207 protein-coding genes, 6 tRNA genes, 2 pseudogenes and 2 riboswitches (2 of these 217 cut by a window edge) are annotated in these 225,349 nt (G+C 65.7%); of the genes and pseudogenes, 145 read left to right on the top strand and 70 right to left on the bottom strand.

What is annotated here, in order from left to right:
• From JANGC3_RS0118635 to JANGC3_RS0118625, 3 genes are all read right to left on the bottom strand, one after another.
• Window positions 1-402, bottom strand: the beginning of a protein-coding gene (locus tag JANGC3_RS0118635; protein ID WP_026133167.1) for an indolepyruvate ferredoxin oxidoreductase family protein. Its footprint begins 3,198 nt before the window's first position; 402 of the gene's 3,600 nt are visible here — the first part of the coding sequence; its start codon is at window positions 400-402; the stop codon falls past the left edge of the window.
• A gap of 296 nt (window positions 403-698) precedes the next feature.
• Window positions 699-1,652 (bottom strand): LysR substrate-binding domain-containing protein, encoded by a 954-nt coding sequence (locus JANGC3_RS0118630; protein WP_017878003.1) that lies wholly within the window; start codon window positions 1,650-1,652, stop codon window positions 699-701.
• Window positions 1,653-1,780: 128 nt separating this feature from the next.
• Window positions 1,781-2,824, bottom strand: a complete 1,044-nt coding sequence (locus JANGC3_RS0118625; RefSeq protein ID WP_026133166.1) for a GGDEF domain-containing protein — start codon at window positions 2,822-2,824, stop codon at window positions 1,781-1,783.
• Window positions 2,825-3,298: 474 nt separating this feature from the next.
• Here JANGC3_RS0118625 and JANGC3_RS0118620 point away from each other — a divergent pair, with 474 nt between their 5' ends.
• From JANGC3_RS0118620 to JANGC3_RS0118550, 15 genes are all read left to right on the top strand, one after another.
• A complete protein-coding gene (locus JANGC3_RS0118620) occupies window positions 3,299-3,493 on the top strand; it encodes a Flp family type IVb pilin (protein ID WP_017878001.1) in 195 nt (64 codons plus the stop codon).
• A 57-nt stretch (window positions 3,494-3,550) separates the two neighbouring features.
• A complete protein-coding gene (locus tag JANGC3_RS0118615; RefSeq protein ID WP_232429731.1) occupies window positions 3,551-4,060 on the top strand; it encodes a prepilin peptidase in 510 nt (169 codons plus the stop codon).
• A gap of 130 nt (window positions 4,061-4,190) precedes the next feature.
• Window positions 4,191-5,606: a YifB family Mg chelatase-like AAA ATPase gene (locus JANGC3_RS0118610; RefSeq protein ID WP_017877999.1), complete on the top strand. Its 1,416-nt coding sequence runs from the start codon at window positions 4,191-4,193 to the stop codon at window positions 5,604-5,606.
• A complete protein-coding gene (cpaB, locus tag JANGC3_RS0118605; protein ID WP_017877998.1) occupies window positions 5,603-6,475 on the top strand; it encodes a Flp pilus assembly protein CpaB in 873 nt (290 codons plus the stop codon). The genes JANGC3_RS0118610 and cpaB overlap by 4 nt, the downstream gene beginning before the upstream one ends.
• Window positions 6,476-6,542: 67 nt before the next feature.
• The gene (locus JANGC3_RS0118600) at window positions 6,543-8,054 is read left to right on the top strand and encodes a type II and III secretion system protein family protein (RefSeq protein ID WP_017877997.1); all 1,512 of its coding nucleotides are present in this window, start codon (window positions 6,543-6,545) and stop codon (window positions 8,052-8,054) included.
• A gap of 17 nt (window positions 8,055-8,071) precedes the next feature.
• Complete coding sequence (locus tag JANGC3_RS0118595; RefSeq protein WP_017877996.1) at window positions 8,072-8,386, top strand: hypothetical protein; 315 nt, start codon at window positions 8,072-8,074, stop codon at window positions 8,384-8,386.
• A gap of 12 nt (window positions 8,387-8,398) precedes the next feature.
• Entirely contained in the window at window positions 8,399-9,814 is a 1,416-nt protein-coding gene (locus JANGC3_RS29600) for a pilus assembly protein TadG-related protein (RefSeq protein WP_017877995.1), read from the top strand.
• Window positions 9,811-10,290, top strand: a complete 480-nt coding sequence (locus JANGC3_RS30900; protein ID WP_017877994.1) for a TadE/TadG family type IV pilus assembly protein — start codon at window positions 9,811-9,813, stop codon at window positions 10,288-10,290. Before JANGC3_RS29600 ends, JANGC3_RS30900 begins: the two co-directional genes overlap by 4 nt.
• On the top strand, window positions 10,280-10,894 hold the full coding sequence (locus JANGC3_RS0118580) for a TadE/TadG family type IV pilus assembly protein (protein WP_017877993.1): 615 nt from the start codon (window positions 10,280-10,282) through the stop codon (window positions 10,892-10,894). Before JANGC3_RS30900 ends, JANGC3_RS0118580 begins: the two co-directional genes overlap by 11 nt.
• A gap of 33 nt (window positions 10,895-10,927) precedes the next feature.
• On the top strand, window positions 10,928-12,103 hold the full coding sequence (locus tag JANGC3_RS0118575) for an AAA family ATPase (protein ID WP_017877992.1): 1,176 nt from the start codon (window positions 10,928-10,930) through the stop codon (window positions 12,101-12,103).
• A gap of 29 nt (window positions 12,104-12,132) precedes the next feature.
• Window positions 12,133-13,479 carry a CpaF family protein gene (locus JANGC3_RS0118570; RefSeq protein WP_017877991.1) on the top strand — a complete coding sequence of 449 codons (1,347 nt, stop codon included), beginning with the start codon at window positions 12,133-12,135 and terminating at the stop codon, window positions 13,477-13,479.
• A gap of 27 nt (window positions 13,480-13,506) precedes the next feature.
• The gene (locus JANGC3_RS0118565) at window positions 13,507-14,484 is read left to right on the top strand and encodes a type II secretion system F family protein (RefSeq protein WP_017877990.1); all 978 of its coding nucleotides are present in this window, start codon (window positions 13,507-13,509) and stop codon (window positions 14,482-14,484) included.
• Window positions 14,485-14,566: 82 nt separating this feature from the next.
• The gene (locus JANGC3_RS0118560; protein ID WP_017877989.1) at window positions 14,567-15,493 is read left to right on the top strand and encodes a type II secretion system F family protein; all 927 of its coding nucleotides are present in this window, start codon (window positions 14,567-14,569) and stop codon (window positions 15,491-15,493) included.
• A 56-nt stretch (window positions 15,494-15,549) separates the two neighbouring features.
• On the top strand, window positions 15,550-16,671 hold the full coding sequence (locus JANGC3_RS0118555) for a LytR C-terminal domain-containing protein (protein WP_198292039.1): 1,122 nt from the start codon (window positions 15,550-15,552) through the stop codon (window positions 16,669-16,671).
• 160 nt (window positions 16,672-16,831) lie between these two features.
• On the top strand, window positions 16,832-17,143 hold the full coding sequence (locus JANGC3_RS0118550; RefSeq protein ID WP_026133163.1) for a BON domain-containing protein: 312 nt from the start codon (window positions 16,832-16,834) through the stop codon (window positions 17,141-17,143).
• A 56-nt stretch (window positions 17,144-17,199) separates the two neighbouring features.
• Here the strand turns inward: JANGC3_RS0118550 and JANGC3_RS0118545 are convergent, their stop codons facing one another.
• Window positions 17,200-17,775 carry a hypothetical protein gene (locus JANGC3_RS0118545; RefSeq protein WP_157406728.1) on the bottom strand — a complete coding sequence of 192 codons (576 nt, stop codon included), beginning with the start codon at window positions 17,773-17,775 and terminating at the stop codon, window positions 17,200-17,202.
• Window positions 17,776-18,006: 231 nt separating this feature from the next.
• Between JANGC3_RS0118545 and JANGC3_RS31755 the strand changes: the two are divergent.
• A pseudogene (locus JANGC3_RS31755) lies at window positions 18,007-18,980 on the top strand (DDE-type integrase/transposase/recombinase).
• A 154-nt stretch (window positions 18,981-19,134) separates the two neighbouring features.
• Here JANGC3_RS31755 and JANGC3_RS31750 read toward each other — a convergent pair.
• Complete coding sequence (locus JANGC3_RS31750; protein ID WP_442905268.1) at window positions 19,135-21,081, bottom strand: HsdM family class I SAM-dependent methyltransferase; 1,947 nt, start codon at window positions 21,079-21,081, stop codon at window positions 19,135-19,137.
• A 327-nt stretch (window positions 21,082-21,408) separates the two neighbouring features.
• Window positions 21,409-21,573, bottom strand: a pseudogene (locus tag JANGC3_RS34145) (hypothetical protein); the annotation flags it as partial.
• Between the two features lie 621 nt (window positions 21,574-22,194).
• On the opposite strand from JANGC3_RS34145, the gene JANGC3_RS0118505 reads away from it, so the two are divergent.
• The gene (locus JANGC3_RS0118505) at window positions 22,195-22,791 is read left to right on the top strand and encodes a recombinase family protein (RefSeq protein WP_017877979.1); all 597 of its coding nucleotides are present in this window, start codon (window positions 22,195-22,197) and stop codon (window positions 22,789-22,791) included.
• Between the two features lie 88 nt (window positions 22,792-22,879).
• Here the strand turns inward: JANGC3_RS0118505 and JANGC3_RS0118500 are convergent, their stop codons facing one another.
• From JANGC3_RS0118500 to petA, 7 genes are all read right to left on the bottom strand, one after another.
• On the bottom strand, window positions 22,880-23,914 hold the full coding sequence (locus JANGC3_RS0118500; protein ID WP_017877978.1) for a virulence RhuM family protein: 1,035 nt from the start codon (window positions 23,912-23,914) through the stop codon (window positions 22,880-22,882).
• A gap of 171 nt (window positions 23,915-24,085) precedes the next feature.
• A tRNA-Thr gene (locus JANGC3_RS0118495) sits at window positions 24,086-24,161 on the bottom strand.
• Between the two features lie 25 nt (window positions 24,162-24,186).
• Window positions 24,187-24,702: a ClpXP protease specificity-enhancing factor gene (locus tag JANGC3_RS0118490; protein ID WP_026133161.1), complete on the bottom strand. Its 516-nt coding sequence runs from the start codon at window positions 24,700-24,702 to the stop codon at window positions 24,187-24,189.
• Window positions 24,703-24,810: 108 nt separating this feature from the next.
• A complete protein-coding gene (locus tag JANGC3_RS0118485; RefSeq protein ID WP_017877976.1) occupies window positions 24,811-25,422 on the bottom strand; it encodes a glutathione S-transferase N-terminal domain-containing protein in 612 nt (203 codons plus the stop codon).
• Window positions 25,423-25,531: 109 nt separating this feature from the next.
• On the bottom strand, window positions 25,532-26,296 hold the full coding sequence (locus tag JANGC3_RS0118480; RefSeq protein ID WP_017877975.1) for a cytochrome c1: 765 nt from the start codon (window positions 26,294-26,296) through the stop codon (window positions 25,532-25,534).
• A 33-nt stretch (window positions 26,297-26,329) separates the two neighbouring features.
• Window positions 26,330-27,742, bottom strand: coding sequence for a cytochrome b (locus tag JANGC3_RS0118475; protein ID WP_017877974.1), 1,413 nt, complete (start codon window positions 27,740-27,742; stop codon window positions 26,330-26,332).
• 2 nt (window positions 27,743-27,744) lie between these two features.
• Window positions 27,745-28,353, bottom strand: a complete 609-nt coding sequence (petA, locus tag JANGC3_RS0118470; protein WP_026133160.1) for a ubiquinol-cytochrome c reductase iron-sulfur subunit — start codon at window positions 28,351-28,353, stop codon at window positions 27,745-27,747.
• Between the two features lie 359 nt (window positions 28,354-28,712).
• Between petA and mscL the strand changes: the two genes are divergently transcribed.
• The 4 genes from mscL to JANGC3_RS0118450 all read left to right on the top strand — a co-directional run bounded on the left by mscL (window position 28,713) and on the right by JANGC3_RS0118450 (window position 31,442).
• Window positions 28,713-29,129, top strand: coding sequence for a large conductance mechanosensitive channel protein MscL (gene mscL / locus JANGC3_RS0118465; RefSeq protein ID WP_026133159.1), 417 nt, complete (start codon window positions 28,713-28,715; stop codon window positions 29,127-29,129).
• A 66-nt stretch (window positions 29,130-29,195) separates the two neighbouring features.
• Complete coding sequence (locus tag JANGC3_RS0118460; RefSeq protein ID WP_026133158.1) at window positions 29,196-30,323, top strand: Do family serine endopeptidase; 1,128 nt, start codon at window positions 29,196-29,198, stop codon at window positions 30,321-30,323.
• A gap of 14 nt (window positions 30,324-30,337) precedes the next feature.
• Entirely contained in the window at window positions 30,338-31,030 is a 693-nt protein-coding gene (locus tag JANGC3_RS0118455) for a DUF2461 domain-containing protein (protein WP_026133157.1), read from the top strand.
• A 67-nt stretch (window positions 31,031-31,097) separates the two neighbouring features.
• Window positions 31,098-31,442, top strand: a complete 345-nt coding sequence (locus JANGC3_RS0118450) for a cupin domain-containing protein (protein ID WP_017877969.1) — start codon at window positions 31,098-31,100, stop codon at window positions 31,440-31,442.
• A gap of 84 nt (window positions 31,443-31,526) precedes the next feature.
• Here the strand turns inward: JANGC3_RS0118450 and JANGC3_RS0118445 are convergent, their stop codons facing one another.
• From JANGC3_RS0118445 to JANGC3_RS0118425, 5 genes are all read right to left on the bottom strand, one after another.
• The gene (locus tag JANGC3_RS0118445; RefSeq protein WP_017877968.1) at window positions 31,527-32,567 is read right to left on the bottom strand and encodes an NAD(P)H-dependent glycerol-3-phosphate dehydrogenase; all 1,041 of its coding nucleotides are present in this window, start codon (window positions 32,565-32,567) and stop codon (window positions 31,527-31,529) included.
• Window positions 32,568-32,689: 122 nt separating this feature from the next.
• A complete protein-coding gene (locus JANGC3_RS0118440) occupies window positions 32,690-33,133 on the bottom strand; it encodes an SH3 domain-containing protein (protein ID WP_017877967.1) in 444 nt (147 codons plus the stop codon).
• A gap of 76 nt (window positions 33,134-33,209) precedes the next feature.
• Window positions 33,210-33,686: a protein-export chaperone SecB gene (gene secB, locus JANGC3_RS0118435; protein ID WP_017877966.1), complete on the bottom strand. Its 477-nt coding sequence runs from the start codon at window positions 33,684-33,686 to the stop codon at window positions 33,210-33,212.
• 164 nt (window positions 33,687-33,850) lie between these two features.
• Entirely contained in the window at window positions 33,851-34,114 is a 264-nt protein-coding gene (gene grxC / locus JANGC3_RS0118430) for a glutaredoxin 3 (RefSeq protein ID WP_026133156.1), read from the bottom strand.
• 25 nt (window positions 34,115-34,139) lie between these two features.
• Complete coding sequence (locus JANGC3_RS0118425; protein ID WP_017877964.1) at window positions 34,140-34,541, bottom strand: rhodanese-like domain-containing protein; 402 nt, start codon at window positions 34,539-34,541, stop codon at window positions 34,140-34,142.
• A gap of 108 nt (window positions 34,542-34,649) precedes the next feature.
• On the opposite strand from JANGC3_RS0118425, the gene gpmA reads away from it, so the two are divergent.
• The 17 genes from gpmA to JANGC3_RS0118335 all read left to right on the top strand — a co-directional run bounded on the left by gpmA (window position 34,650) and on the right by JANGC3_RS0118335 (window position 52,832).
• Window positions 34,650-35,396, top strand: coding sequence for a 2,3-diphosphoglycerate-dependent phosphoglycerate mutase (gene gpmA, locus JANGC3_RS0118420; protein WP_017877963.1), 747 nt, complete (start codon window positions 34,650-34,652; stop codon window positions 35,394-35,396).
• A gap of 35 nt (window positions 35,397-35,431) precedes the next feature.
• Window positions 35,432-36,943 (top strand): murein hydrolase activator EnvC family protein, encoded by a 1,512-nt coding sequence (locus tag JANGC3_RS0118415; RefSeq protein WP_017877962.1) that lies wholly within the window; start codon window positions 35,432-35,434, stop codon window positions 36,941-36,943.
• A gap of 152 nt (window positions 36,944-37,095) precedes the next feature.
• Window positions 37,096-38,550: a S41 family peptidase gene (locus JANGC3_RS0118405; protein ID WP_017877960.1), complete on the top strand. Its 1,455-nt coding sequence runs from the start codon at window positions 37,096-37,098 to the stop codon at window positions 38,548-38,550.
• A gap of 76 nt (window positions 38,551-38,626) precedes the next feature.
• On the top strand, window positions 38,627-39,385 hold the full coding sequence (locus tag JANGC3_RS0118400) for a HesA/MoeB/ThiF family protein (protein WP_017877959.1): 759 nt from the start codon (window positions 38,627-38,629) through the stop codon (window positions 39,383-39,385).
• Window positions 39,386-39,494: 109 nt separating this feature from the next.
• Window positions 39,495-39,947, top strand: coding sequence for a type II secretion system major pseudopilin GspG (gspG, locus tag JANGC3_RS0118395; protein ID WP_017877958.1), 453 nt, complete (start codon window positions 39,495-39,497; stop codon window positions 39,945-39,947).
• A gap of 8 nt (window positions 39,948-39,955) precedes the next feature.
• Window positions 39,956-40,444 carry a type II secretion system minor pseudopilin GspH gene (gene gspH / locus JANGC3_RS0118390; RefSeq protein WP_017877957.1) on the top strand — a complete coding sequence of 163 codons (489 nt, stop codon included), beginning with the start codon at window positions 39,956-39,958 and terminating at the stop codon, window positions 40,442-40,444.
• Window positions 40,441-40,824, top strand: a complete 384-nt coding sequence (gspI, locus tag JANGC3_RS0118385; RefSeq protein ID WP_017877956.1) for a type II secretion system minor pseudopilin GspI — start codon at window positions 40,441-40,443, stop codon at window positions 40,822-40,824. The genes gspH and gspI overlap by 4 nt, the downstream gene beginning before the upstream one ends.
• Window positions 40,821-41,435, top strand: coding sequence for a PulJ/GspJ family protein (locus JANGC3_RS0118380; protein ID WP_017877955.1), 615 nt, complete (start codon window positions 40,821-40,823; stop codon window positions 41,433-41,435). The genes gspI and JANGC3_RS0118380 overlap by 4 nt, the downstream gene beginning before the upstream one ends.
• Window positions 41,432-42,388, top strand: a complete 957-nt coding sequence (gene gspK, locus JANGC3_RS0118375; protein ID WP_017877954.1) for a type II secretion system minor pseudopilin GspK — start codon at window positions 41,432-41,434, stop codon at window positions 42,386-42,388. The genes JANGC3_RS0118380 and gspK overlap by 4 nt, the downstream gene beginning before the upstream one ends.
• 19 nt (window positions 42,389-42,407) lie before the next feature.
• Window positions 42,408-43,655, top strand: coding sequence for a type II secretion system protein GspL (gspL, locus tag JANGC3_RS0118370; protein WP_017877953.1), 1,248 nt, complete (start codon window positions 42,408-42,410; stop codon window positions 43,653-43,655).
• Complete coding sequence (gene gspM / locus JANGC3_RS0118365; RefSeq protein WP_232429729.1) at window positions 43,652-44,176, top strand: type II secretion system protein GspM; 525 nt, start codon at window positions 43,652-43,654, stop codon at window positions 44,174-44,176. Before gspL ends, gspM begins: the two co-directional genes overlap by 4 nt.
• Window positions 44,177-44,207: 31 nt before the next feature.
• Window positions 44,208-44,981 carry a type II secretion system protein N gene (locus JANGC3_RS0118360; RefSeq protein WP_017877951.1) on the top strand — a complete coding sequence of 258 codons (774 nt, stop codon included), beginning with the start codon at window positions 44,208-44,210 and terminating at the stop codon, window positions 44,979-44,981.
• Window positions 44,981-47,176, top strand: coding sequence for a type II secretion system secretin GspD (gene gspD, locus JANGC3_RS0118355; protein ID WP_017877950.1), 2,196 nt, complete (start codon window positions 44,981-44,983; stop codon window positions 47,174-47,176). Before JANGC3_RS0118360 ends, gspD begins: the two co-directional genes overlap by 1 nt.
• A gap of 40 nt (window positions 47,177-47,216) precedes the next feature.
• Complete coding sequence (gene gspE, locus JANGC3_RS0118350) at window positions 47,217-48,638, top strand: type II secretion system ATPase GspE (protein ID WP_017877949.1); 1,422 nt, start codon at window positions 47,217-47,219, stop codon at window positions 48,636-48,638.
• Window positions 48,639-48,650: 12 nt separating this feature from the next.
• Window positions 48,651-49,871, top strand: coding sequence for a type II secretion system inner membrane protein GspF (gene gspF / locus JANGC3_RS0118345; protein WP_026133155.1), 1,221 nt, complete (start codon window positions 48,651-48,653; stop codon window positions 49,869-49,871).
• 20 nt (window positions 49,872-49,891) lie between these two features.
• Complete coding sequence (locus JANGC3_RS29590) at window positions 49,892-50,449, top strand: type II secretion system protein N (RefSeq protein WP_017877947.1); 558 nt, start codon at window positions 49,892-49,894, stop codon at window positions 50,447-50,449.
• A gap of 166 nt (window positions 50,450-50,615) precedes the next feature.
• A complete protein-coding gene (locus JANGC3_RS0118335) occupies window positions 50,616-52,832 on the top strand; it encodes a patatin-like phospholipase family protein (RefSeq protein WP_017877946.1) in 2,217 nt (738 codons plus the stop codon).
• On the opposite strand, the gene JANGC3_RS0118330 is transcribed toward JANGC3_RS0118335, so the two are convergent.
• On the bottom strand, window positions 52,805-53,572 hold the full coding sequence (locus JANGC3_RS0118330) for a helix-turn-helix domain-containing protein (protein ID WP_026133154.1): 768 nt from the start codon (window positions 53,570-53,572) through the stop codon (window positions 52,805-52,807). The two genes, JANGC3_RS0118335 and JANGC3_RS0118330, sit on opposite strands and share 28 nt — an antisense overlap.
• Window positions 53,573-53,790: 218 nt before the next feature.
• On the opposite strand from JANGC3_RS0118330, the gene JANGC3_RS0118325 reads away from it, so the two are divergent.
• Window positions 53,791-54,243 (top strand): hypothetical protein, encoded by a 453-nt coding sequence (locus JANGC3_RS0118325; RefSeq protein WP_017877944.1) that lies wholly within the window; start codon window positions 53,791-53,793, stop codon window positions 54,241-54,243.
• A 102-nt stretch (window positions 54,244-54,345) separates the two neighbouring features.
• Here JANGC3_RS0118325 and hslU read toward each other — a convergent pair whose 3' ends face one another.
• The 9 genes from hslU to JANGC3_RS0118275 all read right to left on the bottom strand — a co-directional run bounded on the left by hslU (window position 54,346) and on the right by JANGC3_RS0118275 (window position 64,229).
• Window positions 54,346-55,689, bottom strand: a complete 1,344-nt coding sequence (gene hslU, locus JANGC3_RS0118320; protein WP_026133153.1) for an ATP-dependent protease ATPase subunit HslU — start codon at window positions 55,687-55,689, stop codon at window positions 54,346-54,348.
• A gap of 14 nt (window positions 55,690-55,703) precedes the next feature.
• Complete coding sequence (hslV, locus tag JANGC3_RS0118315) at window positions 55,704-56,240, bottom strand: ATP-dependent protease subunit HslV (RefSeq protein WP_017877942.1); 537 nt, start codon at window positions 56,238-56,240, stop codon at window positions 55,704-55,706.
• 146 nt (window positions 56,241-56,386) lie between these two features.
• A complete protein-coding gene (locus JANGC3_RS0118310; protein ID WP_017877941.1) occupies window positions 56,387-57,664 on the bottom strand; it encodes an STAS domain-containing protein in 1,278 nt (425 codons plus the stop codon).
• A 290-nt stretch (window positions 57,665-57,954) separates the two neighbouring features.
• Window positions 57,955-58,407, bottom strand: coding sequence for an RNA polymerase-binding protein DksA (gene dksA / locus JANGC3_RS0118300; protein ID WP_017877939.1), 453 nt, complete (start codon window positions 58,405-58,407; stop codon window positions 57,955-57,957).
• A gap of 247 nt (window positions 58,408-58,654) precedes the next feature.
• Complete coding sequence (locus tag JANGC3_RS0118295) at window positions 58,655-59,737, bottom strand: CobW family GTP-binding protein (protein ID WP_017877938.1); 1,083 nt, start codon at window positions 59,735-59,737, stop codon at window positions 58,655-58,657.
• A gap of 150 nt (window positions 59,738-59,887) precedes the next feature.
• Window positions 59,888-60,835: a tyrosine recombinase XerC gene (locus JANGC3_RS0118290; protein ID WP_017877937.1), complete on the bottom strand. Its 948-nt coding sequence runs from the start codon at window positions 60,833-60,835 to the stop codon at window positions 59,888-59,890.
• A 13-nt stretch (window positions 60,836-60,848) separates the two neighbouring features.
• Window positions 60,849-61,517 carry a DUF484 family protein gene (locus tag JANGC3_RS0118285; RefSeq protein ID WP_017877936.1) on the bottom strand — a complete coding sequence of 223 codons (669 nt, stop codon included), beginning with the start codon at window positions 61,515-61,517 and terminating at the stop codon, window positions 60,849-60,851.
• A 158-nt stretch (window positions 61,518-61,675) separates the two neighbouring features.
• Complete coding sequence (locus tag JANGC3_RS0118280) at window positions 61,676-62,938, bottom strand: porin (RefSeq protein WP_026133152.1); 1,263 nt, start codon at window positions 62,936-62,938, stop codon at window positions 61,676-61,678.
• Between the two features lie 235 nt (window positions 62,939-63,173).
• A complete protein-coding gene (locus JANGC3_RS0118275) occupies window positions 63,174-64,229 on the bottom strand; it encodes a porin (protein ID WP_017877934.1) in 1,056 nt (351 codons plus the stop codon).
• Window positions 64,230-64,831: 602 nt separating this feature from the next.
• On the opposite strand from JANGC3_RS0118275, the gene JANGC3_RS0118270 reads away from it, so the two are divergent.
• A complete protein-coding gene (locus tag JANGC3_RS0118270; protein ID WP_017877933.1) occupies window positions 64,832-66,391 on the top strand; it encodes a tetratricopeptide repeat protein in 1,560 nt (519 codons plus the stop codon).
• A 66-nt stretch (window positions 66,392-66,457) separates the two neighbouring features.
• Here the strand turns inward: JANGC3_RS0118270 and dapF are convergent, their stop codons facing one another.
• Genes dapF through JANGC3_RS29585 form a run of 3 tightly spaced genes read right to left on the bottom strand, consistent with a single transcriptional unit; the run spans window position 66,458 to window position 69,095 of the window.
• Window positions 66,458-67,324, bottom strand: coding sequence for a diaminopimelate epimerase (dapF, locus tag JANGC3_RS0118265; protein WP_017877932.1), 867 nt, complete (start codon window positions 67,322-67,324; stop codon window positions 66,458-66,460).
• A 20-nt stretch (window positions 67,325-67,344) separates the two neighbouring features.
• A complete protein-coding gene (locus tag JANGC3_RS0118260) occupies window positions 67,345-68,217 on the bottom strand; it encodes an LpxL/LpxP family acyltransferase (RefSeq protein ID WP_017877931.1) in 873 nt (290 codons plus the stop codon).
• Complete coding sequence (locus JANGC3_RS29585) at window positions 68,214-69,095, bottom strand: lysophospholipid acyltransferase family protein (RefSeq protein WP_051068328.1); 882 nt, start codon at window positions 69,093-69,095, stop codon at window positions 68,214-68,216. Before JANGC3_RS29585 ends, JANGC3_RS0118260 begins: the two co-directional genes overlap by 4 nt.
• A 184-nt stretch (window positions 69,096-69,279) precedes the next feature.
• On the opposite strand from JANGC3_RS29585, the gene metK reads away from it, so the two are divergent.
• The 4 genes from metK to metF all read left to right on the top strand — a co-directional run bounded on the left by metK (window position 69,280) and on the right by metF (window position 73,389).
• Entirely contained in the window at window positions 69,280-70,446 is a 1,167-nt protein-coding gene (gene metK, locus JANGC3_RS0118250; RefSeq protein WP_017877929.1) for a methionine adenosyltransferase, read from the top strand.
• Between the two features lie 154 nt (window positions 70,447-70,600).
• Window positions 70,601-70,675: riboswitch (S-adenosyl-L-homocysteine riboswitch) on the top strand.
• A gap of 26 nt (window positions 70,676-70,701) precedes the next feature.
• Window positions 70,702-72,126 (top strand): adenosylhomocysteinase, encoded by a 1,425-nt coding sequence (ahcY, locus tag JANGC3_RS0118245; RefSeq protein ID WP_017877928.1) that lies wholly within the window; start codon window positions 70,702-70,704, stop codon window positions 72,124-72,126.
• Window positions 72,127-72,218: 92 nt separating this feature from the next.
• Window positions 72,219-72,575 (top strand): phage holin family protein, encoded by a 357-nt coding sequence (locus JANGC3_RS0118240; protein WP_017877927.1) that lies wholly within the window; start codon window positions 72,219-72,221, stop codon window positions 72,573-72,575.
• Window positions 72,562-73,389, top strand: coding sequence for a methylenetetrahydrofolate reductase [NAD(P)H] (gene metF, locus JANGC3_RS0118235; RefSeq protein WP_026133151.1), 828 nt, complete (start codon window positions 72,562-72,564; stop codon window positions 73,387-73,389). The genes JANGC3_RS0118240 and metF overlap by 14 nt, the downstream gene beginning before the upstream one ends.
• 154 nt (window positions 73,390-73,543) lie before the next feature.
• Here the strand turns inward: metF and JANGC3_RS0118230 are convergent, their stop codons facing one another.
• Window positions 73,544-74,143 (bottom strand): 5-formyltetrahydrofolate cyclo-ligase, encoded by a 600-nt coding sequence (locus tag JANGC3_RS0118230; protein ID WP_081611909.1) that lies wholly within the window; start codon window positions 74,141-74,143, stop codon window positions 73,544-73,546.
• 55 nt (window positions 74,144-74,198) lie between these two features.
• Here JANGC3_RS0118230 and JANGC3_RS0118225 point away from each other — a divergent pair, with 55 nt between their 5' ends.
• The 5 genes from JANGC3_RS0118225 to JANGC3_RS0118205 all read left to right on the top strand — a co-directional run bounded on the left by JANGC3_RS0118225 (window position 74,199) and on the right by JANGC3_RS0118205 (window position 80,152).
• Window positions 74,199-76,145: a lytic transglycosylase domain-containing protein gene (locus JANGC3_RS0118225; RefSeq protein WP_017877924.1), complete on the top strand. Its 1,947-nt coding sequence runs from the start codon at window positions 74,199-74,201 to the stop codon at window positions 76,143-76,145.
• A 40-nt stretch (window positions 76,146-76,185) separates the two neighbouring features.
• Window positions 76,186-77,181, top strand: a complete 996-nt coding sequence (locus JANGC3_RS0118220; protein ID WP_232429728.1) for a complex I NDUFA9 subunit family protein — start codon at window positions 76,186-76,188, stop codon at window positions 77,179-77,181.
• 49 nt (window positions 77,182-77,230) lie between these two features.
• A complete protein-coding gene (locus JANGC3_RS0118215) occupies window positions 77,231-77,947 on the top strand; it encodes a glutathione S-transferase family protein (RefSeq protein ID WP_017877922.1) in 717 nt (238 codons plus the stop codon).
• A 5-nt stretch (window positions 77,948-77,952) separates the two neighbouring features.
• Complete coding sequence (locus tag JANGC3_RS0118210; RefSeq protein ID WP_017877921.1) at window positions 77,953-79,200, top strand: multifunctional CCA addition/repair protein; 1,248 nt, start codon at window positions 77,953-77,955, stop codon at window positions 79,198-79,200.
• Window positions 79,201-79,492: 292 nt separating this feature from the next.
• The gene (locus JANGC3_RS0118205; RefSeq protein WP_017877920.1) at window positions 79,493-80,152 is read left to right on the top strand and encodes a GNAT family N-acetyltransferase; all 660 of its coding nucleotides are present in this window, start codon (window positions 79,493-79,495) and stop codon (window positions 80,150-80,152) included.
• Window positions 80,153-80,289: 137 nt separating this feature from the next.
• Here the strand turns inward: JANGC3_RS0118205 and JANGC3_RS0118200 are convergent, their stop codons facing one another.
• Window positions 80,290-80,808 (bottom strand): Lrp/AsnC family transcriptional regulator, encoded by a 519-nt coding sequence (locus JANGC3_RS0118200; protein WP_017877919.1) that lies wholly within the window; start codon window positions 80,806-80,808, stop codon window positions 80,290-80,292.
• A 328-nt stretch (window positions 80,809-81,136) separates the two neighbouring features.
• On the opposite strand from JANGC3_RS0118200, the gene JANGC3_RS0118195 reads away from it, so the two are divergent.
• Complete coding sequence (locus JANGC3_RS0118195; RefSeq protein ID WP_017877918.1) at window positions 81,137-84,706, top strand: indolepyruvate ferredoxin oxidoreductase family protein; 3,570 nt, start codon at window positions 81,137-81,139, stop codon at window positions 84,704-84,706.
• Between the two features lie 260 nt (window positions 84,707-84,966).
• Window positions 84,967-87,657, top strand: a complete 2,691-nt coding sequence (locus tag JANGC3_RS0118190; RefSeq protein WP_051068327.1) for a TonB-dependent receptor plug domain-containing protein — start codon at window positions 84,967-84,969, stop codon at window positions 87,655-87,657.
• A gap of 62 nt (window positions 87,658-87,719) precedes the next feature.
• On the opposite strand, the gene JANGC3_RS0118185 is transcribed toward JANGC3_RS0118190, so the two are convergent.
• Together JANGC3_RS0118185 and JANGC3_RS0118180 are read right to left on the bottom strand one after the other, a co-directional pair.
• The gene (locus JANGC3_RS0118185; protein WP_017877916.1) at window positions 87,720-88,103 is read right to left on the bottom strand and encodes a VOC family protein; all 384 of its coding nucleotides are present in this window, start codon (window positions 88,101-88,103) and stop codon (window positions 87,720-87,722) included.
• A gap of 151 nt (window positions 88,104-88,254) precedes the next feature.
• Complete coding sequence (locus JANGC3_RS0118180; protein ID WP_026133147.1) at window positions 88,255-88,944, bottom strand: helix-turn-helix transcriptional regulator; 690 nt, start codon at window positions 88,942-88,944, stop codon at window positions 88,255-88,257.
• Window positions 88,945-89,139: 195 nt separating this feature from the next.
• On the opposite strand from JANGC3_RS0118180, the gene JANGC3_RS0118175 reads away from it, so the two are divergent.
• The 3 genes from JANGC3_RS0118175 (at window position 89,140) to JANGC3_RS0118165 (ending at window position 94,898) form a co-directional block, all read left to right on the top strand.
• Window positions 89,140-91,833 carry an ATP-binding protein gene (locus JANGC3_RS0118175; protein WP_232429727.1) on the top strand — a complete coding sequence of 898 codons (2,694 nt, stop codon included), beginning with the start codon at window positions 89,140-89,142 and terminating at the stop codon, window positions 91,831-91,833.
• Window positions 91,814-92,986: a hybrid sensor histidine kinase/response regulator gene (locus JANGC3_RS29580; protein WP_035788817.1), complete on the top strand. Its 1,173-nt coding sequence runs from the start codon at window positions 91,814-91,816 to the stop codon at window positions 92,984-92,986. Before JANGC3_RS0118175 ends, JANGC3_RS29580 begins: the two co-directional genes overlap by 20 nt.
• A gap of 148 nt (window positions 92,987-93,134) precedes the next feature.
• The gene (locus tag JANGC3_RS0118165) at window positions 93,135-94,898 is read left to right on the top strand and encodes a M14 family zinc carboxypeptidase (RefSeq protein ID WP_017877912.1); all 1,764 of its coding nucleotides are present in this window, start codon (window positions 93,135-93,137) and stop codon (window positions 94,896-94,898) included.
• A gap of 130 nt (window positions 94,899-95,028) precedes the next feature.
• Here the strand turns inward: JANGC3_RS0118165 and ttcA are convergent, their stop codons facing one another.
• From ttcA to JANGC3_RS0118150, 3 genes are read right to left on the bottom strand one after another with little or no spacing between them, the layout of a single operon-like run.
• Window positions 95,029-95,967 carry a tRNA 2-thiocytidine(32) synthetase TtcA gene (gene ttcA / locus JANGC3_RS0118160; protein WP_017877911.1) on the bottom strand — a complete coding sequence of 313 codons (939 nt, stop codon included), beginning with the start codon at window positions 95,965-95,967 and terminating at the stop codon, window positions 95,029-95,031.
• Complete coding sequence (locus JANGC3_RS0118155) at window positions 95,964-96,362, bottom strand: dihydroneopterin aldolase (RefSeq protein ID WP_017877910.1); 399 nt, start codon at window positions 96,360-96,362, stop codon at window positions 95,964-95,966. Before JANGC3_RS0118155 ends, ttcA begins: the two co-directional genes overlap by 4 nt.
• 45 nt (window positions 96,363-96,407) lie before the next feature.
• Window positions 96,408-97,196: an SDR family oxidoreductase gene (locus tag JANGC3_RS0118150; RefSeq protein ID WP_017877909.1), complete on the bottom strand. Its 789-nt coding sequence runs from the start codon at window positions 97,194-97,196 to the stop codon at window positions 96,408-96,410.
• A 90-nt stretch (window positions 97,197-97,286) separates the two neighbouring features.
• On the opposite strand from JANGC3_RS0118150, the gene JANGC3_RS0118145 reads away from it, so the two are divergent.
• Complete coding sequence (locus JANGC3_RS0118145; protein ID WP_017877908.1) at window positions 97,287-98,438, top strand: class I SAM-dependent methyltransferase; 1,152 nt, start codon at window positions 97,287-97,289, stop codon at window positions 98,436-98,438.
• Window positions 98,439-98,539: 101 nt separating this feature from the next.
• Window positions 98,540-99,475, top strand: coding sequence for a J domain-containing protein (locus JANGC3_RS29575; RefSeq protein ID WP_051068326.1), 936 nt, complete (start codon window positions 98,540-98,542; stop codon window positions 99,473-99,475).
• Between the two features lie 18 nt (window positions 99,476-99,493).
• Here JANGC3_RS29575 and JANGC3_RS0118135 read toward each other — a convergent pair whose 3' ends face one another.
• The gene (locus tag JANGC3_RS0118135) at window positions 99,494-99,997 is read right to left on the bottom strand and encodes a chemotaxis protein CheW (protein WP_017877906.1); all 504 of its coding nucleotides are present in this window, start codon (window positions 99,995-99,997) and stop codon (window positions 99,494-99,496) included.
• 269 nt (window positions 99,998-100,266) lie between these two features.
• On the opposite strand from JANGC3_RS0118135, the gene JANGC3_RS0118130 reads away from it, so the two are divergent.
• From JANGC3_RS0118130 to JANGC3_RS0118045, 18 genes are all read left to right on the top strand, one after another.
• Window positions 100,267-101,853: a DUF3369 domain-containing protein gene (locus JANGC3_RS0118130; RefSeq protein WP_017877905.1), complete on the top strand. Its 1,587-nt coding sequence runs from the start codon at window positions 100,267-100,269 to the stop codon at window positions 101,851-101,853.
• Between the two features lie 111 nt (window positions 101,854-101,964).
• Window positions 101,965-103,611 (top strand): response regulator, encoded by a 1,647-nt coding sequence (locus JANGC3_RS0118125; RefSeq protein WP_017877904.1) that lies wholly within the window; start codon window positions 101,965-101,967, stop codon window positions 103,609-103,611.
• Between the two features lie 112 nt (window positions 103,612-103,723).
• Complete coding sequence (locus tag JANGC3_RS0118120; protein ID WP_051068325.1) at window positions 103,724-105,256, top strand: HDOD domain-containing protein; 1,533 nt, start codon at window positions 103,724-103,726, stop codon at window positions 105,254-105,256.
• 221 nt (window positions 105,257-105,477) lie between these two features.
• Window positions 105,478-105,562: transfer RNA gene (locus JANGC3_RS0118115), tRNA-Tyr, on the top strand.
• Window positions 105,563-105,605: 43 nt separating this feature from the next.
• A tRNA-Gly gene (locus tag JANGC3_RS0118110) sits at window positions 105,606-105,679 on the top strand.
• Between the two features lie 41 nt (window positions 105,680-105,720).
• Window positions 105,721-105,795 (top strand) — tRNA-Thr (locus tag JANGC3_RS0118105).
• A gap of 99 nt (window positions 105,796-105,894) precedes the next feature.
• Window positions 105,895-107,085, top strand: coding sequence for an elongation factor Tu (gene tuf, locus JANGC3_RS0118100; protein WP_017877864.1), 1,191 nt, complete (start codon window positions 105,895-105,897; stop codon window positions 107,083-107,085).
• A gap of 69 nt (window positions 107,086-107,154) precedes the next feature.
• Window positions 107,155-107,230: transfer RNA gene (locus JANGC3_RS0118095), tRNA-Trp, on the top strand.
• 35 nt (window positions 107,231-107,265) lie between these two features.
• On the top strand, window positions 107,266-107,649 hold the full coding sequence (gene secE, locus JANGC3_RS0118090; RefSeq protein WP_026133146.1) for a preprotein translocase subunit SecE: 384 nt from the start codon (window positions 107,266-107,268) through the stop codon (window positions 107,647-107,649).
• Window positions 107,650-108,264: a transcription termination/antitermination protein NusG gene (gene nusG / locus JANGC3_RS0118085; RefSeq protein WP_017877902.1), complete on the top strand. Its 615-nt coding sequence runs from the start codon at window positions 107,650-107,652 to the stop codon at window positions 108,262-108,264.
• Between the two features lie 118 nt (window positions 108,265-108,382).
• The gene (gene rplK / locus JANGC3_RS0118080) at window positions 108,383-108,814 is read left to right on the top strand and encodes a 50S ribosomal protein L11 (protein WP_017877901.1); all 432 of its coding nucleotides are present in this window, start codon (window positions 108,383-108,385) and stop codon (window positions 108,812-108,814) included.
• Window positions 108,814-109,509 (top strand): 50S ribosomal protein L1, encoded by a 696-nt coding sequence (gene rplA, locus JANGC3_RS0118075; protein ID WP_017877900.1) that lies wholly within the window; start codon window positions 108,814-108,816, stop codon window positions 109,507-109,509. Before rplK ends, rplA begins: the two co-directional genes overlap by 1 nt.
• A gap of 321 nt (window positions 109,510-109,830) precedes the next feature.
• On the top strand, window positions 109,831-110,376 hold the full coding sequence (rplJ, locus tag JANGC3_RS0118070; RefSeq protein ID WP_026133145.1) for a 50S ribosomal protein L10: 546 nt from the start codon (window positions 109,831-109,833) through the stop codon (window positions 110,374-110,376).
• A 69-nt stretch (window positions 110,377-110,445) separates the two neighbouring features.
• Entirely contained in the window at window positions 110,446-110,817 is a 372-nt protein-coding gene (rplL, locus tag JANGC3_RS0118065; RefSeq protein WP_017877898.1) for a 50S ribosomal protein L7/L12, read from the top strand.
• 238 nt (window positions 110,818-111,055) lie between these two features.
• The gene (gene rpoB / locus JANGC3_RS0118060; RefSeq protein ID WP_026133144.1) at window positions 111,056-115,162 is read left to right on the top strand and encodes a DNA-directed RNA polymerase subunit beta; all 4,107 of its coding nucleotides are present in this window, start codon (window positions 111,056-111,058) and stop codon (window positions 115,160-115,162) included.
• Between the two features lie 105 nt (window positions 115,163-115,267).
• On the top strand, window positions 115,268-119,506 hold the full coding sequence (rpoC, locus tag JANGC3_RS0118055) for a DNA-directed RNA polymerase subunit beta' (protein WP_017877896.1): 4,239 nt from the start codon (window positions 115,268-115,270) through the stop codon (window positions 119,504-119,506).
• A 563-nt stretch (window positions 119,507-120,069) separates the two neighbouring features.
• Window positions 120,070-120,702, top strand: a complete 633-nt coding sequence (locus tag JANGC3_RS0118050) for a hypothetical protein (RefSeq protein WP_017877895.1) — start codon at window positions 120,070-120,072, stop codon at window positions 120,700-120,702.
• Window positions 120,703-120,803: 101 nt separating this feature from the next.
• A complete protein-coding gene (locus tag JANGC3_RS0118045) occupies window positions 120,804-121,643 on the top strand; it encodes an HDOD domain-containing protein (protein ID WP_026133143.1) in 840 nt (279 codons plus the stop codon).
• 59 nt (window positions 121,644-121,702) lie between these two features.
• Here JANGC3_RS0118045 and JANGC3_RS0118040 read toward each other — a convergent pair whose 3' ends face one another.
• The 5 genes from JANGC3_RS0118040 to JANGC3_RS33880 form a co-directional block, all read right to left on the bottom strand.
• Entirely contained in the window at window positions 121,703-122,872 is a 1,170-nt protein-coding gene (locus JANGC3_RS0118040) for a zinc-dependent alcohol dehydrogenase (RefSeq protein ID WP_017877893.1), read from the bottom strand.
• A complete protein-coding gene (locus JANGC3_RS0118035) occupies window positions 122,869-123,939 on the bottom strand; it encodes an SRPBCC family protein (RefSeq protein ID WP_157406725.1) in 1,071 nt (356 codons plus the stop codon). Before JANGC3_RS0118035 ends, JANGC3_RS0118040 begins: the two co-directional genes overlap by 4 nt.
• 175 nt (window positions 123,940-124,114) lie before the next feature.
• Window positions 124,115-124,579 carry a DUF2269 family protein gene (locus JANGC3_RS0118030; protein WP_017877891.1) on the bottom strand — a complete coding sequence of 155 codons (465 nt, stop codon included), beginning with the start codon at window positions 124,577-124,579 and terminating at the stop codon, window positions 124,115-124,117.
• Window positions 124,579-125,655 carry an SDR family oxidoreductase gene (locus tag JANGC3_RS29570; RefSeq protein ID WP_017877890.1) on the bottom strand — a complete coding sequence of 359 codons (1,077 nt, stop codon included), beginning with the start codon at window positions 125,653-125,655 and terminating at the stop codon, window positions 124,579-124,581. Before JANGC3_RS29570 ends, JANGC3_RS0118030 begins: the two co-directional genes overlap by 1 nt.
• A complete protein-coding gene (locus tag JANGC3_RS33880; RefSeq protein WP_081611908.1) occupies window positions 125,652-125,858 on the bottom strand; it encodes an NAD-dependent epimerase/dehydratase family protein in 207 nt (68 codons plus the stop codon). The genes JANGC3_RS29570 and JANGC3_RS33880 overlap by 4 nt, the downstream gene beginning before the upstream one ends.
• A gap of 63 nt (window positions 125,859-125,921) precedes the next feature.
• Here JANGC3_RS33880 and JANGC3_RS29565 point away from each other — a divergent pair, with 63 nt between their 5' ends.
• On the top strand, window positions 125,922-126,212 hold the full coding sequence (locus tag JANGC3_RS29565) for a hypothetical protein (protein ID WP_157406722.1): 291 nt from the start codon (window positions 125,922-125,924) through the stop codon (window positions 126,210-126,212).
• Between the two features lie 6 nt (window positions 126,213-126,218).
• Window positions 126,219-126,611 carry a hypothetical protein gene (locus tag JANGC3_RS29560; RefSeq protein WP_157406719.1) on the top strand — a complete coding sequence of 131 codons (393 nt, stop codon included), beginning with the start codon at window positions 126,219-126,221 and terminating at the stop codon, window positions 126,609-126,611.
• A 162-nt stretch (window positions 126,612-126,773) separates the two neighbouring features.
• Here the strand turns inward: JANGC3_RS29560 and JANGC3_RS0118005 are convergent, their stop codons facing one another.
• The 4 genes from JANGC3_RS0118005 to JANGC3_RS0117990 form a co-directional block, all read right to left on the bottom strand.
• The gene (locus JANGC3_RS0118005; protein WP_017877886.1) at window positions 126,774-128,609 is read right to left on the bottom strand and encodes a DUF885 domain-containing protein; all 1,836 of its coding nucleotides are present in this window, start codon (window positions 128,607-128,609) and stop codon (window positions 126,774-126,776) included.
• A gap of 102 nt (window positions 128,610-128,711) precedes the next feature.
• Window positions 128,712-129,815 (bottom strand): M48 family metallopeptidase, encoded by a 1,104-nt coding sequence (locus JANGC3_RS30895; RefSeq protein ID WP_017877885.1) that lies wholly within the window; start codon window positions 129,813-129,815, stop codon window positions 128,712-128,714.
• Between the two features lie 94 nt (window positions 129,816-129,909).
• Window positions 129,910-131,946 carry a methyl-accepting chemotaxis protein gene (locus tag JANGC3_RS0117995; protein ID WP_017877884.1) on the bottom strand — a complete coding sequence of 679 codons (2,037 nt, stop codon included), beginning with the start codon at window positions 131,944-131,946 and terminating at the stop codon, window positions 129,910-129,912.
• 118 nt (window positions 131,947-132,064) lie between these two features.
• Window positions 132,065-132,544 (bottom strand): Lrp/AsnC family transcriptional regulator, encoded by a 480-nt coding sequence (locus JANGC3_RS0117990; RefSeq protein ID WP_017877883.1) that lies wholly within the window; start codon window positions 132,542-132,544, stop codon window positions 132,065-132,067.
• Window positions 132,545-132,668: 124 nt separating this feature from the next.
• Here JANGC3_RS0117990 and JANGC3_RS0117985 point away from each other — a divergent pair, with 124 nt between their 5' ends.
• From JANGC3_RS0117985 to JANGC3_RS0117970, 3 genes are all read left to right on the top strand, one after another.
• A complete protein-coding gene (locus JANGC3_RS0117985) occupies window positions 132,669-134,801 on the top strand; it encodes an aminotransferase class V-fold PLP-dependent enzyme (protein WP_035788808.1) in 2,133 nt (710 codons plus the stop codon).
• Between the two features lie 261 nt (window positions 134,802-135,062).
• Window positions 135,063-136,544, top strand: a complete 1,482-nt coding sequence (gene guaD / locus JANGC3_RS0117975; RefSeq protein ID WP_017877880.1) for a guanine deaminase — start codon at window positions 135,063-135,065, stop codon at window positions 136,542-136,544.
• 345 nt (window positions 136,545-136,889) lie between these two features.
• Complete coding sequence (locus JANGC3_RS0117970) at window positions 136,890-145,574, top strand: GH36-type glycosyl hydrolase domain-containing protein (RefSeq protein ID WP_081611907.1); 8,685 nt, start codon at window positions 136,890-136,892, stop codon at window positions 145,572-145,574.
• A gap of 278 nt (window positions 145,575-145,852) precedes the next feature.
• Here the strand turns inward: JANGC3_RS0117970 and JANGC3_RS0117965 are convergent, their stop codons facing one another.
• Together JANGC3_RS0117965 and JANGC3_RS0117960 are read right to left on the bottom strand one after the other, a co-directional pair.
• Window positions 145,853-146,212, bottom strand: a complete 360-nt coding sequence (locus JANGC3_RS0117965; protein WP_017877878.1) for a hypothetical protein — start codon at window positions 146,210-146,212, stop codon at window positions 145,853-145,855.
• 145 nt (window positions 146,213-146,357) lie between these two features.
• The gene (locus JANGC3_RS0117960) at window positions 146,358-146,933 is read right to left on the bottom strand and encodes a TMEM165/GDT1 family protein (RefSeq protein ID WP_017877877.1); all 576 of its coding nucleotides are present in this window, start codon (window positions 146,931-146,933) and stop codon (window positions 146,358-146,360) included.
• Window positions 146,934-146,944: 11 nt separating this feature from the next.
• A riboswitch (yybP-ykoY riboswitch) is annotated at window positions 146,945-147,124 on the bottom strand.
• A gap of 142 nt (window positions 147,125-147,266) precedes the next feature.
• On the opposite strand from JANGC3_RS0117960, the gene JANGC3_RS0117955 reads away from it, so the two are divergent.
• Window positions 147,267-148,904: a serine hydrolase gene (locus tag JANGC3_RS0117955; protein ID WP_017877876.1), complete on the top strand. Its 1,638-nt coding sequence runs from the start codon at window positions 147,267-147,269 to the stop codon at window positions 148,902-148,904.
• A 17-nt stretch (window positions 148,905-148,921) separates the two neighbouring features.
• Here the strand turns inward: JANGC3_RS0117955 and JANGC3_RS0117950 are convergent, their stop codons facing one another.
• The 4 genes from JANGC3_RS0117950 to JANGC3_RS0117935 all read right to left on the bottom strand — a co-directional run bounded on the left by JANGC3_RS0117950 (window position 148,922) and on the right by JANGC3_RS0117935 (window position 150,420).
• Window positions 148,922-149,200, bottom strand: a complete 279-nt coding sequence (locus JANGC3_RS0117950; RefSeq protein WP_198292038.1) for a hypothetical protein — start codon at window positions 149,198-149,200, stop codon at window positions 148,922-148,924.
• A gap of 2 nt (window positions 149,201-149,202) precedes the next feature.
• Window positions 149,203-149,490 carry a hypothetical protein gene (locus JANGC3_RS0117945; protein WP_157406716.1) on the bottom strand — a complete coding sequence of 96 codons (288 nt, stop codon included), beginning with the start codon at window positions 149,488-149,490 and terminating at the stop codon, window positions 149,203-149,205.
• A gap of 128 nt (window positions 149,491-149,618) precedes the next feature.
• The gene (locus JANGC3_RS0117940; RefSeq protein WP_017877874.1) at window positions 149,619-149,807 is read right to left on the bottom strand and encodes a hypothetical protein; all 189 of its coding nucleotides are present in this window, start codon (window positions 149,805-149,807) and stop codon (window positions 149,619-149,621) included.
• Complete coding sequence (locus JANGC3_RS0117935; protein WP_017877873.1) at window positions 149,770-150,420, bottom strand: pyridoxamine 5'-phosphate oxidase family protein; 651 nt, start codon at window positions 150,418-150,420, stop codon at window positions 149,770-149,772. The genes JANGC3_RS0117940 and JANGC3_RS0117935 overlap by 38 nt, the downstream gene beginning before the upstream one ends.
• A 118-nt stretch (window positions 150,421-150,538) precedes the next feature.
• On the opposite strand from JANGC3_RS0117935, the gene pdxR reads away from it, so the two are divergent.
• The gene (gene pdxR / locus JANGC3_RS0117930) at window positions 150,539-152,035 is read left to right on the top strand and encodes a MocR-like pyridoxine biosynthesis transcription factor PdxR (protein ID WP_017877872.1); all 1,497 of its coding nucleotides are present in this window, start codon (window positions 150,539-150,541) and stop codon (window positions 152,033-152,035) included.
• Here pdxR and JANGC3_RS0117925 read toward each other — a convergent pair.
• From JANGC3_RS0117925 to JANGC3_RS0117910, 4 genes are all read right to left on the bottom strand, one after another.
• Window positions 151,998-152,783, bottom strand: a complete 786-nt coding sequence (locus tag JANGC3_RS0117925) for a spermidine synthase (RefSeq protein WP_017877871.1) — start codon at window positions 152,781-152,783, stop codon at window positions 151,998-152,000. The two genes, pdxR and JANGC3_RS0117925, sit on opposite strands and share 38 nt — an antisense overlap.
• A gap of 144 nt (window positions 152,784-152,927) precedes the next feature.
• Window positions 152,928-153,440, bottom strand: coding sequence for an FxDxF family PEP-CTERM protein (locus JANGC3_RS0117920; RefSeq protein WP_026133141.1), 513 nt, complete (start codon window positions 153,438-153,440; stop codon window positions 152,928-152,930).
• Window positions 153,441-153,690: 250 nt separating this feature from the next.
• Window positions 153,691-153,888 (bottom strand): hypothetical protein, encoded by a 198-nt coding sequence (locus tag JANGC3_RS0117915; RefSeq protein ID WP_017877869.1) that lies wholly within the window; start codon window positions 153,886-153,888, stop codon window positions 153,691-153,693.
• Between the two features lie 6 nt (window positions 153,889-153,894).
• Window positions 153,895-155,832, bottom strand: a complete 1,938-nt coding sequence (locus tag JANGC3_RS0117910) for a phosphoethanolamine transferase (protein WP_232429726.1) — start codon at window positions 155,830-155,832, stop codon at window positions 153,895-153,897.
• A gap of 317 nt (window positions 155,833-156,149) precedes the next feature.
• Between JANGC3_RS0117910 and rpsL the strand changes: the two genes are divergently transcribed.
• The 36 genes from rpsL to dsbD all read left to right on the top strand — a co-directional run bounded on the left by rpsL (window position 156,150) and on the right by dsbD (window position 179,339).
• Window positions 156,150-156,533, top strand: coding sequence for a 30S ribosomal protein S12 (gene rpsL / locus JANGC3_RS0117905; RefSeq protein WP_017877867.1), 384 nt, complete (start codon window positions 156,150-156,152; stop codon window positions 156,531-156,533).
• Window positions 156,534-156,672: 139 nt separating this feature from the next.
• A complete protein-coding gene (gene rpsG / locus JANGC3_RS0117900; protein WP_017877866.1) occupies window positions 156,673-157,143 on the top strand; it encodes a 30S ribosomal protein S7 in 471 nt (156 codons plus the stop codon).
• A gap of 108 nt (window positions 157,144-157,251) precedes the next feature.
• The gene (gene fusA, locus JANGC3_RS0117895) at window positions 157,252-159,357 is read left to right on the top strand and encodes an elongation factor G (protein ID WP_017877865.1); all 2,106 of its coding nucleotides are present in this window, start codon (window positions 157,252-157,254) and stop codon (window positions 159,355-159,357) included.
• A 73-nt stretch (window positions 159,358-159,430) separates the two neighbouring features.
• Window positions 159,431-160,621, top strand: a complete 1,191-nt coding sequence (tuf, locus tag JANGC3_RS0117890; protein WP_017877864.1) for an elongation factor Tu — start codon at window positions 159,431-159,433, stop codon at window positions 160,619-160,621.
• A gap of 172 nt (window positions 160,622-160,793) precedes the next feature.
• The gene (rpsJ, locus tag JANGC3_RS0117885; protein WP_010394389.1) at window positions 160,794-161,111 is read left to right on the top strand and encodes a 30S ribosomal protein S10; all 318 of its coding nucleotides are present in this window, start codon (window positions 160,794-160,796) and stop codon (window positions 161,109-161,111) included.
• 199 nt (window positions 161,112-161,310) lie between these two features.
• Window positions 161,311-162,276: a hypothetical protein gene (locus tag JANGC3_RS0117880; protein WP_017877863.1), complete on the top strand. Its 966-nt coding sequence runs from the start codon at window positions 161,311-161,313 to the stop codon at window positions 162,274-162,276.
• Between the two features lie 402 nt (window positions 162,277-162,678).
• Window positions 162,679-162,870, top strand: coding sequence for a hypothetical protein (locus tag JANGC3_RS0117875; protein ID WP_017877862.1), 192 nt, complete (start codon window positions 162,679-162,681; stop codon window positions 162,868-162,870).
• Between the two features lie 302 nt (window positions 162,871-163,172).
• Window positions 163,173-163,829, top strand: coding sequence for a 50S ribosomal protein L3 (gene rplC / locus JANGC3_RS0117870; RefSeq protein WP_017877861.1), 657 nt, complete (start codon window positions 163,173-163,175; stop codon window positions 163,827-163,829).
• 3 nt (window positions 163,830-163,832) lie between these two features.
• Window positions 163,833-164,453 carry a 50S ribosomal protein L4 gene (rplD, locus tag JANGC3_RS0117865; RefSeq protein WP_026133140.1) on the top strand — a complete coding sequence of 207 codons (621 nt, stop codon included), beginning with the start codon at window positions 163,833-163,835 and terminating at the stop codon, window positions 164,451-164,453.
• On the top strand, window positions 164,450-164,767 hold the full coding sequence (gene rplW / locus JANGC3_RS0117860; RefSeq protein ID WP_017877859.1) for a 50S ribosomal protein L23: 318 nt from the start codon (window positions 164,450-164,452) through the stop codon (window positions 164,765-164,767). Before rplD ends, rplW begins: the two co-directional genes overlap by 4 nt.
• The gene (gene rplB / locus JANGC3_RS31740) at window positions 164,767-165,594 is read left to right on the top strand and encodes a 50S ribosomal protein L2 (protein ID WP_081611906.1); all 828 of its coding nucleotides are present in this window, start codon (window positions 164,767-164,769) and stop codon (window positions 165,592-165,594) included. The genes rplW and rplB overlap by 1 nt, the downstream gene beginning before the upstream one ends.
• A gap of 10 nt (window positions 165,595-165,604) precedes the next feature.
• Window positions 165,605-165,880: a 30S ribosomal protein S19 gene (gene rpsS / locus JANGC3_RS0117850; protein WP_026133139.1), complete on the top strand. Its 276-nt coding sequence runs from the start codon at window positions 165,605-165,607 to the stop codon at window positions 165,878-165,880.
• Entirely contained in the window at window positions 165,877-166,209 is a 333-nt protein-coding gene (gene rplV, locus JANGC3_RS0117845; protein ID WP_198292082.1) for a 50S ribosomal protein L22, read from the top strand. The genes rpsS and rplV overlap by 4 nt, the downstream gene beginning before the upstream one ends.
• A 9-nt stretch (window positions 166,210-166,218) precedes the next feature.
• The gene (gene rpsC, locus JANGC3_RS0117840; RefSeq protein ID WP_017877855.1) at window positions 166,219-167,046 is read left to right on the top strand and encodes a 30S ribosomal protein S3; all 828 of its coding nucleotides are present in this window, start codon (window positions 166,219-166,221) and stop codon (window positions 167,044-167,046) included.
• A gap of 2 nt (window positions 167,047-167,048) precedes the next feature.
• On the top strand, window positions 167,049-167,468 hold the full coding sequence (rplP, locus tag JANGC3_RS0117835) for a 50S ribosomal protein L16 (RefSeq protein ID WP_017877854.1): 420 nt from the start codon (window positions 167,049-167,051) through the stop codon (window positions 167,466-167,468).
• 13 nt (window positions 167,469-167,481) lie between these two features.
• Window positions 167,482-167,673, top strand: a complete 192-nt coding sequence (rpmC, locus tag JANGC3_RS0117830; protein ID WP_017877853.1) for a 50S ribosomal protein L29 — start codon at window positions 167,482-167,484, stop codon at window positions 167,671-167,673.
• Window positions 167,670-167,942 carry a 30S ribosomal protein S17 gene (rpsQ, locus tag JANGC3_RS0117825; protein ID WP_017877852.1) on the top strand — a complete coding sequence of 91 codons (273 nt, stop codon included), beginning with the start codon at window positions 167,670-167,672 and terminating at the stop codon, window positions 167,940-167,942. The genes rpmC and rpsQ overlap by 4 nt, the downstream gene beginning before the upstream one ends.
• 221 nt (window positions 167,943-168,163) lie before the next feature.
• Window positions 168,164-168,532: a 50S ribosomal protein L14 gene (rplN, locus tag JANGC3_RS0117820; RefSeq protein WP_008444317.1), complete on the top strand. Its 369-nt coding sequence runs from the start codon at window positions 168,164-168,166 to the stop codon at window positions 168,530-168,532.
• Between the two features lie 9 nt (window positions 168,533-168,541).
• On the top strand, window positions 168,542-168,856 hold the full coding sequence (gene rplX / locus JANGC3_RS0117815; RefSeq protein ID WP_017877851.1) for a 50S ribosomal protein L24: 315 nt from the start codon (window positions 168,542-168,544) through the stop codon (window positions 168,854-168,856).
• A 6-nt stretch (window positions 168,857-168,862) separates the two neighbouring features.
• Entirely contained in the window at window positions 168,863-169,402 is a 540-nt protein-coding gene (rplE, locus tag JANGC3_RS0117810; protein WP_017877850.1) for a 50S ribosomal protein L5, read from the top strand.
• A 4-nt stretch (window positions 169,403-169,406) separates the two neighbouring features.
• Window positions 169,407-169,712 (top strand): 30S ribosomal protein S14, encoded by a 306-nt coding sequence (gene rpsN, locus JANGC3_RS31735; RefSeq protein ID WP_081611905.1) that lies wholly within the window; start codon window positions 169,407-169,409, stop codon window positions 169,710-169,712.
• A gap of 14 nt (window positions 169,713-169,726) precedes the next feature.
• Window positions 169,727-170,122 (top strand): 30S ribosomal protein S8, encoded by a 396-nt coding sequence (gene rpsH / locus JANGC3_RS0117805; protein WP_017877849.1) that lies wholly within the window; start codon window positions 169,727-169,729, stop codon window positions 170,120-170,122.
• Window positions 170,123-170,132: 10 nt separating this feature from the next.
• Window positions 170,133-170,666, top strand: coding sequence for a 50S ribosomal protein L6 (gene rplF, locus JANGC3_RS0117800; RefSeq protein WP_017877848.1), 534 nt, complete (start codon window positions 170,133-170,135; stop codon window positions 170,664-170,666).
• A 13-nt stretch (window positions 170,667-170,679) separates the two neighbouring features.
• Window positions 170,680-171,042 (top strand): 50S ribosomal protein L18, encoded by a 363-nt coding sequence (gene rplR, locus JANGC3_RS0117795; protein ID WP_017877847.1) that lies wholly within the window; start codon window positions 170,680-170,682, stop codon window positions 171,040-171,042.
• 12 nt (window positions 171,043-171,054) lie between these two features.
• Window positions 171,055-171,573, top strand: coding sequence for a 30S ribosomal protein S5 (gene rpsE, locus JANGC3_RS0117790; protein ID WP_017877846.1), 519 nt, complete (start codon window positions 171,055-171,057; stop codon window positions 171,571-171,573).
• Window positions 171,574-171,582: 9 nt separating this feature from the next.
• On the top strand, window positions 171,583-171,762 hold the full coding sequence (rpmD, locus tag JANGC3_RS31730; protein ID WP_081611904.1) for a 50S ribosomal protein L30: 180 nt from the start codon (window positions 171,583-171,585) through the stop codon (window positions 171,760-171,762).
• Window positions 171,763-171,793: 31 nt separating this feature from the next.
• Complete coding sequence (gene rplO / locus JANGC3_RS0117785) at window positions 171,794-172,225, top strand: 50S ribosomal protein L15 (RefSeq protein WP_017877845.1); 432 nt, start codon at window positions 171,794-171,796, stop codon at window positions 172,223-172,225.
• 32 nt (window positions 172,226-172,257) lie between these two features.
• Complete coding sequence (secY, locus tag JANGC3_RS0117780; protein ID WP_026133138.1) at window positions 172,258-173,592, top strand: preprotein translocase subunit SecY; 1,335 nt, start codon at window positions 172,258-172,260, stop codon at window positions 173,590-173,592.
• An 18-nt stretch (window positions 173,593-173,610) separates the two neighbouring features.
• Window positions 173,611-173,829 (top strand): translation initiation factor IF-1, encoded by a 219-nt coding sequence (infA, locus tag JANGC3_RS0117775; protein WP_005663428.1) that lies wholly within the window; start codon window positions 173,611-173,613, stop codon window positions 173,827-173,829.
• A gap of 41 nt (window positions 173,830-173,870) precedes the next feature.
• Complete coding sequence (gene rpmJ, locus JANGC3_RS31725; protein ID WP_010394471.1) at window positions 173,871-173,984, top strand: 50S ribosomal protein L36; 114 nt, start codon at window positions 173,871-173,873, stop codon at window positions 173,982-173,984.
• Between the two features lie 14 nt (window positions 173,985-173,998).
• Window positions 173,999-174,364 carry a 30S ribosomal protein S13 gene (rpsM, locus tag JANGC3_RS0117770; RefSeq protein WP_017877843.1) on the top strand — a complete coding sequence of 122 codons (366 nt, stop codon included), beginning with the start codon at window positions 173,999-174,001 and terminating at the stop codon, window positions 174,362-174,364.
• Window positions 174,365-174,381: 17 nt separating this feature from the next.
• Window positions 174,382-174,786: a 30S ribosomal protein S11 gene (rpsK, locus tag JANGC3_RS0117765; RefSeq protein ID WP_010394475.1), complete on the top strand. Its 405-nt coding sequence runs from the start codon at window positions 174,382-174,384 to the stop codon at window positions 174,784-174,786.
• 241 nt (window positions 174,787-175,027) lie between these two features.
• Window positions 175,028-175,651 (top strand): 30S ribosomal protein S4, encoded by a 624-nt coding sequence (gene rpsD, locus JANGC3_RS0117760; RefSeq protein WP_017877842.1) that lies wholly within the window; start codon window positions 175,028-175,030, stop codon window positions 175,649-175,651.
• A gap of 102 nt (window positions 175,652-175,753) precedes the next feature.
• Complete coding sequence (locus tag JANGC3_RS0117755) at window positions 175,754-176,731, top strand: DNA-directed RNA polymerase subunit alpha (RefSeq protein ID WP_008444343.1); 978 nt, start codon at window positions 175,754-175,756, stop codon at window positions 176,729-176,731.
• Window positions 176,732-176,851: 120 nt separating this feature from the next.
• Complete coding sequence (rplQ, locus tag JANGC3_RS0117750) at window positions 176,852-177,247, top strand: 50S ribosomal protein L17 (protein WP_026133137.1); 396 nt, start codon at window positions 176,852-176,854, stop codon at window positions 177,245-177,247.
• Between the two features lie 169 nt (window positions 177,248-177,416).
• The gene (gene dsbD, locus JANGC3_RS0117745) at window positions 177,417-179,339 is read left to right on the top strand and encodes a protein-disulfide reductase DsbD (RefSeq protein WP_157406713.1); all 1,923 of its coding nucleotides are present in this window, start codon (window positions 177,417-177,419) and stop codon (window positions 179,337-179,339) included.
• Between the two features lie 85 nt (window positions 179,340-179,424).
• Here dsbD and JANGC3_RS0117740 read toward each other — a convergent pair whose 3' ends face one another.
• Entirely contained in the window at window positions 179,425-179,907 is a 483-nt protein-coding gene (locus tag JANGC3_RS0117740) for a Spy/CpxP family protein refolding chaperone (RefSeq protein ID WP_017877838.1), read from the bottom strand.
• 201 nt (window positions 179,908-180,108) lie between these two features.
• Between JANGC3_RS0117740 and JANGC3_RS0117735 the strand changes: the two genes are divergently transcribed.
• From JANGC3_RS0117735 to JANGC3_RS0117715, 5 genes are all read left to right on the top strand, one after another.
• The gene (locus tag JANGC3_RS0117735; RefSeq protein ID WP_017877837.1) at window positions 180,109-180,837 is read left to right on the top strand and encodes a response regulator; all 729 of its coding nucleotides are present in this window, start codon (window positions 180,109-180,111) and stop codon (window positions 180,835-180,837) included.
• On the top strand, window positions 180,834-182,192 hold the full coding sequence (locus JANGC3_RS0117730; RefSeq protein ID WP_157406710.1) for an ATP-binding protein: 1,359 nt from the start codon (window positions 180,834-180,836) through the stop codon (window positions 182,190-182,192). Before JANGC3_RS0117735 ends, JANGC3_RS0117730 begins: the two co-directional genes overlap by 4 nt.
• A 159-nt stretch (window positions 182,193-182,351) precedes the next feature.
• A complete protein-coding gene (locus tag JANGC3_RS0117725) occupies window positions 182,352-183,524 on the top strand; it encodes an efflux RND transporter periplasmic adaptor subunit (protein ID WP_017877835.1) in 1,173 nt (390 codons plus the stop codon).
• A complete protein-coding gene (locus JANGC3_RS0117720) occupies window positions 183,521-186,625 on the top strand; it encodes an efflux RND transporter permease subunit (protein ID WP_026133135.1) in 3,105 nt (1,034 codons plus the stop codon). The genes JANGC3_RS0117725 and JANGC3_RS0117720 overlap by 4 nt, the downstream gene beginning before the upstream one ends.
• A 167-nt stretch (window positions 186,626-186,792) precedes the next feature.
• On the top strand, window positions 186,793-187,677 hold the full coding sequence (locus tag JANGC3_RS0117715) for a hypothetical protein (protein WP_017877833.1): 885 nt from the start codon (window positions 186,793-186,795) through the stop codon (window positions 187,675-187,677).
• 86 nt (window positions 187,678-187,763) lie between these two features.
• On the opposite strand, the gene hemB is transcribed toward JANGC3_RS0117715, so the two are convergent.
• Together hemB and yihA are read right to left on the bottom strand one after the other, a co-directional pair.
• On the bottom strand, window positions 187,764-188,780 hold the full coding sequence (gene hemB, locus JANGC3_RS0117710) for a porphobilinogen synthase (RefSeq protein ID WP_026133134.1): 1,017 nt from the start codon (window positions 188,778-188,780) through the stop codon (window positions 187,764-187,766).
• Between the two features lie 121 nt (window positions 188,781-188,901).
• Window positions 188,902-189,639, bottom strand: a complete 738-nt coding sequence (yihA, locus tag JANGC3_RS0117705; RefSeq protein ID WP_017877831.1) for a ribosome biogenesis GTP-binding protein YihA/YsxC — start codon at window positions 189,637-189,639, stop codon at window positions 188,902-188,904.
• 160 nt (window positions 189,640-189,799) lie between these two features.
• Here yihA and JANGC3_RS0117700 point away from each other — a divergent pair, with 160 nt between their 5' ends.
• From JANGC3_RS0117700 to JANGC3_RS0117680, 5 genes are all read left to right on the top strand, one after another.
• Entirely contained in the window at window positions 189,800-190,480 is a 681-nt protein-coding gene (locus JANGC3_RS0117700) for a c-type cytochrome (RefSeq protein WP_026133133.1), read from the top strand.
• Window positions 190,481-190,632: 152 nt separating this feature from the next.
• Window positions 190,633-192,741 carry a cytochrome c biogenesis protein ResB gene (locus JANGC3_RS0117695; protein ID WP_026133132.1) on the top strand — a complete coding sequence of 703 codons (2,109 nt, stop codon included), beginning with the start codon at window positions 190,633-190,635 and terminating at the stop codon, window positions 192,739-192,741.
• A gap of 136 nt (window positions 192,742-192,877) precedes the next feature.
• Window positions 192,878-194,026 carry a c-type cytochrome biogenesis protein CcsB gene (gene ccsB / locus JANGC3_RS0117690; RefSeq protein ID WP_026133131.1) on the top strand — a complete coding sequence of 383 codons (1,149 nt, stop codon included), beginning with the start codon at window positions 192,878-192,880 and terminating at the stop codon, window positions 194,024-194,026.
• 100 nt (window positions 194,027-194,126) lie between these two features.
• Complete coding sequence (gene msrP / locus JANGC3_RS0117685; RefSeq protein ID WP_017877827.1) at window positions 194,127-195,107, top strand: protein-methionine-sulfoxide reductase catalytic subunit MsrP; 981 nt, start codon at window positions 194,127-194,129, stop codon at window positions 195,105-195,107.
• A 6-nt stretch (window positions 195,108-195,113) separates the two neighbouring features.
• On the top strand, window positions 195,114-195,737 hold the full coding sequence (locus JANGC3_RS0117680; RefSeq protein WP_017877826.1) for a sulfite oxidase heme-binding subunit YedZ: 624 nt from the start codon (window positions 195,114-195,116) through the stop codon (window positions 195,735-195,737).
• Window positions 195,738-195,822: 85 nt separating this feature from the next.
• Here JANGC3_RS0117680 and lptM read toward each other — a convergent pair whose 3' ends face one another.
• Window positions 195,823-196,023 (bottom strand): LPS translocon maturation chaperone LptM, encoded by a 201-nt coding sequence (gene lptM, locus JANGC3_RS0117675; RefSeq protein WP_026133130.1) that lies wholly within the window; start codon window positions 196,021-196,023, stop codon window positions 195,823-195,825.
• A 40-nt stretch (window positions 196,024-196,063) separates the two neighbouring features.
• Here lptM and cyaY point away from each other — a divergent pair, with 40 nt between their 5' ends.
• A complete protein-coding gene (gene cyaY / locus JANGC3_RS0117670) occupies window positions 196,064-196,393 on the top strand; it encodes an iron donor protein CyaY (protein WP_017877824.1) in 330 nt (109 codons plus the stop codon).
• A gap of 71 nt (window positions 196,394-196,464) precedes the next feature.
• Here the strand turns inward: cyaY and JANGC3_RS0117665 are convergent, their stop codons facing one another.
• Window positions 196,465-198,804, bottom strand: coding sequence for a penicillin-binding protein 1A (locus JANGC3_RS0117665; protein WP_017877823.1), 2,340 nt, complete (start codon window positions 198,802-198,804; stop codon window positions 196,465-196,467).
• Window positions 198,805-199,168: 364 nt separating this feature from the next.
• On the opposite strand from JANGC3_RS0117665, the gene JANGC3_RS0117660 reads away from it, so the two are divergent.
• The 8 genes from JANGC3_RS0117660 to JANGC3_RS0117625 are packed head-to-tail and all read left to right on the top strand — an operon-like array spanning window position 199,169 to window position 209,353.
• Window positions 199,169-200,245, top strand: coding sequence for a pilus assembly protein PilM (locus tag JANGC3_RS0117660; RefSeq protein ID WP_017877822.1), 1,077 nt, complete (start codon window positions 199,169-199,171; stop codon window positions 200,243-200,245).
• Window positions 200,245-200,868, top strand: coding sequence for a PilN domain-containing protein (locus JANGC3_RS0117655; RefSeq protein WP_017877821.1), 624 nt, complete (start codon window positions 200,245-200,247; stop codon window positions 200,866-200,868). The genes JANGC3_RS0117660 and JANGC3_RS0117655 overlap by 1 nt, the downstream gene beginning before the upstream one ends.
• A gap of 16 nt (window positions 200,869-200,884) precedes the next feature.
• On the top strand, window positions 200,885-201,544 hold the full coding sequence (locus JANGC3_RS0117650) for a type 4a pilus biogenesis protein PilO (RefSeq protein WP_026133129.1): 660 nt from the start codon (window positions 200,885-200,887) through the stop codon (window positions 201,542-201,544).
• Window positions 201,541-202,080 carry a pilus assembly protein PilP gene (locus JANGC3_RS0117645; protein WP_017877819.1) on the top strand — a complete coding sequence of 180 codons (540 nt, stop codon included), beginning with the start codon at window positions 201,541-201,543 and terminating at the stop codon, window positions 202,078-202,080. The genes JANGC3_RS0117650 and JANGC3_RS0117645 overlap by 4 nt, the downstream gene beginning before the upstream one ends.
• Window positions 202,080-204,254, top strand: a complete 2,175-nt coding sequence (gene pilQ, locus JANGC3_RS0117640) for a type IV pilus secretin PilQ family protein (RefSeq protein ID WP_026133128.1) — start codon at window positions 202,080-202,082, stop codon at window positions 204,252-204,254. Before JANGC3_RS0117645 ends, pilQ begins: the two co-directional genes overlap by 1 nt.
• A 50-nt stretch (window positions 204,255-204,304) precedes the next feature.
• Entirely contained in the window at window positions 204,305-206,551 is a 2,247-nt protein-coding gene (locus tag JANGC3_RS0117635; protein WP_017877817.1) for a beta strand repeat-containing protein, read from the top strand.
• Window positions 206,552-206,590: 39 nt separating this feature from the next.
• On the top strand, window positions 206,591-208,210 hold the full coding sequence (aroKB, locus tag JANGC3_RS0117630; protein ID WP_017877816.1) for a bifunctional shikimate kinase/3-dehydroquinate synthase AroKB: 1,620 nt from the start codon (window positions 206,591-206,593) through the stop codon (window positions 208,208-208,210).
• A 6-nt stretch (window positions 208,211-208,216) separates the two neighbouring features.
• Window positions 208,217-209,353 carry a deoxyguanosinetriphosphate triphosphohydrolase gene (locus tag JANGC3_RS0117625; protein WP_026133127.1) on the top strand — a complete coding sequence of 379 codons (1,137 nt, stop codon included), beginning with the start codon at window positions 208,217-208,219 and terminating at the stop codon, window positions 209,351-209,353.
• A gap of 137 nt (window positions 209,354-209,490) precedes the next feature.
• Here the strand turns inward: JANGC3_RS0117625 and mutY are convergent, their stop codons facing one another.
• The 3 genes from mutY to mutM are packed head-to-tail and all read right to left on the bottom strand — an operon-like array spanning window position 209,491 to window position 213,497.
• Complete coding sequence (mutY, locus tag JANGC3_RS0117620) at window positions 209,491-210,657, bottom strand: A/G-specific adenine glycosylase (RefSeq protein WP_051068323.1); 1,167 nt, start codon at window positions 210,655-210,657, stop codon at window positions 209,491-209,493.
• A gap of 50 nt (window positions 210,658-210,707) precedes the next feature.
• Window positions 210,708-212,636: a dynamin family protein gene (locus tag JANGC3_RS0117615; protein ID WP_026133126.1), complete on the bottom strand. Its 1,929-nt coding sequence runs from the start codon at window positions 212,634-212,636 to the stop codon at window positions 210,708-210,710.
• Window positions 212,637-212,663: 27 nt separating this feature from the next.
• Entirely contained in the window at window positions 212,664-213,497 is an 834-nt protein-coding gene (gene mutM / locus JANGC3_RS0117610; RefSeq protein ID WP_026133125.1) for a bifunctional DNA-formamidopyrimidine glycosylase/DNA-(apurinic or apyrimidinic site) lyase, read from the bottom strand.
• A 166-nt stretch (window positions 213,498-213,663) separates the two neighbouring features.
• Between mutM and JANGC3_RS0117605 the strand changes: the two genes are divergently transcribed.
• The 7 genes from JANGC3_RS0117605 to pth all read left to right on the top strand — a co-directional run bounded on the left by JANGC3_RS0117605 (window position 213,664) and on the right by pth (window position 219,763).
• Window positions 213,664-215,409, top strand: coding sequence for a tetratricopeptide repeat protein (locus tag JANGC3_RS0117605; protein ID WP_017877811.1), 1,746 nt, complete (start codon window positions 213,664-213,666; stop codon window positions 215,407-215,409).
• Between the two features lie 73 nt (window positions 215,410-215,482).
• Window positions 215,483-216,088, top strand: a complete 606-nt coding sequence (locus JANGC3_RS0117600) for an outer membrane lipoprotein LolB (protein ID WP_017877810.1) — start codon at window positions 215,483-215,485, stop codon at window positions 216,086-216,088.
• Window positions 216,085-217,002, top strand: a complete 918-nt coding sequence (gene ispE / locus JANGC3_RS0117595; RefSeq protein WP_017877809.1) for a 4-(cytidine 5'-diphospho)-2-C-methyl-D-erythritol kinase — start codon at window positions 216,085-216,087, stop codon at window positions 217,000-217,002. The genes JANGC3_RS0117600 and ispE overlap by 4 nt, the downstream gene beginning before the upstream one ends.
• 75 nt (window positions 217,003-217,077) lie before the next feature.
• A tRNA-Gln gene (locus JANGC3_RS0117590) sits at window positions 217,078-217,154 on the top strand.
• 157 nt (window positions 217,155-217,311) lie between these two features.
• The gene (locus JANGC3_RS0117585) at window positions 217,312-218,262 is read left to right on the top strand and encodes a ribose-phosphate pyrophosphokinase (RefSeq protein WP_017877808.1); all 951 of its coding nucleotides are present in this window, start codon (window positions 217,312-217,314) and stop codon (window positions 218,260-218,262) included.
• Window positions 218,263-218,435: 173 nt separating this feature from the next.
• Window positions 218,436-219,068, top strand: coding sequence for a 50S ribosomal protein L25/general stress protein Ctc (locus JANGC3_RS0117580; protein ID WP_017877807.1), 633 nt, complete (start codon window positions 218,436-218,438; stop codon window positions 219,066-219,068).
• 107 nt (window positions 219,069-219,175) lie between these two features.
• Window positions 219,176-219,763: an aminoacyl-tRNA hydrolase gene (gene pth / locus JANGC3_RS0117575; protein WP_017877806.1), complete on the top strand. Its 588-nt coding sequence runs from the start codon at window positions 219,176-219,178 to the stop codon at window positions 219,761-219,763.
• A 44-nt stretch (window positions 219,764-219,807) separates the two neighbouring features.
• Here pth and JANGC3_RS0117570 read toward each other — a convergent pair whose 3' ends face one another.
• Window positions 219,808-221,670: a DUF3857 domain-containing transglutaminase family protein gene (locus tag JANGC3_RS0117570; RefSeq protein ID WP_017877805.1), complete on the bottom strand. Its 1,863-nt coding sequence runs from the start codon at window positions 221,668-221,670 to the stop codon at window positions 219,808-219,810.
• Between the two features lie 308 nt (window positions 221,671-221,978).
• Between JANGC3_RS0117570 and ychF the strand changes: the two genes are divergently transcribed.
• Window positions 221,979-223,070 (top strand): redox-regulated ATPase YchF, encoded by a 1,092-nt coding sequence (gene ychF / locus JANGC3_RS0117565; RefSeq protein WP_017877804.1) that lies wholly within the window; start codon window positions 221,979-221,981, stop codon window positions 223,068-223,070.
• A 134-nt stretch (window positions 223,071-223,204) separates the two neighbouring features.
• Here the strand turns inward: ychF and JANGC3_RS0117560 are convergent, their stop codons facing one another.
• The 3 genes from JANGC3_RS0117560 to JANGC3_RS30885 all read right to left on the bottom strand — a co-directional run bounded on the left by JANGC3_RS0117560 (window position 223,205) and on the right by JANGC3_RS30885 (window position 224,578).
• Window positions 223,205-223,513 carry an STAS-like domain-containing protein gene (locus JANGC3_RS0117560; protein WP_017877803.1) on the bottom strand — a complete coding sequence of 103 codons (309 nt, stop codon included), beginning with the start codon at window positions 223,511-223,513 and terminating at the stop codon, window positions 223,205-223,207.
• A 29-nt stretch (window positions 223,514-223,542) separates the two neighbouring features.
• Entirely contained in the window at window positions 223,543-224,070 is a 528-nt protein-coding gene (locus JANGC3_RS32810) for a hypothetical protein (RefSeq protein WP_157406707.1), read from the bottom strand.
• Between the two features lie 163 nt (window positions 224,071-224,233).
• Complete coding sequence (locus JANGC3_RS30885) at window positions 224,234-224,578, bottom strand: DUF2917 domain-containing protein (RefSeq protein ID WP_017877801.1); 345 nt, start codon at window positions 224,576-224,578, stop codon at window positions 224,234-224,236.
• Window positions 224,579-224,919: 341 nt separating this feature from the next.
• Here JANGC3_RS30885 and JANGC3_RS0117545 point away from each other — a divergent pair, with 341 nt between their 5' ends.
• A protein-coding gene (locus tag JANGC3_RS0117545; RefSeq protein ID WP_035788797.1) for a type VI secretion system Vgr family protein crosses the window boundary here: on the top strand, window positions 224,920-225,349 show its 5' portion. It continues 2,051 nt past the right edge of the window; the window shows 430 of its 2,481 coding nt (coding positions 1-430); the start codon lies at window positions 224,920-224,922; its stop codon lies off the right edge, out of view.

The following is a 225,349-nucleotide window of genomic DNA, read 5'->3' as shown; positions in this document are numbered from 1 at the left end:
GCCGTACCACATGGCGAACACGCCGTCGTACTTGGCCGGGCCGATCAGGTCGACCTGCTGCGAGCCCCAGACGGCCGTCGCGGCCAGGTCTTCGTTGACGCCGGGGACGAACTGCACGTGGTGCGCCTCAAGGTGCTTCTTGGCCTTCCACAGCGTCTCGTCGAGGCCGCCCAGCGGCGAGCCGCGGTAGCCGGAGATGAAGCCGGCGGTGTTCAGGCCGGCGGCCTGGTCGCGCTGGCGCTGCATCATCGGCAGGCGCACCAGCGCCTGGATGCCGGACAGGAAGATGGCGCCGGAGGACGCGGTGTATTTGTCGTCGAGGCTGACGGTGGTCAGGCGCGAGGGTGTGCTGCCGGCGTGGTGGTCCAACGCTGCGGGCGGCGTCGCCGTGGTGTCTGGCATGGTGGGGCTCCAAAAGGGTCTTTCAGATCGCGCCTGGCCGGGGGCGCGCCGGGTAGGCGCTGGACGGTCAGGCGATGCGGCCGCTGGTTGGGCGGCAATACAGCTATTCTAGACTGAAAAAACGGGCTGCGGCGCGAGTGTACGGCGATCCCGGCGCGCGCGGAAATAGGGTTTGCGGATGGGGGTATAAGAAAAAGTGATGGCCTTGCGCGCGCGGCGCCCGCCGCCGCGCACTGCGTGTAACAGCGGCAAGCCGAGCAAGTTCCACGGTTGCCGGCCGCGCATCGGACCCGCGGCTACGCTTGCGGTGCCGGTCGCGGCGCCAGCAGGCGCGCGCCCAGCCAACTGCCGCTCTCGCACAGTTGCGTGCTGACCTGCTGCACCAGGCGGCTGACGGCGGCCGCCGCGTTGGTCAGCGGGATGTTTTTCGACGCGCACAGCACCACCGTGCGCGACAGCGGCGGACCGTAGATCGCGTGGGTGCGCATGGTGCCGCGCTCGACCTCGGCTTGCAAGGGCGCCACCGGCAGGATGGTCGCGCCCATGTCGGCCAGGATCGCCGACTTCAGAATGGCAATCGAATTGATTTCGATGACGCTGCCCAGCGCCAGCCCGGCCGTGCGCGCCGCGCTGTCGATGCGCGGACGCACGCCGTGCTGCTGGCCCGGCAGGATCAGCGTCGCCGCCAAGGCCTGCGCCAGCGTGATGGCGTGCTGGCCGCGCAGGTAGGGGGCGTCGGCGCGGCAAATAAAACGCATGTCTTCCTCGACCAGCGCGGTGGCGGCGAAGGGCGTCAGCTGGCCGTCGTCGAACAGCAGCGCCAGGTTGACCCGGCCCGACTTCAATTGCTCGGCCAGGTTGCCGGTCAGTTCCTCGGTCAGTTGCAGCGTGATTTCCGGGTATTGCGCGCGCGCCGCCGTCAGCAGCGGCAGCGCCAGCGCGCCGGAAATGCTGTGCGGCAGTCCCAGCGTGACGCTGCCCGACGGCCGCGTGGCCGATTGCGTGACGGCCGACTTGGCGTCGGCCACCTGCTTCAAGATGGCCTGGGCGTGTTCGTAGAACACTTTGCCGGCGTCGGTGCTAAGCACGCCCTGGGCCGAGCGGTGCAGCAGTTGCGCGCCCAGCTCCTCTTCGAGCTGGCGCAGTTGCTGGGTCAGCGCCGGCTGCGCCACGTGCAGCGCCAGCGCCGCCTTCGACAGCGAGCCGTGGTCGGCGATGGCGACAAAGTAGCGCAGTTGGCGTAATTCCATAGGGTTACTTATTGTTGCTAAAAGAATTAAACAATGCGCAGAGTTGGCGGAAAACCATCTTGAAAGGGAACGCGTTGATAGACTCGTTTTAGCCTGCCGCGCACGCGCCCGCCTCTAGGTTTGTCGCGCTAGAAGAATTCGGCGGTGTCGTTCGAGGCCACCGCGTGCAACTGGCCGGTCTCGACCAGTTCGTCGTAGTGGCAGGCCAGGTTGCGCCCGTGGCTCTTGGCGTAGTACAGCGCCTGGTCGGCCCGGCCCAGGATGATCACCGGCGCCTCGGCCGCGTTCAGGCTGACGAAGCCGACGCTGACGGTAATGCGGCCGACCTGCGGGAAGTCGTGGGTTTCGACGTTGATGCGGAAGCGGTCGATAATCTTGTGCGCGTCCGCCAGCGTGCTCGAGCGCAGCAGCACGACGAATTCCTCGCCGCCGAAACGGAAGATGCGGTCCTGGGCGCGGAACGACGATTGCATCAGGTTGGCGATCAGGATCAGCACCTCGTCGCCGTACAGGTGGCCGAACTTGTCGTTGACGAGCTTGAAATGGTCGACGTCGACCACCGCCAGCCATTGCTTCTCGGTCTGCGGCGGCTGGCGCCGCTCGCGCTCGCCCGGCGGCGTGGCCGCCTCGTAGTCGCCGCCCGATTGCAGCACCTTGGCCAGCTGGTCGTCGAAGGTCTTGCGGTTGAGCAGGCCGGTGAGGGAGTCGCGCTCGCTGTAGTCGAGCAGGTTCTGGAAGTTGCGGTAGACGCTGACGATGCCGCCGACGACCTGGATGGTGGCGCCGCTGTACGGCGTCGGGTTGGTGATTTCCAGGCAGGTGTCGGCCTTGTCGCCGATCCAGATCGGCAGCCACAGCATGTGGCGGCCGTCGTCGCAGACGGTGTCGGCGCTGGCCTGGTGGCCGGCGATGCAGGCCGCCAGCGCCGGATAGCACTCCAGCGGCTCGCCCGGGGCGGCGCTGTCGCTGTGCTCCTCCATGCGCGCCGCGCTGCCGGCGCTGATGACCGCGCGCGCGCGCACAAACACCTGGCCGCGCAGCCTCGTCAGCGCCAGCACCCGCGTTTGCGCCGCGCCCGCCAATTCCTGCACCGCCGAAATCACCGAGATGTCGAGCATCGTGTGGTCGCGGTGGCCGGTCATGTCCACCATGTGTTTGAGAAGGGAATCCATTGTCGATCTCTGGAAAATAGTCACACGAGCATTGCGGTAAGCTGAAGTATGGCTGCGCCCATTTAATTTGTCACAAATTGCGAAAGCAAGGCGCACTCTACAACCGAGCAAGATGCCTTTCCAAAGAACAGCTAAGCAGGATAATGGCTTTTTGCCTAATAGGCAATTCTCATATGAAATTTTTCACGGAAAGTGCCGCGATTGCGCTTTTGCCGCCACGACACACCGAAAAAACCACAGGCGCCGCCGTTCCGCCGCCGCGCCGCGGGGCGCCGAAGCGCGCCGCGGCGGGCTGCCGCACGGTTTCTGTAGTTGCCGCATGGAAAACTTGCGCCACGTCAATTTGGTAAATCCTGGACGTTTTATAGTGGCTTCAATGGCGCAGAAGTTGAAGTTGGAGAGCTAATTGCAGGCACGCTGCGGGGTTTTCCGGCCGATGGCGCCAGGTAGTTCAACCCACTCCAGGAGCTTACCATGAACGCATTTTTCTCCGCAGTACAACGCTTTGCCGGCGACGAAGACGGCATCACCGCCATCGAGTACGGCCTCATCGCGGCGCTGATGGCCGCAGGCATCGGCGGCTTGACGACCCTCCTGCTCGGCGCTACCGACACGGTAGGGTTGAGGGGCGCTTTTAAGCAGATCTCCGACGTGCTGAACGCCGCCTAGGACCCCTTGCCCCCGTCCGCCACGCGGCCGGGGGCATTTTTTTCGCGGAGGTTGATCGTGGCTACCCTTGTTTTGCTGGAAACGGCGCTGCTGTGCTGCGTGGCAACGGCGGCCGCCACCGATCTGGTCTGGCGCAAGATTCCCAACGCCCTGGTGCTGGCCGGCCTGGGCGCCGCGCTGCTGTTGCAGGCGGGCGCGCCGCTGGCCTGGCTGGGCGGCGCGCTGACCGGCCTGCTGCTGTTTCTGCCGCTGTATGCACTGCGCGGCATGGCCGCCGGCGACGTCAAGCTGATGGCCATGGTCGGCGCCTTCACCGGCGCCGGGCCGGCGCTGCTGGTCGGCCTGGCCACCTTGCTGATCGGCGGCGCGATGGCGCTGGCGATCGTCCTGCTGCGCCGCCGCGGCCGGGAGGCGCTGGCCAACGTGCGCGCGCTGCTGTCGCACGCCTTGTGGCGCGCCGCCGGCGTGCCGCTGGCGGCGGCGCCGCCGGCCAGCGTCGGCGGCATGCCGTACGGCGTCGCCATCGCGCTGGGCACGGCGTCGCTGGTGTGGTGGCGGCACCTGTAATGCGCTTGCAAAAATGCATTTTTTGCTTTGTATCAAGGGCCGGGCGCACGCCGCCGATAGAATCAAATCCTGACTTTGCACCTTTGCACCCGGGCTTGAAGCAGCCCGCCGAACCGGATAGGAGCAGCGCATGATCGACGTCGAACACCCGTTGGCCGCCGAGGCCGCCGCCCGCGAACGCGGCGCCGAAACGGATTTGCTGCCGCCGCAGCCGCGCAGCGTGCGGGATACCGGGCTGGAGCAGCAATTGCTGGTCGAACTGGTGGCCAAGGTCGTCTTCATCGCCGGCAAAAGCCATCTGTCGGTGCTCAGCACCAGGCTGCGCCTGTCGATCAACGTCTTGCGCGAGGTGCTCGGCTTCATGGTCGGCGAGCAGCTGGTCGAAGTGGCGTGGCGCGGCGAGTCCGACATCGACGTGCAGTACCAGTTGACCGGCCCCGGCAAGCTGCGCGCCGCCGTCTATCTGGAGCGCTCGCCCTACGTCGGGCCGGCCCCGGTGACGCTGGAGGCGTATTGCGCGGTGGTCGGGCGGCAGTCGTGGCGCCAGCCGGAGCGCGCCCGCCTGGGCGCCGCCCAGATCGGCGCCGCGTTCGGCGAGCAGCGCCTCGGCGCCGGCGTGCTCGAGATGGTCGGCGCGGCCATGTATTCGGGCCGCTCGATGCTGTTGTACGGGCCGCCGGGCGGCGGCAAGACCACGCTGGCGCGCCAGCTCGGCGGCTTGCTGCAGGGCCTGGCCGCGGTGCCCTACGCCGTCGTGGTCGGCCAGGAAATCGTCCAGATCTACGACCCCTTGCTGCATTTGGCGCCGGCGCCGCAGCACGCCGCCCACGCCCAGCAGATGGTCGAGCGGCGTAGCAGCGACATCCGCTGGGCCCTGTGCCAGCGCCCGGTCGGGCAGATTGGCGCCGAGCTCAGCGCCGACATGCTGGACTTGCGCCACGACGCCTTCGGCGGCTGCTACCAGGCGCCGCCGCACCTGAAGGCCAACAACGGCATCTTCATCGTCGACGACCTCGGCCGCCAGCGCGTCGCCGCCGCCGAGCTGCTGAACCGCTTCATGCAGCCGCTCGACCTGGGCCTGGACCAGTTGTCGCTGCGCGGCGGCCACAAGTTCACCGTGCCGTTCGACGTGGTGCTGGTGTTCGCCACCAACCTGGCGCCGCACACGCTGCTCGACGAGGCCTTCCTGCGCCGCCTCGGCTATAAAATCCACGTCGGCGCGCTGCAGCGGGCCGACTACCGCGCGTTGCTGCGCCAGCAGTGCCGCCACGCCGGCATCGCCTGCGACGAGGCGGCGCTGGCGTATCTGCTCGACGACCTGCACGGCGCCAGCGGCCGGCCGCTGCTGGCCAGTTATCCGCGCGAGCTGCTGGGGCGCATCGCCGATTTCGCCGGCTCCGCCGGGCGCGCCCCGCACCTGTCCGAGGGCGCCCTCGACCAGGCCTGGCACAGCATGTTCGCCGCCTGCGGCGAGGCCGGGCCGGGCCCGGCCGCCGGCGCCAACGCCGTCTGCGACCCGGCCAACCAGTTCGAGGCCATCGTATGAAAAACGGGCGCGCGTTTCTGATCATGGCGCTGGCCGTGCTGCTTGGCTTGGGCGCGGTGGCGCTGGCGTCGCGCTGGCTGCTGCGCCAGGGTCCCGGCAGCGCCGGCAAGGTGGTGCTGGCCGCCGCCGACGTCAACCTGGGCCAGCGCCTGACGCCGGAGATGCTCAAACTGAGCGACTGGCCCGCCGACAGCCTGCCCCAGGGCGCCTTGCAAGACCCGCTCAAGCTGTCCGGGCGGGTGCTCAAGAGCAGCGTGCTGCGCGGCGAGCCGCTGACCGAGGCCAAGCTGGCGCCGGTCGGCACCGTCGGCGGCTTGTCGGCCCTGATCACCGAGGGCAAGCGCGCCATCACGGTGCGCGTCAACGACGTCGTCGGCGTGGCCGGTTTCGCCTTGCCGGGCAATTATGTCGACGTCATCGTCTACACCCAGCGCGACCGCGGCGCCGCGGTCCAGGCGCAGGCGCAGGACCCGAGCATCTCGAAGATCGTGCTCGAGCGCATCCTGGTGCTGGCGGTGGCGCAGGAGGTCGGGCGCGACGACACCAAGCCGCGCGTGGTTAACGCCGTAACGCTGGAGGTGACGCCGGCGCAGGCCGAGAACCTCGACCTGGCGCGCAGCGTCGGCACGCTGTCGCTGGCGCTGCGCAACCAGATCGACCCGGCGCCGGGCGTCACCGGCGGCGCCACCAAGGTCACCTTGCTGGGCGAGCGGCCGGCGGCGGCGCCGCCCGCCGCGGCGGCGCCGGCCGCCGTGGCCGCCGTCGCGCCCGCCGCGGCGCCGCCGGCGGCGCCGCAGAAGGTGGCGCTGGTCCAGCGCCGTTGCAGCGCCGTCATCGACGGCCTGCGGCTGTCGCAGGAATGTTTTTAGGCATCCGAACATCTCAGCACGGCCGCACTGGCCGCCACCGCATCGCTCAAGCCGGGGATACGTCCATATGAATAGCCGCACCACGATCGTCTTCGCCCTGTCCGCGGCGCTGGCCAGCACGGCGGCGGCGGCGCCGCCGACGCCGACGCCGCCGGCCGAGCGCCAGGGCGCCCGCGCGGCGGCCGGCGAGGGCGGGCCGCGCTGCAGCGGCGAGGCGGCCAAGCCGGGCCGACTGGCGCTGCAACTGGGCAAGTCGCAACTGATGCGCCTGCCCGAGGCGGTGCTCAGCCGCAGCGTCGGCAATCCCGCCGTGGTGCAGGCGATGCTGGTGGCGCCGGACACGCTGTACCTGCTCGGGGTCGACGTCGGCAGCACGAATATGATTATCCAGGGCAAAAGCGGCGTGTGCAGCCTGGTCGAGGTGGTGGTTGGCATGGACCCCGGCGGACTGCAGGCCAGCCTGGCCGCGCTGATGCCGGACGAGAAAAACATCCGCGTCAGCGCGGCCGCCGATTCGCTGGTGCTCAGCGGCACGGTCGAGGACGCCACGGCGCTGGGGCGCGCGCTGGAACTGGCCAACGCCTATGTGCGCAAGCCGGCCCAGGCGCTGGCGGGGCTGCGCAAGGGCGAGGACGGCGCGGCCGGCGCCCCGGCTAATTCCGGCGGCGGCGGCGGCGGCGGCGGGGCGGCGGCCGGCAGCCGCATCATCAACCTGCTCAACGTCAGCGCGCCGCAGCAGGTGATGTTGGAGGTGCAGATCGCCGAGGTGTCGAAGTCGCTGCTCGACAAGCTCGAGGTCGGCGCGACGCTGCGCTACGCCGCCGGCAGCTGGGCCACCACGCTGCTGTCGAATTTCCTCACCGGCAGCACCGGCGGCCTGCTCGACGCCCGCAAGTCGAACGGCAACCAGCTGACGCTGGCGGCGCAAAAGCAGGACGGCCTGATCCGCATCCTGGCCGAGCCGACCGTGATGGCCATCAGCGGCCAGGAGGGCAGTTTCCTGGCCGGCGGCAAGATCTTCATCCCGGTGGGCCAGGACAACGGCAAGGTCACGCTGGAAGAGAAGGAGTTCGGCGTCGGCCTGCGCTTCACGCCGACGGTGCTGGCCGGCGGGCGCATCAACCTGAAGGTGGCGCCGGAGGTGTCGGAGGTGTCGCGCGAGGGCGTCGGCATCAGCGCCGCCGGCTTCACCGGCGGCGCGGTGCTGCCCTTGATCACCACGCGGCGCGCCGCCACCACGGTGCAGTTGTTCGACGGCCAGAGCTACGCCATCGGCGGCCTGATCAAGAGCAACCAGGTCAGCAACATCAAGGGCTTGCCGCTGCTGGGCGAAGTGCCGGTGCTGGGCGCGCTGTTTCGCAGCACCGACTTCCAGCACGACCGCAGCGAATTGCTATTCGTGATTACCGCGCACCTGGTCAAACCGCTGCCGCCGAACTACGCGCTGCCGACCGACCAGTTGCATGCCCCTGGCCGGGCCGAGCTGTTCCTGGGCGGGCGCATGGAGGGCGCGGCGCCGGCGCCTGCGCCGGCCGACGCGCCGCCGGCGCAGGCCGCCGCCGGCTTTGAATTGAAGTGACGCATACGGGAGCCACCATGCACACCAGCTTGCACACACCACCACAGCGCGCCGCTGCGCATCCGCGCCGGGGCCGGCCGCTGCTGGCCGCCGCGCTGGCGGCCTTGCTGGCCGGCTGCGCGCCGACCACGCCGCAGTTGGACCGGCGCGCCGGCGACGCCGTGCGCATCGCCTTCGCCCAGCAGGTGGCGCGTCCCGGCGCCGCCGCCAACCCGGACCCGGTCGCCGGCATGGACGGCAAAAGCGCGCGCGCCGTGCTGGAGCGCTACCAGAAGTCGTTCGCCGAGCCGGCGCCGCCGGCCGGCAACTTCACCATGGGGTCCGGCAAGTAGCCGGGGCGCGCCATGGCACAACCATCCATCCCGTTCTTTCGCCGCTGGCGGCGCCAGCGCGGCGTGTTCGCGGTGCTGCTGGCGCCGCTGCTGCTCGGCCTGGTCCTGTGCATGGGCGTGGTGCTCGACATCGCCCAGGTCCACCACCGCCGGACCGAACTGCAGAACGTCGCCGACGGCGCCGCGCTGGCGGCGGCCAGGCAGCTCGACGGCACCCCCGCCGGCATCGCCCTGGCGCAGGCCGAGGCCGGCCGAGTCGTCGCCGCCAACCGGGTCGGGTATGGCGGCGTCGCCATGGTGTGGGACAACGCGGCGCTCGGCTTCGCCGACGCGCCCGGCGGCGGCGCCGGCTGGGTCGACGCGGCGACGGCGAACGCGGCGCCGGCCAATTACTGGTTCGCCCGGGTCGACACCGCCGCGTTGGCCGGCGCCAACGTCGCCACGCCGTTCATGCGCAGCGTCGACAGCGCCGTCGGCGTGCGCAGCGCGGCCGCGCACGCGGTGGCGGGCCACACCTCGATCAACCTCGCGCCGCTGGCCATTTGCGTGATGAGCACGGCGCCAACTGCCGTGCGCAGCAGCGGCGGCTTGAACGAGCAGGTGGAATTCGGCTTCCGCCGCGGCGTCGGCTACAACCTGCTGGCGCTGAATCCGACCGGGCCGGCCGCGCGCAACTACGTCATCAATCCGCTGGCGACGCCGCCGGCGGCGTCGGCCCCGGCCAATTTCGGTGCGGCGGTGCTGAACCCCTTCATGTGCAGCGGCAGCGTGCCGATGGCGCGCGTGCCGGCCAGCGTGTATGTCAGCGCCATCTCGCCGGCGCAGTTCGCCTACGCCGCCCAGCTCAACTCGCGCTTCGGTCCCAGCGGCGGCTGCGAAAACTCCGTGGGCGTGGCCGACAACAATGTGAAGCCCTATCCGCCGACGCCGAGCGGGCAAACGGCGGTGGCGGCCACCACCGGCAGCGCCACCGCGCTGCGCACCAAAGCCGACCTGCCTGTGCCCTTGCCTTCGGCCGCCAGCGAAACCGTCGAGGCCAAGCACTACGGGCCGCTGTGGGGCTTTTCGCGCCCGCTCACGCCCGCCGGCGCGCCGTTCGCGTTGACCGACTGGCCGACGCTGTACCGGGTCAACAGCGGCGCCGACGTCGCCGCACCCGGCAATTATCCCGCCAGCGGCGCGCCGTATACCAGCCTGGCCATCGCCTGGTTCCTGTCTTCCAGCATCGCCAATCCCAGGCTGCCCGGGCGGCGCGTGCTCAACGTCGCGCTGCTCAATTGCACGCTGCCGACCGCCCCGACGGCGACGGTGCTGGCGGTCGGCCGTTTCTACATGACGGCGCAGGCCAGCGCCACCGCCATCAGCGGCGAATTCGCCGGCGTCGCGGCGCCGGCGGCGCTGGGCGGGCCGGTGGGGCTGTTCCGATGAGCGCGCCGCGTACCGCCGCGCGGCGCGGCCGGCAGGACGGCGTCGCCGCCGTCGAGTTCGCGTTGGTGCTGCCGATGTTGCTGTTGCTGCTGGCGGTGATGGTGCCGATCGTCCAGACTTTTTTGTATTACAACGCGATGCAGAACGCGGTGCAGAACGCGGCGCGCTTCATGGCGGCCACCTCGGCCGGCGACATGAGCCGGGGGACCAAGCGCGCGCTGGCGGTGAAAGCGGCGCGCCAGATCGTGCTGGACGCCGCCGCCGGCAACGGCCTGCGGATCGAGGTGCCCGGCGACGTCAGTGTGATGTGCAACAACGTTTCCTGCGAAGCCAACGCGCCGGCGCCCACCACGATCCGCGTCTTTGTCCTGCCCTTCGTGCTGCACGTCGGCGTGCTGCAGGGCGTGCGCGACCTTTTCCACCTCGGCAGCGATTTCACCATCGCTCTGGACGTGACGGTGCCGTATGGCGGCTGAGGCGAAAACCCGCGCGCGGCGGCGCGGCCGGGCGGCCGCGGGGCGCGGCGTCGTCGCCGTCGAGTTCGCCTTGCTGCTGGCCATGTTCCTCGGCGTCGTCTACCTGCTGGCCGAGAGCGCGCACGCGATGTTCCTGGCGGTGACGCTGCAGGACACGACGCGGCGCGCCGCGCGCGCCGCCGCCGTCGCCGATTTCAGCAACGCCCCGACCATGCAGGCGCTGCGCCGGGGCGCGCTGCTGGCCGACGCCAACGGCAAGTTGCGCCTCGGCGGCCCCATCGACGCCAGCTATCTGCGCATCGACTACCTGTCGCTCGACGGCGACGGCGTCATGCAGCCGATCGCCGCCGTCGCGCTGCCGGCCTGCCCGGCGCTGAACCGCGCCGTCTGCTTCACCAATCCGAACGGCGCCGGCTGCATCCGTTTCGTGCGCGCGCGCCTGTGCCGGCCCGGCACCGACTGCACCGCGGTGGCGTACCCGCCGCTGATACCGCTGCCGGGGGCCCTGCTGGACTACAACGCCGGGGCGCTGTCGCTGAACCAAGCCGCCACGGTGGTGCCGGCCGAGACGCTGGGCTACGACCCGGCCGGCGGCTGCCCGTAGCGCGGCATTTGATTTCCACAGAAAGGGAGTGCGATGAAAGCGTTGATGATCACCCGGGACACCCAGCTGCACGCCGAGGTCGCGGCGCAGGGCACGGCGCGCATGCCGCCGCTGCAACTGTCGGCCGGCCGCGACGGCCTGCGCGACGCCGTCGAACGCGTCGTGCCGGAGCCGCCGCAGCTGGTCATCGTCGACGCCAGCGAGGTCGCCCCGGCCGAGGCCGAGCTGCTGGAACGGCTGGCGCGCATGTACCCCGGCGCCGCCTTCATGCTGCTGACCGACGGCCACCAGCAGGAGTTGATGATACGCGCCATGCGCGCCGGCATGCGCGAGGTGCTGGCGCTGCCGCTGCAGCACAAGGCCTTCCACGAGGCGATGGACCGGATCGACGTGCAGGCCGGTGTCACCCAGCAGCGCGACGGCAAGGTGCTGGCCTTCCTGTCCTGCAAGGGCGGCAGCGGCGCCACCTTCATCTCGACCAACTTCGGCTACGCGCTGGCCACGCTGGCCGAGAAGAAGGTGCTGCTGATCGACCTGCACGGCCAGTTCGGCGACGCCGCGCTGTACGTGTCGGACCAGAAGCCGGCGATGACGCTGGCCGACGTCTGCCAGCAGATCGCCCGCGTCGACGGCGCCTTCCTGGCCTCCTGCCTGGTGCACGTCTCGCCCGGCTTCGGCGTGCTGGCGGCGGCCGACGACCCGACGCTGGCGCTGGACATGACGGCCGAGCACATGGACACCATCCTGCGGGTGGCGCGCCAGCACTACGACTACATCGTGCTCGACGTCGGCCGGCAGATCGACCCGATGTCGCTGCGCGCGCTCGACGGCGCCGACGCCATCTACCCGGTGCTGCAACTGGCGCTGCCGGACATCCGCGACGGCCGCCGCCTGCTCGACATCTTCCGCTCGCTCGGCTATCCGAACGAGCGCGTGCACCTGATCGTCAACCGCTACGAAAAGGGCGGCAAGCTGCGCCTGGCCGACCTTGAGCACGCGCTCGGCGCCGAGGTGGTGCACGCCGTGCCCAACGACTACATCTCGGCGACCGACTCGGTCAACCAGGGCGTGCCGGCGCTGCTGCTGTCGCGCACCAGCGCGGTGGCGCGCAGCATGGCCGAGCTGGTCGAGCGCGTCACCGCGCGGCGCCTGTCCGAGCACAAGGGTTTGTTCGGCCGCCTGTTCGGCCGCGGCGACGCCGAATTGTGACACCCCCCCCCAACCAACCGGAGTACACCATGAGCTTACGTGAACGCCTGGCGGTGGCCGACCAGGGCCGGCCCGCCAGCGGCAACCCCGGCGGCCTGGCCGGCCAGGCCTACCAGGAATTGAAGAAAAGCATGCACCAGGCGATCCTCGACCGCATCGACCTGGAGCGCCTGAAGCGCCTGACGGCCGAGCAGTTCAAGCACGAGCTGGCGCTGCTGGTGCAGCGCATCATCGAGGACGAGCGCATCGTCCTGAACCAGCAGGAGCGGCACAACCTGGTGCTCGACATCCAGCACGAAATGCTCGGCTTCGGCCCGCTCGAGCCGCTGCTGGCCGACCCGGGCGTGTCCGACATCCTGGTCAACACCCACAGCCGCGTCTACGTCGAGCGCGCCGGCCGCCTGGAACTGACCGACGTCACCTTCCACGACAACGCCCACCTGATGAAGATCATCGAAAAGATCGTCTCGCGGGTCGGGCGCCGGGTCGACGAGTCCAGCCCGATGGTCGACGCGCGCCTGCCGGACGGCTCGCGGGTCAACGCCATCATCCCGCCGCTGGCGGTGGACGGGCCGATCCTGTCGATCCGGCGCTTTTCGGCGAACCCGCTGACGGTCGCCAACCTGCTCGACAACAAGAGCCTGACGCCGCCGATGGTGCAGGTGCTGCAGGCGCTCGGCCACGCCAAGATCAACATCCTGATCTCCGGCGGCACCGGCAGCGGCAAGACGACGCTGCTGAACGTGCTGTCGGGTTCGATTCCGGCGAACGAGCGCATCGTCACCATCGAGGACGCCGCCGAGCTGCAGATGCGCCAGCCGCACGTGGTGCGCCTGGAAACGCGGCCGCCCAACATCGAGGGCAAGGGCGAGGTCAGCCAGCGCGCGCTGGTGCGCAACGCGCTGCGCATGCGTCCCGACCGCATCATCCTCGGCGAGGTGCGCGGCGCCGAGGCGCTCGACATGCTGCAGGCGATGAACACCGGCCACGAGGGCTCGCTGGCGACGATCCACTCGAACTCCCCGCGCGACGCCCTGGCGCGGCTGGAGAACATGGTCGGCATGGCCGGCGTCAACCTGAGCCCGCGCGCCACGCGCCAGCAGATCTGCTCGGCGGTGACGGTGGTGATGCAGGTGTCGCGGCTGACCGACGGCGCGCGCAAGCTCGTCAGCATCCAGGAGATCACCGGCATGGAGGGCGACATCATCGCCATGCACGAGATCTTCCGCTTCGAGCAGAGCGGCGTCGACAAGGATGGCCGGGTGCTCGGCCACTTCGCCGCCACCGGGGTGCGGCCGCGCTTCGCCGAGCGCCTGCGCATGTTCGGCGCGCCGGTGCCCGACAGCGCCTTCGACCCGGAGCGGGTGTATGAATAGCCGGCGCGCCGGCGCCGCGGGGGCGCCATGGACCTGAGTTTCTACGGCTTCGCGGTGCTGCTGTTCGCCGCCTGCTTCCTGCTCGTCGAGGGGATCTGGCTGTGGTGGTCCGGCAGCCGCGGCGGCAGCGCCCAGAACATCGCCCGGCGCCTGCGCCTGATGTCCGGGCGCGGCCAGGGCGGCGCCGACAAGGTGTCGATCCTCAAGCAGCGCCGCTACAGCGACTGGCCGCCGCTGGAGCGGCTGCTACGGGCGCTGCCGGGCAGCGCCGCGCTGGACGTGCTGCTGCAGCAGTCGGGCACCAAATGGTCGGTGCTGCAGGTGCTGGCCGCCAGCGTATTCGGCTTGGCCTGCGGCGCCGCGCTCTCGCTGGGCTACGGCGTGCCGGCGCTGGCCGGGTTGGGCCTGAGCGGCGTCGCGCTGGCGCTGCCATGCCTGCTGCTGCTGCGCGCCCGCGGCGCGCGCCTGCAGCGCATCGAGGCGCAGCTGCCGGAGGCGGTCGACTTCCTGGCGCGCGCGCTGCGCGCCGGCCATTCGTTTTCGAACGTGCTGCAAATGGTCGGCGACGAGCTGCCCGAGCCCATCAGCGCCGAATTCAAGTTCGCCCACGAGGAAATCAACTACGGCGTGCCGATGAACGAGGCGCTGCAAAACCTGGCCACGCGGGTGCCGCTGACGGACCTGCGCTACATGGTGATCGCGGTGCTGATCCAGCGCGAGTCGGGCGGCAACCTGGCCGAGCTGCTGGGCAGCATCGGCAGCATCATCCGCGCCCGCCTGAAGCTGCTGGGGCGGGTGCGCGTGCTGTCGGCCGAGGGCAAGCTGTCGGCCTGGGTGCTGGGCCTGATGCCGCCGGCGATGCTGCTGATCATGTCGTTCATCAACCCCAACTACGTGCGCGTGTTGTGGACCGACCCGGGCGGCGTGCGCCTGCTGTGGTACTCGGTCGGCATGGTGGCGGTGGGCGTGCTGTGGATGCGCAAGGTGATCAGGATCAGGATATGAAACCCATACAGCGGACGCCGCGGAAGCGGACCAGGCGCTGCAAGCGGATGGGCGCGGCCGCGGCCGGCCGGAAGGAGGCGTCATGAACGGGCGGCAATGGGGTTTCCTCGTCATCGTGTTCGGCGTCGTCGTCGCGCTGGTCTGGCTGGCGCTGCTGATGTTTATGCCGGTGGCGCTGCGCCGGCGCCTGTTCTCGTTCATGGCGCCGGCCGAGGCGCAGGCGGCGCCGGCCAGCGGCTGGATCGAGCGCGCCGCCAAGGTGGCGCAGCCGCTGGCGCGCCTGTCGTTGCCGGCCGACGGCTGGGAGCGTTCGCCGCTGCGCACCCGCTTCATGAACGCCGGCTGGCGCCACCCGGCCACGGCGCCGCTGTATTTCGCCGCCAAGTCGCTGCTGGCGCTGCTGCTGCCGGCGCTGGTGGCGCTGTTCGCCGCCGGCGCGCTCGGCGCCGTGCTGCACCGCAGTCTGCTGCTGCTGCTGTTCGTCTGCGCCAGCGTCGGCTACTACCTGCCCAACGCGGTGCTGGCGCGCTGCGCGGAGCGGCGCCAGCGCGAGATTTTCGAAACCTTCCCGGACGCGCTCGACCTGCTGACGGTGTGCGTCGAGGCCGGCCTGAGCCTGGAGCGCGGGTTGGCCAAGGTGGCCGCCGAAATCCACATCAAGAGCGTGGTGCTGGCGCAGGAGCTGCAACTGGTGCTGATGGAAATGCGCGCCGGCTTCAGCAAGGAAAAGGCGCTGCGCAACCTGGCCCTGCGCAGCGGCGTCGAGGACGTCGACACGCTGGTGGCGATGCTGATCCAGTCCGAGCGCTTCGGCACCAGCATGGGCGATTCGTTGCGCGTGCATTCCGACAACCTGCGGAGCAAACGCAGCCTGGTGGCCGAGGAGGCGGCCGCGAAAATCGCCTTGAAACTGCTATTTCCGCTGATTTTTTGCGTGTTTCCAACGCTGCTACTGGTGCTGGTCGGACCCGCCGGCATAGAGCTCGGCAAGACCCTGTCGATTCGCTGAACCGGCGCCCGCGCCGGCGCCACACTATGCGGCTGCCCAGCCGCGGGAGAAGCCGCATGCACACAACACCCCTTACCCGCCTTGCCGCCGCCTGCGCCACGGTTCTGTTGGCCGCCTGCGCCGGTGGCGGCCAGGCGCCGGCCGGCGCGCCGTTCGCGCCGGCGCCGGTCCAGTCGGTCCAGTCGGCCCAGTTGGCCGACGGTTACTACGCGCTGGGTCGCAAGCAACACGCGGCGCGCCGCGACGCCGACGCCGCGCGCGCCTACCAACTGGCGCTGCAGTTCGACCCCGGCCATGTCAACGCCGGCAACGCCCTGGCGGTGCTGGCGGCGGCGCAGGGCGACTACGGCCGCGCGATCGCCCTGTGGCAAGACCTGACCCGGGCCGGCGCGGCGGCGCCGCGCAGCGCCTTCCTGTTCGCTAACCTGGGCTATGCCTATTTCCTCGGCGGCGACAACGAGCGCGCGCTGGCCGCGCTGGAGCAGGCCTGCGTGCTCGACCCGTCGAACGCGCGCAGTTGGGAGCACCTCGGCGCCGTGCTGGCGAAAATCGGCCAGGCCGAGCGGGCCGCGCTGATGCTGGCCCAGGCCGCCAGCCTGCGCACCCACAAAGCCGGCGACGACTACGCGCTGCTGCGGCGCCACGGCGTGGGGGCAGCGCCCGCCGCCGCGCCGGCGCGGCAGGCCGAGCGCGCCGATGCCGGCAGCGACGCGCTGGCGCGTACCGAACTGGTGGCCAGCGGCGACGTGCTGCAACTGCGGCGCGTGGCGGCGCCGGCTGTGACTGCGGAGGCGGCGCCGGCACCGCCACCGTTGGCGCACGGCGCGCCGCGACCGGCGCCGCTGCTGCTGGAAATTCGCAACGGCAACGGCGTCACCGGCATGGCGGCGGCGCTGGGGCGCACGCTCGCCAGCGAGCAACTGCGCGTGGTCCGGCTCGGCAACGACGCCTCGTTCCGGGTCGCGCGCAGCCGCGTCGAATACCGGCCCGACATGGCGGCGCAGGCGCGCGCGCTGGCGGCCCGGCTGGGACCGCTGGTACTACTGGAGCAGGCCAGTTGCGGCGCGGCCGACCTGCGCGTGGTGCTGGGCCGCGACCTGCTCGACGCGGCGGCGCTGCAGCGCCGCTACGGCAAAGCGGCGAAGCTGGCCCGGCTGGAGCCGGGCAAACTCGGTTGAGGCGCGGCGGCGCAAAGGCTGGCCCGTTTGACGCCGCACAAACGGCGCGCCGCGCCAGCGCCGACAATAAGACAGCCGTTCGCAGTCGTCCGGCCCGCGGCGGCGGCGCCGTTCGGGCCTGACGCGCGCCGCGCACCAACCCACCCCAAGGAGCAGAGCCATGAAACGAGTGCATCCCCTTTATTCATTCCTGGTCGCATTGCTGACGCTGGCGCTGGTGGCCTGCGCGCCGACCGCCAAGCGCGAGGGCGTTGGCGAATACATCGACGACTCGCTTATCACGACCAAGGTCAAGGCGGCCCTGGTCGACGACCCCCAGCTAAAGGCGCGCGAAATCAACGTCGAAACCTTCAAAGGCACGGTGCAACTGAGCGGCTTCGTCAGTTCGCGCGAGGACATCAGCAAGGCGGTCCAGGTCGCGCGCGGCGTGAAGGGCGTCACGGCCGTCAAAAACGACATGGTCGTCAAGTAGCCGGGGCCGCTTGCGCGGCATTGCGGCGCGGGCGGGCCGATTGAACGGCAAAGCCCTTAGCGGCGCTCGCGCCGCAGCGGCAATTGGCAACCCATGCCGAACACCAGGGGCAGCAAGACGATACCGATGCCGACGGGCGACATGAACGCCAGGACGGCGTCGAACTGCTGCGTCGGTCCCCACTCGCCTGATGACCCAGCGGCGTGGCAGGCGGCGCCGACCGCGGCAATGACCAGTCCGCCTCCGACGACGGCCGGCAGGGTTGCGCGATTTTTCCCGGCAAGCCATACCGCCGCCGGCACGACCAGCGCGGCCAGCAGCGGCAGCGCCGCGGCGAGCATCAGCGCGGCTAGGTACACGAAGGAATGCGCCAGCCAACCGCCGAGCTGGTCCGGGGCGAGCTGTCCTTGCGCCACTTGGCCGCAGCCTTGAGAGACGGCCTCCATCAAGGCCAGCGCCGCGATGGCCGCAGCCACCGCCAGATAGCCGCGGACGATGCGACCCGCGCCCAGCGCCGCGAACGAGGCTGGCACCAAGCGGCGCAGCAGCAGCGTGGCGACACCGGCGAACAGCAGTAGCAAGGCAAGGCCACCGGGGCGGTTAAAGTCGAGTAAAGAGAGGTTGCTTGGCATGGCGAGTGCACCGCTGCATAGCGGCGAAGTAAGGAGGCGCGGGTGGTGCGTAAGAAAAAAGGGACACAGGCCGAAGCGGGTAACCCTCTGATTTGCTGCTGTATTCTGCTGTTGACTGCAGATTTCGAACTGGCCACCTAAGTGTTTAGATTCGTGTGATTATGCACCTTTCCGTAGCTGGCCACTCTTTAAAGCCAGGCACGTTTTGAGTACACTACTTCTTTCCAGCGAATCACGCCCTGTACCTTAAGCCAAGCCCTGCATAGCCTCGCCAGAACGACCCACTTGATCCGCAAAGAGATTCGGGAATTCACCTTGAGCCAGGCCGAACTGGCGCGCTGTTATAACGTGACCCGGCAGACCATCCGCAAGTGGCAGGAACGTGATAGCGCGGAGGACCGTTCGCATCGTCCTGATACCTTACGCACCACGCTGACGCCGGTGCAGGAGGCGATCGTCGTCGAGCTCCGCACCACGCTGTTGCTGCCCACAGACGAGCTGCTGGCCATCTCGCGCGAGTTCATCAATCCTGCTGTCTCCCATGCCGGCCTGGGGCGCCCAGCTAACCGACCTGGTGGCTCAGGAGAGCGGCGAGCCGGCCAGGAAAAAAACCTTCTAAGACTATGAACCGGGATTTATTCACATCGACATCAAGTACCTGCCGCAGATGCCGGTCGAGTCATCGCGGCGCTACCTGCGTCGCCATCGACCGGGCCACACGTTGGGTCTTCATGGAGATCTATGCCGACCAGTCCGATAGCAGCAGCGTCGACTTCCTGAGCGAGGTCAAGAGCGCCTGCCCAGTCAAGATCGTCAGGCTGTTGACCGACAACGGGAGCCAGTTCACTGACCGCTACACCAGCAGGACGAAAGACGCTGATGGCAAGCGGATACCGACTGGCAAGCATGTGTTCGATCGACTCTGCAAACAATAAGGCATTGAGCACAGACTCATCCCACCACGCCATCCGCAAACAATCGGCATGGTCGAACGCTTTAACGGGCGCATCAGCGAGATCGTCGGCCAGACGAGGTTCGCGTCTGCGGCGGAACTTGAGTCGACCCTACGCGGCTATTTGAAGATCTACAACAACAGCATTCCGCAGCGCGCATCAAACCATATGACACCGATTCAGGCTCTCAAAGACTGGCAGGCAAAGAAGCCTGAATTGTTCGTTAAGCGCGTGTACAACCAAGCGGGGTGACACGACATCTATCCTGACACAGGGGGTAGAAGACTCTCGAAACCACACAAATCATGTCTGAAACGTCCTAAACAATTGATCCAGAAAAAATGCTGACGGTCCGGTGATTCCTTAGTTTCACTGAGCTGAGGTCAAGCTGCTCGTCGTCAAGACGTCACTCTGGTGGTTTAAAAGACAACCAGCGATCTAGTGAATCGTTCCCAGCGACATCAAGTTCAGCGGATACGCGCTCAATATGAATATTTTTGCTAGTCGTGAATTTCTCATAAGCAGTCCAAAATTCTTCAATTTCTTTTGTTAGTTTTGTTATTTCGGCATTTCTTTCGTAAACAGGAACCAAGACATCTTGAATGATGTCCCATTTTATCCTTCCCCGATTCATGCCTGTTGTCGAAGAAAAAATATCACCTAAAATTTCTTTTGTTCTTAATAGATTCCAATAAAAAACTGCGCATTCCTTAGATGGCGATGTCAGTATTGTGTATTCATTTGAGACAAATTTCCCTGCATGATGCGGTGGAACAACACTAATTGCCCCGCGACCAAAACCCATATTCGATATAAGCAAATCCCACTGTTTTACTTTATAAAGTTTAGAATATGAAGAATCAGCCCCGTCCAATACCTCACCGTCATTAATTTCACCGTCGTAATTAACAATTAATAGCGGGTACTCATCTTCTTCTTCTACTTTTTCTGATCGATCTGTTGCGGGTGAAAGGATGCTGCCTAATCGATTAACTTTGTAACCACCAGCTACCCAGGTTGACGCTTTACGTCCACGGTCATTGATGCAATACTTTACATCGAGCCTATCTAGGCAATTAGAAAATTGGACGACATATTCGCCATTGACACCAGCAACGTACGCGTTGTAGTCGGCAACCATACGGTTTTGCTCTTCGATTTTGGCATTCTCAAGGTCAAGGACCTTTATGCCGATTCGTTTGGCCGTTTTCGATTCAATGCCAAGATAAATTGATGATGCCATGAAGACATCTTGTTGCGTTTCCTCTTCAATTTTCTTGCGGAGTATAATCACTGACGTTTTAACTCGGGCAGAGGCGCGGCGAAATGCATCTCCAGGTAGTGATATGATAGCGTCGATAATAAAGTTCTCGCGAATATAATCACGAACATGAACATAAGAAGATCCAGATAGGACGGAGTCATCAATTACTGCAACAATTTTTCCGTCATCCGTGACCAAATCCTTATAGCGTTCTATAAACATCACACTACTGATAAGCTTATTGACGATTTTTCCGCCTTTTCTATCGCGTGATAGAGCATATTGGTTGAGAATTCGTTCTTGATCTTTATTTTCCCTTGTGTACAGAAGAGAGAAGGGTGGATTGGAAAGAATTAAATCAAATTTTATTTTTTCTTCGGTTATCAAACGCCGTAACTCATCTAACTGTTTGTCAACTTCCAAGCTTTCGGCGCCCACCCGGCCGATTCCTTTATCCAACGAATCTGCATAATAGATATTGCTACCACCATCGCCGTGTAAATACATATTCATGCGTGCAATTTTGTACATGGCTGGATCGCTTCCAGCATCAATGCCATATACACTTTTTGTCTTTATAGTATCGTCCAGTTCTTGACGCTCTTTTGATGTCATTCCCTTTATGGAAGAAGCTTGCAGCAACATTGATGTAAGTGCCGTAATTAAAAATCCACCAGATCCACAGCAGGCATCAAGAATTTTATCGACGTGATTCTTCGACGCGATCGGGCTGCCCAATTCAACCATCAATCCGACAACATCACGCGGCGTAAAAAATTGACCAATGTCTTTTCCGCGGATTGTAGCATCCAGAAATGTCTCAAACATTCTGCCATGAACATCTTCTTCCATGCCAAATAAGTCAACATGTTCAATCTCTTTAACAACTTTTTTTAAAGTCCCAGAAGACAGATTTATTTGGTCACTGCCATCAAAAAATCTTTTTTTCTTTCCAGATAAAATGTCTTTTTCAAGCTCTAAAATCAAGGTTCGAAATAATATGTCATTTATAGGATTGGCAACTTCTGTTTGACTAACAATCCAATGTTGTGAGAAAACAACGTCTTTATATTTCGGTGATGGAGACATACCAAGCTTTGCGTGGATGTCCTTGTCTTTCCGAATTTTCACAAAAAAGATCTTTATAAGTTCCTGAAATGCAGCGCTCGGACCTTTTTTTTCAGCCTGCCATATTTCTTGATGTAGTCTTTGAAATTTAGCAGCAAGTTCTTCCAATGAAATGCACTTAAAATCGAAATTTTGCTGATCGACCTCTTCTTTCAAAGACTCCGACATCCCGCGAATCGATGTGTGGGAAATTAGCGCGATGAGTTTCGTGAGTTGGGAAGACTCAATGTTAAATTCATCAAAATCCATTTCAATTAAATTGTTTTTTTTGTCCCACTGGTAAACTGCCGTCTTTAGACCGTTAGTAAGAACAAAATATTTAACTGGATTGTAGTCAAATTCTTTGTTAATTTCCAAGCAGTAGGAAAAGCATTGATGTTCCCAGTTTTCGATATTTTCGCTTGGGGATTTTGCGTCCACAACAACTGCGGGAATGCCGCCGACTTTTAAGACATAATCCGGCCGATAAAGGGTTTTTTACTACCTTTTCCGACTGCAAATTCGGAAATGCTATCCTTCAGTGATATGTCACTGTCCGCATATCCAAGATATTTTAGCAGTCTGTCAACAAAATATGACTCAACGGTCGCTTCGTTGCTCAGGTCGCTTTTTTTGCAGAAAATATTTTTCAAGTTTTTATTCCTATTGCTAGTACGGTTCGGACTGGCGGGATGCGCTAAGATGTTCACGGATGCAAGATTGTAAAGGAACAGGCGTGGAAACCTAGGTTAAATTTTTTCTATGGTAGAGTGGAGGAGCGCTTGAAGAGGCAGACAGCATGGAGCAAGAGCGATGATCTCCAAGATCGCTCCCAGTGCGCTCACACCATGCACACGATGCTCAGTGGCGCCGAAGAAGCGCTCTCGTTGCGTCAAACGCTCTATTTTGTCGTTCGATGATCTGCCCTGCATCACATCAATACATTAACGCTGAGGTGTCCCATCCCGGCGTCGCCCACCTGCTCAGGCGAGAAGGCATACTTTCTCAACACAACGATTGCCAAACACCTTGCCCGGAGAAATGGTGTCCAGCAAGTATCAAAACGAATCAACTATACACTTTCCGAAAAGTCCTATGTACTTTCCTTACACAATCGTGAAGGGGAACAAAATGGGCGCAGGACAAACGGTAGGATATATCCGGGTTTCAAGCGTCGGCCAAAACACCGCATGCCAACTCGACGGCCTGCCCCTTGATAAAGTCTTCCAAGATAAATGCAGCGGCAGCGATACGAACCGCCCAGCGCTTCAGGCGATGCTTTCGCATGTCCGCGAAGGCGACACGGTGCTAGTCCATGAAATCAGCCGCTTGGCGCGCAATACCGCTGACCTGCTGGCGCTGGTCAAACAGTTGACGGACAAGGGTGTGAGCATCACGTTCAAAAAAGAGGGACTGACCTTCACCGCCGACAAGACCAGCGCGATGAACCAGATGTTGCTGACCATGCTCGGCGCGGTATCCTCCTTCGAGTTGGCCATGATAAATGAGCGCCGCGCCGAGGGGCAGGCCCGTGCCTGCGCCAATGGCAAGCATATGGGTCGTTCCGCTAAGCTCAGCGCCGCCCAGGTTGCATCGATTCGCCAGCGCGCCGTTACGGAGAGCAAGACCGCTCTAGCCGAGGAATACGGCGTGAGCAGGGCCACGCTGTACTCCGCCATCAAGGCCGTATAGAGAACACTGGCCACGCCGTCGGCCGCTAGACCCGCATTAAGCTGGACGCCGGATGGCGGCTTAATGTGGACGCTGCTTTTTGAGCTACCTAGTCAATCCGCGAAGGAATCTGCCCGTCAGTCTTTATTTTATCCACAACTTTATCAAAATCTGAAGTGAACTCTTTGTCCTGAATGGTACGGAATTTGGCGTACTCAACTTCAGCAAGTTTCTTCGCTGCATCTGCTGATACATGGCCAGCGCCGTCCAAAACTTCGTACTCGTTAAACTTCAAAAAGTCGTCTAGCTTTTTAGTCCACGCTTCCATCGTCATAGCTTTCTGGCGCTCTGCCATGCCTTCGGCGAAGTCGAGGTACTGTGAAACTAAGCGATTCATATTTCTTAGTTCTGGTTCACTGAGATAGTTTTTGGCAACTGCTATATCAGTTTTCAGAATTTTCCCGCCTGCCTTCTCATTTCTCCAGGCTGTAAGGCCCATGTTTGGCTTCCCAGCATCTGAGCGTAGTTTGACCAATTCGGATGCCGTGTTGCCATGGATGGCAAAATGAAACTTGTTCTGCACGGTAGCGTAAAAGACCTGCGTGATAGGCGCATTCTTGTCGTAGTCAATGCTGCACTGCGCATACAGGTCTGTTATTTTTTGATAGAAACGCCGCTCTGATGCCCGAATCTCCCGGATGCGTTCGAGCAGTTCGTCAAAATAGTCTTTGCCGAACAACTTGCTTCCTTGCTTCAACCTATCATCGTTTAGCGCAAAGCCCTTCACCAAATACTCTTTCAGCACCGAAGAGGCCCAAATCCTGAATTGTGTTGCTTGCGCGGAATTTATTCTGTAACCGACAGAAATGATAGCGTCCAGATTATAGAAATTTGTGAGGTACGCCTTCCCGTCTGCGGCAGTTATCCGGAATTTCCGGATAACTGAATCTTCAACTAACTCATTGGTTTTAAAGATGTTTTGCAGATGCTCGCTGACTGTCCTAACGTCAACTCCAAAGATTTCCCCCATCCCCTTTTGCGAAGCCCAGACGGTTTCGTCGCCGAGCACTACTTGCACCTTTACGTTTCCGTCGGGTGCGGCGTAGAACAGAAATTGGGAGGTGTTCTCGATATCGGTGTTCATGGTATCCGTTCCCCAAAGAATATGATTTAACGGGCGCATCACCCACCCTGCGTTTCGCCGGTTTTCTTCAATCCGGTTACACAGCGGTTACATGGAGCATTTGAAGGCACTTCAGAAAAAAAAAGAGTTACAGCCAGAAGCATGTAACCCTTTGATTTTCCAACTAAATTCTGGTGCCGACTGCCGGTTTCGAACTGGCCACCTGATGATTACAAATCAACTGCTCTACCAAATGAGCTAAGTCGGCCTTACTTTGCGATGCGAATTATACCCTACTTAATCCGCGTCAGGGTAGGGCGGCCGCCTTTTTTCGGCGGCTCGTCGTCGCCGGCGGGCGCCGTGCGGGCGTCTTGCTGGCTGCTGCTCGGCACCGACGACAGCATCGGCGCCGGCGCGCTGATTGGCGTGGCGGCAAGCACCGGCTCGCTGCCCGAGGCCGGGCTGTCGGTCGGGCCGGCGGACGGGTCGAAGGAGCCGAGTTGCGGCTCGAACGCCATGCCCTGGCCGTTTTCGTTGGCGTAGATCGCCATCACGTTGTCGACCGGAACGTAGATCTCGCGCGAGACGCCGCCGAAGCGGGCGTGGAAGCGGACGCAGTCGTTGTCCATCTTCAAGCCGCTGGTCGCGCCGAAGCTGATGTTGAGGACGATTTCGCCCTTTTTCACGTATTCCATCGGCACCGTGGTGCCGGCGTCGACCTTGACGGCCAGGTAGGGCGTGTAGCCGCTGTCGGTGCACCATTCGTAGATGGCGCGCAGCATATAGGGTTTGGTTGAGATTTCAGGCATGGTCTTGGCAGGCTGGGAAGCCGGCGCGCCGCCCGCCCGGCGCAGGGCGGGGCGGGCGACGCGCCGATACATCAATACATCAAGTAAACGACGGTGCGGCGGCCGGTGTTAGCGGCGCATCACCTTTTCCGACGGCGTCAGCGCTTCGATATAGGCCGGGCGCGAGAAGATGCGCTCGGCGTACTTCATCAGCGGCGCGGCGGTCTTCGACAGTTCGATGCCGTAGTGGTCCAGGCGCCACAGCAGCGGCGCGACGGCCACGTCGAGCATCGAGAATTCGTCGCCCAGCATGTACTTGTTCTTCAGGAACAGTGGCGCCAGCGTCGTCAGGCGGTCGCGGATTTCCGCGCGCGCCTTGTCGTGGCTCTTGTCGTTGCCCTTGGCGCGTTCGCTTTCAAGCACGTGCACATGGACGAACAACTCTTTTTCAAAGTTGAACAGCATCAGGCGCGCGCGCGCGCGCATCAACGGGTCGGCCGGCATCAGTTGCGGATGCGGGAAGCGCTCGTCGATGTACTCGTTGATAATGTTCGACTCGTACAGGATCAGTTCGCGCTCGACCAGGATCGGCACCTGGCCGTACGGGTTCATCGTCGAAATGTCTTCCGGCTTGTTGAACAGGTCGACGTCGCGCACTTCGAAGTCCATGCCTTTTTCAAACAGGACCAGGCGGCAGCGTTGCGAAAAGGGGCAGGTTGTGCCCGAATAGAGAACCATCATTTTATAGTTCCTTAGAAACAAAGGGGGTGAAGCCGCGAACGGATCACCCCATATCGCTTACCCGCCAGTGCGGGTAGCGCAGAACGAATGCGGTGCAATCAGCACCCTCTTATTTGACTTCTTTCCAGTACGACGCGTTCAGGCGCCACGCCAGCAGCACGAAGCAGGCCATGAACAACAGCACCCACACGCCCAGCTGTTTGCGCTTGGCGGCGGCCGGCTCGGCCATCCACTCCATGTAGGCGACCAGGTCGGCCACGGCGGTGTCGTAGTCAAGCTGGTTCAGCTTGCCCGGCGTGACTTGCTCGAAGCCGACGAACTTGTGCACCGTCTTGCCGGCGTCGTGCGGATCTTTTTCCTCGACCATTTTGACGTTGCGCGCGCCCTGCAGTTCCCACAGCGCATGCGGCATCGCCACGTTCGGCAGCACCAGGTTGTTCCAGCCCGTCGGGCGGGTGTCGTCCTTGTAGAAGGTGCGCAGGTAGGTGTACAGGTAGTCGCCGCCGGTGCCGGCCGACGAGGCCTTGGCGCGCGAGATCACCGACAGGTCGGGCGGTACGGCGCCGAACCATTCCTTGGCGTCCTTCGCCTTCATGCTGGTGGTCATCATTTCGCCGACTTTTTCGCCGGTGAACAGCAGGTTGCTCTTGATCTGGTCTTCGGTCAGGCCGAGGTCCTTCAAGCGGTTGTAGCGCATCGACGAGGCGTTGTGGCAGTTCAGGCAGTAATTGACGAACAACTTGGCGCCGTGCTGCAGGGCCGCCATGTTGGTCGAGCGGTCCGGCGCCTTGTCGAGCGGGTGGCCGCCCTCGTTGGCCATGGCCAGCGCCGGCAGCAGTGCCAGGATGGCGAGCAGTTTTTTCGGAAAATTCATGTCATGTCCTTTGATCTTGGCGTCTGTCGTCGATTAGTGCGGATGGAAGGTCACGCGCGACGGCACGGTCTTGAACCTGCCCATGGCACTCCACCACGGCATCAGCAGGAAGAAGCTAAAGTAGATCAGCGTGCACACTTGCGAGACGATGGTCTTGGTGTCGGTCGGCGCCTGGGTGCCCAGGTAGCCGAGGATCAGGAACGACAGGCCGAAGACCATGTACACGTATTTGTGCCAGTCCGGACGGTAACGGATCGACTTGACCTTCGAGTGGTCCAGCCAAGGCAGCGCCGCCAGGATCATCACCGACGAACCGAACAGCACCACGCCCCAGAACTTCGCGTCCAGCACCGACGGCAGCATGCCGACGATGGCCAGCAGCGCGACCACGGCGATAACCGCCTTGAGCGCCAGCGACAGGCGCGACTTGAGCCAGATGAACACGACGTAGGCGGCGACGGCGGCCATCAGCACGTACATGAAGTCGGCCGTGGTGGCGCGCAGCACCGAGTAGAACGGCGTGAAGTACCAGGTCGGGGCGATGTGCAGCGGGGTTTTCAGCGAATCGCCCGGCAGGAAGTTGTTGTACTCCAGGAAGTAGCCGCCCATTTCCGGCGCGAAGAACACCACGGCGCTGAAGATGGTCAGGAAGATCGACACGCCGAACAGGTCGTGCACCGTGTAGTAAGGGTGCGAAGGGATCGAATCGAGCGGGTGGCCGTCGGCGCCCAGGTTGTCTTTCACTTCGATGCCGTCCGGGTTGCTCGAACCGACTTCGTGCAGCGCGATCAAATGCGCGGCGACCAGGCCCAGCAGGACCAGCGGAATGGCGATCACGTGGAAGGCGAAAAAGCGGTTCAGGGTGGCGTCGGAGACCACGTAGTCGCCGCGGATCCACAGCGACAGGTCGGGACCGATCAGCGGAATGGCGCCGAACAGGTTGACGATCACTTGCGCGCCCCAGTACGACATCTGGCCCCAGGGCAGCAGGTAGCCGAAGAAGGCTTCCGCCATCAGGCACAGGAAGATGGCGAAGCCGAACAGCCAGATCAGTTCGCGCGGTTTGCGGTAGGAACCGTACAGCAGGCCGCGCGTCATGTGCAGGTAGACGATGATGAAGAAGGCCGAGGCGCCGGTCGAGTGCATATAGCGCACCAGCCAGCCCCACGGCACTTCGCGCATGATGTACTCGACCGAGCCGAAGGCCAGGTTGGCGTCGGGCTTGTAGTGCATCGTCAGGAAGATGCCGGTGACGATCTGCAGCACCAGCACCAGCATCGCCAGCGAGCCGAAGATATACCAGAAGTTGAAGTTCTTCGGCGCGTAGTACTTGCCCCACTGGTCGTTCCACAGCTTGGTCAGCGGGAAGCGGTCGTCGACCCAGCCCAAAGCCTTGGCGGCGGCCGGCGCGTCGGCCGGGAATGTGGTTTCTTTAAAAGCGGCCATGATTACGCCTCACCTTTCTGGTCTTTGCCGATAACCAATTTGGTATCGCTCAAATACATGTGGCGCGGCACTTGCAGATTGTCCGGCGCGGGCTTGTTCTTGAAAACCCGGCCGGCCATGTCGAAGGTCGAACCGTGGCACGGGCACAGGAAGCCGCCCTCCCAGTCGTCCGGCAGCGAAGGCTGCGGGCCGGGCGTGAATTTGGTCGACGGCGAGCAGCCCAGGTGGGTGCAGATGCCGACGGCGACGAGGATTTCCGGCTTGATCGAGCGCCATTCGTTGCGGGCGTACTCGGGCGTAAACTCTTCCGGGTTGCGCTTGGAGTCGGCGTCGGCGACCTTGCCGTCGGTTTTCTTGAGCGAGGCGACCATGTCGGGCGTGCGCTTGAGGATCCACACGGGCTTGCCGCGCCATTCGACGGTGACCATCTCGCCCTCTTTCAGGCTGCCGATGTCCACTTCCACCGGCGCGCCGGCGGCTTTCGCCCGTTCCGACGGCTGGAAAGTACTTACCAAGGCCCCTGCGGTGGCCAAACCGACCACACTACCCGCCGCGCACGTAGCGACGAGCAAGCCGCGTCGGCCGGAATCGACCTGCTTTTCGTTACTCATACAAACCCCAATCAGTCAAAATGCGAAATCTTTTTTATGAGGAGCACCCCGAAAACCAGCCCGCATCCCAACCCGGGTTCGTCTGAACCTGACCGGTGCCGAGCTTTTAAAGGTACCCTGAAGCGTCAACATGGCTTCTAGCAACCTTAAATTATAAGGGAAGCGCCGGGCGAATTAAAGCAAAAACGTTGCCCAGCCCGCAATTGGGGCGTTTTGTGGCGCGTTTCGGTCAACTTGACGGCCGAAACGGCGCCGCCGCAAACGCCGGCCGGCCGCAACGCGCCCGCCGCCCGGTTTGGCGTGCGCCCGAATCGATAGTATGATCGTGATGCCGAACGCACAATCAACGGAGAAAATACATGGCAATGATGCAGGAATTCAAGGAATTCGCGATGAAGGGCAACGTCGTCGACCTGGCGGTCGGGGTCATCATCGGCGGCGCCTTCGGCAAGATCGTCGATTCCTTGGTGCAAGACGTGATCATGCCGCCCATCAGCAAGGTCTTTGGCGGACTCGACTTTGCCAACTACTATTTGCCGCTGAACAACCAGGGCACCCAGCTCACCTTGGTCGAAGCCAAGAAGGCCGGCGCGGTTTTCGCCTACGGCAACTTTATTACGATCCTGATCAACTTCCTGATCCTCGCCTTCATCATCTTCCAGATGGTGCGGCTGGTTAACAAGGCGCGCAAGGTCGAGGCGCCGGCGCCGGCTGCCGTGGTGACGCCGGAAGACATCGTGTTGTTGCGCGAAATCCGCGACGCCCTCAAGAAATAAACCGCGGCGCCCGCGCCGCCACCCTGTTGCCGCGCCCCGAGGGCGCGCACCCCTTTCAAAGCGCATATGCGACGACTCTGGCTTTTGTTTGCGCAAACGGTGACCGTGGTTCTGGCACTGTATTTCGTCTATTCCGCGCTGCGGCCGGCGCCGCCGGCAACGGCGACCGCGGCGCCGGCCCCGGCCGCGCCGCCGCTGGCGTCCTACCGCGACGCCGCCGCGCTGGCGATGCCGGCGGTGGTCAACATCCTGACCACCCAGGCGCCCAAGCGCGCCGCCAACCCGATGTTGAAGGACCCGTTCTTCAAGAAGTTCTTCGGCGAGCGCCGCCCCGACGACGACGACGACGACGACGACGCGTCCAGCCTCGGCTCGGGCGTCATCGTCAGCGCCGACGGCTACATCCTGACCAACAACCACGTCGTCGAGGCCGCCGAGCAGATCGAGGTGGTGCTGGCGGACGGGCGCAAGGCGCCGGCCAGGGTGGTCGGCTTGGACCCGGAAACCGACCTGGCGGTGATCAAGGTCGCGCTCGACAAGCTGCCGGTGATGGTCCTCGGCCACGTCGAGCAGGCCAGGGTCGGCGACGTCGTGCTGGCCATCGGCAACCCCTTCGGCGTCGGCCAGACCGTGACGATGGGCATCATCTCTGCGCTCGGACGCAACAACCTGCACATCAACCACTTCGAAAACTTTATCCAGACGGACGCCGCGATCAACTTCGGCAATTCCGGCGGCGCGCTGATCGACGGGCGCGGCAAGCTGCTCGGCATCAACGCGGCGATCTACTCGCAAAGCGGCGGCTCGGTCGGCATCGGCTTCGCCATCCCGGTTTCGACCGTCAAGACGGTGATGGACGAGATCATCAAATCCGGCCACGTGGTGCGCGGCTGGATCGGCGTCGAATCGCAGGACATCACGCCGGAGCTGGCGCACAGCTTCGGCCTGAGCCGGCAAAGCGGCGCCATCATCGCCGGCGTCGTCAAGAACGGCCCGGCCGACCGCGCCGGCATCAAGCCGGGCGACATCCTGCTGGCGGTCGAGGGCAGGGCGGTCGGCGACACCACCGACATGCTGAACCTGATCGCCCAACTGGCCCCCGGCGGAAAAGCTAAAATGACGCTGCTGCGCAAGAGCCGCGAGGCGACCCTCGACGTCGTCGTCGGCAAGCGCCCGCCCACCAACCCGCCCTGACAGGAACGCGATTCATGCATTTGCGCGATTTGACCCAATTTTTGAACGAACTGAGCGAGAACAACAACCGGCCCTGGTTCATCATGAACAAGCCGCGCTACGACATCCTGCGCGAGGAATTCCTGGCCGTCGTCACCGGCCTGATCGCCGAGCTGGGCAAGTTCGACCCGGCGGTCAAGTTCTGCAACCCGAAAAAGGCGCTGTTCCGCATCAACCGCGACGTCCGCTTCGCCCACGACAAGCGGCCGTACAAGACGCGTTTTTCGGCCGCCATCGCGCCCAACGACATGCGCCGCCCCAGCATGGCGGCCGGACCGACCTTTTACCTGCAAATCGAGGGTAGCGGCAAGCTGCTGTTCGGCGCCGGCGAATACATGCCGCCGGCCGGGCGCCTGCGCGCCATCCGCGAGCATATGCTCAACGACGCGCCGGGTTTGGGCAAAGTACTGAAGAATAGGCGCTTGCGCCAGACCTTCGGCAGCTTCCAGGACGAGGGCAAGCTGATGCGCCCGCCGAAGGGCTTCCCGGCCGACGCCGAGCACATCGAACTGATCAAGCTGAAGAGCTTTTTCGTCTGGACCGAGGTGGCGCTGGACTTGAACGCGCCGGAGCTGCTGCTGCCGACGCTGGCCGCCGGCTTGAAGGACGCGCTGCCGCTGGTGACCTGGTTGCGCGGCGCCAAGGAACAGCAAGAGCCGGAAGAGTAGCAAAGGCGTAGCAAAGGCGTAGCAGGGGAGTAGCGGCAGGACCAACCAACTTAAAAGGAGCGACACCATGGCATTGCCACATGCGGGGTCCGGCGAACTGATCGCGGTGCAGCACGGCGACGACGACCTGTCCCAGTTTTCCGCGATCGCGCTGGCCAAAACCGCCGAGATGGAATTGATCCGCATGACCCTGCCCAAAGGCAAGGTCATGCCGGAACACCATGTGCCGGGGGAAATCAGCCTGCTGTGCCTGCGCGGCGAGGTCGCGCTGGACGCCCACGGCCGCAGCCAGGCGCTGCGCGCCGGCCAGATGGTCTACCTGAACGGCGGCCAGGCGCACGCGCTGCGCGCCGAAGCCGACAGCCTGCTGCTGCTGACCATCCTGCTGGACAAGGGCCCCGGCCACGCCTAGGTCGGCGCCGGCGCGCCGCTTGCCCGATTCACACCCAAGGCAAACAGCCGGGGTCGGACGCCCTTGGTGTTGATTGTTTCAGCCTCAAGCGGCCTCGTCGCGCGGATCGCGCGCCAGCAGGCGCTTCACCATTTCATGCGGCAAGTCGCCGTCGAACAGCACGCCGGCCACCGCGTTGGTGATCGGCATCTCCACGCCCAGGGTGCGGGCCAGTTCGCGCACCGCCCTGGCGCAGGGGACGCCCTCGGCCACGTGGCCCAGTTCGGCCACGATGGCGGCCAGCGGCTTGCCCTGCGCCAGGCCGAGCCCGACCCGGCGGTTGCGCGACAGGTCGCCGGTGCAGGTCAGGATCAAGTCGCCCATGCCGGTCAAGCCCATGAAGGTTTCGGCCTGGCCGCCCAGGGCGGCGCCGAGCCGGGTCATTTCCGCCAGGCCGCGGGTGATCAGCGCGGCGCGCGCGTTCAAGCCCAGGCCCAGGCCGTCGGCGATACCGGTGGCGATGGCCAGGATGTTCTTGACCGCGCCGCCAACCTCGACGCCCACCAGGTCGTCGCTGGCGTACACCCGGATATTGCCGCCGTGCAAAGCGGCGACGACGTCGTCGCGCAGCTGCGCCGAGTCCGAGGCGATGGTCAGCGCGCACGGCAGGCCGCGCGCCACTTCCTGCGCGAACGACGGCCCCAGCAGCGCGCCGCCGGCGACCCGATCGCCCAGCACCTGGGCGACGATCTGGTGCGGCAGCAAGCCGCTGCCGTTCTCGAAACCCTTGCACAGCCAGACCAGCTTGTGAACCGCGCGCGCGCGCAACTGTTCCAGCAGCGGCCGCAGGCCGGCCACCGGGCAGGCCGCGATCAGCAGCGCGCCGGGGCCGCTGGCGTGGGCCAGCGCTTGCTCGAAGTCGGCACCGACGCGCAGCCCGGGCGGCAGCGTGAAGCCGGGCAAATACGCGTTTTCGCGCTGCGCCGCCATCGCCTGCATGGTGGCGGCGTTGCGGCCCCACAGCAGCACGTCGTGCCGCCCGGCGCAGGCGATCGCCACGGCGGTGCCCCAGGCGCCGGCGCCCAGCACGCTGACGTTGCGCCGTTCGGGCGCGGCCGGGGAGGGGGAAATAGCGGAGTCTTGCATAGGGCCTCGGACGGTGATGGCGTTAAACGGGCGCGCCGGCAGCGCCGACAATCAACCCAAGGCAAAGAGCCGGGGTCGGACCCCAGGGTCTGAGGGTGGGACGGCGGCCTTGATTGGGCGGGCTAGATGCCCCAGACGTCGCCGCTCTTCACGTAACCGTTCAAGCCGTCCTTGTGGCGCACCTTGACCCAGCCGGAGCTGCCGGCCTCGGTCACTTCCAGCAAAACGCCCTTGTCGGCGATGAACACCGGGGCCGACGCCTCGTCGGCGGCGCTGCGCACCTTCAGCGCGGCCGTGCGCACCACCACGTTGCGGCGGCTGCTCAGCACTTTCGCTTCGGTCCAGGCCATGTCGCCGCTGACGTCGCGCACCTTGACCCATTCGCCGTAGCTGAGCACCACTTCGAGCGGCATGCCGCGCGGCGCGATAAACAATTTGCCGCTTTTGGTGGAGGGGGCGTCGTACAGGATCGCCGGGGCCGCGCCCACCGTTTTGAAATCGAACGCGTGGCCGGCGGCTGCCGCCAGCATCAGCGTCGCGCCTGCGATCCAACGGGGAATGCTCATAACCGGACTTTCAATAGCGGTGAATCTGGAAAACGCGGCGCCGGCGCCACTGCGGCGCCGGCGCGGGGCGGACGACTTAGTGGGTTGCCGCGCCGGCCGCTGGCGCGGCGGCGGCGGCGTCGGCCACCGCTTGCAGGCGCTGCTGGTAGAACACTTCGAAATTGATTTCAGCCAGGTGCACGGGCGGGAAGCCGGCGCGGGTGATGACGTCGGCGATGTTGGCGCGCAGGTAAGGGTAGATGATGTTCGGGCAGCCGATTCCCAGCAGCGGGTCGAGCTGGTCCGCGGGGATGTTGCGCGCTTCAAAGATACCGGCTTGCTTGCCTTCAACCAGGAACGCGACCTTGTCCTTGATTTTGGCGGTGACGGTGATCGTCACGGTCGATTCGAAAATGCCGTCGGCCAGCGGCTCGGCGCTGACGTCGAGCGCCACTTCGATGGCCGGCGCTTCTTGTTCCAGGAAGATCGACGGCGAGTTCGGCTGTTCCAGCGACATGTCTTTCAGGTAGACGCGTTGGATTTGGAATACGGGTTGCAGGTTTTCGTCGGACATGGAACGCTTTCGTTATAGGGGAAAAGAACGGCAGCTGCCGTTCAGATGGGTAACTGAGTCAGGCACACGATCGGCTCTAGCCCCGCGCAAAGTGGCAGCACCGCGCGGGCACAAGTCGGAAGTGAGGGCAATTGTATCAAAACCAATACCCCGCGCCGGACAATTTACGCGCCCTTGAGCAGCGCGTCGAGTCCGCCGGCCTGGTCGAGCGCGTACAAATCGTCGAAACCGCCGACGTGGGTGTCGCCGATGTAGATTTGCGGCACGGTGCGGCGGCCGGTTTTCTGCATCATCAGCGCGCGCTGCTCGGGGTCGAGGTCGACGCGGATCTTTTCAATCTCGGTCACGCCTTTGGCTTCGAGCAGGCGCTCGGCGCGCACGCAGTACGGGCACACGGCGGTGCTGTAGAGGAGGACATGGGCTGTCATGGCTGGTTTTCCTTGTGGTGTGTACTTATTTGGCGAGCGGCAAACCGGCCGCCTGCCATGCCGTGACGCCGCCGTCGAGGCTGACGACGTCCGCAAAGCCGGCCTTGGCCAGCACCTTGGCGGCCAGCGGCGAGCGCACGCCCTTCTGGCACACCAGCACGACGGTCTTGCTCTTCGACTTGTCGAGTTCGCCAACCCGGCCCACCAGCTCGGTCAGCGGAATGTTTTTGGCGTCGCGCAGGTGGCCGTTGGCGAAGGCGGCCGTGTCGCGCACGTCCAGCACCAGGCTTTTGCCGCGGTTGATCATCTGCGTCACCTCCAGCGGCGAGGCGCGCTTGCCGCGCATGCTCAGGGCCGGCCACAGCAGGGCGCCGCCGGAAATGACGACGATACCGACGAGAAAAATGTGTTCAATAATGAAATTCACGGGTGTCCAATGGTTTAAGTCAATCCGCGCATTATAAAATAGAAGCTGGAACTGTTAAGCCCTAGCTTGCTTTTTGCCTCAAACCCCATTAAAAGATTGCAGACTGACATGTATAAAATCGTTTTCATGCGTCACGGCGAGTCCACCTGGAACCTCGATAACCGCTTCACCGGCTGGACCGACGTCGATCTGACGGAAAAGGGCGTCAACGAGGCGGGCGCCGCCGGCCGTATCCTGAAGGACGCCGGCTTCACCTTCGACTTGGCCTACACCTCGGTGTTGAAGCGCGCCATCCGCACGCTGTGGCTGTCGCTGGACGCGATGGACCTGATGTGGTTGCCAATCAAGCACGACTGGCGCCTGAACGAGCGCCACTACGGCGCGCTGCAGGGCCTCGACAAGGCCGAGACCGCCGCCAAGTACGGCGACGAGCAAGTGCTGGTGTGGCGCCGCAGCTACGACACGCCGCCGCCGGCGCTGGCCGAGGACGACGAACGCGCCTGCTTCAACGACCGGCGCTACGCCGGCTTGCCGAAGTCGGCCGTTCCGCTGACCGAATGCCTGAAAGACACCGTGGCGCGCGTCATGCCGGCCTGGGACGAGGAAATCGCCCCGGCCATCCGCGCCGGCAAGCGCATCCTCATTTCGGCCCACGGCAACAGCCTGCGCGCGCTGATCAAGATGCTCGACGGCATCAGCGACGCCGACATCGTCGGCCTGAACATTCCCAACGGCCAGCCGCTGGTGTACGAGCTCGACGCCGACCTGAAACCGATCCGCAGCTACTACCTGGGCGACCAGGAGGCGATCGCCGCGGCCATGCGCGCCGTGGCGAACCAAGGGAAGGCCAAGTAACTTTGCCGTATCCGCTCCGGGTCGCACCCGTTTTCATGCCGGCCTGGCGGGCCGGGGCCGGGCTGTGCCTGGCCCTGCTGCTCGCCGGCGGCGCCGCCCACGGCGCCAAACCGACCGAACGCAGCCGCCAGAAGGCGGTCGCCGAGCAGGAGCGCGCCGGCCTGCAGCAAAAGCTGACGGCCCTCAAGCGCGACATCGGCCGCACCGAAACCGCCAAGGACGACGCCGCCGACACGCTGGCCGAGTCGGAGGGCGCCATTTCCAACGCCAACCGGGCGCTGCGCGAACTGGCCGTCGAGCAGAACCAGACCGGCGTCAAGCTGCGCCAGCTCGGCGCGGCGCGCGGGCAACTGGTGGCCACCGTCGAATTGCAAAAGAAACAGTTATCAAAATTGCTGCGCGAACAATATGTCGCGGGCAACGAGGACCGCATCAAGTTGCTGCTGTCGGGCGACAACCCGAACCGCATCAACCGCGACCTGCAAATGATGTCCTACGTGTCGCAGGCGCAGGCGCGCCTGCTGGGCGCGCTGCGCGCCAATTTGCTGGCGGTCGAGGCCAACCAGGCCGAGGCGCAGAACGCCAAGGACGAGCTGGAGGAGATCGCCCAGGAGGAGCGCGAGCAAAAAACCCTGCTGGAACAGGAGAAGGGGCGCCGCGCGGCGCTGCTGGCGAGCCTGTCGAAGCGCCTGGTCGAGCAGCGCAAGGAGGCCGGCAACGTCGAGCGCGACGAGCAGCGCATGGCCGGCCTGGTCGACAAGCTGGCGAAATTGATCAAGGAACAGGCCGAGGCCGCCGCCGCCGAGAAGCAACGCCAGCAACAACTGGCGCAGGCGCGCGCCGAGGCCAAGGCCAAGGCCGACGCCGTGGCCGCCGCCGACGCCAAGGCGCGGGCGCTGGCGGCGACCGCGGCGCGCGCCACGGCGCAAGCCCAGGCCGAACGCCTGGCGCGGGAGCAGGCCAAGGGCGGCAAGGCCAAGCCGCCGACGCCGGCCAGGCCGGAGCCGGTCGCGCCCGACGAGCCGAAGGTGGCGCAGCGCCGGCCGGAGGAAGCCAAGCCGGAGCCGACGCCGGAAGCGAAGCCGGTGGTGGCCGCGGTGGCGGCCGAGCCGGTGCCGGCGCGCGCCAGCCTGGCCGCGGCGGCGCCGGAGGGCGCCTTCGCCGGCCTGCGCGGGCAGTTGCAGGCGCCGGTGGCGGGCCGGCTGGCGGCCAAGTTCGGCAGCAAGCGCGGCGACGGCCCCAGCTGGAAGGGCGTGTTTATCCGCGCCGGCGAGGGCGCCGACATCAAGTCGGTCGCCGCCGGCCGGGTCGTGTTCGCCGAATGGCTGCGCGGCTTCGGCAACCTGATCATCGTCGACCACGGCGGCCAGTACATGAGCATCTACGGCAACAACCAGGCGCTGCTCAAACGCGCCGGCGACGCCGTCAAGGGCGGCGACGCGATTGCCAGCGCCGGAAACAGCGGCGGCAACGAGGAATCGGGTTTATACTTTGAATTGCGGCATCAAGGCCGCGCGTTCGATCCGGTCGGCTGGGTGAAGTTCTAGGCCCGCCGGCGGATCGACGGACATTCTCCGCAGGTCGGCTTCGCCGGCGCGGCGCAACCCGACCTGCCGGCTCCGCCGCGGCGCGGCGGGCCGCCGCCCGGCAAGCCGGCCTGCCGGTTTTTTTTGGCGGGATCGGTGGAGCGCGGCGACAAATGGGCATCAAAGTAAAGAGTATCGGCCTGATCGGTCTGGGCATGCTGGCCGGTATCGGCGCCTCGATGCAGTTTTCGGCGGTCGCGCAAAAGAGCACGGCGGCGCCGCTGCCGCTCGAAGAGCTGCGCCAGTTGGCCGACGTGTTCGGCCTGATCCAGTCCGACTACGTCGAGGCGGTCGAGGGCAAGAAGCTGCTGACCGAGGCCATTTCCGGCATGGTCGCCTCGCTCGACCCGCATTCGACCTACCTCGACAAGAAGGCCTTCAAGGAAATGCGCGACAGCATGCAGGGCAAGTTCGTCGGCCTGGGCATTGAAGTGAGCATGGAGGACGGCTACGTCAAGGTGGTCGCGCCGATCGAGGATTCGCCCGCCGCCAAGGCCGGCGTGCTGGCCGGCGACCTGATCACCCGCATCGACAACGCGCCGATGAAGGGCCTGTCGCTGGACGAGGCGATCAAGAAGATGCGCGGCGAGCCGCACACCAGGATCGCCCTGACGGTGTCGCGCAAGGGCGAGCTCAAGCCGCTGGCGTTCAACATCGTGCGCGAGGAAATCCGCGTGCAGAGCGTCAAGGCGAAAATGGTCGAGCCGGGCTACGCCTGGCTGCGCATCGCCCAGTTCCAGGAACCGACCGTCGACGACATGGTCAAGAAAATCCAGCTGCTGTACGCCCAGGACCCGCACCTGAAGGGCCTGGTGCTGGACCTGCGCAACGATCCGGGCGGCGTGGTGCCGGGCGCGGTCGGGGTCTCGGCCGCCTTCCTGCCGAAGGACGCGGTGATCGTCTCGACCAACGGCCAGCTGGCCGACTCGAAACAGACCTTCTACGGCCGGCGCGAGTTCTACGCCGGGCGCAGCGGCGGCGACCCGCTGGCCAAGCTGCCGGAGGCGCTGAAAAGCGTGCCGATGGTGGTGCTGGTCAACACCGGCTCGGCCTCGGCCTCGGAAATCGTCGCCGGCGCGCTGCAGGACTACAAGCGCGCCACCATCCTCGGCACCCAGACCTTCGGCAAGGGCTCGGTGCAAACGCTGCGCCAGCTCACGCCCGACACCGCCGTCAAGCTGACCACGGCGCGCTACTACACCCCGCACGGGCGCTCGATCCAGGCGCGCGGCATCGTGCCCGACCTGATGGTCGACGAAACCGCCGACGGCGACGGCTGGAACAGCCTGCGCGTGCGCGAGGCCGACCTGCAAAAGCACCTTGGCAACGACGAGGACAGGGGCGTCGCCGCGCCCGCCGCCAAGCGCGACGAGCAGGAGGAGGAGCTGCGCCTGCTGGAACTGGCGAAGAAGCGCAAGCCGCTCGAATACGGCGGCAAGGACGACTTCCAGCTGGCGCAGGCGTTGAACCACTTCAAGGGCCTGGCGGTGAAGCTGTCGAAAGTCGAGGCGACGCCGGAGCAGGGCGCCGACAAGCCGGCCGACAAAAAGGCGCCGGCCAAAAAGTAACGGGCCGGCGCGCCGCAACCGACCGCGCGCGCCGTGCCCCGGCGCCGGCCCCTCCGCGTTTTCTGGACTGCACACTATGAACGACTCACAACTGCTGCGCTACTCGCGCCATATCCTGCTCGACGAAATCGGTATCGAGGGGCAGGAAAAGCTGCTGGCCGCGCGCGCGCTGGTGATCGGCGCCGGCGGCCTCGGCTCGCCGGCGGCGATGTACCTGGCCTCGGCCGGCGTCGGCCGCCTGACCCTGGTCGACGACGACACCGTCGACCTGACCAACCTGCAGCGGCAGATCGCCCACACCACGGCGCGCGTCGGCCAGCCCAAGGCCGCCTCGGCGGCGCTGACGCTGGCCGCGATCAACCCCGACATCGAGATCGTCGCGCTGGCCGAGCGCGCCGGCGCGGCGCGCCTGCTGGCGCTGGCGGCCGACGCCGACGTGGTGCTCGACTGCAGCGACAACTTCGCCACCCGCCACGCCGTCAACCGCGCCTGCGTGGCCGCCAAGGTGGCGCTGGTGTCGGGCGCGGTGATCCGCTTCGACGGCCAGGTCAGCGTGTTCGACCCGCGCGCGCCCGCCTCGCCCTGCTATTCCTGCCTGTTTCCGCAGGACCAGCATTTCCAGGACGCGGCCTGCGCCAGCATGGGCGTGTTCGCGCCCCTGGTGGGCGTGGTCGGCGCGATGCAGGCGGCCGAGGCGCTCAAGCTGCTGATGGGCGTGGGCGGCTCGCTGGCCGGGCGCTTGTTGATGCTCGACGGCCTCAACATGGAATGGAACAGCATCGGCGTCGCCCGCAACCCCGGCTGCCCGGTCTGCGGCCCCGCCGCGGCCGCCTGAAACATGGCCCGCGGCGCCCTCGGCTATACGTTTTTGATAACCTTCTATGGTGTTGCGCCGATTCCGCCTTATACTCTGCACTCGTTCATCCTCATCCTTCTATTTTCTTATGCAAAACGTTGCAAATCGTTCGATCCGGCGCCGCCTGGCCCGCGGCTTCACGCTCATCGAGATCATGGTCGTGGTGGTGATCATGGGCATCCTGGCCGCGCTGGTGGTCCCCAAGCTGATTAGCCGCACCGGCGAGTCGCGCGTGGCCGCCGCCCGCGTCGACATCATCTCGCTGATCCAGGCGCTGAAGTTGTACAAGCTCGACAACCAGCGCTACCCGACCACCGAGCAGGGCCTGGGCGCCCTGGTCAGCAAGCCGACCAGCGGCCCGGCCGCCAACGGCTGGAAGAGCGGCGGCTACCTCGACAAGATGCCGAAGGACCCGTGGGGCAATCCCTACCAATACCTGTCGCCCGGCATCAAGGGGGAAATCGACGTGCTCTCGCTGGGCGCCGACGGCCAGCCCGGCGGCAGCGGCGACGACGCCGACATTGGTTCGTGGGACATTTAAACCCGGCCATGTTCAACCTTGACCGTGCCGGCGCGCGGGCGCGCGGCTTCACGCTGATCGAATTGCTGGTGGTGCTGGTCATCGTCGGACTGACGCTGGGCATGGTGTCGTTCAACGCCATGCCCAGCCGCCAGCAGGCGCTGCACAAGGAAGCCGAGCGTATCGCGCTGCTGCTGCAACTGGCGCGCGACGAGGCCATCGTGCGCAACCGCCAGGTGGCGTTCGAGGCCGACGCCGAGCGTTACCGCTTCCTGGTGCGCAACGAGCGGCAATGGGAACCGGTCACCCAGGACGACTTGCTGCGCGAGCGCGCCTTCCAGAACAGCCCGGTGGTGTTCAGCGTCGAGCCGGCGCTGGGCGCCGGCGGCGCCGGCGCGCCGCTGCGCATCGTCTTCGGCCGCGAGCCGGTCGACAAGCCCTTCCTGCTGACCATGGCCAGCGGCGAGGGCAGCGCCGCCATCCGCGCCGATGGCATCGGCCATTTCACCGTCGAATGAAGCAGCGGCCCGCGCCCCGTCGCCACCGCGGCTTCACCCTGCTCGAAGTGCTGGTGGCGCTGCTGATCGTGGTCACCTCGCTGGGCGCCTCGCTGCGCGCGGCCGGCAGCCTGACGCAAAACAGCAACGGCTTGCGCAGCGCCATGATGGCGACCTGGTCGGCCGAGAACCGCCTCGTCGAGTTCCGTCTCAGCAAAGCCTTCCCGCCGATCGGCAAAACCGCCAGCGCCTGCCCGCAGGGCGACTTGAACCTGATTTGCCAGGAAGAGGTCGTGGCCACGCCGAACCCGCGTTTTCGCCGCGTCGAGGTCAGCGTCTACAACGCCGAGAACCCCGAGCGGCGCATCATCAAGCTGGTGCAACTGGTGCTGAGTCCATGACGGCCCGGCGCGCGCGCCGGCGCGGCTTCACGCTGGTCGAACTGCTGGTGGCGATCGCCATCCTGGCCATCGTCGCCGTGATGGGCTGGCGCGGCCTGGACGGCATCGTCCGCGCCCGCGTCGCGCTGACCGGGCAGATGGAGCAGACCCGCGGCATGCAACTGGCGTTCGCCCAGATGCAAAGCGATTGCGAGCACCTGGCCGGCGCCGGCGCGCAGGCGAGCTTGCTGCACGGGCGCGCCAGCCTGAGCGTCGAGGGCGAGCGCCTGACGCTGGTGCGCGCGGTCTTCGGCGAAAACCAGGCGACCCAGTTGCAGGTGGTGTCCTACCGCGTGCGCGACGGCGTGCTGACGCGGCGCGAGTCGGCCGGCACGCGCAACCTGGCCCAGCTCGACGGCATGTGGCAGGCGGCGCTCGGCGACACCGACACCGGCGCCGCGGTGCAGTTGCTGGCCGGCCTGGGCGGCATGGCGCTGCGGCTGTGGGACAACAACGCCTGGAGCGCGCCGGGCGGCGCCGCCGCCGCCAGCAGCACCGGGCTGGAGGTGACGCTGCGCCAGAAGGACCAGGAAATCGGCCTGGTCAAGACTTTCCTGCTGGGGGCGGTGTGACGCGCCGGGCGCCGCCATCGGGGCGCCAGCGCGGCGTCGCCGTCATCACGGCGCTGCTGCTGACGACGCTGGCCGTGACCATCGTCGCCAGCGTGTTCTGGCAGCAGCAGGTGCAGGTGCGCTCGATGGAAAACCAGCGCCTGCACCAGCAGACCAAGTGGATCACGCTGGGCGCGGTCGACCTGGCGCGCTTCTGGCTGCGCCAGGACAATCCCAACCTGACCCGGCTCGACGGCATCTGGAGCAAACCGGTGGCCGAGACCAACCTCGACCAGTTCGTCGAGCGCGAGCGCGTCGACGGCGAGGACTACGCGGCGACGCTGTCGGGCCGCGCCAGCGACGCGCAGGGCCGCTTCAACCTGAGCAACCTGGCCAGGGGCCGCGTCGTCGACAAGGCGCAGGTGCTGGTGTTCGGCCGCCTGCTGGCCAACCAGCGGCTCGACCCCGCCCTGGCCCAGGCCGCCGCGACGGCGCTGGCGCAGACCCAAAAGGGCGGCGCGCCGGCGCTGCCCGACGAGGTGCCGGCGCAGAGCGGCAGCGAGCCGATCGACTTCGCCCAGGTCGAGGACCTGCTCAGCGTGCCCGGCGTCACGCCGCAGGCGCTCGAGCGCCTGCGCGAGTTCATCATCGTGCTGCCCAAACCGAGCCCGATCAACATCAACACCGCGGCGCCCGAGGTGCTCGCCGCGGTGGTCGATTTCTCGCTGGGCGAGGCGCGCGCGCTGGCCAGCAACCGCGAACGCAAGCCCTTCAACGGCATCGGCGATTTCACGGCACTGATACAAGGCAAGACCCTGCTGCTGCCGAACCAGGGCGGCGTCGATATTAAAAGCAGCTACTTCCTGGTCGACAGCCAGGTGCGGCTGGACCGCGCGGCGCTGGCGACGCAGGCGTTGATCGAGCGCGACGGCACCAAGCGCACTACCACCCTGGTGTGGATCCGGGAAAACTAGAACCTGAAAGCGAGACCTTTTGACTACACTGTATATCCGGCATCCGGCCAAGGCCAGCGTTGACAGCGTGGCGCAGTGCCAGTTCGCGCTGGTCGCCCCCAACGGCGACGTGCAGCGGCAGGGCGCCGGCGCCCTCGGCGGCATGGCCCCGTTGATCGCCTCGGCGCGCCGCGTGGTGCTGCTGCTGGCGGCCGCCGACGTCACCCTGCTGCGCCTGAAGGTGCCGCCGCTGTCGGCGCCGCGCCTGCGCGCGGCGCTGCCGAACCTGGTCGAGGAACACATCCTGGGCGACCCGGCCGATTGCGTGCTGGCCGCCTCGGCCGAGGGCGCCGACGGCATGCGCACGGTCGCGGTGGTGCAGCGCGCCTGGCTGGAGGTGCTGGTCAAGGCGCTGCTGGCGCAGGGCGCGCGCGCCGTCGCGGCGCTGCCGGCGCAACTGTGCCTGCCCTTGCCGCCGGGCGGCGCGGCCGCCGCGCTGCACCTGGACGCCGGCGCCGACGCCGCCGAGCTGACGCTGCGCCTGGCGCCGCACGAGGGCATGGGCTTGACCCTGCCGCCGACAGCCCCGGCGGCGCTGTTGCAGATGCTGCGCGGCTTCGCCGCCGAGGCGCCGCTGACGCTGTACGTGGCCGCCGAGCGGGCCGCCGCCTACCAAGAGGCGGCCGCCGCCATTGCCGGCGACGGCGTCGGCGTCGGCGTCGGCGTCGAGCCGGACCAGTGGTCGCACTGGATCGCCGGCGCCAGGACGGCCGGGCTGGACCTGGCGCCGGCGCTGGGCGTGGCCGGCGCCCGCGCGCGCGACTGGCAGCTGTGGCGCTGGCCGCTGCGGCTGGCCGTGCTGGTGGCGCTGGTCAACATCGTCGGCGTCAACCTCGACTGGCTGCGCCTCAAGCGCGACGCCGGCGCGCTGCGCGCCGGCATGCTGCAAACCTTCAAGGCGGCCTATCCGAACGAGGCGGCGCTGTATCCGGCCGAGCAGATGCGCCGCAACGTCGCCAACGCCAAGATGGCCGGCGGCCAGCTCGGCGCCGACGAGTTCGGCGCCCTCGGCGCCGCGCTGGGCGAGGCGCTCGGGCCGCTGGCCGGCGCCGGCGCCGTCGCCTCGCTCGACTACCGCGAGCGCACCCTGAGCGTCAAACTGAAACCCGACGTGGTGCCGGCCGGCGCGCTGGCGCAGGTCAGGGAGGCGCTCAAGAAGCGCAACCTGCAACTGTCCGAGCCGGCCCCCGGCACCTGGCAAATCCGCGTTGCCCAAGGAGCGCAATGATGAACAAGCTGAGCACGATATTCCAACGCTACCGCCAGGGCGCCGGCGCGTTTTGGCAAGAGCGCACCGAGCAGGAGCGCAAATTCCTCGCCGTCGGCGGCGCCGCCGCCGCGCTGGCGCTGGCCTACGCGCTGCTGATCGGCCCGGCCGTCGGCGGCCGCGCGCGGCTGTTGAAGGAGATGCCGCAGCTGCGCGTCGACGCCGCCGAAATCGAGGGCCTGGCGCGCCAGGCCGCCGAACTGGCGCGGCAGGCGCCGGCGCCGCCGGAGCCGATGAGCCGGGCCGCCCTGACGGCGGCGCTGGCGGCGCGCGGCCTGGTGGCGCAGTCGGTCTCGCTGACCGGCGACTACGCCAAACTGCAGTTGAACGGCGCCTCGTTCGCCGCGCTGTCCGGCTGGCTCGACGCGCTGCGCCGCGACAGCCGCGTCGCGGTGCAGGAGGCCAATGTGGTGGCGTTGCCGACGGCCGGCCTGGTCGACGCCACGCTGACCCTGCGCCAAGTCGCGGGCCCGGTCAAATGACGCCGCCGCGCGACGAAAAAAGGCCGCGCCCGTGAAGCGCGCCGTGCTATGGTTGCTGGCCGCCGCGCTCGGCGTCGGCGCCACCGTGCTGCTGTTCTTCCCGGCCGGCTGGCTGGCCGCGGCGGTCGAACGCCAGAGCGGCGGGCGTTTGACCTTGGGCGACGCCCAGGGTACGCTGTGGCGCGGTTCGGCCTTCGTCGGCGCCGCCGCCAGCCGCAGCGGCGCGGTGACGCCGCTGCTGCCGGGCCGCTTCGCGTGGCGCCTGTCGCCGCTGGCGCTGCTCGGCAAGGTCGAGTTGCAACTGGAGAACCCGGCGGCGCTGTCGCAGCCGGTCAACCTGCGCGGCTCGTGGCGCGCGTGGCAGGTCAGCCCGGCCGCGCTGCTGCTGCCGGCCGAGCGCCTGGCCGGCTTGGGCGCGCCGTTGAACACGATCGCGCCCAGCGGTACGCTGCGCCTGTCGTGGAGCACGCTGCAACTGGGCCTGGCCGGCAACGCCGTCGACGTCGACGGCCGCACCACGCTGGAGTTGACCGACATGGCCTCGGCCTTGTCGGCCGTGCGCCCGCTGGGGAGTTATGAATTGGCCTTCGACTGGCGCGGCCAGCGGGCGCAACTGGGCCTGCGCTCGCTGAAGGGGCCGCTGCTGCTGGAGGGCGGCGGCGCGCTGGTCAACGGCCGCCTGCAGTTTTCCGGGCAGGCGCAGGCAGCAACAGGATATGAAGAGACCTTGGCAAGTTTGTTGAACTTGCTGGGCCAGCGCCGTACCAACAGCGACAAAAACATCATCGCCTTAGAGTTCAGATAATGAAAAAAACCACCATGAGCAATCCATCTATTTCCGCGCTGTCGCTGCGCCGCCTGGGCGCCGGCGCGCTGTTGTGCTGCGTCGCCGCGGCCGTCCCGGCGCAGCCGGCGCGCGCCGGCGACGAGGCCGCGCTGAACTTCGTCGGCGCCGACATCGAGGCCGTCATCAAGGCGGTCGGCCACTACACCAACATCAATTTCGTCATCGACCCGCGGGTCAAGGGCAGCATTACGCTGGTGTCGGAGAAATCGATCAGCAAGGCGCAGGCGTTCGCGCTGCTGGCCTCGGCGCTGCGGCTGCAGGGCTTCGCCGTCGTCAGCGGCGACGGCTACGCCAAGGTGGTACCGGAGGCCGAGGCCAAATTGCAGTCGGTGCCGACCCAGGTCGGCAGCGGCGGCGCCAGCGTCAAGGGCGACCAGATCGCCACCCAGGTGTTTTACCTGAACTACGAATCGTCGGCCAACCTGGTGACGGTGCTGCGCCCGCTGATCTCGCCCAACAACACCATCAACGCCAACCCGGGCAACAACACGCTGGTGATCACCGACTACGCCGACAACCTCAAGCGCCTGGGCAAGATCATCGCCGCGCTCGACGCGCCGGTCGCCGCCGACATGGACGTCATCCCGGTGCGCTACGCCATCGCCTCGGACCTGGCCACGATGGTCAACAAGCTGCTCGAGCCGGGCGCCGGCGCCGGCGAATCGGGCCGCGTCTCGGTGCTGGCCGACCCGCGCACCAACGCGCTGGTGCTGCGCGCGCCGTCGCCGGCGCGCGCCAACCTGGCCAAGTCGCTGATCGCCAAGCTCGACCAGCCCACCGCGCAACTGGGCAACGTCCACGTGGTGTACCTGAAAAACGCCGACGCCACCAAGCTGGCGCTGACGCTGCGCGCGGTGATGACGTCGGGCGAGGGCGGCGGCGCGGCCCAGGCCAGCGCCGGCAACGCCACCGGCCTGGGCGCCGGCGCCGCCGGACAGGGCGGACAGGGCGGCCAGCAGGCCGGCGGCCAGCAGCCGGCCGGCGGCGGCGGCGCCTCGCTGTCGGCGGCGCCGCAGGCGCTGGCGGCCGGCGGCGCGGCCGGCTTCATCCAGGCCGACGCCTCCACCAACACCCTGATCATCACCTGCACCGAGCCGGTCTACCGCAACCTGCGCGCCGTCATCGACCAGCTCGACGTGCGCCGCGCCCAGGTCTATATTGAATCGCTGATCGTCGAGGTGACGTCGGACAAGGCCTCCGAGTTCGGCGTGCAGTGGCTCGGCCTGTCGGGCGACAAGAACAGCAACTACCGCATCGGCGGCGTGCAATCGTTCGCCAACGGCACCAGCAACAACATCGCCACGCTGGCCACCGGCGCGGCCGCCGGCGGCAGCAACATCGTCGCCCCGGGCGGCGGCCTGACCATCGGCCTGTTCAAGCAAATCAACGGCGCGCTCGGCCTGGGCGCGCTGGCGCACGCGCTCGAGTCCGACGGCAACGCCAACATCCTGTCGACGCCGAACATGATCACCCTCGACAACGAACTGGCCACCATCCAGGTCGGCCAGAACGTGCCGATCCTGACCGGCCAGACGCTGGTCGGCGGCACCGCCAACGCCAGCCCGTTCCAGACCATCGAGCGCAAGGACGTCGGCCTGACGCTGAAGGTGCGCCCGCAAATTTCCGAGGGCGGCACCATTAAGATGGGCATCTACCACGAGACCTCGACGGTCGACAAGACCAGCGCCCTGGCGGTCTCGGGCATTACGCTCAACAAGCGCGTGATCGAGAACAACGTCATCGCCGACGACGGCCAGATCATCGTGCTGGGCGGCCTGATCGAGGACACCACCAACGACGGCGCCGAAAAGGTGCGCGGCCTGGGCGATATCCCGCTGCTGGGCAACCTGTTCAGGTACCAGACGCGCCAGCGCAAGAAGACCAACCTGATGATCTTCCTGCGCCCGGTGGTGATCCGCAGCAAGGAGCAGAGCACCACCCTGACGGCCGACCGCTACGACTACATGCGCGCCGCCGAGGCGCAAGCCCAGCCGGCGTCGGGCAACCTGATGCTCAAGGACCTGGGCGTGCCGCAACTGCCACCGCTGCTGAACGGCCAGCCGGTCGGCGGCGACATGCTGCGCCCGCTGCCGCAGGCGCCGCGGCCGCTGCCGCCCGCCAACGCCCCGGCCGGCAGCGGCGCGCCGCAATGAGCGCGGCGAGCATGACCGGCCACCGGGAAGGGCCGACCAGATGAGCAACCTACTACCCTACGCGTTCGCCCGCGACTACGCGCTGCTGGCCCGCCCCAGCGAGGAGGCCGAACACACGGTCGACGTGCTGGTGGGCCCCGGCACGGCGCCGGCCGCCATCGCCGAGGTGTCGCGGCGCTTCGGCCGCATCCGCCTGTTGACCTTGGCGCGCGCCGAGCTCGACGCCGCCATCGCCGCCGCCTACGCCGGCGCCGGCGGCGACGCCTCGCAGATGGCCGACGAGTTCGACGCCGACCTCGACCTGACCAAGCTGCTGCAGGACGTGCCGGCCATCGAGGACTTGCTGGAATCGTCCGACGACGCCCCGGTGATCCGCATGATCAACGCGCTGCTGACCCAGGCGCTGCGCGAGGGCGCCTCGGACATCCACATCGAGCCCTTCGAGCTGACCTCGGTGGTGCGCTTCCGCATCGACGGCAGCCTGCGCGACGTGGTGCGGCCGCGCAAGGCGATCCACGGTTCGCTGATTTCGCGCATCAAGATCATGGCCCAGCTCGACATCGCCGAAAAGCGCCTGCCGCAGGACGGCCGCATCACGCTGCGCGTCGGCGGCAAGCCGGTCGACGTGCGCGTCTCGACGCTGCCGACCGGGCACGGCGAACGCGCCGTGCTGCGCCTGCTCGACAAGGAGGCCGGCCGGCTCGACCTGCAGCACCTGGGCATGAGCGCCAGCATGCTGCCGGAGTTCGACGGCCTGCTCAAGCAACCGCACGGCATCGTGCTGGTGACCGGGCCGACCGGCTCGGGCAAGACCACCACGCTGTACGCGGCGCTGACGCGGCTCAACGCCAGCACCACCAACATCCTGACGGTCGAGGACCCGATCGAGTACGACCTGGTCGGGGTCGGCCAGACCCAGGTCAACACGCGCATCGACATGAGCTTCGCCAAGGCGCTGCGGGCGATCCTGCGGCAAGACCCGGACGTCATCATGATCGGCGAGATCCGCGACCTGGAAACGGCGCAGATCGCGGTGCAGGCCTCGCTGACCGGCCACCTGGTGCTGGCGACGCTGCACACCAACGACGCGGCGGCGGCGGTGACGCGCCTGCTCGACATGGGTATCGAGCCGTTCCTGCTGTCGTCCTCGCTGCTGGGGGTGTTGGCGCAGCGCCTGGTGCGCAAGTTGTGCGGCGCCTGCCGCAGCTTCGACGGCCAGCACTGGCAGGCGGTCGGTTGCGAGCGCTGCGGCCACACCGGCTACCAGGGCCGGGTCGGGGTCTACGAGCTGCTGCAGACGACCGAACAGATCCGCGCGCAAATCCACAACCGCGCCTCCGAGGCCGAGGTGCGCGCCGCGGCGCAGCGCAGCGGCATGCAGACCATGCGCGAGGACGGCGAGCGTTGGCTGGCCGACGGCACCACCACGCCGGCCGAGCTGCTGCGCGTAACCAAAGACTAGGGACCAGCGCAGATGCCCGCATTTCGCTATGAAGCCGTGGACGCCGGCGGCGCCACCAAAAAAGGCGTGCTCAACTCCGACAGCGCCCGTTCCGCGCGCGCCGAGCTGCGCGCGCAGGGCCTGGTGCCGCTGGCCGTCGACGCCATCGCCGCCCAGGTCGACGCCGCCGGCGTGACCAAGAGCCGGGCCTTCGGCGAACGCCTGTCGAACGCCGAGCTGGCGCTGTTTACGCGCCAGTTGGCCAGCCTGCTGGAGGCCGGCCTGCCGCTGGAACAAGCCTTCTCGGCGCTGCTGGAACAGGCCGAGCGGCCCTACCTGCGCGACCTGATCGCCTCGATCCGTTCCGAGGTCATCGGCGGCGCCGCCTTTTCCGAGGTGCTGGCGCGCCATCCGCGCGACTTCGCCGAGATCTACCGCGCGCTGGTGGCCTCGGGCGAGCAGATCGGCCACCTGGCGCGGGTGCTGTCGCGCCTGGCCGACTACATCGAGCGGCGCAACGCGCTGGTGCAAAAGGTCAAACTGGCCTTCACCTACCCGGCCATCGTCACGGTGGTGGCGTTCGCCATCGTCATCTTCCTGCTGACCTATGTGGTGCCGCAGATCGTCTCGGTGTTCGCCAACACCAAGCAGAAGCTGCCGCTGCTGACCATCATCATGCTGGCGCTGTCCGACTTCGTGCGCCATTACGGCGTGCTGATGGGCGGCGTGCTGGCGGCGGCCTGGTTCGCCTGGCGCCGCGCGCTGCAAGAACCCGGGCTGAAACGGCGCTGGCACACCTGGCTGTTGACGGCGCCGCTGTACGGCAAGTTCGAGCGCAGCCTGAACACGGCGCGCTTCGCCAGCACGCTGGCCATCACCACCGGCTCGGGCGTGCCGATTTTGCGGGCACTGGAAACCAGCCGCGACACGCTGTCGAACGTGGCGATGCAAGAGCTGGTCGAGGAGGCCAGCAACAACGTGCGCGAGGGCGTCAGCCTGGCGCGCGCGCTGTCGGCGCAAAAGCACTTCCCGCCCATGCTGATCCATATGATACGCGCCGGCGAAATCACCGGCGAACTGCCGGCCATGCTGGAACGCGCCGCCAGCGCGCAGGAGCAGGACCTGGAGCGGCGCACCTTGACCATTGCCGGCCTGCTGGAGCCGGCCTTGATCCTGGCGATGGGCGTGGTGGTGCTGCTGATCGTGCTGGCGGTGCTGATGCCGATCATTGAAATTAACCAGCTGGTGCGGTAGAGAAGAAAAATCGAGAAAACATGATGAAGCGTTTGCCCCTGTTTGTGAGTTTTGCCGCCGTCGTGGCGTTGTCGGCGTCGCTGGCCTTCTGGTTCATGGAGCTGGTCAAGCCGCCGCAGCGCGCGCTCACCGCGCTCGTCAGCCAGGCCGCGCCCGAACCCGGCCCCGACGCCGTTGCCGGCCTGTTCGGCGGGCGCCTGCAAGTGGCCGCGCTGAGCCATTACCAGTTGAAGGGCGTGGTCGCCGCCGGCAACGGCCGCGGCAGCGTGGCGATCCTGGCCAGCGACGCCAAGCCGGCCCAGGCCTATCCGGTCGGCGCCGAGGTGGCGCCCGGCGTCACCGTCAAGGACGTGCAGCCGCTGTTCGTGCTGTTGTCCGACGGCGGCGTGCCGAAGCGGGTCGAGCTGGAGCAGGCCGTGGTCGGCGGCGGCGGCGCCGCCGCGTTGGCGCCGCCGCAGCCGTCGCAACAGCAGATGACGCCGCCGCCGCAGCAGCAAATGACGCCGCCGCCGGCCGCGCCGCCGCTGCAAATGGCGCCGCCGTCGCGCGTCGTCAGCCCGCCGGCCGGCTCGCACTGACGCGCCCGGCGCGCCGGACCCCGATGCCCTTCAGTTCGCGGGCCGGCGCGCTGAACACCCACCAAGGCGAAGTGCCGGGGCCGCACCCCGGGGGGCCGACCCCGCGGTGACATCCTCGGTTTTGCGCGTTTCAACGCCCACGCCGCCGTCCAACAGGAGTGCTTCCATGGTTTCCCTTCGCGCCCTCGCGCTGTGCTGCGCCTGCGCGCTGCAGTTGTCCCCGGCCGCCGCGCAAGGCGTGGCCGAGGCCGCGGCGGCGCGCCCGCGCGTGGCGCTGGTGCTGTCGGGCGGCGGCGCGCGCGGCCTGGCGCATATCGGCGTGCTGCGCGTGCTGCGCGACATGCGCGTGCCGGTCGACATCGTGGTCGGCACCAGCATGGGCGGCGTGGTCGGCGGCGCCTACGCCGCCGGCGCCTCGGTGGCCGACCTGGAGCAGATGGCGCGCGCCACCAACTGGGACCGGGTGGTGGCCGACCGCCCGGCGCGCCAGGACCTGGCGTTCCGGCGCCGCGAGGAAGACCAGTTGCTGCCGTCGCGCATCGAGTTCGGCCTGAGCCGCAACGGCGTCTCGCTGCCGCCGGCCGCGGCCGGCAACGCCGCGCTGGAACTGGCGCTGAACCGGCTGCTGCCGGAAGCCATGCGCGACCGCCCGGTGAACCGCCTGCCGCTGCCGTTCCGCTCGGTGGCCTCGGACCTCGTCACCGGCGAGCTGGTCGAACTCGACGACACGCCGCTCTTTCTCAGCGTGCGCGCCTCGCTGGCGGTGCCGGGCGTGTTCGCGCCGGTGCGCATCAAGCAGCGCCTGGTGGTCGACGGCGGCCTGGTGCGCAACCTGCCGGTCGACATGGCGCGCGCCATGGGCGCCGAGGTGGTTATCGCGGTCAACGTCGGCACCACGCTGGCGCCGGAAAAGGACCTCGGCAGCGCGCTCGGCGTGGCCCAGCAGATGCTGCAAATCCTCACCGAGCAGAACGTGCAGCGCTCGATCCGCGAACTGGGACCGCGGGACATCCTGATCGCGCCCGATTTGAGCGGCGTCAGCTTTCTCGACTTCAACAGCCAGGAAAAGGCCATGCACGCCGGCGCCCAGGCGGCGCGCGCGCTGGCCCTGCGGCTGGCACCGCTGGCGCTGCCGCGGCGCGAATACGCCGCGCTGGAGGCGCTGCGGCTGGCGGCGCCGGCGCTGGCCGACGTCGCGCTGCCGCTGGCGCAGCTGGAGGTGCAAAGCGGCGGCGGCATCAACGCGCGCGCGCTGGCGGCGCAGTCCGGCCTGGTCGAGGGCAGCGCCGTGACGCGCGAGCAGGTGCGCCGCGCCGGCGCCAAACTGTACGGTCGCGGCGACCTGGCCCGCGTCGAAACCGAGATCAGCGACGCCGGCGACCAGCGCAGCGTGCTGATCAAGGCCAGCGCCTCCGACTGGGCCGGCAGCCGCCTGCGGGTCGGGCTGGAGCTGGCCAGCGATTTCAACGACAACAACAATTTCGCGCTGAAGCTGATGCACGTGGCCGGCTCGCTCAACGCCTGGGGCGGCGAACTGCGCAGCATCGGCCGGATCGGCACCGAACGCTCGATCGACGTGCAATGGTGGCAGCCGCTGGGCGCCGGCTCGCCGTGGTACCTGGCGCCGGCGCTGCACTACGGCTCGGCGGTGGCCGACAGCTTCCTGGCGGGGCGGCGCGCCAGCCGCTACGCCTACGACCTGCACAGCGCCACGCTGGTGCTGGGGCGCGAACTGGGCAGCTTCGGCGACATCCGCGTCGGCGCCACGCGCAGCCGCGCCAGCGCGCGCCAAGTGATCCCCGAGCTGCCGCTGGACCAGCGGCAGTCGGCGCGGGGCACCGACCGCTTCGTCAGCTACCGGGTCGACACGCTCGATTCGCTGGCCTTCCCCAGCCGCGGCTTCCTGCTCGACGCGACCCTGGCCAGCACCAAGACCGGCGGCCACGGCGTCGCGCCGCAGGCCAGCTCGTCGGTGCTGGCGATGTCGGCCTTCCACACCGCCAACTGGGCCGGCCACCTGTACGGCGAATGGGCGCGCGCCCAGAGCGGCAGCGCGCCCTTGCAACTGGGCGGCTTCCTGCGCCTGTCGGGGGTGCCGGCCAACTCCATCGAGGGCCGCGGCGTGCTGCTCAGCCGGCTGGTGATGGCGCGCCGCATCGGCGCGCTGCCCAGCACCTTCGGCGGCGTGATCCGCGCCGGCTTCTCGCTCGAGGCCGGCGGCGCCTACAACGACGACGATCTGGCGGCCGTGCGCTACCGCTTCGTCCAGGCCGGCAGCGCCTTCCTGTCGGTCGACACCCGTTTCGGCCCGGCCTATTTCGGCGCCGGCGCCAGCCGCGGCGGCACCGGCACCGTTTACCTGTTCCTCGGCCCGATCTGGTAGGGCGGCTGCGGCCGGCGCAGCGCCGTGAAGGCGCCGAATTCCCACGAGCGAAAGCCGAGTAGCAGGGTGAAGCCGTCGCGCTCGGCGCCGGCGAGGCGGCGGTCGCCCTGGTGCAGCCGCGCCAGCTCGCCGGCCAGTTGCCGGATCTTGTGCACCATCTCGTGCGCGCTGGGCAGGCTCAGGCGCGCCGGGATGCACATCAGGGTCTCGCCGGCGCCGTCGAAATGGCCGCCGAAATAATCGGCCACCACGTGTTCGCGGAAATACTGTTGCACCGGGCCGTCGGCCAGCCAGTGGAAGGCGTTCGAGACGCGCATGCTGTAGCGGTTCAGCGGTTTCAGCTCGATCAAGCCGATCCGGTCCAGCTCGGCCAGCAGGCCGATGCACTCCGGCTGCGACAGCGCGTAGGTTTCCACCACCTGCTCGAGGCTCCAGTGGCCCAGGCAGCAGATCGCCATCAGCAGCAGCTTGGGGCGCGCCATCAGCGAGGTTTCCTGCGTCAGCGTCAAGGTGTCGGCGTGCGGCGTGACGTCGGCGGCGGCGCGCAGCACGTCCTCCAGCGCGATGCCGGCCGCCTTGCAAATCTGCGCCAGGCGCGACAGCGACATGTCGTGCTGGCCGAACATGCGCTTGACGCTCGATTCGCTCATGTCGATGCGCTCGGCCAGCAATTTATAGGTGATGCCGGCGGCGCGCAATTCCGCGCGCAGCACCTGCACGATCAATTCCGGTGAACTCATGGGCTTCCTGTCTGCACGCCGTCCCTGCCAGCGCTTTCTTTGTGGTGTTTCAAACATCTTATCGTAAGGCGTTGGGGTCCGGCCCGCGCGTGCCATAGTACCGGAATACGCCACCAAACGTGGCCCATGGCGGCACTTCGCACAAGGAGATGGCGGCGCCCGGCGAAGCTTGCGACACTGCCCCATTGGGCCCGGCCCGCCCCCACCAAAGGACGCCCATGTTCCAGCCCTACCTGTTCGCCGCCGTGGCGTTGGCCGCCTGCCTGCCGGCCCCGGCCCCTGCCGCCGCGGCGCCGCTGTACGCCGGCGCCGGCCTGGGCGCGCGCCACGACGCCCGCCTGTACCTGGGCCGGCGCTACGAGTCGTTGCAGTTTCGCGGCGGCGAGGCGGCGCTGTCGCTCGAGGCCATCGGCTACGCTGGCGACGCCGCCTGGCGCGCGCTGGGCCTGGCTTACGTGGGGGGCTATAAATTCGACGCGCTGTCGCTGCACGTACGCCTCGGCGCCGCTTATGGCGGCGCGGCGCGGCGGCGCCGGCCCGCCGCGCTGTACGGCTACGGCGGCGCCTACGCGCTCGACGCCGACTGGTCGCTGCACCTGGACTGGGACAGCGTGCCGGGCGGCGCCGAGCGCGAAGGCTTGCTCACGGCGGGCTTGTCGTACCGCTTCTGACGGCCGGCGCCGACCGGCCGGCGCGGTGCCGCGACGGCTCGACGCGGTACTGCATGCGCTGGCGCGTCGCCAAAGCCTTGTTTGCCATGCCGGCCTCCTTGCTTACAACACGTAGCGCGACAGGTCCTCGTTGACGGCCAGCGCCTCCAGGCGGGCGTTGACGTAGGCGGCGTCGACGGTGACGACGCTGCCGCCGCTCTCGCTGGCGCTGAACGAGACTTCCTCGAGCAGCTTTTCCATCACCGTGTACAGGCGCCGCGCGCCGATGTTCTCGGTGCGCTCGTTCACCGAAAAGGCGATTTCGGCCAGGCGCGTGATGCCCTCGGGCGCGAATTCCACCTTCACGTTCTCGGTCGCCAGCAGCGCCTCGTACTGCATCGTCAGGCAGGCGTCGGTGCTGGTGAGGATGCGTTCAAAGTCGGCCGTCGACAGCGACTCCAGCTCGACGCGGATGGGGAAGCGCCCCTGCAGCTCGGGGATCAGGTCGGACGGCTTGGCCAGGTGGAAGGCGCCGGAGGCGATGAACAAAATGTGGTCGGTGCGGATCATGCCGTACTTGGTGTTGACGGTGGTGCCCTCGACCAGCGGCAGCAGGTCGCGCTGCACGCCGGCGCGCGAGACGTCGGCGCCGCCGACCTCGGAGCGCGAGGCGATCTTGTCGATCTCGTCGAGGAAGACGATGCCGTTCTGCTCGACGTTCTGGATCGCCTTCTGCTTCAACTCGTCCTCGTTGAGCAGCTTGGCCGCCTCCTCCTCGACCAGCAGCTTCATCGCCTCGCGCACCTTGATCTTGCGCGCCTTCTTGCGCCCGGCGCCGACGCCCGAGAACATCGATTTGATCTGCTCGGTCATCTCCTCCATGCCGGGCGGCGCCATGATTTCCATCTGCGGGCCGGCCTCGGCCAGCTCGATCTCGATCTCCTTGTCGTCCAGCTCGCCCTGGCGCAGGCGCTTGCGGAAGGTCTGGCGGGTGGCGTCGCCGGCGGCCGGCTGCTCGCCGGCGGCGGCGGCGACGTTGAAGCCGAAGTCGCGCGCCGGCGGCACCAGGATGTCGATGATGCGGTCCTCGGCGGCGTCCTCGGCGCGCAGGCGCACCTTCTTCATCTCGCTGGAGCGGGTCTGCTTGATGCCGATGTCGATCAGGTCGCGGATGATGGTGTCGACGTCGCGCCCGACGTAGCCGACCTCGGTGAACTTGGTGGCCTCGATCTTGATGAAGGGGGCGTCGGCCAGCTTGGCCAGGCGGCGCGCGATCTCGGTCTTGCCAACCCCGGTGGGGCCGATCATCAGGATGTTCTTCGGCGTGATTTCGTGGCGCAGCGGCTCGGCCACCTGCTGGCGGCGCCAGCGGTTGCGCAGCGCGATGGCGACGGCCTTCTTGGCGCGGCCCTGGCCGACGACGTGTTTATCGAGTTCGGCGACAATTTCCAGCGGGGTCATGTTCATGGTGGCTTTCCGGCTCAGTCCAGCGTTTCTATCGTATGCGACATATTCGTGTAAATGCACAGCTCGGCGGCGATGGTCAGCGACTTCTTGACGATCTCGGCCGGCGTCAGTTCGGTGTTTTCCTGCAGCGCCTTGGCGGCCGACTGGGCGAAGGTGCCGCCCGAGCCGATGGCGCCGATGCCGTCCTCCGGTTCCAGCACGTCGCCGTTGCCGGTGATCACCAGCGTCGATTCGCCGTCGGCCACCAGCAACATCGCCTCGAGGCGGCGCAGCACGCGGTCGGTGCGCCAGTCCTTGGCCAGCTCGACCGAGGCGCGCAGCAGGTTGCCCTGGTGTTTTTCCAACTTGCCCTCGAAGCGGTCGAGCAGCGTGAAGGCGTCGGCGGTGCCGCCGGCGAAGCCGACCAGCACCTTGCCCTGGTACAGCTTGCGCACCTTGCGGGCCGTGCCCTTCATGACGATGTTGCCGAGGGTAACCTGGCCGTCGCCGCCGAGGGCGACCTGCTTGCCGCGCCGCACGCACAGGATGGTGGTGCCGTGAAATTGTTCCATGAATGACCTCAAAGATGTCGGATTGACCGCATCCGCCAGAAATGGGGATGGAACGGGCGATTGCAAGGCGGCGCAACCCCGCGGCCAACCCCGCGGCGGCGCGGCGGCCCCGTCTGACCGCGGGGGTGCGCCCCGGGTTCCAGGCCTCAATACTTGTGCGCGAAGATCCTGGCGACGTCGCCGAAGGCGAGCAGGCGCAGCAGCGCCGCCACCAGGTGGTTCAGGTCGCGGAACTCGATGGCCTTGCCGCCCTTGGCCAGGCGTTGCAGGCGCGCCAGCAACAGCCCGGCGGCGCCGAACTCGATGCGCAGCAGGCGCGAGCAGTCGAACACCAGCGCGCCGTCGCCGGCGGCGTAGGCGTCGATCGCCTCGAGCAGGGCGCCGCCGGCGTCGATCAGCGCCGGCAGCATGAAGCGCTCGCTCGCCGCCGAGGCCGACTGGCGGGCGGCGGCGGTGGCGACCCGCTCGGGCGCCACGTACGGCGGCGGCGACACCTCGAAGGTGACGCAGTAGTCCATGCTGGCTTCCTCGAACTCCTTTTCGCGCTTGAGCAGTTGCAGCAGTTCCAGCAACAGCAGCCAGCTGGCCTCGCCCTCGTCGCGCCGGCCGACCTGGACGATGGCGCGCACCCGCGCCGCCAGTTCGGCGGCGCCGACCACGATCAGTTCGCGCCGGCCGTCCTGCAATTGCCGCAGGCCGGGCAGCAGCAGCGCGCAGCCGGCCGCGTCGACCGCGTTGACCTTGCTCAAGTCCAGCCGTAGCACCGGGCCGTTGCCGGCCTGCCGCTGCATCTGTGCGACGGCCGGGCCGATGCCGCCGTCGAGGGCGCCGGCCAGGGCCAGCGTCGGCGCGGCGCCGGCGTAGGCGGGGTCGGCCGGCCGCGCCGCCGCCGCCGCGTAGGCCGGCGGCGAGGTTTCAAAGCGGCTGGCGTAGTCGATCGACAGGCTGTCGAATTGCTGCTGCTGGCCGGTGATCTGGTACAGGTCGAACAACATCCACCACAGCGTGCGGTCGGCGCCGGCGTCGGCCAGGCTGTCGACCAGCATCTGTCCGGCCAGCGCCAGTTGGCCGTTGGCGTACAACAAGGCGATTTCCTCGACGGCGGCGGCGGGACCCGGCTCGCAGCTGGGCAATTCGGTGCTGTTGGCGTCGAGCGCGGCCAGCGTGGCGGTGGCGGGCCGGCGCGGCGGGCGCGGCGGCGTGCTGCCCCAGGCCGGTTCAGGCGTGTTGAAGATGTCGAAGGTCATCGCCGCCTCGATCGCGTCGATTTTCAAGGCGGTGGCGCGGGCGATTTCGCGCTGGCGCAACTGCGCCTGGTCGCGCTGGGCCTCGCTGTTGGGCGCGGCCGGCGCGGCGCCGTCGTCGCCGCGCTGGCGCGGCTGCGGCTCGGGGCCGCTTTTTTTGAACAGTGAGAACAGTCCCACGTCTTTCCCCGTCGTTGCGCTACTGCAAGAGTGTCCTGGGTGTGAAGCTCGATGTCGTGTGTCGTCGGCCGGATGCGGGGGCCGCCGAGGCCGGCGTGATCCAAGGCCGAGCCGCCGCCGACGCCAGCCGGCTTACGCTAGTGTAGCTCATGGGCAAGCCTGCGCCCCGTTTCGTTACATTTTGATAGATTGGGCGCAAAAAAAGCACGCGCCCGAGGGTTGCGTGCTTGTTGAGGAGCGGCCGGCCGCTGGCGGCTTGAGCCGCCCGCCGCCGCACGGCCGGCACTGCCTCAGTCGCCGTACAGCTTTTGTTTCAGTTCGCGGCGCTGCTGCGCTTCCAGCGACAGCGTCGCGGTCGGCCGGGCGATCAGGCGCGGAATGCCGATCGGCTCGCCGGTTTCTTCGCACCAGCCGTAGTCGCCGCCGTCGATGCTGGCGATGGATTGCTGCACCTTCTTCAGCAGCTTGCGTTCGCGGTCGCGGGTGCGCAGTTCCAGCGCGTGCTCTTCCTCGATGGTGGCGCGGTCGGCCGGATCGGGCACCAGCACGGTTTCGCGCAAATGCTCGGTGGTCTCGCCTGCGTTTTTCAGCAAGTCTTTTTCAAGCTGTTGCAAGCGCGCCTTGAAAAATGCCAGTTGCGCCGGGTTCATGTAGTCGTTTTCGCTCATCTGACGAATTTCTTCTTCGGTGATGAGGGCGACTTCTGTGTTGGCGGCGGGGGTCGATTTATTAGTTTTGGTCATCACTTCGCTTACCTTCGATACGACAGAGTTTTCAAATTGATCAGCTGATTCGGCAATTGCACCGACAGCTGCACCGGTATCCGCTTTGGCATTTTTCAGCTTTCCGGATGTTACGTTTTGTGGAAACTAGGTTTTCGGCGCAACGTTGCTTGCCAATTTTGTCATGCTTTGCTGCATATTGCCATCCTATTTCATCGTCCCGTTCGTGCGGCAACGGCGGCGGGGCGTGCCGCAAAACCCGGCTAGTTTATACCAAACATTGTTCGAGTCCGCGAATAAAGATGTCTTTCGGTAGATTTTTACCAATAAACACCATTTTGCTGCCACGCGCCTCGGTTTCCCCCCACTTCGCGCCCAGATCGCTGCCCATGATTTGGTGCACGCCTTGGAACACCACCTTGCGTTCAGCTCCCTGCATCAACAATACGCCTTTATAGCGCAGCATGCGAGGACCGTACACTTGGACGAGGCCGTTAAGGAACTCGTCGAGCTTGGCGCTGTCGAAAGGCCGGCCGCTTTTGAACACGAAGGCGGCGATGTCGTCGCTGTGGCCGGCGTGGTGGTGGTTGTGGGCGGACGCGTCGCAGTCGGCGGCGCAGGCTTCGCTGTGCGCGTGTGCGTGCCCGTCATGGCCTTCGTGGGCGTGCTCGTGCTCGTGCACGTGGGCCGGCTCGGTGGCCAGGAAGTCCGGGTCCAGTTCCAGTTTTTCGTTGAGGTTGAAGCCGCGCAGGTCGAGCACCTCGGCCAGCGGCACGTTGCCGAAATCGGCGGCGCCGATCGGCGCGCGCGGATTGATGCGCTTCAGGCGCCGCGTCAGCAGTGCCAGGTCGGCGGCGTCGACCAGGTCGGTTTTCGACAGCAGCAGCTTGTCGGCGAAGCCGACCTGGCGCTGGGCCTCCTCGTGCTCGTCGAGCTGGGCCATGGCGTGGTGCGCGTCGACAACGGTGACGATGGCGTCGAGCATGTAGTGGCTGGCCACCTCGTCGTCGACGAAAAAGGTTTGCGCCACCGGCCCCGGGTTGGCCAGGCCGGTGGTTTCAATCACCACCCGGTCGAACTGCAGCAGGCCGGCGTCGCGCTTTTGCGCCAGCGCGCCGAGCGCCACGATCAGGTCGCCGCGCACGGTGCAGCAGATGCAGCCGTTGTTCATTTCGACGATCTGTTCCGTGCTGTCCCGCACCAGGATCTCGTTGTCGATGTTTTCCTGGCCGAATTCGTTTTCAATCACGGCGATGCGCATGCCGTGCGGTTCCCGCAGGATGCGGTTGAGCAGGGTGGTTTTGCCGGCACCGAGAAAGCCCGTCAGGATGGTGGTGGGAATGAGTGCCATGGTTGCTGTCCGCCGTTGCTGTGGAATAAAGGTCTGAATCTGCGCCGGGCCGCCATTTTTGCGCGGCAGGCCGACGATTATGCCGGATTTCCGCGCCCGCTTGCAAATTCGGCTGGCGCGCTTGATGTGGATCAGGCCGGCGGCGGCGGTTTATTTGATTTTGGCGCGCGGATGCGCCTTGTCGTAAGCCAGCGCCAGGTGCTGGAAGTCGAGCGAGGTGTAGACCTGGGTCGAGGTGATGCTGGCGTGGCCGAGCATTTCCTGCACCGCGCGCAAATCGCCCGACGATTGCAGCACGTGCGAGGCGAACGAGTGGCGCAGCACGTGCGGGTGGACGTTGACGGGAATGCCGATGGCCTGGCCGTGCGCCTTCAGGCGTAGTTGCACCAGGCGCGGCGAGATGCGGCTGCCGCGGGTGCTCAGGAACAGCGCGGCGCCGCCGTCGGCCGGCGCCGGGCGCACCGCCAGCCAGGCCGCCAGCGCCGCCAGCGCGGCCGCGCCGACCGGCACCTTGCGCATCTTGCCGCCCTTGCCGGTCACCACGACCTCGCCGGCGGCGGCGTCGATCCACCCCAGCGAGGCCGGGCCGTGCGCGCCGGCCGGGCGGTGTTGCCGGTCCAGGCCGCACAACTCGGCCACCCGCAGGCCGCTCGAATACAGCAGTTCGAACATGGCGCGGTTGCACAGCTCGGCCGGCAGCGGCGCGCCGTGCAGGCGCGACGGCGTCGCCGCCAGGCGCACCGCGTCGTCGACCGACAGCGCCTTCGGCAGGGTTTTGGCGCGCCTGGGCGCGCGCACGCCGGCGGCCGGGTTGGCCGCCAGCGCGCTCTGGCGGCCGAGCCAGTCGAAGAAGCCGCGCCAGCTCGACAGCTTGCGGGCGATCGAGCGCGGGTTCAGGCCGCCGGCGTGGAGTTTCGAGGTGTAGCGGCGGATCTCGCCGACGCCCAGCGCGTCCCAGGCCAGGCCGTCGCCGAAGCGGGCCAGTTCCAGCAGGTCGCGGCGGTAGGCGGCCACGCTGTGCGGCGACAGCTTGCGCTGGCTGCTCAGCTGGGACAGGTAGGCCGCCAGCCAGTCGGCGTTGCTGCGCGTCTCGCTCATGCCGGCCGCGGCCTCAGGCGCGCAGCGGCGCCAGCGCGGTGCTGGCGGTGGCGCCGATGTTGACCAGGAAATCGGTCGCCATGCCGGCCGTGAAGCGTTGCGCGTCGGGCGAGCCGAGGATCAGCAGGCCGAACGCGGCGCCGTTGCCGTCCGGCGCGCGCAGCGCCAGCATCGCCGTCGAGGCCACCGGCCCGGCGCCGAGCCAGCGCACCGCCTCGAAGTCGTTGTTGCTGCCGCAATACGGCGCCAGCAGGCTGTTGGCGAAAAGGCGGGCGTCGTCCGAGACGCCCTGGGCGAACCAGGCGTCGTGGTGTTCCGGCGCCAGGTCCCACAGGCGCAGCGTGGCCTGCGGCACGGCGAAATGGCCGAGCATGCCGTCGAGCACCGCGCGCGCCTGCCCGGCGCCGCCGCGGGCGCGCAGCAGGTCCTGGGTCCAGCCGTGGAACTTGGCGGCGATGCCGGCGTTTTCCTCGGCCAGGCGCGACAGGTCGGACAGGCGCAGTTCGAGCGCCTTGTACTTGTCGCGCATGACTTCCATCTGGCGCTCCTGCAACGAGACGGTGCGCCCGGTCAGCGGGCTGGCCAGTTTGACCTCGCCTAGCAGGGCGGCGTGCTCCTGGAAAAATTGCGGGTGCGCCGTCAGGTATTGGGCGACGGTGGTGGAATCCAGTGTGGCGGTCATCGGTCGTTTCGGTTGGTAAGTGGTCGGCGGCGGCGTTGCGCAGCGGGAATCCCAATTTTAACCGACAGCCCCGCGGCGCGCGCGCTTCGCCTGTGCTGCGCAGAAATAAAAACAGGCGCCCGGGGGCGCCTGTCGCGGTTGCCGTCAAGCCGGCAAGCTTAGAAGCGGTGGCGGATGCCCATCTGGATGCCGCGGCTGGCGTCGCCGGCCTTCTCGGTGAAGCCGCCCGAGGCGCTGGCCGCGCCGATCGCATATTGGCCCTGGTTGGTGTTCTTGATGTAGGCCAGCACGGTGTAGATGTCGGTGCGCTTGGACAGGTTGTGGTCGTAGCCGAGGGCGAACTGGGTGGCGTCGCTGTTGGACGCGGTCTTGTCGTCCTGGCGCACCACCGAGGCCATCACGCGGCCGGCGCCGATCTTGTAGTGGGCGCCGAGCTGGTAGCTGACCGCGTCGAGGTAGAAGTTGCGCACCAGCGCCGCGTTGACCATCCGGGCGATGCCCGGCCCGGCCGCGCCCAGCGAGGCGAAGACCGGCGCCAGTTGTTCGCCGGCGAGGCGGATGATGACCGAGTTTTCGTTCTTTTGCTTGTGGTAGCCGGCGAACAGTTTGGCGTCGCCGGTTTCATACGAGCCGCCCAGCGTGGTGGTGACCAGGCCGCGGTTGCCGACCTGGTCGGTGCCGTGGTTGTGGCCCAGGCCGACGTTCCAGCCGTTCGCCTTGTAGCGCACGTTGCCGCCCCACGAGCGCTTGTCCAAGCCGACGTAGCCGGACTTTTCGGCGCCGTACATCAGCGCCGCGCCGAAGCCGTTCGGCGTTTCGATGCGGTATTGCAGCGATTTGTCGGAGCGGATCGCCATGCCCGCCGTCAGCAGGCCGCCGGTGCCGCCGACAATGCCGCCCCAGCCGCCGCCGGTGCCGGACTCGAACACGTCGGCGTTGTTGAACACCTCGTAGCCGGGCGTGTACATGCGCCCCGCAAGGATGGCGCCGACCGGCGTGACCAGGCCGACCATCGAGGTGCGGTCGAACAGCGCGCCGCTGGTGTTGACGTTGACCGCCGGCTGCAGCGCGCCGCGTACACCGGCCAGCAAGGGCGCCGGCAGGCGTTCCAGGCCGCGCGTCAGCGCGAAGCCCTGGTTCGAACTCAGATTGCCGGTCTTGTTGTTGCCGGTGTCGATCTCCACGCGCGCTTCCAGGTTGAAGATGGCCTTGTAGCCGCCGCCCATGTCCTCGGTGCCCTTGAAACCGAGGCGCGAGCCGTCGGCGATGCCGCTGACGAGCTTGACCTTGCTATCCTTGCCGCCGTTGTCGACATACATCAGGCCGGCGTCGGCGATGCCATAGATCACTACGCTGGACTGCGCCAGTACCGGCGCTGCGAAACACGCGGCAATCACGCCAACGAGTAATTTTGTGTTCATGCTGTCTCCAAATGGTTGTATTTTTAGTTGAAACGAACGTACGTACTATTTCGTCGCAGTTCAATATGACACTCTTCTATGGGCTTGTACAGAACGCCAACGTTTAGCCCGGAACGTTGGTTGCGGAAAAGACACAGGCGCCGCGCGGACGAAAAAAAACGGCCGTGGTTGCCCACTGCCGTTTTGCGCGACGCACTGGTGCGGGCGTTCCGTAGCACGGTTCGCCCTGCGCCGATTAGAAGTTGTGGTGCACGCCGACGCCGTAGTAGTTGGTCTTGACCGCGGTCTTGGTTTGCGACGCTTCCGCGTACAGATAGGTGCGTTTGGACAGGTTGTGCTCGTAGCCGATCGAGGCGCGCTTGGTTTTGGTGGCGTTCTCCGGGGTCAGGCGGCCGTAACCGGCGCGGATCAGGCCCGAGCCGACGGTGTAGTTGGCGCCAACCACCCACGATTTGGCTTCGTCGGCGGCGGCGAACGCGGTGTGGCCGAAGTCCTGCTCCTGGTACGAGGCCATCAATTTCAGCGGGGTGATCGGGTTGAACGAGGCGGCGGCCGACCACAGTTTGGTTTGGACGGCGTTGCGCTCGTAGCCGAGCATGGCGGCGACCGGGCCGTTGGTGAAGGTGCCCGACAGCGAGTAAGGATTGGCGTCGCCTGCCGAGTTGGCGGCGTACTGGAAGCGTTGCGGATTCGCCGGGGTTGGCGTTGCAATGACCGGGTTGCGGCCGATGATCGCCGGGCCGCCGTTGGCTTCCTTGGCGCCGACGGTGGCGTTCAGCTGGAAGCCGGACATCACCGGGGTGTTATAGAACAGCGCATTCGAAAAACGGTTTTTCGAATTGCCGGTCGCGCTCAGCGGATCGCTGGTGTAGCCGGCGATGTGGATGTCCGGCTGGAAGCCGGCGCGGCTAGGCATGCCCGACCATGGTTCGAAGGCGGTGCTGGTCTCCTGGTAGGCGGTCAGGCCGCGGCCCAGGCGCACGGTACCGAAGGCGCCTTGCAGGCCGACGCGGCTCTGTCCCTGGAACAGCGGACGGGTGTTCGCTTCCAGCGTGCCGGTGTCGAGTTCGTAGCGCATTTCCAGTTGGAACAGGGCTTTCAAGCCGTTGCCCAGATCTTCGACGCCCTTGAAACCGAGTTTGTTGTTGTCGTGCTTGCTGATCGCGGCGCTGGTGCCGGTCACTTTTTGGACGTTGGCGTCGACGGTGCCGTAGATGACGACCGACGATTGTGCATGTGCAACACCGGCGAAAGCGCCGAAAAGAGACAGGACCAGGAGTGATTTTTTCATTTTTAATTCCCTATAAAGTGAACTTGTTCAAAAATCCATGAAGCAGAAAAGTGCGGTGCGATCAACACTTGGATGAGTTGAACCTTAAATGCTGGCGGCGCCAAGATCGATGGAATGGTCGATTATCGGGAGGAAGGTTGGTCGAAAGCTAAAGAAAGCCGCCAGGCTGTTGTATTTTTGTAACGCGGCGATTTGAGGCGGGCAGTAGTTTTGTGCTTATTGTTGGCGCCGAAACAGCGCCGGCGGCGCATCCAGACGGCCGCGCGCCTGCCGGCGGCGCCCGCGGCGGCGGCGCCGTCGCCGCGCCGCCCCGCATACACGCTGGCCGTGGCGGCAGGCCGGGACGGGCTTTTTTGTGTGCGTTGCAACATCGGCCGCGCCGGAGGCGGCGCGCGGCGGCTGTTGTATTTATCCCTTCCTTGAAAAGTTTGCGCCAGGTCAAATGGTTTTAACGGCTGAGGACGCTACACTGTTTAATGTAATGCGCAATCCAATAGATATTCACAATGACACAATGGATTGAAAGCGGGCCGGGTGGCCTAATCTGTTTATCGACTATCTATATATTCGAAATTGCTGGAATTAACTTTCATAGTGGACCGATGGCCAATCGCGAAGAACTAGGGATTATCAGGGGGGCGCGCACCGGCGACAGCCGTTCCCAGCTCGCCCTGGGGAAACTCTATCTGTTCGGCAGCGCCGGTTTGCCAAAAAGCATGCCGACCGCCCTGCATTGGTTGCAGCGGGCCGCGCAGCAGGATTGCGCCGAGGCCAGCCTGCTGATCGGCGCCCATGTGCCGCATGAAGTGGCGCAACAGGGCGGACCGGAGGTGTTGGCCAGTTACGAGCGCGCCTACGACGCCGGCGTGGTGCAGGCCGGGCTGGTGCTGGCGCAATTGACGCTGGCGCGCGACGACGGCGGCGGCGCCTTGCGCGCCAAGGCCTTGCAAGGCTTGGAACGGGCCGCCCAGGCCGGCCTGGCCGAGGCGCAATGGCTGCTGGCCCAGCACCGCGGCGCCGGCGACGAGCGCCGCGCCGACGCGGCGGCGCAGGGCGGCCAGGCCTGGCTGGCCCGGGCCGCCGACAGCGGCGTGAGCGCGGCCTTGTACACGGTGCTCGGCCAGGCTTGGGACGACGGCGACGGCGAGGGCTTCCTGGAGCGGGCCTTGCCGATGGCGCGGCTATTGCTGCGCGAGGCCGGCGACGGCGCCGACGGCGCCCGCCGGCCGGCCGCCGCAACGCTGGCGCCGCACGAAGTGTTGCTGCTGTCGCGCTGCGGGCAGCTGCTCGGCCGCGACGGCGACGCCAGCGGCGTCGGCCATTCCGAGCGCTCGCGTTTTTGCGAGCTGGCCGCCGAGGGCGGCGACCGCGCCGCCCAACTGGCGCTGGGCCTGTGGTGCGCGCGCATGGACGCCCGCGGCGCCCGGGTCCAGGCCGGCGCCGGCGCGGCCAATGGCGCGGTCAATTTCAAGCGCGCCATCCGCTGGCTGACACAGGCCGGGGAACAGGGCCTGGCCGAGGCCTGGTTCGCGCTCTCGCGCATCTATATCAAACCGGAGTTTTCCCAGCGCAGCGTGCGCGAGGCCAAGTCTTATCTGGAGCGCGCCGCCGACATGGGCCACGGCGCCGCGCAACTGGAATGCGGCATCCACGCCTGGCGCACCCGGCGCGACGCTGAAAACAGCGACGTGCGCGCCGCCTACTGGTTGCTGAAGGCGGCCAGCCAGGGCAGCGCCGAGGCGGAGGCGGCGCTGCGCAAGATCGCGCCCGGCGCCGAGGCGGCGCCGTGGCGGGCGGCGCTCGGCCCCTTGCAGGCGCTCGAGCTGGCCGGCTGCCAGCCCTTGCTGGCGGCGCGGCTGGAACTGGCCGGCCTGTTCGGCCTGTCGCGCCCGGAAATGTTGCTGCTGGACTTGAACAGCGCCGACCAGGGCCACTGCCTGGTGATCGACATCCGCGCCAACTACGGGCGCAGCAAGCGCCGCCTGGTGCTGGTGCGCAGCGCCCAGCAACGCCAGGCGCTCGACCGCATCGCGCGCCTGTTCGAGAAGGTCGATTGCGGCTTCGACGGTCCGGAGGGCAATTACCGCCAGCGCCTGTACCGCCTGAAAACCTACTTGCCGGGGGCGCCGGCGGAAGCGGACGGCGCGCTGCTGCCGGCCTGAGGCGCGGGCACGTGGGCGCGCCGTAAACGCAAAAAACGTGCGCGGCGCCTCGCGTGTTACGGCGCCTCAGCCGACCTCGATCTCGCCTTCGAAAACGCTGACGGCCGGCCCGGTCAGCCACACCGGCTGGCCCTCGCCGGCCCAGCTGATCGACAGTTCGCCGCCGCGCGCGCTGACCCTGACCGGCGAGTCCAGCAGGCCGCGGCGGATGCCGGCCACCACGGCGGCGCAGGAGCCGGTGCCGCAGGCCAGGGTTTCGCCGGCGCCGCGTTCGTAGACGCGCAATTTGATGTGGTGGCGCCCCAGCACCTGCATGTAGCCGGCGTTGACGCGTTTCGGAAAGCGCGCGTGGCGCTCGATCAGCGGCCCGCTTTGCTCGAGCGCGGCCAGGTCGACGTCGGCCACCAGCTGCACCGCGTGCGGGTTGCCCATCGATACCGCCGACACCAGCACCTGGCCGGCCGCGCCGGGCAAGTCCAGCGCCAAAGGCCACAGCGTGTCGCGCCCCTCGGCCTGGCCGGCCAGGCCGGCGCTGTCGAACGGCACGGCGGCCGCGTCCAGCACCGGCGCGCCCATGTCGACCGTGACGCTGCCGTCCGCCTCCAGCCGCGGCGAGATCACCCCGGCCATGGTCTCGACGCGAATGCTCGAGCGCGTCGTCAGGCCCTTTTCGACGACGAACTTGACGAAGGCGCGCGAGCCGTTGCCGCACTGCTCGACCTCGCCGCCGTCGTTGTTGTAGATGCGGTAGCGGAAGTCGCAGGCCGGGTTGGCGGAGCGCTCGACCACCAGGATCTGGTCGGCGCCGATGCCGAAACGCCGGTCCGCCAGACGCTGCCACTGCGCCGGCGTGAAATCGATCGTCTGGTTGATGGCGTCGACGACGATGAAGTCGTTGCCGGCGCCGTGCATTTTGGTGAATTTGATTTTCATGGCATCGAGTATAAGTGGTTTCAGCGGGCCTGGTACGGCGACGCCGCGCCGTCGGGACGGGTTTTGAAGCGCTTGTGGGTCCAGAAATACTCGGCCGGGTGTTCGCGCGCGCGCGCCTCGATGAACGCGTTCATGCGGGCGGTGGCGGCGGTGATGTCGGGGCCGGGATAGTCGTCCCAGGCCGGGTAGTAGCGCACGCTCCAGCCCTGGTAGCCGGGCAGGAAGGTCGAGATCACCGGGATCACCTGGGCGCCGGTGGCGGCGGCGATGCGCGCGGTGGCCGTCAGCGTGGCGGCCGGGACGCCGAAGAAGGGCACGAACTCGGCGTCCTTGGCGCCGAAATCCATGTCCGGCAGCATGAAGTACGGCAGCCCCTCGCGCAGCGCGCGCAGGATAGGCTTGATGCCGTCCTGGCGCGTGAACAGGCGCACCGGCTTGAAGCGCGAGCGGCCGCTGCGCAGCACCTGGTCGAAGGCGGCGTTTTTCTGCTGCACATACATGGACGAGGCGCTGATCTGCATCGCCGTCGCCACGCCGGCGACGTCGAGGCAGACGAAATGCGGACACAGCAGAATGGTCGGCGCGGCGCCGATCTGCGCGCCGGGGAAGCCCGGTTCGACGCGGATCAGGCGCTTCAGGCGCGCCTCGGAAGCCCACCACAGGATGCCGCGCTCCCACACGCTGCGCGAATAAGCCTGGAAATGGCGGCGCGCCAGGGCGATCCGCTCGGCCTCGGACAGTTCCGGCATGCACAGGCGCAAATTGGTCAGCGCGATCGCGCGGCGCCGCCGCAGCAGCGCGAACAGCAGGCCGCCGACGGCGTCGCCGAAACGCCCCAGCAGCGGCAGCGGCAACCAGTGCAGCAGCCACATGAAGGCGATCAGCGCCCTCATGGCCGGCCCTCCGCGGCGGCGCCGGCGAGCGGGTCGGCGCCGGGGCCGGGCGGGGTGGCGCCGCGCGGCACCTTGTAGCGGTTGTAGCTCCAGAAATACTGCGCCGGGCTGCGCGCGATCAACTGCTCCATCGCCGTGTTGATGGTCTGCGCCTGCTGCGCCGGCGTGCCCTCGAGGCTGGCCTCGAGCGCGACGAAATGCACCTTGAAGCCGCGCCCGCCGGGCAGGCGCTCGGCGTAGGTGACGATGACCTGGGCGTCGCCCATCTGCGCCAGCTTGGCCGGCAGCGTCATCGTGTAGGCGCTGCGGCCGAAGAACTCGGCCCACACGCCTTCGCCCTCCTGCGGCACCTGGTCGGGCAGCAGGCCGATCGGCTGGCCGCGCTTGAGGCACTTGGCCAGCATGCGCACGCCCGACATAGTCGCCGGCGCCAAGTGCAGGTTGTGGCGCGCGCGGGCGCCCTCGATCAGCGGCTTCAGCGCGGCCTTGCGCGGCGGCCGGTACATCACCGTCAACGGCGTGCGCAGCGCGATCTGCTGGGCGACGATTTCAAAGCAGCCCAGGTGCGGCGTCAGGAACACGATGCCGCGGCCGCTGTCGAGGGTGCGCTGGACCAGCGCCCAATTCTCTTCGCTGGCGTGGCGCGCCACGCGCTCGGGCGCGGCGCACCAGATGAAGGGCAGCTCGACGATGCTCTTGCCCGATTCGGCGACGGCGGCGCGCAGGTGGCGCGCGTAGCCGGCGCGCGCCATGTTCTCGCGCATGCGCCGGCGGTACGACGGCGAGGCCAGGTACACCAGCCAGCCGAGCCCGGCGCCGAGGGCGTGCAACACAGGCAGCGGAAACGTTGATAAAAATCGGAAGAGAGGTACAAGCATAGGTAGGTTTCAACGAAAATGGCGAAGTTGCTTGGCCAAAAAAAATTAAGAAGCGTAAAATAACACGTTAGGAACATCCGCTGAGTTAACAGACAACTTGCGAAGCGGAATATAAATATCGCTAAAGCGTCGCAGGCAGCCCTTACTGCGACAGAACATTCTCTAACAGTAACAGGAGCCTGCTATGTCAAGCGAATATCTTTTCACGTCCGAATCCGTTTCCGAAGGCCACCCGGACAAGGTCGCCGACCAAATTTCCGACGCCATCCTCGACGCCATCCTGGCGCAAGACCCGACCGCCCGCGTGGCCGCCGAAACCTTGTGCAACACCGGTCTGGTGGTGCTGGCCGGCGAGATTACCACGCACGCCAACGTCGATTATATTCAAGTGGCGCGCGAAACCATTAAACGCATCGGCTACGACAACACCGACTTCGGCATCGACTACCGCGGCTGCGCCGTGATGGTGTGCTACGACAAGCAGTCGCCCGACATCGCCCAGGGCGTTGACGAAGGCGCCGGCATCGACCTCGACCAGGGCGCCGGCGACCAGGGCCTGATGTTCGGCTACGCCTGCGACGAAACCGCCGAGCTGATGCCGGCGGCGATCCACTACGCCCACCGCCTGGTCGAGCGCCAGTCGCAGCTGCGCAAGGACGGCCGCCTGCCGTGGTTGCGCCCGGACGCCAAATCCCAGGTCACGCTGCGCTACGTCGACGGCCGCCCGGTCGGCGTCGACACCGTGGTGCTGTCGACCCAGCACTCGCCGGACATCTCGCACAAGCAGATTGAAGAGGCGGTGATCGAAGAGATCATCAAGCAGGTGCTGCCGCGCGAATGGCTGAGCAACACGCGCTACCTGGTCAACCCGACCGGCCGTTTCGTCATCGGCGGACCGCAGGGCGACTGCGGCCTGACCGGGCGTAAAATCATCGTCGACACCTACGGCGGCGCCAGCCCGCACGGCGGCGGCGCGTTCTCCGGCAAGGACCCGTCGAAAGTGGACCGCTCGGCGGCCTACGCGGCGCGCTACGTGGCGAAAAACATCGTCGCCGCCGGCCTGGCGCGGCAATGCCAGATCCAGATCAGCTACGCCATCGGCGTGGCCAAGCCGATCAACATCACGGTCTACACCGAGGGCACCGGCGTCATCCCCGACGAGCACATCGCCGCGCTGGTGCAGGAGCACTTCGACCTGCGCCCGAAAGGCATCGTGCACATGCTCGACCTGCTGCGCCCGATCTACCAAAAGAGCGCCGCCTACGGCCACTTCGGCCGCGAAGAGCCGGAATTCACGTGGGAGCGCACCGACAAGGTGGCCCTGCTGCGCGACGCCGCCGGCTTGAAATAAACGCCGGCCCCGCGCCCGCGACGATGCGCCCGGCTGCCGCCGCGGCGCATTTTTTTCGCCTCCCGCCAACGCAACCACCCCGGGGCCGGGTCCCGGCATGGCGGTTTAGTTGCAAATCGGGCTGGCGAAGCGGCAACCGCAATGCTAATATGGAAGACCCGAGGAGCGTTGCGACGAATTCATTTTCGCCAGGCTCGGGAATTTTCTCCCGCAACTGCGCTCACGTTACTTTTTTCTAACTGAAAGGAGGGCGTGATGAACGCCGTACTCAAAGACCTGCAGGACTACTTCGTTGCCGACATCAGCTTGGCGCCATGGGGTAACAAAGAAATCAAGATCGCCGAAACCGAAATGCCGGGCCTGATGGCGATCCGCGAGGAATTCGCCGCCGCCCAGCCGCTGAAGGGCGCGCGCATCACCGGTTCGATCCACATGACGATCCAGACCGCCGTGCTGATCCAGACGCTGGAAGCGCTGGGCGCCGATGTGCGTTGGGCTTCGTGCAACATCTATTCGACCCAGGACCACGCCGCCGCCGCCATCGCCGCCGCCGGCACGCCGGTGTTCGCGTTCAAGGGCGAGTCGCTCGACGACTACTGGGAATTCACCCACCGCATCTTCGAATGGCCAAGCGCCGCCGGCGCGCCGGTGTATTCGAACATGATCCTCGACGACGGCGGCGACGCCACCTTGCTGCTGCACCTGGGCGTGCGCGCCGAAACCGACCTGTCGGTGCTGGCCGCGCCCGGTTCGGAAGAGGAAATCTGCCTGTTCAACTCGATCAAGAAGCGCCTGGCGGTCGATGCGACCTGGTACTCGAAGCGCCTGCCGGAAATCCTCGGCGTCACCGAGGAAACCACCACCGGCGTGCACCGCCTGTACCAGATGCACAAGGAAGGCAAGCTGGCCTTCCCGGCGATTAACGTCAACGATTCCGTCACCAAGTCGAAGTTCGACAACCTGTACGGTTGCCGCGAGTCGCTGGTCGACGGTATCAAGCGCGCCACCGACGTGATGATCGCCGGCAAGGTCGCCGTCATCGCCGGCTACGGCGACGTCGGCAAGGGCTCGGCCCAGGCCATGCGCGCGCTGTCGGCCCAGGTCTGGGTCACCGAAGTCGACCCGATCTGCGCGCTGCAGGCGGCGATGGAAGGCTACCGCGTCGTGACGATGGACTACGCCTGCGAGCACGGCGACATTTTCGTCACCTGCACCGGCAATTACCACATCCTGACGCACGCGCACCTGACGCGCATGAAGGACCAGGCGATCGTCTGCAACATCGGCCATTTCGACAATGAAATCGACGTCGCCTCGCTCAAGCAATACGAGTGGGAAAACATCAAGCCGCAAGTCGACCACATCATCTTCCCCTCTGGCCGCCGCATCATCTTGCTGGCCGAAGGCCGCCTGGTCAACCTCGGTTGCGGCACCGGCCATCCGTCCTACGTGATGAGCTCGTCGTTCGCCAACCAGACCATCGCCCAGATCGAGCTGTTCGCCAACACCGCCAGCTACCCGGTCGGCGTGTACACCTTGCCCAAGCACCTGGACGAGAAAGTCGCGCGCCTGCAGTTGAAAAAACTCAACGCGCAACTGACCGTGCTGACCGAAGAGCAAGCCAATTACATCGGCGTGTCGCAGCAGGGTCCGTACAAACCGGAGCACTATCGTTACTAAGCATGGGCCGCGCCAGCGGAACATAGCAAGTTAGCGGCACTCCAGGGCCGGCGCATGCCGCCGGCCTTTTTTTATCTGATTGGCGATTCGACATGCGATTAATCCTGACGTGGCTTATCAACGCGGCGGCCCTGTTCGCCGTACCCTACCTGATGCATTCCGTCAGCGTCAGCAACGTCGCCGCGGCGCTGCTCGCGGCCCTGGTGCTGGGCCTGGTGAACACCCTGGTGCGCCCGCTGCTGGTACTGCTGACGCTGCCGGTGACGGTGCTGACGCTGGGCCTGTTCATCTTCGTGCTGAACGGTTTCATGTTCTGGCTGGTGGCGAAACTGGTCGACGGTTTTCATGTCGACAGCTTTTGGGCGGCGATCGGCGGCGCCTTGCTGTACAGCGTGATTTCCTGGGCCCTGTCAACCTTACTTTTGAAAAATGACAATGCAAACACCTAATTTTAGTATCGAGTTTTATCCGCCGAAGACGGTGGACGGGACCGAAAAGCTGCGCGTGGTGCGCCACAAGCTGTCCGAATTGCATCCGAAGTATTTCTCGGTCACCTTCGGCGCCGGCGGCAGCACCCAGGGCGGCACGCTGAGCACGGTGCTGGAGATCCTCGCCGCCGGCGAGGACGCCGCGCCGCACCTGTCCTGCGTCGGCGGTTCGCGCGAATCGATCCGCGCCATCCTGGCCGAGTTCAAGTCGCACGGCATCAAGCGCCTGGTGGCCCTGCGCGGCGACTTGCCGAGCGGTTACGGCGCCTCCGGCGAGTTCCGCTACGCCAGCGAGCTGGTGGAATTCATCCGCGCCGAAACCGGCGACGCCTTCCACATCGAGGTGGCGGCCTATCCCGAGGTGCACCCGCAGGCGCGCTCGCCGCAGGACGACTTGCAAAACTTCGCGCGCAAGGTGCGCGCCGGCGCCAATTCCGCCATCACCCAGTACTTCTACAACGCCGACGCCTACTTCCAGTTCCTCGACGAGACGCGCAAGATCGGCCTGGACGTGCCGGTGATACCGGGCATCATGCCGATCACCAACTGCACGCAACTGATGCGCTTTTCCGATATGTGCGGCGCGGAAATTCCACGCTGGGTGCGGCTGAAACTGGCCAGCTACGGCGACGACACCGCCTCGATCAAGGCCTTCGGCCTGGACGTGGTGACGCAGTTGTGCCAGCGCCTGCTGGCCGGCGGCGCGCCGGGGCTGCATTTCTACAGCATGAACCAGGCGCAGGCGACCACCGCGCTGTGGCAGCGCCTGGTTTAAGCGCGCCGAATAGCGTGGTCGGTTCGGCGGCGCGCGTAATCCGACAATGTTGGCCGCGGCGAAACGCGCTGCTCCAGGCCAACGTTGTCGGCTTACGCCGTTCCGGCCAACCCGACCTGCGCAAACCGCGCTCACCGAACGCCCCCCTAAAAACTCAAATCATCCCGTTCTCGGTGACAATATGGTCGAGGGCGACGTCGTGCGCGTCGCTGGCGAACTGCGCCGCCAGGCAGGAGTAGGCGACGCCGACCGCCACCGGGCGCGGCGCGCGCGCCAGCGTGCGGTCGTAATAGCCGCCGCCGTAGCCGAGCCGGAAGCGGCCGGCGTTGTAGCCCAGGCAGGGTAGCAGGATCGCCGCCGGGCAGGCGTCGATGCGCAGCGCCGCCGGCACCGCCACGCCCATGCCATCCTTCTGCATCGGCTCGCCCGGCGTCCAGGCCGAGAACGCCAGCGGCGCGGCTTTTTCCAACACCACCGGCAGGGCCAGGCGCACGCCGCGCGCCGCCAGCGCCGCGTAGGCGCGCTGCAAGTCGGGCTCGCCTTGCAGCGGCCAGTACACCGCCAGCGCCCCGACCCCGGCGGCCTCGCACCAGGCCAGCACGCGCGCGCCGATCAGTTCGTCCCAGCCGGCGCGCTGGGCGCCGCCGAGGGCGCGCCGCGCCGCCAGCAAATCGCGCCGCAGTTGCGCTTTCGGGTTTGTCGCAAGCGCTGGTGGCGCGCCCGGATCGCGTGTTATTCTAGGCTTGCTGTTCATATTTCCCGTATCCGGTCGCCCGTTTTGAATTGAGAGTCGTACATTGAGTTCCACATTGAAATGGTTTGCCCGCGCGGTCGTCGCGGCCGCCTGCGCGCTGGCGCCGGCGGTATGCGCGGCCGGCGCCGAAACGCGCGCCGACGACGACGCGTTTTTACTGTTGCGCGACGCGGTACGCCAGGACGACCCGGCCAAGGCCGATTTTTACGCCGACCGGCTCGGCGCCTACCCGATCGCCTCGTATGTCGACTATTATCGGCTCAAACCGCGCATCAAAACGCTCAGCGTCGAGCAGTTCCGCGATTTTTTGAAGCGCTACGAAGGCAGCGCCATCGCCGACCGCTTCCGCAACGACTGGTTGCTGGAACTGGGCCGCAAGCGCGACTGGCTCAACTTCGACGAGCAGTATCCGCAGTTCGTGCTCGACGACGACATCCAGCTTAAATGCTATGCGCTGACGTCGCGCGTGCTCAAGGGCCAGCGCGTGGCCGCCGAGGCGCGCGCGCTGCTGCTGGCGCCGCCCGGCTACGGCGAGGCGTGCGGCGGCCTGATCACGGCGCTGGCGCAAAGCGGCCAGTTCGACGCCAACGACTTGTGGGCGCAGTTGCGCCTGGCCGGACAGAGCAACGCCACCGGCCCGGCGCGCCGCGTGATGCTGCTGCTGGGCGGCTCCGACAGCGCCATCGCGCGCGCCATCGACACGCCGGCGCTGACGCTGGCCAAGGGCGTCGGCGCCGGCCGCGTCGAGCATGAAACCTATCTGGTGGCGCTCGGGCGCATGGCCAAGACCAGCGTCAAGCTGGCGGCGCTGGCGCTGCGCCGCGCCGAGTCGGGTCTGAGCGAGCAGGAACGCGCCATCGGCTGGGGCAACATCGCGCTGCAGGCGTCGTATGCGCTGGCGCCGGAAAGCGCCGAGTACTGGCAGGGCGCGCGCGGCGCGCCGCTGTCGCAGGAACAGATGCAGTGGCAGACCCGCATCGCCCTGCGCGACGGCAATTGGGCGCTGGTCAAGTCCAGCATCAAGGCCATGCCGCCCGAGTTGCGGCAGGACCCGGCCTGGACTTACTGGCTGGGCCGCGCCTTGCAGGCCGAGGCGCCCGGCCAGGTCAGCACCGAGGCGGCGCAGCTGTTCCGCGGCATCGCCGAGCAGGGCAATTTCTACGGTTTGCTGGCGCAGGAGGAATTGGGCCGCCACCTGGCGCTGCCGGCGCCCGGCGCCGCCATCACGGCGCCGGAAATCGCCGCCATCGCCGCCAACCCCGGCTTCCAGCGCGCGCTGAAGTTCTTCTCGCTGCGCCTGCGCTTCGAGGGCACGCGCGAATGGAACTGGGAGCTGCGCCGGATGAGCGAGCGCGAGCACCTGGCCGCGGCCGAGTTCGCGCGCCAGAACAATATCCTCGACCGCATGGTGAACACTTCGGACCGCACCCGCAGCGAGGTCGACTACACCCAGCGCTACCCGTCGCCGCACGACGACATCATGCACCCGGCGACGCAGACGCTGGGGCTCGACAAGGCCTGGGTCTACGGCTTGATCCGCCAGGAATCGCGCTTCATCATGGACGCCCAGTCGCACGTCGGCGCCGCCGGCCTGATGCAGGTGATGCCGTCGACCGGGCGCTGGGTCGCCAAGAAGATCGGCCTGACCGATTTCGCCCAGGACATGCTGAGCGACGTGCGCACCAACATCCTGCTGGGCACCAACTACATGAACATGGTGATCGGCGGCCTGGACGGCTCGCAGGTGCTGGCCTCGGCCGCCTACAACGCCGGCCCGGGCCGGCTGCGCAGCTGGCGCCGCACCATGCCGCGGGCGATGGAGGGCGCGGTGTTCGCCGAAACCATCCCCTTCACCGAGACCCGCACCTACGTCAAGAACGTCATGGCCAACGCCACCTATTACGCGGCGCTGTTCGAGAACCGGCCGCAGTCGCTGAAGGCGCGCCTGGGCAACGTCACGCCGCAGGGCGCGGTGAGCGCGGCGGCGGCCGAATTGCCATAGCGCCGGCGCGCGGCGCCGGCCCACACGAGCGAGGAAAACCATGCTGATACCCGAAATGGCATTGCGGATCCCGACGGTGCTGGTGCTGGGCGGCTCCGGCTTCATCGGCAGCCACCTGGTGGCGCGGCTGGCGGCCGCCGGCGCCCGCGTGCTGGTGCCGACGCGGCGCTTCGAGCGCGCCAAGCACCTGATTTTCCTGCCGCGCGTTGAAGTGCTCGAGGCCGACCCGCAGCAGGACGGCGCGTTGCGCCACTTGATGGCCGGCCAACAGCTCGACGCCGTCGTCAACCTGGTCGGGCGCTTGCATTCCGACGTCGGGGCGCCGTACGGGCGCGCGTTCGCCCGCGCCCACGTCGAGCTGCCGCGGCGCGTCGCCGCCGCCTGCGCCGCCCACGGCGTGCCGCGCTACCTGCACATGAGCGCGCTGGGCGCGGCGGCCGACGCGCCGTCGATGTACCTGCGCTCGAAGGCCGCCGGCGAGCTGGCCGCCGCCGCCGAGCCGGCGGTGGCCGCGACCATTTTCCGGCCCTCGGTGGTGTTCGGCCCGGAAGACCAATTCCTCAACCTGTTCGCGCGCATGCAGAAGTTCCTGCCGTGGATACCGCTGGCCGGCGCCGACGCGCGCTTCCAGCCGGTCTTCGTCGGCGACGTCGCGCAAGCCTTCGTTAGCTCGCTGGCGCTGGCGCCGGCGCCCAGCCGCGGCCAGGTCTACGAACTGGCCGGGCCGCGGGTCTACACGCTGCGCCAACTGGTCGAACTGGCCGGCGCCTACGCCGGCCACGCGCGCCCCGTGGTCGCGCTGCCGGCGACGCTGGGCCGGCTGCAGGCGCGGCTGCTGGAGTGCTTGCCCGGCGAGCCCCTGATGAGCCGCGACAACCTCGACTCGATGCGCGTCGACAACGTCATCGACCCGGCCGCGCGGGCGCTGACGCTGGCCGACCTGGGCATCCGCCCGGCCGCGCTGGAGGCCGAGGCGCGCCGCTACCTCGGCGCCCGGCCGCGCTTCGACGACTACCGCAGCCGCGCCGGCCGCTGAACGCCCGATAACCTTTCCCCCCCCCTTTCTTTCACCACGGACCTGACCCATGCAAACCACCGAACTCGATCCGACCTTGTCGCAAGCCCTGTCGGACGCCCAGCAACCCGGCCTGACCCTCATCATCGGCAACAAGAACTACTCGTCGTGGTCGATGCGGCCGTGGGTGGCGATGACCGCGTTCGGCATCCCGTTCCAGGAAGTGCGGGTGCTGCTCGACCGCGACGACACCGGCAGCAAGATCGCCGCCTACAGCGCCAGCGGGCGCGTGCCGGTGCTGCTGGCCGGCGACATGACGATCTGGGACAGCCTGGCGATCTGCGAATACCTGGCCGAGCAGTTCCCCGAGAAGCACCTGTGGCCGCGGGACGTCGCCGCGCGCGCCACCGCCCGCTCGATCTGCGCCGAAATGCACTCCGGCTTCGGCGGCCTGCGCAGCGCCATGTCGATGAACCTGCGCATGAGCTTTCCCGGCAAGGGCCGCACCACCGCCGCCCAGGCCGACATCGGCCGCATCAGCGAAATCTGGGAAGAGTGCCTGTCGCGTTTCGGACACCACCAATTCCTGTTCGGCGAATTCTCCATCGCCGACGCCTATTTCGCGCCCGTCGTGGCGCGCTTCCGCACCTACGGCGTGTCGCTGGCGCCGGCGCTGAACGCCTACTGCGAGCGGGTGCTGGCGCATCCGGCGGTGGCGCGCTGGGTCAGCGAAGGCATCGCCGAGCCGGAGCGCGCGCCCAAGCACGACGGCGAGATGCCGGTTTGAGCGCAATGCGCATCTACACCGTCGGCGGCGCCGTGCGCGACGAGTTGCTGGGGCTGCCCGTCAAGGACCGCGACTACGTGGTCGTCGGCGCCACCCCGGAGGACATGCTGCGGCGCGGCTTCCGCCCGGTCGGCAAGGACTTCCCGGTGTTCCTGCATCCGGACACGCAGGAGGAATACGCGCTGGCGCGCACCGAGCGCAAGACCGCGCCCGGCTACCGCGGCTTCGTCTTCCACACCGCGCCCGACGTCACGCTGGAGCAGGACCTGGTGCGGCGCGACCTGACCATCAACGCCATCGCCAAGGCCGAGGACGGCACCTTGTCGGACCCGTTCGGCGGCCTGGCCGACATTGAAAAGCGGGTCTTCCGCCACGTCTCCGACGCCTTCAAGGAAGACCCGGTGCGCATATTGCGGCTGGCGCGCTTCGCCGCGCGCTTCAGCGGCTTCGCGCCGGCGCCCGAGACGCTGGCGCTGATGCGCCAGATGGTGGCCGGCGGCGAGGTCGACGCGCTGGTGCCCGAGCGCGTCTGGCAGGAGCTGGCGCGCGGGCTGATGGAGGCGCGGCCGTCGCGCATGCTGGCGGTGTTGCGCGACTGCGGCGCGCTGGCGCGCGTGATGCCCGAGCTGGACGCCCTGTGGGGCGTGCCGCAACCGCCGCTGCACCACCCCGAGGTCGACACCGGCGCGCACATGATGCTGGTGCTCGACTACGCCGCCGAGCGCGGCTTCGCGCTGGCGGTGCGCTTCGCCAGCCTGATGCACGACCTCGGCAAGGGCTTGACGCCGCCCGAGCGTTGGCCCAGCCACCACGGCCACGAGGGCGCCGGCGTCAAGCTGATCGAGCAACTGTGCCAGCGCCTGAAGGTGCCCAACGACTGCCGCGACCTGGCGGTGATGACGGCGCGCGAGCACGGCAACATCGGCCGCGCGCTGAGCCTGCGCGCCAACACCATCGTCACGCTGTTCGAGCGCTGCGACGGCTTGCGCAAGCCGGTCCGCTTCGAGCAGATGCTGCTGGCCACCGAATGCGACTTCCGCGGCCGCGGCGGCGCCGCCGACGGCTTCCGCGACAAGCCGTTTCCGCAGGCGCGCTACCTGCTGGCGGCGCTGGCGGCGGCGCGCGCCGTCAACGCCGGCGAGGTGGCGCAGCGCTACGCCGCGCAACCGGCGAAGATCGCCGAGGCGGTGCACGCGGCGCGCGTGAAGGCGGTGCGCGCGCTGGTGCCCACGGCGGTCGAAGAGCAGCCTTGAGTGAGCGTGTCGTAGGTCGGACGCGGGGGTCGGGCCGCTCCAGGCCAACGTTGCCAGGTTCCGCCCCTTGGAGCCACCCGACCTACGACATGAGCGGTAACTACGCCTTTTGGCTGAACCCGACCGCGCCTACACGGTAGAGGGAAAGCTCCAAATGGCGCAAGTTGATGGTATACAATTGGTGTGATGGTGCGCTGCACAATAGGCGGACACCGCTGCTGATCAGGAGCATGGCGTGACCCTAGCTAAACCCAATCCCCCCGAGCAAGACCGGCCCACCTCCAACCCGCTGTTGCGCTGGCTGGGCGGCTGGAAGCGCCAGGGCGTGCGCCCGACCGTGCTGGTGAAAGAGCTGCACGAGCGCGACCGCCGCCGCATGCTCAAGCATTTCCTGGCGCTGGAGAAGGGCGACCGCCTGCTGCGCTTCGGCACCCAGCTGCCCGACGAACTGGTGGAAATCTACGTCAACAAAATCGACTTTTCGCGCGACGTCGTCTACGGCGTCTACAACCGCGTCTTCAAACTGGTCGCGGTCGGCCACCTGGCGTTCGCGCAGAAGGAAAAGTCGCCGGCCAAGAACCTCGTCACGAGCAAGGAGCGGGTGGCCGAATTCGGCGTCTCGGTGGCGCGCTCGATGCGCGGCATGGGCGTGGGCACGAAAATGTTCGAACGCGCCGCCATCCACTGCCGCAACAACGACGTCGACACCATGTATATGCACTGCCTGTCGTCGAACCAGACCATGATGCATATCGCCAAAAAGGCCGGCATGGCGATCCAGCGCGGCTACGGCGAGGCCGACGCCTACCTGAAGCTGCCGCCGCCGAATCCGGCCAGCGTGCTGCAAGAGGCGGTCGAGGAACAGTTCGCCACGCTCGACTACACCTTCAAGGCCAACACCCGCGCCGCCGTCAAATGGTTCGACCGCCTGCCGGGGCGCAAGCCGGACTGAGGCCGCCGCCGCCTCGATAGCGCCGCGGGTGCGTTCGACCAGCGGGCGCGCGCCGGCCAGGTCGCAGTTGACCGGCATGGCGATGATTAGCTGCTTAGCTGCTTAGCTGCTTAGCTGCTTAGCGCCGCGCTGCCCGCTCAGACCAGCGGCAGCGCCGTGGTGTCCTTGACGCGTTGCAGCGCGAAACTGGATTTGACGTCCAGCACGGCCGGGTGGCGCAGCAGCGTGGCCATCATGAAGCGCGAGAAATGCTCCATGTCCTCGACGTGCACGCGCAGCAGGTAGTCCATTTCGCCGGTCATCGCATAGCAGGCCACCACCTCCGGCCACTGCTCGACCGACACGGCGAAGTCGGCCCGCGGCGAGGTTTGCGGCGCCAGTTGCAGCGCCCGCGCGTTGCTCTGGGCGCCGGCCTCGCTGTGCTTTTCCAGGCGCACGTTGACGTAGGCCAGCAGGCCCAGGCCGAGCTTGTCGGGGTCGAGCAGGGCGACGTACTGGCGGATCACGCCGGCTTCCTCTAGCCGCTTGATGCGCCGCAGGCACGGCGACGGCGACAGGCTGACCTGCTCGGCCACGTCTTGATTCGACAGGCGGCCGTCGGCCTGCAGGATCGCCAGAATCTTGCGGTCGGTTTTGTCCAGGGTAATCTTGGTCATGAATCTCTCGATAAGGCAAAGCACACGCAATATTATTGCTCAAATGGTCAGGCGATGGGAAGTCTTTGGCATTATATGCTGGCCCTGCGGGACTATACTGGGCGCTCATTGCAGGAGGGGGTAACGCGGAGCGGGCGGACGCCGTCGGCCCCGGCAAGACCAAACACCATGCGCTTGTAGCGTCATCCAGAAAGGCGCGCAAGCTTGTGCTAACCTGTGAAAAGCAGTCATTTTTTCCGTACCGGCCAGCCCACAAGGCTATCCGGTTCGCGCGCGTACGGTCCATCCGGCTTTCGCGCAATGCATATGAGAATAATGGAGACAAGCAATGAACGCACCAAGCAAAGGCTCGCACCTGGAGCCAGGCCAACCGTCGAACGAGATTTCGCTCAACGATAAATACACGCTCGAGCGCGGCCGCGCCTTCATGACCGGCACCCAGGCGCTGATCCGCCTGCCGATGCTGCAGCGCGAGCGCGACCTGAAGGCCGGCCTGAACACGGCCGGTTACATCACCGGCTACCGCGGCTCGCCGGTGACCAGCGTCGACATGACGGCGGTGAAGGCCAAGAAATACCTCGACGAACACCACGTCAAGTTCCACCCTGGCTTGAACGAGGACCTGGCCGCCACCGCCGTCTGGGGCACCCAGCAGACCAACCTGTTCCAGGACGCCAAGTACGACGGCGTCTTCGGCATGTGGTACGGCAAGGGCCCGGGGGTCGACCGCTGCGGCGACGTCTTCAAGCACGCCAACAACGCCGGCAGCGCCAAGCACGGCGGCGTGCTGGTGCTGGCCGGCGACGACCACGCGGCGAAATCCTCGTCGACGGCGCACCAGAGCGACCATATCCTGAACGCCTGCGGCATTCCGGTGCTGTACCCGTCGTCGGTGCAGGAATACATCGACTACGGCCTGCACGCCTGGGCCATGAGCCGCTACACCGGCCTGTGGGTGTCGATGAAGTGCGTCACCGACATCATCGAGTCCGGCGCCGCCGTCGACTTCGACCCGGACCGCGTGCAAATCGTCATGCCGGACGACTTCGAGCTGCCGCCGGGCGGCCTGAACATCCGCTGGCCGGACACCGTGCTCGACATGGAAGTGCGGATGAACAGCTACAAGTGGTACGCCGCGCTGGCCTACGCGCGCGCCAACAAGCTCAATAAAATCATCTGGGACAGCCCGAAGGCGCGCATCGGCATCATCACCGCCGGCAAGAGCTACCTCGACACGCGCCAGGCGCTGGCCGACCTCGGCATCGACGAGCAGGTCGCCTCCGACATCGGCATCCGCCTGTACAAGATCGGCATGACCTGGCCGCTGGAGTCGGACGGCGTGCACAACTTCGCCAAGGGCCTCGACGAGATCCTGGTGGTCGAGGAGAAGCGCCAGATCCTCGAATACGCCTTGAAGGAGGAGTTGTACAACCTGAAGGACGGCGAACGCCCGCGCGTGGTCGGCAAGTTCGACGACACCGGCGAGTGGAGCAACGAGCACCGCAGCGGCCACGGCGACTGGCTGTTGCCGGCCACTTACGAGTTAAATCCCGCCCTGATCGCCCGCGCCATCGCCAGCCGCATCTCGCGCTACTACGCCGGCCATCCGGTCGAGCAGCGCGTCAAGGAACGCATCGCCTTCCTGGAGGCGAAGGAAAACGTCCTCAAGACCATCAGCGTCAAGCCCGATCCGAGCAAGGACCGCACGCCGTACTTCTGCTCCGGCTGCCCGCACAACAGCTCGACCAAGGTGCCGGAAGGCTCGCGCGCGCTGGCCGGCATCGGCTGCCACTACATGGTGCTGTGGATGGACCGCGAAACCTCGACCTTCACGCACATGGGCGCGGAGGGCGTGACCTGGGTCGGCCAGGCGCCGTTCACCAACGAGAAGCACGTCTTCACCAACCTGGGCGACGGCACCTATTTCCACTCCGGCATCCTGGCGATCCGCGCGGCGGTGTCGGCCAAGGTCAACATCACCTACAAGATCCTGTTCAACGACGCCGTCGCGATGACCGGCGGCCAGGAGTTCGACGGCCCGCTGTCGCCGGCCATCATCTCGCGCCAGATCGCCGCCGAGGGCGTCGGCCCGATCATCGTCGTCACCGACGAGCCGGACAAATACCCGTCCGACTACGCCTGGGCCGAGGGCGTCACCGTGCGCCACCGCTCCGAACTGGACGCCGTGCAGCGCGAACTGCGCGAGCAGCCGGGCGTGTCGGCGATGATCTACGACCAGACCTGCGCGTCCGAGAAGCGGCGCCGCCGGAAACGCAACGAGTACCCGGACCCGGCCAAGCGCGCCGTCATCAACGAGGCCGTCTGCGAAGGCTGCGGCGACTGCAGCGTGCAGTCGAACTGCCTGTCGGTCGAGCCGCTGGAGACGGAACTGGGGCGCAAGCGCCAGATCAACCAATCCTCGTGCAACAAGGACTTTTCCTGCGTCACCGGCTTCTGCCCGAGCTTCGTGACGGTCGAGGGCGGCTCCTTGAAAAAGCCGAAGAAGGCCGCGCCCGGCGATAGCGCCATGCCGGTGCTGCCGACGCCGCGGATTCCGTCGACCGCCGAGCCGTTCGGCATCCTCGTCACCGGTATCGGCGGCACCGGCGTGGTCACCGTCGGCCAGATTTTGGCGATGGCGGCGCACGTCGAGGGCAAGGGCTGTTCGGTGCTCGACATGAGCGGGCTGGCGCAAAAAGGCGGCCCGGTGATGTCGCACGTGCGCCTGGCCGACCGCCAGGAAGACATCCACTCGACCCGCGTCGGCACCGGCGCGGCCGACCTGGTGATCGGCTGCGACCTGATCGTCACGGCCAGCCGCGACGCGCTCTCGCGCATGGGCGAGGGCCGCACCCACGCGATGATCAACTCGACCGGCTCGTCGACCGCCGCCTTCGTCAAGAACCCGGACTGGCAGTTCCCGGGCGCCTCGTCGCAGCAGGAAATCCAGAAGGCCTGCGGCGCCGGCATGGTCGACTTCATCGACGCCGGCCAGATCGCCACCGCGCTGATGGGCGACTCGATCGCGACGAATATGTTCATGCTCGGCTACGCCTGGCAAAAAGGCCGCGTGCCGCTGGGCGAGGCGGCCATCATGAAGGCGATCGACTTGAACAACGTCTCGGTGGCGTTCAACAAGGCCGCCTTCAACTGGGGCCGCTCGGCCGCGCACGACCCGGCGTCGGTGGTCAAATTGACCACGCCGTCGAAAGTGATCGAGTTCAAGCGCACCCAGACCCTCGACGACATCGTCAACAAGCGCATCGACTTGCTGACCGCCTACCAGGACGCCGGCTACGCGCAGCAGTACAAGGGCTTCGTCGACCAGGTCCGCGCCGCCGAGGCGAAGCTGGGCAAGGGTACCCGCCTGGCGGAGGCGGTGGCGCGCTACTTCTACAAGCTGATGGCGTACAAGGACGAGTATGAAGTGGCGCGCCTGTACACCGACGGCGCGTTCAAGGAGAAGATCGCCGCCATGTTCGAAGGCGACGTCACCCTCAAGTTCCACCTGGCGCCGCCGCTGCTGGCCAAGACCGACTCGAAGGGCCACCTGGTCAAGCAGGAATTCGGCCCGTGGATGATGAAGGCCTTCGGCGTGCTGGCCAAGCTGAAGGGCTTGCGCGGCGGCGCGCTCGACGTGTTCGGCTACACCGCCGAACGCAAGATGGAGCGCGCGCTGATCGGCGCCTACCGCGACACCGTCGGCGCGCTGCTGCCGAAGCTGACGGCGGACAACCTGGCGCAACTGGTGGCGATCGCCAGCATCCCCGAGGACATCCGCGGCTACGGCCACGTCAAGGAGCGCCACCTGAAGGCGGCCAAAGAGAAGGAGGCGGCGCTGCTGGCCAACTTCAACTCGCCGGCCGCGCCTGGCGGCGCCGCGCACCGCGTCGCCTGACGCCGTTCAGTTAGCGCGATTTTCGTAGGTCGGGTTAGCCGGAACGGCGTAACCCGACTGGCGTCGACAGCGGCTCGGCGTCGGATCAGGCTACGCTGATCCGACCTGCGACGCTGATACCGTAGTTACATGGCGCCCCTCAAGGGCGCCATTTTTTGTTTCCAAACGTCGCTAATAGCATATGAAAAAGCACATATATTCGTTTGCGCATTATTAAATATTTGATACTGTTGTCGTTCTTTCCGATTGTGAGAACAACAATGTCCCCGACAACAGAAAAACCGCACCCCCTTACCCTCGCCGTACTCGCCGTGTTGAGCGGCGCCAGTTGGCAGGCCGCCGCGCAAACGGCCGCCCCCGCGCCACAGGCCGTCGTCGTCACCGGCTCGCGCATCGCCCGCGCCGCGCTGGAGGGGCCGTCGGCGGTCACCGTCATCACCGCCGAGGAGATCACCCGGCAAGGCTATAAGAACGTCTTCGACGCCCTCAGCAACCAGGTGCAAAACTCCGGCTTCGTCCAGGGCGAGGACTTCGGCAACACCTTCACGCCGTCGGCCAACACGGTCAGCCTGCGCGGCCTGGGGCCCAACCACACGCTGGTGCTGATCAACGGCAGGCGCATGGCCGACTTCCCAGTGGCCTACACCGGCACGGTCAACTTCACCAACCTGACCAACATCCCCGCCAGCATCGTCGAGCGGGTGGAAATCCTCAGCGGCGGCGCCTCGGCCGTGTACGGCTCGGACGCCATCGCCGGGGTCGTCAACATCATCCTGAAAAAGGAGGCGCAGGGCGTCGACGTCAACGTCAAGCTCGGCGACAGTTCGCGCGGCGGCGGCGGCAGCAAGCGCGCGCAGCTCACCGGCGGCGCCAATTACGACAAGCTGCACGGGGTGTTCAGCGTGGAGCTGAGCGAGCGCGACATGTTGTGGAGCAATCAGCGCGACTTCATGACCTACCGCACCGGCAACCCGACCAGTGTGCTCTCGCGCAAAACCGTCAAGGGCGGCCGCTTCCAGGACCTGGGCGACACCTGCGACAAGCTGGGCGATTTGTTCGACGGCAGCGTCGTCAAGTACAGCGCCAAGAAGGGCAGTTACTGCGCCAGCCAGAAGGCGGGCGCGACTTACTGGACCACGCAGGCGCAAAACAAGAGCCAGAACTTTTCCGGCAGCGTGAATTACGAGCTGGCGCCGGAAACGGCGCTGTACGGCGACGTCCTGCTGGGCAAGAACAAGACGGAAAACAGCACGCGCGGACCGTCCTGGACCTCGGCCTCGACCAACGGCAGTTATTTCCTGAACCAGAACAGCAACGCCTACGAGGCCTGGACCCGCTACATCTCGCCCGAGGAGATCGGTGGCGCCGGGCGCTACAACCGCCGCTGGGAAGACCTGGCCGCTTCGCTGTCCTTCGGCGCCAAGGGTCGCATCCCGGGCACCGGCTGGAACTACGACGCCGGCTACAGCGCCTCGCTGTATCGCAGCAAGAACCACGCGCCGCGCGCCCTGAGCAATATCGACGCCTTCTTCCTCGGTCCCAAGCTGGGCGTCGACAGCGCCGGCGTGGCGATCTACGCGCCGGACCCGGCGCGCCTGAGCCAGCGCCTGACGCCCGCCGAGTTCGACGGCATCACCGGCAACTCGGTCAGCGACGATAAATCCTGGACCCATACCTTCAGCGTGACCACCAGCGGCGACGCGTTCACGCTGCCGGCCGGCGTGGCCAAGGTGGCGACGGTGGCGGAGGCCGGGCGGCAGGGCTTTAGCAACAGCCCCGACGCGCGCATCAACGCGGGTTTTTTCAACACCAGCGCGGCGTCCGTCGTCACCGCCGGCACGCGCAAGCGCTACGCCGTCGGCGCCGAGCTGAACGTGCCGTTGCTGAAGGCGGTCACGGGCTCGCTGGCCGGCCGCTACGACCGCTATGACTTCGCCGGCCGCGGCGACAGCAAGTTCACCTACAACGGCGGGCTGGAAATCCGCCCGGTACAGCAGGTGCTGCTGCGCGGGAACTACGCGACCAGCTTCCGCGCGCCCGACATGAACTATATCTACAAGGCGCGCGGCACCGGCTATTACTCGTCGAGCACCGATTACTACCGCTGCGCGCTGGCGGGCCAAAAGGCGGACGACTGCGACTACGGCAACGTCTCGCCGGGCGCCGACTACGTGCAGTTCGGCAGCAAGGACTTGAAGTCGGAAAAGGGCAAGTCGTTTGGCCTGGGGGCCGTCTGGTCGCCCAGCGCGAACTTCGACCTGTCGGCCGACTACTGGAACATCAAGATCGACGACCTGGTCACCAACCTGAGCGGCGACAAGTTGCTGCGCGACGAGGCCAACTGCCGCCTGGGCAAGGACGACATCAACTCGCCGTCCTGCGTCGACACGCTCGACCGCGTCAAGCGCTATCCGTTGACGGCCTTGAACAAGCCGGGCGAGATCCGGGAAATCTGGGTCAATCCGATCAACGCCGCGCACAGCAGCAGCAGCGGCTTCGACCTGAGCGCGAAGCTCCAGTGGGGCACGGCCGATTACGGGCGGTTTGTGTGGAAGGGCGCCTATTCGCGCACCGTGACTCAGCGCTCGAAGCAATTCGCCGGCGACAGCGTCAGCGACGATTTGCACAGCCTGGAGGGCACGGACTGGCCGGACAAGTTGAACACCAGCCTGAACTGGAACATCGGCGACTGGTCGCACACGCTGTTCGTCACGCGCTTCGGCAAGACGCCGGACGCGCAGCAGAAGGCCTACCTGACGCCGACCTACCTCGCCAACATCAGCACGGTGTACCGGGTCGGCAAGAACGCCACGCTGTCGCTGATCGTCAACAATGTCTTCAACAAGATCAAGACCGACACGACGGACGGCTGGCCGAACTACCCGGTCGGGCGCTACAGCCCGCTCGGCCGCCTCGGCTGGGTCGAGTTCAACTACCACTTCGACAGCTGAGCCCGGAATGGATGGGATGCGGCGCCACGGCGGCGGCCGCGTCTAACTTGACGGCATGCGGCTCAGGCGCCGGCGGCGAACACCCGCAGGCGGTGGCCGTCCGGGTCTTGCGCGACGAAGGTGTAGCCAAAGTCCATGTGCAGCGGCGCCTGCAGTATCGGCACGCCTTTGCCGAGCCAGTCGGCGTGCACGGCGTCGACGGCGTCCTTGCCGCCCTGCGCGAAGGCCACTTCGGCGCCGCCGCCGCCGGCCGCCGCCGCCGGTTCGACCGTGTGCTTCGACCACAGGCCGAGCATGACGCCGGAGTCCAGCGCGAACATGGCGAAGGTGGCCGACGCTTCGACCGGGGCGCGGCCCAGCAGGGCGGCGTAGAAGTCGGCGCTGGCCAGCGGCCGGTCGACGTAGAGGATGAAGAAGTTGGGATGGCTGACGGTTGCTGGCGACATGGCGTGGCTCCAAAATGGGGGGAAGGGGGGGCGGTGGCGCCGCCGTGCTGCGGCGACGCCGAACCGTTGAAGCCATGTTAGCGGCGCGCGCTGTCAGTTTCTGTCAGTGGTGACGCGGGCGGGGGCGCGCCGGCCCGCCGGATCGGCCCGGCTATTGCTCGGCGACGCCCTCGATCCGCCGCCACTCCTTGAGCAGGGCCTGGCGCCGGCGCGGATAGCGCTGCGCCGTCGCGCTCAGGGCGACGATGCGGTCGGTGCGGAAGTGGCGGAAGCCGCCGCGCAGCTCGCACCAGGCCGCCACCACGCGGGCGCCGTCGAAGAAGCCGACGGCGAAGGGCCAGACCGTGCGGCTGGATCGGCGGTCCTGTTGGTCGCGGTAGACGATGTCGAGCTTGCGCTCGGCGCGGATGGCGGCGCGCACCTGCGCCAGTTCGCGGTCGCCGGCCGGCTCGGCCTCGGCCGTGCCAATCAGCAGCGCGGCGGCGTCGAGTTCGTGGCGCAGCTCGGCCGGCAGCACCGCCGCGACCTTCGCCAGCAGGTTGCGCGCGGCTTCGCCCAGGCGCCGGTCGGCGTGCGCGGCGACCCAGCGCGAGCCCAGCACCAGCGCCTCGATCTCCTCCTCGGAAAACATCAGCGGCGGCAGCATGAAACCGGGCCGCAGCAGATAGCCCAGGCCCGGCTCGGCGTCGATGCGCGCGCCCTGCGCCTGCAGCGAGGCGATGTCGCGGTACAGCGTGCGCAGGCTGATCTTGAGTTCGGCGGCCAGGGTCGCGCCGCTGACCGGCTGGCGCCGGCGGCGCAGCGCTTGCATCAGTTGCAATAGGCGTTCGGCACGGGACAAGGCACACTCCTTGAAAAGACGGGCAAACCCGGCGCAAGCGCCGTTGTCAGGTTCGCCCTTGCGTTAGCGCAAATTGCTCTCGCTTGCGTGGGTTTCCGCAAAAAAAGAGAATATAATCGACTTTCTTGTTAATTCCCTAATTTTCGTCACATACGGTTCCCGCCGCCACTCTGTTGTCTCGCCAAAGAGGTGGAAATGTCGCAGCGATCAGACGCAGTCAGCCCCCCGACGGCCAGCCCCGAACACAGCCTGCGCCTGAACCTGTCGCGCAGCAGCGTCGTCGTGCTGAGCAGTTTCGGCCTGATCGCCCTGCTGCTGTTTATGCTCGGCTACCGCGTCTACCCCTTCCTGCACACCATCCTCAACACCGGCGTGTTCCTGGCCGCCGGCGTGCTGGCGCTGCTGCTGTGGGACATGGGCGCCGGCGCCGGGCGGCCGCTGCTGCGCCCCATCGCCATCAGCCTGGCGGTATCGTCGCTGTTCCAATTCGTCCACGCCATCGTCGAAGTCGAATGGTTCGGCGTGCTCGAACCGATCGCCCACGCCGAGCACTGGCTGCGGCCGGCGACTTGGCCGCCGGCCGCCTACATCCTGCCGATCGGCATCCTGTGCGCGCTGTGGCTGCGCCGCGGCGTGCTGCCGCCGGCGCGCCTGGGCCTGCTGCTGCTGGTGGGCGGCGCGGCGCTGATGCCGCCGTTTTTCCTGCTGCCCAAGTACACCGAGCCGATCGGCCTGGGCGTGACCCGGCCGACCCTGCTGTTCGTGCCGCTGTTGTGGGCCGTGGTGGCCTGGGCCTGCTGGCGCCAGCGCGGCGCCGACCGCCTGCTGCCGTCGCTGGCGTTGATGGCGGCGGTGCTGGTGGGCGCGCACGCGGCGATGGTGTATTCGCGCGAGACGGCCGACACGCCGGCGATGGCGGCGCACCTGGTGATCGTGGCGGCCTACCTGACCTTGCTGTTTTCGCTGATGCGCCACGCCGCCACCGACATGCTCGAGCGCAGCCGCGCCGAGCGCGAACTGGCCCAGCTGAACCTGATCCTCGAGCAGCGCGTCTCCGAGCGCACCGCCCAGCTGGAACTGGCCAACCAGTCGCTGCAGGGCCAGATCGCGGTGCGGCTGCGGGCCGAGCGCACGCTCGAGACCCAGCTCAGCCGGCTCGACCTGCTGAACCACATTACCCGCGCCATCGGCGAGCGGCTCGACCTGAAGAGCATTTTGCAGGTGGTGGTGCGCAGCCTGGAGGACAAGCTGCAGATCGATTTTTGCTGCATCTGCCTGTACGACGGCCACGCCGAGCAGCTCACCGTCAGTTGCGTCGGCGTCCACAGCGCCGAGCTGGCGCTGGCGCTGGCGATGGGCGAGCAAGCCGTCGTCGGCGTCGACCAGAACGGCCTGGGACGCTGCGTCCACGGCGAGCTGGTGTACGAACCCGACATCGCCCTGGTGGCGTTCCCGTTCGCCCAGCGGCTGGCCGGCGGCGGCCTGCGCGCGCTGGTGGTGGCGCCGCTGCTGGTCGAGAGCACCGTCTTCGGCGTGCTGGTGACGGCGCGCCGCGCCGAGGCCAGCTTCAGCGGCGGCGACTGCGAATTCCTGCGCCAGCTCAGCGAGCACGTCGCGCTGGCGGCGCACCAGGCCCAGTTGCACTCGGCGCTGCAGCAGTCGTTCGACGAGCTGCGCCGTACCCAGCAGATCGTGCTGCAGCAGGAGCGCCTGCGCGCGCTGGGGCAGATGGCCAGCGGTATCGCCCACGACATCAACAACGCCATCTCGCCGGTGGCGCTGTACACCGAGTCGCTGCTGGAAACCGAGCCGGGGCTGAGCGCGCGCGCCCGCGCCTACCTGGAAACGATCCAGCGCGCCATCGACGACGTCGCCCAGACGGTGGCGCGGATGCGCGAGTTCTACCGCCAGCAAGAGCCGCAGATGCGCCTGGCGCCGGTGCAACTGAACCTGCTGGTGGGCCAGGTGCTGGGCCTGACGCGGGTGCGCTGGCAGGACATGCCGCAGCAAAGCGGCGTCGTTATCGAGCTGGCGACGCTGCTGGCGCCGGAGCTGCCGGCCGTGATGGGGGTCGAGAGCGAGATCCGCGAGGCGCTCATCAACCTGGTCTTCAACGCCGTCGACGCGATGCCCGAGGGCGGCGTGCTGACGCTGCGCACGCGCGTGGCGACGCTGGCCGGACCGGACGGCAAGCCGGCGCCGCGCGTCTGCGTCGAGGTGGCCGACACCGGCGTCGGCATGGACCCGGACACGCGCCGGCGCTGCCTGGAACCGTTCTTCACCACCAAGGGCGAGCGCGGCACCGGCCTGGGCCTGGCGATGGTGTACGGCGTGGCGCAGCGCCACAAAGCCGAGATTGAAATCGACAGCTGGGAGGGCGCCGGCAGCGTGCTGCGCCTGCTGTTCGCGCCGGTGCGCGTGGCCGAGGTGGCGCCGGCCGGCGCGCCGGCGGCGCTGGCGTATGCGTTGCCGCCGCGGCTGCGCCTGCTGGTGATCGACGACGACCCGGTGCTGCTCAAGTCGCTGCGCAACATCCTCGAAACCGACGGCCACGTGGTCAGCACCGCGCACGGCGGCGCCGACGGCGTGGCCGCGTTCGAGGCGGCGCAGGCCGGGCCGACGCCGTTCGCCGCCGTCGTCACCGACCTGGGCATGCCCTACGTCGACGGCCGCCAGGTGGCCGCCGCCATCAAGCGCTGCGCCCCGGACACGCCGGTGATCCTGCTGACCGGCTGGGGCGCGCAATTGATCGAGGACGGCGACATTCCGGCCCACGTCGACCACGTGCTGAGCAAGCCGCCCAAGCTGCGCGAACTGCGCGCCGCGCTGGCCGGCCACGACCCGCGCGCCGCCGTCCAGGGGGAGGACCATGACGACGCCCGCACCTGAGAGCATCCGCGTGCTGGTGGTCGACGACGAGGCCGCGCACATGCAGGCGCTGTGCGACACGCTGCGCGACTACGGCTACCAGACGCTCGGCTTCACCGCCGGCGAGCCGGCGCTGGCGGCGCTGGCCGAGGGCCGCTACCAGCTGCTGCTGGCCGACCTGATGATGCCGGGCATGGACGGCATCACGCTGCTGCAGCAGGCGCTGCTGGCCGACCCCGACCTGGCCTGCCTGATCATGACCGGCGCCGGCACCATCACCAGCGCGGTCGAGGCGATGCAACTGGGCGCGCTCGACTACATCCTGAAACCGTTCAAGCTGAGCGTGATCCTGCCGGTGCTCAAGCGCGCGCTGGCGATGCGCCAGCTGCGCGTCGACAAGGCGCGGGTCGAGCAGAGCCTGCGCGAGCGAGCGGCCGAGCTGGCCGAGGCGAACCGCGCGCTCGACCTGGCGCGGGCGCAGGCGGAGCTGGCCAGCCGCGCCAAGTCGTCCTTCATCTCCAGCATGAGCCACGAGCTGCGCACGCCGCTCAACGCGATCCTCGGCTTTTCCCACATCCTCAGCTCGGCCACGCTGCCGTCGACGCCGGCGCAAAAGCGCGAATTCGCCGCGCACATTTTGAAATCGTCGAAGCACCTGCTGGTGCTGATCAACGAAATCCTCGACCTCGCCAAAGTCGAATCGGGCACCATGGAACTGGACGTGCAGACGGTGCCGCTGCAGGAGCTGATCCGCGAATGCACGGCGCTGATCGAGCCGCTGTGCGCGGCGCGCAGCGTGCGCCTGGACGCGTTGGCGCCGACCGAGCTGGGCGTGCGCGCCGACCCGACCCGGCTCAAGCAAATTCTGCTGAACCTGCTCTCGAACGCCGCCAAATACAACCGCGAGCACGGCAGCGTGGGGCTGCAGTGCCGGCGTATCGGCGCGCGCGTGCGCATCAGCGTGCTCGACACCGGCCCCGGGTTGCGGCCGGACCAGATCGCCGGGCTGTTCCAGCCCTTCAACCGGCTCGGCCAGGAAGGCGGCAGCGAGGAGGGCACCGGCATCGGCCTGGTGGTGACGCGCCGCCTGGTCGAGTTGATGGGCGGCGCCATCGGCGCGGCCAGCGCGCCGGGCGAGGGCAGCGAATTTTGGATCGACCTGCCGGCCGCCTGAGCCGCCACAAGGCCGGGGTCGGACCTTCTCGCCGGGTTACGCCGCTGGTTTGGTGTTGCGGCGCGCCGGCAGGGCGGGCATAAGCCGTCTATAATTTCCCTTCCGCCATCCTTGCCTTTTTAACCATACTGCTTTCGGAGTCCGTCCCATGATGCGTTCTGCGTTGTTGTTTGCCCTGTTCGCCAGTCCCCTGGTATCGGCCGCCGCGCCCGATCCGCTGAGCAGCGTGTCCGAGCGCTCCGGCTTCCAGCGCACCGGCCGCTACGACGAGGTGGTGCAACTGTGCGGCGCCTTCCAGAAAGCCTATCCGAAGGCGGTGCGCTGCGTCGAGTTCGGCCGCACCCCGGAGGGCCGGCCGATGCTGGCGCTGGCGGTCTCGCGCAGCGGCGCGCTGACGCCGGCCGCGGCCCGCCGCCGCGGCCTGCCGGTGCTGCTGGTGCAGGGCGGCATCCACGCCGGCGAAATCGACGGCAAGGACGCCGGCTTCCTGGCGCTGCGCGAGGCGCTCGCGGGCCGCGCCGCGGCCGGCGCGCTGGAGCGGCAGGTGCTGCTGTTCGTACCGGTCTTTAATGTCGACGGCCACGAGCGCTTTGGCCGGTGGAACCGGCCGAACCAGCGCGGCCCGGTGGAAATGGGCTGGCGCACGACGGCGCAGAACTACAACCTGAACCGCGACTACGCCAAGGCCGACGCGCCCGAGATGCAGGCCATGCTGGCGCTGGTGAACGCCTGGGACCCGCTCGCCTACGTCGACCTGCACGTCACCGACGGCGCCAAGTTCGAGGCCGACGTCTCGATCCAGGTCGAGCCGACCCGCGCCGGCGACGCCGCGCTGCTGCCGCTCGGCGTGGCGTTGCGCGACGGCGTCATGGCCGACCTGGCCAGACAGGGTTCCGACCCGAAGCCGTTCTACATGTCCTTCGCCCGCACCGACGAGCCACAGTCGGGCTTTGTCGACGCGGTTGCCACCCCGCGCTTCTCCAGCGGCTATTTCCAGCTGCGCAACCGCTTCGCCATGCTGGTCGAGATCCATTCGTGGAAGGACTACCCGACCCGGGTACGGGTGACGCGCAACACCATCGTCTCGCTGCTGGAGCGGGTCGCCGCGCACGGCGCCGGCTGGTTGAAGGAGGCGCATGAAGCCGACGCGCGCGCCAGCGCGCTGGCCGGCGCCGCGGTGCCGCTCAGCTACAAAACCGGCGAGCAAAGCCGCATGATCGACTTCCGCGGCTACGCCTACACGCGCACGCCGTCGGAGGTGTCCGGCGCCTTGATGACGCGCTACGACGAGAGCACGCCGCAAACCTGGCGGGTGCCGCTGCGCGAGCAGATCCTGGCCGACTTGTCGGTGACGGCGCCGGCCGGCGGCTACCTGGTGCCGGCGGCGCACGCGGCGCGGGTCGGCGCCAAGCTGGGGCAGCACGGCATCGCCTTCACGACGCTGGCGGCGGCGCCCGGCAGCGTTGAGGTCGAGACCTTCCGCGCCGAGCAGGCCAAGTTCGGCGCGCAGTCGTTCGAGGGGCGCCAGACGCTCGCCGTGACGGGGGCGTGGAAGGCGCAGAGGCGCGAGGTCGGCGCCGGCGCGCTGTTCGTGCCGATCGCCCAGCCGAAGGCGCGCCTGGTGATGGCGCTGCTGGAGCCGCAGGCGCCCGATTCGATGCTGGCCTGGGGGGACTTCAACAGCGCCTTCGAGCGCAAGGAATACATGGAAGACTACGTCGCCGAGGAGGTCGCGCGCGAGCAGATGGCGGCCGACCCGGCGCTCGCCGCCGCCTTCAAGGCCAAGCTGGAGAGCGAGCCGGCGTTCGCCCAAAGCGCCGCCGACCGGCTGGAGTTTTTCGCCCGCCGGCACGCCTCGTGGGACGAGCGCTTCAAGCTGTACCCGGTGATGCGCAGCGCCAAGGTGTATTGACGCGGACGCGCCCGCGCCGGCGGCTCCGCGGTGGGCCTTTATCGCGGCGCTGGCGCGGCAAGGAAAGGGCGCCACCCCGGCGCTTCGCCTCGGGTTGGTCCCGTTAGCGTTGCCGGCTTGCGCGCATCGACTACAGCGCCTGCAGCGCGATGGTGGCGCCGAAGGTGGTCGGCGTCGAGCACGGCTCCTCGTCGAAGGCGATGTCGCCCAGCGGGCTGGCGACGCCGTCCGCCTTCAGGTCGCCGAAGGCGAACAGGTCGCGGTCGAGCAGGTGCGACGGCGCCACGTTCGACAGCGCCGAGAAGATGCTGTCGACCCGGCCCGGGTGCTTCTTGTCCCATTCGCGCATCAGGTTCTTGATCTGCTTGCGCTGCAGGTTCTCCTGCGAGCCGCACAGGTCGCAGGGGATGATCGGGAAGCCCTTGACCTCGGCGTAGCGCTCGCTGTCGGCTTCCTTCACGTAGGCCATCGGCCGGATCACGATGTGGCGGCCGTCGTCCGATTGCAGCTTGGCCGGCATGCTTTTCAGTTTGCCGCCGAAGAACATGTTGAGGAAGAAGGTTTCGAGGATGTCGTCGCGGTGGTGGCCCAGCGCGATCTTGGTCGCGCCCAGCTCGTCGGCGACGCGGTACAGGATGCCGCGGCGCAGGCGCGAGCACAGCGAGCAGGTGGTCTTGCCCTCGGGGATCAGGCGCTTGACGATGCTGTAGGTGTCCTGGTTCTCGATGTGGAAGGCGACGCCCAGCTTGGTCAGGTAGGCCGGCAGGATGTCGGCCGGGAAGTTCGGCTGCTTCTGGTCGAGGTTGACGGCGATGATCTCGAAATGGATCGGCGCCCGCTCGCGCAGCGTCATCAGGATGTCGAGCAGGGCGTAGCTGTCCTTGCCGCCGGACAGGCAGACCATCACCTTGTCGCCCTCTTCGATCATGTTGAAGTCGCCGATGGCCTGGCCGACCAGGCGGCACAGGCGCTTGTGCAGCTTGTTGTTTTCCAGCGCGGTCTTTTCGACCTGCTTGGCGCTCGGCGCGGCGGCCGCGGCCGCGTCCGTCGCCAGGGCTTCGGCGTTCATACGTTGTCCTTGATCTGGAACACTTCGACGCCGACGCCTTCGCAGTCCGGGTAGACGTCCGGCTTCATCGTCGAAACGCGCGCTGCGCGCACGCGCGGGTGCGCCAGCATGGCCGCGACGACGTCGTCGACCAGGCTTTCCTGCAGGTGCACATGGCCCTGCGCCATGCGCTTGGCGATGGTTTCGCGCATGAAGTCGTAGTCGACCACTTCGTCGAGGTGGTCGGCGTGCGGCGTCGACAGCGCCAGCGGGATGTACAGGTCGACGTTGATCAGGACGCGCTGCTCGCCCTTTTTCTCGAAGTCGTGCACGCCGATGTTGATCAGCACTTCGTAGTTGCGCAGGAACAGGCGGCGGCAGTCGGTCAGACGGGGGTGGGACAGGGCGGACAACATAGTTTTTACCTTTTATCGGAATGCGGGAATACACATGGGGTGGATCTACTGGGCGCCGAACATCACGTCGCGCGCCAGCGGCGTCAGGTGCTGGCCGCCGTCGACCAGCAGGGTGGTGCCGGTCAGCGCGCGCGCCCGCGCCACGTAGCAGACGCTGTCGGCCACGTCCTCGGGCGTGCTGGAGCGCCCCAGCGGCGTGGCCTGGTGCGCTTTTTCGAAGCCGGCGGCGGACTGCTCGCCGGACACCAGCGTGATGCCCGGGGCGATGCCGACCACCCGCACGGTCGGCGCCAGCGCCTGGGCCAGCAGCGTGGTGGCGGCGTGCAGCGCGGCCTTGGACAAGGTGTACGACAAAAAATCAGGATTCAGATTGTACAGTTTTTGGTCGAGCAGGTTGACCACCACGGCCTGGGCGCCGGCCGGCGTGGCCGCGTGCAGCGCCTGCGCCAGCAGGATGGGCGCGGCCAGGTTGGCGTGCATGTGGGCGTCCAGCCGGGCGGTGCCGAAGTCGGCGGCGCTGTCGTAGTCGAACAGCGAGGCGCTGTTGACGACGCAGCCGACCGGCCCCAGCGCGGCGGCGGCGCGCGCCAGCAACTGGCGCACCTGGTCCTGCTCGGCCAGGTCGCAGCGCAGCGCGGCGGCGCGCCGGCCCAGCGCCTCGATCTCGGCCACGGTGGCCAGCGCCTCGGCCTCGGAATGGCGGTAGTGGACGGCGACGTCCCAGCCGTCGCGCGCCAGGCCGAGCGCGATGGCGCGGCCGATGCGCCGCGCCGCGCCCGTGACGAGGGCGACCTTGGCCGGGCCGGGGTGCTGCGCTGTGGTGTGCTGCGTCATGGCGGTTCGCTTACGTAAATGATTGGACGGGTTGATGCGTATCCCGGTATAAAGTGGCGGCGCGGCGCGCCGATTCGCTACAATGCCGGAATGTCCCTTCCCGCACCCACTAGCGACGCGCTGGCCGCGTCCCACGCCCTGCAGCACCGGATCGCCGCCGAGATCGAGCGGCAATCGGGCGCCATCCCCTTCCGCCGTTTCATGGAGCTGGCGCTGTACGCGCCCGACCTCGGCTATTACAGCGGCGGCGCGGCCAAGCTCGGCAAGGATGGCGATTTTACAACGGCGCCCGAGCTGACGGCGCTGTTCGGCGCGGCGCTGGCCCAGGTCGCAGCCGCTATTATGGCGCAAAGCGCGCCGCGCATTCTCGAATTCGGCGCCGGCACCGGCAAGCTGGCGCACGACATGCTGACCGAGCTGGCGCGCGCCGGCGTGCACGTCGAGCAGTACGCCATCGTCGAACTGTCGGGCGAGCTGCGGGCGCGCCAGGAGCTGGCGCTGGCCGCCTTCCCGCAGGTGCGCTGGCTGGACAACTTCCCCGACGCCTTCAGCGGCGCGGTGTTCGGCAACGAGGTGCTCGACGCGATGCCGGTCGACCTGGTCAGCAAGACCCCGGCCGGCTGGTGCGAACTCGACGTCGGTATCGAGGACGGCCGTTTCGCCTTCGTCGAGCGGCCGGCCGGCGCCGCCGCGCTGGCGCAGATCGCCGCCCAGATACCGCAGCCGGAGGCGTTGCCGGTCGGCTACGTCAGCGAAATCCACGGCGTCGCCTGCGGCTTCATGCGCTCGCTGGCGCGGATGCTGGGGGCCGGCGCGGGCGGCGCGGCGGTGCTGCTCGACTACGGTTTCCCGGCGCACGAATACTATCTGGGCCAGCGCGCCGCCGGCACCCTGATGTGCCATTACCGCCACCACGCCCACGCCGACCCGTTTTACCTGCCGGGCCTGCAGGACATTACCGCCCACGTCGATTTCACGGCGATGGCGCTGGCGGCGCAGGACGCCGGCCTGGACGTGCTCGGGTATATGAGCCAGGCCGCCTTCCTGCTCGGCGCCGGCGTCGGCGAGCTGCTGCTGCGCACCGACCCGGCCGACGCGATGGCCTATCTGCCGCAGGCCAACGCGCTGCAAAAACTGGTCTCGCCGGCCGAGATGGGCGAGCTGTTCAAGGTGCTGGCGGTGGGCCGCGGCGTGCAACTGCCGGCGGCGCTGCTGGCGGGCGACCGCAGCCACCGGCTGTAGGACCAGCCAATGGCGCTGTTGGCTTGCCAAATCGGCTATGATGACTGACTGGGCGCGACCAGCCGTCGCGACGCGCTTGTGCTTGCTTACACATTGGAACGATGGGAAAGATACACACTCACTATGACAACCTGAAGGTGGCGCGCATGGCGCCGCAGGAAGTCATACGTGCCGCCTACAAAGCGCTCAGCCAGAAATACCATCCCGACAAGAATCCCGGCGACGAGAAGGCCGCGCGCATCATGGCCATCCTCAACAGCGCCTACGGCACGCTGGCCGATCCGCAGCGCCGCAAGGAACACGACGAGTGGATCGCCGCCGAGGAGTGGGAGATCAATTGGCTGGAAAGCACCCACCAGGACGAGCACCGCCACGACGCCGCGCCGCCCGGGGAGGCGGCGGCCGCGCCGGCGCCGCTGTGGCGCGCCTGGAGTTGGTGGCTCAGCCTGGCGTTGTGCCTGGCGCTGGGCTGGCTGGGGGCGATGCTGATGCTGCAGCGCGGCGAGGCGGCGCCGTGGGGCGCGTCCGCGCGCGGCGCCGGCGCGGCCGGGCCGACGCCCGCCGCCAAGGCCGAGCCGAAGGACGAGGCGAAGGACGCGGCGGCGGTCGACCGCTGGGCCGTCGGCAAACCCTATGCGCCCGAGCCGGCCGCGCCGCGGCCGGCCGACATCAAGATCATGGCGGTGTCGCAACTGGTGCTGCCGGCCGCCGCCAGCGCCGCGCCGGCCTGCGACGCCGACCCGCGCGCGCAGACGGCGCCGAACGGCGAGCCGTGGCCGCGCAAGTCGGGTTACCTCGACGGCTTCCCGGTCGCCAACAAGGGCGCGGAGCTGCAACTGACGCTCGACAACGGCAACAACGACGTCCCGGTGTTCATCAAATTGTACGACCTGGAGCGGCGCTCGAACGTGCGCTACCTGTTCATCCTGGCGCACGAGAAGCTCGTCGTCGACCAACTGGCCTTCGGCAAGTACGAGGTGCGCTACCAGGAAATCGCCCAGGACGGCGGCGGCTGCGACAAGGCGGCCGCGCAATAGGCCGGCCGCGGGGCCGGTCTAGGCCGCGATGGTGTCGCTCAAGCCCATCTCGTCGCTCGACATCAGCTTGTCGATGTCGATCAGGATTAGCATGCGCTCGTCGATGGTGCCCAGGCCGATCAGGAAGTCGCTGCTGAAGGCGGCGCCCATTTCCGGCGCCGCCTTGACCTGGTCCGGCGTCAGCGTGGTGACGTCGGAGACGCTGTCGACCACCATGCCGGCGATGCGCCCGCCGATGTTGAGGATGATGACGACGGTGAACTGGTCGTACACCGGCGTGCCCAGCTTGAACTTGATGCGCATGTCGACCACCGGGATGATGATGCCGCGCAGGTTGATGACGCCCTTGACGAAGTCGGGCGCGTTGGCGATGCGCGTGACCTGCTCGTAGCCGCGGATTTCCTGCACCTTCAGGATGTCGATGCCGTACTCTTCGGAGCCGAGCGTGAAGGCCAGGTATTCCTGGCCGGCGATGTCCTTGCCCGGGCGCGCCTGGGACGCGGCGGATGCGCTTTCTTGCATAGTGTGGTGTCCTTGTAAAAAACGCCGGTGGGGGCGTCGCGCCGGCGCCGCCGGCGCGGCTGGCTCATGGTTGTAAAAGGGTAGCAGAGTATCCAGCATATTACGAGGCCGGCGGCGGCGCTTTGCGAAAAAATAGGCGGCGCCGCGCCAGTTCGGCCGCGCGCGCGCCGATCCAATAGAATGGGGGTTGTAACCCTGACAAAATCTGATTATGCTGGGGTGCCAGAGCGTGCAGTCGCAGACGCCGCGTTCACCCCTAAGGAGCAGTGATGACCGACCCCAACGCCGCAGACGAGAACTGGCTGCTTGACGAGGACGACGAGCAGCAAAAGCCAGTCGGTCTGGCCGCGCCGGACCAACGCCTGTGGCGCGTCTTGATCGTCGACGACGACGTCGACGTGCACGCGGTGACCCGGCTGGCGCTGCGCAACGTCAGCTTCAAGGGCCGCGAGCTGGAGCTGTTTTCGGCCTACAGCGGCAAGGAAGCCTTCGAGATCCTGCGCGACACCGCCGACATCGCGCTGGTGCTGCTGGACGTGGTGATGGAAACCGACGACGCCGGCCTGATCCTGGCCAAGCGCATCCGCGCCGACTTGAACAACGCGATCGTCCGCGTGGTGCTGCGCACCGGCCAGCCGGGCCAGGCGCCGGAGCAGCGCGTCATCATCGAATACGACATCAACGACTACAAGGCGAAAACCGAGCTGACCACGCAGAAGCTGTTTACCACGGTGATCTCGGCGCTGCGCGCCTATGAAAGCCTGATGATGCTCGAGCGCAGCCGCATCGGCCTGGGCAAGATCCTGGCCGGCGCCACCAATCTGTACCAGATCCACTCGCTGCGCGAATTCGCCTCCGGCGTGCTGAACCAGGTCAGCGCCATCCTCGACGTCGGCGCCGACGGCGTGCTGTGCCTGATGCAGGGCGGCACCGGGGTGCCGACCGTGGTCGCCGCCACCGGCGGCTACGCCGCGCTGGCCGACGCCGAGCGCCTGCCGCCCGAGCATCCGCTGGCGCCGACCATCAACAAGGCCTTCGCCGAGAAGTGCAGCCAGTTCGAGCACCCGGCCAACGTGCTGTTCATCCACACCGAGGGCGACCGCGAGCTGGCCATCTCGGTCACGCCGCCGTGGCCGCTGGCGCAGATCCAGCGCGACCTGCTCGAAGTGTTTTGCCAGCGCATCGCCGCCGCCTTCGACAACCTGTATATGTTCGGCCAGCTGCGCAAGGCGCAGGAGGCGACCGTGGTGGCGCTGGCCGACCTGGCCGAGTTCCGCGACGGCGACACCGGCGGCCACGTGCGCCGGGTGCAGGCGCTCTCGAGCGCCATCGCCGGCGTGCTGCGCGCGCGCGCCGTCTACGAGGACGAGGTCACGCCGCAGCTGGTCGACATGATCGGCCTGGCCAGCATCCTGCACGACGTCGGCAAGGTCGCCACGCCGGACCGCATCCTGCTCAAGCCGGGCCCGCACACCGCCGAGGAGCGGGCGCAGATGCAGTTGCACGCGCGCGTGGGCCAGACCATCCTCGAGCGCGCCGCCGGCATGGTCGACGGCGTCAGCTACCTGAGCTACGGCGCGCAAATCGCCGGCAACCACCACGAACACTTCGACGGCGCCGGCTATCCGCAGGGCTTGAAGGGGCGCGCCATCCCGGTGGCCGCGCGCATCGTCGCCGTGGTCGACGTCTTCGACGCGCTGCTGCACGAACGCCCCTACAAGGAACCGTGGCCGTACCCGCAGGTGCGCAGCTATATCGAGGAGCGTTCCGGCACGCAGTTCGACCCGGAGGTGGTGGCGGCGCTGGCGCATCTGATCGACGGCGAACCGGCGCTGTGGCATCCCGAGCGCCAATAGGTCGCTACCGGTCCCGGCCATGACGGAAAATGCAGCCGGGCGCGGCGCGCTCCTATACACTGGAGGGGAGGGCGCCGGCGCGGCGCCGGCGGCTTTTTCGGAACCGATGACATGAACCAATTCAAGGGCCTGAGCGCGCTGATCGTCGAGCCGCACCCGGGCATGCGCGCCAGCCTGCACAATATGCTCAACCTGTGCGGCCTGGCGCGCATCGACGACGCCGCCAACTCCAGCCAGGCGATCCGCCAGCTCGGCGTCAAAAGCTTCGACCTGATCCTGTGCGAATACGACCTCGAGGGCGGCCAGGACGGCCAGCAATTGCTGGAGGACCTGCGCCACCACAAGCTGATCCACGCCACCACGATGTTTATCATCGTCACCGGCGAGGGCAGCTTCGACAAGGTGGTCAGCGCGGTCGAACTGGCGCCCACCGACTATATCCTGAAACCTTTCACGGCCGATAACATGCTCGAGCGCATAGGCCGCGCGCTCGACAAGCGCAACGCCTTGCTGCCGGTGTACCAGCGTATCGAGCTGGGCGACGAGCGCGGCGCCATTGCCGCCTGCGTCGGCGCCGCCGTCGCCGCGCCGCGCTACGCCACCGACTTCCTGCGCCTGCGCGCCGAGCTGCACGTGCTGCTGGGCGAGCCGGCCGAGGCCGAGCCGATTTACGCCGAGCTGTACAGCGGCAAGGCGATCGGCTGGGCGCGCCTGGGCCAGGCCCGCACGTTGTTCATGCGCGGCCAGTTCGAGCAGGCCCGCGAGATGCTCGAGTCGCTGCTGGAACACAACAAGAAATTCCTCGACGCCTACGACTGGCTGGCCCGCACCCACGAGGCGCTGGGCCAGCCGGCGCGCGCCCAGGCGGCGCTGAGCGAGGCCGTGGCCCTGTCGCCGCACGCGCTGCGGCGCTTGCGCCGGCTGGGCCAGGTGGCGCTGGAGGCGGGCGACGTCGACGCCGCCGAAAAGGCGCTGAAGCAGGTCGTCAGCAAGGCCAAGTACTCCGAATTCCGCGACCCGGAGGACCACGCGCGGCTGGTGCAGAGCCTGGTGCTGAAGGGCGACCCGGTGCAGGCGGCGGCGGTGATCCGCGACCTCGACAAGTCGATGGCGGGGCAAAAGAACAGCGGCCTGTGCAGCGCGGTCGCCTCGGCCATGCTGCACGAGTTCACCGGCAACGAGGCGCGCCTGGGCGAGTCGCTCGACGCCGCGCTGGCGGCCTGCCGCCACAGCGTGGGCGTGTCGAGCGGCCTGAAGATCGAACTGGCGCGCAACTGCCTCGACAACGGCAAGGAGGACGGCGCCGCCGACGTCATGCGCGACGTCATGCGCAACGCCGGCAGCAGCGCCGAGATGGCCCGGGCGATGGCGGTGTTCGAGAACGCCGGCCGCGCCGAGTTGGCCGTGGCGCTGGCGCACGAAAGCCGGCAGCAGGTGGCCGACATGGTCGCCGCCGGCGCCGCCAAGGCCAAGGAGGGCGACTTCCGCGCCGCCGTCGACTTGATGGTGGAAGCCGCCGTGACACTGCCCGACAACCCGCAGGTGGTATTCAACGCCGCCGTCGCGGTGCTCAAATGCTTGGAAAACACCGGCTGGGAGGAGCGCCTGGGCCAGCTGGCGCTGGACTACATCGGCGCGGTGCGGCGGCTCGACCCGCTCAACGCCAAGCTGCCGGCGCTGGCCGGGCTGCACCAGCAGATTTTGCAAAAATACAACATCCGCGCCGGCCGCTGGCGCGACGCCGGCGCCGGCGCGTAGCTCGGGTTGGCCGGAACGGCGTAACCCGGTCGGCGGCGGCGCGGCGTCGAATCGCGCGTCCGCCCCGGCGGCCCCCGCGTCCGACCTACCATATCGAACGGGAGTCACGCCTATGTTTACAGCTTCATCCAGCGGGTCCGGCGGCGCCGAGCGTCCGGTGCGCGGCCAGTTGCTGCACAAACTCTGCGGCGACGAGGGCCTGTTCGCGCTCGGCGCCTCGGTCGCGCGGGTGGTGCAACTGGCCTCGTCGGACGACGAGGGGACGCAGAGCCTGGCCTATTACGTGTTGTCGGACGTGGCGCTGACGCAAAAGATCCTGCGCCTGTCGAACACGCCGACCTACCGCACCGCCAACGGCACCGCCGTGACGACGATTTCGCGGGCGATCTCGCTGTTGGGCTTTAACAACGTCAAAACCACCGCGCTGGCGATGCTGCTGGTCGACACCCTGCTCAACAGTAAGCACGCCCACAGCGTGCGCGCCGAACTGGAGGCGGCGCTGTGCGCCAGCCTGCTGGGGCGCGAGCTGGCGCGCCTGAGCTTTTACCAGGGCGCCGAGGAAGCCTCGATCGGCGCGCTGTTCAAGAACATCGGCCCGCTGCTGATCGCCTCGCAGGAGCACGAACGCTTCCGCGAGATCTGCGCGCTGGTCGCGGCCGGCGAACACAACCAGAGCCAGGCCTCGCAGATGATATTGGGCAGCAGCTACGACGTGCTGTCGGCGGCCGTGCTGCGCGAATGGAAGATCCCCGACGTCATCGTCCGCTCGCTGAGCACGCTGCCACCGGGTCCGCAGAAGCTCGCCGTCAACCGCCAGGAGTGGATGCGCCAGGTGGCCACGTTCAGCATCGACGCCGCCAAGCTGCTGGGGCGGCCGGGCGAAGCGGCCGAGACGCCGGAGGCGCGCGCGCTGCTGGCGCGCTTCGGCGTGGCGCTGGCGGTTGACCAGGCGCTGCTGCGCAAGCTGTTCGAGACGGTGCGCGCGGAAATGGCCAGCCTGCTCGAAAGCATGAACCTGGCGCCGCAGGCGGAAGACGACGGCGAGGGCGGCCTGCCCAACGTGCTGGTGCTGGCGACGATGGACGCCGGCGACGCCGGCAAGGACGCCGCCTATCCGAGCGGCAAGCCGACCAACGCCCGCGAACTGTTGCTGGCCGGGGTGCAGGAGGTGACGCAGATGCGCGCCGGCGGCCAGTGCAAGATGAACGAGCTGATCCAGACGGTGCTGGAGACGCTGTACCGCAGCATGGGCTTCCGCTACGCCACGGTGTGCCTGAAGGACGCCAGGAGCGGCCTGTACCGCGCGCGCCTGTCGTTTGGCGAAAAGCACGCCGAGCGCCAGGCCGGCTTCCAGTTTCCGATCGCCCCGGTCAACGACCTGTTCCACCTGGCGATGGAAAACGAGGCCGACCTGATGATCGCCGACGCCGGCGCGCAAAAGATCCGCGACCTGCTGCCGCCGTGGCACCGGGCGCTGCTGCCGGACGCCCGCAGCTTCATCGTGCTGCCGCTGGTGGTGCAGTCGGTGCAACTGGGGCTGTTCTACGCCGACCGCATCCACCCGGCGCCGGAGGGCGTGCCGCCGGACGAGGCCTCGCTGATCCGCGCGCTGAAGGGGCAGGTGCTGGTGGCGCTGACGCCGTGAGCGAGGTGTCGTAGGTCGGGCCAGGCCCGATGGGCTAAGCCGGCCTGCGAAAAGCCGCGCAAAAAAGAAATAGTAATATTTTTAATCTTGCCCTTGCAGATTCGCCGAACCGAGGCTTATAATCACGCCCCGAAGCAGCCAACTTCTTCTTACTCCGCGGCAGCATCAGCGGAGTTGGTTGACAGATGTGTTTGAATGCTTCATACTCTGCGGTTCCTCGCGGAGGGGTGGCCGAGTGGTTAAAGGCGGCAGACTGTAAATCTGCTCACTATGTGTACGCTGGTTCGAATCCAGCCCCCTCCACCAAGTTTTTGCAAGGCAGACTGAGTAGTGGAAGTGAACGATACTCGCGGGTGTAGCTCAATGGTAGAGCAGAAGCCTTCCAAGCTTACGACGAGGGTTCGATTCCCTTCACCCGCTCCAGTGCCCTTCAGATGCTCGGTTTGCATCGCGCGCATGACAAAGCCCTTGTAGCTCAGTGGTAGAGCACTCCCTTGGTAAGGGAGAGGCCACGTGTTCGATCCACGTCAAGGGCACCAGAATTCGTAGTATCAGCAACAGAATAGCAACAGCAGCATATTCAACCAGACCGTCGGGCGTGTGCCTGAGCAATCTAATCAAATCATTAGGAGTTCAAAATGGCAAAAGGTAAATTCGAACGGACCAAGCCGCACGTCAACGTCGGCACCATTGGCCACGTCGACCACGGTAAAACCACCCTGACGGCTGCTATCGCAACCGTGCTGGCGAAGAAATTCGGCGGCGAAGCCAAAGCATACGACCAGATCGATGCGGCACCGGAAGAAAAAGCGCGCGGCATCACCATCAACACCGCCCACGTCGAGTACGAAACCGCAGCGCGCCACTACGCTCACGTTGACTGCCCAGGCCACGCCGATTACATCAAAAACATGATCACCGGCGCAGCGCAGATGGACGGCGCGATCCTGGTGTGCTCCGCAGCCGACGGCCCAATGCCGCAGACCCGCGAACACATCCTGCTGGCCCGCCAAGTTGGCGTTCCATACATCATCGTGTTCCTGAACAAATGCGACCTGGTCGATGACGCCGAGTTGCTGGAACTGGTAGAAATGGAAGTGCGCGAGCTGTTGTCGAAATACGACTTCCCAGGCGACGACGTGCCTATCATCAAAGGTTCGGCACGTATGGCGCTGGAAGGCGTTGAGGGCGAAATGGGCGTTGACGCGGTTATGCGTCTGGCCGATGCGCTCGATACCTACATCCCTACGCCAGAGCGCGCAGTCGATGGTGCATTCCTGATGCCAGTCGAAGACGTGTTCTCGATCTCGGGTCGCGGCACCGTTGTGACCGGTCGTATCGAGCGCGGTATCGTCAAAGTCGGCGAAGAAATCGAAATCATCGGCATCACCGACACCGTCAAAACCACTTGCACCGGCGTGGAAATGTTCCGCAAGCTGCTGGACCAGGGTATGGCCGGCGACAACGTTGGTTTGCTGTTGCGCGGTACCAAGCGCGAAGACGTGCAGCGCGGTCAAGTGTTGGCCAAGCCAGGTTCGATCAAGCCACATAACCACTTCACCGGCGAGATCTATGTCTTGTCGAAAGACGAAGGCGGCCGCCATACGCCGTTCTTCAACAACTATCGTCCTCAGTTCTACTTCCGTACAACGGACGTGACCGGTTCGATCGAGTTGCCAGCAGACAAAGAAATGGTCATGCCAGGCGATAACGTGTCGATCACCGTCAAGCTGATCAACCCGATCGCCATGGAAGAAGGTTTGCGCTTCGCTATTCGTGAAGGCGGTCGTACCGTCGGCGCCGGCGTGGTTGCAAAAATTCTCGCTTAAGAATACTCTGTCCTTCCACTCGGGGTGTCCCGGGTGGTAGAATAGCGGGATTCTTCTCAAGTTTTACGTAGGGACGTAGCTCAATTGGCAGAGCGTCGGTCTCCAAAACCGAAGGTTGGGGGTTCGATGCCCTCCGTCCCTGCCACCGTTCTGGTGCAGGGCACCGAAAGTAAAAAAAGTATGTCTAATCAATCCGTGCAAACCGTTAGCACGTCGAATGACAAGATGAAAATCGTTTTGGCAGTAGTGGCCGCGATTGCAGGAGTAGTCGGGTTTTATTACCTGAACAACCAGCCAGCTCTGGTGCGCGCAGCCGCACTCGTAGCTGGTTTGGCTATTTCTGTCGGCATCTTGTGGACTTCGACGACCGGCCGTGAATTCCTGAATTTCGCCAAAGAAGCAGTGCGCGAAACGAAAAAAGTGGTGTGGCCTACACGCAAAGAAGCGTCGCAAATTACGGCTATCGTATTTGCCTTCGTTTTGGTGATGGCAATCTTCCTCTGGGGCACGGATAAGTTGCTTGAGTTTTTGTTGTACGACTTGATTCTGGGTGTAGGTAAATAAATGAGCGAAAACGTGCAAGACGATGTGCCGGGCGATGTCCCGGCATCCGATGTTGGTGCGGCACCGCTGAGCGTGCCAGTCAGCAACAAGCGCTGGTATGTCGTGCACGCCTATTCCGGTATGGAAAAAAGTGTGATGCGCGCGTTGACCGAGCGCGTCGAGCGCGCCGGCATGCAAGACCAGTTTGGCCAGATCCTGGTGCCGATCGAGGAAGTGGTCGAAGTCAAGAACGGCGTCAAGTCGGTCACCGAGCGTCGTTTCTTCCCGGGCTACGTTCTGGTTGAAATGGAAATGACGGACGAGACCTGGCATTTGGTCAAGAACACCAGCAAGGTCACCGGCTTTATCGGTGGCAAGTCGAACAAGCCGACGCCGATTCCCGCGCGCGAAATCGACAAGATCATGCAGCAAATGCAAGAGGGCATCGAGAAGCCGCGTCCGAAGACGCTGTACGAAGTGGGCGAGCAGGTGCGTATCAAGGATGGTCCGTTCACCGACTTCAACGGCAACGTCGAAGAAGTCAACTACGAGAAATCCAAGGTGCGCGTCTCGGTCACCATTTTCGGCCGCGCCACCCCGGTAGAGCTGGAATTCGGCCAAGTCGAAAAAGTATAAGTAGTGTGCGGCAAGCGCCCATCCGGAGCGTCGCAAGGTTCCGCGAAATCCGGTCAGAGGAGCCCCGCCAGGGCAACATCGGCGGGGCGCTACTACTCAATCCAAGATAGGAGCCATCATGGCAAAGAAAATCATTGGTTTTATCAAGCTGCAAGTTCCAGCTGGTAAAGCAAACCCATCCCCACCAATCGGTCCAGCACTGGGTCAGCGCGGTCTGAACATCATGGAATTCTGCAAAGCGTTCAACGCGCAGACCCAAGGCGTTGAGCCAGGCATGCCAATCCCAGTCGTGATCACCGCGTTCGCAGACAAGTCCTTCACCTTCGTGATGAAGACGCCTCCTGCAACGTACCTGATCAAAAAAGCTGCAGCGATCACCAAAGGTTCGCCGAAGCCACATACCGACAAAGTCGGTAAGTTGACCCGCGCACAAGCTGAAGAAATCGCTAAATTGAAATCGCCGGATCTGACCGCTGCCGACATGGATGCCGCAGTGCGCACCATCGCCGGTTCCGCGCGTTCGATGGGCATCACGGTAGAGGGTGTGTAATGGCTAAGTTATCCAAACGTATCAAGGCTTTCAAAGCCAAAGTCGACCGCACCAAGGCTTACGAGTTCGACAGCGCCGTCGCTCTGATCAAAGAGTGCGCTACCGCCAAGTTCAATGAATCGATCGACGTATCGGTACAACTGGGTGTGGATCCGAAGAAATCGGACCAAGTCGTCCGCGGTTCCGTCGTGCTGCCAGCTGGCACCGGCAAATCGGTTCGCGTTGCCGTGTTCGCAACCGGCGAAAAAGCCGAGCAGGCTAAAGCCGCCGGCGCCGACATCGTTGGTATGGAAGACCTGGCCGAATCGATCAAAGCCGGTAACATGCCTTTCGATATCGTCATCGCTTCGCCAGACACCATGCGTATCGTCGGTACCCTGGGTCAGATCCTGGGCCCACGCGGCCTGATGCCTAACCCGAAGGTTGGTACTGTTACTCCTGACGTCGCTACCGCCGTGAAAAACGCGAAAGCCGGTCAAGTCCAATACCGTACCGACAAATCCGGTATCATCCACGCAACGATCGGCCGCAAGTCGTTCGCTGATGCGGACCTGAAATCGAACTTGGTCGCACTGATCGAAGCGCTGAACAAAGCCAAGCCAGCATCGAGCAAGGGTGTTTACCTGCGCAAGGTCTCGCTGTCGTCGACCATGGGCGCTGGCGTCCGTGTCGACCAGGCTAGCCTGGCTGCTTAAGTAAAAAATCAAGTCCGGCCGTATCCCTGTGATACGGCCGGCGAATCTTTGGGCTGGTATCGATATGTTTTGCATATGGGTGCCAGACAATCAAAGACCGTTGGGCCAAGTGTGACAACACGTGCATGAGGTTAATCGCCGCCGCGCAAGCGGGGGCGCCCAACGCAGATGGTGTACCCGAACAAGTTTTGTAGTCCTCATGCTGCGTGAATGTAACCGCTCAGTTTTTGAACTTCTTAACTTCGGACGCCGTGTTCGAACCGATGCGAGGCGCTCAACCACTCGGTTGTGATTGCCGAACATCATTTAAGGAGGTTGACCGTGAGTCTCAATCTGAATGACAAAAAGGCCGTAGTCGCCGAAGTTTCCGCGCAAGTAGCAGCAGCGCAAACTATCGTCGTGGCCGAATATCGTGGCATCCAGGTTGGTCACTTGACGCAACTGCGTGCTAAAGCGCGTGCCCAAGGCGTATACCTGCGTGTGTTGAAAAACACATTGGCTCGTCGCGCCGTCGAAGGCACCGCGTTCGCTAGCCTCGCCGATTCCATGACCGGTCCGTTGATCTACTCGATCTCGGAAGACGCCGTTGCAGCAGCCAAAGTCATCGCTGACTTCGCTAAAACCAACGACAAACTGGTCATCACGGCAGGTAACTTCGCCGGCAAACCGCTTGATAAAGCGGCTGTCGTAGCGTTGGCTAGCATTCCTAGCCGTGAAGTCCTCATCGCGCAGTTGTTGGGCGTTATGCTGGCTCCGGTGTCGGGCTTTGCACGTGGTCTGGCTGCCCTGGCAGCGAAAAAAGATGCTGAATCCGCCGCCCCTGCCGTTGAAGCAGCCGCAGCGGAAGAAGCGCCAGTCGAAGCTTAATTGCCTCGACGCTTTTTTCTCGCAGTACCAATCTGATGTAACTTACGTAATAAATTTAGGAGTTTCAAAATGGCAATTAGCAAAGACGATATCCTGGAAGCAGTTAGCGCCATGTCCGTAATGGACCTGAACGACCTGGTTAAAGCATTCGAAGAAAAATTCGGCGTGTCGGCAGCAGCAATGTCGTCGGGCGGCCCAGCAGCTGGCCCAGCGGCCGTTGTTGAAGAGCAGACCGAATTCAACGTCATCCTGGACAGCTTCGGCGCTAACAAAGTTGGCGTCATTAAAGCAGTTCGCGAAATCACCGGCCTGGGCTTGAAAGAAGCTAAAGACCTGGTCGATGGCGCACCAAAAACTGTGAAAGAAGCAGTGTCGAAAGCTGACGCTGAAGCAGCACAGAAGAAACTGGTAGAAGCCGGCGCAACCGCTTCGATCAAGTAATAGTATTACCGGCGGCAGTTCGCGCCCGAGTCAAAGTCTGTGGTTTTCCTGTTAAAGGGAAAAACCCGGCTTTGGCTCCTTTGTCGTCTTTGTCGTATTTGTATTCGTCATGTTGTTTCGATTCAAGCCGGAAAGTAGAGCCTTGAGGTTTCGTCTGTGTCACACGCAGCCGCGATGTTGCTTCTGAGCACTTGCAAAACCTGAATTTTCTATCCTTTCTGTCACTCACGGAGTGTCCATGCACTACTCATTTACTGAGAAGAAACGCATTCGCAAGTCATTCGCGAAGCGCGCCAACGTTCACCACGTTCCGTTCCTGCTGGCGACCCAGCTCGAGTCCTATCATAGCTTTTTGCAGGAAGACATTGCACCGTCTACCCGTAAAAACGATGGCTTGCAGTCCGCCTTCACCTCGATTTTCCCTATCGTGTCGCACAATGGTTTTGCGCGCCTCGAATTCTTGTCGTACGTCTTGGGCGACCCCGCCTTTGACGTCAAAGAATGCCAACAGCGCGGACTGACCTTCGCTTCGCCGCTGCGCGCCAAGGTGCGCCTGGTGATTCTGGACAAGGAATCGCCGACCAAGCCGGTCGTCAAGGAAATGAAAGAACAAGAAGTCTACATGGGCGAATTGCCGCTCATGACGACCACCGGTTCCTTCGTTATCAACGGCACCGAGCGCGTCATCGTGTCGCAGTTGCACCGCTCCCCGGGCGTGTTCTTCGAACACGACCGCGGCAAGACGCACTCGTCGGGCAAGCTGTTGTTCTCCGCGCGTATCATTCCTTACCGCGGTTCGTGGCTGGACTTCGAGTTCGACCCGAAAGACATCCTGTTCTTCCGCGTCGACCGCCGCCGCAAAATGCCCGTGACGATCTTGCTCAAGGCAATCGGCATGTCGCACGAGCAGATCCTGGCCAACTTCTTTGTCTTCGACAATTTCAACCTGCGCTCCGAAGGCGCGGAAATGGAATTCGTCTCCGAGCGTCTGCGCGGCGAAGTGGCGCGTTTCGACATCGTCGACAAGTCGGGCAAGACGCTGGTGCTGAAAGACAAGCGTATCAACGCCAAGCACGTGCGCGATATCGAAGCGGCTGGCATCAAGCACATCTCCGTGCCTGAAGACTACCTGCTGGGCCGCGTGCTGGCCAAGAACATCGTCGACGCCGACACCGGCGAAGTGGTCGCCTCGGCCAACGACGAGCTGACCGAAGACTTGTTGGGTCGTCTGCGCGAAGCGCACATCAGCGAAATCCAGACGCTGTACACGAACGACCTGGACCAGGGCGCCTACATTTCGCAAACCCTGCGCATCGACGACACCGCCGACCAGATGGCCGCGAAAGTGGCGATCTACCGCATGATGCGTCCAGGCGAGCCGCCGACCGAAGATTCGGTCGAGGCGCTGTTCAACGGCCTGTTCTACAACTCGGACCGCTACGACCTGTCGGCCGTGGGCCGCATGAAGTTCAACCGCCGCATTGGCCGCGATGAACTGACCGGCGCCATGACGCTGTCGAACGAAGACGTGCTGGCCGTGATCAAGATCCTGGTGGAACTGCGCAATGGCCGCGGCGAAGTCGACGATATCGATCACCTGGGTAACCGCCGCGTACGTTGCGTCGGCGAACTGGCCGAAAACCAGTTCCGCGCCGGCCTGGTGCGCGTCGAGCGCGCCGTCAAGGAACGCCTCGGCCAAGCCGAAGCCGACAACCTGATGCCGCACGACCTGATCAATTCGAAGCCGATCTCGGCCGCGATCCGCGAGTTCTTCGGTTCGTCGCAGTTGTCGCAGTTTATGGATCAGACCAATCCATTGTCGGAAATTACCCACAAGCGCCGCGTGTCGGCGCTGGGACCCGGCGGTCTGACCCGCGAACGCGCCGGCTTCGAGGTGCGCGACGTGCATCCGACCCACTACGGCCGCGTCTGCCCGATCGAGACGCCCGAGGGTCCGAACATTGGTCTGATCAACTCGCTGGCCCTGTACGCCCGCTTGAATGAATACGGCTTCCTGGAAACCCCGTACCGCAAGGTCGAAGGCTCCAAGATCACCGACCAGATCGATTACCTGTCCGCCATTGAAGAAGGCCGCTACATCATCGCCCAGGCGAACGCGACCATCGACAAGAGCGGCACCTTGTCCGATGAACTGGTTTCCGCGCGTGAAGCCGGCGAAACGATCCTGGTATCCCCAGAGCGCATCCAGTACATGGACGTTGCGCCGGGCCAGATCGTCTCCGTCGCCGCGTCGCTGATTCCGTTCCTCGAACACGATGATGCGAACCGCGCTTTGATGGGTGCCAACATGCAGCGCCAGGCCGTGCCTTGCCTGCGTCCTGAAAAGGCGCTGGTCGGTACCGGTATCGAACGCACCGTGGCGGTCGACTCGGGTACCACCGTGCAGGCCCTGCGCGGCGGTATCGTCGACTACATCGATGCGGGCCGCGTCGTCATTCGTGTCAACGATGACGAAGCGACCGCCGGCGAAGTCGGTGTGGATATCTACAACCTGATCAAGTACACCCGTTCGAACCAGAACACCAACATCAACCAACGTCCTATCGTCAAGGTTGGCGACCGCGTCTCGAAGCGCGACGTCATCGCCGACGGCGCATCGACCGACTTGGGCGAGTTGGCCCTTGGCCAGAACATGACCGTGGCGTTTATGCCATGGAATGGTCTGAACTTCGAAGATTCGATCCTGATCTCGGAAAACGTCGTCAAGGACGACCGCTACACCTCGATTCATATCGAAGAGTTGTCGGTGGTTGCGCGCGACACCAAGCTGGGCGCGGAAGAAATCACCCGCGACATCTCGAACCTGGCCGAGAACCAACTGGCCCGTCTGGATGAGTCCGGTATCGTCTACATTGGCGCGGAAGTCCAGGCTGGCGACACCCTGGTCGGCAAAGTGACGCCAAAAGGCGAAACCCAGCTGACGCCTGAAGAGAAGCTGCTGCGCGCGATTTTCGGCGAAAAAGCGTCGGACGTGAAAGACACCTCGCTGCGCGTGCCTTCCGGCATGATCGGCACCGTCATCGACGTCCAGGTGTTCACCCGCGAGGGCATCGTCCGCGACAAGCGCGCCCAGCAGATTATCGATGACGAATTGAAGCGTTTCCGCCTCGATTTGAACGACCAGATGCGTATTGTCGAGGGCGATGCCTTCCAGCGTCTGGAAAAAATGCTGATCGGCAAAGTCGTCAACGGCGGCCCTAAAAAGCTGGCCAAGGGCGCCAAGATCACCAAGGAATACCTGGCCGATCTGGACAAATACCACTGGTTCGACATCCGCCCGGCGGACGACGACGCGGCGGTAGCGCTGGAAGCGATCAAGGAATCGATCAACGAGAAGCGCCACCAGTTCGACCTGGCCTTCGAAGAGAAGCGCAAGAAGCTGACCCAGGGCGATGAACTGCAACCTGGCGTGCAGAAAATGGTCAAAGTGTATCTGGCCGTGAAACGCCGCCTGCAATCGGGCGACAAGATGGCGGGTCGCCATGGTAACAAGGGTGTGGTTTCCCGTATTGTTCCCGTGGAAGACATGCCATACATGGCCGACGGCACGCCGGCCGACGTGGTGCTGAACCCGTTGGGCGTTCCTTCGCGCATGAACGTCGGTCAGATCCTCGAGACTCACTTGGGCTGGGCAGCCAAGGGTCTGGGTATCCGTATCGGCGAAATGTTGAAGGCGCACACGCAGGCCGCGGAAATGCGCAAGTACCTGACCGTGATCTACAATGAAAACGGCCGCGCCGAAGACCTCGACGCCTTCGACGACGAAGAGATCATGAAGCTGGCGGAAAACCTGAAAAAGGGCGTGCCGTTCGCGACCCCGGTGTTTGACGGCGCCAATGAAGAGGAAATCCGCCGCATGCTGGACCTGGCGTATCCAGACGACATCGCCAAGAACTTGGGCATGACACCGTCCAAGAACCAGGTGACGATGTATGACGGCCGCACCGGCGAAGCGTTCGAGCGCAAGGTTACCGTTGGCGTGATGCACATGTTGAAACTGCATCACTTGGTTGATGACAAGATGCACGCCCGTTCGACCGGCCCTTACTCGCTGGTAACGCAGCAGCCACTGGGCGGTAAAGCCCAGTTCGGTGGCCAGCGTTTCGGTGAGATGGAAGTGTGGGCCCTGGAAGCTTACGGCGCATCGTACGTGCTGCAAGAGATGTTGACTGTCAAGTCAGATGACGTGAACGGCCGTACCAAGGTGTACGAAAACCTGGTCAAGGGCGACCATGTGATCGACGCCGGTATGCCGGAATCCTTCAACGTGTTGGTGAAGGAAATCCGTTCGCTGGGTATTGATATCGACCTCGAAAGAAACTGATAACGAGAAACCCTCGACTATTGGTTTGTGATGGAGCCGCCCGGCAGGGAAACCTCGCCGGGCAACTTCGTCTCAGAAATGAAATTTAATCACCTGGAGTGATACATGAAAGCACTGCTCGATCTATTCAAGCAAGTTCAGCAAAACGAAACGTTCGACGCGATCAAAATTGGTCTGGCGTCGCCCGAGAAAATCCGTTCGTGGTCCTACGGCGAAGTAAAAAAGCCGGAAACCATCAACTACCGCACCTTCAAGCCTGAGCGCGACGGCCTGTTCTGCGCCAAGATTTTTGGTCCTATCAAGGACTATGAGTGCCTGTGCGGCAAGTACAAGCGCCTGAAACACCGCGGCGTGATCTGCGAAAAATGCGGCGTCGAAGTGACGCTGGCGAAAGTGCGCCGCGAGCGCATGGGCCACATCGAGCTGGCCTCGCCGACCGCCCACATCTGGTTCCTGAAGTCGCTGCCGTCGCGCCTGGGTATGGTGCTGGACATGACGCTGCGGGACATCGAACGCGTGTTGTACTTTGAAGCGTACGTCGTGACCGATCCCGGCATGACCCCGCTGAAAAAATGCCAGATCATGTCGGAAGACGACTACGCCGCCAAGTACGAAGAGTACGGCGACGACTTCACCGCCTTCATGGGCGCCGAAGGTATCCGTGAACTGCTGCGCTCGATCGACATCCACCGCGATGCCGAAACCCTGCGCGTGGAACTGAAGGAATCGAAGTCCGAAGCGAAGATTAAGAAATACGCCAAGCGCCTGAAGGTCTTGGAAGCGTTCCAGCGTTCGGGCATCAAGCCGGACTGGATGATCATGGAAGTGCTGCCGGTGCTGCCGCCCGAACTGCGTCCGCTGGTACCGCTGGACGGCGGCCGCTTCGCGACCTCCGACCTGAACGACCTGTATCGCCGCGTCATCAACCGCAACAACCGCCTGAAACGCCTGATGGAGCTGCGCGCTCCAGAGATCATCACGCGCAACGAAAAGCGCATGCTGCAAGAAGCGGTCGATTCGCTGCTGGACAACGGCCGTCGCGGCAAAGCGATGACCGGCGCCAACAAGCGTCCGCTGAAATCGCTGGCTGAAATGATCAAGGGTAAGGGCGGCCGTTTCCGTCAGAACTTGTTGGGTAAACGCGTCGATTACTCGGGTCGTTCCGTCATCGTCGTGGGTCCGCAATTGAAACTGCACCAGTGCGGCTTGCCGAAACTGATGGCCTTGGAACTGTTCAAACCGTTCATTTTCAACAAGCTTGAACTGATGGGCCTGGCGACCACGATCAAGGCCGCCAAGAAGCTCGTCGAGATCCAGGAACCGGTGGTCTGGGACATCCTGGAAGACGTGATCCGCGAACATCCGATCATGTTGAACCGCGCGCCAACCTTGCATCGCCTGGGTATCCAGGCGTTCGAGCCGGTGCTGATTGAAGGCAAGGCGATCCAGTTGCATCCGCTGGTCTGCGCCGCGTTCAACGCCGACTTCGACGGCGATCAAATGGCGGTCCACGTTCCACTGTCGATCGAAGCGCAGATGGAAGCGCGTACGCTGATGCTGGCGTCGAACAACATTCTGTTCCCGTCGAACGGCGAACCGTCGATCGTGCCTTCGCAGGATATCGTGTTGGGTCTGTACTACGCGACCCGCGAAGCGATCAACGCGAAGAACGAAGGGATGATGTTCCCCGACGTGTCCGAAGTGATCCGCGCCTACGACAACAAGGAAGTCGAACTGACGACCCGCGTGACCGTGCGTATCACCGAGTACCCGAAGGACGCCGAAACGGGCGAGTTCGTGAAAACGATCACCCGCTACGAGACGACCATCGGCCGCGCCATCCTGTCGGAAATCCTGCCGAAGGGCCTGCCTTTCTCGGTGCTGAACCGCGCGCTGAAAAAGAAAGAAATTTCCAAGCTGATCAACACATCCTTCCGTAAGTGCGGTCTGCGCGCGACGGTGGTGTTTGCCGACAAACTGATGCAGTCGGGCTTCCGCCTGGCAACCCGCGCCGGTATCTCGATCTGCGTTGACGACATGCTGGTACCGCCGCAAAAAGTCACGCTGATCGCGGCCGCCGAACAAGAAGTCAAACAGATCGAACAGCAATACGCGTCCGGTCTGGTCACCGCCGGCGAGCGTTACAACAAGGTCGTCGATATCTGGGGCAAAACCTCGGACGAAGTCGGCAAGGCCATGATGGACCAGCTCAAAGTCGAAGACGTGATCCGCCGCGACGGCACCAAGTCGACGCAGGAATCGTTCAACGCCATTTACATGATGGCCGACTCCGGCGCGCGCGGTTCCGCAGCCCAGATTCGCCAGTTGGCCGGTATGCGTGGTCTGATGGCGAAACCGGATGGCTCGATTATCGAAACGCCGATTACCGCGAACTTCCGCGAAGGTCTGAACGTTTTGCAGTACTTCATTTCGACCCACGGTGCGCGTAAAGGTCTGGCCGATACCGCGCTGAAAACCGCGAACTCGGGTTACCTGACCCGTCGTCTGGTCGACGTGACGCAAGATTTGGTGGTAATCGAAGACGATTGCGGCACCATGAACGGCGCGCTGATGAAGGCGCTGGTTGAAGGTGGTGAAGTCATCGAAGCGCTGCGCGACCGTATCCTGGGCCGCGTTACCGTGCACGATGTCGTCCATCCTGAAACCCAGGAAACCCTGTACGAAGCCGGCTCGCTGCTGGACGAAGACATGGTCGAGGAAATCGAACGCCTGTCGATCGACGAAGTCAAAGTCCGCACCCCGCTCACTTGCGACACCCGCTTCGGCTTGTGCGCAATGTGCTACGGCCGCGACCTTGGCCGCGGCTCGATGGTCAACGCCGGCGAAGCCGTCGGTGTGGTGGCGGCGCAGTCGATTGGTGAGCCGGGTACCCAGCTGACCATGCGTACCTTCCACATTGGTGGTGCGGCGTCGCGTGCGGCGGTGGCATCGTCGGTGGAAGCGAAATCGAACGGTACCATCCGCTTCACGGCAACCATGCGTTACGTCACCAACGGCAAGGGCGCGCAAATCGTCATTTCCCGTTCGGGCGAAGTGCTGATTACCGACGACCACGGTCGTGAGCGCGAGCGTCATAAAGTGCCGTACGGCGCGACCCTGATCGTCAAGGACGGCATGGTCATCAAGGCCGGCACCGCCCTGGCAACATGGGATCCGCTGACCCGTCCTATCATTACCGAGTACGCCGGTCTGGTGCGCTTCGAGAATGTGGAAGAAGGCGTCACCGTGGCCCGTCAGGTCGACGAAGTCACCGGTCTGTCGACTTTGGTCGCGATCGATGCGAAACGTCGCGGTTCCCTGACCAAAACGCTGCGTCCACAGGTCAAACTGTTGAACGAAGCGGGCGAAGAAGTGAAGATCGCCGGCACCGAACACTCGGTGGCGATCGGCTTCCAAGTCGGCGCGCTGATCATGGTCAAAGACGGCCAGGCGGTGTCGGTCGGTGAAGTGCTGGCGCGTATCCCTACCGAATCGCAGAAGACGCGCGATATTACCGGGGGTCTGCCGCGGGTTGCCGAGCTGTTCGAGGCGCGTTCGCCGAAAGACGCCGGTATGCTGGCGGAAGTCACGGGTACGGTTGCGTTCGGTAAAGAAACCAAGGGTAAGCAGCGTCTGGAAATCACGGACATGGACGGCAACAAGCATGAGTTCTTGATTACCAAGGACAAACAAGTGCTGGTGCATGACGGCCAAGTCGTGAACAAGGGCGAGATGATCGTGGACGGCCCGGCCGATCCGCAAGACATCCTGCGCCTGCTGGGTATCGAAGCGTTGGCGCGTTACATCGTCGACGAAGTGCAGGACGTGTATCGTCTGCAGGGCGTGAAGATCAATGACAAGCACATCGAAGTGATCGTGCGTCAGATGCTGCGTCGCGTTCAGATCGTCAACGCCGGCGACACCAACTACATCGTTGGCGAGCAGGTTGAGCGTTCGGAACTGCTGGACGAAAACGACCGTATGAACGCCGGCAACAAGATCGCCGCAACCTACGAAAACGTACTGCTGGGTATTACCAAGGCATCGTTGTCGACCGATTCGTTCATCTCGGCCGCATCGTTCCAGGAAACCACCCGCGTGCTGACGGAAGCTGCGATCATGGGCAAGCGCGACGGTCTGCGCGGCCTGAAGGAAAACGTCATCGTCGGCCGCCTGATACCAGGCGGTACCGGTCTGGCCTTCCATCGCGCCCGCAAGGAAAAAGAAGCGTGGGAAGTCGAAGAGCGCAATGCGCTGTTGCTCGCCGAGAAGGCTGCAATGGCCGGCGAAGCGGCGGAAGCCCTGCAGGACATCGAAGAGCAACAACATGGCGGCGAAGCGTAATCCAGCTTTAATCGCATAGAAAACGGCACCAGGGAGTAATCCTTGGTGCCGTTTTTTTATGCCTGAAGATATTTTGGAATCGTGGACCTTAAATCACGCGGCTTCGGCGGCGGAATCATTAAAACCCACGGCGTAATATCGGAGGTAAAGCATAAATTCGGACCTTGGCTCTTTGCCTTGGGTTGATGTTTAAAGTCGACGGCCCGCTAATGTAAGAATATCAGAATCGAACTGCGATCCTTAAAGCCATTAGGTTCTATTCGGCAGGTAGGATAGGATTTTCGCGAATAAACAAGACTTACTAGATTATATAGCGGAAGCTTTACTTGAGTATGGTTTCCATATTTCTGCTTAACGCACGAAAATATTCGCCACATCTATATGTTGTTGCTGATCCTTCTTTAACGTTGTTGAATCAACGCCCGCCTCCTTACGGGGTTCGGCGATCTCCGGCATGGTGATGACCTACGCTGCCACGATCGGCTGGAAGGTGTGGTTTCCACGCCCTGTTGGGACGTGGCGTGTAAGTCAATATTTGGCATAACTGTGCTAAGATTTGGTTCATGATTGCCCAAGCCCTCTTCACTCCAGCACAGCAAAAACTCCTCGGGCTGCTCTTCGTGCGCGTCAACGAGGGCTTCCACTTGAACGAGATTATGCGCCTGACCGGTTTGGGCAGCGCGTCGGCCCAGCGCGAGTTGCGGCGCTTGCACGACTCCGGCTTGATCACGTCCGAGCGTATCGGCAATGTGCGGCGTTTTTGGCCGAACAAGGAAAGTTTGGTGTATCCAGAGTTAAGCGGACTGGTGCAAAAGACCTTCGGCCTGATTGGCGTGCTGCATGGAACCTTGGCACCCTTGTCGAAACAGATTCGGATCGCTTTTGTTTATGGCGCAACCGCAAAAGGGCAGGATGCGGCGGGCAGTAATATCGATTTGTTGTTGATAGGCGACGATACCAATTATGGTGATTTGCTGTCTAGCCTTGCGCCTGGGGAACGGATGTTGAGGCGGAAGATTAATCCCAATCTGTATTCGATTGCCGACTTTAAACGGCGCCTGCGCGAGGAGCAGCCGTTTTTGACGCAGGTATTGCAGCAACCTAAAATATATGTTTTGGGCGACGACATCGAATTGGGGAATATCGAGCAAAGCGGCGGGGCGTTTCAAACTGAAATCGGCAAGATGCATCTCTAATTGTCGAAAATCAAAACGCCTTCAAATAGTGTTATGGTCGCGTCAGCGCTAATGTATCCTGAGCCCATGAATCAATGCGGCGGGCCGGAGGTAATTTGAAAATGACCAGGTTAGAAGCATTTGGCATCATTGTCGCCCAGGCTACGCGCGGGGAGTTGGTATTTCCAACCAGCGTCAACGCGGCCTTGCAGTTGCAACTGGCGCTAGCCGATCCGGAATGCCATATCGATACGGCGATTAAACTGGTGTTGGCCGATCCGGCATTGGCGGCGCGCACGGTGGCGCTGGCGAATTCGGCGGTATTCAATCGCGGTGGCGGAGCCGGCTTTACCGGCGTGCGGGCGGCGGTGCTGCGGGTCGGCTACCGCAATCTGTATTCATTGGTCGCTGCCATGGTGGTGCGCCAGTTCGGCAGCAAGATCGTCGATCCCAATTTGCGCATTATGGCCCAGCAGTTGTGGGAGCATACCGCCCACGTGGCGGCGTTGGCGCATGTGATCGCGCGCCGCGTCACCTTCATCGACGCCGATACCGCTTTGTTCGCCGGCATCGTACACGAGGTCGGCGGATTTTATTTGCTGTCGCGCGCCGACGAGTTTCCCGGCCTACTACAAGGCAAGCCGGAGCGGTGGATGGAGTCGGCCGAGGAGGTTATTTCACACGAGGTCATGAAACGCTTGATGATTCCCGATGCTGTGGCCGCGGCCGTCGAGGGGGTGCGCGACGGCTTGTTGGCGATTCCGCCCGATTCCCTGCTGGACACCCTGTTGCTGGCCAAGCAGTTGGCGCCGGTCGCGTCGCCCTTGCAGGCGAGTTCGCTGGAGATGCTGACGCCGTCGGAATCGGTCATCGGTTTCATCATCGATAACGAGATGCTGAAAAGCATACTGGAGGAGTCCGACGAGGAGGTCAAGTCGATGTGCGCGGCGCTGCTGGTGTAGCTTCAAACCAAAGGCGGCGGGGGGCAGACCCCAAGGGTCCGGCCCCCCGCCGGCACGCGTTACGGGTGCATGACGACTTTGATGCATTGTTCCTGCTTGTTCATGAAGATGTCGTAGCCGTGCGGCGCGTCGTCGAGCCGCAAGTGGTGGGTGATGATGACCGACGGGTCCAGCTCGCCCTTTTGTATCCGCTCCAGCAGCGGCGCCATGTAGCGCTGCACGTGGGTCTGGCCGGTTTTGATGGTCAGCGAACGGTTCATGACGGCGCCGAAGGGGATTTTGTCGCTGAAGCCGCCGTAGGCGCCCGGCACCGAAACCACGCCGCCGTTGCGGCACGCCAGCAGCGCCTCGCGCAGCGCCGTCGGGCGGTCCGTTTCCAGCCGCACCGCTTGCTTGACCCGGTCGTAGGCGTAGGCAGCGCCGGCGCCGTGCGCCTCCATGCCGACGGCGTCGATGCAAGCGTTGGGGCCGCGTCCGCCCGTCATCTGCTTGAGCGCGTCGAGCACGTCGACCTCGTCGAAGTTGATGGTCTCGGCGCCCGACTGCTCGCGCGCCATGCGCAGCCGTTCGGGGTAGTGGTCGATGCCGATCACGCGTTCGGCGCCGAGCAGGTAGGCGCTCTGGATCGCGAACTGGCCGACCGGGCCGCAGCCCCAAACGGCGACGACGTCGCCCGGCTCGATGTCGCAGGCCTCGGCCGCCATGTAACCGGTGGGTAGAATGTCCGATAGAAACAACACCTGTTCGTCCTTCATCCCGGCCGGTATGGGTAGCGGGCCGACGTCGGCGTACGGTACCCTGACGTACTCGGCCTGGCCGCCGGCATAGCCGCCGGTCAGGTGGGAATAGCCGAAAATGCCGGCCGGCGAGTGGCCCCACAGTTTTTCCGCCATGTAGGCGTTCGGGTTGGAGTTTTCGCACACCGAGAACATTTTTTGTTCGCAAAAAAAGCAGCGGCCGCAGGCGATGGGAAAGGGCACCACCACACGCTCGCCCACGCTCAAGTTGTCGACGCCGGCGCCCAGCTCGACCACCTCGCCAATGAATTCGTGGCCGAGGATGTCGCCCTGCGCCATCGTCGGTACCACGCCGTTATACAGGTGCAAGTCCGAGCCGCAGATGGCCGTCGAGGTGACTTTGATGATCGCGTCGCGCGGGTTCAGAATGCTCGGGTCCGGCACCTGTTCGACGCGCACGTCTTGCTTGCCGTGCCAGCAGTTCGCTTTCATGGTCGCACCTCTTTGTTGAACAGGCGCGCAAGGAAGCTGCGCCGTCCACTAGGCTGGCCGTTGGTGGTGGCGATTTCCCCCGTTTCAATCAATTGCTTGAAGCGGCGCAGGTCTTCTTCGATCTGTTGCGACGGCTCTTCGCCGAACAGTTTGGCGGCGACCGCGCCCACCTTGCCGGCCGGTGGATCGTAGCGCATGCCGACCGTCAGCACGGTGCCGCGCCCGCCCGGACCCGGCAGGAATTCCACCACGCCCTCGTTGGCGACGTCGGCGCCGTCGACCGAGCGCCAGGCCAGGCGCTGGCCCGGCACGTCCTCGGTGATGTCGGCGTCCCACTCGACGCTGCTGCCGGCCGGCCCCTTGGCCTTCCAGTGCGAGCGGCGTTCGTCGATGCGCTGCACCGATTCGAGGTGCTGCATGAAGCGCGGCAGGCGCTCCAGGTCGCGCCAGAACTGGTAACACTCGTCGGGCGAGCGGTTGATGCTGACCGTCTGCGTCACCGGCATGCCGGCACCGCCGGCCAGCGCCGTGGCGCGGTACGGCTGCCGGGCGGCGCTGCGCACGCCGGCCATCACGTCCAGCGCCGCCACACCGGCCACCACCGCGGCGGTGGCGGCCAGGCGCCCGCGCGCGCTGCCCGGCGCGCGCGTGGCCACGCCCAGCATCAGCAGGTCGGCGGCGTCGCCGGCCACGCGCGACCAGCGCCATGTCGGCGAGTCCGGCTGGTTCAGCAGGCCGACGCCGCAGACCAGTTCCCGCACGCCCATGGCGCGCATCATCAGCGGCGAGGGCGGCAGGCCGGCCGCCTTGGCGACCGCGCGCGGCGCCAGCAGGTGGGCCACGCCGACGCCGATGCTCAGCCAGCCAAGCGCGGTCGCCAGCTGGTTGCCGCGTTGCCCGGCGGCGCCGCGCTGCTCGTCTGCATGGCCGGCGCCGCGCCGCGAGGGCGCCGCGTGCGCTTCGTGTTCGCTGTCGGCGTCGTCGTCCGGCATTTCGGACGAGGTGGGGAATTGCCAGGAGCCGGGCCGGCTCCGGCTTGACGGGGAATGTTCGGTGATGTTTGGCATGATGTCTCCCGGCGCACGCCGCGGTCCCGCCGCGCAAGCGCCAATCGTTGAATGGTCATATCGTTTAGGCCCGTGGTGGCCGCGACAGTTCCGTCGCCGGCATGGGAAACGTGCCGCGCCGGCCCGGTTCTGCGCTAGATCAATTGAGCGCGCATGGCGCGGGCTGGCCCCGCCTTCACGCTGGCTTGACGACCATCAAATAAAAGATGGCCAGGAAGGCCAGCAGGGCTGGAAAGCCGAGCGCCACCCAGAGCCGGAAGTAGCGCCAGTAGACGGCCGGCAGCGCGGCGCCGTCGGCGGCGGCGCGGCAGGCCAGCCGCCGCAGGCGGATTTGCAGCCACAGCACCGGCAGCCAGCAGGCCACCGCGACGCCGTACAGCAGCAGCGACCAGGCCAGCCAGCGGCTGCCCAGCGGCATGCCGGCCAGGTGCGCCAGGTACAGGCCGGTGAGCGGTTGCAGCACCATCGTGGTGGCGGTGAACAGCCAGTCGGCCAGCACCACCGCGCGCGTGACGACGGCGATGGCGCGGACGTCCCGGCTGAGGCTGGTGAACAGCAGATAGAACGCCGAGCCGACACCGGTGCCGAACAGGAAGGTGGCCGACAGGATGTGCAGCACTTTGACCAGCAGGTAGTCCATCAGTGGCTTTCGTCGAGTTCCAGCAGCAAGCAGAGCGCGGCCAGCAGCGGCAGGTTTTTCAGCAGCGGGCCGTACGGGTGCAGCCAGAATTCCGGCAGTTTCCACGCGATGATGGCGCTGTAGGCGACGATCAGGGCGATCTGCGCCTGCCACAGGCGGCGCCGGCGGCGCATCAGCAGCGTGCCCAGCCCAAGCGCCAGGTCGAGCAGGGCGGCGCCGTACAGGGCGACGCTGGCCGGCGTGCCGCTCAGGCCGGTGCGCGCCAGCAGCGCGTAACTGTCGGCCACCGGGTACAGGCCCAGCGAAACGGCGGCGGTGCCCAGCCAGAGCGCCGCCAGCGACGCGCGCAGCAGCGGCAGCAGCCAGCTCAGTTTGGCTTGCAGGCGCACGCGCGGTGCCGCCGCGGGCGCGATGAATTGCGCCGGGGGCCGGGCCGGGTAGCCCAGCAGGTGGCGCAGCGTCGCCGGGCTGCCGCTGTTGCCGCGCTCGAGCATGGCCAGCGTTTCGCCGTCGAGCAGGCTGTTCGGCAGCAGCGCGCCGAACGCGGCGCCCAGGCGCACCAGCGGGCGCGGAATCGTCAGCACGCGTCCGCGCGGCAGGCCCATGGCCGCGCGCAGGGTTTGCAGGAAGTCGGTCAGCGACAACGGCTCCGGCCCGGCCAGCTCGACGCGGCCGCTGCGTGCCGGCGGTTCGGCCAGCAGCGCCATCACCGCCGCCACCAGGTCGTCGACGTGCAGCGGCTGGATGGTGTGCTCGGCGCGGCCCAGGCGCGGCAGCAGCGGCCAGCTGGCGATGCCGGTGAAGCGGCGCGCGCTGACGCCGTCGTCGCCATACACCAGCGCCGGCTGCGCCACGACGCCGCGCAGCGGCAAGGCCAGCAGGACGTCGTCGGCGCGTTTTTTCGACAGGTGGTAGCGGCTGCGCGCCCCGGCGTCGGCGCCCAGCGCGGAAATTTGCAGTACCAGCGCCACGCCGGCCGCCTCGCACGCCTGGAACAGCGCGCACGGCGCGCGCGCGTGGATGGCGTCGAAGCGCTGGCCGCCGCGTTCGCGCAGGATGCCGACGGCGTTGATCACGGCGTCGATCCGCGCCAGGCGCGGGCGCCATACCTGCGCTCGACGTCGCGGCTGAAGTCGGCCTCGATGTAGCGCAGGCCCGGCTCGGGCGCATGGGCGGCGGCGCCGCGCGCGGTCAACACCAGCGTGTGGCCGGCCGTCAGCAGCGCCGCGCGCAGGTGGCGGCCAATAAAACCGCTGGCTCCGGTGAGCAGGATACGCATCGACAAACTCCGTTTGCTTGTTTGCCGTGGGGCCAGCGCGCGGTGCGCCAGAACCGGCCTAGCGTGCGCTACACGCTGCCCGGCTATGTGATCCACCACGCCAGCGCGGTGATGTGGGCGGTGCTGTACGAGAAATGGCTTGGCGGGCGCGCCCGCGGCGCGGTGCCGGTGCTCGGCTCGGCGGCGGCGATGTCGGCGCTGGCCTGCTTCGTCGATTACAAGCTGACGCCGCAGCGGCTGCACCCCGGCTACGAGCAGCGCCTGTCGAGCGCTTCGCTGTTGCTGGTGTACGCCGCCTTCGGCCTGGGCCTGGCGCTGCCGCGCCTGCTGCCGGGGGCGGATTGGCCGCGCTGAGCGACGATGTTGTATTTTCTAATCTTGCATGGGCTGATCGGCGCGTTCGACGTGCTCTGGAACCATGAGCTGAAGGAGCGCCTGCCGTCGCAAGCTTGGGCCGCCCGCGAGCAAGGCCTGCACTGCGCGCGCGAGTCGCTGTTCGCCGCGCTGTTCATCGGTCTGGCGTGGTGGCAGTGGCATGGCGCTCCGGTCTGGCTGGTGGCGGCGCTGGTGGCCGCCGAGTTGGGCGTGACGACGCGCGACGCCGTCGTCGAGTTGCGCACGCGGGTGTTGAGCGTCAGCGAACAGCTTAGCCATGTGTTGTTGTATATCAACCTGGGCGTGTTTTTGAGCTTGCTGGTGGGCCAGTTGCGGCGCTGGCGCGGCTTGCCCGCGGCGATTGTCGCGGTCGATTAAGGCTGGCGCAGCTGGCTGCTGACGGCGCTGGGCGTGTTCGCGCTGGCGTGGAGCGTGCGCGACGGCGTCCGCGCCGCCACGCTGCGCAGGCTGCCGGCGCGGACGCCGCCGGCGGCCTGCGCGGCCCGGCATTAAGCGGCACTCATCGGCCGTGGCGCGGCTTTATTGCTGCGCGGCGATCCAGCGGTCGACTTTGCTTTCCAACAGGCTCAGCGGCAGGGTGCCGTCGCCCAGCACCACTTCGTGGAACTTCGGCAGGCTGAACTTGTCACCCAGGGCGGCGGCCGCGTGCTGGCGCAGTTCGACGATTTTCAGCGCGCCGATCTTGTAGCCCAGCGCCTGCGCCGGCCAAGCCATGTAGCGCTCGGTCTCGCTCTTGGCGCCGGCGTCGTAGCCGAGCTTGTCGCGCATGTAGGCAATGCTTTGTTCGCGCGTCCAGCCTTTGGCGTGCAGGCCGGTGTCGACCACCAGGCGGGTGGCGCGCAGCAGCTCGTCGGTCAGGTGGCCGACGTAATCGGCCGGGTTCTCGAACAGCCCCATTTCCTTGCCCAGCGTTTCGGCGTACAGCGCCCAGCCTTCGGTGAAGGCGTTGTTGCCGCCGAATTTGCGGAAGTTCGGCAAGGGCATTTCCTGTACCAGCGCCAGGTGGAAATGGTGGCCCGGCTTGCCCTCGTGCAGGAACAGCGTGGTCATGCCGCTGTTGCCGTACTGCTTGGGATCGTTGACCACCGACCAGAACACGCCCGGGCGGCTGCCGTCCGCCGCCGGCGGCGTGTAGTGGTCGGCGGCGGTGGCGCGGCTCAGTTCCGGCTCCAGGCGCAAGTCCAGCGGCGCCTTCGGCGTCAACGTGAACAGCGCCGGCAGCTTGCTGTCGAGCAGCACGTTGAGCTTGCGGTAGACGTCCAGCACTTCCTGCTCGGTGGTGAAGGGGTGGAACTTCGGCTGCGCGGCAACCCACAGCGGCAGGCCGGCGGCCGGACCGTCGTAGCCGAGCTGCGGCCCGAGCACGCTGAACTGGGCCTGGATGCGCGCCACTTCCTTCAGGCCGATGGCGTGGATCTGCTCGGGCTGCAAGGCGGTGGTGGTTTGGCTGGCGACGCGCGCCTGATACCATTCGGCGCCGCCGGGCAGGGCGCTCCAGCCGCTGCTGTCGCGGCTGGCGGGCAGGTATTCCTGTTCGATGAAGGTGGCCAGCCGGGCCAGCGCCGGCAACACCGTGGCGCCGATGACGCTGCGGTAGGCGGCGCTCAGGCGGCGCTTGTCGGCGGCGGAAAAGCGCGCCGGCAGCTTGCCGATCGGCGTGTAGTAGACGCTCTTTTCCACCGTGTCGCTGCGTAGTTTCTGGAACTGCGGCAGGGCCGATTCGACCAGCGCCTTCGGCAGCACGATGCCGCTGCGCATGCCCTGGCGCATGTTGGCGATGGCCTGGTCTATCCACGCCGGCATCTGTCCGACGCGGCTCAGGTAGGCGTCGTATTGCTGGACGCTGTTGATCGGCTGGGCGGCGTCGCCGCCGGCGTAGTTGGCCAGCGCGACCGGCACGCTGTCCATCTGGTTCAGCGGCAGCAGGTGTTCGGGGAATTTTTCAAACGTCAGCGCGCTGGCCAGTTCAAGGCCGAGGATCTCGTGGCTGATACGCTCGCCGCCGTTGAGCTGCTCCGGCTTGATCGCGGCCAGGCGCACGGCGAAGCGGCGCAGCAACGCGAACTGCCTGGCGCGCACGGCCGGCGCGATACCCATGCCCAACTGGCTGTCGAAGCGGTTGTCGCCGTTTTCCGTGGCGCCGAGCGGGTCGAAGCGGGCCTGGGCGTCGTAGTACTCGTCGGCCAGGGTGCGCAGTTGTCGCCGCGCCTTGGCCGCGCCGTTGGCAGGCGCCTGGTCGGCGCCGGCGCTTGGCGCGGCGGCGCCGGACGGCGGGGCGGCGCCGGCGCAGGCGCAGCTAAAAAGGAGGGCGGCGGTCAGCGTGCCGATTGTGCCGGCATTGAAACGATGCGTCATAAACTGCTTCCTTCGTGGGGAGTGGTGAACGTTGGCGGCAAGGATACGCCATCGGCTGCAATTTGGACAATGTTTCGATGCCCCGCGGCACGGCCCCGCGGCCTATTTCTTGCCCGCGTCGAGGCTGGCGACGAGCGCCGCCCAGTCGCCGTCCACGCTCCGGCATGGCGGGCAGGGCTGGGCGGCGATCAGCGCGCGGATGCGGGCGCCGCGCTGGGCCGTGTCCGGGTGCGACGAGATCCACGCCGGCAGCACGGCGCCGCCGTCCTTGGCGTCCGCCTCCGCCATTTTCTGGAAGAAGCTGAGCATGCCGTCCGGTTTGATATTGGCGCGCAGCAGCGCCTGGAAACCCAGCCGGTCGGCCTCGTCCTCCATGTCGCGGCTGAAGTACAGCGCGCCGGCCTGGTGCGCCAGCGTCGCCGCCACCGCGCTGACGTCGCCCACGGTCACGCTGAGCAAGGCGCCCCAGCCGAGCGAGCCGATCATTTGCTTGAGCGAATGGCGCTGTTCGATGTGCTGCACCTCGTGGGCCAGCACGGCGGCCAGCTCGGTCGGGTTGGCCGCCAGTTGCAGCAGCCCGGAATGGACCACGACGTAGCCGCCCGGCATGGCGAAGGCGTTCACCGTCGGGTCTTGCTTGACGAACCATTGGTAGCGGTAGCGCGAGCCGCGGGTCAGCTCGGCGCCGATGCGCTGCAGCGCCTGCTGCGCCGCGCCGCTGTCGAGCAGCCGGCCTTGCGAGCGCAGCTGGGCCAGCGCGAGGCGGCCCAGTTTTTCCTCGACCGAGACCGGCACTTGCCCGGCCAGCCAGCCCGCCGCGCGCGGCGCCTGCCACCACGCCAGCGCCGCCAGCAGGACGGCGCCGCCGGCCAACGCGCCCAGCCAGCGCCACACCTGGCGGCGGTTGCCGCCGCGCTGGCGCCACAGTTGCAATGGCGGCTGCAAGGCCGGCGGGGCGTCGGCCAGCAGCGTGGCGATGTCGGCCGCGGCCAGCGGTTGCAGCGCGGCCGGGGCGCCGTTGTCGTCTAGCCAGTTGAGGAACAGTTCGGGTTGTTCGAAGCCGCCGACGCTGACGATCAGCCCGGCCGGGTCGAGCGCCAGGCCGGCGGCGTCAACCAGCAGGCGGCCGCGCTCGAAGCGGGCGCCGACGATCGAGCCGGCCGGCGGGTAAGTGGCGCCGGTCAGGCGGGCTTGGAAGGTGGGCATGGCGCTCGCTCGGGGAAAAGGGTGGGGGCATTATCCCATGCCCGCCCTGTCAACCCGGTGCGACGGTGCCCGTATGGTATTTCACCCCTGACGGTTAGAACTCTTCCCATTCGTCGGCGGTTTTGGCGCCCGACGGCGCCGGCTTGGCCTTGGCCGGCGGCTTCGGCGCCGCCAACGGCGTTTTCGCCGCCGCCGGGGCGCGTGGCGGGGCGGGCCGGCGCGGCGCCGCCGGCGCGCTTGGCGTCGACCGCGCCAGGCCCGTTTCCTCCAGCTTGAACACGCTGACCACCTGCGCCAGCTTGGCGGCCTGGTCTTGCAGCGACTGCGCGGCGGCGGCCGCCTGCTCGACCAGCGCGGCGTTTTGCTGGGTGGTGTCGTCCATCTGGATGATAGTGCTGTTGACCTGGCCGATGCCCAGGCTTTGCTCCTGGCTGGCGTGGGCGATCTCGGCCATCAGGTCGGCCACCCGCTGCACCGATTGGACGATTTCCTGCATGGTCGCGCCGGCGGTGTCGACCAACTTGCTGCCGGCGTCGACCTTGGCCACCGAGTCGACGATCAAGTCCTTGATTTCCTTGGCCGCGCCGGCGCTGCGCTGGGCCAGGTTGCGCACCTCGGAGGCGACCACGGCGAAGCCGCGGCCCTGCTCGCCGGCTCTAGCCGCCTCGACGGCGGCGTTCAGCGCCAGGATGTTCGTCTGGAAGGCGATGCCGTCGATGACGCCGATGATGTCGACGATCTTGCGCGAGCTGGCGGTGATCGAACCCATCGTCTCGACCACCTGGCCGACCACGTCGCCGCCCTTGACGGCGTAGCCGGAGGCCGACACCACCAACTGGTTGGCCTGCTTGGCGTTGTCGGCGTTCTGCTTGACGGTCGAGGTCAGCTCCTCCATCGCGGCGGCGGTCTCCTCCAGGCTGGAGGCCTGCGCCTCGGTGCGGTTCGACAGGTCCAGGTTGCCGCTGGCGATTTCGCTCGACGCCGAGGCGATCAGGCCGGTGCTCTCGCGCACCTGGCCGATGGTCACGTTGAGCGAGGAGACGAAGCGGTTGAAGGCGCCGGCCAGCGCGCCGATCTCGTCCTCCGACTCGACCGTCATGCGTCGGCTCAGGTCGCCGTTGCCGCTGGCGATCTCCTCCAGCATGTGGGCGGCGCGGCTGACCGGCGCGGCGATGGCGCGGCTGATCAGGAAGATGATGAACAGGCCGACGCCGCCGCCAACCAGGCCGGCCACCAGCGCCGAGATGGTGGCCGACCTGGTGACGTTGTCGAGCACTTCGGCCTCGGGCACCTCGGCCACCACGTACAGGTTCAGCTCCGGCACGAAGGACGAGGCGACGAATTGCTTGCCGCTGGGCGCGTTGTAGGTGGTGTGGGCGAACTTGGCGCCGTTCAGCAGGGCGGCGCTGACCTTCTCGTCGAAGCCGGGCAAGTCCTTGAGCATGTGCTTGCCGTCGGCCAGCGCGGCGTCGCGGTGGATCAGCAGGCCGCCGTTGGCGCGCACCAGGTAGACGAAGCCGGACTTGCCGATCCTGTAGGCGCGGATGGTCTCGGCCAGCGACTCGACCGACAGGCCGAGGCCGGCGACGGCTTGCTTGCCCTTGGCGGTGGCGACCCGGGTGTTAATGAACAGCATGAAGGTGTTGGCGCTGGCGTCCTTGTCGAGGTCGAGCGTGTAGGGCTTGCCGCCGGCCAGGAAGCCGTAGAACCACTGGTCGCCGGCCTTGGCCTTCTCCAGCGTGCGCACCAGGCCCGCGTCGCTCAGGTACTTGCCGCTGCTGCCGGAAATCCAGAACACGCTGGCGGCCTTGTTCTTTTCCTTGAGCGCCTTGGCGTAGGCTTGCCAGGCCGGCATGCCCTCGTCCGGCAGGTCGCCGTCTTCCCAGTCGTGCAGGAAGGTGTTGTTGGCCATCGACAGCGACACCGCCAGCGGCAGCGCGATCTGGCGCTGGATGTCGTTGCGGATCTCGCCGATCTGCGCCGGCAGCTCCAGCGTGATGACGCGCTCGCGGATGTTCTGGCCCGTCATGGCCACGCTCAGCACGGAGGAGATGGCGAGGAACAGCAACAGGCACATGCCCATGCTGAGCAGCAGTTTCTTTTGGATCGACATGCGGCGCAGGAGATTCATCGAGGGTCCTGGAAGGAAGGCGGCAAAGCGCGGGGAATCCCAGTATAGACCGATTGCGGCGAGGTTCAATCCGGCGTATCCGCTCGCGTTGCACCAGAACAACGTTCGCGCCGGCGCGTTACAAATTATGTGAAATCAATTCCAGCGGCAGCGCCGTGGTGGACTTGATCTGCTCCATCGAAAAGGCCGACGAGACGCCGCTCAACTGGGCCGATTTGATCAGCTTTTTGTAGAAGGCGTCGTAGCCGCCGATGTCGGTGGTGACCACCTTCAACAGGTAGTCGACGTCGCCGCTCATGCGGTGGAATTCCTGCACCTCGGGCAGCGCCATCACGGCGGCGGCGAAGCGGCGCAGCCATTTCTCGTCGTGCTGGCCGGTGCGCACGCTGACGAACACCGTTACCGGCAGGCCGACCTTCTGGCGGTTGACGATGGCGACGCGGCGTTCGATGTAACCGTCCTCCTCGAGCCGTTTGACGCGCTTCCAGCAAGGCGTGTTGGACAGGCCGATCTTCTCGCTCAGGCCGGCGATCGACAAGGTGCCGTCGGCCTGCAGCGCGGCGAGGATCGCGCAATCGTACTTATCGAGGGGATTCATATAGTGGCTATGCAATCGAGAGAATAAACGTTCTACAGTTTAATGGTAATGCAGGGTGAATGAGTATGTTTTCACGGCTGGCGCTGGTTAAACTGTGATGGAACTTACTTGCAAGGATAACACCATGATGACCGAAATCTACCTCGACGGAAACGCCACCAGCGCCGTGCTGCCGGCCGCGCTCGCCGCCGCCGCGCAGGCGATGGCGTTCGGCTTCGGCAACCCCAGCAGCACCCACGCCACCGGCCTGCGGGCCAAGGCCATGCTGGAGGCGGTGCGCCGGCGCGCCCGCCGCGTGGTCGGCGCCGGCGCCGGCCGCCTGATGTTCAACAGCGGCGCCACCGAGGGTATCCAGACCGCCGTGCTGTCGGCGTTGTGCGCGCTGCGCGAGCGGCGCGCCGGCGGCGCCGCCATCGGCACGCTGCTGCTGTACGGCGCCACCGAGCACAAGGCCGTGCCGGAGAGCCTGGCGCACTGGAACCGCCTGCTCGGGCTGGACCTGGAACTGCGCGCGCTGCCGGTCGACGGCGACGGCCGCCACGACCTGGCGGCGCTGCGCGCGCTGGCCGGCCAGACGGCGCTGCTGTGCACCATGGCGGCCAACAACGAGACCGGCGTGGTGTCCGACCTGGACGGCATCGCCGCCGTGCTGGCCGACAGCGCCAGCGCCGCCTACTGGCTGGTCGACTGCGTGCAGGCGCTCGGCAAGCTGGCGCTGGATCTGAGCGCGACGCGCATCGACTACGCGCCGTTCTCCGGCCACAAACTGTACGCGCCGAAGGGCGTCGGCATGTTGTACGTGCGCGCCGGCGCGCCGTTCACGCCGCTCATCGTCGGCGGCGGCCAGGAGTCGGGCCAGCGCTCCGGCACCGAAAACATGGCCGGCATCGCCGCCCTCGGCGCGGTGTTGGCGGCGCTGGAGGACGGCGCCACCTTCCGCAGCCACGCCGAACTGGCGGCGATGCGCGCGCGCCTGGTGGCCAGCCTGCGCCAGGCGCTGCCCGGCATCGTCTTCAACATGCCGCTGGAACTGTCGCTGCCGACCACGCTGAACTTTTCCGTGCCGGGCGTGGCCAGCAAGGAACTGCTGGACGTGTTCGACGCCGCCGGCGTGCGCGTCAGTTCCGGCAGCGCCTGCTCGTCGGCGCAGAGCGCGCCCAGCTACGTGCTGGAGGCGATGCGCCTGCCGCGCTGGCGCAGCGGCGCGGCGATCCGCATGTCGTTCGGCCCGCACACCGACGCGGCCACCATCGCCGCCGCCTGCCGGCGCATCGAGCGTTGCGGCGCGGCGCTGCGGGCGGCCTGCCTGATGCCGTCCGGGCCGGCGGCGCCGGCGCGCGACGGCGTTATCCAGCTCGGGGCCGACGGCGCCTGCACCTGGTTGGTGACGGACGCGGCCAGCCGCAGCTGCGTCATCATCGACCCGCTGGCGGCGCTGGCCGGGCGCTTGGTTGCGTATGTGCGCCGCCACGACTACCGCGTGGCGGCGCTGCTGCACACTAGCGCGCCGCGGGACGGCGGCGCGCTGCGCGCGGCGCTGCTGGCGGAGCTGGCCGGCCGGCTCGACCCGGCCGCCGGCGCCGGCGCCGACGCCGACGCGCTGGGCTGGCCGGCCGCCGCCGCCAGCCTTGCGCTCGGCGACGGCAGCGTCTGCGCCGCGCTGGCGCTGGGGGCGCAGGCGCTGGCGCGGGTGGCGCCGGGTCCCGGCCAGGCCTACTACCTGCTGGGTGCGGCGGCCGGCGGCGTGCTGGCGCCGCCGGCGGTGCGCTTCGCCTTCACCGGCGAGCTGGCGGCGGCCGCGCTGGACGCCGCGCCGATCGACCTCGACACCTTGCTCTGTCCGGGCCGCAACGAGCAAGGCCAAGTCTGCAGCAGCCTGCGCGCCGAGCGCGGCGCGGTCGCCGCCGTCGACGCCAGCGGCGCCCAGCTGGAGCCGGCCGCGCTGGACGCCTTCCTGCGCAGCCATCCGGACGCGCTGCTGGTGGACGTGCGCGAAAGCTACGAGCACGCGGCCGGCGCCGCCGCCACCCTGGGCGGGCGCGCCGCGCTGAGCGTACCGCTGAGCCACCTGGGCGCGCACCTGGGCGACTGGCTGCGCGGCGAGCGGGTGCCGCTGGTGTTCTTTTGCCGCAGCGGCAACCGCAGCGGCAAGGCGGTCGCCTGCCTGCACCGGCTTGGCTACCCGGCCGCCTGGCATGTCAGCGGCGGCATGGCGCTGGCCGAGGCCGCGCTGACGCCGCTGGCGCTGGCCGCCTGATCCGCCGGCGCGGCGGCGCGCGGCACTGTGGTAAAAACCCCAACAATGCCGAGTATTGTTGGGTTTTTTTTATTTCCCATCGGAAAAAATTATCTTTTTTATACGCCTGCTGCGGCGTTTATGCATATCGATCCAGGAATGGTCGGCATGCGCGAACGTGAATACCGCCCCCATGCCGCTGCCGTACATTCAGGTCCGACGAGAGCGTCTTGAGACGCCGGTTGAATTCTTCTATTCCTTTAACGAGAAAGAGAGACACCTGTGGAATGTATCAAAAAAGGCAGCAAAAAACGCTTGCCGCTGTACCTGTCGGCCATCGTTGCCGCCGCCATGGCGGGGCCGCTACCGGCCGCCGCGCAGAACCAGAGTCCGAGCCAGGAACAGCAGGGCCAGTCGCAGACCGTGGCCTACCGCGGCTCGGTGCTGCACTTCCTCGACGACCCGGCCACCAGCGCGCAGCCGTACGAGTATTTCGAGGACGGCGTGTTGCTGGTCGGCGCCGACGGCAAGGTCAAGGCGGTCGGCCCGGCCGCCAGCGTGCTGGCGGCCAACCCCTATGTCTACGTGGTCGACTACACCGGCAAGCTGATCATGCCCGGTTTCATCGACAGCCACGTCCACTACCCGCAAACCGAGATGATCGGCTCGTACGGCCAGCAACTGCTGGAGTGGCTCGAAACCTACACCTTCCCGACCGAAAAGCAGTTCGCCGACAAGGCCTACGCGCAAAAAATCGCCAAGGTGTTTTTGAACGAGCTGGCCCGCAACGGCACCACCACCGCGCTGGTGTTCGGCACCGTGCACCCGCAGTCGGTGGACGCGCTGTTCGAGGAGGCCAGCGCGCGCAATATGCGCCTGATCGGCGGCAAGGTGATGATGGACCGCAACGCGCCCGACTACCTGCTCGACACCGCGCTGACGTCCTACACCGATTCCAAGGCGCTGATCCAGCGCTGGCACAACAAGGGCCGCCTGCGTTACGCGGTGACGCCGCGCTTCGCGCCGACGTCGACGCCGGAGCAGTTGACGATGGCCGGCAAGCTGCTCAAGGAGTTCCCGGACGTCTACATGCACACCCACCTGTCCGAGAACAAGGGTGAAATCGCCTGGGTGCAGGCGCTGTTCCCGGCCTCCAGCGGCTACCTCGACGTCTACAACGGCTTCGGCCTGTCGGGCAAGCGTTCGATCTACGCCCACGGCGTGCACCTGCGCGACGACGAGTTCGCGTCGCTGGCGGCGACCGGCTCGGCGGTGGCGTTTTGCCCGACCTCCAACCTGTTCCTCGGCAGCGGCCTGTTCGACCTGCAAAAGGCCGAGCAGTACAAGGTCAAGGTCGGCCTGGGCAGCGACGTCGGCGCCGGCACCAGTTTTTCGGCGCTGCGCACCATGGGCGAGGCCTACAAGGTCAGCCAGTTGCACAAGGCCTATGTGGACAACCCGGACCAGCGCCATCCGCTGACTTCGCTGAAGGCCTTTTACCTGGCCACGCTGGGCGCCGCCAAGGCGCTCGACCTGGACGACAAGGTCGGCAGCTTCCGCGCCGGCAGGGAAGCCGACTTCATCGTCGTCAATCCGAACGCCACCGACCTGATGCGTCTGCGCATGCAGCGCGCCGCCAGCGTCGAGGACAAGTTGTTCGTGCTGCAAACCCTGGGCGACGACCGGAATGTCGAAAAAACCTATGTGATGGGTAAGCGCTGGGCCGTCAGCACGGGCGGCACGACGAACTATTCGTCGAACTGAGTGCCGTAGGTCGGATGCGCGCAAGGCGTCAGCCGACGCCGGGCCGCCGCCGACGCCGGTCGGGTTTGCCCCACGCCGTGTAACAGCGGAGGGCAAACCCGGCCTGCGAAAATCACATCGCGCCCCGCTATTTCCACTGCCCAACTATTCCGCCTTAAAACGCCTGTCGCGCCGTTTTTTATTGCCCGTGTGACTGCAATGCGCCTCTTATGTTCGTTAACGCACAGTGGCGATCGGTGCCGGCACTTAGGATGCAGAAGAGAACTCCCCTCCATAACTAACATCGCCGCACCCATGGCGCGTGCCGGCGGTGCCGCGTCCCCGTGCGCGAACCTAGCGAGGTTCATGTTGAAACAATATATCACCCGATTGGCCGATCAATTCGCCGCATGGCGCGTCGCCGCCGGCGCGGCCGCGCCGGCCGGCGGCGACGCCGACGACGCCCTGCCGCTGCGCTCCGAACTGTTCAGCGCGATGCAGATGGCGGCGCACGGCAAGACGCTGGCGGCCGGCCACCAGCTCGGCCGGCGCGGCGGCAGCGACCGCCTGCTGGCGCGGCTGGCCGCCAACGCCACCCTGATCACCGAGACCGTCAACGAGCTGACCGCCGCCGTCAAGGGCGGGCGCCAGGTGACGCCGGCGTCCGAATGGCTGCTGGATAACTTCTACCTGATCGAGGAGCAGATCCGCACCGCCAAGCGGCACCTGCCGAAGGACTACAGCAAGGAGTTGCCGCGCCTGGGCGGCGCCGACGGCTGCCCGCGGGTCTACCGGATCGCGCTGGAGATCATTTCGCACGGCGACGGCCGGGTCGACCCGGAGAGCCTGCGCCATTTCGTCGAGGCCTACCAGGACGTCGCCACGCTCAGCCTGGGCGAGTTGTGGGCGATTCCCATCATGCTGCGCCTGGCGCTGATCGAGAACCTGCGCCGGGTCGCCGCGCGGGTGGCCGACAACCGCCGCCAGCGCGACCTGGCCAACAGCTGGGCCGACCAGATGACCGAGGTCGCCGAGCGCAATCCCAGCGGCCTGATTTTGCTGGTGGCCGACATGGCGCGCTCGAACCCGCCCATCACCAGCGCCTTCGTGGCCGAGCTGGCGCGGCGCCTGCAGGGCCAGGGCCCGGCGCTGACGCTGGCGCTGTCCTGGGTCACGCACCGGCTGGCCGAGAGCGGCCAGACCATCGAGCAGCAGATCCAGAACGAGATCCAGCAGCAGGCCGGCGACCAGGTCTCGGTCGCCAACAGCATCGGCAGCCTGCGCTTCCTCGGCACCATGGACTGGCAAGAGTTCGTCGAGTCGATGAGCGTCGTCGAGCAGAGCCTGCGCTGCGACCCGGCCGGGGTCTACGCCAGCATGGACTTCGCCACCCGCGACCAGTACCGCCACGTCATCGAACGCATTGCCAAGCGCAGCCCGGCCAGCGAGGTCGAGGTCGCCGAGATGGCGCTGCAACTGGCGCGCAACCACGGCGCCGGCGCCGACCCGCGCACCGGCCACGTCGGCTTCTACCTGGTCGGCGGCGGCTTGCTGGTGCTGGAAAAACAGGCCGGCGTGCGCCTGCCGCCGCTGGAGGCGCTGCAGCGCACCGGCCGCGCCGCGCCGCTGGCGGTGTACCTGGGCAGCGTGGCGGCGCTGACCACGGTGGTCAGCGCGCTGCTGCTGGAACGCGCCGTGCGCCACGGCGTGCACGGTTGGGTGCTGGCGGCGCTGGCGCTGCTGACCGTGCTGGCCGCCAGCCAGTTCGCGCTGGCGCTGGTGAACTGGCTGGCGACGCTGTGCACCACGCCGCACCCGCTGCCGCGGATGGATTTCCGCGCCGGCATCCCGGCCGGCGCCGGCGCCGTGGTGGCGCTGCCCAGCCTGGTCTACAGCGAGGCCAACGTCGACCAGTTGTGCGAGGGCATGGAGGTGCGCTTCCTGGCCAACCGCGACCCCTTGCTGCGCTTTTGCCTGCTGACCGACCTGGCCGACGCGCCCGAGGCGGTGATGCCGGACGACGCCGCGCTGCTGCGGCGCCTGCGCGAGCGCGTCGCCGCCCTCAACGACAAGTACCGCGGCGACGGCGCCGGCGCGCCGTTCCTGCTGCTGCACCGGCCGCGCCTGTGGAATCCGCAGCAGCGCTGCTGGATGGGCCAGGAGCGCAAGCGCGGCAAACTGTCCGACCTGAACCGCTTCATGCGCGGCGGCGCGCGCGACAAGTTCGCGCTGGTCGAGGGCGACACCGAGGGCCTGGCCGAGCTGCGCTACGTGATCACGCTCGACACCGACACCCAGTTGCCGCGCGACGCCGCGCGCCTGTTCATCGCCACCATGATGCATCCGCTGAACCGGCCGGTGCTGGACCCGTCCGGGCGCCGCGTGCTGGCCGGCTACGGCATCCTGCAACCGCGCGTGGCGGTCAGCCTGCCGGGCGCCAACGCCTCGCGCTACGAGCAGTTGTGCGGCGGCGAGCCGGGCATCGACCCCTACACCCGCACCGTCTCGGACCTGTACCAGGACGTCTTCCACGAAGGCTCGTTCATCGGCAAGGGCATCTACGACGTCGACACCTGGGAGCGCGTGCTGGGCGAGCGCCTGCCCGACAACCGCATCCTCAGCCACGACCTGCTGGAGGGCTGCTACCTGCGCGCCGGCCTGCTCAGCGACGCCCAGTTGTACGAGGAATACCCGGCGCGCTATTGCGACGACGTCAGCCGGCGCCAGCGCTGGATCCGCGGCGACTGGCAGTTGTTCGGCTGGCTGCTGCCGCGGGTGCCCGGGCGCGCCGGCAAGCGCGAGCCGAACCCGCTGTCGGCGCTGTCGCGCTGGAAGCTGTTCGACAACCTGCGCCGCAGCCTGGTGGCGCCGGCGCTGACGCTGGGCCTGCTGCTGGCCTGGACCATGCTGCCCAACCCGGCCTTCTGGTGCGGCGCGCTGTTCGGCGTGATCTTCGTGCCGCCGCTGGCGGCGGCGCTGTACGACCTGGCGCGCAAGCCGCGCGACACGCTGTGGCGCCAGCACCTGGCGGGCTGGGAACGCCGCTGCGGCCTGCAGTTTTCGCACGCCATGCTGACGCTGGTGTTCCTGCCCTACGAGGCCTGGTTCAGCCTGGACGCCATCCTGCGCACGCTGTGGCGCCTGAACCTTTCGCACCAGCACCTGCTGGAGTGGCGCGCCTCGGCGCTGGCGCGCTGCGGCAGCGGCCTGGCCGGCAACTGGCGCGCGATGTGGGCTTCGCCGCTGCTGGCGCTGGCCACCGGCGCCGCGCTGCTGGCCTGGCGCCCGTCCGCCTTCCCGTTGGCCGCCGCGCTGCTGTTGCTGTGGATGCTGGCGCCGGCGATCGGCTGGTGGATCAGCCGCCCGATCGAACGCGAAGTGGCGCGCCTGAGCGCCGAACAGCACCAGTTCCTGCACACGGTGGCGCGCAAGACCTGGGCCTTTTTCGACACCTTCGTCGGCCCGCAGGGCAACTGGCTGCCGCCGGATAACATGCAGGAGCATCCGCTGGCGGTGGTTGCCTACCGCACCTCGCCGACCAACATGGGGCTGGCGCTGCTGGCCAACCTGAGCGCCTACGACTTCGGCTATATCGGCGCCGGCGAGCTGCTGCAGCGCTGCGACAACACGCTGCGCTCGATGGCCGCGCTGGAGCGCCACCAGGGCCACTTCTACAACTGGTACGACATCCAGAGCCTGCAACCGCTGCAGCCGGTGTATATTTCCACCGTCGACAGCGGCAACCTGGCCGGCCACCTGCTGACCTTGCAGCCCGGCCTGGTCGCGCTGCTCGACGCCCCCATCGTCGCGCCGCAACTGGCCGACGGCATCGCCACCACCCTGCGCGTGCTGGGCGAGCACGCCGCCGCGGCCGCCAACCCCGCGCTGCTGGCGGCGCTGGAGGCGCTGCAGCAGCACCTGGCGCCGCTGCGTCCGCTGTATCCATCCAACCTGCCCGAGTGGCACGCCTACCTGGGCCAGGCGAGCGAGGCGGCCGCGCGCTGCGTGCCGCTGGCCCAGGGCGGCGACGACCCGGCCCTGGCAATGTGGGCCGAGGCGCTGGCGCGGCAATGCCGCGTGGCGCTGGCCGAGCTGCTGGAACTGGCGCCGTGGCTGGCGCTGGCCTCGACCAATCTGTTCGACGCCAGCCTGGTGCGGGTGCCGACGCTGCGCGAACTGGCCGCCATGGCCGGCGGCGCCGGCGCCGGCGATGCGCCGCCGGACGAGCCCCAGCGCCACGGCCAACTGGCCGAACTGGTGGCGCGGGGCGCCGCCGCCGCCGCCGCGCGCATGCGCCTGGTGGCCGCGCTGGCCGGGCAGGCGCGCGACTTCGCCCAGGTCGACTACCGCTTCCTGTACAACGCCGCCACCAAGCTGCTGGCGATCGGCTACAACGTCGGCGAGCGCCGCCTCGACGCCAGCTATTACGACCTGCTGGCCTCCGAGGTGCGCCTCGCCAGTTTCGTCGCCATCGCCCAGGGCCAGCTGCCGCAGGAGCACTGGTTCGCGCTGGGCCGCCAGTTGTGCATGGTGGCCGGCCAGCCGGTGCTGCTGTCGTGGAGCGGCTCGATGTTCGAGTACCTGATGCCGCTGCTGGTGATGCCGAACTATCCGTACACCCTGCTCGACCAGACCTACCATTCGGTGATCGAGGCGCAGATCGACTACGGCCGCCAGCGCGACGTGCCGTGGGGGATTTCCGAGTCCGGCTACCACACCGTCGACGCCAACCTGAACTACCAATACCGCGCCTTCGGCGTGCCGGGCCTGGGCCTGAAGCGCGGCCTGGCCGACGACCTGGTGGTGGCGCCCTACGCCAGCATGCTGGGCCTGATGGTGCAGCCGGAGGCGGCCTGCCAGAACATGCAGCGCATGCAGGCGGCCGGCTTCATGGGCCGCTACGGCTTCTACGAGGCGGTCGACTACACGCCGGCGCGGCTGCCGCGCGGCCAGAGCTGCGCGGTGATCCGCTCGTTCATGGTGCACCACCAGGGCATGGGCCTGCTGGCCCTGAGCTACCTGCTGCACGACCGGCCGATGCAGCGCCGCTTCGAGTCCGACCCGTTGCTGCAGTCGGCGCTGCTGGTGCTGCAGGAGCGCACCCCGCAGGTCGGCGCGTTCTACTCCAACAGCGCCGAGCTGGCCGATTTGCGCGTCGGCGCCGCCGAACAGAGCGCGCCGATGCGCGCGCTGACGCTGCACAGCGGCGCCATGCCGGAGACGCAATTGCTGTCGAACGGCCGCTACCACGTGATGGTGACCAGCGCCGGCGGCGGCTACAGCCGCTGGAAGGACCTGGCCGTGACGCGCTGGCGCGAGGACGGCACGCGCGACAACTGGGGCAGCTTCTGCTACCTGCGCGACCTCGACGACGGCAGCTTCTGGTCCAACACCTACCAGCCGACGCTGGTCGAGCCGAAGAAGTACGAGGTGATCTTCTCCGAGGGCCGCGCCGAGTTCCGCCGCTCCGACAAGGGGCTCGACCTGTACACCGAAATCGTGGTCTCGCCGGAGGACGACATCGAAATGCGGCGGACCCGCATCACGAATAAATCCGAGCGGCGCCGGCGCATCGAAATCACCAGCTACAGCGAAGTGGTGATGGCGCCGCCGGCGGCCGACGCGGCCCACCCGGCGTTCAGCAAGCTGTTCGTGCAAAGCGAAATCCTGCGCGACGAGAACGCCATCCTGTGCAGCCGCCGGCCGCGCTCGAAGGACGAGCAGGCGCCGTGGTTGCTGCACCAGATGACCCTGCACGACGCGGCCGCCGACGCGGTCTCGTTCGAAACCGACCGCGCCGCCTTCATCGGCCGCGGCGGCAACGCCCAGGCGCCGTGGGCGCTGCGCGCGCCGCTGGCCGAAGCCGCGCTGGCCGGCGCCGAGGGCTCGGTGCTCGACCCGGTGCTGGCGATCCGCTACAGCATCACGCTGGAGCCGCACCAGTGCGCCACCATCGACGTCGTCACCGGCGTGTGCGACACGCGCGAGGCGGCGCTGCACCTGGTCGACAAGTACCAGGACCGCCACCTGGCCGACCGCGTCTTCGAACTGGCCTGGACCCACAGCCAGGTGGTGCTGCGCCAGCTCAACGCCAGCGAGGCCGACGCCCAGTTGTACGGCCGCCTGGCCAACAGCGTGATCTACCCGAACGCCTCGCTGCGGGCCGACGCCAGCATCCTGATCAAGAACCAGCGCGGCCAGTCCGGCCTGTGGGCCTACGCCATCTCCGGCGACCTGCCCATCGTGCTGCTGCAGATCAAGGACCCGGCCAACATCGAGTTGGCGCGCCAGCTGGTGCAGGCGCACGCCTACTGGCGCCTGAAGGGGCTGGTGGTCGACCTGGTGATCTGGTACGAGGACCAGTCCGGCTACCGGCAACTGCTGCACGAACAGATCATGGGCTTGATTTCGTCCGGCATCGACGCCCAGTCGATCGACCGGCCGGGCGGCATCTTCGTGCGCCTGGCCGACCAGATCGCCAACGAGGACCGCATCCTGCTGCAATCGGTGGCGCGGGTGGTGCTGAGCGACAGCCGCGGCACGCTGGCCGAGCAGATCAAGCGACCCGGCCCGGTTGCGCTGCGCACGCCGCCGCTGATCCCGGACGGGCGCGCCGAGGCCTACCCGGTAGCGCCGGCGGCCAAGCCGGCGCTGATCCTGGGCAACGGCCAGGGCGGCTTCACGCCCGACGGCACCGAATACGTGATCACGCTGGAGCAGGGCCAGCAGACGCCGGCGCCGTGGTCGAACGTGCTGGCCAACGCCCAGTTCGGCAGCGTCGTCTCGGAAAGCGGCCAGGCCTACACCTGGAACGAGAACGCCCATGAATTCCGCCTGACGCCGTGGCACAACGACCCGGTCTCGGACGGCAGCGGCGAGGCCTTCTACCTGCGCGACGAGCACAGCGGCCGATTCTGGTCGCCCAGCGCGCTGCCGGCGCGCGGCAGCGGCGCCTACACCACGCGGCACGGCTTCGGCTACAGCGTGTTCGAGCACAGCGAGGCCGGCCTGCACTCGCAACTGACGACCTACGTGGCGCTGGACGCCGCCGTCAAATACGCGGTGCTGAAGGTGCGCAACGACTCGGCGGCGCCGCGGCGCCTGTCGGCCACCGGCTACGTCGAATGGGTGCTGGGCGACCTGCGCGCCAAGTCGACCATGCACGTCGTCACCGAGGTCGACGCCGTCAGCGGCGCGCTGTTCGCGCGCAACGCCTACAACACCGAATTCTCGGGCCGGGTCGGCTTCTTCCACGCCGACGGCGCCGGCCGCAGCGTGACCTGCGACCGCAACGAATTCATCGGCCGCAACGGCAGCCTGGCCAACCCGGCCGCGCTGCGCCGGCTGCGCCTGTCGGGCAAGTGCGGCAGCGGGCTGGACCCGTGCGCGGCGATCCAGGTGCCGTTCGAACTGCTGCCGGGCCAGGAGCGCGAGATCGTCTTCGTGCTCGGCGTCGGCGGGCGCCGCAACGCCGACGCCAGCAGCCTGGTGGCGCGCCACCAGGGCGCCGGCAACGCCCGCGACGAACTGGCGCGGGTGCGCGCGCACTGGCAGCGCACGCTCGGCGCGGTGCAGATCGCCACGCCCGACCCGGCGCTCGACGTGCTGGCCAACGGCTGGCTGATGTACCAGACCATCGCCTGCCGCCTGTGGGCGCGCAGCGGCTACTACCAGTCCGGCGGCGCGTTCGGCTTCCGCGACCAGCTGCAAGACGCGATGGCGATGGTGCACACCGCGCCGCAACTGCTGCGCGAGCACTTGCTGCTGTGCGCGCGCCACCAGTTCGTCGAAGGCGACGTGCAGCACTGGTGGCACCCGCCGTCCGACCGCGGCGTGCGCACGCACTGCTCGGACGACTACCTGTGGCTGCCGCTGGCGGCCTGCCGCTACATCGAGGCCACCGGCGACACCGAGGTGCTGGCCGAGGTGGCGCCCTTCCTCGAAGGCCGCGCCGTCAAGCCGGACGAGGACTCCTATTACGACCTGCCGGGCCGCTCCGGCCAGAGCGCCGACCTGTACGAACATTGCGTGCGGGCGCTGCGCCACGGCTTGCGCTTCGGCGTCCACGGCTTGCCGCTGATCGGCTCGTGCGACTGGAACGACGGCATGGACAAGGTCGGCGAGCACGGCAAGGGCGAGAGCGTCTGGCTGGCCTTCTTCCTGTACCAGGTGCTGCAACGCTTCGCCGGCGTGGCCACGCGCCGCGGCGACGCCACCTTCGCCGACCTGTGCCGCGAGGAGTCGCTGAAGCTGGCCGCCAACGTCGAGCTGCACGCCTGGGACGGCGAATGGTACCGGCGCGCCTATTTCGACGACGGCACGCCGCTCGGTTCGCACCTGAACGACGAGTGCCAGATCGACTCGATCTCGCAAAGCTGGGGCGTGCTGTCGGGCGCGGCCGACCCTGCGCGGGCGCGCGGCGCGATGGCCCAGGTCGACGCCCGCCTGGTGCGGCGCGACGCCGGCCTGGTGCAATTGCTCGACCCGCCGTTTGACAAGGGCGTGATGAACCCAGGCTACATCCGCGGCTACGTGCCGGGGGTGCGCGAAAACGGCGGCCAGTACACCCACGCGGCGATCTGGACCGCGATGGCCTTCGCCAAAATGGGCGACGGCGAGCGCGCCTGGGAACTGCTGCGCATGATCAACCCGGTACGCCACGGCGGCAGCGCCGCCGGCAGCGCGCGCTACAAGGTCGAGCCCTACGTGGTGGCGGCCGACGTTTACGCGGTGGCGCCGCACGTCGGCCGCGGCGGCTGGACCTGGTACACCGGCTCGTCGGGCTGGATGTACCGGCTGGTGCTTGAATCGCTGCTGGGGGTGACGCTGGAGGCGGGCGCGCTGACGCTGGCGCCGCTGCTGCCGGCCGACTGGGACGGCTTCACGCTGCGCTACCGCCACGGCGCCAGCGTCTACGTGATCCGCGTCGAGCCGGCCGGTGGGCGCCCGCTTGGGCTGACGGTGGACGGCGCGGCGCAGCCGGACGGCAGCATCGCCTTGCTCGACGACGGGCGCGAGCACGCGGTCGAGCTGCTGCTGGCGCGCGGTTAAAGGGCCGCCCGCGGCCGTTCAGTCGGCGCGGTTGCCTTACGTCGGGTTAGCCCGCCAGGGCGTAACCCGACAGGCGCCGGCAGCGGCGCGGCGCCGGATTACGCTTGGCTAATCCGACCTACGCAAGCTCAGCTTGGCGGCCTGCGCGTCGGCCCCCGGGGCGGCGTCCTTGCTTGTATGTGCGGCGGCGGCGCCTTGACGCCAAGGCGCGGCAGGAAAAACAGGCGCAAAAAAAGCGGCATCGCGATGCCGCTTTTTTTTTCACCCAGGCCGCAACCTTACGCGACCGTCGACGGCGCCCAAGGCGCGCTTTTCTTTCCGCTGCGCCCGACCAGCATCATCAGGCCGGCGCCCAGCAACAGCATTTCGTAGGGCGACGGTTCCTCCGCCATCTCATTGGCCTGTGCCGCCGCTAGCGCGGCGGCCGGCGCCGGCTGGAACGGATCGGCCGCGACTTGCTGCGCCAGCGCCATGGCCGGCGCGGCGTCGTCGGCGCTCTGCGCGGGCACAAGCGCGCCGTCGAAGAACGCCGTCTGCGCCGAAGGTTCGCTCACAATCATCGTCACGGCGCAGGCGTTGCCGGCCGCGGCGATGGCCATCAGCGCCGCCACGAGCGCGCGTTGTGCATTCAATTGCATAGTCATCCTTATAAAGTGATCGGTGGCGCGCGCCGGTGCGGGCGATGGCCCCGAATTGCTCGATGTCGTAATTCTATTTTAAATTGACAATGTTGGTCGTTCGTTACGGCAACACCAACATTGTTGATTAATAATCAGCCTCGCGCTACAAGCCCAGCCTGGCGCCCGCGCCCAGCAGCGTGGCCAGGCCGAGCAGCGCGAACACGGCGGCGGCAATGCCATGCACCAGCCGCAGCGGCACCCGGTTGGCGATGCGCTCGCCGAGGTACACGGCCGGCACGTTGGCCAGCATCATGCCGAAGGTGGTGCCGGCGACCACCGCGACGATGCCGTCGTAGCGCGCCGCCAGCGCGACCGTGGCCACCTGCGTCTTGTCGCCCATTTCGGCGAGGAAGAAGGCGATCAGCGTGGTCAGGAACACACCGTATTTGGCCAGCTTGGCGTCGTCTTCGTCGATCTGGTCGGGCACCAGGGTCCAAGCCGCCATCGCCAGGAAGGACAGCCCCAGTACCCAGCGCAGCACGGCCGGCCCCATCAGCGACGTGACCCAGGCGCCGACGGCGGCGGCAAAGGCGTGGTTGGCGACGGTGGCGAGCAGGATGGCCAGCACGATCGGCAGCGGCTTGCGGAACTTGGCGGCGAGTAAAAAAGCGAGCAATTGGGTTTTATCGCCGATTTCAGCGAGGGCGACGATGCCGGTGGAGACGAAGAAAGCTTCCATGGAAATAAGAGAGGTACGCGGGCCGGACGATTAACCAATGATCCAAGGGCGACTCCGGCCCATGCGGCCGCCCTTTGATCAATGGTCTCGTCAAGTCTTACGACCACCTGCACCACGGCCTGCGGGCCGATTATGTTGATACAGGTTCCCGCGCCGTGGGCGAAGGACGACTACTCCCCAATGTTCAGCGCGCATGATACCAGACTCGACAACAAACCCAGCGTGTTGCGCGTCTTGGGGGCAATGTTTTATTCGGGGCAGGGAAGTGCTATTCTGCCCGACGCTTGCCTTAGTCAAGCGGCCACCGTACCGACCCTCTTGGAGACTCGCAATATGTATTCGCTGAACCGCTTTGCCGCATCCATTTTGCTGGCGTTCGCCGCCAGCCAGCCGGCGCTGGCCGGCGCCGCCGCGCAGCCAAGCGCCGCCGCCGTTGCCGCCGCCGCCGCGCCGGCGCCGGCCTTCGACCTCGACGCCGACGTCGCCAGCGTCTTGAAGGCTTTCGACGTGCCCGGTATCGCCATCGCCGTCGTCAAGGACGGCAAGGTGCTCGTCGCCAGGGGCTTCGGCGTGCGCAAGCTGGGGCAGCCGGCCGCCGTCGACGCCCAGACGCTGTTCGAGGTGGCGTCGAATTCGAAGGCGTTCACGGCCGCCGCGCTGGCGATGCTGGTCGACGAGGGCAGGCTGGCCTGGGACGATCCCGTCACCAAGCATTTGCCGGGCTTCCAGATGTACGACGCGTATGTGAGCAACGCCATCACGGTGCGCGATTTGCTGACCCACCGCAGCGGCCTGGGCTTGGGCGCCGGCGATTTGCTGTGGTGGCCGACCAGCAGTTTTTCAACCGACGAGATCATCGAGAAGCTGCGCTACATCCGCCCGGCGAGCAGTTTCCGCAACAGCTACGCCTACGACAATCTGCTCTACATCGTGGCCGGCAAGATCATCGCCGAGAAGGCCGGCAAGCCCTGGGGCGCGGCGATCCGCGAGCGCATCCTGGCGCCGCTGGGCATGCACGCCACCACCACCAGCCTGGACGACAACGCCGGCAACCCGAACCTGGCCGGCGCGCACAGCAAGATCAACGGCCGGATCGCCGCGGTGAAGTCGATGCCGGTGCCGAACGCGGTCGGCGCGGTCGGCATCAACAGCAACGCCGAGGACCTGGCGAAATGGATGGCGGCGCTGCTCGACGGCGGTCGGATCGGCGCCGGCGCCGAGCCGCGGGCGCGCCTGTTCAGCGCGGCGCAGGGCCGCGAAATGTGGACCGCGCAGACGCCGATGAAAATCGCCGAGCCGAAGCCGGGCCTGGAAGCGCTGACGCCCAATTTCAACGCCTACGGCCTGGGCTTCAACCTGCGCGATTACAAGGGCATGAAGCTGGCCCAGCACGGCGGCGCGCTGCAGGGCTTCTTCTCGCAGGTGGTGATGGTGCCGGAGGCGAAGCTGGGCGTGGCGATCTTGACCAACGCCGAGAGCGGCGCGGCGATGCGCTCGCTGCAGTGGCGCATCCTCGACCATTACCTGGGCGTGGCGCCGAGCGATTGGATCGGCCTGATCGGCGCGGCCGAGCGCGCCGGCCACGCGGAGGACGCGCACAAGCAGGGCAAGGCCGCCGCCGCGCGCGCCGCCAAGTCGCGGCCGTCGCTGCCGCCGGCCGCCTATGACGGCGAATACCAGGACGCGTGGTACGGCGCGGCGACCATCCGCCACGACGGCGGCAAGCATCTGCTGAGTTTTTCGCGCACGCCCGACCTGGTCGGCGAGCTGGAGCACTGGCAGCACGACACCTTCATCGTGCGCTGGAAGGAGCGCAACTTCAACGCCGACGCCTATGTCACGTTCGCCCTCAATCCCGACGGCAGCGTCGAGCGCATGAAAATGGCGCCGGTATCGGCGGAGACCGATTTCAGCTACGACTTCGCCGACCTGGCGTTTACGCCGGTGAAGGCGAAAAAAGCCCAGCAATAGGCGCTAGGCGGGGGGGGCTAGTCGCCGCCGTCGCCGCCGCCGCAACCGCCGCCGTCCGAGCCGCCGTCCGAGCCGGCGCCGCAGCCGTCGCTTGCGCTGTCGCCGGATGAGCTGTCGCCGCCGCTCCCGGCGACGCCGCCGTCGCCGCCGGAATCGCCCGGCGCGGCGCCCCGGCCCGGCGCCGCCAGCAGGCAGGCCATGCCAACCACCAGCAAGACCGCGCCGGCCACGAACGACGCCGACACCAAGGCGGCGACGCCGCCGGCGGCCAGCGCAAGGCCAACCAGTTTTTTCATTTTCATCGCTTGCCTTGTTGGTTAAAAACGCTTTGCCGCGCCACCGGCAGCACCAAGCACAACAGGCCGGCCAGGATGATTTTGTCGCGCACCGACTGCGCCTCGGCCAGCGCCTGCTTGGCCGGGATGGCGGTGAACGCCGCAAGGTAATGGTTGTCGTCGGTCTCGGCGTAGGTGGCGAAACCGGTGTCGGGGCCCTGGCGCCGGTCTTGCGCGATGGCCGCCGGCAGCGCCAGCGCCAACTGGGCGGGGCCGGCGCGTCGCGGTGAAGACGAATGCCGTATTGGCACGGATATTTCCCAGTGTAATATGGACGGTGCCACCAAGATTACACCAAAGCATGCCCCAGCGGCGTGCCGGCGCGCCATTTTGCCGGCCGCCAGCCACAGCCGGCGGGGCACCGGCCGCCTGTCGCGGATTACTGCGGTTTGACGAATTTCAAGGTCGTGCGGTCGCTCTCGCCGATCGCCTGGTAGCCGGCCCGGCCGGCGTCCTTGTTGGCGTAGGTCGGCGCCAGCGCCCAGACGCCGCCCTGGTGGTCGGCCTTGTCGAGCGGGTTGGCGTTGCGCTTACTCCTGGCACCAGTCGCGCACGTAGCCGGGCGCAAGCGCGCCGGCGCCGGCGTCGGCCAGCGGCGCGGTGCGGCGCTGGGCGAAGGGCAGCACGCCGGCCCAGACCGGCAGCGCCATGTCGTCGGCGTCGTCCCGCGGCGCGCCGCTGCGCACCTTCGCGGCCGCCTCGTCGAGCGCGATGCGCAGCACGCTGGTCGCGGCCATTTCCTTGGCGCTGCCGGCGCGCACTTCGGCCTGGCGGCCCGGCGCCAGCTTGTCCATCAGCGCCGCCAGCGCGGCTTGCTTGGCGGCGGCGCCGGCGACCTTTTCAAAGCGGCCGTAGATCATTGCCGAGCGGTAGTTCATCGCGTGGTTGAAGGCGGAGCGCGCCAGTACCAGGCCGTCGAGGTGGGTGATGGCGACGCAGCTGTCGGCCTCGGTTAGACGCTTCAGCAGGCGGCTGCCGTTCGAGCCGTGGATGTACAGGTGGCCGCCGTCGCGCCAGCAGGCGGTGGGGATACAGTGCGCGCCGCCGGCGTCGTGGAAGGCGATGTGGCACAGGTAGGCGGCGTCGATGATGGCGTACAGCGTGGTGGCGTCGTAGTCGGCCAGCTCGGCCATGCGGCGCACGCGCGTGCGCAGGCTCGGTGCGGCGGAGGAATCGGGCATGCGTGGCTCCGGAAAGGGAAAACCGCAATATAATCGCTTGCTGGTTCCGTCATAAGGTCCAGACATGGGGTATTTTTTAGGGCCAGGACTGGGAATAAAAAGACGAAAGGGAAGGGCCATGGAATACGCCTTGCTGATGGCGGCGTGCGAGCGGCAACACGTCGGCCGCGGCTGGTCGCGCCAGCGCCTGCTGCACGAATGCCTGCGCGCGGCGATCCGCGCCGGCCAGCTGGGGGCCGGCACGCGCCTGGTCGCCACGCGCGTGTTGGCGGCCGAGTTGGGCGTGGCGCGCAACAGCGTGCTGTACGCCTACGAGCAGTTGGCCAGCGAGGGCTACGTGGTCTGCGACCGGCGCGGCACCGTGGTCAGCACGCTGCCGGCCCAAGCGCCGCCGGCGCGGCCGCCGGACGGCGCCGCCGCGCCGCAGGCCGGCCTGGCGCGGCGCGCGCGGGCGCTGCGCCAAGTGACGCCGCAGGAAAACCTGGACTGCGCCTTCGTGCCGGGCGTGCCGGCGCTGGCGGCGTTTCCGCTGGCCTTGTGGCGGCGCATGCTGGAGCGGGCCTGGCGCGCGCTGCCGGCCGAGCGCCTCAACTACGGCGACCCGGCCGGCGAGGCGCCGCTGCGCGCGGCCATCGCCGGGCACCTGGGCGCCGCCCGCGGCGTGGTCTGCGACGCCGCCCAGGTATTCATCACCGACGGCACCCAGAGCAGTCTGGATTTGTGCGCGCGCAGCTTCGCCGACGAGGGCGAGCTGGCCTGGCTGGAAAACCCCGGCTACGGCGGCGCGCTGGCGGCCTGCCGCGGCGCCGGCCTGGCCATCGCCGGCATCGGCGTTGACGACGACGGCATCGCGCCGACGCCGCACGACTGGCGCCGCCGTCCGCCGCGGCTGATCTACACGACGCCGTCGCACCAGTATCCGACCGGCGGCGTGCTCAGCCTGGCGCGCCGGCTGGCGCTGATCGACAACGCGCGCGCGGCCGGCGCGCTGATCATCGAGGACGACTACGACAGCGAGTTCCGCCACGACGGCCCGCCGTTGCCGGCCATGCAGGGGCTGGTGGCGGACGCGCCGGTGCTGTACCTGGGCACCTTCAGCAAGACCATGTTCCCGGCGCTGCGGATCGGCTTTATCGTGGTGCCGGCGGCGCTGGCGCCGGGCTTCGCGGCGCTGCTGGCGCAGAGCGCCGCGCGCGGCCGCGTCGCCGAGCAGCTGGCGCTGGCCGAGTTCCTGCGCAGCGGCCAGTTCGCGTTGCACCTGCGGCGCATGCGCCGGCTGTATCGGCAGCGCCGCGACGCGTTGGTGGCGGCGCTGCTGCGCCACTTCGGCGCGCTGGCCACGGTGCACGGCGGCTCGGCCGGCATGCACCTGGCGCTGCGCCTGCACGGCGCGGGGCTCGACGACATCGCGCTGAGCGCGCAGGCGGCCAGTCTGGGCATCGTCGCGCCGGCGCTCGGCGCCCACGCCTGCGCCGCCGGGGCGGGCTGGAACGGTTTCATGCTCGGCTACGCGCAGGTGCCGGTCGAGCGCGTCGACGCGGCGGTGGCGGAACTGGCCGCGCTGGTGCGCGCCGCCGTCATTGCTGGTCCAGCATCCAGCCCTTCAAGCCGTTGACCCAGGACTTGGCCGGCAGGTTCAGGCGGCTCTTGATGGCGCCGGCGCGCTCGTACAGCACGCTGAAGTCGAGCGCCGGGGCGTTCTTGAAGGCCAGCACGACGATGTTCTCGTCGTTCACCTCGGGCACCCAGACCACGGCGTCGAACACCAGCCCCATCGCCTGCAGGTTTTTGTCGTAGTTGGCGACGTCGCCGAAGACGTTGGTGACCATGACGCCGTCCTCGGCCAGGCAGTCGAAGCAGCCCTGGTAGAACGCCGGCGTGTCGAGCACCGGGCCGCGCGCCTGCTCGTCGTACAGGTCCACTTGCAGCACGTCGACGCTGGCGTGGTTGGCGCCGTCGAACACGAAGTCGAGGGCGTTCATTTCGCGCACGTCGAGGCGGGCGTCGTTGTCCGGCAGGGCGAACTGGGCGGCGCAGATGGCGATCACGTTCGGGTTCAGTTCGACCGCGCTGACGCGCGCCCCGGGGAAGCGGTGGTAGCAGAACTTGGTCAGCGCGGCGCTGCCCAGGCCGAGCTGGACGATGTGGCGCGGCTGCGGCGTGAACAACGTCCACATCATCATCATCTGCACGTAGTCGAGTTCGATGGCGTCGGGTTTGGCCAGGCGCATCGCGCCCTGCACCCAGGGCGTGCCCAGGTGCAGGTAGCGCACGCCGCGCTCTTCGGTGACGGTGGCCGGCGGGTGGCCGGGATAGGCGAAGACGGTGGCGCCGTAGCGGGCGGGGGGGATGCTTGGGGTCATGGCGGTGCTCGGTGTCGGATGGCGCCAAGTGTAGCAGTTGGCGCGCGCCGGGAGCGCCCGGGCGGGCGGCGGCGGGCGGAAAAAAAGACGCCGCGGCGTCTTTTAAGTGTGCCGGGCGGGCACCCGGCACCGGGTGCGGCCCGCTCAGGCCTGTTTGCGGCGGCGCGCCATGAAGCCCACCAGCGCCAGGCCACCCAGCATCATGCCGTAGGTGGCTGGTTCCGGCACTGCCGTGACGACGTTCAGGATACCGCTGTAGCTGCCGCCGTTGGAGACGCCGCTGACGTTCATGACCAGCTGGCCGGCGACGTTCGGGATGTACACGGAGGCCTGCGTAAACGGCGGCGTGTTGAACAGCGTGAAGGGGTTGCCGTTCAGGTCCGCGCCGGTGAACATAATCAGGAAGTTGGGGTTGAATTGGCCCATGCCGTCCAGCGCGAAATTGAAGAAGTAGCTCGACGCCGTGCTGCTCGGCACCGCCGGGCTGAAGGTGAAGGTGTCGGTGAAGCCGCCGATGCCGGTGACCGGTGTGCTGGCGAAGGCGGCGGACCAGTGGTTCGTCGTGGTCTGGGTCAGATTGACCGCATAGTTTGCTGCCAGCGCGCTGCCGGTGGACACGGCGAGCATGGCGGCAAGAAGGAGGGCTTTGATTTTCATGTTGTTATCCAATTTTTCAAGTTATCAGAAAGTAACGATGAGTCTGCATGGTGAGTCCACCGCTCACTTGCTGAACGGTTTACGTACATTATCTTTATGCAACTTACTTGTCAATACGATATTTATAAATGAAATTCCGGGAACGGATAGACGGCGTCTAATATGCGGGCTGAGCCATTTGGTAAAAGTGATTATTTCTTTTTTTTGTTGTAATACCGACACAAAAAATATAATTTCGCCATGTATCGACCTACATCAATACGGGCAGTATCAGCGATACCGTGAGGCCGCCGCCGACCCGGTTTGCCAGCGCGGTGCGGGCTTCGGGGCGCGGCGCCGGCAGCTTGGCGAGGCGGGCGTAGCCGAGGATGAAGCGCTCCAGGTGGCCGCTGCGTTCGGCTTGCGCCGGTGGTTTGCTTAGTTCAACGCCGCAGCCGCTTAACTGCACGGCGGCCTATTTTTCCTGCTTCATCGGCTTGTTCTTGTCGATCACCTCGCGGCAGTCGCCCTTAATGATGGCGTTGTCGTAGTTGGTCCAGCCGTAACTGTCGACGTAGCGCTTGTGCTGCTTGAACTGCTGGTTCAGGAAACTCCATTCGAGCCGCTCGCCGGCATAGCGGATGTCGCCCATGTCGAGCAGGGTGTGGAAGACGTTTTCCGTGGCCAGGCGCGCCTTGCGGTGGCGCAGCAGCTGCGCCACCTTGTCCGGGTAGCGTTCGCGGTACGGGTCGGAGTACCAGACGAAGGCCGGCACGTGGAATTCGAACTGCGTGTTGTGGCCGTGGAAGGCCAGGTTGCAGGTGCCGTCGTACAGGGTCTGACCGTGGTCGGCGACGTACATCAGCGACGCCAGTTGGCCGCCTTGCTTGAGCGTGCCGATGACCTGGGACAGGAACCAGTCGGTATACAGGATGGAGCTGTCGTAGCTGTTGTTGAGCTGGACCTTGATCTTGGTGTCGCTGTAGACCGGCTTGTCGACGCCGAACAGCGAGGGCTGCCATTTGTCGAACTGCTTCGGGTAGCGCTGGCTGTAATTCCAGTGGCTGCCCAGCGAGTGCAGCACGATCAGCTTTTTCGGCGCCGGGTCGGCCAGCGCGTTTTTCAGCGGGTCGAACAGGATCTGGTCGAAGTTGGAGCTGTTGGTGAAGCCGCCCAGGTTGAGGAACTGGATCACGTCGGCCTCCTTGGCGAACACCGACACCGGCGTGTCGAACTGGCCGAAGGAGATTTGGTTCGACAGCCAGTAGGTTTTGAAGCCGGCTTCCTTGTACGCGGTCAGGAAGGATTTTTCCGAGAAGCCGTCCTTCAGGCTTTGCGTGGCCGGCTTGCGCGAGATGATGACCGGCACCGACAGGCGCGTCGCCGAGACCGAGGTGATGACGTCGGGCAGCGTTACCAGGTTGCCCTCCTGGCTCAGCAGCGGGTTGGTGTCGCGCTCGTAGCCGTTCAAGCTCCAGCGGTCGTAGCGCGACGATTCGCCGATGACCATGACGACCACCTCCGGCGCCAGGCCGGGCGTGGCCTGGCGCGCGCTGAAGCTGAACTTGCTGCTTTTTTCGCCCAGCCGCGACAGGTAGGCGCGCTCGTTGTAGAAGTCGAGGCCGCGCGCCACCAGGCCGAACGGCCAGGACTTGCTGAAGGCGTCGAAGTGCAGCGGCAGCTTGGCCCAGTGCGGCAGGCGCGGCCAGCGCAGCGCGGTGTGGTGGGCCGGCGCCACGCTGGCGCCGGGTGCGCTGGCGCTGGCGGCGCTGTCTTCCTCCTCCTCTTCGTCGTCGGCGGCGTCGTCGCCGAAGCCGGAGGCCGCCACGCTGGCGCCCGGTTTGGACGCCGACGCGGATGTCGCTATGGCGGTGGCGTTGGACGCGGCCGCGGCCTTGCCGCGGATGCCGAATTCATGGCCGTAGCCCCACACGCAGGCGGCCAGGGCGAACGCGCCCAGCGCCACCCAGCGCGAGCCGTCGTCCCAGTCCAGCGCGCCGGTCTGGCGCGCCGCGCGCCAGCTCAGCAACCACCAGGCGATGACGCCGACCATCACGGCCAGCATCAGCCAGGCTTTCTGGCCGAGGAACTCGAGCGACTCCTTCGGGCTGGTCTCGGCGATGATGCCGAGGTGGTGGGTGGAGATGCCCTGGCCGTAGAAGACGAACAGGTACAGCTCGGTCGGCACGGCCAGGAAGGCCGGCAGCAGCAGCCAGTGGAACCAGGCCGGGCGCTTGAACACGGCCCAGGCCGCCACCCAGGCGATCGCCTCGATACCCAGCATCTGCCAGGGCCGCTCGATGCCTTTGCCTAATAAGTAAGGCACGAACGGCACCGCCGACAGCAACAGGTAGCTCAGGAGGACGAACAGGGGGGCGGGGCGCAGCAGCGTGGGCATAGGGAGCGGAATCAAAAAATGTCCGCCATTATCCGGCCTTTTACCGGCGGGGCGGGGCGCGGCGTTGCAAAAAACGCGAAACGGCGGCGCCGGCGCGGGCGTTTCTGCTGAAAATTTATGCAGCGAAAGTGGTAAACTGGTTGACCTTGCGTAATGCGGGGTCTATACTCGCGAGTTCTCGAATTTATTCTGCACATCGTATACGCAGTCGTTGCCCCTCCTTAGCGAGTGGCTGTAGTTGCCTCCGCTGTCAGCGCAAACCGGGACTAGGTTTTAGTCCCCGGGCACTAGCCCGGGTTATCAATCGTGGTAATTTTGTTGGATTTATAACGATGCCAACCATCAATCAATTGATTCGCCAGCCGCGTGTTTCCGTACGCGTCAAGAGCAAATCGCCGGCGCTGGAAAACAGCCCGCAAAAACGTGGTGTTTGCACCCGTGTTTACACAACGACTCCAAAGAAGCCAAACTCGGCTCTGCGTAAAGTCGCCAAAGTTCGCTTGACCAACGGTTTCGAAGTCATTTCGTACATCGGCGGTGAAGGCCATAACCTGCAAGAGCATAGTGTTGTGCTGTTGCGCGGTGGCCGCGTTAAGGATTTGCCGGGTGTGCGTTACCATATGGTTCGCGGCGCCCTGGATACCCAAGGCGTGAAGGACCGTAAGCAATCGCGTTCGAAATACGGTACCAAAAAGGCTAAGGCCGGTAAGAAGTAATACCCCAAGTTTCGCTGAGTGGTAACTAGCTAAGTGAATGTAGTCGACCGCATCTGGTCGAGTAAGTGGAAGGCTATGATGGTCGTCCGCGAGTGTGCCAATACTGCGCGCGCTCAACTGAAGATTGAAAGGAATTGATATGCCACGTCGTCGTGAAGTACCCAAGCGCGAAATTTTGCCAGATCCAAAATTCGGCAACACTGATGTCGCTAAGTTCGTCAACGTTTTGATGTTGTCCGGTAAGAAATCGGTCGCAGAAAACATCATCTACGGTGCTTTCGAGCACATCAAAGCAAAATCGGGCAAGGATCCGCTCGAAGTGTTCGCTACCGCCATCAACAACGCCAAGCCCTTGGTTGAGGTGAAATCCCGTCGCGTCGGTGGTGCAAACTACCAGGTGCCGGTCGAAGTTCGCCCAGTCCGCCGCATGGCCCTGTCGATGCGTTGGTTGCGTGAAGCCGCGAACAAGCGCAGCGAAAAATCCATGCCACAACGCCTCGGCGGTGAGCTGATGGAAGCGGCTGAAAGCCGCGGCGGCGCCATGAAAAAACGCGATGAAGTCCATCGTATGGCTGAAGCGAACAAAGCGTTCTCGCATTTCCGCTTCTAATAAAAGCCAGCTCCCGTTAAGGGGGCTGTCAGGTATCTGTTGTTCGAGGCCGGGCTCATTTTTGCAAAAAAATGCAGCCCGGTTTTGTCCATTCATTTAGGATTAATTATGGCCCGCAAGACCCCCATTGAGCGCTACCGCAACATCGGTATTTCCGCTCACATCGACGCTGGTAAGACGACGACGACCGAGCGCGTATTGTTCTACACCGGCGTGAACCACAAGATTGGCGAAGTCCATGATGGCGCCGCCACCATGGACTGGATGGAGCAAGAGCAAGAGCGCGGTATCACGATCACCTCCGCCGCGACGACCTGCTTCTGGAAGGGGATGGCTAACAATTTCCCTGAGCACCACATCAACATCATCGACACCCCGGGCCACGTCGACTTCACCATTGAAGTTGAACGCTCGATGCGCGTGTTGGATGGCGCCTGCATGGTGTACTGTGCGGTCGGCGGTGTGCAGCCACAATCGGAAACGGTTTGGCGCCAAGCTAACAAGTACAAGGTGCCACGTCTGGCCTTCGTCAACAAGATGGACCGCACCGGCGCGAACTTCTTCAAAGTGTACGAGCAAATGCGCGCACGCCTGAAGGCCAACCCGATTCCCCTGCAGATTCCAATCGGCGCCGAAGAGAACTTCCTGGGCGTGGTCGATCTGGTCAAGATGAAGGCGATCTTCTGGGACGACGCGTCGCAAGGCATGAAGTTCGACTACCGCGAAATCCCTGCCGAGCTCGCTGAGCTGGCCGCCGAGTGGCGCGAGAAGATGGTCGAAGCGGCCGCCGAAGCGTCCGAAGAACTGATGAACAAGTACCTCGACGAAGGCGACCTGTCGGAAGAAGAGATCAAGGCCGCTCTGCGCGCCCGTACCCTCGCTTCGGAAATCGTCCCGATGATGTGCGGCACCGCGTTCAAAAACAAGGGCGTGCAAGCGATGTTGGACGGCGTGATTGAATACCTGCCGTCGCCGGTGGATATCAAGCCGGTGCAAGGTATGGACGAAGACGACCAGCCGACCTCGCGTAAAGCCGACGACAGCGAGAAGTTCTCGGCGCTGGCGTTCAAGATCATGACCGACCCGTTTGTCGGCCAGTTGATCTTCTTCCGCGTCTACTCGGGCTCCATCAAGTCGGGCGACACCGTCTACAATCCGATCAAGAACAAGAAAGAACGTCTTGGCCGTATTTTGCAGATGCACGCGAACCAACGTGAAGAGATCAAGGAAGTGCACGCCGGCGACATCGCCGCCGCGGTGGGTCTGAAAGACGCGACCACCGGCGAAACGCTGTGCGATCCTAGCTCCATCATCACGCTGGAAAAAATGGTCTTCCCTGAGCCGGTGATCTCGCAGGCCGTTGAGCCTAAGACCAAGGCCGACCAGGAAAAAATGGGCTTGGCGCTGAACCGCCTGGCGCAGGAAGATCCATCGTTCCGCGTGAAAACCGACGAAGAGTCGGGCCAGACCATCATCGGTGGTATGGGCGAGTTGCATCTGGAAATTATCGTCGACCGCATGAAACGTGAATTCAACGTCGAAGCGACCGTCGGTAAGCCACAAGTTGCGTACCGCGAAACGATTCGCAAAGTGTGCGAAGAGTCCGAAGGCAAGTTCGTCAAGCAATCCGGTGGTCGTGGTCAATACGGTCACGTGGTTCTGAAGATCGAGCCGCAAGAGCCGGGCAAGGGTTTTGAATTCGTTGACGCGATCAAGGGCGGTACCGTGCCACGCGAATACATCCCCGCGGTTGAAAAGGGTGTGCGCGACACGCTGACCTCGGGCGTGATGGCTGGTTACCCGGTCGTTGACGTCAAGGTCACGCTGTTCTTCGGTTCGTACCATGACGTCGACTCGAACGAAAACGCGTTCCGCATGGCCGCTTCGATGGCATTCAAAGACGGCTGCCGCAAGGCGTCGCCAGTCATTCTGGAGCCAATGATGTCGGTCGAGGTGGAAACGCCGGAAGACTACGCCGGTTCCGTGATGGGCGATCTGTCGTCGCGCCGCGGTATGGTCCAAGGTATGGATGAGATTGCTGGCGGTGGCGGCAAGATCATCAAGGCCGAAGTGCCATTGTCGGAAATGTTCGGCTATTCGACCTCGTTGCGTTCGGCAACCCAGGGTCGTGCGACCTACTCGATGGAATTCAAGCACTATTCGGAAGCGCCGAAGCATGTGACTGAAGCGATCGTCAGCTCGAAAGCGAAGTAATACGCAATTCCGGGCTGGATTTCACGAGAATTCCAGCCCGTACATATCAATCATTGTTCTAAGGAAGAATAAAATGGCAAAAGGTAAATTCGAGCGGACCAAGCCGCACGTCAACGTCGGCACCATCGGTCACGTCGACCACGGTAAAACCACCCTGACGGCTGCTATCGCAACCGTGCTGGCGAAGAAATTCGGCGGCGAAGCCAAAGCATACGACCAGATCGATGCGGCACCGGAAGAAAAAGCGCGCGGTATCACCATCAACACCGCCCACGTCGAGTACGAAACCGCAGCGCGCCACTACGCTCACGTTGACTGCCCAGGCCACGCCGATTACATCAAAAACATGATCACCGGCGCAGCGCAGATGGACGGCGCGATCCTGGTGTGCTCCGCAGCCGACGGCCCAATGCCGCAGACCCGCGAACACATCCTGCTGGCCCGCCAAGTTGGCGTTCCATACATCATCGTGTTCCTGAACAAGTGCGACCTGGTCGACGACGCCGAGTTGCTGGAACTGGTTGAAATGGAAGTGCGCGAGCTGTTGTCGAAATACGACTTCCCAGGCGACGACGTGCCTATCATCAAAGGTTCGGCACGTATGGCGCTGGAAGGCGTTGAGGGCGAAATGGGCGTTGACGCGGTCATGCGTCTGGCCGATGCGCTCGATACCTACATCCCTACGCCAGAGCGCGCAGTCGATGGCGCCTTCCTGATGCCAGTCGAAGACGTGTTCTCGATCTCGGGTCGCGGTACCGTTGTGACCGGTCGTATCGAACGCGGTATCGTCAAAGTCGGCGAAGAAATCGAAATCATCGGCATCACCGACACCGTCAAAACCACTTGCACCGGCGTGGAAATGTTCCGCAAGCTGCTGGACCAGGGTATGGCCGGCGACAACGTTGGTTTGCTGTTGCGCGGTACCAAGCGCGAAGACGTGCAGCGCGGTCAAGTGTTGGCCAAGCCAGGTTCGATCAAGCCACATAACCACTTCACCGGCGAGATCTATGTCTTGTCGAAAGACGAAGGCGGCCGCCATACGCCGTTCTTCAACAACTATCGTCCTCAGTTCTACTTCCGTACAACGGACGTGACCGGTTCGATCGAGTTGCCAGCAGACAAAGAAATGGTCATGCCAGGCGATAACGTGTCGATCACCGTCAAGTTGATCAACCCGATCGCCATGGAAGAAGGTCTGCGCTTCGCTATCCGCGAAGGCGGTCGTACCGTCGGCGCCGGCGTTGTTGCAAAAATCCTCGCCTAATTAATCGTTAAGCGTCGAGACAGGGCCGGCTCGCGCCGGCCTTGTTGTGTCAAAATTGCGGGCCGCTGTGTTTACCGCGTTGTTCAGTGGTATCATGTCGACCCCAAGCCTTAGCAGTCATTCATTGCCGCGAGTGGTTTGTTCACCCGGTTCGCTCTTTTAAGGAAATACCATGTCCGCACCAAATCAAAAAATCCGCATCCGCCTGAAAGCTTTCGATTACAAACTGATCGATCAATCGGCCCTGGAAATCGTTGAAACAGCCAAGCGCACCGGCGCCGTCGTCAAGGGTCCAGTACCTTTGCCAACCCGCATCCAGCGTTTCGACGTTCTGCGTTCGCCGCACGTCAACAAGACCTCGCGCGACCAGTTCGAAATCCGCACCCACCAGCGTCTGATGGACATCGTCGACCCAACGGACAAAACCGTTGACGCGCTGATGAAGCTGGACCTGCCAGCTGGCGTTGATGTCGAAATCAAACTGCAGTAATCGTTTCTGAGCCGGCGGGGTGTCCCGCCAGCACCTTGGGGCCGGGCGCGTTCGATTGAACGCCTCCGGCCCCAATCTCGTTTACGGGCGCGCTGTTTGCGTCCCGCGCTTGACTGCGGCGGTGGGTAAAACTAGACTGCATTTTTGGGAGGGCGTGATGGCTAAATCAACATCCAAGGCCGGTGCCACAGGCGCGGGATTGCCCAAGATTAAACGCGGGGCCGGACTGTCCGGCGCGCAAAAACAGTTCAACAAGCTGGTCCAACTAGTCGACCAGGAGCGGCGCCATCTGGTGCAGTGGCAACAGGCCATCGCCGTCTACGAACGTCGCTTTGCCGACGAGTACCAGCCGCTGCAGCGCCGCTATGACGAACTGCAGACCAAATTGGTGTTCGCGCTGGACCAGGCCCACGACGGCCGGCAGGTCGGCATGGAGGACCGGATCGGCATCGCCGACGTCATCTGCGACGTCACCGGGCAACTGTTGGCGGAGCGGGCCGACGACGCGCTCAAGCAACTCTACAAGAAATACAGCGGCGAGGACTACGACGCCGAGGCCGGCGCGCAGGAGGCCGCGCTGTCGACGACGCTGCTGGAGCAGTTTGGCGTCGACCTGGAGCGGGCCTCGCCCTTGGCGGCCGCCGCGCGGATCGCCACGAAATGGCGCCGCGACGCGCTGGGCGGGCAGCCCGGGCCGGCTGGCGAGGACGAGCAGGTGGCCGCGTCGCTGGCCGCGTATGCCGCCAGGGACGTGCCGGCGCTGCTGGCGGCGCGGCGCGAAATCGAGCACCTGGACCAAGTGACGGTCAACGCGCTACCGGACCAGCGCCTGCAACAATACAGCCAGGTGTTGTCCGAGCAGCTCGCCGAGCTGCGCGACGAAATCGAGAACGTCGAGATCATATTCAAGACGGAGTACGACATTGCGCCGTATCCCGAGCTGGCGCCGGCGCAGTTGTCGGGCGACCTGGACGACGACCTGCGGACACTGGAGGACGATCTCGAGGAGCTCGAGTACGACCTCCCAAGGTTGTCGGAACTGCGATATCTGCAAAAATGGATCGGCCAGCGGCGCGACCGGATAGCCGAGCGGGACGACGAGCTGGGGATGGCTGACGACGAGTTCCTGAGCACGATGAGCGAGATCTTCCGCCAGCGCCGCTGAGCGGCCAGGCCGCACCTGCGGCGCCCCGGCCTCACGTCTCTGGTTTTTACGGCAGGGCCGGCGCGCGAACGCAACACCCGTCCACAATTGAACGCCAGTCCACCCGCATCTCTACAACCGTCCTCATTGTCGAGCACGGACTGGCGATCGCCGGCGGCACCGCCTACGCGCTGCGCACCGACGACTTCACGCCGCGCCACGTCGCCCCCGGCGGCCGGGTTCTCACCAGGCGCGCAAAAAATAATAGAATTGTCAATAAATTGGCGTTGTTTTGGTATTGTTTACGGTACTCTATTGGCATTAGATGTATGACCGGTGTCGTACCGGGGCGGCCTGTAAAAGGTGGCGGCGCGCCCACGGAATTGCTTCCACCTTGACTTTCAAATTCTAGGAGATTGAACAATGATCAAGAAACTTGGCGCCTTCCTGTTTGCCTGCAGCCTCAGCGCATCCTATGCGGTTGCCTCCGGCGGCAATCCAGCGTGCTATTCCGAGTGCTATCAAAAATACGCCGTCTGCTCGGCGCACCTGAGTTCGCAGAGTCCGCTTTGCCTGAGCCTTCTGGACCACTGCCTGCCGGCCTGCGACCAGTAAGCCAATCCGCGGCGCGGCCGATAGCCATCGGCCGCGCCCGACCGCCAGCGCCGCGCAACGCGGCGCCAGCCGGCGCGGAAAACCCGCCCATTCCCCAGTCGATCTAGCATCGCCGGACCGCCGCCAAGCCGCGCCGGGCGCGGCTGTGCGGTTTTGCCATACCCCGTGTTAACTTGTTGCGTCAAGGGTTTTTGTGGTATATACTTGCCGGCTTCGGTATGGATTCGTTCCTTTTTTTTGAGTCCTACGTTACTTTGTAGTTAAACAAGCCCCGCCCAATCGCAGGTGGGAATGGAGAAAAAATGAGCCTAGGCCTTCTCGGTCGCAAGGTTGGTATGATGCGCATTTTCACGGACGAAGGGGATTCGATTCCCGTCACCGTGTTGGACGTATCGAACAACCGTGTTGCGCAAGTCAAAACAACTGAAACAGATGGTTACTCCGCTGTTCAGGTCGCATTCGGTCAACGTCGCGCTTCCCGCGTGAACAAAGCCGTCGCTGGTCACCACGCTAAAGCCGGTGTCGAAGCAGGTACTCTGTTGAAAGAGTTCCGCGTCGATGCAGACAAAGCTGCCGAACTGAAAGCTGGCGATGTCGTCGCCGCTTCGCTGTTCGAAGTCGGTCAAAAGATCGACGTGCAAGGTATCACCATCGGTAAGGGTTACGCCGGCGTCATCAAGCGTTACCACTTCTCGTCCGGTCGCGCTACCCACGGTAACTCGCGTTCGCACAACGTGCCAGGTTCCATCGGTATGGCGCAGGATCCAGGTCGCGTTTTCCCTGGTAAGCGCATGACCGGTCATCTGGGTGACGTTACCCGCACGATGCAAAACCTCGAAGTCGCCCGTATCGACACCGAACGCCAGCTGCTGTTGGTCAAGGGTGCGGTTCCAGGCGCGAAAAATGGCCAGGTAGTTGTCTCGCCAGCCATCAAAACCAAAGCAAAGAAGGGAGCTTAAACGATGGAACTCAAGCTTCTGAATGCGCAAGGTCAAGCCGGCTCCAACGTCGTCGCTGCTGATACTATTTTCGGCCGTGATTACAACGAAGCGCTGATCCACCAAGTCGTCATCGCCTATCAGGCGAATGCACGTAGCGGTAACCGCAAGCAAAAAGACCGTGAAGAAGTTCACCACACGACGAAAAAGCCATGGCGCCAAAAAGGTACCGGCCGCGCGCGTGCTGGTATGTCGTCGTCGCCACTGTGGCGCGGCGGCGGACGGATTTTCCCAAATTCGCCCGACGAGAACTTCACCCACAAAGTGAACAAAAAAATGTATCGCGCAGGTATCTGCTCGATTCTGTCCCAGCTGGCTCGTGAAGACCGCCTGACTGTGATCGACGATCTGACGATCGACGCGCCAAAAACCAAACTGCTGTCGCAAAAGCTGACCGGCATGGGTTTTGAATCCGTCCTGATCATCACTGACACGTTGAACGAAAACCTGGAATTGGCATCGCGCAACCTGCCACACGTGCTCGTCGTTGAGCCGCGTCACGCAGACCCGCTGTCCCTGGTGTTCTACAAGAAGATCCTGATCACCAAGCTGGCATTGGCTAAGATTGAGGAGATGTTGGCATGAGCGCGATTTTGAAACATAGCGAAGAACGCTTGATGAAGGTGCTGTTGGCGCCGGTCATTTCCGAAAAGGCCACCATGGTCGCGGAAAAGAACGAGCAAATTGTATTCCGCGTACTGCCGGATGCAACCAAGCCTGAAATCAAGGCAGCGGTCGAACTGCTGTTCAAGGTTGAAGTTCTGTCCGTGCAAACCGCGAACCGTCAAGGTAAGCAGAAGCGCACCGGCAAGTTCAACGGTCGTCGTAATCATACCAAGCGTGCTTTCGTGTGCCTGAAGCCTGGCCAGGAAATCAACTTCTCCGAGGAGGCTGCATAATGGCACTCGTTAAGATGAAACCAACCTCACCAGGCCGTCGCGGCATGGTGAAGGTTGTGAACCCTGACCTGTACAAAGGTCGTCCGTTCGCAGCCCTGGTTGAAAAGAAATCCAAGACCGCTGGTCGTAACAACAACGGTCATATCACCACCCGCCACATCGGCGGTGGTCATAAGCAACACTATCGCTTGATCGACTTCAAGCGCACCAAAGACGGCATCCCGGCGAAAGTGGAACGTATCGAATACGATCCAAACCGTACCGCGAACATCGCTTTGCTGTGCTACGCCGACGGCGAGCGCCAGTACATCATCGCCACCAAGGGCATGGCCGTTGGCGACGCGGTGATGAACGGTTCGGAAGCGCCGATCAAATCGGGTAACTGCTTGCCTATCCGTAACATCCCGGTCGGTACCGTGATGCATTGCGTCGAAATGCTGCCAGGTAAGGGTGCCCAGATGGCCCGTACCGCCGGCGCCGGCGTTGTGCTGATGGCCCGCGAAGGTGTCTACGCTCAGGTGCGTCTGCGCTCCGGCGAAGTGCGCCGCGTGCATATCGAGTGCCGTGCTACGGTTGGCGAAGTCGGCAATGCCGAACACAGCCTGCGTAAAATCGGTAAGGCCGGCGCGATGCGCTGGCGCGGTGTTCGTCCTACCGTCCGCGGTGTGGTCATGAACCCGGTCGATCACCCGCACGGTGGTGGTGAAGGTAAAACAGCAGCTGGTCGTCATCCAGTGTCGCCTTGGGGCCAACAGACGAAGGGTAAGAAGACGCGCCGTAACAAGCGTACGACTTCCATGATCGTCTCGCGCCGCGGCAAGAAATAAGGGATAGCACATGACTCGTTCATTGAAAAAAGGGCCGTTCTGTGACGCCCACCTGGTGAAAAAAGTTGAGGCTGCGCAAGCAATCAAAGACAAAAAGCCAATCAAAACCTGGTCGCGTCGTTCGACGATCATGCCTGACTTTATCGGCCTGACGATCGCGGTGCATAACGGCAAGCTGCACGTGCCGGTATATGTTTCCGAAAACATGGTTGGTCACAAGCTCGGCGAATTCGCACTGACCCGTACGTTCAAGGGCCATGCAGCTGACAAAAAGGCTAAGAAATAATGGAAACTAAAGCTATCCTCAAAGGTGTGCGCCTGTCGGACCAAAAGGGTCGTCTGGTTGCTGACCTGATCCGTGGCAAGAAAGTTGACGCAGCTCTCAACATCTTGCAATTCAGCCCGAAAAAAGGTGCTGCGATCATCAAACGTGTTCTGGAATCCGCGATCGCGAATGCCGAGCACAACGATGGCGCCGACATCGACGAGCTGAAAGTCACGACGATCTACGTCGAAAAGGGTCCAGTCCTGAAGCGCTTCACAGCACGCGCTAAGGGCCGGGGTGATCGTATCTCGAAACAATCCTGTCACATTTACGTGACTGTCGGCAACTAAGGAGTCACGATGGGACAGAAGATACATCCAACAGGCTTTCGCCTTTCGGTAACCCGTAACTGGGCATCGCGTTGGTACGCTGGCAACGGTAATTTCGCCGCCATGCTCAACGAAGATCTGAAAGCGCGCGCTTACCTGAAAAAGAAACTGAAGAACGCTTCGGTTGGCCGCATCGTCATCGAGCGTCCTGCCAAGAACGCGCGCTTCACGATCTACAGCTCGCGTCCGGGCGTGGTCATTGGTAAAAAAGGCGAGGACATCGAAGTACTGAAGTCGGCGCTGACCAAGATCATGGGCGTTCCCGTGCACGTGAACATCGAAGAAATCCGCAAGCCGGAAATCGATTCGCAGCTGATCGCCGATTCGATCGCCCAGCAGCTGGAAAAGCGCATCATGTTCCGCCGCGCGATGAAGCGCGCGATGCAAAACGCCATGCGTCTGGGTGCCTTGGGTATCAAGATCATGTCGTCCGGCCGTCTGAACGGTATCGAAATCGCCCGTAAAGAGTGGTATCGCGAAGGCCGCGTGCCTCTGCACACCCTGCGCGCCGATATCGACTACGGTACCAGCGAAGCGTCGACCACCTACGGCATCATCGGTGTCAAGGTCTGGGTATACAAGGGTGACCGCGCGCCAAACGGCGACGCACCAGTCATCGATACCCCTCCTGACGAGAAGAAGAGCCGCGGTCCACGCCGTGACGATGGCAAGCCTACCGGCCGCCCTCGCGCACCCGTTGGCGCGAAACCATCCACAGCACCAGGTGCTGCACGTGTGCGCACCGCCGCTAAACCGGCCGGCGCTGTCGCTGCACCAGCTGAGAAAGCAGGAGAATAATCATGCTGCAACCAGCACGCAGGAAGTATCGTAAAGAGCAGAAGGGCCGCAACACCGGTATTTCCCACTCGCGCGGCACCGCCGTGTCGTTTGGCGAATTCGGTTTGAAAGCGGTTGCCCGCGGCCGTATCACGGCGCGCCAGATCGAAGCGGCTCGTCGTGCGATGACCCGCCACATCAAGCGCGGTGGTCGTATTTGGATCCGCATCTTCCCGGACAAGCCAATCTCGAACAAGCCAGCCGAAGTTCGTATGGGTAACGGTAAGGGTAATCCTGAGTACTACGTCGCTGAAATTCAGCCGGGCAAAGTACTGTACGAAATGGACGGCGTTGACGAAGCGCTGGCACGGGAAGCTTTCCGTCTTGCTGCATCGAAACTGCCACTGGCCACGACGTTTGTCGTACGCCAGGTCGGCCAATAATTGGAGTTGAAATATGAAAGCAACTGAACTCCGCGGCAAAGACCAGGAAGCTCTGCAAAAAGAGCTGAATGACTTGTTGAAGGCACAGTTCGGCATGCGTATGCAAATCGCTACGCAACAGCTGGGCAACACTTCGCAACTCAAGAAGGTGCGCCGCGATATCGCGCGTGTGAAGACGGTCATGAATACGAAGGAAGCCAAATGAACGATCCAGTGAAAAAGCCGCTCAAGCGCACGCTGATCGGTAAAGTGGTTTCCGACAAGATGGACAAGACCGTCACCGTTCTGATCGAACGCCACGTCAAGCATCCGTTGTACGGCAAGATCATCATGCGTTCGAACAAGTATCACGCGCATGACGAGACCAACGAAGTCAAAGCCGGTGACACGGTCGAGATCCAGGAAGGTCGCCCGATCTCAAAAACCAAGGCGTGGACAGTTACCCGTGTTGTGCAAGCAGCACCGACTGTCTAATTAGTTCTTGCAGGCCCGCGTATTGTATGTGATACTAGCGGGCTTCGTTCATGTAACGCCGCAAAGTGTCTGGCCACAGACAGTAGGCCGCGGTCAGTAGATGTATGAAGGTCATGCACCCAAACAGTTTCGCTCTGCATGAGCGGATCTGGCGGGACCAAGACTGACCGTGGTTCTACAATTGTGTGGATTCTTCGGCTTAAGTTGGGAAAGAGAATACTATGATTCAAACTGAAAGCCGGCTCGAAGTGGCTGACAACACCGGTGCAAAAGAAGTTATGTGCATCAAGGTGTTGGGCGGTTCCAAGCGCCGTTATGCAGGCATTGGCGATGTGATCAAGGTAACCGTTAAGGTTGCTGCGCCACGTGGCCGTGTCAAAAAAGGTGAAATTTATAACGCCGTGGTAGTGCGCACCGCAAAAGGTGTTCGCCGTCAAGACGGTTCCCTGGTGAAGTTCGACGGCAACGCCGCCGTTCTGTTGAACGCCAAGCTGGAACCGATCGGTACACGCATTTTTGGACCTGTCACGCGCGAACTGCGCACTGAAAAGTTCATGAAAATCGTGTCCCTGGCACCGGAAGTCCTGTAAGGAGTCGTAATGGATAAGATTCGTAAAAACGACGAAGTCATCGTTCTGACCGGGAAAGACAAGGGCAAACGTGGTGTAGTTCAGCAGCGCATCGACGCTGAGCACATTGTGGTTGACGGTATCAATATCGCTAAAAAAGCGGTGAAACCGAACCCGATGACTGGCGTAACTGGTGGTATCGTCGACAAGACCATGCCAATTCACGTGTCCAACGTTGCATTGTTTAATGCAGCGACTGGCAAGGCAGATCGCGTGGGATTCAAAGATGTCGACGGCAAAAAAGTCCGCGTCTTCAAGTCCTCCGGCGAAGTAGTGAAGGTTTAAGAGATCATGGCCCGTCTCCAAGAATTCTATAAAGAAAAGGTCGTTGCTGATCTGGTCGCCAAATTTGGCTACAAATCGGCAATGGAAGTTCCGCGTCTGACCAAGATCACCCTGAACATGGGTCTGTCCGAAGCAGTCGCAGATAAAAAGATCATTGAACACGCAGTTGGCGATCTGACCAAGATTGCTGGCCAAAAGCCAGTCGTCACCGTCGCTCGCAAGGCAATTGCCGGTTTCAAAATCCGTGAAGGTTATCCGATCGGTACCATGGTCACGCTGCGCGGCGCTCGTATGTACGAGTTCCTGGATCGCTTCATCACCGTGGCCCTGCCGCGCGTGCGCGATTTCCGTGGCGTGTCCGGCCGTGCATTCGATGGTCGTGGCAACTACAACATCGGTGTCAAGGAACAGATCATCTTCCCTGAGATCGAATACGACAAGATTGACGTGCTGCGCGGTATGAATATCAGCATCACGACAACTGCCAAGACCGACGACGAAGCGAAAGCGCTCCTCGCCGCCTTTAAATTCCCGTTCAGAAACTGAGATCATGGCAAAATTGGCACTGATTAACCGTGAGCAAAAGCGTGCTGACCTGGTGGCGAAATTCGCCCCCAAGCGCGCCGCGCTGAAGGCCATCGTTGATGACCAGTCGAAATCGGAAGAAGAGCGCTACGAAGCGCGCCTGAAATTGCAGGCGCTGCCACGTAACTCGAACCCGACGCGCCAACGTAACCGTTGCGCCATCACTGGTCGTCCGCGCGGCACATTCCGTAAATTCGGTCTGGGTCGTATCAAGCTCCGTGAATTCGCCATGCGTGGTGAAATTCCGGGTATGACAAAAGCAAGCTGGTAATAGGAGAATATGCAATGAGTATGAGCGATCCTATCGCCGATATGCTGACCCGCATTCGCAACGCCCAAGGCGTTCAGAAAACGACCGTGGCCATGCCATCGTCGAAAGTCAAAATTGCGATTGCCAACGTCCTCAAGGACGAGGGTTACATTGAAGATTTCGCTGTTACCGAAGCCGGTGGCAAAGCGGAACTCAAGATCGGTTTGAAGTATTATGTTGGCCGTCCTGTCATCGAGCGCTTAGAGCGCGTTTCCCGTCCAGGGCTGCGCGTCTACAAGGGCAAAGACGATATCCCGACCGTGATGAATGGCTTGGGTGTGGCGATCGTGTCGACTCCGCAAGGCGTCATGACTGACCGCAAAGCACGCGCTACCGGTGTCGGCGGCGAAGTTATTTGCTACGTGGCTTAAGGAGTTACACATGTCTCGAGTAGCTAAAATGCCGATCGCTGTCCCAGCTGGCGCCGAAGTCGCCATCTCCGCGGCCGCGATCACGGTAAAAGGCCCACTGGGCGTACTGACCCAGGCCCTGAACGGCCTGGTCAAAGTAGAGAACAATGCAGGAACCCTGAGTTTCGACGTCGCCAACGACAGCCGTGAAGCCAATGCCATGTCCGGCACGCTGCGCGCACTGGTCAACAACATGGTTACCGGCGTCACCAAGGGTTTCGAGAAAAAGCTGAACCTGGTTGGCGTGGGTTACAAGGCGCAAGCGCAAGGCGACAAGTTGAACCTGTCCCTGGGCTTTTCGCACCCTGTAGTGCACGCGATGCCAGTAGGCGTGACCTGCGCCACCCCGACGCCGACCGAGATCCTGATCAAGGGTATCGATCGTCAACAGGTGGGCCAAGTCGCCGCCGAAGTTCGCGCTTACCGCGCTCCCGAGCCTTACAAGGGCAAGGGCGTCCGTTATTCGGACGAAGTGGTTAAGATTAAAGAAACCAAGAAGAAGTAATTAGGGGCTGACGATGAATAAGAAAGAATCACGGCTTCGCCGCGGGCGCCAAACCCGCATCAAGATCGCGGAGTTGAAAGTAAATCGCTTGTCGGTGCACCGCACCAACCTGCACATTTACGCGAACCTGATCAGCCCGGACGCGAAAATTCTGGTGTCGGCCTCGACCGCCGAAGCAGAAGTACGCGCCGAACTGGCTGGCCAGTCGGGCAAGGGCGGCAACGCCGCCGCCGCTGCTCTGGTCGGCAAGCGCGTCGCTGAAAAAGCTTTGAAAGCAGGGATTACCGAAGTTGCGTTTGACCGCTCCGGTTTCCGTTACCACGGCCGTGTGAAGGCGTTGGCAGAAGCCGCGCGTGAAGCCGGTCTGAAGTTCTAAGGAAGAATCGTCATGGCAAAAATGCAAGCGAAAATGCAAAGCGACAAGCCGGATGACGGCATGCGCGAAAAAATGATCGCGATCAACCGCGTGACCAAAGTGGTCAAGGGTGGTCGTATCATGGGTTTCGCCGCGCTGACCGTGGTTGGTGATGGCGATGGCCGCATCGGCATGGGCAAGGGCAAGTCGAAAGAAGTGCCGGTTGGTGTCCAGAAGGCGATGGAAGAAGCCCGTCGCAACCTGATCAAAGTGCCGCTCAAAAACGGTACGCTGCATCACACCGTCACGGGCCGTCACGGCGCGTCGAAGGTGCTGATGAACCCGGCCAAGCCGGGTACCGGCGTGATCGCCGGTGGTGCAATGCGCGCGATCTTTGAAGTAATGGGCGTGACGGACGTGGTGGCGAAATCCACCGGCTCGTCGAACCCTTACAACTTGGTGCGTGCGACATTGAACGGCTTGGCAAAAATGAGCACTGCTTCCGACATCGCCGCCAAACGCGGCAAGTCGGTCGAAGACATTCTGGCTTAAGGCAAAAAAATGACAACCACACTCAAAGTGCAATTGGTCAAGGGCTTGATCGGTACGCGCGAATCGCATCGCGCTACCGTGCGCGGTCTGGGTCTGCGTCGGGTTAACTCGGTTTCCGAGTTGCAAGACACCCCATCCGTTCGCGGCATGATCAATAAAGTATCGTATCTCGTTAAAGTTGTCGCGTAAGCCTTCGGGCTTACTCGAACGGAGCAAAAACATGGAATTGAATACTATTCAGCCAGCAGTCGGTGCCAAACACGCAAAGCGTCGCGTGGGTCGTGGTATCGGCTCCGGTATCGGTAAGACCGCCGGTCGCGGTCACAAGGGTCAGAAATCGCGTTCGGGCGGCTTTCATAAAGTCGGTTTCGAAGGCGGTCAGATGCCTCTGCAACGCCGTCTGCCAAAGCGCGGTTTCAAATCGATGCACGCCACCTTCAAAGCTGAAGTGCGCCTGTCCGATTTGAACAAGCTGGCCGTTGGCGAAGTCGACATTCTGGTCTTGAAGCAAGCTGGCGTTCTGGGCGTGTTGGCCCGTGACGTGCGCGTGATCTTGTCCGGCGAAATCACCAAGGCGGTGAATTTGAAGGGCTTGAAAGTGTCCGCTGGCGCGAAAGCGGCCATCGAAGCAGCTGGCGGCTCGGTAGCCTGAGTTGACAGCTAACAGCTTGATCGGAGCGAAAATTGGCGACTAATCCACAACTTGCTAAAAGTGCAGCTGCCGGTTTCCCTTGGGGACGGCTCTGGTTTTTGCTTGGCGCATTGGTGGTTTATCGTATCGGTGCTCACGTCCCGGTTCCCGGGATTGACCCGACACAATTGGCCTTGCTGTTTAAACAGAACGAAGGCGGCATCCTGGGCATGTTCAACATGTTCTCGGGTGGCGCCCTGTCCCGTTTCACAGTGTTTGCGCTGGGTATCATGCCTTACATTTCGGCCTCGATCATCATGCAGTTGATGTCGATCGTGTCGCCGCAGATGGAAGCGTTGAAAAAAGAAGGCGAAGCCGGCCGGCGCAAGATCACCCAGTACACCCGGTATTTCACGGTTGCGCTGGCGACGTTCCAAGCGTTAGGCATTGCAGTCGCCCTGGAGTCGCAAGCTGGTCTGGTTCTGGACCCTGGTCTTGCATTCCGCTTCGTGACGGTCGTCACTTTGCTGACCGGAACAATGTTTTTGATGTGGTTGGGCGAGCAAATTACCGAGCGCGGCTTGGGAAATGGCATCTCGATCATCATCTTTGCCGGGATCGCCGCCGGTCTGCCAGCAGCACTGGGTGGTTTGTTCTCCCTGGTGTCGAACGGTTCGATCAGCAGCATAGGCGCGATTTTCATCGTGATCCTGGTAGCGGCAGTCACGTTCTTCGTGGTATTCGTCGAACGCGGTCAACGCAAAATTTTGGTCAACTACGCGAAGCGCCAGGTTGGTAACAAGATCTACGGCGGGCAAACGAGTCATCTGCCGCTGAAGTTGAACATGGCCGGCGTGATTCCGCCGATCTTTGCTTCTTCGATCATCTTGTTCCCGGCCACTATCGTGGACTGGTTTTCGAAGGGCGCCGACAACGCTAACCCTGCGGTGCGGTTCTTGAAAGATTTGGCAGCATCGATGGGGCCAGGCGAGCCTATCCATGCGCTGTTGTACGCAGTGGCAATTGTGTTTTTCTGCTTTTTCTATACGGCGCTGGTATTCAACAGCAAGGAAACGGCGGATAACTTGAAGAAGAGCGGGGCCTTTGTGCCAGGGATTCGTCCCGGTGAGCAGACTGCCCGTTACATCGACAAGATCCTGACACGCTTGACACTCGCCGGCGCGGTCTACATCACCTTGGTGTGTTTGTTGCCGGAATTTATGCAAGCCCAGTGGAAGGTACCATTCTACTTCGGTGGTACTTCTTTATTGATTATTGTGGTTGTCACCATGGATTTCATGGCTCAGGTACAAAACTACGTGATGTCGCAGCAATATGAATCGCTGCTGCGCAAAGCAAATTTCAAGGGCGGAATTCCGACGCGATAAGCGCGGTAAACATACCGAATGGCAAAAGACGACGTCATACAGATGCAGGGCGAGATTCTTGAGAATCTCCCAAATGCAACATTTCGAGTGAAGCTAGAGAACGGACACGTTGTGCTCGGGCATATTTCAGGTAAAATGCGGATGAATTATATTCGCATCCTTCCTGGGGACAAGGTCACGGTGGAGTTGACGCCGTACGACCTGAGCCGAGCGCGCATCGTGTTCCGTACCAAGTAACACGTGAATCAAACCAAAGAAGCGAAAGAAAGAGCCCAAAAATGAAAGTTCTCGCATCAGTCAAGCGGATCTGCCGCAACTGCAAGATCATCAAGCGCAAAGGCGTAGTCCGCGTTATCTGCGTGGAACCGCGTCACAAGCAGCGTCAAGGTTAATCGAGGAATAACAAATGGCACGTATTGCAGGGGTTAATATCCCAAATCATCAGCACACTGTTATTGGCCTGACCGCCATCTACGGTGTTGGCCGCCCACGCGCACAGAAAATCTGCGACGCCACAGGTGTAGCTACCAACAAAAAGATCAAAGATCTGGATGACAGCGAACTGGAAAAGCTGCGCGATGAAGTAGGTAAATTCATCGTCGAAGGCGATCTGCGTCGTGAAATCTCGATGAACATCAAACGTTTGATGGATCTGGGTTGCTACCGCGGCATGCGCCATCGCAAGGGTCTGCCTTGCCGTGGCCAGCGTACGCGTACGAACGCTCGTACCCGCAAGGGACCGCGTAAAGCCGCTCAATCGCTGAAAAAATAATCCGCTAGGGAATAATTATGGCTAAGTCGCAAAATAACGCCGCATCAGCACGCGTGCGTAAAAAAGTTAAAAAGAACGTCGCCGAAGGCATTGCACATGTCCACGCATCGTTCAACAACACGATCATCACCATCACCGATCGTCAAGGCAATGCGCTGTCGTGGGCAACCTCCGGTGGTGCGGGCTTCAAGGGTTCGCGTAAATCGACCCCGTTCGCAGCGCAGGTCGCCGCGGAAGCCGCAGGCAAGGTCGCTGTTGAGTGCGGCGTGAAGAACCTGGAAGTGCGTATCAAGGGCCCTGGTCCTGGTCGCGAATCCGCGGTTCGCGCGCTGAACAACCTGGGTATCAAGATCACCGAGATCCAGGATGTGACGCCGGTACCGCACAACGGTTGCCGTCCGCCAAAACGTCGTCGTATCTAAGACCGGCACCGGCAGAGGGCGCGCAAGCGCCAGCTGCTCTTGTTCGTTGTTAGCATAAATCGCTGGAGCAGGAGGCCGGAAACGGTTATACTGCCCGGCTGTTGTTGCCTGTCGAATCCGTTCGGCGGGTTTTTCGTTTTCAGCCACCGTCTGGTTGTCGTTGGACCAGACTAGCGCCTAACCGCACCGCGCATGCCGCGCGCCTGTGGCTGGGGCGTTATCATTCAAAAAAGGAAGCACCGTGGCACGTTATATCGGACCTAAAGCAAAACTTTCCCGCCGTGAAGGTACAGACCTGTTCCTGAAGAGCGCCCGTCGCTCGCTGGACTCCAAGTGCAAACTGGACGTCAAGCCAGGCCAACACGGTGTCAAATCCGGCGCCCGCACCTCGGACTACGGTAACCAACTGCGCGAAAAGCAAAAAGTCAAGCGCATGTACGGCGTGCTGGAACGCCAGTTCCGCCGCTACTTCGCTGAAGCGGACCGTCGTAAAGGCAACACCGGCGAAACGCTGTTGAAGTTGCTGGAAACGCGTCTGGACAACGTTTGCTACCGCATGGGCTTTGGTTCGACCCGCGCTGAAGCGCGTCAACTGGTCAGCCACAAAGCGTTCACCGTCAACGGTATCGTTGTCAACATCGCGTCGTACTCGGTCAAAACCGGCGATATCATTGCTGTTCGTGAAAAATCGAAAAAGCAAGTGCGTATCCTGGAAGCGCTGTCGCTGGCCGAACAAGTTGGTATGCCTAGCTGGGTTTCGGTTGATGCCAAGAAAATGGAAGGCACCTTCAAGTCCCTGCCAGAGCGTAACGAAATCGCTAACGACGTCAACGAATCGCTGATCGTCGAGCTGTACTCGCGTTAATAGCAGTTTGTAGGACACCCGCCCACTCGTTCGAGTGGGCGTTTTACCTATGCCATCAGCCTTATCGGTGTAATGAGCCGAGGGTATTGAAAAGGACATTTCATGCAGAACAGTTTGTTGAAGCCACGTATTATCGATGTTGAAGCTCTCGGTGCCGGTCACGCCAAAGTCGTGATGGAGCCGTTCGAGCGCGGCTACGGCCACACATTGGGTAACGCGTTGCGCCGCGTGCTGTTGTCTTCGATGGTAGGCTACGCGCCGACCGAAGTAACGATCGCCGGTGTAGTACACGAATATTCCTCACTCGATGGCGTGCAAGAAGACGTCGTCGATTTGTTGCTGAACTTGAAGGGTGTGGTATTCAAAGTCCACAACCGCGATTCGGTGACCTTGACATTGAAAAAAGAAGGCGAAGGCGCGATTCTGGCCTCCGACATCGACCTGCCGCACGACGTCGAACTGATCAACCCTGACCACGTGATCGCCCACCTGACCGCCGGTGGCAAGCTGGACATGCAGATCAAGGTTGAAAAAGGCCGTGGTTACGTGCCGGGCAACGTGCGCCGCCTGTCGGAAGACACCAACAAGACGATCGGCCGCATCATTCTGGACGCCTCGTTCTCGCCGGTGCGCCGCGTGTCGTACTTCGTGGAATCGGCCCGCGTCGAACAGCGTACCGACCTGGACAAGCTGATCATCAACATCGAAACCAACGGCGTGATCTCGCCGGAAGAAGCGATCCGCCAGTCGGCCCGCGTCCTGGTGGACCAGTTGAACGTGTTCGCCGCCCTGGAAGGCACGGAAGCGGCCGCCGAAGCGCCATCGCGCGCTCCGCTGGTCGACCCTATCCTGTTGCGTCCGGTCGACGACCTGGAGCTGACGGTGCGTTCGGCGAATTGCCTGAAAGCCGAAAACATTTACTACATCGGCGACCTGATCCAGCGTTCGGAAAACGAACTGTTGAAGACGCCAAACCTGGGCCGCAAGTCCCTGAACGAAATCAAGGAAGTGCTGGCGTCGCGCGGCTTGACCTTGGGCATGAAGCTGGAAAACTGGCCGCCTGCAGGTTTGGAGAAGTAATTTTTTTGCAGCAAACCGCCCGCGGCATGTGTCGCGGACGTTATTTTTTACAACCGGTCCGCGACTGCGCCTGCGTAGTCGATCGAAGAACTGGATGAACACTCACCGAAAGGATTTACCATGCGTCACGGTCACGGCCTCCGTAAACTGAATCGTACCTCGTCACACCGTCTTGCAATGTTGCGCAACATGACTGTTTCGTTGCTGCGTCACGAAGCAATCAAAACCACCCTGCCAAAAGCAAAAGAACTGCGCCGCGTTATCGAGCCGATTCTGACACTGGGCAAAACCGACTCGCTGGCAAACAAGCGTCTGGCCTTCAACCGCCTGCGCGACCGCGAAATGGTCCTGAAACTGTTCGCAGTCCTGGGCCCGCGTTACGCCAACCGTAACGGTGGTTACCTGCGTATCCTGAAAATGGGTTTCCGCGTCGGCGACAACGCTCCTATGGCTTACATCGAGCTGTTGGATCGTCCAGAAGTCACCGAAATAGAAGACGCAGTCGTTGCTGAGTAATTCAGTGCCGCTGGAGTAAAAAAAAGCCAGGCCCAGCCTGGCTTTTTTGCGTCTGGAGCGGGCTTGTGTGCCCCGGTGTACTATGCTGCTGTGCGCCGCCGCGGCATTCGCCGCCGCCACGCCGCCGAGGTCGGAAAGGCATTCCCTGTGTGCCGTTAAAAAGGTCTTCATGTTCAGTATTTCGCACCGCGCGGCTGCCGCCGCCCCGTTCCCGCAACGCGCCCTGAGCTGGCTGCGCCGGGCTTTCTCAACGGCCCTGCCGGTGCTGCTGGCTTTGCTGGCGGCCCTGGCCGGCACGCCGGCGCGCGCCGACGAGGAGTTCCTCGAACCCGGCGCGGCCTTCAAGTTCTCGGCGCGCATGCAGGACGGCGCCACCGTCGCCGTCACCTACGACATCGCCGACGGCTACTATATGTACCGCGAGCGCTTCCAGTTTACGGCGGCCGGCGCCACCCTGGGCGCGCCGCGGATCCCGCCCGGCAAGGTCAAGTTCGACGAAACCTTTCAAAAGAACGTAGAGACATACCGCCACGCGATCACCATCCTGATTCCGGTCCAGGCCGGCGGCCCGTTCACGCTGCTGGCCAGCAGCCAGGGTTGCTCCGACAAGGGCCTGTGCTACGCGCCGCAGGAGGCGCGCGCCAAACTGGTCGGCAGCGCCGCGGCGGCCGCCGGCATCTCGACGGCGCCGCCGGGGGGCATGTCGGTGGCGCCGTCGCCGGGCGCGCCCACCGTGGTCGCGGTTGCCGCGCCGGTCAGCGAGGTGCAGCCCTTGGCCGTCGGCGCAAGCGGCGCCGCCGCCGCGACCATCGTGACGGATGTCCCGGCGAGCCCGCCCAGCGAGATGGGCAAGATCGAGGCGGCCTTGAAAGGTGGCAAGTTGCTGGTCATTGTGCCGCTCTTCATGCTGCTCGGCCTGGGCCTGTCGTTGACGCCCTGCGTACTGCCGATGGTGCCTATCCTGTCGTTCATTATTGTCGGCGAAGGCGCCAACGCCAGCCGGAAGCGCGGCTTGTTGCTGTCGGCTACCTACGCGCTGGGCATGGCGGTGGTCTATACGGCGCTCGGCGTGGCCGCCGGCCTGGCCGGCGAGGGTTTGGCCGCGGCGCTGCAAAACCCCTGGGTGCTGGGCGCGTTCGCGCTGTTGATGGCGGGCTTGTCGCTGTCGATGTTCGGCGTCTACGAATTGCAGGTGCCGGCGGCGTTGCAGAGCAAGCTGGCGGCGGTGTCGAACCGCCAGTCGCCGGGCAAGCTGGCCGGCGTATTCGTCATGGGCGCGATCTCGGCGTTGATCGTCGGCCCCTGCGTGGCGGCGCCGCTGGCCGGCGCCTTGCTCTACATTAGCCAGACGCGCGACGTGCTGGTCGGCGGTGGCGCACTGTTCGCGATGGCGCTCGGCATGAGCGTGCCGCTGCTGCTGGTCGGCGTCTCGGCCGGTGCCTTGCTGCCGCGCGCCGGTGCATGGATGGACGCGGTCAAGCGCTTCTTCGGCGTGTTGCTGCTGGCGATGGCCTGGTGGCTGGTGTCGCCGGTGTTGCCGGCGGCGCTGCAAATGGTCGGCTGGAGCGCGCTCGGCATCGGCTATGGCGTGTATCAATTGTCGCGCGGCGGCTGGGCCGGCAAGGCGTTGGGGCTGGCGTTCGCGTTGCTGGGCGCGGTGCAACTGGTCGGTGTCGCCAGCGGCGGGCGCGACGCGCTGGCGCCGCTGGCGCACCTGCGCGGCGGCCAGCTCGCGCATCTGCCGTTCGTGCGCGTGAAAACCGTGGCGCAGTTGGACGCGGCGCTGGCGCAAACCGGCGGCAAGACCGTGCTGCTGGATTTTTATGCCGACTGGTGCGTGTCCTGCAAGGAAATGGAGAAGCTGACCTTCGTCGACCCGCGGGTGCGCGCCAAGCTGGCCAATTCGCTGTTGTTGCAGGTCGACGTGACGGCCAATGACGCCGACGACAAGGCCATGCTGAAGCGTTTCAAGCTGTTCGGGCCGCCGGGAATTATCCTGTTCGACGCGCAGGGACGGGAGATTGCCGATTCGCGCGTCATCGGATTCCAGAATACGCAGACGTTCTTGGCTTCACTGGAGAAGCTGCGTTAGTGCACACCAGAGGCAAGGTCCGGGGTCCGACCCCTCGCGCCAAGGCGAGAAGGCCCGACCCCGGGTGATGTCGCTTGCTGACTGCTTACTGTACCTTCATGCCGTCGTGGCCATGGTGGCCATGGTGGCCGCCGCGCCAGCCGCCGTGCATATTGGCGTCCAGTACCTTTTGCTGTTCCGGCGTCAACACCGCGTAGAAGGTGCGCAATGCCGCCAGGCGGCTTTCCTGCATCGCCAGGTGCTCCTTTTGCATCGCGATGTGCTTCTCCAGGCGCTCCGGCGCCGTCATCTTGGCGTATGCCGCGCGGTCCGGCCGGGCGTGCGGGCCCGTTGGCGCCGCCGCCGCGCCGAAGGCGGCCCAGGCCGGTTCTTGCGCGGCCGACAGTTTCAGCTTGTCGTGCAGCTGGGTCTTGTGTTGCGCCATGCGTTCGGCGTGCTTGGCGCCGCGCTGCTCCTGCGTCGCGGTTTGGCCGTGGTGGCCGTCTTCGGCCGAGTGCGCCGCCAGCGTCGTCGCGCCCATGCCCAGCGCGGTCAGACCAATCAACAGGCTTTTGCGTAATGTGTTCATCTTGTTTCCTTTAAGTGTTAAACGGGCTTATGCGTCACAGCAACCGGTTGGCGCTGCACATGAACCCATCATCGCCGTTCGATGTTTCAAACAAGTGTCGCGCAGGCGGCAGTTTGTATCCAATTGTTTCGTCCGGCTCGCTATATACATGACGATACAATTGGCCTGTTCAGGCCGCGCCGAACTGGGGATAATCGCGGCATGGAACCCACAACCACCATTCTGATCGTCGACGACGACCGCGACATTCGTACGCTGCTGGCGGACTACCTCGAAACCCACGGCTACCGCACCCTCGGCGCCGCCGACGGCGTCGCCATGTGGAAGCTGCTCGACGAGGCCCGTCCCGAATTGATCGTGCTCGACCTGAACCTGCCCGGCGACGACGGGCTGACCTTGTGCCGCAAGCTGCGCGCCCAGTCCAGCGTGCCGGTGATCATGCTGACGGCGCGCAGCGAGCCGCTCGACCGCATCCTCGGCCTGGAGATGGGCGCCGACGACTACCTGCCCAAGCCCTTCGAGCCGCGCGAACTGCTGGCGCGCGTGCGCAGCGTGCTGCGCCGCAGCCACGCGATGCCGTCCAACGCGCCATCCGACAAGGCGCAGCGGATGCGCTTTTCCGGCTGGACGCTGGACCTGGCCGCGCGCCACCTGCTGAACCCGGACGGCATCGTCATCATGCTGTCGGGCGCCGAATTCCGCCTGCTGCGGGTGTTCCTCGAGCATCCGAACCGGGTGCTCAACCGCGACCAGTTGCTGAACCTGACCCAGGGCCGCGACGCCGACCCGTTCGACCGCTCAATCGACATCCAGATCAGCCGCCTGCGCCAGAAGCTGGGCGAGGACGCGCGCTTGCCGCAAATCATCAAGACCGTGCGCAACGGCGGCTACGTGCTGGCCGGCCAGGTCAGCGTGGAGCCGCCGGCGTGAAGGCCTTCCTCGGTTCGATGACGGGGCGGGTGTTCCTGGTGCTGCTGCTCGGCATGGCCGCCTCGGCCGCGCTGACGCAGTGGTTGGCCTTGGGCGAGCGCCAGCGTACCATCGAGCAATACCGCGACTTCCACGCCCTCGAACGCGCCGAGCAGGTGATCCTGACGGCCGACGTGGTGCCGGCGGCCGCGCGCGCCGCCTATCTGAAGGTGGCCAACCGCGGCGGCGTGCGCCTGGAGGCGCGCGCCGACAGGCCGGCCGCGCCGGAGCTGGCGCCGACCGAATTCTCGTTGGCGCTGGGGCAGCGGCTGGGGCCGGACTTCCACCTGGCGCCGCTGGCCGAGCGCCCCGCCGCCTGCGAGCGGCCGCGCCGGCGCAGCGGCCTGTTCGGCACGCTCCAGTGGAGCGGCGCCTGCGAGAGCATGAACGTGCATATGCGCGACGGCCAGTTGCTGCACCTGTCGGTGTTGCCGCCGCGCGGCCCGCCCGGGCGCGGCAAGAACGAATGGGCGACGCTGTTGCCCTTCCTGGCCAGCATCGCGCTGCTGGCCTACCTGGTCACGCGGATGACGATGCGCCCCCTGAAGCAACTGGCGCAGGCCGCGCGCGACCTCGGCAACGACATCAACCATCCGCCGCTGGAGCTGTCCGGCGCCAGCGAGATCCGCCTCGCCGCGGCCGCCTTCAACGCGATGCAGGCGCGCATCCGCCAGCACATTTTCCAGCGCACGCAGATGCTGGCGGCCATCACGCACGACCTGCAAACGCCGCTGACGCGGCTGCGGCTGCGGCTGGAAAAGGTCGTCGAGCCGGAGTTGCACGAGCGCCTGGTGGGCGACCTGTCGGCGATGCAGCACATGGTCAAGGAGGGGCTGGACCTGGCGCGCTCGATGGACAGCAGCGAGGCGATGCAGGCGCTCGACCTCGATTCGCTGCTCGACAGCGTGTGCGCCGACGCCAGCGACGCCGGCCAGCGGGTCGCGCTGAGCGGGCACGCCGGCATGGCGCTGATGGGCCGGCCGATGGCGCTGCGGCGTTGCCTGGTGAACTTGATCGACAACGCCGTCAAGTACGGCCAGTACGCCAACGTCACGGTAGAGCGCGAGGCCGGCGCGGCGCGCGTGCGCATCCGCGACGGCGGCCCCGGCATCGCGGCCGAGCAGATGGCCAAGGTGTTCGAACCGTTTTACCGGATCGAGACGTCGCGCTCGCGCGAGTCCGGCGGCACCGGCCTGGGCCTGACGATCGCCAGCAACATCGCCGAGCAGCACGGCGTCGGCCTGCTGCTGGCGAACCACGCCGGCGGCGGCCTGGAAGTGACGCTGACGGTGCCGGAATACCGCCCGGGCAAGTAAGCCAGTTGGGCGGAAGGCGTGCAAGCTGCCCCGGCCGGCGGCGCCGCACCGGCCCGGTCTGCATGCCCTTGTGCGACAATGCCACGCCTAATGCGTGTTGGCAACATTGTGTAAACGTTGATTAACCCAGACAGCCTTCCCCCGCGAAGGCGCGAGCGAATGAAAAAATCCACTGTTGGACTCCTGGTCGGCGTCGCCGTCTGCATCGGCGCCGGCGCCTGGTATGCCACGCGGCAAGGCGGCGCACCGGCGCCGGGCCAGGCCGGCGCCGGCCAGCCGCCCACCGTCGTCACCGTCACCACGCCGCGGCGCCAGGACGTGCCGGTGCTGCTGCAGGCGAACGGCAACGTGACGCCGATCAGCAGCGTCGAACTGCACCCGCAAATCACCAGCACCATCGCCGCGGTGCACATCCGCGAGGGCCAGTTCGTCAAGGCCGGCGAGCTGATGTTTACGCTCGACGCCCGCAACCAGCAGGCCGCCGTCGACAAGGCCCGCGCCCAGGTGGCGCGCGACCGGGCCGGGCTGGCCGACGCCGAACGGCAGTACCAGCGCAGCCTTGAGCTGCTGGGCAAAAATTTCATCGCCCAGAGCGCCGCCGACACGCTGAAAAGCCAGCTCGACTCGGCGCGCGCGCTGCTCGGCGCCGACCAGGCGGCCTTGCGCGCGGCCCAGGTCGACGCCGGTTACGCCGGCATCCGCGCGCCGATGGCGGGACGGGTCGGCGCCATCGGCGTGTACCCGGGCAGCCTGGTGCAACTGGCCAGCGTGTTGACGAGCATCACCCAGCTCAACCCGATCAACGTCAGCTTCACGCTGCCGGAAAGCGCCTTGGCGGCGCTGCTGGCGGCGCACAAGGCCGGCGCCGTGCCGGTGGCGGCCGGCGTCGGCGGCAGGCAAGTGCAGGGCGCGCTCAGCTTTATCGACAGCAGCGTCGACCCGGTGGCTGGCGTGATCCGCCTCAAGGCCCAGTTCGACAACCGCGACACCCAGTTGTGGCCCGGCCAGTACGTCGCCGCCAGCCTGACCGTGCAGACGCTGAAGGACGCGCTGGTGATCCCGCAAAACGCCATCATCAGCAACAGCACCGGCGTCTTCGTCTACACCATGGAGGCCGACCGCACCGCCAAGGTGCGCCCGGTGGCGCGGCTGCACTCGTTCGGCTTGAACGCGGCCGTTTCGGGCTTGAACGGCGACGAGAAAGTCATTGTCGACGGCAAGCAAAACCTGCGCCCCGGCGGCAAGGTCCGCCTCGCGGACCAGGCCGGCAATGGCGCGCCGGCCGGCAAGGGGCAGGGCGGCGCCCACGGCAAGAAAGGCCAAGCGGGATGAACCTGTCCGAATTGTGCATACGCCGCCCGGTGATGGTGGTGCTGCTGTCGCTCAGCCTGATCCTGGTCGGCGTGCTGGCCTACATCAACATTCCGGTCGCCGCGCTGCCGAGCTATAACACCCCGGTCATCAACGTCAGCGCCGATCTGCCCGGCGCCAGTCCGGAGACGATGGCCTCGTCGGTGGCGTTGCCGCTGGAGAAGCAGTTTTCCACCATCGCCGGCCTGAGCCTGGTCACCTCGACCAGCACGCTCGGTGCGACCTCGCTGACGCTGGAGTTCGACACCAGCGTCGACGTCAACGTCGCCGCCGTCGACGTGCAGGCCGCGCTGCTGCGGGCGCAGCGCCAGTTGCCGCAGGAGATGACGGAGCTGCCGTCCTACCGCAAGATCAACCCGGCCGACGCGCCGGTGCTGTTCATGGCGATGACGTCGCCGTCGATGAACCTGTCGGACTTGAACGACTTCGCCGAAAACCTGGTCGCGCCCAGCCTGTCCACGCTGCCCGGCATCGCCCAAGTCACCGTCAACGGCCAGAAACGCTTCGCGGTGCGGGTGCGCGCCAAGGCCGACCTGATGAACGCGCGCGACCTGACGCTCGACGAGCTGGCCACGGCGATCCGCGCCGCCAACGCCAATTCGCCGCTGGGCATCCTGGACGGGCCGCAGCAGACCCTGACCATCCAGGGCAACGCGCAATTGATGAAGGCCAGCGAATTCGCCGAGCTGATCGTGGCCAACCGCAACGGCCAGCCGGTGCGCCTGAAGGACGTCGCCGACGTCGAGGACAGCTACCAGTCGGTGAAGACGGCCGGCAGCTACAACGGCGAGCGCTCGATCGTGCTGCTGGTGCAGCGCCAACCGAGCGCCAACACCGTGCAGGTCGTCGACGCGGTGCGCAAGCTGCTGCCGCGTTTGCGCGCGCAATTGCCGGACTCGATCAAGATCAGCCTGGTCAACGACCGCTCGGTGTCGATCCGCGAGGCGATCCACGACGTCAACCTGACGCTGGCGCTGACGGTGGTGCTGGTGGTGCTGGTGATTTTCCTGTTCCTGCGGCGCGCCGCCGCCACCTTCATCCCCGGTATTACGATGCCGATCTCGCTGCTGGGCGCGCTGGCCCTGCTGTACTGGCTCGGCTACAGCCTCGACAACGTCTCGCTGCTCGGCATTACGCTGGCGGTCGGCCTGGTGGTCGACGACGCCATCGTGGTGCTGGAAAATATCGTGCGGCACATCGAGATGGGCAAGAAGCCGATGCAGGCGGCGCTGGTCGGGGCCAAGGAAATGGGCTTCACCATCGTCTCCATCTCGGTGTCGCTGGTGGCCGTGTTCATCCCGATTTTCTTCATGCCGGGCGTGATCGGCCTGCTGTTCCACGAATTCGCGGTGGTGGTCTCGCTGTCGATCCTGGTCTCGGCGCTGGTCTCGCTGACGCTGGTGCCGATGCTGGCCAGCCGCCTGCTGCCGGCCGACTCGCACGACGGCCCCGGCGACGCCAGCTTCGTCGGCCGGCATGTCGAGGCCGGCTTCCTGAAGCTGAAAAACGGCTACGTGCGCTGGCTCGACAAGGCGCTGGCGCACCGCACCCTGGTGCTGCTGGTGGCGCTGGCCACGTTCGCGCTGACGGTGCTGCTGTACGCGACCATCCCCAAGGGCTTCTTCCCCGAGGAGGACCTGGGCCAGATCCGCGTCACCACCGAGGCCGCCGAAGACATCTCCTCGGAGGCGATGCTGGCCTTGCAGGCGCGCGTCGCCGCCGTGCTGCAGGCCGACCCGAACGTGCAGGACGTGACCTCCTTCGTCAGCGGCGGCAACACCGGCCGCATGTTCATGGTGCTCAAGGCGCGCGACCAGCGCGCCAAGATGGCGCAGGTGCTCGACAGCCTGCGCCGCGCCACCCGCGCCGTGCCCGGCATCGCCGTCTACCTGCAGCCGGTGCAAAACCTGCAGCTGGGCGGTCGTCCGAGCAAGAGCCGCTACCAGTACACGCTGCAAAGCGTCAGCCCGGACGCGCTCAGCGACTGGGCCGCCAAATACATCGACGGCATGCGCGCCGACCCGGCGTTCCGCGACGTCACCAGCGATTCGCAACACCGCGGCCTGCAAGCGTCGCTGAAGATCGACCGCGACAAGGCCAGCGTGCTGGGCGTGCAAATGGCCGACGTGCGCAGCGCGCTGTACCTGGCCTTCGGCGAGCGCCAAGTGTCGACGATTTATTCGCCGGCGGCGAGTTATGTCGTCATCCTGGAGGCGGCCGCGGCCGACCGGCAGTTCGACGACGCGCTGACCAAGGTGTCGGTGCGCAGCAAAGCCGGCCAGCTGGTGCGGCTGTCGAGCTTTGCCACGGTCGAGCGCACCGTCGGCCCGACCGCCGTCAACCACCAGGGCCAGTTGCAGGCGATCACGGTGTCGTTCAACCTGGCGCCGGACGTGCCGCTCGGCGTGGCCACCGGCAAGATCGAGCAGATGGGGCGCGACATGCGCCTGCCGCCGTCAATCATCACCAAGTACGGCGGCGACGCGGCGGTGTTCCAGGATTCGCAATCGAGCCAGATCATCCTGATCGTCGCCGCGCTCGGCGTCATCTATGTGCTGCTGGGGGTGCTGTACGAAAGCTACATCCATCCGCTGACGATCCTCGCCGGCCTGCCGTCGGCGGCGGTGGGCGCCTTGCTGACGCTGCGCCTGTTCGGGCTGGACCTGACGATGATCGCCATCATCGGCATCCTGATGTTGATCGGCATCGTCAAGAAAAACGCCATCATGATGATCGACTTCGCGCTGCACGCCCAGCGCAACGAGGGCATGGCGCCGGCCGCGGCGATCCGCGAGGCCTGCATCCTGCGCTTCCGGCCGATCATGATGACGACGCTGGCGGCGCTGATGGGGGCCTTGCCGATCGCCCTCGGCCTGGGCGCCGGCGCCGAGCTGCGCCAGCCGCTGGGCCTGGCCGTGGTCGGCGGCCTGATCTTCTCGCAGGTGATCACGCTGTTCATCACGCCGGTGATTTACCTGTTCCTCGACAAGTACAGCGGCGGCGGGCCGATGGGCGACGCCGAGCTGGCCGCCGCCGCGGGCACCACCGCGCCCGGCCATTGAGATACATCTTGTAACAACCGCCAAGCGCGCCATCTTGTACTCTGGCGGCAGGCAAGCGGGGACGGCGGCGGGCGCGCGCGGCGCCGCCCGCCGTTCCCAAAAACTTGGGATTCTGGCACTATGGCTGCATTTTTTCGATCTTGATCCCACTGAAAGCCTGATTCATTTTGCATGACAAGACCCACATCACCGCTGGCGAGACCGATTACTGCGAAACCTGCGGCCAGTTGATCAAGCCGCCGCCAAGTTACGGGGAGCGCAACAGCTCGAACCGGCTCGGCATCGCCCTGTCGATCCTGCTGCATGTGCTGATGGTCGGGTATTACCTGCTGCGCCCGCCGGCGCAGCGGCCGCTGCCGCCGCCGACGCGCGAGAGCGCGATGGTGTACGTGGCGCCGCTGGCCGACAAGCCGCAGCCGAAGGCGCCCGCCAAGCCGGCGGCGCCGAGCAAGGTCAAGCCGCCGCCGCCGCCGTCGCGCCAGCCGCGCGTGGCGGCGATCACGCCGCCGAAGCCGCCGCGCCAGCCGAAGCTGGAAACCATCGTGCCGCCGGTGGTGGCGCCGGTGCCGACGCCGGTGCAGGAGGTCGACATGGCGGCCTACATCGCGTCGCGGCAAAAACAGCGCGGCGCGCAAGCGGCGCCGGAGGCCCCGGAAAGCGAGAACGACCGCGCCAACCGGGTGGCGCGGGCGAATATCGCCGGCGCGCAGGGCAAGAACGCGGGCAGCGACAAGGACGATTCGGGCGGCGTGTTCTCGATCGTCGAGAAGAACTCGTTCAGCGCGACGATCAAGTTCCGCGGCTGGAACACCAACTTCAAGCGCCGCTGGCTGAACCAGGTGCAGGTGGAGCTGGGCGCCGAACTGGACATCGAGACGGCCATCGTCAAGAAAATGATCGACTTGATCCGCAAGGAAAAGCCCGGCGACTTCGTCTGGGAATCGCACCGCCTCGGCCGCAACGTGCCGATGAGCGCGCGGGTGGAGGACACGGCGGAGTTGCAGGCGTTTTTGCTGAAGGAATTTTTCCCCGAGTACCGCGCGCGCCGGTAGGCGGCGTGGCCGGCGCCTGGGCGTAAAAAAAGGGCAGGGCGCTGGCGCGGCCTGTCCTTTTGGCGTTTTGACCGGGGCGCGGCGTGTTACGCGCGCGCCTTCAGCAGGCGCGCGATGTCCAGCGCGAAGTACGTCAGCACGCCGTCGGCGCCGGCGCGCTTGAACGACAGCATCGCCTCCATCATCACCTTGTCGTGGTCGAGCCAGCCGTTTTGCGCGGCCGCCTTCAGCATCGCGTATTCGCCGCTGACCTGGTAGGCGAAGGTCGGCACCTTGAACTCGTCCTTGACCCGGCGCACGATGTCCAGGTAGGGCATGCCCGGCTTGACCATCACCATGTCGGCGCCCTCGGCCAGGTCGAGTCCGACTTCGCGCAGCGCCTCGTCGCTGTTGGCCGGGTCCATCTGGTAGGTGTTTTTGTCGCTTTTGCCCAGGTTCTTGGCCGAGCCGACCGCGTCGCGGAAGGGGCCATAGAAGGCCGACGCGTACTTGGCCGAGTAGGCCATGATGCGGGTGTGGATCAGGCCGTGCTGCTCCAGCGCGGCGCGGATGGCGCCGATGCGCCCGTCCATCATGTCCGACGGCGCCACCACGTCGACGCCGGCCTCGGCCTGGGTTAGCGCCTGGCGGATCAGCATGGCGGTGGTCTCGTCGTTGAGCACGTAACCGTTGGCGTCGAGCAAACCGTCCTGGCCGTGGCTGGTGAACGGGTCGAGCGCGACGTCGGTGAGGATGCCCAGTTCGGGAAAGTGTTGTTTTAACGCACGAACGGCGCGCGGCACCAGTCCGTCCGGATTGGTCGCCTCGACGCCGTCGGGCGTCTTCAGCGCCGCGTCGATGACCGGGAACAGCGCCAGCACGGGAATGCCCAGCGCCACGCATTCCTCGGCCACCTTCAGCAGCAGGTCCACGGAAACGCGCTCGACGCCCGGCATCGACAGCACCGGTTCGCGCTGGTTCGTGCCTTCGAGGATGAAGACCGGGTAGATCAGGTCGGACGCGGTGACCGTGTTTTCGCGCATCAGCGCGCGCGAAAACGGGTCGCGGCGCATGCGCCGCATGCGGATACCGGGGAACTGGGCGGGGGCTTGTGAGTTGTGCATCGCGAATACCATCAAAGGAATGAAGTGGTCGCCGGCGGCGGGCGCGCGGCAACGGGCGGCCGCCGCGACCCGGACCGCCGGCCCGGTGTGAAGCGCGTTACTAAACCGAATACGAGGCCGACTACGAAGCCGAACCCGGCTCCGGCTCGTCGCTGTCCTGCATCTCGACCGGCTCGGCCGGCGCGCCGGCGCCGTCGTCGCTGACGCCGGCCAGTTCCAGGATCTTGTCGTTGGCTTCTTCGATGCCGATGCGTTTCAAGGCCGAGAACAGTTGCGCGGTGAACGGGAAGCCGACGCCGTCTTCGTCGACGTAGCTGGCCAGCTTGGCGCGCGTCTGGCGCAGCACGTTGGTCGAGTCGTTGCGGTTGAGCTTGTCGGCCTTGGTCAGGATGCAATGGATCGGCTTGCCGGTCGGGGCGAACCATTCCAGCATCTGGATGTCGAGGTCGGTGAACGGGCGGCGCGAGTCCATGATCAGGATCAGCGCGGCCAGTTGTTCGCGGCGCTGGACGTAGTCGCCCAGCAGGCGCTGCCAGTGCAGCTTGGCCGAACCGGACACCTCGGCGTAGCCGTAGCCCGGCAAGTCGACCATCATGCATTCGATCTCGTCGATGATGGCTTCGTCCTTGCGGTGCTGCGCGACGTGGGCGCCGCCAACCGAGAAGTAGTTGATGTGCTGGGTGCGGCCGGGGGTCTTGGAGGCGAACGCCAGCCCTTTCTGGTTGCACAAAATATTGATGGCGGTAGATTTACCGGCGTTGGAGCGACCTGCAAATGCGATTTCCGGCACCGTGGTGTCGGGCAGGTCGCGCAGTTGGTTGACGGTCGTAAAGAAGCGGGCTTGCCAGAGTTTAGACATGGGATGGGGAGAAATTGCAACAAAAGGGGGCGAAAACGCGAGGAAGCTATTGTACAATAAGGGGTTACGAATTGTTGACATCGAAAGCGGCCGTTACATCAAAGCCCGCTGCGGCGACAATCTTTACCACTAATTTTTTGACTAGTCTCAGGGTGTTTGAATGAATCGTGCGTTTTCACCATTTGTAAAATCCTTGTTCGCCGCATTGCTGGCCGTCTCGGCCGCCGCATCGGCAAACCAAGAGAAAAAGCCGGCTCACGCCGAAGCCGCCGTGGTTAAGGCCGACGCCGGCAAGGGCGCCACCCTGTACGCCGAAGGCGACGCCGCCCGCGGTTTGCCGGCGTGCGTGTCGTGCCACGGCGCCGCCGGTAATTCGACCATCGCCGCCAACCCGAAACTGGCCGGTCTGAACGAAGTCTACCTGAACAAGCAATTGGTGGAATTCACCAAGCCGGAACGCAACCAGCCGGTCATGACGGGCTTCGCCAAGATGCTCACCGACGCCGAAAAGAAAAACATCGCCGCCTACCTCGCCGTGCAAACGCCGAAACCGGGCGCCGCGAAAAACAAGGACACCGTTGAACTGGGCAAGCGCATCTACCGCGGCGGCATCGCCGAGAAAAGCGTGCCGGCCTGCGCCAGCTGCCATGGCGCCTCCGGCACCGGCATGCCGATCCAGTACCCGCGCCTCGGCGGCCAGCACCAGGACTACACGGTGGCCCAGCTGACCGCGTTCCGCGGCGGCGCGCGCAAAAACAGCGCGCAAATGTCGACCATCGCCATGCGCCTGTCGGACGATGAAATGAAGGCCGTCGCCGACTACGTCGCCGGTTTGAAATAAGCGGAAACAAGCACTACGCGGTATGTCTGGCGGCGGGCCTCGGCCCGCGGCGGGTGGCAAAAGGGCGGCAGCGTGAGCGGGCTGCCCTTTTTGTTAGTATCATGCCCGCAGCGTCGCCATGAGTGCCGCCATACTTTGAGATTGTGTTGAGCATGAGCACCCCAAGCACCACCGGAATTGAGTTGAAAACGCGCCGCCGGGCGCTGGCCGAAACCGTCGAACTGGTTTCCTCGATGCGTTTCGCGATCAGCCTGCTGACCCTGATCGCGATTGCCTCGATGATAGGCACCGTGCTCAAACAGAACGAGCCGATGCCGAGCTATGTGAACCAGTTCGGGCCGTTCTGGTTCGAGGTGTTCCACAAACTCAGCCTGTACGCGGTGTACTCGGCCTGGTGGTTCCTGCTGATCATGGCGTTCCTGGTGGCGTCGACGTCGCTGTGCATCGTGCGCAACGCGCCGAAAATGCTCAAGGACATGCGCAGCTGGCGCGACAACGTGCGCGAGCAATCGCTGCGCAACTTCCACCACAAGGGCGAATGGCGCTCGCCGCTGGCGCGCGCGGCGCTGGCGCAACAGACCGTGGCGCGGCTGGAAGACGCCGGCTACAAGGCCAAGGTGGTCGACAAGGGCCACGCCACGCTGGTGGCGGCCAAGCGCGGCGCGGCCAACAAGTTCGGCTATATCTTCGCGCACAGCGCGATCGTCATTATTTGCATCGGCGGCTTCCTCGACTCCGACATGCCGATCCGCTTCCAGCAGTGGTTCATGGGCAAGACGCCGTTCGCCGGCAGCGGCGTGATCGCCGACATTCCGGAAAAGCACCGGCTGAGCCTGTCCAATCCCACCTTCCGCGGCAACACCATGATTCCCGAGGGGGCGAGCAGCAACGCCGCCGTGATTCCGCAGGCCACCGGCGTGCTGATCCAGGATTTGCCGTTCACCATCTCCCTGAAAAAATTCCACATCGACTTTTACAGCACCGGCATGCCCAAGCTGTTTGCCAGCGACGTGGTGATCAAAGACCACGAGAGCGGCGCCAGCTTCGCCGCCACCATCAAGGTCAACGAGCCCTTGCTGTACAAGGGGCTGGCGGTGTACCAGTCCAGCTTTGAGGACGGCGGCAGCAAGCTCAAACTGACCGGCTTCCCGATGACCGGCAGCGCCACCGCGCGCTTCGACATCGCCGGCGAGGTCAGCGGCAGCACGCCGCTGGCGCTGGCGTCGGGCGAGGCGTATACGGTCGAATGGTCGGGCTTTCGCCCGTTCAACGTGGAAAACCTCGCGGCCGGCCAGGATGTGCGCGCCGTCAGCAAGACGGCCAGCTTGAACGAGCAGTTCGCGGTCGGGCTCGACAAGCGGCTCGGCTCGGCGGCGAAAAACGCCAACAACAAGGATTTGAAGAACGTCGGCCCGAGCGTGCAATACAAATTGCGCGACAAGACCGGCCAGGCGCGCGAATACCAGAACTACATGCAGCCGGTCAGCGTCGACGGCGCCACCGTGTTCCTGGCCGGTATGCGCGTCAATCCGGGCGACCCGTTCAGCTTTTTGCGCATTCCCGCCGACGACGGCCACAGCGTCAACGAGTGGATGCGTTTGCGCGCCGCGCTGCAAGACCCGGCGCTGCGCGGCCAGGCCGCCGCGCGCTATGCGCAGCGGGCCATGCCGCAGGCCGGCGCCGAGGCGCTGCGGCTGCAACTGCAAGAGTCGGCCGCGAAGAGCCTGGGCATTTTCGCCGGCGACGGCAAGGACGGCGGTTTCCTGGCCATTTCGCGTTTCCTTGAGAAAATCCCGGCCGCCGAGCAGGAAAAGGCCGCCGACATTTTCATGAAGATACTCAACGGCAGCCTGTGGGACCTGTGGCAGGCCGCGCGCGCCAAGGACGGCCTGGCGCCGGTGGCGGGCGACCAAGTCCACGGCCGCTTCCTGCAACTGGCCACGAACGCGCTGTCGGACAGCTTCTTCTACGGCGCGCCGGTCTACCTGCAACTGGACGATTTTACCGAGATCAAGGCCTCGGTGCTGCAGGTGACGCGTTCGCCGGGCAAGAGCGTGGTCTATCTGGGCTGCCTGTTCCTGGTGCTGGGCGTGTTCGCGATGTTCTATATCCGCGAGCGCCGCCTGTGGGTGTGGATCAAGGACGGCGCCGACGGTAGCGGCGGCGCCGAGGCGTTGATGGCGATGAGCACGCAACGCAAGACGCTCGACTTCGAGAAGGAATTCGAGGCTTTGAAAGCGAAGTTGCCGCAGTCGGCGTAAGGTAGTGTGGCGCGGCGCTCCCGCAAGGGCGCGGCGCCACGGCAGCGCAGCACGACACTAGCGGAGCACGCCGCATGACGCTAGCGACAGTGATATCCGGACGTCCGCCGCGGCGCCCCGGGTTTTGGAGAGAATGATGGAATTGACACAACAAACCTATACCCGCGCGCCGGGCTTTTTCAAGCGCCTGACGACGCTCGACTGGCTGTTCGGCGCGCTCTTGCTGTGCGGCTCGCTGTACGGCCTGAACCGCTTCGGCGCCTATATGGACATCTACGAGAAGGTGATCATGCTGGCGTGCGCGCCGACTTTCGCCTGGCTCGGCTGGCACTGGAAGCCGGTGCGCTGGCTGATGCCGCTGGCGGCGCTGCTGGCGCTGTTCGCGGTGTCGCTGTACGGCGGCAACCTGGACGCGGCGAATACCCGGTTTTTCCTCAAGTACATGCTGTCGAGCCAGTCGGCGATCCTGTGGATGGGCACCTTTTTCGTGCTGTCGACGGTGTTTTACTGGATCGGCCTGGCGGCGCGCTCCGACTTCGGCTCGTCGGTCGGCTCGGTGCTGTGCTGGGCCGGCGTGGTGCTGGGCCTGACCGGCATGCTGGTGCGCTGGTTTGAATCGTATCTGGTCGGCAGCGACGTCGGCCACATCCCGGTGTCGAACCTGTACGAAGTGTTCATCCTGTTTTCCCTGATCACGGCGATGTTCTACCTGTACTACGAGCAAAGCTACGCGACCCGCCAACTGGGCGCCTTCGTCATGCTGGTGATCACGGCCGCGGTGGTGTTCCTGCTGTGGTACACCGTCACGCGCGACGCCGCCGACATCCAGCCGCTGGTGCCGGCGCTGCAAAGCTGGTGGATGAAAATCCACGTGCCGGCCAACTTCATCGGCTACGGCACCTTCGCGCTGTCGGCCATGGTGGCCGCGGCCTACCTGCTGAAGTCGCACGGCCGCCTGGTCGACCGCCTGCCGTCGCTGGAAGTGCTCGACGACGTCATGTACAAGGCCATTTCCGTGGGTTTCGCTTTCTTCACCGTCGCCACCATCCTCGGCGCGCTGTGGGCGGCCGAGGCCTGGGGCGGCTACTGGTCGTGGGACCCGAAGGAAACCTGGGCCCTGATCGTCTGGCTCAACTACGCCGCCTGGCTGCACATGCGCCTGATGACGGGCCTGCGCGGGCGCGTGGCGGCCTGGTGGGCGCTGGTGGGCCTGCTGGTGACCACCTTCGCCTTCCTCGGCGTAAACATGTTCCTGTCCGGCCTGCATTCTTACGGCAAACTGTAGGCGACATTAAGTCACGATTAATTCGGGCCGGATAGTGTAAGGTTAGTCAGTCTTGGCGCGACCAAGACGCAATCCCTTCTCTTTCTGTCCCGGAGCCGCCATGCTGATCCAACGCAGTCCCAACGGTATCGACCTGCCGTTTTCTTCCGAAATTACGCCGCGCGAGGTGTTCGAGTCGCGCCGCCGTTTCATCCAGCACATCGGGGCCGGCTCGATCGCCGGCGCTTCGCTGCTGGCCATGGCCGGGCGCGAAGCGTTCGCCCAGAACGGCGCCAACCCGAAGCTGCCGGCGCGCCTGAATCCGGCGTACTCGTCGATGGACAAGCCGAGCGCCTACAAGGACGCCACCACCTACAACAACTTCTACGAGTTCGGCACCGACAAGGCCGACCCGGCGCACAACGCCGGCACGCTGAAGACGCGGCCGTGGACGGTGACGATCGAAGGCGAAGTGAAAAAACCGATGACGCTGGACCTGGACGCGCTGCTCAAGCTGGCGCCGCTGGAGGAGCGCATCTACCGTCTGCGCTGCGTCGAGGGCTGGTCGATGGTGATTCCGTGGGTCGGCTATTCGTTTTCCGAGCTGATCAAGAAGGTCGAGCCGACCGGCAACGCCAAATACGTCGAGTTCGTCAGCCTGGCCGACAAGAAGCAAATGCCCGGCGTCGGCAGCCGCGTGCTGACCTGGCCCTACGTCGAGGGCTTGCGCATCGACGAGGCGAACCATCCGCTGGCCCTGTTGACGCTGGGCATGTACGGCGAGACGCTGCCGAACCAGAACGGCGCGCCGGTGCGCATGGTGCTGCCGTGGAAGTACGGCTTCAAGTCGGCCAAGTCGATCGTCAAGATCCGCTTCGTCAAGGAGCCGCCGCGCACCGCCTGGAACGTGTCGGCGCCGTCGGAGTATGGTTTTTACTCGAACGTCAACCCGGAAGTCGACCACCCGCGCTGGTCGCAGGCCAGCGAGCGCCGCATCGGCGAGGACGGCTTCCTGGCGCGCAAGCGCAAGACCTTGATGTTCAACGGCTACAACGACGTCGCCTCCCTGTACGCCGGCATGGATTTGAAAAAATTCTTTTAAGCAGCCATGCCATTCAATCCGAACCCCAAACAGCTGAGCTGGCTGAAAGTGGCGCTGTTCCTGCTGTCGCTGCTACCGTTCGGGCGCATGGTGTGGCTGAGCGCGACCGGCCAGCTGGTCGAACCGCTGGAGTTCCTCACCCGCGGCAGCGGCGACTGGACCCTGTATTTTCTGTGCATTACCCTGGCCTTGACGCCGCTGCGCCGGCTGGCGAAGTGGAACTGGCTGGTCAAGCTGCGGCGCATGCTGGGCCTGTTCGTGTTTTTCTACGCCGCGCTGCACTTCACCACGTTCCTGTGGTTCGACCACTTTTTCGACCTGGCCGAAATGTGGCGCGACGTGCTCAAGCGGCCCTTCATCACGGTCGGCTTCAGCGCCTTCGTGCTGTTGATCCCGCTGGCCGCCACCAGTAGCAACGCGATGGTGCGCCGGCTCGGCGGCAAGCGCTGGCAGTGGCTGCACCGGCTGGTTTACCTGATCGCGCCGCTGGCCATCCTGCATTTCTGGTGGATGAAGGCCGGCAAAAACAACTTTGCACAACCTATCTTATTTGGCTTGATCGTCGCGCTATTGCTCGGTATTCGCTTGTATTGGGCGCGCAGCAAAGCCGCCGCCGCGAAGGCCGCCTAGCACCCTCTGTGTCTGTCCTTGCGCGCGCCCTCGAAGAAATTGTCGCCGACGAGTAGGGCGCCGGCGTCGGCCCGTGGCGCCGCGTTTATTGCACAGGCGTCGGCATGGCCGGTGGCGGCGGCACCGGCGCCGGGGTGATTGCCGGCTTGCCGCTTGTGGCCGCTTGCTCGGGCGCCGGTTTGGCCGGCGGCTTCGGCATGAACAGCGGACCCGGTTGGCCGCAACCGGCCAGCATGCCGGAGATGAGCAGGGAAATGCTGATATACAACGCTAAAGATGACTTCACGATTAGAATCACGGTTTGATATGAGATCTTGGAGTGTAGCATGAGCGAATCGGAATTCCTGGCACTGGCCGAAGCAACCCTGACGGCGATCGAGGCGTCGCTGGACCGTTTGAACGACGAGGACGTGCTCGATGTCGAATGCAGCCGCAGCGGCAACGTGCTGCAAATCGAGTTTATCGACAACGGCTCGAAAATCATCGTCAACAGCCAGGCGCCGATGCAACAGTTGTGGGTGGCGGCGAAATCCGGCGGTTTCCATTACGGCCGGGTCGGCGAGCAGTGGATCGACACGCGCGACGGTTCCGAGTTGTTCGCCGCGCTGTCGGCGCTGGCCAGCGCCCAGGCGGGCGCACCGGTGACCTTGTCCTAAGGAAGTAACAAGGGGGAGGGCCGCCGGCTTGCGCCGCCAGCCCTCCCCCGCGGGGAGAGCGCGGCGCGGCGTCAGAACAGCTCGTTCTTGACGGCGTCCTTGACTTTCTCCTCGGCCGGCGTGCCGCGCGCCGCGCCCTCCAGGCTGTGCACGCCCGTGCCCGGCGGATTCTCCGCGTAATAATAGTCGTCGCCGGACTGTACCAGCCCCTCCGGCACCGCCCTTTCCTCGACCGGAATGCCCTTCAGCGCCTTTTGCATATAGCTCATCCAGATTGGCAAGGCCAGGCCGCCGCCGGTTTCGCGGTTGCCCAGGTTCTTCGGCTTGTCGTAGCCGATCCAGGCGATGCCCACCAGCTTCGCCTGGTAGCCGGCGAACCAGGCGTCGATCGAGTCGTTGGTGGTGCCGGTCTTGCCCGACAGGTCGGGCCGCTTCAGCGCCATCGCCTTGGCGGCGGTGCCGTAGCGCACCACGTCGTTCATCATGCTGTTCATCAGGAAGGCGTTGCGTTCGTCGATGACGCGGTTGGCCGCGACCCCGGCCAGGTCGGGATTGGCCTGCGACAGCACCTTGCCGTCGCTGTCGGTGACCTTGGCGATCAGGTAGGGGCTAACCTTGTAGCCGCCGTTGGCGAACACCGCGTAGGCGCCGGCCATCTGCAGCGGCGTGACCGCGCCGGCGCCCAGCGCCAGGGTCAGGTAGGGCGGGTTCTTGTCGGCGTCGAAGCCGAAGCGGGTCGCGTATTCCTGGCCGTACTTGGCGCCGATCTTCTGCAGGATGCGGATCGAGACCATGTTTTTCGACTTGGTCAGGCCGCGCCGCATCGTCATCGGCCCCTCGTACTTGCTGTCGTAGTTCTTCGGCTCCCAGGCCTGGCCGCCGGTCTGCCCGGCGTCGAAGGAGATCGGCGCGTCGTTGATGATGGTCGACGGCGACAGGCCGCGCTCGAGCGAGGCCGAGTAGATGAAGGGTTTGAAGGCTGAGCCCGGCTGGCGCCAGGCTTGCGTGACGTGGTTGAACTTGTTGCGGTTGTAGTCGAAGCCGCCGACCATCGCGCGGATCGCGCCGTCGCTGGTGCTGGCCGAGACGAAGGCCGATTCGACCTCCGGCATCTGCGTCACGCTCCAGCCGCTGTCCTCGCGCATGACGCGGATCACGGCGCCGCGGCGGATGCGCCGGTTCGGCGCCGCCTTGTCCGACAGCCAGGCCGCGCCGAAGGCCAGGCCCGGGCCGCTGATGGCGATTTCCTCGCCGGCGGCGCTGACGGCGACGATTTTCTGCGGCGACGCCTGCAGCACCATCGCCGCGACGATGTCGTCGCTGTCCGGGTGGTCGGCCAGCTCGGTTTCGATGGCGTTGTCGGCCTCCTCCTTGGTCGACGGGATGTCGATGTAGGCTTCCGGGCCGCGGTAGCCGTGGCGCTTCTCGTAGTCCATCACGCCGCGCCGCAGCGCCAGGTAGGCGGCGTCCTGGTCGGCCTTGGTGATGGTGGTAAACACGTTCAGGCCGCGCGTGTAGGTGTCTTCCTTGAACTGCTCGTAGACCAGTTGGCGCGCCATTTCGGCGACGTACTCGGCGTGCACGCCGAACTCGCTGCTGTCGGTCTTGATCTTCAACTGCTCGGCCTTGGCGTCGGCGAACTGGGCGTCGCTGATGTAGCCGAGCAGGTGCATGCGCTGCAGGATGTATTGCTGGCGGGTGCGCGCGCGCTTCGGGTTGACCACCGGGTTGTAGGCCGACGGCGCCTTCGGCAGGCCGGCCAGCATGGCCGCCTCGGCCACGCTGATGTCCTTGAGGTTCTTGCCGAAGTAGATTTGCGCGGCCGACGAGAAGCCGTAGGCGCGCTGGCCCAGGTAGATCTGGTTCATATACACCTCGAGGATCTGGTCCTTGCTGAGGTTTTGTTCGATCTTCCAGGCCAGCAAAACCTCGTAGGTCTTGCGCTTGAGCGTTTGCTCGCTCGACAGGAAGAAGTTGCGCGCCACCTGCTGGGTGATGGTCGAGGCGCCCTGTTTCGCCCCGCCGGTCAGGTTGTGCAGCGCGGCGCGGGTGATGCCCAGGTAGTCGACGCCGCCGTGTTCGTAGAAGCGGTCGTCCTCGATCGCCAGCACGGCCTTTTTCATCACGTCGGGGATGTCCTTGACGCGCACCAGCGTGCGGCGCTCCTCGCCGAATTCGCCGATCAGCACGTTGTCGGAGGAGAAGATGCGCAGCGGCATCTTCGGCCGGTAGTCGGTCAGGGTGTCGAGCGCCGGCAGGTTCGGGTAGGCCATGGCCAGGCCGAACACCACCAGCAGCATGGCCACCAGGCCCAGGCCCAGCACGCAGGCCAGCGACAACAGGAGGAAGCGGCGGGGTTGGCCGGCGGCGGGCCGGGGCGCGGGCGCGCCGGCGGTTTTGGAGGAGGACATGCGGGTGGAGTCTTTCGCTGTAGTTATGCGAGTCAATTATAAGCGAGGCGGCTCGCGCGCGGCGCGTCAAGCGGGCGCCCCCGCTGGCCAAGCCGGCAACTATCGTGGTGTGCTTGACCACACCCCCTCCGGCCGAGTGTGGCGGATACCACGACGCTTCGAATCATGCGCAGCAGAAATACCTTTAAATACCTTTACACACACCAAGCCTTATTGCTAGGATTTAAAGTACTGTCTGATGTGTGCCGTTTAAACGCTGGTCTACAAACGAGTTTCCCCTTATGCCAACAGTTCTAATGTGTGCCCCGAAACACAATAGTAGTGGCGCGGGCCAGCCGGCGGCGCGCCGCGGCGGGGGACGGCCTTGATCGACCTGAGCGCCCTGTTCGGCCGCGCCAGCCAGCCGCTGCTGGGGATCGACATCAGCACCTCCGGGGTGCGCCTGGTCGAACTGGCCCTGGTCGGCAAGCAGGAGCTGCGCCTGGAGCGCTACGCCGCCGAGCCGCTGCCGCGCGGCGCCGTGGTCGACGGTAACATCGAAAACATCGAGCAAGTCTCCGAGGCGCTGCGCCGGCTCTGGAAGAAGAGCGGCGCGCGCGCCCGCCTGGTCGCGCTGGGCATGCCGCCGGCGTCGGTGATCACCAAGAAAATCATCCTGCCGGCCGGCCTCTCCGAGGACCAGCTGGAAGTCCAGGTCGAGTCCGAGGCCAGCCAGTACATCCCGTTCGCGCTCGACGAGGTCAGCCTCGACTTCGACGTGCTCGGGCCGGCCCTGAACTCGCCCGACGACATCGAGGTGATGCTGGCGGCGTCGCGCCGCGAGAAGGTCGAGGACCGCGTCGCCGTGGCCGAGTCGGCCGGCCTGAAGGCGGTGGTGATGGACATCGAGTCGTACGCCGCGCGCGCCGCGCTCGAACGCGTCACGGCGCTGACGCCCAAGGCCACGCTCGACCAGGTCATCGCGCTGTTCCAGATCGGCGCCCAGGTCACCCACATTTCCGTGCTGCAGGACGGCGTCACCATTTACGAGCGCGAGCAGCCCTTCGGCGGCAACCAGCTGACCCAGGACATCGTGCGCGCCTTCGGCATGTCGTTCGAGGAGGCCGAGGGGCGCAAGAAGTCCGGCGAGCTGCCGGAGAACTACCAGCGCGACGTGCTCGCGCCCTTCCTCGAGAGCGCCGCGCTGGAGGTGACGCGGGCGATCCAGTTTTTCTTCACGTCGACGCCCTACACCCGGGTCGACCAGTTGTTCCTGGCCGGCGGCTGCGCCCAGCTGCCCGGCCTGCTCGAACTGGTTGCCGGGCGCACCAAGATGGCCGCCGCCGTGTTCTCGCCGTTCCAGGGCATGCAACTGGCGCCGGGCGTGCGCGAGGCGCAGTTGCATAGCGACGCGCCGGCCTACCTGGTGGCCTGCGGCCTGGCCTTGCGGAGGTTCGGCTGATGATACGCATCAACCTGCTGCCGCACCGCGAGGAAAAACGCCAGCAAAGGAAGGCCGCCTTCCTGGCCCTGCTGGGGCTGTGCGCCGTCGCCGGCGCCGCGGTGGTGCTGGCGGTGGGCGGCTACAACGCGCGCCGCCTGTCGATCCAGGACGAGCGCAACGGCGCCATCAAGGCGGCGATCGTCGAACTCGACGGCAAGATCGTCGAAATCGCCACCCTCAAGCAGGAGATCGAGGCGCTCAAGGCGCGCCAGCAGGCGGTCGAGGATTTGCAGGGCGACCGCAACCAGCCGGTGTTCCTGCTCGACGAGCTGGTCAGGCAAACCCCGGACGGGGTCTACCTGCGCGCCTTCAAGCAGGAAGGCCAGCGCGTCAACATGAACGGTTACGCCCAGTCGCAGGAGCGGGTCTCGGAATTCCTGCGCAACCTGGCCGGCAACTCGCCGTGGCTGGAGCGCCCAGAACTGGTCGAAGTGCGTTCCACCGGCCTGGGCCAGGGACGCAGCGCCAAGAAGGTGGTCGAATTCACGCTGGTGGTCGGCATCAAGCGCCCGCGCGACAAGGACCAGCCCAAGCAAGACAAGAGCGGCGCGGCGGCGCCCGCCGCGGCGCCGAAGCAATGACAGCGGAGCGATCGATATGGCTAACCTGACACACTTGGCGCAGTCGCTGGCGGCGCAGTTCCGCGGCCTGAACCAGCTCCACCCCGGCCAGTGGCCGCTGGCGCCGCGCGTGCTGTGCGGCTGCGGCGCGGCGGCGGCGGTGATCGCGCTCGGCTATTTCGGCTACTGGAGCGGCCAGTTCGAGCAGCAGGAGGCCGGCGCGCTGCGCGAGCAGGGCTTGCGCGACGAATACAAGGGCAAGATGGCGCTGGCGATCAACCTGGAGGCGCTGCGGGCGCAGAAGGCGCAGGTCGACCAGTACGTCGAGCGCTTGCAAAAGCAGTTGCCGAGCAAGGCCGAGATGGCCGCGCTGCTGTCCGACATCAACCAGGCCGGGCTGGGCCGCGGCCTGCAGTTCGAGCTGTTCCGGCCGGGCCAGGTGGTGGTCAAGGATTATTACGCCGAGCTGCCGATCGACATCAAGGTCAGCGGCAACTACCACGACCTCGGCGCCTTCGCCGGCGACATGGCCAACCTGCCGCGCATCGTCACGCTCAACAACATGGCCCTGGTCGCGGCCAAGGACGGCAGCCTGACGCTGGAAGCGGTCGCCAAGACCTTCCGCTACCTCGACCCGGACGAGGTGCTGGCCCAGCGCAAGGCGCTGGCCGACAAGAAAAGCAAGGCCAAGAAATGAGCGCGCCGCGCAACGCCGCGGCCGCCGCCGCGCTGCTGCTGGCGCTGGCCGGCTGCGGCGACAGCGACGTGCAGGAGGTGCGGCTATGGATGGCCGAGGTGAAGGCGCAGGCGCGCGTCGCCGTGCCGCCGCTGAGCGAACCGAAGACTTTCATCCCCTTCGCCTACGGCGCCAAGGAGGCGGTCGACCCGTTCAGCCCGAACAAGCTGCTGGCCGAGCTGGCCCGCGCGGCCAAGTCCAGCTCGGGCTTCAAGCCGGACCTGGAGCGCCGCAAGGAATTGCTGGAAAGTTACCCGCTCGACACGATCAAGATGGTGGGGACGCTGCAAAAGGCGGGCGTGGTGTACGCGCTGCTGCAAATCGACCGGTCGGTGTACCAGGTCCGCAGCGGCCAGCACGTCGGCCAGAATTTCGGCCTCATCACCGGCGTCACCGAGGAGGCGATCTCGATCAAGGAGATCGTTCAGGATGCGGGCGGCGACTGGGTCGAGCGCATGGCCAAGTTGGAGTTGCAGGACAGCAAGGAGACAAAATAATGAGCGCATTCCCATTCATGGCGCGCGGCGCGCGGCTGGCGGCGGCGCTGGCGCCGCTGGCGCTGGCGCTGCTGCTGCCGGCCGGCGCCGCGCGCGCGCAGCCGGCGCCGGCGCAGGACAACGTCATCGAGGCGATCAGCGCCAACCAGCAGGGCTCGAACGTGATCGTCAAGGTCAGCATGCAGCGCGCGCCGGCCGGCATGCCGATCGGCTTTTCGATCACCAACCCGGCCCGCATCGCGCTCGACTTCGGCGCCACCGTCAACGGCACCGGCAAGAGCGTGCTCGACATGAACGTCGGCGATTTGCGCAGCGTCAACGTGGTGCAGGCCGGCCAGCGCTCGCGCCTGGTGCTCAACCTCAAGCGCGCGCTGAACTACGCCACGGCGATCGACGGCAACGCCGTCATCGTCACCATCGAAGGCTCGGGCGGCGTCGCCACCGCCGTCAACGCCGCCGGCCTGCCGGCCGCCGCCGCGCCGGCGCCGGCCGGGCGCCAGTTGCTGCGCGACATGGACTTTCGCCGCGGCGCCAACGGCGAGGGCCGCATCGTCGTCGACCTGCCGCACAGCCAGGTGGCCGTCGACGTGCGCCAGCAGGGCGCCGGCGTGGTCGTCGACTTCCTCAAGACCGGCCTGCCCGAGACGCTGCGGCGGCGCCTCGACGTGGCCGACTTCGGCACGCCGGTGACGCGCGTGACCACCGTGCCGCAGGGCGAGAACGTGCGCATGACGATCGAGGCCAAGGGGCTGTGGGAGCAGACCGTCTACCAGAGCGACACGCAACTGGTGATCGACGTCAAGCCGATCAAGGAGGAGCCGAACAAACTGACCCAGGGCAGCCAGGGCTACCGCGGCGAAAAGCTGTCGTTCAACTTCCAGAACGTCGAGGTGCGCGCGGCGCTGCAGGCGATCGCCGACATCTCCGGCCTGAACATCATCACCAGCGACAGCGTGACGGGCAACCTGACCTTGCGCCTGCGCGAGGTGCCGTGGGACCAGGCGCTCGACGTGGTGCTGCAGGCCAAGGGCCTGGACATGCGCAAGAACGGCAGCGTGCTGTGGATCGCGCCGAGGGAGGAGTTGCTGACGAAGGAGAAGCTGGAACTCGAGCAGCGCGCCCAGATCGCCGAGCTCGAGCCGCTGCGCTCCGAGATCTTCCAACTGAACTACCAGAAGGCCGACGCCTTCCGCACCGTGTTCGGCCTCGACGTCGGCGGCGACGGCAAGAACCGCGTGCTGTCCAAGCGCGGCAGCGCCATCATCGAGCCGCGCACCAACCAGTTGTTCGTCACCGACGTCGCCGCCAAGCTCGACGACATCCGCAAGCTGATCCAGAAGACCGACGTCGCCAGCAAGCAGGTGCTGATCGAGGCGCGCATCGTCGAGGCCAACGACTCGTTCAGCCGCAACCTCGGCGCCAAGCTCGGCTTCGCCGACATGCGCACCATCCGCGGCGGCGACGCCGGCTACCAGGTCGGCAACGGCAACACCCGCGTCGCCATCGGCGGCAACATCGCCGGCGTGGGCGAGGTCACCGGCCAGCTCGGCGAGACCGGCTCGTCCTACAACAACAGCCAGTTCGTCAACCTGCCGGCCGCCAGCATCAACGGCATCGCCCCCGGGAACCTGGCGGTGAGCCTGTTCTCGGCGGCCGCCAACCGCTTCCTGAACCTGGAGCTGTCGGCGCTCGAGGCCGACGGCAAGGGCAAGATCATTTCCAGCCCGCGGGTAGTCACCGCCGACAAGGTGATCGCCCTGATCGAGCAGGGCATCGAGCTGCCCTACCAGGTCGCCACCAGCAGCGGCGCCACGTCGATCACCTTCAAGAAGGCCAACCTGCGCCTCGAGGTGACGCCGCAGATCACGCCCGACGGCAACGTGGTGCTGGAAGTGGACGTCAACAAGGACAGCGTCGGCCAGGAAACCCGGGCCGGTTTCGCCATCGACACCAAGCACGTGAAGACCCAGGTGATGGTCGAGAACGGCGGCACCGTGGTGCTGGGCGGCATCTACCAGCAGTCCGAGCGTTCGTCGGAGTCGAAGGTGCCGCTGCTGGGCGACATCCCGGTACTGGGCTACCTGTTCCGCACCACCGGCCGCACCAACGACAAGACCGAGCTGCTGGTGTTCATCACGCCGAAAATCGTCGCCGACCGGCTCTCGACGCGTTAATAAAAAGTAAGACATCAACGAATTTTATGCTGGATAACAAGGGTGGACCTATGAACATACCGCGCAATTCGAGCAAACCATTTTCCGCCTGGCTGGCGCTGGCGGCCTGCGCCGCGCTGCTGGCGGCCTGCGGCGGCGGCGGCGGCAACCCCGGCGCGGTGCCGGGCACCACGCCGCCGGGCGCCGCCTCGAAGGTCGCCAGCGTGGTCCTGGTTGGCAGCGCCGAGTCGATACTCGCCTCCGGCGAAACCGGCACCGAGGTGGTGTTGACGGCCATCGTCAAGGACGCCAACAACACCGCGCTGAAGGACGAAACCGTGGCCTTTTCGGCCGACTCGGGCACCGTCAGCAGCGACAACCTGGTCAGCGACGCGACCGGCGCCGTCACCGCCAAGCTGAGCACGAAGGGCAACACGGCGGAGCGCAACATCACCGTCACGGCCAGCGTCGGCGGCGTCAAGTCGACCGCGCTGGTGGTCAAGGTGGTGAAGGCGACGACGACCTCGATCGCCTCGATCCAGTTGACCGCCAACAGCGTCACGCTGGCGTCGGCCGGCACCGCCGAGGTCAGCATCGTGGCCCTGGTCAAGGACGCCGCCAATTCGGTGGTGCCGAACGCGCTGGTTAATTTCGCCGCCGATTCGGGCGCGCTCAGCCAGCCGGTCGCCACCACCAACGCCTTGGGCCAGGCCAGCGTCAAGCTGGGCACCAGCGCCGATCCGACCCTGCGCGCGATCACCGTCACCGCCACCGTCGGCGGCAAGACCATGAGTACGGTGGTCAACGTGGTCGGCACCAAGCTGTCGATCGCCGCCAACAACACGCTCAACCTGGGCGCCAGCGCCGAGCTGACGGTGAAACTGGTCGACTCGGCCGGCGCGGCGCTGGCGAACAAGGCGGTTACTTTCAGCGCCGCCAGCAACCCTGTCACGGTCAAGGGTGGCGGCGCCGCCGTCACCGACGCCAGCGGCCAGCTGGTGCTGGTGTATCAGGCCAACGTCAATCCGGCCGGCAGCGCCGACACCGTGACGGTGAAATCGACGGGCGACACGGCCTCGACGACCATGACGATCAACGCCTCGAACTTCAACGTCAAAGTGGTCAACGCCGGCGGCGCGACCCAGAGCCAGGCCTTGATCAACACCTGCCAGCGCGTGGCCATCCACAACGACACGGCCGGCGTGGCGCAAACGGGCAACGTCGGCCTGGGCACGTCGCGCGGCAACGTCTACAGCGACAGCGCCTGTACCTTGGAACTGGCGGCGCCGCTGACCTTCAGCGCCGGCGACGCGACCGGCTATGTCAAGGCCACCAGTCCCGGCCTGGCCAGCCTGACCGCGACGGCCGCCGGCGTGTCGGTGCAGGGCACCGTCGAGTTCGTCGCGCCGCTGGTCGCCAGCGCCAACGTCACCGGCCAGGCCGATCCGGCCCTGGTCGGCCCCAACCTGCCCGGCAGCAGCACCCAGCAAAGCACGGTGCGCGCCATCGTGCGCGACGGCACCGCCGCCAACAACCTGGTGAAGAACGCCTGGATCAGTTTCTCGATCCAAAAAGACGGCAGCGGCGGCGCGCTCAGCTCGCCTTCGCGGGTGCAAACCGGCAGCGACGGCGCCGCCAGCGTCAATTTCATCCCGGGCGCCAGCACCACGGCCGTCAACGGCGTCGTGGTGCGGGCCAAGATCGACGACCCGGCGGTGCCGGCGGCGGTGGCCCTGGCCGACATCCAGCTGACGGTGGCCAAGAGCGCGCTGTTCATTAGCGCCGGCACCGGCAACTCGGTCGGCACGCCCAGCTCGACCACCTACAGCAAGGAGTACGTGGTGTTCGTCACCGACGGCGGCGGCGGCCCGGCGGCCAACGTCGACATCACGGTTTCCGTGCGTCCGCGCAACTATTACAAGGGCATCATGCTGTTCCCCGGCCTCGAAGGCCCGTGGACGGCGCAAGTGAGCGCCAGCTGCGCCAACGAGGACGTCAACAGCAACGGCATTCTCGACGCCGGGGAGGATTTCAACACCAACGGCTTCCTCGACCCGGGCATTCCGGTGCAGGTGACGTCGAGCGCCAAGACCGACGCCAACGGCATGGCCATCGTCACGTTCACCTACGCGCGCGACCGGGCCTTCTGGCTCGACATCGATTTCACGGTGCGCGGCAAGGTTTCCGGGACGGAGTCGACGTATGTCGGTTACACTTTGCTGCGCGGCCTGAACAGCGACTACGCCATTAAGACGATCAGCCCGCCGGGCGTGGTCAGCCCATACGGACGGGCATCGGCCTGTAACGATAAAAATTAAACTATTGCCGCAATGCAAAATCTGTATTTAGTAGGGCTGATGGGGGCCGGAAAAACCACCATCGGCCGCATCCTTGCCCGCAAGCTGGGCAAGCGCTTTGTTGATTCCGACCACGAAATCGAGGCCCGCACCGGCGCCTCGATTCCGTGGATTTTTGAAATCGAGGGCGAGCAAAGCTTCCGGCGGCGCGAGGCGGAGGTGATCCGCGACTTGACCATGCAGCAAGGCATCGTCATGGCCACCGGCGGCGGCGCCGTGCTCGACGCCGACAGCCGCGCCTATCTGAAGCAGCGCGGCACCGTCATCTACCTGCGCGCCAACGTCAACAGCATCATGACGCGCACCAGCCACGACAAGAGCCGGCCGTTGCTGCAAACAGCCGATCCGCGCAAGCGCATCGAGGAGCTGGCCGTGCAGCGCGAGCCCTTGTATATGGAGGTGGCCGACGTCGTCATCGACACCGGCCGACCTAACGTACAATCGATGGTCCAAACAATTCTGATGCAGCTGGCCAGCCTCGAATGCGAGAACTCGCCCAACTGCGTCACCCAAGCAGAGCCTTCGATGAACGAGCAATCCAATATCCTTTTAAGCGTCGACCTCGACGAGCGCAGCTACCCGATCGTCATCGGCCCCGACCTGCTGGCCGACGCCGATTTGCTGCTGCGCCACGTCAGCGGCGGCAAAGTGGCCATCGTCACCAACACCACGGTGGCGCCGCTGTACCTGGCGCGCCTGGAGCGGGCGCTGGCCGCCGGCGGCAAGGAGGTGTTCAGCATCGTCCTGCCGGACGGCGAGGAGCACAAGAACTGGTCCAGCCTGATGACCATTTTCGACACCCTGCTGGCGCGCAAGTGCGACCGCAAGACCACCCTGGTGGCGCTGGGCGGCGGCGTCATCGGCGACCTGACCGGTTACGCCGCCGCCAGCTACATGCGCGGCGTCGGTTTCGTGCAGATCCCCACCACCTTGCTGGCCCAGGTCGATTCCTCGGTCGGCGGCAAGACCGGCATCAACCATCCGCTGGGCAAGAACATGATCGGCGCCTTCTACCAGCCCAACGTCGTCATCGCCGACACGACGACGCTGGAAACGCTGCCGGCGCGCCAGTTGTCGGCCGGCCTGGCCGAGGTGATCAAGCACGGCGCCATCATCGACGCCGCCTTCTTCGACTGGATCGAGGCCAACATCGGCAAGCTGATGGCGCGCGACAAGGGCGCGCTGGCCTACGCCATCGCCCGCTCGTGCGAGATCAAGGCCGACGTGGTGCGCCAGGACGAGCGCGAGGGCGGCCTGCGGGCGATCCTCAATTTCGGCCACACCTTCGGCCACGCGATCGAGGCCGGCATGGGTTACGGCAACTGGCTGCACGGCGAGGCCGTCGGCTGCGGCATGGTGATGGCGGCCGAGCTGTCGCGGCGCGTCGGCCACGTCGACGCCGCCACGGTGGCGCGCGTGCGCGCGCTGGTGGCCGCCGCCGGCCTGCCGGTGACGGCGCCCGACCTGGGCACCGAACGCTGGCTCGAACTGATGGAAGTGGACAAGAAAAACGAGGGCGGGGAGATCAAGTTCATCCTGCTCAAGCCGCTTGGCAGCCCGAGCATCGGCAACGCCCCGCGCGAGCACGTGCTGGCCACGCTGGCCGCCTGCGTCGGCTAGCCGGCCATGCTGGAAGACGCCTTGCTCGCCCCTTACGCGGCCCATTCGGCGCAGGGTAGGGGGCGGCGGGTGGCCGAGGCGCCGGCCGCTTCGCGCAGCCAGTTCCAGCGCGACCGCGACCGCATCATCCACTCGTCGGCCTTCCGCCGGCTCGAATACAAGACCCAGGTTTTCCTCAACCACGAAGGCGACCTGTTCCGCACCCGCCTGACGCACAGCCTGGAGGTGGCGCAGATCGGCCGCTCGCTGGCGCGCAGCCTGCGCCTGAACGAGGACCTGGTCGAGGCGGTCGCGCTGGCGCACGACCTCGGCCACACCCCCTTCGGCCACGTCGGCCAGGACGTCCTCAACGACTGCATGAAGGGCCACGGCGGCTTCGAGCACAATCTGCAGAGCTTGCGCGTGGTCGACGAGCTGGAGCAGCATTACGGCGCCTTCGACGGCTTGAACCTGATGTTCGAGACGCGCGAGGGCATCCTCAAGCATTGTTCGCTGGCCAACGCGCAACAATTGGGGCCGCTGGGCCAGCGCTTCATCGACCGCACCCAGCCCTCTTTGGAGGCGCAACTGACCAACCTGGCCGACGAAATCGCCTACAACAACCATGACATCGACGACGGCCTGCGCTCCGGCCTGATCACAATGGCGCAGATGGAGCAGGTGGCGCTGTTCGGGCGCCACCGCCGCGCGGTCGAGGCCGAGTTCCCCGGTCTGCCGGGCCGGCGCGCGGTGTATGAAACGCTGCGCCGCATCATCAGCGCGCTGGCGGCCGACCTGATCGCCACGTCGTCGCAGCTGATCGCCGCGGCCGCGCCCCGGCACATCGACGAGGTGCGCGCGGCGCCGCCGCTGATCCGCTTTTCCGCGCCGATGCGGGCCGAGGCAAGCGAGTTGAAACGCTTCCTGTACGCCAACCTGTACCGCCATTACCAGGTCAACCGGATGCGCGTGAAGGCCAGCCGCATCGTGCGCGAGCTGTTCGAGGCCTTCCAGGCCGAGCCGGTGCTGCTGCCGCCCGACTACCTGGCGCCGGCGGACGCGCCGGGCAAGCAGGCGCGCCAGATCGCCGACTATATCGCCGGCATGACCGACCGCTACGCCATCCGCGAGCACCGGCGCCTGTTTTCAATCGACGAGCTGTAGGCTTGCCGCCGCACACGCCGCACTGCGCGCCGAGACGGCGGCCATGAAGCCAGACTCGTCAAATGGTTCATCGCCACCGCCGCCACGCTCAGCGGGTGGCGTTGGCCATCGCCGGGCGGGTCCCCTCACCGCCGCCGCTAAAAATCCATGCGCGCCTGCGCCGCCTGGGTGTCGCCGAATAGTTCCAGCAGCAGTTTCTTGATCGGCGCCGGCAGCGGCGCCTGGCCGATGGCGGCGCCGTCGTACCAGACGTGGCCCGACTCGCCGGCCAGGTCGAGGCGGCGCGCCAGCGCGATGCGGCACGGCGCGATGTGCAGCTTGTAATGCGTGAACACGTGGGTGATCGGCAGCAGGCGTTGCTGCGACTCGATCTCGCCGAACTTGCCGACCGCCAGCGTGACGGCGTCGTGGTCGACGGCCGGCGCGGCGCCGCCGTCGAGCGGCGCGTGGCCGTCCAGCTCCGGCAGCGACAGCAGGCCGCCCCAGATGCCGCTGCCGGGCCGCTGTTCGAGCAGCACCTGGCCGCGGTCGATGATCACCAGCATGGTCGCGTGCTTTTCCGGGCTGGTCTTTTTCGGCTTGCGCACCGGCAGTTCCTTGACCCGGTCGGTGGCGAAGGCAACGCAGCGCGGTTGCAGCGGGCAGCGCTGGCAATCCGGGCTGCTGCGCGTGCACAGGGTCGCGCCCAAGTCCATCAAGCCCTGGGTGTAGGACTCGATGCCCGTCAGCGGCAGCAACGCCTCGGCGCGTTGCCACAATGCCTGCTCGATCTTTTTTTCGCCGGGATAGGCGTCGATCCCGAAGACCCGCGCGAACACCCGCTTGACGTTGCCGTCCAGGATGGCGGCGCGGGCGCCGCTGGAAAACGCCGCGATCGCCGCCGCCGTCGAGCGGCCGATGCCGGGCAGCTCGGCCAGCAGCAAAGGGTCGTGTGGAAACACGCCGTCGTACTCGTCCACCACGCGCCGGGCGCACTTGTGCAGGTTGCGCGCGCGGGTGTAGTAACCGAGGCCGCTCCACTGCGCCATCACGTCCTCGACCGGCGCCTCGGCCAAGCTGCGCAGCGTCGGAAAGCGCGCCAGGAAGCGCGCGTAATATCCCAGCACGGCCGCGACCTGGGTTTGCTGCAACATGATTTCCGACAGCCAGACCAGGTAGGCGTCGCGCGTGTTTTGCCAGGGCAGGGCGTGGCGGCCGTGGACTTGCTGCCAGCCGATCACGGTGGCGGAAAAGCCGGGGTCGGCCAGGGCGGCGGCGCTGGCCGCGTCGTGCCGCAACGGCGGCGGGTGAAGCAAATTTTTCATGTCCTTGTTCGTCTCGTTTTCTCGTGTGGACGCGGCTGCCGGGGCGGCGCTCAGGCGGCCGCGTCGAGGACCGCGCCGCGCGCGTCGATGGCGGCGCCGATCGCGCCCACCAGTTCGCCGAGGCGGATTTTTTGTTGCTCCAGCTCGAGCAGGCCGGCCTCGAACGCGTCGATTTTCTGCTCCAGGCTGTCGGTGGCGTCGTGGATGCGCTGGATCGACGCCAGCCGGTGTTTCAGCTGGTCCTTGTGCTGGCGGATCTGCGCCTCCAGCGGCGCCATGATCACCTTCAGCCAGGCGTCGGCGTCGTCGTTGGCGGCCTTGAAGCTTTTGCGCACGCGCGAGGCGATCGAGTCGAAGAATTTCTCCATCAACACCACGCGGCTGGTCGTGATCAACGTCGCGGTGCCGAACTGCTTGTGGTAGACCGCCTCGATTTCGCCGATTTCCCGGCGGTAGCGCTCCAGCGAAAACGGCATCGGCAGCGCCAGCGCCAGCCCGTGTTCGGCGGCGAACTTGCGGTACATCACCCCCATCATCTCGGAGATTTCCACCGTCTTGCGCTCCGATTGCGCGAGGTTGTGCTTGATGCGCTCGAAATACTGCCGCACGGCCTCGCGCACGCCGGTGAAAAAGCGGCTGCGCCGCATCGCCTCGCGCACCTGGTCGATGTCGTCGCGCACGATGTCCATGCCCAGGCTGGTGTACAACTCGGTCGACAAGCGGGTAAACACCGAGCGCGTCGCCTGCAGCTTGAACAGGCTGCTGTCGAACTCCTTTTTCTCGACGTCGATGCGCCGCATCATGTGCGCGATCACGCTCTGGTTCTTGCCGCGCAGGCTTTTCAGTTCGTGCAACTGCTCGACGATGCCGCGGATGCGCGCCGCCACCAGCGCCTGCTGCGCCGTGTCGATGGCGCGCAGGTCGTCGGCCAGTTGGCCGCGCACGATGTCCTTCTTGGCCGGGATTAGCTCGTCGAACAGGGCCCGCTCGAGCGCCTCCAGGCCGCTCTTGGCCAGCAGCGCCGGGTCGCCGTTGATCTTGCCCACCAGCGCCTTTTGCGCCGACACCGGAAACACCTGGCGCGGGGCTAGCGCCAGCATGTGCGCGGCGCCGGCCTGCTGGCGCGCAATGTCGGCGTCGACCTCGGCGTCGCTGCGCAACTCGTCCCACATGCTGTCGATCTTGTTGAGCACCACCAGGCGCCCGGCGCCGCCGCCGATGTGGTTGCGCCACACCTCGATGTCGCTCTTGGTCACGCCGGTGTCGGCGGCCAGGATGAACAGCACCGCGTGGGCGTTCGGAATCAGGTTCAGCGTCAACTCCGGCTCGGTGCCGATGGCGTTCAAGCCGGGCGTGTCGAGGATCACCAGGCCCTGCTTGAGCAGCGGATGCGGGAAGTTGATGATGGCGTGGCGCCACAGCGAAATCTCGACCATGCCGCGCTCGTCGAGCACCGCCGCGGCGTCCGGGTCGTCGGCGTCGTACAGGCCGTAGCTCTGCGCCTCGGCCACCGTCACGCGCTTGCTCATGCTAACTTGCCTGAGCGTTTCCTGCAGCGAGCCGGCCGCGTCCAGGTCGAGCGGCAGCGCGGTCCAGGCGGCGGCGTCGTCGCGGTAGTCGCTGGTCGACAGGTTGCGCGCCCGCGTCTCGATCGGCAGCAGGCGGATCGACGGCGGCTGGGCCGGGTCGTACAGCAGCTCGGTCGGGCACATCGTGGTGCGCCCGGCCGCAGACGGCAGGATGCGCTGGCCGTAGTCGGCGAAGAAGATGGCGTTGATCAACTCCGATTTGCCGCGCGAGAATTCGGCGACGAAGGCGATCGACAGCTTGTCGTCGGCCAGCCGGGCCAGCGCGCGGCCCAGGCGCAGCTCGGTGGCGCCGTCGGCCAGGTCGGCCGCGCCGACCCAGTCCTGGTACCGCCGCAGCGCCGCGACGACGCCCTGGCGCCATGCGCTGTATTGTTCCAAGTCCCTGACCATCATGCTCGCCACGCCTCCATTCGCATCTTATTTTTGGCAGTTGACGCAATAAAACGTCGAGCGCTGCCCCTGCTTGATCTGGCGCACCGGCGCGCCGCATACCCGGCAGGGCGCGCCTGCACGATCATAGACGAAATAGCTCTGCTGGAAATAGCCCGTCTGGCCGTTTACGCCAATAAAATCGCGCAGCGTGCTGCCGCCCTGGGCGATGGCCGCCGCCAGCACCTCGCGGATGGCCTGCGCCAGTTTGTCGTAGCGCGCCAGGCCGATGCGCCCGGCCGGGGTTTTCGGGTTGATGCCGGCCCGGAACAGGCTCTCCGAGCAGTAGATATTGCCCACGCCGACCACGATGTCGCCGGCCATCAGCACCTGCTTGACGCTGGCCCCGCGTCCGCGCGTTTTCTTGTACAGCAACTGGCCGGAAAAGCCGTCCTCGAGCGGCTCCACGCCGAGGCCGCGCAGCAGCAGGTGCTGGTCGACGCCGCCGTCGCGCGCGTCGTGCCACAACACGGCGCCGAAGCGCCGCGGATCGGTCATGCGCAACACCTGGCGGCCCTGCGCGCCGTCGACGACGAGGTCGAAATGGTCGTGTTTTTGCGCCTCAATGCCCGGCGGCAGCACGCGCAAATGGCCCGACATGCCCAGATGGATGATCAAGGTGCCGTGCTCGAAGGCCAGCAGCAGGTACTTGCCGCGGCGCCCGGTCAGGCCGATGGTGCGCCCGGCCAGCTGGCGCGCCAGGTCGGCCGGAAACGGCCAGCGCAGGCCGGCGCGGCGCAGCACCACCGCCTGCACGGCGCGGCCTTCAAGATGCGGCGCGACGCCGCGCCGGGTGACTTCAACTTCGGGCAATTCTGGCATGGCAAACTCGAACTGGGGTGGAAACGCCGGCTTGCGGCCGGGACGGCGCATATTTCGTTACGCGCGCGCACGCAATGGATGGGTTGGGCGTAGAATCATCGCTTACCCGTACAGCCAGGAACGCCTTTTGAAAAACGCTTTCGCCATTGTAACTCTCTGCGCCCTGATGTCGGCGTGCGCCGTGGTGGCGCCGCAGCGCCAGGCGCCTGTCGCGCCCGCGCCGGCGCCGCCGGAGGAGGACGGCGCCGCCGGCGAGGCGACGTCGGCGTCGACGCGCGCGGACGAGGTCCTGCCCAGCCTGGAGCTGAGCGCCGACCTGTTGTACAAGCTGACCAAGGCCGAACTGGAGTTCAAGGGCGGGCGCTGGCAGGGACCGTTTGTCACGCTGATGAGCGTGGCCCAGCAAACCCGCGACCCGCGCATCGCCCACCGCGCCGCCGAAATGGCGCTGACGGCCAAGCAGGGCGGCGAGGCGCTGGCGGCGATCCGGCTGTGGCGCGAACTGGCGCCGAACTCGGAGGAGGCCAGGCAGTATTTCCTCGGTTTCGTCGTGCTCAGCGAGCAGATGGGCGAGGCCGAGCCGATCTTCAGCCAGCGCTTGAGGGACGCGGCGCCGGCCGCGCGCGCGCTCAACATGTTCCAGATGCAGCAATTCCTGACCCGCGCGAAAGACAAGGCGGCCGCCTTCGCGATGCTCGAACGGGTGCTCGCGCCCTATCTGGCGATGCAGGAAAGTCACCTGGTGCTGGCGCAAAGCGCCCACGCCAAGGGCGATCGCGAACGCGCCGAGCGGGAGGCGCGGGAGGCGCTGCGCATCAAGCCCGACTCGGAGCTGGCGGCGCTGACGCTGGCGCAGGTGGCCGGCAACGCGCAGGCCGCCGACGAGGTGCTGACGGCGTTCCTGAAGGCCAACCCGGGGGCGCGCGAAGTGCGCGCGGCCTACGCCCGCTTGCTGATCGAGCAGAAGCAGTTCGAGCCGGCGCGCGGCCAATTCCAGATCCTGCTCAAGGACCAGCCCGACAACCTGGCGACGCTGTACGCGCTGGGCATCATCTCGATGCAACTGGGCGACGGCGGCGCCGCCGAGGCGCACTTCAAGCGTTTCCTGGCGGTGCTGGCGGCCAAGCCGAGCGACGAGCGCGACCCGGCCAAGGTGCAAATGATCTTGGCCCAGCTGGCCGAGGACCGGGGCGACCACGCCGGCGCGCTGGCATGGCTGGACCAGGTCGACGGGCGCGACGCGCGGCCCTACTTCGAGGCCAGGGTACGGCGGGCCCAGCTGATGGCTAGGCACGGCGACCTGGACGGCGCGCGCAAGGTGCTGGCCGACATCAAGACCGACGAAGCCGAGGAGCAGGCGCAGCTGTTCCAAACCGACGCCCAGTTGCTGCGCGACGGCGGCTACGCCCAGAGCGCCTTCACGGTGCTGGAAAACGCGCTGATACGCTTCCCGGACAATGCCGAACTGCTGTACGACTTCGCGCTGCTGGCGGAAAAGCTGGGCAAGCTCGAGGTCATGGAAACGAGTCTGCGCCGCGTCATGGCGCGCAGCCCGGACAACCACCACGCCTACAACGCGCTGGGCTACTCGCTGGCCGAGCGCAACGTCCGCCTGCCGGAGGCGCTGGCGCTGATCGACAAGGCGCTGAAGATGGCGCCGGGCGACCCTTTCATCATGGACAGCATGGGGTGGGTGCAGTTCCGCCTCGGCAACCTGGAGCAAGCCGAGGAACTGCTGCGGCGCGCCTACAGCTTGCGCAGCGACCCGGAAATCGCGGTCCACCTGGGCGAAGTGCTGTGGCAGAAGGGCGACAAGGCCGACGCCGAAAAACTCTGGCGCGAAGCCGGCGCCAAGGACCCCAAGAACGACGCCTTGAAAAGTACGCTGGCGCGGCTCAACTTCAGCTTGTAGACTGGCGCCGCCGGCGCCACGGGTTTGCCAGGCTTGCGCGGCGTTTTTCACTTCTTAATTATTACGGTCCCTTATGTCCCTGCCCATCGCCCGAAAAAACCTTGTTGCCGCCGGCTTTGCCTGCGCGCTGTTGTCGGCCTGCGCCACCACCGGCGCGCCGCCGTCGGCGCAGCCGGTGGCGGCCTACCGCGACAGCGTCGAGCTGGCCGGGCGCCTGTCGGTGAACTACCAGCGCGACGGCAAGCCGGAGTCGCTGTCGGGCAAGTTCGTCTGGCGCCAGAGCGGCCAGCGCATCGACGTTAGCCTGGCGTCGCCGCTGGGCCAGACCATCGCCGTCATCGGCGTCGCGCCCGGCCTGGCGACGCTGACCCAGGGCGGCCAGGCGCCGCGCACTGCCGCCGACATCGACAGCCTGAGCGCGCAGGCGCTGGGTTGGCCGCTGCCGGTGTCGGGCCTGCGCGACTGGCTGCAGGGTTACGCGCTGGACGCCGACGGCCGGCGCTTCGCCGCCTCGCCGCTGCGGGCCAGCGTCACCACCGGCGACGGCTGGCGCCTGACCTTCGTCTCGTGGCAGGACGGCGCCACGCCGCGGCCGAAACGCATCGACGCCGAGCGCGGCGCCGGCGCCGGTTCCGAAGCGGTGGCCATCCGCATCGTCATCGACCCGGTCCAGCCGTGAGCGCGCCCACCAATGCGGGTACGCCGCTTGCCGGCCTGCGCGATTGCCCGGCCCCGGCCAAGCTGAACCTTTTCCTGCACGTCAACGGCCGCCGCGCCGACGGCTACCACTTGCTGCAAACCGTGTTCCAGCTGGTCGAGCGCGGCGACGTGCTGCATTTCCAGCTGCGCGGCGACAGCGCGATCCGCCGCGTCACCGACCTGCCCGGCGTGCCGGAGCGGCAAGACTTGATCATCCGCGCGGCCACGCTGCTGCAGGCCGAGGTGCTGCGCCGCAGCGGCGCGCTGCCGCCCGGCGTCGACATCGAAGTCGAGAAGATCCTGCCGATGGGCGGCGGCCTGGGCGGCGGTTCGTCCGACGCCGCCACCGCGCTGATGGCGCTGAACCAGCTATGGCGGGCCGGCCTGACGCGCGCCGAGTTGATGGCGCTGGGCCTGCCGCTGGGCGCCGACATTCCGTTCTTCATTTTCGGTGAAAGCGCCTTCGCCGAGGGGGTGGGGGAGGCGTTGCGCGCCGTCGTCACGCCGGATTGTTGGTATGTCGTCATCGAACCCGGCGTCGCGGTGCCGACCGCCGCGATATTTTGCGCCGAAGATTTGACACGGGACACAAAACTCGTCACAATAGCGGACTTTTCCAGGCACCTCATGTTGCAGCGCGACGTGGGCGAATTTGGCGAAAACGATTTGCAGCAAGTGGCAAGCCGCTTATTCCCGCCGGTAGCAGAGGCGATAGAATGGCTGGGGCGCCACGGCAAGGCCAGGATGACTGGCTCCGGCGCTTGCGTGTTTTGCGCGTTTCCCAGCGCAAGCGCAGCCGATGCGGTGCTCGGCAAGGTGCCCGCGGTCTGGGTCGCCTGGAAGGCGAAAGCGCTGAGCCGCCATCCTCTGGAGAGAATGTTGCAAATGTTGTAAGCAGGAAAAATAAATTTGGCTTTACGTTGAATAGGCGCTAGAATACTGGCCATGACGGAAAGCAGTCAGTTGCGTAGGGGAATCGCCAAGCTGGTTAAGGCACTGGATTTTGATTCCAGCATGCGAAGGTTCGAATCCTTCTTCCCCTGCCATTAGTTGCTCCTGCAAATCTGTCGATGCGAAGTCAGCGTCCAGTCAGGGCAAGATAGGTGTACCCGCAAACGCGGTCCATCCTAAACACAGCGCAGCCGGGCCTTTGCCCGGCTTGTGACTTTTCAAGATTCAACGCTTACCTCTTGGGACTCCTCCATGGCTTACGAAAACCTGATGGTTTTTACCGGCAACGCTAATCCGGCTTTGGCAGAAGGGGTCGCAAAAAACCTCGGCATCCCCCTCGGCAAGGCCAATGTGACGAAGTTTTCCGACGGCGAAGTCATGGTCGAGATCAACGAAAACGTGCGCGGCAAGGATGTCTTTGTATTGCAATCGACCTGCGCCCCGACCAACGACAGCCTGATGGAAATCATGCTGATGGTCGACGCCCTGAAACGCGCATCCGCCGGCCGCATCACCGCCGCGATCCCGTATTTCGGCTACGCCCGCCAAGACCGCCGCCCGCGTTCGGCGCGCGTGGCCATTTCCGCCAAAGTCGTCGCCAACATGCTGGAAAAAGCCGGCGTCGAGCGCGTCCTGATCATGGACTTGCACGCCGACCAGATCCAAGGCTTCTTTGACATCCCGGTCGACAATATCTACGCCTCGCCGATTCTGCTGGGCGACCTGCAAAAGAAAAACTACCAGGATTTGCTGGTGGTCTCGCCCGACGTCGGCGGCGTGGTGCGCGCCCGCGCGCTGGCCAAGCGCCTCGGTTGCGACCTGGCCATCATCGACAAGCGCCGCCCGAAGGCGAACGTGTCGGAAGTGATGAACATCATCGGCGAAGTCGAAGGGCGCAATTGCGTGATCATGGATGACATGGTCGACACCGCCGGCACGCTGACCAAGGCCGCCGAAGTGTTGAAGGAACGCGGCGCCAAGAAAGTCGTCGCGTATTGCACCCACGCGGTCCTGTCCGGCCCGGCGATCGAGCGCATCAGCGCCTCGTCGCTGGACGAGCTGGTCGTCACCGACACGATTCCGCTGTCGGAAGCGGCCCTGGCCTGCGGCAAGATCCGCCAACTGACCTGCGCGCCGCTGCTCGCGGAAACGTTCAAGCGCATCATCAAGGGCGATTCGGTCATTTCGCTGTTCATCGACTAAACACCGGGAACACCGGCAGTATGTTAGCGGCGCGGCCGGCAGATTTGCCGGTTGCGCCGCTGTAGTTTCCACCGTCTTCTTGGGCGCGGCTGCCGCGCCCATTTCCCGAAGTCTCCTGGTCGCGGGGGACTTCACAACGCGCGGCGCAAGCCTCGTTCTTTTTGGAGCAACACATGAAAGTTATCGCATTTAAACGTGAACTGCAAGGTACCGGAGCGAGCCGCCGCCTGCGTATTTCCGGCCAAACCCCAGGTATCGTCTACGGTGGCACCGAAGCCCCGGTCAAGATCTCGCTGGACCACAACGCGCTGTACCACGCGCTGAAAAAAGAAGTCTTCCACTCGTCGATCCTGGAATTGGAAATCGACGGCGCCACCCAGCAAGTTCTGCTGCGCGACTTCCAAGTCCACGCGTACAAGCAACTGGTTCTGCACGCCGACTTCCAGCGCGTCCTGGCCGACCAGGCTATCCAGATGAAAGTGGCGCTGCATTTCACCAACGCCGACGTCTCGCCTGCCGTCAAACTGCACGCCGCCACCATCAGCCACGTGCTGAACGAAGTGGAAGTTTCCTGCCTGCCAGGCAACCTGCCAGAGTTCATCACCGTTGACCTGTCGACCATCGACGTCGGTCATTCGATCCACCTGGCCGACCTGACCCTGCCGGAAGGCGTTACCGTGATCGCCCACGGCAAGAACCAAACCGTTGCCACCGCCCTGGTGCCGGCTGGCCACGTGTCGGCCGAAGCCGCCGCTCCTGCTGAAGGCGCTGCCGCTGCTCCAGCCGCCAAAAAAGGCAAGAAGTAATACTCGACGAAGCGGCCGCCTGGCGGCCGCATCGATAAAAAACCCGCCTGGCGGGTTTTTTATTGCCCGTTTTCCGCCATAATCGCATTTTCCTCTCCCACTATCCCATGCCCATTCGCCTGATCGTCGGCCTCGGCAACCCCGGCCCCGAATACGAACAAACCCGCCACAACGCCGGCTTCTGGCTGGTGGACCAGCTCGCCAATAGCCTGCCCGGCGCGCGCCTGCAGCGCGAATCGCGTTTTAACGCGCTGGTCGCGAAAACCGCGGTCGGCGGGCGCGAAGTGTGGTTGCTGGAGCCGCAAACCTTCATGAACCGCTCCGGCCAGTCGGTCGGCGCGCTGGCGCGCTTCTACAAGATCGCGCCCGACGAGGTGCTGGTGGTGCACGACGAACTCGACCTGGCGCCCGGCGTGGCCAAGATGAAGAAGGGCGGCTCGGCCGGCGGCCACAACGGCCTCAAGGACATCACCGCCGCGCTCGGCACGCAGGACTACTGGCGCCTGCGCCTAGGCATCGGCCACCCGCGTACCACCGCCTCGCAGCAGGCCGTGGCCGACTTCGTGCTGCACCGCCCGCGCAAGGAAGAGCAGGCGCTGATCGACGAGGCGATTGAAAAAAGCCTGCGCGTGCTGCCGCTGGCCTGCGAAGGCAAGATGGACATCGCGACGATGCAGTTGCATACCGCCGCGTAGCCGGCGCCCCCCCCAGCAAGAACGCGAGGCCGGCGCGGCGTTTCCTAGCGCGCCTCGACGATGATCTGGCTCTTCAGGTCGCGCAGCATGCGCTCGACCATCGGGCGCAGGCGCTGGAAGTCGGCCGCCGTGCACACCATGCCGGGCGGGCTGAACACGAGGCGCCGCCGCACCGTCACGGTGTTGCCGGCGCGCGTGTAGTCGGCGCGGTAGTCGAGCCTGTCCTGGCGCAGCGCCAGCGCCGCCGGCAGCGCCAGGATGGCGACCTCGGGGGCGAACTCGAAGCCGCTCTGGTCCTCGCTGTCGACGGCCGGGCAGACGTAGTCCTGGCTGCGCTCCTTTTCCTGCGCCAGCGCCAGCACCGCCTCGGTGACGCCGCCCCAGAAGCTGAACGAGGTGGCGACGCCGGCCTGCCCCGGCAGGTTGGCGACGCTGTCGCTGACCCCGGCAAACACCATTTGATACTCGTCGCCGGCGCCGTCGAGCCGGCCCGGGTCGAGCACGCCGTAGCCGCGCTGGCCGGCGCCCTGCAGCATGCGTTCGACCAGCGCGTCGCGCTCGGCCTGGCCGATGCCGCGCAGCGCCTGCCGGTACGGCTCGGCGCTGGCGCCGGCGCTGGTCTTGGCGACGCGGAACAGGCTGTTGCCGTTCTTGCCAATCTGGAAGGTGATGGCGTTGCGGCTGCGTCCCGGCTGGGCCGCCGGGGTGGCGGCCAGGCGGCCCGTTTTGGTCAGCAACACCGGCTTGCCCAGGTCGCGCTCGGGCAGGTAGCCGGCGGCGATGGCCTCGGCGGTCGGGTCCAGGTACAGGTCCAGGCCGGGCACGTAGGTGATGATATGGTTGAAGATGCCCAGCGTCGGCACGCCGGGCAACTGGAACACGTTGCCGTTGTTGAGCAGCGCGCCGGTGCTGTCGATGCCGGCCGCGCCCAGCAGCGCCTGCAGCAGCGCGGCCTGGTCCTTGCAGTCGCCGTAGCGGCGCGCCAGCACCTCGCCGGCGGCCTGCGGCACCACGCCGCCGGGGCCGATGTACAGCGCGACATAGCGGATGTGCTTGCGCACCCAGTCGCTCAGCGCCAGGGCTTGCTCGCGCGGCGCGGCGCGGCTGGCCGTGAGCTGGCGCGCCAGCGCGGCGATCGCCGGCGTCACCGCGGCGCGCCCGCGCGCGCCGGCCTCGAAGGCGCGCGCGAAGGCGGCGTAGTCGGCGAAGGTCGACACCGCCAGGCGCTTGCCGTAGTCGAGGTAGCTGACCGAATCGGCTTCGATACGCTCGTTGTCGCCCGGCACGTAGTCCCACTGGTAACGCCGCCTGCCCGGCGGGCTGGCCAGCGCCACCGGCCGGAAGCCGCGCGCGTCGGCGTACAGCGGCATCCCGGCCGGCAAGTCGTAGCGCAGGCTGAAGGCCTTGTTGAGGAAAAACTGCGACGACGACAAGTCCTCGAAATGGCCGGGGAAGAGGGCGCCGCTGCGCTTGAGCACATAACGCAGCACCAGCCGGTCGCCCACCGCCACGTCGGGGAAGACGATCACTTTGACGCGGATGTCCTGGAACACCGGCGCCTCGGCCGAGACCGCCTCGTGCTGGTCTTTGATCTGGCCGGGGCCGACGGCCAGGCGGCGCCCGTCCGGCTTCTCGGTGTAGGCGGCGATGGCGTCGACGCTGTCGAGCGTGCCGTTGTAACTGATGTAGTACTGGCTGTGCGGGCCGACCGCGCGTTGCTGCGCGATGCGGCGCTCGTCCTCCACCGTCAGCGTGTAACTGCCGTCGGCCTCGACCACGTACGACTGCGCGAAGCGCTCGATCACCAGCGACGGGTCGGTGCCGCTGTCGTGCGCCGCCGCGGCGCGGCAGGCGGCCGCGAGCAGGGCGGCGGCGAGGCGCCGCGCGGGCGAGAAGGCAAGGCACATGTCGGACTCCTGGGCGGGCGGCGGACGGCGCGCCGGTTCAGGAATGGTAGTTTGGCGGCCGCGACGCCCCTTGAGGCAACGCAAGCGGGCTTGCGGCGGCGGCGCGGCGGCGGCGCTTGCGGCGTAAATCGGCGGCGCCGGCGCATAACTCTTTTGAAGAGAGCCTGCGGGAAGGTTACAATTGACCCCTGAACGCTGCACAACAATACCATTTCCCGAAAATGCGGCCAGGCGCCCCGTTTTCTCTACCAGCACCGCCCCAGCGCCGCCCGCCGGCGCGGTCGTGCTTTGATTATTAAAGGTTTTCCATGAGTCTCCAATGCGGCATCGTCGGCCTGCCTAACGTCGGCAAGTCCACCCTCTTCAACGCCCTGACCAAGGCCGGCATCCCGGCCGAGAACTACCCGTTCTGCACCATCGAGCCGAACGTCGGCGTCGTCGAGGTGCCGGACCCGCGCATGGCGGCGCTGGCCGCCATCGTCAAGCCGGAGCGCTTGGTCAACGCCATCGTCGAATTCGTCGACATCGCCGGCCTGGTGGCGGGCGCGTCGAAGGGCGAGGGCCTGGGCAACCAGTTCCTGTCGCACATCCGCGAAACCGACGCCATCGTCAACGTGGTGCGCTGCTTCGAAGACGACAACGTGATCCACGTGGCCGGCAAGATCAGCCCGCTCGACGACATCGAAGTGATCCAGACCGAGCTGGCGCTGGCCGACATGGGCACGGTTGAAAAAGCCATCCACCGCGAGCACAAGAAGGCCCGCTCCGGCGACAAGGACGCGGCCAAGCTGGTGGCGCTGCTCGAACGCATCATGCCGCATCTGAACGACGCCAAGCCGGTGCGCGCGCTCGGCCTGGACGCCGAGGAAATGGCGCTGATCAAGCCGCTGTGCCTGATCACCGCCAAGCCGGCCATGTACGTCGGCAACGTTTCCGACACCGGCTTCGTCAACAACCCGCTGCTGGACCAGCTGGCCGCCTACGCCGCCTCGCAAAACGCGCCGATGGTCGCCATCTGCGCCTCGATCGAATCGGAAATCGCCGACCTCGACGACGCCGACAAGGAAGCCTTCCTGAGCGACATGGGCATGCAGGAACCCGGCCTGGACCGCTTGATCCGCGCCGCCTACAAGCTGCTCGGCCTGCAAACCTACTTCACCGCCGGCGTCAAGGAAGTGCGCGCCTGGACCATCCACGTCGGCGCCACCGGCCCGCAGGCGGCCGGCGTGATCCACACCGACTTCGAGCGCGGCTTTATCCGCGCCCAGACCATCGCCTACGACGACTTCGTCGCCTACAAGGGCGAAGCCGGCTCGAAAGAGGCGGGCAAGATGCGCGCCGAGGGCAAGGAATACGTGGTCAAGGATGGCGACGTGCTGAACTTCCTGTTCAACGTCTAATTGGATCGCCGCCGAACGGCGGCGGACAATCTAAAAAAACCCGTACATCCTGTGGATGGCGGGTTTTTTTTCTCGTTACCCATCGTGCCGCGGCGGGTAAAGGCTGGCCCTGCTCAGTGCTCAGTGCTCAGTGCTCAGCGGGGAAGGGCTGCGGCGGCGCAGCGCGTCAGGATCACGTGTTTGACGAGCGGCCGGCTGGACTCGCTGAGGTTGCTCAGCTTCACGCGCTGCTTGAACGCGTCGAGTCCGAGCCGGGCCGCGAGTTGGCCCACGCACTCGTCGGCGAACGACGGCGTCAGACTGCGGTGGCGAAAGTCGATGTCAACGGACTCGTGCTCGCGTAACAGGGCCAGCAACTGCGCCCGCGCCTGTGCGCCGGCAGGGCGGGTGGTCAGTTCCCTGGCGAGCTCTTCGATATTGGCGCTAAAAATCGAAATCATCATCACTCATTCCCTCCGGCAGCGGAAAACCATCATAGACAGCACCGATATCCATCTGAACGTCCAGATTCCATTCGATTGCCAATAAAGTACCATTCCACGGCGCGTTGGGGGCATATATTCCTGCATAGCTTGAGGTAAGGCAGAACGCTTCCACCCCGGAGCGCAAATACAACACGCCGTCGTTTTGCTCCAGCAATTTGCGGGCCACCGCCAGCCGCGTTCTGCGCCAGCGAGGCGCGGATACCGATGCCGGTGTCGGCCAGCGCAATCTGCGCTTTTCGCCCTGCGGGCCAGACCTGCGCGCACAGCACGCCATAGACCCCGTCGGTGACCGCGGAGTGCGCGTAGCAATTGCCGAGCATTTCGCGCAGCATCGTGTAGAGCGCATCGATGGTGCGGGCATTGGAGCATACCGACTTGAACAGGGCGACCAGGGCGTCGGCCGTGTTTTCGATGCCGCTCTCGTCCCTGAGCAGTTCAATCGGATAGCGGCCCGCCGCGTGGCGTTGCCTGTCGCCGAAAGGGGATACAATGCCGAGCGCGCCCCACAGGTTCATGGTGTCGGCGTAGGAGCTGATGGCGTCGGGCAGGGCGAGACGGGCGGGGCCGGGGTGGCGCAGACGTCAGCGTAAAGTTAACGGGCAAAAAGAAAGCCGCGAATATCGCGGCTTGCTTTTTGTTGCGCCGGTGTCAGCGGCCCGGCGCGGGCGCCGCCGCGCTTCAGCGCGATCCGCATGGCGCGCAGCCCATGGCGCCGGTCTTGCTGACCGACAAGCGCTGTGCCAGCCGGTTCAACTGCGCGCCCAGTCCCGCCGCAATAGACGGTCGGCGCGCGCCGCTGAAGTCGACCCGGCTGGCCACTTTGTCTGCCTCGATCACCACCAGGCGGCCGGCCGGCACGGCGAAGCTGTCGCCGGCGCTGAGCCAGTAGTCGCCCAGCTCGCCCTCGACGGTGAGCCAGACCCGGCCGCTGGCGATGCGCAGGCTCTGGGCTTGGCCGGCGACGCCGGAGACGGCTTGGCCGGCTGCGATATGAAAGCAGCTGTTTGCGAATAATTCTCTCATGATGGTTACCCGTTCAAGTAGCGCCGGCCCGCCGGATCGAATCTTTCGATCGCATGTATCGGTGCCGGACAAGACCATATTACGTCTTGTGTGCGCCGCAGCAAAATGATAAATTTTCCCTGTCTTTGCTATTTATATTCACATACCGCGATGGCCGTCCCAGGTCGCCTGCACCCCGCGAACGCAAGTTATTTTTGACTGTCCATACTGCTCCGCGCCGCCAAACAACCCCGCGCGCACTTGGGATAGGTCAAGGATGGCTGGCAGACCAAGATGTTACTATGTGAAACTTTCAAAATTAACAATCCGCCGCGTCAACGCTGCGCGGTGTGGGAACCTACATGAGCGATGGACTTCAAAGTTTGCGCGAGCTGATCGCCGGACGCCAGCATAACCGCATACTGCGCCTCTCCTTTCCCGGCAACGACGGGCCATCCTCCCAGCTACTGGTCGACAAACTGGACGCGTTCGAAAGCTTGTCGCGCGATTTCGATTTCACCGTGGAGTTACTGTCGGATAACGCGTGCCTGGAGCTCAAGGACCTGCAAGGCAAGCTCCTGTGCGTGGAAATGGTCCGTTCGAACGGTACCATGCGACACTTTTCCGGCTACGTGTACGAATTCCGCTTACGCCGCGTCGATGGCGCCCTGGCGTTTTACGAGGCCCGGTTGGGGCCTTGGGCGCGCTACTTGAGTCTGCGTAAAGACAATTACCTGTTTCACAACAAGAGCTTGCGCGAACAGACCACGATGATCTTCCAGGATTACGGCA

The organism is Janthinobacterium sp. CG3 (assembly GCF_000344615.1).
Lineage (GTDB): Bacteria > Pseudomonadota > Gammaproteobacteria > Burkholderiales > Burkholderiaceae_D > Janthinobacterium.
The sequence above is the reverse complement of the archived record's forward strand: the minus strand, read 5'-3'. Positions and strand labels throughout refer to the sequence as shown.

Excerpts from the sequence above, each read along its gene's own strand:
- JANGC3_RS0118130 (WP_017877905.1), top strand. The coding sequence starts at position 100,267 with ATGACCGACCCCAACGCCGCAGACGAGAACTGGCTGCTTGACGAGGAC.
- JANGC3_RS0117875 (WP_017877862.1), top strand. The coding sequence starts at position 162,679 with ATGATCAAGAAACTTGGCGCCTTCCTGTTTGCCTGCAGCCTCAGCGCA.
- JANGC3_RS0117965 (WP_017877878.1), bottom strand. The coding sequence starts at position 146,212 with ATGCAATTGAATGCACAACGCGCGCTCGTGGCGGCGCTGATGGCCATC.
- cyaY (WP_017877824.1), top strand. The coding sequence starts at position 196,064 with ATGAGCGAATCGGAATTCCTGGCACTGGCCGAAGCAACCCTGACGGCG.
- JANGC3_RS0118035 (WP_157406725.1), bottom strand. The coding sequence starts at position 123,939 with ATGCCAAACATCACCGAACATTCCCCGTCAAGCCGGAGCCGGCCCGGC.
- rpsL (WP_017877867.1), top strand. The coding sequence starts at position 156,150 with ATGCCAACCATCAATCAATTGATTCGCCAGCCGCGTGTTTCCGTACGC.
- JANGC3_RS0117755 (WP_008444343.1), top strand. The coding sequence starts at position 175,754 with ATGCAGAACAGTTTGTTGAAGCCACGTATTATCGATGTTGAAGCTCTC.
- rplX (WP_017877851.1), top strand. The coding sequence starts at position 168,542 with ATGGATAAGATTCGTAAAAACGACGAAGTCATCGTTCTGACCGGGAAA.
- JANGC3_RS0118210 (WP_017877921.1), top strand. The coding sequence starts at position 77,953 with ATGCGCATCTACACCGTCGGCGGCGCCGTGCGCGACGAGTTGCTGGGG.
- rplE (WP_017877850.1), top strand. The coding sequence starts at position 168,863 with ATGGCCCGTCTCCAAGAATTCTATAAAGAAAAGGTCGTTGCTGATCTG.
- JANGC3_RS0117625 (WP_026133127.1), top strand. The coding sequence starts at position 208,217 with ATGCTGGAAGACGCCTTGCTCGCCCCTTACGCGGCCCATTCGGCGCAG.
- JANGC3_RS0118195 (WP_017877918.1), top strand. The coding sequence starts at position 81,137 with ATGAACGCACCAAGCAAAGGCTCGCACCTGGAGCCAGGCCAACCGTCG.
- JANGC3_RS30895 (WP_017877885.1), bottom strand. The coding sequence starts at position 129,815 with ATGCCCACCTTCCAAGCCCGCCTGACCGGCGCCACTTACCCGCCGGCC.
- cpaB (WP_017877998.1), top strand. The coding sequence starts at position 5,603 with ATGAAAAACGGGCGCGCGTTTCTGATCATGGCGCTGGCCGTGCTGCTT.
- JANGC3_RS0118260 (WP_017877931.1), bottom strand. The coding sequence starts at position 68,217 with ATGAGGGCGCTGATCGCCTTCATGTGGCTGCTGCACTGGTTGCCGCTG.
- rplD (WP_026133140.1), top strand. The coding sequence starts at position 163,833 with ATGGAACTCAAGCTTCTGAATGCGCAAGGTCAAGCCGGCTCCAACGTC.
- JANGC3_RS0118190 (WP_051068327.1), top strand. The coding sequence starts at position 84,967 with ATGTCCCCGACAACAGAAAAACCGCACCCCCTTACCCTCGCCGTACTC.
- JANGC3_RS0118200 (WP_017877919.1), bottom strand. The coding sequence starts at position 80,808 with ATGACCAAGATTACCCTGGACAAAACCGACCGCAAGATTCTGGCGATC.
- rplF (WP_017877848.1), top strand. The coding sequence starts at position 170,133 with ATGTCTCGAGTAGCTAAAATGCCGATCGCTGTCCCAGCTGGCGCCGAA.
- JANGC3_RS0118560 (WP_017877989.1), top strand. The coding sequence starts at position 14,567 with ATGAACGGGCGGCAATGGGGTTTCCTCGTCATCGTGTTCGGCGTCGTC.
- JANGC3_RS0118480 (WP_017877975.1), bottom strand. The coding sequence starts at position 26,296 with ATGAATTTTCCGAAAAAACTGCTCGCCATCCTGGCACTGCTGCCGGCG.
- petA (WP_026133160.1), bottom strand. The coding sequence starts at position 28,353 with ATGAGTAACGAAAAGCAGGTCGATTCCGGCCGACGCGGCTTGCTCGTC.
- dapF (WP_017877932.1), bottom strand. The coding sequence starts at position 67,324 with ATGAAAATCAAATTCACCAAAATGCACGGCGCCGGCAACGACTTCATC.
- mutM (WP_026133125.1), bottom strand. The coding sequence starts at position 213,497 with ATGCCAGAATTGCCCGAAGTTGAAGTCACCCGGCGCGGCGTCGCGCCG.
- JANGC3_RS0117740 (WP_017877838.1), bottom strand. The coding sequence starts at position 179,907 with ATGAACACATTACGCAAAAGCCTGTTGATTGGTCTGACCGCGCTGGGC.
- ychF (WP_017877804.1), top strand. The coding sequence starts at position 221,979 with ATGAGTCTCCAATGCGGCATCGTCGGCCTGCCTAACGTCGGCAAGTCC.
- JANGC3_RS0118490 (WP_026133161.1), bottom strand. The coding sequence starts at position 24,702 with ATGCCTGAAATCTCAACCAAACCCTATATGCTGCGCGCCATCTACGAA.
- dsbD (WP_157406713.1), top strand. The coding sequence starts at position 177,417 with ATGTTCAGTATTTCGCACCGCGCGGCTGCCGCCGCCCCGTTCCCGCAA.
- rplP (WP_017877854.1), top strand. The coding sequence starts at position 167,049 with ATGCTGCAACCAGCACGCAGGAAGTATCGTAAAGAGCAGAAGGGCCGC.
- JANGC3_RS0117700 (WP_026133133.1), top strand. The coding sequence starts at position 189,800 with ATGAATCGTGCGTTTTCACCATTTGTAAAATCCTTGTTCGCCGCATTG.
- hslU (WP_026133153.1), bottom strand. The coding sequence starts at position 55,689 with ATGAACATGACCCCGCTGGAAATTGTCGCCGAACTCGATAAACACGTC.
- rpsC (WP_017877855.1), top strand. The coding sequence starts at position 166,219 with ATGGGACAGAAGATACATCCAACAGGCTTTCGCCTTTCGGTAACCCGT.
- JANGC3_RS0118120 (WP_051068325.1), top strand. The coding sequence starts at position 103,724 with ATGTTTACAGCTTCATCCAGCGGGTCCGGCGGCGCCGAGCGTCCGGTG.
- rpsK (WP_010394475.1), top strand. The coding sequence starts at position 174,382 with ATGGCTAAGTCGCAAAATAACGCCGCATCAGCACGCGTGCGTAAAAAA.
- rplK (WP_017877901.1), top strand. The coding sequence starts at position 108,383 with ATGGCAAAGAAAATCATTGGTTTTATCAAGCTGCAAGTTCCAGCTGGT.
- gspG (WP_017877958.1), top strand. The coding sequence starts at position 39,495 with ATGCAAAACGTTGCAAATCGTTCGATCCGGCGCCGCCTGGCCCGCGGC.
- JANGC3_RS0118145 (WP_017877908.1), top strand. The coding sequence starts at position 97,287 with ATGTCCCTTCCCGCACCCACTAGCGACGCGCTGGCCGCGTCCCACGCC.
- JANGC3_RS0118415 (WP_017877962.1), top strand. The coding sequence starts at position 35,432 with ATGCCGGCCTGGCGGGCCGGGGCCGGGCTGTGCCTGGCCCTGCTGCTC.
- JANGC3_RS30900 (WP_017877994.1), top strand. The coding sequence starts at position 9,811 with ATGAGCGCGCCGCGTACCGCCGCGCGGCGCGGCCGGCAGGACGGCGTC.
- JANGC3_RS0118575 (WP_017877992.1), top strand. The coding sequence starts at position 10,928 with ATGAAAGCGTTGATGATCACCCGGGACACCCAGCTGCACGCCGAGGTC.
- rpoB (WP_026133144.1), top strand. The coding sequence starts at position 111,056 with ATGCACTACTCATTTACTGAGAAGAAACGCATTCGCAAGTCATTCGCG.
- JANGC3_RS0118405 (WP_017877960.1), top strand. The coding sequence starts at position 37,096 with ATGGGCATCAAAGTAAAGAGTATCGGCCTGATCGGTCTGGGCATGCTG.
- JANGC3_RS0117655 (WP_017877821.1), top strand. The coding sequence starts at position 200,245 with ATGATACGCATCAACCTGCTGCCGCACCGCGAGGAAAAACGCCAGCAA.
- JANGC3_RS0117970 (WP_081611907.1), top strand. The coding sequence starts at position 136,890 with ATGTTGAAACAATATATCACCCGATTGGCCGATCAATTCGCCGCATGG.
- JANGC3_RS29575 (WP_051068326.1), top strand. The coding sequence starts at position 98,540 with ATGGGAAAGATACACACTCACTATGACAACCTGAAGGTGGCGCGCATG.
- dksA (WP_017877939.1), bottom strand. The coding sequence starts at position 58,407 with ATGACCAAAACTAATAAATCGACCCCCGCCGCCAACACAGAAGTCGCC.
- JANGC3_RS0118165 (WP_017877912.1), top strand. The coding sequence starts at position 93,135 with ATGATGCGTTCTGCGTTGTTGTTTGCCCTGTTCGCCAGTCCCCTGGTA.
- metF (WP_026133151.1), top strand. The coding sequence starts at position 72,562 with ATGCAAACACCTAATTTTAGTATCGAGTTTTATCCGCCGAAGACGGTG.
- rplC (WP_017877861.1), top strand. The coding sequence starts at position 163,173 with ATGAGCCTAGGCCTTCTCGGTCGCAAGGTTGGTATGATGCGCATTTTC.
- JANGC3_RS0118475 (WP_017877974.1), bottom strand. The coding sequence starts at position 27,742 with ATGGCCGCTTTTAAAGAAACCACATTCCCGGCCGACGCGCCGGCCGCC.
- JANGC3_RS0118215 (WP_017877922.1), top strand. The coding sequence starts at position 77,231 with ATGCAAACCACCGAACTCGATCCGACCTTGTCGCAAGCCCTGTCGGAC.
- JANGC3_RS0118050 (WP_017877895.1), top strand. The coding sequence starts at position 120,070 with ATGATTGCCCAAGCCCTCTTCACTCCAGCACAGCAAAAACTCCTCGGG.
- JANGC3_RS32810 (WP_157406707.1), bottom strand. The coding sequence starts at position 224,070 with ATGAACCTGTGGGGCGCGCTCGGCATTGTATCCCCTTTCGGCGACAGG.
- JANGC3_RS0118270 (WP_017877933.1), top strand. The coding sequence starts at position 64,832 with ATGGCCAATCGCGAAGAACTAGGGATTATCAGGGGGGCGCGCACCGGC.
- hslV (WP_017877942.1), bottom strand. The coding sequence starts at position 56,240 with ATGGAACAATTTCACGGCACCACCATCCTGTGCGTGCGGCGCGGCAAG.
- JANGC3_RS0118045 (WP_026133143.1), top strand. The coding sequence starts at position 120,804 with ATGACCAGGTTAGAAGCATTTGGCATCATTGTCGCCCAGGCTACGCGC.
- JANGC3_RS0118595 (WP_017877996.1), top strand. The coding sequence starts at position 8,072 with ATGCACACCAGCTTGCACACACCACCACAGCGCGCCGCTGCGCATCCG.
- JANGC3_RS0118285 (WP_017877936.1), bottom strand. The coding sequence starts at position 61,517 with ATGACCGCCACACTGGATTCCACCACCGTCGCCCAATACCTGACGGCG.
- JANGC3_RS0118565 (WP_017877990.1), top strand. The coding sequence starts at position 13,507 with ATGGACCTGAGTTTCTACGGCTTCGCGGTGCTGCTGTTCGCCGCCTGC.
- JANGC3_RS0118230 (WP_081611909.1), bottom strand. The coding sequence starts at position 74,143 with ATGAACAGCAAGCCTAGAATAACACGCGATCCGGGCGCGCCACCAGCG.
- rpsN (WP_081611905.1), top strand. The coding sequence starts at position 169,407 with ATGGCAAAATTGGCACTGATTAACCGTGAGCAAAAGCGTGCTGACCTG.
- JANGC3_RS0118155 (WP_017877910.1), bottom strand. The coding sequence starts at position 96,362 with ATGTTGTCCGCCCTGTCCCACCCCCGTCTGACCGACTGCCGCCGCCTG.
- JANGC3_RS0118610 (WP_017877999.1), top strand. The coding sequence starts at position 4,191 with ATGATCGACGTCGAACACCCGTTGGCCGCCGAGGCCGCCGCCCGCGAA.
- JANGC3_RS29600 (WP_017877995.1), top strand. The coding sequence starts at position 8,399 with ATGGCACAACCATCCATCCCGTTCTTTCGCCGCTGGCGGCGCCAGCGC.
- JANGC3_RS0117725 (WP_017877835.1), top strand. The coding sequence starts at position 182,352 with ATGAAAAAATCCACTGTTGGACTCCTGGTCGGCGTCGCCGTCTGCATC.
- infA (WP_005663428.1), top strand. The coding sequence starts at position 173,611 with ATGGCAAAAGACGACGTCATACAGATGCAGGGCGAGATTCTTGAGAAT.
- JANGC3_RS0117635 (WP_017877817.1), top strand. The coding sequence starts at position 204,305 with ATGAACATACCGCGCAATTCGAGCAAACCATTTTCCGCCTGGCTGGCG.
- JANGC3_RS0117960 (WP_017877877.1), bottom strand. The coding sequence starts at position 146,933 with ATGGAAGCTTTCTTCGTCTCCACCGGCATCGTCGCCCTCGCTGAAATC.
- JANGC3_RS0117665 (WP_017877823.1), bottom strand. The coding sequence starts at position 198,804 with ATGTCCTCCTCCAAAACCGCCGGCGCGCCCGCGCCCCGGCCCGCCGCC.
- ahcY (WP_017877928.1), top strand. The coding sequence starts at position 70,702 with ATGAACGCCGTACTCAAAGACCTGCAGGACTACTTCGTTGCCGACATC.
- JANGC3_RS33880 (WP_081611908.1), bottom strand. The coding sequence starts at position 125,858 with ATGCGTATCCTGCTCACCGGAGCCAGCGGTTTTATTGGCCGCCACCTG.
- nusG (WP_017877902.1), top strand. The coding sequence starts at position 107,650 with ATGAGCGAAAACGTGCAAGACGATGTGCCGGGCGATGTCCCGGCATCC.
- JANGC3_RS29560 (WP_157406719.1), top strand. The coding sequence starts at position 126,219 with ATGTTGTATTTTCTAATCTTGCATGGGCTGATCGGCGCGTTCGACGTG.
- JANGC3_RS0117925 (WP_017877871.1), bottom strand. The coding sequence starts at position 152,783 with ATGACCCCAAGCATCCCCCCCGCCCGCTACGGCGCCACCGTCTTCGCC.
- rpmD (WP_081611904.1), top strand. The coding sequence starts at position 171,583 with ATGACAACCACACTCAAAGTGCAATTGGTCAAGGGCTTGATCGGTACG.
- pdxR (WP_017877872.1), top strand. The coding sequence starts at position 150,539 with ATGGAATACGCCTTGCTGATGGCGGCGTGCGAGCGGCAACACGTCGGC.
- JANGC3_RS0118455 (WP_026133157.1), top strand. The coding sequence starts at position 30,338 with ATGCATTTGCGCGATTTGACCCAATTTTTGAACGAACTGAGCGAGAAC.
- rpmJ (WP_010394471.1), top strand. The coding sequence starts at position 173,871 with ATGAAAGTTCTCGCATCAGTCAAGCGGATCTGCCGCAACTGCAAGATC.
- JANGC3_RS0117955 (WP_017877876.1), top strand. The coding sequence starts at position 147,267 with ATGTATTCGCTGAACCGCTTTGCCGCATCCATTTTGCTGGCGTTCGCC.
- JANGC3_RS0118400 (WP_017877959.1), top strand. The coding sequence starts at position 38,627 with ATGAACGACTCACAACTGCTGCGCTACTCGCGCCATATCCTGCTCGAC.
- JANGC3_RS0117735 (WP_017877837.1), top strand. The coding sequence starts at position 180,109 with ATGGAACCCACAACCACCATTCTGATCGTCGACGACGACCGCGACATT.
- JANGC3_RS0117985 (WP_035788808.1), top strand. The coding sequence starts at position 132,669 with ATGATGACCGAAATCTACCTCGACGGAAACGCCACCAGCGCCGTGCTG.
- JANGC3_RS0118150 (WP_017877909.1), bottom strand. The coding sequence starts at position 97,196 with ATGACGCAGCACACCACAGCGCAGCACCCCGGCCCGGCCAAGGTCGCC.
- mutY (WP_051068323.1), bottom strand. The coding sequence starts at position 210,657 with ATGAAAAATTTGCTTCACCCGCCGCCGTTGCGGCACGACGCGGCCAGC.
- rpsE (WP_017877846.1), top strand. The coding sequence starts at position 171,055 with ATGGCAAAAATGCAAGCGAAAATGCAAAGCGACAAGCCGGATGACGGC.
- JANGC3_RS0117600 (WP_017877810.1), top strand. The coding sequence starts at position 215,483 with ATGTCCCTGCCCATCGCCCGAAAAAACCTTGTTGCCGCCGGCTTTGCC.
- rplB (WP_081611906.1), top strand. The coding sequence starts at position 164,767 with ATGGCACTCGTTAAGATGAAACCAACCTCACCAGGCCGTCGCGGCATG.
- mscL (WP_026133159.1), top strand. The coding sequence starts at position 28,713 with ATGGCAATGATGCAGGAATTCAAGGAATTCGCGATGAAGGGCAACGTC.
- JANGC3_RS29590 (WP_017877947.1), top strand. The coding sequence starts at position 49,892 with ATGATGAAGCGTTTGCCCCTGTTTGTGAGTTTTGCCGCCGTCGTGGCG.
- rplR (WP_017877847.1), top strand. The coding sequence starts at position 170,680 with ATGAATAAGAAAGAATCACGGCTTCGCCGCGGGCGCCAAACCCGCATC.
- rplW (WP_017877859.1), top strand. The coding sequence starts at position 164,450 with ATGAGCGCGATTTTGAAACATAGCGAAGAACGCTTGATGAAGGTGCTG.
- JANGC3_RS0118185 (WP_017877916.1), bottom strand. The coding sequence starts at position 88,103 with ATGTCGCCAGCAACCGTCAGCCATCCCAACTTCTTCATCCTCTACGTC.
- JANGC3_RS0118280 (WP_026133152.1), bottom strand. The coding sequence starts at position 62,938 with ATGAACACAAAATTACTCGTTGGCGTGATTGCCGCGTGTTTCGCAGCG.
- fusA (WP_017877865.1), top strand. The coding sequence starts at position 157,252 with ATGGCCCGCAAGACCCCCATTGAGCGCTACCGCAACATCGGTATTTCC.
- ccsB (WP_026133131.1), top strand. The coding sequence starts at position 192,878 with ATGGAATTGACACAACAAACCTATACCCGCGCGCCGGGCTTTTTCAAG.
- JANGC3_RS0118275 (WP_017877934.1), bottom strand. The coding sequence starts at position 64,229 with ATGAAAAAATCACTCCTGGTCCTGTCTCTTTTCGGCGCTTTCGCCGGT.
- JANGC3_RS0118135 (WP_017877906.1), bottom strand. The coding sequence starts at position 99,997 with ATGCAAGAAAGCGCATCCGCCGCGTCCCAGGCGCGCCCGGGCAAGGAC.
- gspE (WP_017877949.1), top strand. The coding sequence starts at position 47,217 with ATGAGCAACCTACTACCCTACGCGTTCGCCCGCGACTACGCGCTGCTG.
- JANGC3_RS0118570 (WP_017877991.1), top strand. The coding sequence starts at position 12,133 with ATGAGCTTACGTGAACGCCTGGCGGTGGCCGACCAGGGCCGGCCCGCC.
- ttcA (WP_017877911.1), bottom strand. The coding sequence starts at position 95,967 with ATGAACGCCGAAGCCCTGGCGACGGACGCGGCCGCGGCCGCCGCGCCG.
- JANGC3_RS0118330 (WP_026133154.1), bottom strand. The coding sequence starts at position 53,572 with ATGAGTTCACCGGAATTGATCGTGCAGGTGCTGCGCGCGGAATTGCGC.
- JANGC3_RS0118240 (WP_017877927.1), top strand. The coding sequence starts at position 72,219 with ATGCGATTAATCCTGACGTGGCTTATCAACGCGGCGGCCCTGTTCGCC.
- JANGC3_RS0118040 (WP_017877893.1), bottom strand. The coding sequence starts at position 122,872 with ATGAAAGCGAACTGCTGGCACGGCAAGCAAGACGTGCGCGTCGAACAG.
- JANGC3_RS0118505 (WP_017877979.1), top strand. The coding sequence starts at position 22,195 with ATGTACTTTCCTTACACAATCGTGAAGGGGAACAAAATGGGCGCAGGA.
- tuf (WP_017877864.1), top strand. The coding sequence starts at position 159,431 with ATGGCAAAAGGTAAATTCGAGCGGACCAAGCCGCACGTCAACGTCGGC.
- JANGC3_RS0118125 (WP_017877904.1), top strand. The coding sequence starts at position 101,965 with ATGAACCAATTCAAGGGCCTGAGCGCGCTGATCGTCGAGCCGCACCCG.
- JANGC3_RS0117920 (WP_026133141.1), bottom strand. The coding sequence starts at position 153,440 with ATGAAAATCAAAGCCCTCCTTCTTGCCGCCATGCTCGCCGTGTCCACC.
- rplA (WP_017877900.1), top strand. The coding sequence starts at position 108,814 with ATGGCTAAGTTATCCAAACGTATCAAGGCTTTCAAAGCCAAAGTCGAC.
- JANGC3_RS0118630 (WP_017878003.1), bottom strand. The coding sequence starts at position 1,652 with ATGGAATTACGCCAACTGCGCTACTTTGTCGCCATCGCCGACCACGGC.
- JANGC3_RS0117645 (WP_017877819.1), top strand. The coding sequence starts at position 201,541 with ATGAGCGCGCCGCGCAACGCCGCGGCCGCCGCCGCGCTGCTGCTGGCG.
- rpsQ (WP_017877852.1), top strand. The coding sequence starts at position 167,670 with ATGAACGATCCAGTGAAAAAGCCGCTCAAGCGCACGCTGATCGGTAAA.
- rpsG (WP_017877866.1), top strand. The coding sequence starts at position 156,673 with ATGCCACGTCGTCGTGAAGTACCCAAGCGCGAAATTTTGCCAGATCCA.
- rpoC (WP_017877896.1), top strand. The coding sequence starts at position 115,268 with ATGAAAGCACTGCTCGATCTATTCAAGCAAGTTCAGCAAAACGAAACG.
- JANGC3_RS0117615 (WP_026133126.1), bottom strand. The coding sequence starts at position 212,636 with ATGGTCAGGGACTTGGAACAATACAGCGCATGGCGCCAGGGCGTCGTC.
- JANGC3_RS0117560 (WP_017877803.1), bottom strand. The coding sequence starts at position 223,513 with ATGATGATTTCGATTTTTAGCGCCAATATCGAAGAGCTCGCCAGGGAA.
- JANGC3_RS0117995 (WP_017877884.1), bottom strand. The coding sequence starts at position 131,946 with ATGAATCTCCTGCGCCGCATGTCGATCCAAAAGAAACTGCTGCTCAGC.
- JANGC3_RS0118460 (WP_026133158.1), top strand. The coding sequence starts at position 29,196 with ATGCGACGACTCTGGCTTTTGTTTGCGCAAACGGTGACCGTGGTTCTG.
- JANGC3_RS0118440 (WP_017877967.1), bottom strand. The coding sequence starts at position 33,133 with ATGAGCATTCCCCGTTGGATCGCAGGCGCGACGCTGATGCTGGCGGCA.
- gspM (WP_232429729.1), top strand. The coding sequence starts at position 43,652 with ATGATGAACAAGCTGAGCACGATATTCCAACGCTACCGCCAGGGCGCC.
- JANGC3_RS0118290 (WP_017877937.1), bottom strand. The coding sequence starts at position 60,835 with ATGAGCGAGACGCGCAGCAACGCCGACTGGCTGGCGGCCTACCTGTCC.
- JANGC3_RS0118625 (WP_026133166.1), bottom strand. The coding sequence starts at position 2,824 with ATGGATTCCCTTCTCAAACACATGGTGGACATGACCGGCCACCGCGAC.
- pilQ (WP_026133128.1), top strand. The coding sequence starts at position 202,080 with ATGAGCGCATTCCCATTCATGGCGCGCGGCGCGCGGCTGGCGGCGGCG.
- rpmC (WP_017877853.1), top strand. The coding sequence starts at position 167,482 with ATGAAAGCAACTGAACTCCGCGGCAAAGACCAGGAAGCTCTGCAAAAA.
- JANGC3_RS0117680 (WP_017877826.1), top strand. The coding sequence starts at position 195,114 with ATGCCATTCAATCCGAACCCCAAACAGCTGAGCTGGCTGAAAGTGGCG.
- JANGC3_RS0118030 (WP_017877891.1), bottom strand. The coding sequence starts at position 124,579 with ATGGACTACCTGCTGGTCAAAGTGCTGCACATCCTGTCGGCCACCTTC.
- JANGC3_RS0118545 (WP_157406728.1), bottom strand. The coding sequence starts at position 17,775 with ATGCCAAGCAACCTCTCTTTACTCGACTTTAACCGCCCCGGTGGCCTT.
- JANGC3_RS29580 (WP_035788817.1), top strand. The coding sequence starts at position 91,814 with ATGACGACGCCCGCACCTGAGAGCATCCGCGTGCTGGTGGTCGACGAC.
- JANGC3_RS0118500 (WP_017877978.1), bottom strand. The coding sequence starts at position 23,914 with ATGAACACCGATATCGAGAACACCTCCCAATTTCTGTTCTACGCCGCA.
- JANGC3_RS31750 (WP_442905268.1), bottom strand. The coding sequence starts at position 21,081 with ATGTCTCCATCACCGAAATATAAAGACGTTGTTTTCTCACAACATTGG.
- rpsM (WP_017877843.1), top strand. The coding sequence starts at position 173,999 with ATGGCACGTATTGCAGGGGTTAATATCCCAAATCATCAGCACACTGTT.
- gspI (WP_017877956.1), top strand. The coding sequence starts at position 40,441 with ATGAAGCAGCGGCCCGCGCCCCGTCGCCACCGCGGCTTCACCCTGCTC.
- gspH (WP_017877957.1), top strand. The coding sequence starts at position 39,956 with ATGTTCAACCTTGACCGTGCCGGCGCGCGGGCGCGCGGCTTCACGCTG.
- JANGC3_RS0118550 (WP_026133163.1), top strand. The coding sequence starts at position 16,832 with ATGAAACGAGTGCATCCCCTTTATTCATTCCTGGTCGCATTGCTGACG.
- JANGC3_RS0118005 (WP_017877886.1), bottom strand. The coding sequence starts at position 128,609 with ATGACGCATCGTTTCAATGCCGGCACAATCGGCACGCTGACCGCCGCC.
- JANGC3_RS0118555 (WP_198292039.1), top strand. The coding sequence starts at position 15,550 with ATGCACACAACACCCCTTACCCGCCTTGCCGCCGCCTGCGCCACGGTT.
- JANGC3_RS0118445 (WP_017877968.1), bottom strand. The coding sequence starts at position 32,567 with ATGCAAGACTCCGCTATTTCCCCCTCCCCGGCCGCGCCCGAACGGCGC.
- JANGC3_RS0118600 (WP_017877997.1), top strand. The coding sequence starts at position 6,543 with ATGAATAGCCGCACCACGATCGTCTTCGCCCTGTCCGCGGCGCTGGCC.
- JANGC3_RS0117650 (WP_026133129.1), top strand. The coding sequence starts at position 200,885 with ATGGCTAACCTGACACACTTGGCGCAGTCGCTGGCGGCGCAGTTCCGC.
- JANGC3_RS0118325 (WP_017877944.1), top strand. The coding sequence starts at position 53,791 with ATGTTCCAGCCCTACCTGTTCGCCGCCGTGGCGTTGGCCGCCTGCCTG.
- rplN (WP_008444317.1), top strand. The coding sequence starts at position 168,164 with ATGATTCAAACTGAAAGCCGGCTCGAAGTGGCTGACAACACCGGTGCA.
- JANGC3_RS0117950 (WP_198292038.1), bottom strand. The coding sequence starts at position 149,200 with ATGAAAAAACTGGTTGGCCTTGCGCTGGCCGCCGGCGGCGTCGCCGCC.
- JANGC3_RS0117695 (WP_026133132.1), top strand. The coding sequence starts at position 190,633 with ATGAGCACCCCAAGCACCACCGGAATTGAGTTGAAAACGCGCCGCCGG.
- rpsS (WP_026133139.1), top strand. The coding sequence starts at position 165,605 with ATGACTCGTTCATTGAAAAAAGGGCCGTTCTGTGACGCCCACCTGGTG.
- JANGC3_RS0117585 (WP_017877808.1), top strand. The coding sequence starts at position 217,312 with ATGGCTTACGAAAACCTGATGGTTTTTACCGGCAACGCTAATCCGGCT.
- JANGC3_RS0118450 (WP_017877969.1), top strand. The coding sequence starts at position 31,098 with ATGGCATTGCCACATGCGGGGTCCGGCGAACTGATCGCGGTGCAGCAC.
- JANGC3_RS0118220 (WP_232429728.1), top strand. The coding sequence starts at position 76,186 with ATGCTGATACCCGAAATGGCATTGCGGATCCCGACGGTGCTGGTGCTG.
- grxC (WP_026133156.1), bottom strand. The coding sequence starts at position 34,114 with ATGACAGCCCATGTCCTCCTCTACAGCACCGCCGTGTGCCCGTACTGC.
- msrP (WP_017877827.1), top strand. The coding sequence starts at position 194,127 with ATGCTGATCCAACGCAGTCCCAACGGTATCGACCTGCCGTTTTCTTCC.
- JANGC3_RS0117580 (WP_017877807.1), top strand. The coding sequence starts at position 218,436 with ATGAAAGTTATCGCATTTAAACGTGAACTGCAAGGTACCGGAGCGAGC.
- secB (WP_017877966.1), bottom strand. The coding sequence starts at position 33,686 with ATGTCCGACGAAAACCTGCAACCCGTATTCCAAATCCAACGCGTCTAC.
- rplQ (WP_026133137.1), top strand. The coding sequence starts at position 176,852 with ATGCGTCACGGTCACGGCCTCCGTAAACTGAATCGTACCTCGTCACAC.
- JANGC3_RS0117720 (WP_026133135.1), top strand. The coding sequence starts at position 183,521 with ATGAACCTGTCCGAATTGTGCATACGCCGCCCGGTGATGGTGGTGCTG.
- gspD (WP_017877950.1), top strand. The coding sequence starts at position 44,981 with ATGAAAAAAACCACCATGAGCAATCCATCTATTTCCGCGCTGTCGCTG.
- yihA (WP_017877831.1), bottom strand. The coding sequence starts at position 189,639 with ATGTCTAAACTCTGGCAAGCCCGCTTCTTTACGACCGTCAACCAACTG.
- JANGC3_RS29585 (WP_051068328.1), bottom strand. The coding sequence starts at position 69,095 with ATGCTTGTACCTCTCTTCCGATTTTTATCAACGTTTCCGCTGCCTGTG.
- pth (WP_017877806.1), top strand. The coding sequence starts at position 219,176 with ATGCCCATTCGCCTGATCGTCGGCCTCGGCAACCCCGGCCCCGAATAC.
- hemB (WP_026133134.1), bottom strand. The coding sequence starts at position 188,780 with ATGCACAACTCACAAGCCCCCGCCCAGTTCCCCGGTATCCGCATGCGG.
- gpmA (WP_017877963.1), top strand. The coding sequence starts at position 34,650 with ATGTATAAAATCGTTTTCATGCGTCACGGCGAGTCCACCTGGAACCTC.
- JANGC3_RS0118380 (WP_017877955.1), top strand. The coding sequence starts at position 40,821 with ATGACGGCCCGGCGCGCGCGCCGGCGCGGCTTCACGCTGGTCGAACTG.
- JANGC3_RS0117935 (WP_017877873.1), bottom strand. The coding sequence starts at position 150,420 with ATGCCCGATTCCTCCGCCGCACCGAGCCTGCGCACGCGCGTGCGCCGC.
- rplO (WP_017877845.1), top strand. The coding sequence starts at position 171,794 with ATGGAATTGAATACTATTCAGCCAGCAGTCGGTGCCAAACACGCAAAG.
- secE (WP_026133146.1), top strand. The coding sequence starts at position 107,266 with ATGTCTAATCAATCCGTGCAAACCGTTAGCACGTCGAATGACAAGATG.
- JANGC3_RS0117990 (WP_017877883.1), bottom strand. The coding sequence starts at position 132,544 with ATGAATCCCCTCGATAAGTACGATTGCGCGATCCTCGCCGCGCTGCAG.
- JANGC3_RS0118295 (WP_017877938.1), bottom strand. The coding sequence starts at position 59,737 with ATGGCACTCATTCCCACCACCATCCTGACGGGCTTTCTCGGTGCCGGC.
- gspF (WP_026133155.1), top strand. The coding sequence starts at position 48,651 with ATGCCCGCATTTCGCTATGAAGCCGTGGACGCCGGCGGCGCCACCAAA.
- JANGC3_RS0118335 (WP_017877946.1), top strand. The coding sequence starts at position 50,616 with ATGGTTTCCCTTCGCGCCCTCGCGCTGTGCTGCGCCTGCGCGCTGCAG.
- metK (WP_017877929.1), top strand. The coding sequence starts at position 69,280 with ATGTCAAGCGAATATCTTTTCACGTCCGAATCCGTTTCCGAAGGCCAC.
- JANGC3_RS0118485 (WP_017877976.1), bottom strand. The coding sequence starts at position 25,422 with ATGATGGTTCTCTATTCGGGCACAACCTGCCCCTTTTCGCAACGCTGC.
- rplL (WP_017877898.1), top strand. The coding sequence starts at position 110,446 with ATGGCAATTAGCAAAGACGATATCCTGGAAGCAGTTAGCGCCATGTCC.
- JANGC3_RS0118175 (WP_232429727.1), top strand. The coding sequence starts at position 89,140 with ATGTCGCAGCGATCAGACGCAGTCAGCCCCCCGACGGCCAGCCCCGAA.
- aroKB (WP_017877816.1), top strand. The coding sequence starts at position 206,591 with ATGGGGGCCGGAAAAACCACCATCGGCCGCATCCTTGCCCGCAAGCTG.
- rpsH (WP_017877849.1), top strand. The coding sequence starts at position 169,727 with ATGAGTATGAGCGATCCTATCGCCGATATGCTGACCCGCATTCGCAAC.
- tuf (WP_017877864.1), top strand. The coding sequence starts at position 105,895 with ATGGCAAAAGGTAAATTCGAACGGACCAAGCCGCACGTCAACGTCGGC.
- JANGC3_RS0117605 (WP_017877811.1), top strand. The coding sequence starts at position 213,664 with ATGTCGGCGTGCGCCGTGGTGGCGCCGCAGCGCCAGGCGCCTGTCGCG.
- rpsJ (WP_010394389.1), top strand. The coding sequence starts at position 160,794 with ATGTCCGCACCAAATCAAAAAATCCGCATCCGCCTGAAAGCTTTCGAT.
- JANGC3_RS0118620 (WP_017878001.1), top strand. The coding sequence starts at position 3,299 with ATGAACGCATTTTTCTCCGCAGTACAACGCTTTGCCGGCGACGAAGAC.
- JANGC3_RS0118580 (WP_017877993.1), top strand. The coding sequence starts at position 10,280 with ATGGCGGCTGAGGCGAAAACCCGCGCGCGGCGGCGCGGCCGGGCGGCC.
- JANGC3_RS30885 (WP_017877801.1), bottom strand. The coding sequence starts at position 224,578 with ATGAGAGAATTATTCGCAAACAGCTGCTTTCATATCGCAGCCGGCCAA.
- JANGC3_RS0117570 (WP_017877805.1), bottom strand. The coding sequence starts at position 221,670 with ATGTGCCTTGCCTTCTCGCCCGCGCGGCGCCTCGCCGCCGCCCTGCTC.